This is a genomic window from Desnuesiella massiliensis, assembly GCF_001403615.1.
GTDB lineage: Bacteria > Bacillota > Clostridia > Clostridiales > Clostridiaceae > Desnuesiella > Desnuesiella massiliensis.
On record NZ_LN879457.1, the window covers coordinates 169080 to 399765 of the forward strand.

The following is a 230686-nucleotide window of genomic DNA, read 5'->3' on the forward strand; positions in this document are numbered from 1 at the left end:
ATGACAAAACAAAGCAAGAATTAAAAGAGTATTTCAAAAGCTTTAAGTAGGTTATAAGGTTATAATGCTTTGTAGGATTAATAATAAGGAAAAATAGTTGTTAACCGTCCCTCCGTTGGCCTATATACGTTCGTTCTTTATAAACGACATTATAAGCAAGTACTAGTATCTTATAAATAGAATGTATTCAATTAATCTCCTATAGGAATTAAAATATAGTCATAAATAAAAAGTAATTATTAATCATTAAAGGGGATATTTATATGAGTAAAAATAAGCTTTCGCAGATATTAGCCAGCGCTAAAGCAGGAATTATGCCTATGCAATTTCAGGGAAATAAAGATATAGTAATATATTTGGATGATATGTATTTTGGAGATGAAGAACAGTGGAGAATAGCTATTATAGAGTATCTTAAAAAAGATGGAAGAGACTGCAAATATCTTGGTGAAAATAAGATGTTAGTAGATGGTCATAAATATTTGATGAATAAATTGGTTATAAACTCTGGAAGGGTGCCTGTTCAGCGCACTTATCTATCCTATATAGGGTAGAGTATTATCTTAGAATTAAGGTTTGAAGCAATCAGTAAGAATGATTAATATATGATATCAAACTATTGATGTTGTTGAGGTATGAGAGGTTTATAATAGAGGCTATTCTTAAAAAAGTTTAGCCTTTTTTTGTATTAAATATAATAACTTTACTTTATAAATATATGTGATAAAATTATTTTAGGAGTTAATTAGACTCATGTTATTTATATAAATTTAATTTTATAGGAGGACTAAGTATGAAGGAGATAGTACAACTTAACGCCCACCTAGGCTCTGTGCAAAGACTACACGAAGCATAGAACAAAGCTTTGTTCAGAGCCGAAATTTATTAGATTGATTTAGGTTAAAATAGTTTTGTGTGGTCTTTGCTTCATTATTTACAGATTTAAAAGTAGATAGGAGCAAGGATTATGAGGTATGAAAAAGCACAAAATATATTACCAGAAGATGTTATTGAATTAATTCAACAATATATAGAGGGTGGGTATTTATATATACCTACAAAAGATGAGCATAAGAAAGCTTGGGGAGAAAATAGCGGTGCAAAAGATAGCTTGAAAAAAAGAAATATAGAGATTTTTAATAGATACAATGAAGGAGCATCTATTAAAGAGCTTACCCAAGAATATTATCTTACTGAGCATAGCATCAGAAGGATAATTAGACAGGAAAAACGAAGTGAATAAAAATAAATCGGTATTTTAGTATTATCAACAAAGATAATAAAATACCGATTTTTTTTTATAGCTATTTATATGTTTAAGCGATTTTGATACAGAATCATTTATGAACTTGAGAAAGAAGAAAAGCCAATGCTATGATTTTATTAGAGTACTATAGAGAAACAGATTAGATAAACTTAGTTTATGCATGCTAAAAAATGCCGAGCTTTAAGCATTATAGGATATGTATGGATTAATAGTTAAACACTGTTTCTCATAAGTAAATTTAAAAGTTTAAAAATAAATGAGGAAGTAAGATTATGAGTATTTTAATTGTTAAAGATATGAGTCATAGATTTGGTGATAGGACATTATTTAATGATGTATCCTTTAGATTGCTGAAAGGAGAGCATGTAGGGCTTATAGGAGCTAATGGGGAAGGTAAAACAACCTTTATGAATATTATAACTAATAAAATAATTCCGGATAAGGGTCACATAGAATGGAATAGTAAAGCTAGCATTGGTTATTTAGATCAGCATACTGAACTTAAAGAAGGAAAATCTATAAGAACTGTGTTAAGAGAAGCATTTTCATATCTTTTTAAAATGGAAGCCGAAATGATGGATTTATATAATAGAATCAGTGAAATGGATGAAGAGGAAATGAACAAAGCGCTTCAGAGAGGAACTAAAATTCAAGATACCTTAGACAACAATGAGTTTTACAGCATAGATTCTAAGGTAGAAGCCGTAGCAGCGGGTCTTGGGCTTAAAGACTTGGGATTAGATAAGGATGTTAATAATTTGAGCGGAGGGCAGAGAACCAAAGTTTTATTAGCTAAGCTTTTATTAGAGACACCGGATATATTACTATTGGATGAGCCCACAAATTATCTTGATGAAGAGCATATAGAATGGCTAAAAATCTATTTGAAAAGTTATAAAAGTGCTTTTATATTAATATCGCATAATATAGAATTTTTAAACGGCGTGGTCAATATAATATGGCATATTGAAAATAACTCATTGACAAGATATATAGGAAATTATGAAAGTTTTAAAAGGACTTATGAAATAAGGAAGAGGCAATTAAAATTGGCTTATGAAAGGCAGCAGGAAGAGATTGCAAGATTAGAAGATTTCGTTAAGAAAAATAAAGCAAGAGCTTCAACTAGAGGCGTGGCAAGTGCTAGGCAAAAGAAGCTAGACAAAATGCAAAAGATAGAACTTTCTGCAGAAAAGAGTAAACCACAATTCGATTTTAAATCAGCTAGATCACCAGGAAAAGTGATTTTTGAAGCGAGAGATTTAGTTATAGGCTATGAGGGGCATCCTCTAAGCAGACCTTTAAATCTAATGCTGGAAAGAGGACAAAAAATAGTTCTAGTTGGGGCTAATGGTATAGGTAAATCTACTTTGCTGAAAAGTTTAATAGGCTTAGTTAAGCCTATAAGCGGCGACATTAAAATAGGTGAATATCAAGAGATAGGTTATTTTGAACAAGAAATTAAGGAGTTATCCACCAATAGCGTTATAAATGAAGTATGGAATGAGTTTCAGGAATATAATAAACATCAAATAAGAGCTGCATTAGCTAAATGTGGATTAACCAGCAAGCACATAGAAAGCCAACTATGCATATTAAGCGGTGGAGAGCAAGCTAAAGTAAGACTATGTAAGCTCATAAATAAGCCAACCAATGTATTGATATTAGATGAGCCCACAAATCATTTAGATGTGGAAGCAAAGCGTGAGCTCAAGAGAGCATTAGTAAAATATGAAGGAAGCATACTTTTAGCATGCCATGAACCAGAGTTCTATAGAGATATAATAACTGACCTGTGGAACTGCGAGGAATGGGTAACTATAAAAGAATAGCTTGGGGACGGTTAACAACTATTTTTCCTTTTATTTCTGATTGTTTAATTAGTTGTTAACCGTCCCCTTAACGTAAAATTTAACGAAAGATAGAAAAACTACTTTACAATATGAAGTAGTTTATAATATAATGATAATGTACTTAATAATATAAAGTAGTTGTGGTAAAATGTAGGGAGGGAAAGCATGGACTTTGATAAGGAAATACTTAAAGGGTATATTGATACCATAATAATATCAGTATTGCTAGAAAATGATATGTATGGCTATGAGATTGCGAAGAGGATAAAAGAAAAATCAAAAATAGAATTTGAAATTAAAGAGGCTACATTGTATGTTTCTTTAAAGAGGTTAGAGAAAAAGAATTATCTAGAGGGATATTGGAATGACAGCGAAGGTACAGGTGGAGGGAGAAGGCGATATTACAGGGTTACGGATGAAGGGAAAAAATTCTTTAGAGATAGATCTGGAGAGTGGAAGATATTACAAAAGTTATTAGCTAATTTTATGGAGGTGTGATTATGAAGGGTATAGATAACTATGTAGAGAAAGTTTATAAAAACTTTGACAGTAATAGTGAGGAAGTGCAGATTTTAAAAGAAGAGATGAAGACACATTTACAAGACAAAGTTAGAGATATGATAAGTCAGGGATATAGTGAGGAGCAAAGCATAAATATGGCTATTAGTAATTTTGGTGATGAAACCGACTTTTCAGAGGAAATGGAGTCCATTATTACTAAGCAAAAAAAGTATACGAATATTTTACTAAAAATCGCTCTTATAGTGATGATCCTAGGCTTTTTATCAAAAGTCGGTGCTTGGTATGCAGAAGATATGTATATAAAACAGTGGGACAAAGATAGAGCAACAACTTCTTCAGATGTAATGGATCAAATAAAAGATATTTTAAACCAAAAAGTACAGTTATCCTATGAAGATAAGATGAAAATTGAAACCATACTAAATAAATACAATGATGAATACAATAATGGATTATATTACATCAATATCTCCAAAGATGGCAATGATTATTATGAATATCAAAGGGATGTAGCTTCCGAATTAATCAAAAATGCAGGAGGAGGCATGAGTTCAACAAGAGATGGGTGGACTATTAAGAACAAGCATACGGATAGTGATTCTTTCAGAGAGGGAGTAATTTGGCATACGAGATTTGAGATACCATATATTTCGAACTCTGTACATTTTAGACTTAATAATCTTGGTTTTTGGCTAATAACGCTTTCTTGGATTCTTATGGTGATTTATTACACTCAAAAGGTGATACTTAATGATAAATTAAGCAAAAGTTTGATTATATTACTGTCCATAGAAACTATAATTATTTTTGCTACCGTTACATCTGACAAAGATATAATTGCACCGACCGTTGCAGTAATTATGCTATTTAATTACCTATATCCTAAGTTAAAAGAAAAATTGGCAAATAATAAGATGGTTTTAAATTAACAGCTTAATATTTTAGTTTCAAGAGCTCTTATCACGTATGATGGTAAGGGCTTTTAGTATATTTAGGGCTTGTAAACAAAAATATTATGGTATATATTGGTTAATATAAGCAAAGCTTGGGGACGGTTAACAACTAATTGAACAATTAAATGCACAAAAAGTTAATATAGTTGTTAACCGTCCCCAAAATAGGAGGACATAAAGTGAAAAAATTAATAAATAAAAAGGTAGTTTACGTAACTATTACTACATTCTTAATAATATTTTCATTAGGTTTTGCTGCACTAAAAATTATGAACTCAAGAACCTTTCAATTTTATGGAGGGATAGTTAACAGACTTAATACTGAAGAAAAAGTGGTAGCGCTGACCTTTGATGATGGGCCTTCAGAAAAGGTGGATGAAATTTTATCAATTCTCAATAAGGAAAATGTAAAAGCAACCTTTTTTCTAATTGGCAATGAAATAGAAAAATATCCACAAGAGGCTAAGAAGCTTATTTTAGCTGGTCATGAAATAGGAAATCACACATATTCTCATAATCGTATGGTTTTTAAATCGCCAGCTTATATTAAGAAAGATATTGAGAGAACTGATAGCTTAATTAGAGAACTAGGATACAATGATACTATTCAATTTAGGCCACCTAATGGCAAAAAACTTTTGTTACTTCCCTATCATCTAAAAAACACTAATAGAAAAACTATTTTATGGGATATAGAGCCTAACTCATACCACGAAATCAACTCTAGCTCTGAAAAGATAATAAATTATGCAGTTGATAATGTTAAGCCGGGGTCTATAATACTTTTGCATCCGATGTATGATGAGGAAGGGAATACTATTAATGCCGTAAAAGGCCTAATAGAAGGACTGAAAGCTAAAGGGTATACTTTTAAAACTGTAAATGAACTTCTTAAAATGCAAAATAGCTAATAATAATTTAATGAAACAAGTACTTACAGGAGGTATTAAAATGATTCCATTTAAAGATCCATTCAATAGTCCTTTTAACAATTTTATGTTTGATGTTTTTCCAGTTATTTTTACTATTATGTTTATTACCATTTTTGGGTTGATAATTTTTTCTATGATAAAAGGCGTAGGTCAATGGAAATACAATAATTCTCAGCCAGTGCTCACTGTTACTGCAAAATTAGTGTCTAAAAGAACTAATGTGTCAAGAAGTACAACCCATCATGGTGATGACTTTCACCATCATAGCCATACCTCTACCACATACCATATTACTTTCGAGGTAGAAAGCGGAGACCGTATGGAGCTTTGTGTAAGCGGAGAGCAATATGGATTATTAGTAGAGGGAGATAGGGGACAGTTAACATTCCAGGGTACAAGATATTTAGGCTTTAAGAGAGAGATTAATGGGATTTAGTAAAAGGTAAAGGTAAGGGACGGTTAACAACTTATATTCCTATTTCAAATAAGAATATAAGTTGTTAACCGTCCCCAGAATATTTGTATAAAAATGTGCATATATAATTATAGAAAAAATTCTTTGGATTAGTGGCTTTAATACTACGTTTTGATAATATAATCATACTTCCTTCTTATGTTCAAGTAATTTTGAGAGGTAAAATCATGGAGTATATTAATTTGATTGCAAGCATTCTTTTTTGGCTTATTATTATTCAAGCTTCTACTATAACTCATGAATTAGGACACGCTATTTGGGGTCTAATATACACCGAGGAAAAGGTTGTTATAGAGCTAGGAAGAAAACCTGAGAAGCCAAAATTATTAAAATTGGGAAGGTTAGATATATACTTAGGAAGCTTTGATCCTTTTTCTGGGTTTACTTATGTGAATACTGAAGGTATGAAAAAGTATAAAAAGTTACTTTTTTATATAGGTGGTCCTTTAATGTCTTTAGTTATTGCCATAATACTATTCTTTATTAAAGGGTTAGTGCTTAATAAATTTTTAAATAATATGATTTTATTAAGCTCCTATTATCATTTTTATCAGTTTTTGGTAACTATATTTCCTATGGTATATCCTAGGTGGTGGGGAGTATATGGTGGCTATAGCAGCGATGGATATAAATTTTTAACTCTACTCATAGGAAGGAATAAAAGTTGTTAACCGTCCCCAACTTGTTAAAGGGGAGTGATTATAATTGAAAGTATTACAGAGTAACAAGAATAAATATATACTCATACTTTCCTTCATACTGATTAGCTCAACTGTTTTTGGGTATGTATTTATAATTAACAAGGCAAAGAATAAAAATAATGAATTTAATTTTGTACTACGATATGGTGTTTATCAAAAAGTTAATATTTTTAAGTTTAGTTATTTAGAAGAACCTAAAAATATATTAGATACCTTTAAGCATACTTACACAAAAGATTTACTGGAAGCAGGTACAGTAACTACTAAGCTAGAATTTACTAAAGAGGATATGAAGCAAGTGATGGACTTTATGATAAAAGAGGATGTTTTAAATTATCCTGAAGAATTCAAAGGATTTGTTAGAACTTATCCTACTGTAGTTTTTAAATTAAAAATTTTCTATAATGGCAAAGAAAAATCTATAGAATGGGCTTACTTGCCTCTAGAGAGAATGTCAAATAAAGTAATTAATGATAATGAGGAAAAGTTAGAGCAATATAAAAATTTATTAAAACTTGGACAAATGATTATGGATATAATTCATAGCAAAAATGAATATAGAGAATTACCATCTGAAAAAGATGGGTATCTGTAGAAGATGGGGGACGGTTAACAACTAGTTGAAGTATTAAGTATAATTTAAATAATATAAGGTAAATAACCCTAGTAAAAATAGTTATAAAAGTTGTTAACCGTCCCTACCCTAGATCTCCTCCATGCAGATTTGTTGGGGAAATTTAGTTATAATATTTCTTTCCCTTTACAGCTATATTATAATTAAGGTAACCTAATAAGGAAATAAGTTCGCATGAATTAAGAGTTTATAATGTGAAATGGAGGGGATTTTATGAGTTTCAAATTAACAGCTAAAAGCAACTTAGATTTAACGGGAGAAAAGGTATATTTAAAGGTTTTGGATAAGAAATATGCGGATGAATACCTTAAATTGACTTGTGATATGGACTCGGACTCAAGATTATTTACAGGTACACATACCTTTTTCAATGTAACCCAAATAGAAAATTATTTAGAAGATATATCTACAGACAATTCAAGAATAGATTTTTTGATTTTTGATAAGGAATCTACAGACATAGTTGGAGAGGTTGTTTTAAACGATATAAACAGAAAAGATAGAAGATGTAACTTGAGAATAGGAATTTTTAATAAAAACAACTTTAGCAAAGGCTATGGAACAGAAGCCATAATTCTCGCTCTAAATTATGGATTTGGAATGTTTAATTTACATAAAATATATTTAGACGTTTTGAACTTTAACGATAGAGGAGTTCATGTTTACGAAAAGATAGGCTTTATAAAAGAAGGTGTTCTTAGGGAGGATATATATTTTAATCATAGATATTACGATGTAATAATGATGAGTATCCTTGAAAATGAATTTAAAGAAAGATATCTAAGCTTAGATAATAAGTAGGGAGAAAATATGAAGGATGAAAATCTTATTCAATATGTAAATGGTTCTATAGAGCTAATTGATTTTGTGGGCCCCCTATGGACAAAGCTAAATCACCATCATAAGAATAATTCCAAGCATTTTTCAGAGAGATATGAAAGAAATACCTTTGAAGAACGAAAAAAAGGTTTGCTAGAAAAAGCTAAGGACGGAAAGATGAAGATATTCTTATGCAAGGATATAAAGAATAATATTGATATAGGCTACTGTATAAGCACTGTGGATAATAAAAATGTAGGTGAAATAGATTCTCTATATGTAGAACCAGAGTATAGAAAGCTAGGTATAGGAGATGCATTAATGAACCAGGGTCTTGCATGGTTAGAGCATAATAAAGTAAGCACCATAACCATAGGAGTGGCTTCGGGTAATGAAAAGGCCTTTGGCTTCTATGAAAAATATGGCTTCTATCCTAAGGCTACTATTTTATCTAGAAAATAATAGGGGGTATAAATGAATATAAAAGCTTATAACCAATTAAAGAATGATATTATATCTGAAATCAGAGCCATTGAGGAAATTTGTAATGCGCAGGACAATTTAAAAAGCAATACTTTCCTTGATAATTCCATGAATTTTAATAAGGAAATCAAGAGCTTATTCTTAGCTTATGAAGAGGATAAGCTGGTCTCCTTTCTTAATATATTTATACCAACCTCCAAAGAGGGGGAAATTTCAGCCTGCACATTGTCAGCATATAGACAGAAGGGGTATTTTAAGGCTCTTTTTAATGAAGCATTGCAGGAATTGAATAAATACAAGGTAGATGATGTACTTCTGGTATTAGAGGATAAGGCTGAAGCTGCTAAGGCTATAGCAATCAATCTTGGAGCTAAGTATGATTTTTCTGAGTACTTGCTAAGATTTAATGGAGATGCTAACTTGCAGTTAATACCTCCAAGCAACATTAGGGTTTTAGAAGCTAAAATAGAGCATCTAGAAGCTATGGCAAAGTTAGCCCAAGTCACCTTTAATGATAGCTACGAGGATGCCAAAGCCATGATAAATAATGCTTTTGAAACAGAAAGCAGGAAGCAGTATATTATAAAGCTAGAAGATAATATCATTGGTATGGCAGGAGCGAGCTTTGAAGAAGAGGAGGCATCTATATTCGGAGTAGGAATATTACCTGAGTACAGAGGGAAGGGATATAGTAAGATACTTCTAAATGAGATTATTAAAGATATTTATATGAATCATACAAAGAATATTACTCTAGAAGTTAATAGCAGCAACAACATAGCTTTTAATCTCTATACTAAAAATGGATTTACCATAGATAATGCGTTCCATTATTATAGAAGATCCTGCAAATAGAAATAAAAAAATATATAAATATGTAATAAAATTTAAATTTACAAACACAAAAAAACATAGTATAATAATCAAAAAAGTGAGTGTGTCTAGAAGTATCGAGCGGCACAGGGACATCACATTGTCTTACACGTAGTTAAAGGGTTTCTGTATGGAAACTTAACTTATACATGTTCCAAAATCACGGCTTTAAGTGATTATGGGGCATGCATAAGTTAATAGTTGAGTTAGAAATCCTAGATTATACTCTACGGAGTCACTATAGGGAAACAATAGATAAATTGACCTATGCGAATATAGGAAAGTCAAAGGATTTTTATATATGCATAGAGGAAATTTTACATGTTTTCCTGTAATTGAAGTGACTTTGTAGAGTTTTTTTGTGTTTATTTTTATTTTTTGGGGGATTAAGAGAATGATGAGGGATGGTTATTTAAGAAATGAGAGGATTTATTATTTTTATTCTACATTTGCAGAGTTATTAATTTTAGGACCTATAATGGTTCTGTTTCTAATAGCAAAGGGATTAAATTTTACTGAGATAATGCTGCTACAATCAATTTCTGCCATAGGCACTGTAATATTTGAAGTACCTACTGGGGCTGTAGCAGATAGAATAGGAAGAAAACAAAGCTTATTACTAGGATCTATCTTATGGGCCATAAGCCTAGGTTTTTATATTGTAGGAACTAATTTTGTTATTTTTGCTTTAGCTGAAATTACCTTTAGCTTAGGAGCAGCCTTTAAATCTGGGGCAGATAGTGCCATGATTTATGATTCATTAAAAGCCTCTGGTAGAGAAAAGGGTTACTCTAAGGTGGAGGGAAAGGCAAGATCACTGGCATTATATGCCCAGGCCATAGGATCTATAATATCTAGCTTTGTGTATGAAGTGAATATTTATTTACCCATGATATTATCCATAATATTTATGTTAATAACCTTTATAATCACCTTGTATTTTAAAGAGCCTACTATAGAAATAGCAGGAGAAAGAGAAAAAAATTATTGGAGACAGGTGCTAAATAGCGGTAAATATATTTTAGGTCATGAAAAATTAAAGGCTGTCATAGTGTTTTCCATGGTGTTCTTTATATTTTATAGAACTGGATTTTGGTACTTTCAGCCTTATATGGAGGCAGTTAATATACCTGTAAGGTATTTTGGGCTCATTTTTTTCGTATTTAATATTACAGCGGCCTTTAGCTCCAAAAGAAGTGGCTATATAATGGATAAAACCAAACCTAGAACACTAACCTTTATGGCAGGCTTGATGATAATATCTTTTTTAATATTAGGAATATGTAAAATATGGATAGGTGTAATAGCAATATTATTGCAGCAGATTGCCAGAGGAGTTTATAGACCTGCTATAACGAAATATATGAATAAACATATACCCTCTGACAAACGTGCTACCATATTATCCTTTCAAAGTTTATGTACTAATGTAGCCATAGCTTTGGCTTTCCCATTTATGGGGCTTTTAAAGGATTCTGTAGACATTTTTTTAACTCACAAAATTTTATTTTTAACAATGTTATTAATGACATTACCAGCTTTAAAATATATGAAATCTAGATTAGGAAATAAAAAATTATCATAAGGAGAGTATTATGAAAGGCGTTATCAATATAGAATTAAACGAAATTATATACGAAAAACTTAATGCACTTAACAAAAGAGCAGCAGTAGAAACTGTAGTTAACGGACTAAGAGAACATTTTGAAAACTATGATGCTAAAATGAATCCAGATTTAGAAAACATATTAGAACACTATGATGAAAGTAAGGAGAGAATATTTTTGGTAGCCTCCTATAAAGGCGAAGTCATAGCTACGGGAGCATTGATTAAAGAATTTCATAACATAGGCAGAATAGTTAGAATGTCTGTGAATAAAGTCTATAGAGGAAGAGGCATAGGAAGATTAATTATAGCTGAGCTTGAAAAATTAGCTTTATCTAAAGGCTATAAAAAAATACTAATTGAAACCAATCACGATTGGTATGAGGCCATTAAGCTTTATATTAAGTGTGGATACATCAAATACAAAGAGAAAATTGGAGACGTACATTTTATAAAATATTTATAAAGAATTAGGCATCGTAAAAAAGTAATTAGCCAAAGATGGATCGTATATTTTGCGTAAGACAAGGACACAGGTTTCATTAATATGGGGTCTGTGCGCGCAGTATTACGCAAAATAGACGAGTAGACTGATTAGTTATTTTTATGGAGATGTCTTATATAAGGAGAAGGGTTATGCAAGTAGCAGATTTAAAAAAATATATACCAGAGATAAGCAATAGCACAAGCATAGAAGAGATAAATAAAGGCTTTTCCAATGATAAAAAGTTTTTAGTAACGAATAAAAATACTAAGCTATTGCTTCGAGTATCTAATATAAAAGAGTTTCAATCTAAACTAAATGAATATAATACCTTAAAAAAGCTTCATCAGTATTCCGTGAGATCCTCTAAGCCCATATCCATAGGCTTGCAGCAGGAACTGGAAATTTGCTATATGCTTCTTAGCTATATAGAAGGAGAAGATGGCGAAGAGATACTGCCTAAATATTCCAGAGAAGAACAATTTAAAATAGGTCTAGAAGCAGGCAGAGAGCTTAAAAAGATGCATAATCTTGAAGCAGATAGCTCCATAAGTAATTGGTACGAAAGAAAATCTCTTAAAAATAAGAAATATATAGAGGCCTATAAAAACTGCGGTATTAAAATAAAAAATGAGGATAAAATCATAGCTTTTATTGAGGAAAATGAAAAATATCTAAAAAAGAGACCTAACACCTTTCAGCACGATGATTTTCATCCTGCTAATATTATAATAAAAAATAAGCATTATGCTGGAACCATAGACTTTAACAGATATGATTGGGGAGATCCTATCCATGATTTTTGTAAGGTTGCTTTATTTGGAAGGTCTGTAAGTGTTCCTTTTAGCATAGGGCAAATACAGGGATATTTCAATTCTGAAAATATACCAGAGGAATTTTGGAGGCTTTATGCCCTATATGCAGCTATGAGTATCTTCTCTTCAATAATATGGACTATAGGACATGATCCAAAGGGCTTACCAGCTATGTTAGAAAATTTATGCTTAATATTAGAAGATCATAAATATTTTGAGAAATTAAAGCCTCAATGGTATGATTAAAATTTTTAATATATATAGGTTGCAAAAATCTAAGTACATTTCTTTAGCTTCAAAATTCCTAGGGTCGAACCTATTAAGCAGTGGAATTTTGCATCTAAGAAATGTAAGATTTTTATTGCAACATATATAGTATGTTTACAAAAGGAGGGATAACTTAGGTATGTATCAAGCAGTAAGCTATGAAAAGGATGATTTTTATGTAACTACAGATTTTAAAAACATAGATATTGATGCGGTCTGTTTGCTTCTTTCAAAATCCTATTGGGCAAGTTCACGCCCTAGAGATGTAATAATTAAATCTCTAGAAAACTCATTATGCTTTTCTTTATTTCATAAGGATAAACAAATTGGGTTCATAAGAGTTATAACAGATTGCGCTACCTTCGCTTATTTATGTGATGTGATAATTGATGAAAACTATAGAAGTAATGGACTCGGAAAATGGTTTGTTGAATGTATGTTTAAACATCCAGATCTACAAAATTTAAGACGCTGGTGCCTTATTACAAGAGATGCACAGGAGTTTTATAAAAAGTTTGGCTTTAATAGTCTAAGCAACCCTGAAAGATACATGGAGATATTTAATGGGTAAGGTCATTTTAAAACCAAGCATAAGAATTTATTAAGAATAAGCACTTTCTTTATAGGAGGTGTTTTATTTTTAAGGAAGGACATGTAATTATTCTAAATATTTGAAATTACTGGTTACCTTTTGTATAATTAAGTAAATATGATTTTGAATGAGATCAATTCAAAGTACTCTGAGGAATCAGCGCTGCTTACAATTGAATGGGATTAGTAAATATACGCAGGTTGCAAATGAAACAATATATAATTACCGCTAATAAAATGAAAATGAGCGGAGGTAATAAAAAATGCTAGTGCATAAAGGTACACAAAAAATTGAAACGGAAAGGCTCATATTGCGTAAATTTAAGCTAAGCGATTCTGAGTATATGTTCAAAAATTGGGCAACTGATAGTGAAGTATGTAAATTTTTGAGTTGGAGTCCCCATAGTGATTTAAGTGAAACAGAGCAAGTTGTTGAAAATTGGATTAATACCTATATATATGATAACTACTATAATTGGGCCATTGAGTTAAAAGAAATTGGAGAGATAATTGGACAAATTTCTATTATGAATTTAAACGAAAGATATTACTCATGCGAGGTGGCATATAATATAGGCAGATCATTTTGGGGGAAAGGTATCATGTCAGAAGCTTTAAGAGCTGTTATCATCTATATGATTAAAAACATTGGTATAAATAGGTTGGAAGCAAAGCATGACACTAAAAACCCTGCATCAGGAAGAGTAATGCAAAAGTCTGGCATGAAATATGAGGGCATTATGAGGCAGGTAAAAATTAATAAGCATGGATACTTTTATGACTTAGCATTGTACTCAGTTTTGAAGTCTGATTTAAAGTAGTAGCATGATATAGTTATAATTGTATGATATTTTGATATTGTTTACTGATGGTCATCACCATATCGTAATATTACTTATAAATTATAAATTTGCAATATTTGGACAATGGTAAAGTAATGATAACTAATAAGGGGGAAATTAAGTATGAAGCCATATGAAAGATTATCAAAATTATATAGTAGGGATTGGGGAAAATATAGTTCTAAATATACAGAGCTGATTTCTAATGTTATTGAGAATTATAACTTAAAGGTCCATTCTGTACTAGATGTTGCCTGTGGTACAGGAATACTTGCTTCAGAGTTATATAGTAGAAATTTTGAAGTTAGTGGAATTGATATTTCCGAGGACATGATTAATATAGCAAGAGAAAATACAAGGGGAATCGATTTTCAAGTTTCAGATATGTCAGAATTCAAATTTAACAAGAAGTTTCAAATGATAACTTGTGCATTTGATTCAATTAATTATTTGACATGTGATGCGAAGATGGAAAAAACACTCAAAAATATTTTCTTGCATTTAGATGATAATGGTGTTTTAATTTTTGATATAAATACCCCGACTTTATATGAAGAAAGGCATTTTGGAGTAATTGATAGGGACTTCGATGAAATAAAATTTAAACAGATATTAGAATATGATAAGGAACATAAAATAGGTAAAACTATTTTTGATTTTGGAAATGATGGATCAGAGATTCATATTCAAAAGGCTTATTCAGCTGACGAGATGGATAAATTTCTTTTAGAATCTGGGTTTCGAATAATGAATAGATATAAAGATTTCAAGTTATCACCAATTGATGATAAGGCATATAAAATATTCTATGTGGTTCAGAAGTCACTTTAAATAATGATTATATAAATAAATAGTGATCGCAAAGTAATTGCCATTACAGGTACTTGAGGAAGTGGAAAATCATCTACTGCGGAAATTCTTATGCAAAAATATGGATTTGGTGTAATTGATGGGGATTGTGTTATGCGAGTTGTAAAGCATAAATTGAGAGGTAATAAAATTGAATTTAATGGACCTCCAATTGCAAGATGAGAGGGTTAATATGAAGAGAGATATAAAAGTTGTATTTTTTGACTTATTCTTTACCTTAGTAATACCTAAATATAGTGATTTAAGAAATGAAAATGATGTATTAAGAATAACAAAAGAGGAGTGGGAAAGATATTCGGAAGACCATGAATTGTATGTAAAAAGAGCCATGGGAAAAGAAAAAAGTCCTGAAAAGATAATTGAGAGTATTATTGAAAAAATGAAAATAAATATTAATGAATTTGAGAAAAAAGAAATTTTAAAATTAAGGGAAGAGAGATTTAAAAAAGCATTAATTGATGTAGATGCTACAATCCTAGACGTTCTTTCTGATATAAAAAGAAATGGAAAGAGTATATGTTTAATTAGTAATGCAGATATAATTGATGTGATGCATTGGGAAGAATCTCCTCTAAGTAATTTATTTGATGATGCTATATTTTCATATGAAGTAGGATATTTAAAACCTCAGTCTGAAATATATAAGGCTGCATTGAAAAAAATGAATGTAGATCCAAAGGAATGCATTTTTGTTGGAGATGGTGGAGGGGATGAGCTGAAAGGAGCAAAAGAATTAGGAATGAAGACCATACTAACAGAATATTTGTTAAAAAGAGATAGAAAACAACATGAGTCAATAAAGGGATTTGCGGATTATTACATTAAGGATTTTAAAGAAATTAAAGAGATATTATTAACAGTTTAAAAGTCAATTGTATGGAGGGAGATTATAATCAAGTATCTCACAGATAAAACAGTTGATTACCATCGATTAGTAACTTTATTTAATCAAGTAGGATGGAAGGATAAAACTGAAGATATGAGTAGGCTTCAAGCAATGGTGGAAAATTCTCAAATTGTAGTTACAGACTGGGATGAGAAAATAATGGTTGGATTTGCTAGATGTACAACTGATTATGTATTTAATGGACAAGTAAATAATGTAGTGGTTGATGTAAATTATAGAGGAAGAGGCATTGGTAAAGCTTTAGTTAATAGCATATTAGAAAGCAATAAACAAGTTACTTTCATTTTAAGAGGAGATATTGAGAATGAAGGATTCTATAAAGCATTAGGTTTTGAAGATAGCCCGCTATCTTTAGTTTATAAACGTAAGAAGTAAGAAATTTATTATTTATTGAGGGGTAAATATATGGAGATAATTTTGGGACTAACAGTAGGGGACTTTTTTTGATTATTATTATTGCACAGGCTGTTAAAATGGTTGTAAAAGAAGCATTACAAGAATTTAAAGAAGATATAGTTAAAGAATTTAATCTTAAAAAAGTAGATGTAGATAATAAAAAAGAAAATTAGTTTATATGATAGGTGGTGAAGCATGAAAAGAAAATATATTGATCGAAGCAATTGGGAAAGGATAGAAAGAAGCAAATGCGTATTAATTAATACATTTCAAGAACAATTTAATGGCTATGCTTCAGCAATATTTGTAGAAAAAGTGTATGAGAAGCTAGTATGCAATTTAGATAAACGACAATTTTGCCTTGTAGATGATGGCTATGTATGGATACAACGATTGCCAATTGAAAAGAATTGGTCTGTTACCACGATGTTTGATGAAAGCAATAATATCATCCAATGGTATTTTGATATAACGAAACAGAATTCCATTGACATGCATAAGCAGCCTTTTTATGATGACTTATACCTTGATGTTGTTGTATTTCCGTCAGGTGAAATAGCCTTGTTTGATGAGGATGAACTCAAAGAAGCTTTAGAAAAGGGAAATATTACTCAAATGGACTTTGAACTTGCCTATAATGAAGCAAATCAAATTATTAATGGCGTGGCAAAAGATGTTACATATCTATCAAATATGAGCTACAATGATTTGGAATTTTTTAGAGCTCAATTGAATATAAATATCGATTGATAAGCACGATACGAAGTTGATTCACTTAGTCATATTCAAATCAAGTGATGTAAGTCAAAAGTTATTTTAGTTTTGTAAATTATGATGAAGCAAATAGATAATCTTAATGGATAGTAAGGGAGATATAAAATGAATTTAGATGTAAAAATTGGAACTGGTGCACAAGCAACGGTATACCTTTATGAGAATAATTCCATAAAGGTATTTAGACAGGGCTATGATAAAGCTTCTGTATTTTACGAAGCAATGATAACTTCATTAATAGAAAGTGCAGGGATCCCTATTGCAAGGATACATGAGGTTCTAAATATTAATAATAATATTGCAATAAAAATGGATTATATTGAAGGAGTTACTTTACATGATTGTTTATTAGCAGACATTGATAATATAAATAAATATATTGATATAATGGTGGATTTGCAAATGGAGATACATTCTAAAAATGTACAGTTACCTTCAAGCTTAAATAATAGACTCAAAGAAAGAATAGTAGGAAATATGGAGATTGATGAGAGTAAGAAGTATAGACTATTAAAAATTCTAGAGAGGCTTCCAGAAGGAAACTCTATTTGTCATGGAGATTTCCATGGATATAATATCATAAAGCATGATAATAAATATTATATTATTGATTGGATTGATGCGACTAATGGCTATGCAGATGCTGATGTCTGCCGTACATATATGTTGTATTTATTTCACTCTCCAGAATTGACAGAATTGTATTTAGAAACGTATTGCACTAAAGCTAATAAGCATAAAAAAGATGTTTTAGAATGGTTACCCGTAATAGCGGCGGCACGCCTCAGTGATAAAATTGAAGGAGAAAGGGAAAAGATATTTTCGTTGCTTGAAAATATGACGTATTAAGCTCTCAGATGAATATTAATAAATTGGAGGTATTTAGCATGAGAAAACTTACATTAATATTGATATCTCTTCTACTTTGCTTGTCATTAGCAAGTTGTAAAAATAATAGTTTGACTACAGCAGGTTTAGATAGAAAGCCTAATGAGCAATCAATTAAAGAGGCTGTATCCAAATATTATTTAGCAAAGGAACCTAAAAATAAAGGCGAACTGAAGATCTATAATATAAAGTCTCTTAATGATAAATATTTAGTATTAGCAGAAAAATATTCTGGCGACGGACATAGATTTACTAATCTATTATTAATTGATGAAAAATATAATACTATTGCATGGACAAGTGGAGAAACGCCTATCAGTATGTGCTTTAGCATTAATAAAGTTGACTATGATGGAAATACAATATTATTTGGAACTTTCAATAATTCTAAATGGGATCCAAAGCAAGACAAGAAAATTCCAGTTGAAATTAATAAAATAGATATAAAATTTGATAATAATCAGAATATCAAAGAAGATGTATCAATTGAAAATGGATATATAGTAGTTTCAAAGCCTATTTCAAAAGTTGAAGAATTCAACCTCTATAATGAAAAGAATGAATTGCAAAGTAGTTTAGAGGAATTGGGAAATATAAGTTCAGAAAGCCAATTTAATGAGTTAAAGGTTAAATAGAAAGCATTACTACTAAAAATAATTTTTTCGCAGATAGAAGCATAGACATGTGCGCAAAAAGTTTAATAAAGAGCGGGAGGAATTAAATATGGGAATAAAAGATTCATTGAGCAAGAAGAAAGATATAGAACCAAGAATATTGATAGAATCAAATTCTCCTAATTGTGATATTCAAGCGGTTATTGAAGAAGATAATAGATGTGTATATTTTTATCTATTTGGACAACCTAAATATCAAGAAAAATTTATGAACATATGTTGGGTTAGAAACTACGAAAAAGCTCCAAAAGAAACGGATGTTCAGGCCATGAGAGACGGTAAAGCTCCAATGCTACCTTATGATTATTGTGCTCATCCAAATGGTGCTGAAAGATTAGACCCATCTAAGCTTGAAATAGTCTGGTTTGAGGAAGGTGATGGAGCTGCATTATTATATGACAAAGAAATTTTAAGTGTTATCCCAGGTTGGTCAAATCCTCAATGTCCTGGTTATTCAAAAGATTGTATAAAGGTCTCTGAATTTGCTTGGCCACTAGGAAGTCCTTCTGAAAATGTTTTATTTGAAAGAGTAAGAAAATCAAAAGAATTTTGGGACAATTGGAACGAAGATTCCTGGGAGAAAGTTCAAACAGCATACCTTCAGGCTATTGAAAGAAGCTTAGGAAAGTATGATAAATATTATGCTATTGATGGAGGACATTGGCCTCCAAAAGCAATGGTAACAATTAATAAAGATAACCTAACGTATATAATCACTTTAGGTGTGTCATTAATACCACAACCCAAGGTTGAAATGTATTATGAGGAACCAGAACAATATAGACGTTTTGAGCTAGGTTTTGCAATGAAAACGGAACTGTTCAATAAAAATAAAAATGGTATTCTAGCTTACGTAAGCGGTCAAACTTCTCTTCCTTGGGATTGTCAAACATGGTTAGGTCATGGACATACTATACCTTGTGATCAGATATGGCCGGATTCTAGAGAATTTCCTTTCATTTTATTATTGAGTGACAACGAAGTTAATAATGTGCCCACTGTAAATTTTCCACTAAATAAAGAGGATGTAATTAATCTTTTATGGATGGTGCCTATAACAAGTGAGGAAAGAATGTTTGCAGAAGATAAGGGCAGTGAAGCTTTAATAGAGAAGTACTCAAGAAATAGAGAGGATTTATGGGTTTTCAAAGGAAATAGTAAGTTTAATATTTAGGAGAGTTTTACACAAGAAAATTCCCATTGAAATTAATAAAATGGACATAAAGTTTGATAATAATCAGAATATAAAAGAAGAAGTATCAATTGAAAATGGATATATAGTAGTTTCAAAGCTTATTTCAAAAGTTGAAGAATTTAACCTCTATAACGAAAAGAATGAATTACAATGTAGTTTAGAGGAATTGGGAGATATAGCTTCAGAAAGCCAATTTAATGAATTAAAGGTTAAATAGAAAGCATTACCATAAGAAAGGTGGAATAATGATGTTAAAAAGATGTATTATGATTTTCCCGAAATTCGAGAATGGACAAATAATAGATAGAATTAGAGAGTGCTATGATCCTCTTGCTAGACATGTAAGACCACATATAACACTTGTTTTTCCCTTTGATAGCAATATAAAAACTGATGAATTGAAAGAGCATATTTCATCTGTTTTAGCTGAGATTAATCCCTTTGAAATCACTCTTAAGGGAATTACACCGATGAATTCTTTTAGGAAATATTTATTTCTTAATATACAAAAGGGAAATGATGAAATTGTTGAACTGCACAAAAGGTTATATACAGGCATTTTGCAAGATTATTATCCAAAATGGCTAAAGGGAAAGACTTTTTTGCCACATATGACTGTTGGAAGCCTCCATAATGAAGAAGAATTTGAAAAGGCAATTAATGAAACTAGAAATACTGAGGATACTTTTAAATCTACTGTTAATGAAATTAGTGTAGAAATCATTGATGAAAATGAAGACTCAATTATAGAACTTAATATTCCTTTTACCAGAGGATAGAGTTCCTTCTGATATATTTTCCTTGTGCATAATGGAGACAATAGAATTTTAGGAGCTATAGATATTAGATATGCTCTTTACCTTTAGTTTAATACTAGAATTAAGCAGCTTATACTATAAAAAATATTACTGGAAAGCAAAATTTCCAGTAATATTTAAAAATAAATTATTAATTACACAAAATTATCTAGTCTCTCTGAGATTATTATTTGAATAATTTAATTCAATTATATTTGATTAATTATAATCAGGGAACTAATAAAGTAAATTTAATTACTTTCTATCATTTTTCGATTTTAATAATTATATTTTTTGATAATAGATTATTTATAAAAGAATTCATATCATCTAATATTAGATCACTTTGAATATTGAAAGCTTTGGATACAATGGTAAGCAATTCTTTAAAATTTTTTTTAGATAACAAATTTTCAATTATTAATTCACCTGTTGAGTTAAGTAAAATTAATTCAGAATTAGTATTAGCTGAATTTTTTTCAGTTAATACTAATTGGTTTTGAAGTCTTCTCAACTCATAGTCTGGATTTAGAATATATTGTGTATCTTTAATCATTATACCAAGCCCTTTCTAATAATTTTGTTGATTAACATATAAATTGTAATATTTGCCTTTTAGCGCCATTAACTCATTATGATTACCACTTTCAATAACTAATCCATTATCTAGAACGTAAATTTTATCGGCATTTTTTATTGTTGATAATTTATGAGCAATTATAATAATTGTTTTATTTTTAGCAAGTTCTCTTAGTTTATTATGAATTTTATTTTCTGTAATTGAATCTAAAGAAGCTGTATACTCATCTAATATTAATACATCGCTTTCTTTTAATAATTCACGAATGATAGAGAGTCTTTGTTTTTCTCCACCTGAAAGGTTACTGGAATCTTCATTTATCATTGTATCTAGCCCATTATGTAAACTTGAAATTAAATAATCCAAAGATAATTCACTTAAATAATTAGTAAGCAAATCTTTTGAAATAGAATTAGTAGAACTATAAATTAAATTTTCATATAAGGATCGATTGAATAAAAATGCATGTTGATCAACATAGCTTATAGATTTGCGTAAAGCTTTTGTATCAATAAGATTTATATTAATACCATTGATATAAATTGATCCATTTGATGGTCTAAATAATTTTAACAAGAGCTTTATAATGGACGTTTTACCAGAACCGCTTTGACCGACAAATGCAACAAATTGATTTTTTTCTATTTTAAAGTTTAATTTGTGTAAAATATTTATATTGTCTTCATAGTGAAATGAAATATCTTTAAATTCAATTGTATTTATGTGACTAATAGGGGTTACTTTACTATAATTTAGATTATTTTCTTCTGGTTGAATATTAATAATTTCATATAAGCGTTCCGCTGAAGCCTTTGAAATTTTAAAAAGAGGGATTAGGTTCATTGCAGGAGTAAAAGCTTGAGATAATTTGTTAAAATAAATAAGAAATAAAGTTATTGTTCCAACTGTTATCGAATTAGTATATAACAAAAATACTCCAATAATTACAATAATAGGGGTGCTTATGTTTTTCAGAAAATTAGAGCTAATATTTCTTACTATATTTATAGTATCTCTTTTATCTAATGCAGCAAAATATTGTTTTAGAAATTGATGATTACGCTTCATTTCAGAAGATACTTTAGCAGATATTTTGATGAGTTTTATTCCTTGAAATGAATTAGTTAATTCTTTCTTTACTATAGCAGATGCTTCATTATGACTTTTATATAATTTTTTTAATGGAAAAGAAAAACTGATAATGATATCAGATATTATTAAAATCAAGGAAATTATAGCTAACCAAAAACTATATTTAAACATTATTATTAAGATTACTATAAACTGTAAAATACTAAATAATCCTTCAATGACGTTAGATATCATTAACCCTTCAATACCAAACACATCATCAAATTGTCTAGACACTATGTAAGCTGGTGAATTCTGCTGAAAATATGACATGGGAAGTTTTAAAATGTGATTAAATAGATGTTTCTGAATATCGCCAAAGACCATAATTTTGAACTTTAAACTTAAATATTGAAACGTATATTTACTAATATATTTAGTAATGAACATAGCTATCCATATAATACCTAAAAATAAAACTTGGTTTGTATAAGAGCTATTAAGAGATTTATCAATTAAGGCTTTGGCGAATTGTGGCTCCAATATGTTAAAAAATATATTTATTCCGGTAAACAATATAAATGCTAATATATATTGCTTCTTATTTAACATAAATGAATATACAAATTTAGTAGAATTATCAATATTAAACTTTTTAAACATATAACTATCCTTCTAAAAGAATTTTTCGGGTTTCATTAGCAAAATAACATTCATTTTTTGGAGGTATAGATATATCGCCATATTCATTTTTGAATACGGGAGCACATAATCCACAGAATCCCTTATTAGTGCAATTACTGCAGTATGTTCTAATTTCAATTTGAGATTTACGTTCTTTTAAAATTTTACTCCAGCAATATTCAAAGGAGTAATTTAATAGTGAAAATTTATTTCCATCATTTAAATTACATAAATAGAGATAACCTTCAGGATTTATATATGCATTTGTTAATCCTGCATTACATTTCTTGATTCCATTATTCCACGTTATGCTAGGATTCTTTAAAAGATTTCTATAAGCATTATGTTCTTCTTCTGACTGTACGTTTATCAATTCCTTAGGAGAAAGTTGTAAATTTTTAGGACAAGAGTTCCCATCAACATAACATCTTATTTTACCAAAAATATGAAAGTGTATTTCATTTTCTTTGGCAAAGTTGCGCATTGATTGTATATCAGTTTTATTTATGGTATTAGCTATTGCTTGTATTCTTATATTTATATTATGCTTTTTTAATTCAAGAATTGAACTACTAACTAAATTAAATCCATTTTTTACTTTAGTAAAATCTTCATAAGTTTTATTATTAGAACCATATAATGTTATTGCCATAGATTCAGGCTTAGACTTAGATAAAGTATCTATAATTTTATGTGTTATTAGGCTTCCATTAGAAACTATAGTTATTTTGAAATTTTTATTATATGCATATGTATATATATCTAAAAAGTCTTTTCTTGTAAAAACTTCACCACCTGTAAATACAAGATATATACATCCATTTTCTTTAAGTATATCTATAATTTTAAACCATTCTTGAGTAGATAATTCTTTAAATTGATTTTTTATAGGTGTTTGATAGCAATGAATACATTTGAAATTACAATTGTGAGTTAGTTGTATACTAGTTCTTATTGGTATTCTATTATTTATTAAGTTATTATTAAAATTATTTACTAATTTACTATGCATGTTAATACTCCTTATAGCTAATTTTTATATAAATAAGAAATGCCCTTAAACTTTAAGATTGTTATTTATATCTTTAAAGAAAAACTGCTATAGGATTTCTATATCAGAACTTTAAAGTATCTAACACTTCGAATGATGACTTATTAAGATAAGTGGTACATATATAAGTTAAAAATTGAGGTGCAACCCTATATTGTATATTATTCATTAATATGGAGGTCTTTCATCCATATATGGATTAGCATCATCAGCAGAGCAAGAACATCCTGCAGCTACTACACCTATTTTTATGATTTCAAATTCAGGTTTTTCATAAGCCATAATTAACACCTCCTATCTTTTATAAAATTATTTAAAAGAGCATTTCTTATTTAAAAGCTATTATTTAACTATTCATAAAATGAATACATAATTCACAAGAAGAACTTATTTTTCGCGAACTAAATAATTCTTTATAATTAGAAACTAAATTAATCAAATTAGAATTTTTCAAAGCTTTAATTTTCTCATTGCAGTATAAATTTAAGTTAATTTTTTCAATTGTATCAAATTGTATATTGCCTAAATAGAAATTATTATCGTCTAAAGTGAAAGCAGGTCCACAACATGCATAAACATCTCCTGTATAAGTAATAATAGGAGATCCTATTTGATTACATTTGTATTTTTCAATGAAAGATATATCTTGAACAGTATCTATACAATTTTTTTTAGCTTCTCCAAAACTTGATATGAACTTAAGCCTAAGATTTTCAGTACTTAAAATTGTTCTATTTATTTCACTTATTGTATTAAATTCATCTAACAATTTATCAAAACAAACAGTTACAATAACATCTAATCCTTTATTTTGAGCATCAGTTATACAAGAAGTAATAGTTTTCAAATCAATAAACTCTTGATGATAAGAATCAGTGCTTATTTCTAATCTGCGTACACCATGTTTTTTTAAATCGTCTATAATCATTAGCCTTTCTTCGGTTATTTTTGCCCAATAAGCATTAGTACATATAGAAAAATATATGTTGTTCTTTTGAGAAACGTCTTTAATATAATTTTTAAATTGATTCCAAAATAACATAGGCTCTCCGCCGCTTATTGATATTTTTTGAATCTTATTAGTGACACAGAAATTTAATGATTTTTCGAATAAAAGTTCGTCCATAGTTTTTTTTCCATTAAAAAGAGGACTGACAAAACAATGTTTGCATTTAAAATTACATATGTTTGTATAAAATAAAGTAGCTTTATTTATTTTAAAATAATTCATGACAATACATCCTTTTCGACTCAAATTATCTAGATTATAACTTAATATTACAAAAATGTAAATACATAGAATATAAAATATTATATGGATTCACCTTTACTAACAGTGTAAAAACTATAATAGTGAATTTTTACTAGAATAATTTCATAATTAAGTAGCCCGGCGGTGTTCATCATATTTTTAATACATTCAAAACTTTTTTAACAATTCTTCTTTTGCGACATATAACTTTTTTGTAAATCATTTTAGCTAGTTTATTTCAATATTAAAGTTATTAAAACATTAGAATATTATTTAGAATAAGTATAATTTATCATCATCACCAAAAAATACCTGTCAATAGATCTCTAACTCCTAGTCTGATATCCATTAAGTTAGAGATTGGTTTTACAATCTCTAAAAATAACGTTCAGTATATTAAGCTAAAATATTTAAAAGTACTAGTACGGTATCTAAAGAAATACATGTTTTTAAAGAATCAATATGGCTGTAATCAGCCTGCACAGAAGTATTAAAAATGGCTTTACAACTATATCAACTATCGCATAAAGCATAATCTTTATTTTCAGACTTAGGAAGTAATTTAAGTAAATTCTGAAATAGGTCTATTTTACTTATAGCGTCTTTATCATAAATATGTAGTACTAATTCATCATAAGATAATAGTGAAACTAAAATTTGATGATCATACACAGTTGTATCTTTTACAATGAGGATTATGAAAAGAATATTTTTCTATGACATTTTCAAGGTGCTTTAATTGTACTTTAGTTAGATATAAATCAAAAATTAATTCTAAAAAATTGTATATTAATGCTTCATTAGATATAATTAAACTGCCCTTTCCCCAATAAAATAGACACACTAAACTCGTTATATCTCATTTTCTCGTAGAATAACTAGTTATTTCATTTTTAAGCTGCAGTTACTTTTTTATTTGCTCTATTATAAAACTCATCTGGAGTTAAATAGCCATTAGAAGCATGGATTCTCTGTCTGTTATAAAATATCTGAACATATTCAAAAACAGCTGCTCTAGCTTCATCACGGGTTTTAAAGTGCTTTCCATAGAGCCATTCGCACTTAAGTTTACCCCAAAAGGACTCCATAGGAGCGTTGTCCCAGCAGTTACCTTTGCGTGACATGCTACATATAAATCCATACTTTTTTATAAGATTTTGATAGTCATAAGAACAGTACTGAGACCCTCTATCAGAGTGTAAAATGACGCCGTTAGGCTTTCCAGCGCGTTGATAAGCATCATTTAAGGCATTAATTACTAGTTCTTTAGTCATTCTTTCACTCATTGATAATCCAACAATCTTCTGTCCACATAAATCCATAACCCCAGCTATGTATAGCCAGCCCTCATCTGTCCACAGGTAGGTTATATCGCTAACCATTTTTACATTAGGTTTGTCTACAGAGAAACCGCGATTAAGGATATTTTCTGCAACTGGAAGCTTATGATTAGATTTAGTGGTTGCCCTAAATTTCTTAGAAACCCTTGATCTTATACCATTCTCACTCATTAGTCGTTCTACTCTTTTATGGTTAATAGGCTTAGGTTCTTCTTTATTTATAATTTGAGTAATCTTAATAGACCCAAAAACCTTGCCGCTTTTATTGTGGATAGTTTGGATTTTTCTTAATAGACTTCTATTTTCTATTTCTCTTTTACTTTGAGGTCTTTTATCCCATGCATAGTAACTGCTTCTAGAAACACAGAGGACTTCACACAGCTTCGCTATACGATATTTATTGCAGTTAGCTTTGATAAATTCAAACCTTTTTACTTTAGGTTCTTGGCGAAGAAAGCTGCCGCTTTTTTTAGTATCTCAATTTCCTCTTTAAGCTCTCGATTCTCTCTTTCTAGCTTTCTGAGTTTTTCATCTTCAGGACTTAAATTACCACTACCAGGGAAAGGAGCATTAGGAGATTGTTTATATTTTTTTACCCACCCTTGAAGTGTTGTAGGTTTTATCCCTAGATCTGCTGCTACCTTTGAAACGGGTTCCTTAGTTCTCTCTATTCTCTTTACTGCTTCTAATTTAAATTCTGCACTATAATGGTTATTCATTAAAATCATTCCCTTCACTTTTAGTATAACACGAGTTCCTCGTGTCTACCAAAGTGGGTAAGGGTCAAACTTTAAAACATTTATGCATAGATACTTGTCATTATTGCTGTGTGGTAACTCAATTATAACAAAAATTTTATATAAATGTTTTTAATTTACCTAATTGTAAAAATATCTTAATATTTTTGCGTCATTAGTATACGTTAGTATACGATTAGTATATGCAAATATATTTTATGTTCAATTATTCTAAATATTTGAAATTATTGGTTTCATTTTGTATAATTAATTAAATATGGAACCGTGAGATAAGGTGGCTTAATTGTTAAAAGTAATAAGAAATAGCAGAGAATGATTATATGGAAATTTCGGTGTCAGCAGTCGTATATTAAACCAAGACTATAGGGAGATTTTAGACATTATTGCAAGTACATAATGCAATAATATTGAATTATTTCTTAATCAAAAATTTATTGATGTTTCAAGATCTGAGTTTGAAAAGAAGTTTTATTAAGTATTCACACGTCATTAGAATTTTTTGCTTTCCCTAGAAAATAGAGTGAATATCATTAGATCAAGAAAAGTATTGAGATAGCATAAATTTTTAGTTCAAAAATAATAGTTTGCACATGGCGAATGGGGAATATTTTGATGATAAATTCAAGGGAGTGGATGAACTTCATAAGCAGAATATGATTGATTAATGAAAAACTAAAGATATTCGTACAGCAACAGAGAATTTACCTTATAGTCATCATAGAAGTTTCCTGAGATATTTAAGTTTATAGGTAATAATAGTGTATAGACTTAACATTTGATACAACACACTGTGCTTTTGGCATATTTCTGATTTTTAAAACATCAAAGAAGTATAAAGATTTTATCAAAAGTATGTATTTAAGTGACTTTGATAATGACTTTGAACATAAAGCTGTAAAAGAAAATTGTGGAGGGATATTAATTATAGAATTAGATTTTGATAATAAGAAAAGAAATAACATATTAAACAATAAAGAAGCAATGCAGAAAAGCATTAATTTTATAAATGATAGCCTTAAATGATTTTAGTAAAACGAGATTTCTAGAAAGTTAATGACAGCTTATTAGATAATGAAAGACTTTTAATACAGAAAATTATTAACTTAAGATATGTTTGTGGAGGATAGGATATGAAAAATTTAAAATTAGAGTTTCCAAGGGATGAATATAGGGAAGAATGGTATTCCATTATTAGAGAAATTGAGAACGCAAATGAGAAAATGACGCCCTTTGCACTTAAAGGGGAAACTGATGATTATAACGAATATTTGAAAAAATCTAAAAAGCAGTCAGAAGGCATCAATTTACCAGAGGGCAGAGTACCTTCTGATATATTTTTTCTTGTGCATAACGGAGATAATAGAATTTTAGGCGCTATAGATATAAGGTATGGTCTAAATGATTATTTATACAATTATGGAGGACATATCGGCTATGGAATTCGTCCTATAGAAAGAAAAAAAGGTTATGCATCAGAGATGTTAAGATTAGCTCTTGATGTATGTAGAGAAAAAGATATGGACAAGGTCTTGATTACCTGTAACAAAAGCAATGTAGCTTCATCAAGAACCATAGTAAAAAATGGCGGAGTACTTGAAAATGAAGTGTTAGAAAATGAGGAAGTGATACAACGCTATTGGATTACTCTATAAAAATATTGTTTTTATTTGGATGAGAAGCTTTAAATTTAGAATGTTCAAATAATGGTAAATTATTAAATAAAGCGACATCTTGAAAGAAAGAACTAAAATGATAGAGAGAAGAAAAAAAGAATGCTCAGATAATATAGAGGTTAAAGATATGCATAAAGAAAAAGATAATAAACCAAATCTAGTAAAAGAAAGTCAACATTTTATAATTCGCTACACGGAATTAGATAAGACATGTATAGACGAAATTTTAGATGTTCTTGAAAATAGTTATGATAGGATTACTAATAATTTCAATGAGCAGATTAAAGAAAAATTGACTATAGAGGTTCATTCAGACCTTAATGAACTTCATATTGCCTTAGGATTTCCAAATGCACCTGACTGGGTAAGAGGGGGACTTGGGATAGGTAAAATTGTAATAGCGTCTCCTCTAAATCCACCACCAGGTTCAGAATTTGATAATGTGATAAATACGGCTATTCATGAATTTGTACATATCATATTAAATCTAATAAATAAAGATACACCAAGATGGCTAAATGAGGGAATTGCATGTTTTGAAGCAAAAGATAATGATGAAAATTGGATACGAAAAACCGTAAAAGATGGATTATTAAGTGATATGATTCCTACATTTAAAGAGTTAGATACTGGCGATGATTTTGAAACATTTTTCAAGCGTAATGGTTATCAATACTCCTATACCATAGTAGAATCAATAATTAATGAATTTGGCTATGATAAGCTATATAGTTTAATAAAATTTCCTAATAATTTTGTAGATATTTTTAACATGACAGAGGTCCAGCTTCAAGATAAATGGGTTGAGTATATCAAAAAGAACTATCTAATATCATAAATACGTAGGGGTAGCGTACCCTTAAAGATGTAATTTGATATTCTCAAGATAACAAAGTGATGAAATATTAATTTTCAATGGGAGGTCCTTTTATATGAACGGAATAGTAAAAACACCTAAACCACCTTATTATGCAGTTATTTTTACATCCATAAGAACTTCAGGTGATAATGGATATGGAAAAGTTTCAGACGATATAGTTAATATTGTTTCTAAACAAAAAGGCTTTTTAGGAGCAGAAAGTGTAAGAGATGAAGACGGTTTTGGGATGACAATATCATACTGGGATTCTATAGAGAGTATTAATGAGTGGAAATACAATGTTCCACACATGAAAGCAAAGGAAATGGGAAAGAAAATGTGGTATTCAAAATATATGATACGAATTTGCAAAGTAGAAAATGATAATTATTTTGACAGCACTTTTTAATTCGCATACTTGTTATATAGTTGATCAATCATAAATTTGCAATAATTAGATAACGGTAAAATGTTGCGAATATTTAAGTAGCTAGGAGGTTTACGCTATAGAAAGAAAATATTTATTTGATAAAGTAGCCAATGAGTATGATAGAATAAGACCTAAATATCCTAAAGAAGTATTTAAAGACATTATTGAATACTCAAACTTAAAGGAGCATGACAGCATACTTGAAATAGGCTGTGGTACTGGACAAGCAACTAGTGGTTTTATAAATTTAGGCTATGGAAATATAACAGCCATTGAACTCGGAAGTGAGTTAGCTAAAATCGCCGCAGAGAATTTTAAAGCCTATGATAATGTTAATATTTATAATTCGTCCTTTGAGGAATGGGAAGACAAAGGTGAGAAATATGATCTTGCAATATCTGCTACGGCATTTCATTGGGTAAATCAAGATATAGGCTATAAAAAGATAGCTGGTTTACTAAAAGATCATGGAGTAATAGGTTTCTTCTGGACACATCACATACCAGGTCAGGGCGATACTTTTTCTGAAATAAGTGAATGTTATCAGAAATACGCACCTCATCTAGATTATAATAAGTCAAATCAAGTAGAAGAAATAATAGATGAAAGAATAAAAGCTACCAACAAAACAGGGTTATTTAAGGATTTAATTGTAAAGAAGCACCAATGGTTTGATAAGTATTCAAGCGAAGATTTCATTTCATTATTTAACACCAATTCTGCACATCAGGCACTAGAACAAAGCATAAGGGATAAACTTTTTAATGGAATTACAGAGATAATAAAAAGGCATGGTAATGAAATATTAAAGCCCCAGTTCGTGGTGCTATATTTAGCCAGGAAGAAATAGGAGAGTATATTTAAAATGAAAATAAGAAAAGCGGTTGGTGCAGTGGTATTTCAAAATAATGAATATTTATTAGTTCATAAGGTTAAGAGCATAAGCAATAATGAAAATATTATAGGACATTGGGATTTTCCAAAAGGCGGTGTTAAAGAATCAGATCAAGATTTGGAAGCCGCACTCTTAAGAGAATTAAAAGAAGAAACTGGTTCCGATAATTATAGAATAATTAGTAAGTTTGATAAAAAGATTTGTTTTACATTCCATGAAGCACATAAATATGACAGTCAAGAAACAAGCATGTTTTATGTGGAGTATTTGGGTTATAGAGGAGATTTGAAATCACGAGATGAAGAAATTGACAAAGTACAATTCTTTAGTAAGGAGGACTTAATAAGGATTTTAGAGCTCGAAGAAACGCGGAAATTTCTGAACGAGGAGTTTTTTTAATTATATTTTTTTAGAGGAATTTATTAAGTTATTATGCACTATTCTTATATATTCATCAGTGATAAATTCGCAATATTTAGATAATAGCACAATATAACGAACTAAAGCTAATATTTTTTAAGGGGGGAAAGCCATGGATTTTAATACAGAAGAAGTTATACAGTTATTAACAGATAGTATTTCCACAATGAAGGAAGTGCAATCAATTGGTATAAGTGGAAGCAAAAAGGAAATCCCCAAAGCAGGTGAGGGTGATATTGATGTTTTTATATATTGTGATGTAATACCTGTATTTGAGAAAAGACAAGCCATAGTAGACCAATTAGGTGACTTATTACAAGAAGGCAAAATCAACGTCTTCGAAAGGGGACATTGGGGAAGCGGAGATTTTGTACTTATAAACGGTATTGAGACTTGGTTAATGTATTTTACAGTAGATGAAACTTTAAATGATGTAGAATCTATACTAAATGGAGATTTTCCAGATAAATTGGACAACTATTATTATCCTATAGGTCGTTGTGCTATGTTAAAGAATATCAATGTTTTATGTGATAAAAATAGTTTTTTATATTCATTAAAAGAAAGATTGTTCGAATATCCCGATAAGTTAGCAAAAATACTAACACAATACCATTTGGATGAACTTGAAGATATAGAGGATTTAGAACGTGCAGTAACCAGAAAAGATGTACTCTTTTATCATTTTGCCATGGATATAGCAATCGACCATTTCCTTCAAGCCCTGTTTGCTATTAATAAAACTTACTTTCCAAGTCGAAAAAGAACACTTAATTTCATTAAGAATTTTCATATAAAACCCGAAAGCTGTGAAGAACAACTATTAGACGTTGTTAGATTAGGTGCCTGTTCAGAAAGTATTAATCAGTCTTATAAACTATGGAGCAAGATGGTTAATGAATTGAAAAAACTATATAAGGGTTAGTTTTATTAGTTCATGATATGTATTAAGCGCATCTAATAAAGCTTATTATAAATAATTGGAGGGATAATAATGATTGAGATACCTGAGGCTTTAACACTTGCAAGTCAGATTAACAACACAATCAGTGAAAAGCAGATTGTAAATGTTGTAGCTGAACATACTCCTCACAAATTTGCGTGGTATCATGGAGATCCACAAAAATATCGTGAGCTACTTGTGGGAAAGACTATTAACATGGCAACTGCCTGTGCAGGTATGGTTGAAATTAAGACTGGCAATGCAACGATACTAGTTGGTGATGGAGTAGCATTTAGATATCATAAACAAGGTGAGAAGCGTCCTGCAAAACATCAGCTTCTATTAGAGTTCAATGATTTTTCTTCAGTTAGTGCATCGGTTCAGATGTATGGAGGAATATGGTGTTTTGTCGATGAGGACGAGTTCCAATATCTCTATTACAAGATTGGGAAGGAAAAACCATCCCCAATATCTGATAAATTTAATAAAACTTATTTTGATAAATTAATATCCTCGCAGACTATGCAGAAGCTAAGTATAAAGGCTTTTCTTGCAACTGAGCAGCGAATACCTGGGCTTGGAAACGGTGTGTTGCAAGATATTTTATGGGAAGCTAAAATTCATCCAAAACGAAAAGTTAGTACATTGAAAGATGAGAATAAGGAAGCTTTGTATAGTGCCATTAAAGCTGTTCTTTCCAAAATGGCGGAACTTGGTGGAAGAGATACAGAAAAGGATCTGCATGGGAACAATGGTGGATATAAAACTATGATGAGCAAAAATAATGTAGGCTCTTCTTGTATTTCATGCGGTGGAATTATAAAAAAGGAAACCTATTTAGGTGGGAGTATCTACTACTGTGAGAATTGCCAGTTACTTTAACTCAAAATGACGAATAAAGGTGATAATTGGGGTGATAAAGATGTCTTTTGTAATGACTCATCTCGCAGTAGCTAAAGGGATAAATGATAAAATTACCATTGCTAGAAATTTAAATAGCTTTTATTTAGGAACAATATCTCCTGACTGTGTTCATGTCAGGAAGGATTATAATAGGGATATGAAGAAAAATTCTCATTATTGTGTTGGAAATGAGGGTTGGTGTATGGTTACAAATAATCAAGAATGGCGTGATAATACTCTTTCGTTACTACGTTCTTATCGAAATCATCCAGACTTTGATTTTTTCTTAGGTTATTTTATTCATATTTTAGTTGATATTAGTGATAATGAAAAAATATATATACCTTTTAAAGAAAAATACACACAGGAAGGATTACCACTACAAGATAGAGGGCGTGCATTTTATAACGACAAGAGTCAGAATGATTTTGGATTATTTAATTTTTATAAATGGAAAAATGAAGTTTGGACACTTTTAGCTGATTCTCAAGGTGTAGATATAAGAAATATAATTGAAGCAAAAGAAGCAGAAGAATATAGAGATATTGTGCTTCATCAATATGATTCAGGTGTAAGTCCTTATAGTGAGCCAATTAAATTTATTTTAATGGATGATAATATTAAATTTATTGAAAATACCATTGATGAAATCATAGAACTTTTAAACTATGCATTATAAACATGATGCGATGCAGTGGCAATTTGTATAATTATTATATAGTTGCTCAATTTTAAGTTTACAATATTTAGATAGGCGTAAGATATTATGTCCTAATAGCCTAATTTTGGAGGTGCAAAAGATGAAAAATAAAGATATAAAAATGTCTTGCTGAGCAAGTAAAGAAAATTCTGTTAGTTCAACAGAACGACTTTCTGTATGTCCCTCATGTAACGGGGATACTAAAGAAGTAAAAGGAATAACTGTCAGGCATTTTATACTTGATAGCCTTGTAAACAAAGTGAGTGAGGCTAATTATCGTATTTGTTTAAATGAAGATTGTGATGTTGTTTATTATGATTTAAATGCAAATGTAATATTTAAAAAACCAGATATGAAAATTCCTATTTGGTATAAAAAAGACGCTAGTCCTAAATATATATGTTATTGCAACCAAGTAACGGAAGAACAAATTATTAATGCAGTGATTAATGAGGGAGCAAAAGATATAAAGGATATTGTTAGGCTTACAGGGGCAATGAAGAATGGAAAGTGTGAGATTAATAATCCTTTAGGTAAATGTTGTAGCCCTATTATTCAAGAAACTATCAACAAAGCATTGAAGATGAAATCATGAGAAAATAGCTATATTTATATATGATCTGTTAGATTTAAGTGTAGCATATATGAATAATGGTATAGAGTGAAACAAGCATTATTTATATTAGGTAGGTGGAAGAATGAAACTTGTTGTTATATTCGGACCGCATGCGGTTGGAAAAATGACCGTAGGACAAGAACTTGCAAAATTAACGGGACTTAAATTATTTCATAACCATATGACAATAGATATTGTTTCTAATTTATTTGAAAATATGCCGAAGGAAAGAATTCGATTAACTAACTTGTTCAGGAAAGAAATTTTTGAGGCATATTCTAAAAGCGATGAATATGGGATGATTTTCACGTATATGTGGGCACTTGATAGTAAAGAAGATTGGGATTATATTAATGATGTTGAAAAGCTATTTATTTCAAGAGGAGCAGAGGTATATTATGTTGAATTAGTAGCAGACTTCGACTTGCGTATTGACCGAAATAAAACTGAGAACAGGCTTTTTAACAAGCCATCAAAAAGGAATACTGAGCACTTAGAGTACATTTTCAGGAAGTTGGAGTCAAAATATCGTCTTAATTCATTAGAAGGCGAAATATCAAAAGAGAATTACATGAAAATCAATAATTCAAATCTTTCGCCGGATATTGTGGCGCAAATGATAAAAAATAAGTTTGCATTATGAGGAATGAGTTTCGTCTGGACACATTATATACTAGGGCAGGTTGATATTTTTCCTGAAATAAGTGAGTGCTATCAGAAGTAACTTATCTAAATTATAATAATTCCATTTAAGTATGAGAATATGTTTAAAAGAAAAATAAGAAAAGCAGTTGGTGTAACTGTAAAAATATAATAAAGGGGGAGGAGAAAATGGCTTATCCCATGGCTCATTTGTGTATCGCATATAACATAGTAAGCTCAACACCGTAAATAAAGAAACCTGGGGACTTTATGTTGGGGTCTCTTGCGCCCGATTCAGTTTACTTCAGAGATAATTACGATAGCGATATGAAAAAGTTAAGTCATCTATGTGTTGGAAGTGAAAAATGGGGAGAAATTACAAACAACGAAGAATGGTCGAAAAATGTACTTAATTTTTTACAGGAAAATAAGAATACCACGGATATTGATTTTATCTATGGTTATTGTGCTCACATACTTACAGATATACAAACTAATGCAAAAATGTGTATGCCTTTCAAGTTAGCGAACGAAGAGTGCTTAAAAAAAGGTGCAGGAAATATTTATGCTAAAGAAACATATGAAATAGATTATGACCTGTACTTACATAACCCGCAGCGTACATCCATATGGAAAATGCTCGAAAATGCCGTTGGTTATGATATTGCAAATATTGTTGTGGGTAATGAAATTGATAAAATGAAAGAGTCCATTTTACATGATCAATTTATAGATAGGGAAGCTGGCGACGTATCACTAAATAAATATGTTATATTGACTAGTATGCAAGAATTTATTTCTGCAGAATCTCAATATATTAAAAAAATCTTATATCCAAGATAATAGAAGGTGCGATAAGCGGAGGAATGATTTATGGAGTATAACACAGAATTTTGGAGTGCATTAGATAGTCTTGCTCAGTAATCTGAGGTTGTTATTGATAGACCGAAGGGAACAGTGCAAGTATCCAGGTTTTCTTTATAAAGTAGATTAGGGTTATTTAAAGGGTACGACATCAATGGATGGTGGCGAAATTGATGTTTGGAAAGGAACGGACAAGGAACAAAAAATCGATGCCATAATATGTACTATAGATTTAACAAAAAAAGATTTATCATAATCGCAATGATTCAGCAAATACGAAAGGTATTTTAATTAGAAGATTATAAGTATTAAAAGGTGTAAATTTAATCTTATGTCATTTTTGTAGAATATAACGAATTAAAATTATTTATATTTTGTGAAGGGGTTGTAGTTATGAGTGAAAAGGTACAAAAAGCACTTGAATTGTTCAATAGTGGCTTTAATTGCTCACAAGCTGTTATGGGTACATTTTGTAGACAATTTGGAATGGATGAGCAACTTTCCATGAAGCTTACCTGTGGATTTGCTGGAGGTTTACGGTGCGGTGAAGTATGCGGAGCAGTTGCTGGTGCAGTTATGATAATTGGATTAAGATATGGGCAATATATCGCAGATGATAAAGCTTCCAAGGTAAAATGCTATGAAATTACTTCTCAATTTATGGAAGAATGCGTTAAAAGAAAAGGGACTGTCCTCTGTCGTGAGATTCTTGGTTATGATGTCCGTGATACAGTAACCAGAGCTAAATTTCCAGGTAGGCAAACCGAAGTATGTCCGAAGATAATTGAAACTGTCGTATTGCTTCTGGAGGAAATGGGATTCTAATTTTAATGCAAAAAGCAAGGTAAATTAAACATGCCCAATTATACAGCTTCTGTTAGCTGGTTTATGACAAATGTTCACAATGAGATTTCACTTGTGAAGAGTTCTCATTGTGGTAGGAATATATTAGGTCAAAGATTAAAAAGGAGATAAATAATGGATAAAAATCATTTTGTATCAGTTGCAGGATTAGTTACAAATCATAAGAATGAAGTTTTATTAGTAAAGAACCCTTGGAGAGGATGGGAGTTTCCAGGTGGAATGGTTGAACCAGGAGAAACTTTACAAGAAGCTCTTATCAGAGAGATTTTTGAAGAAAGTGGTATTCATGTGACTATTATGGGATTTATAGGTGTATATAAAAACATTGAAAGTGATATTGTCAATTTAGATTTTTGCTGTAAATATGAATCAGGTATGCCAACAATCAGTGAAGAAAGTCTTGAGGTCGGGTGGTTTCAGATGAATGAAGTTGTTCAGATGATGGAAAACCCTTTATATGAGACTAGAATTAAAAATATGCTCTCAAACAACTCTAATATGTTCTGCCATGCATTTAGAAAAGAACCTTTTCAATGGTTGGTAGTGGACGAATTCAAAGTGGGCTTATAAGTATAATCTGTTTCATTTAATTCGCAACATTCTTATAATATGTATCAATTATAAATTTGTAATATTTAGATAATAATAAAAGATTCCAAGAGAGATTATTTATATTTTTAGGGGAGGTTATTTATGTTACCCAGTAAAGAAACAGCAGAAAAGGAATTAGAAATAGCAGGACGTTTAAATCCAGGACCATGGACAGAACATTCAATAAATGTTGGATTAGCAGCAAAATATATTGCAGAGAAATGTCCTAATATGGATGCTGATAAAGCTTATATTTTAGGAGTTTTACATGATATAGGGCGTAGGGCTGGAATCGTTACTATACCTAAGCATGTATATGAAGGTTATCTTTATTCCACAGAAAAAGGATGGAATGAAGTTGCAAGGATTTCTATGACACATTCTTATCCTATCAAGGAATATGATTTTACAGAAGAAGTGAAAGATGAAGAAGCTTTTATTAAAGATTATATTGTAAATTGTACCTATGATGATTATGACAGACTCTTGCAGTTGTGCGATAGCTTAGCATTAGCCAATGGGTTCTGTATGTTGGAAAAAAGATTTATTGACGTAGCAAGAAGATATGGTTTATGGCCGACTTCTGTTTCACGATGGAATGCTACTTTTGAAATAAAAGAATACTTTGAAAAACAGATGGGATGTTCAATATATGATGTACTCCCTAATGTAAAAGAAACTACTTTTGCAGATGTACCACTTTGGAAACCGCCAACCAAGTAAAAATTAAGAGAATATTAGGGGGGATACCTATGCTTTTTCACAACCAAGCCTTTGAAGAAAGACTTAAATTTTTTGAACTTAATATTTGTGATTTTCCTGTGGAGTTAACCCAGGCAGATATAGACCACACCGATTCGGAGCAAATTATATTGGGATTGAAAGAACTACGACAATTGTTTAGAGAGATTTATACAGCATTAGATATATTTCAAGAGGATGAACCTCTAGAAAGCTTGCACAATGTTACTAATGCTCTTTTATTCTTGTACTCTGCAGGATTTGTTGGTGAACTATGTGAGCAAGGAGCAAAGTGGTATTTAAGGATTGATAAGAAACAGATGAAGAGCCATTATAAGCAGTCTTTTACCAAGCCGATGGAGAAGCTGCAGCACTTTGGTTTTTACTACGAATACTATAAAAATGGCAACTGCGTAGAAACAATGAATAAATGTACGGAGTTTGCTATATATTGTGAACAATGGGACAACCTTCTTTTAGCTCTCAGTTATATTATGCAAAAAATACATTTGAATTTAACTGCTGATGACTACGTAAGAATGCAAGGGTTGTTCTATAAGCTTGATTATAGAAGTATGGTTTTGAAAGAGAGTACAAAAAGAGATCAGATAGACCCATTTAGAGCAGATATACATAAAACAGCAGGGGCGAAGGGCGAATTTTTAGAAAGTCTATTGAAAAAAATAGTTAGCTACTATCCTCTTAAGGTTAAAATAAAATTACATGAATATTATACACCACATTGGATATTGCAGTTTTACAAAAGTAATACAGACAAATATGTTTTTAATCTGAATGTAGCTGCCAATACTATATGTCTGGAAATTCGTCTCTCTATAGAAACAGTAGAAGCCTTGGCTGCAAGAAAGCAGCAGATCTCAGCACAACTAAAAGCAGAACTTGATAAGCTTGGATGTATAGCTTGCAATAATCAGTGCAAAATGGAAAACTTAAAGGAAAGCAACGGGGTTCATTACTGTACGGCCTATTCTGAAGCAAGGCTTCTAATGTTATATATTAATTCAGAGGAAGATGTGAAATCGGCGCTTATGCTATTGGATTTTGAATTACAAAGCTTTAAAGAATAAAAACAGTTAAAGAGAATGGAATTTGAGGTTAGAGGTGTTGTATGGAAATTACGATAATAAAGGGAAGTATAGATTTTATAAATGATTGTGAAGATGCATTATTAAATTCCGAACTAGGGATAAGATATTTTTCAAAAAAAGGAAATGCTAGGAAGGCATTAGAAGAGGGATTTGCTAAAGAAGAAATATATGTTGCCTTAGATATTAATCAGAACTGTAAAGGGTTTATATGGTTTATTTTAGATGGAGCATTTCATTCATTCCCATATCTACATATTATCGCGGTAAGCCAAGAAAGTCGTAATAATGGAATAGGTAAAAAACTACTACAATTCTTTGAGGATATTTGCTTTAAAGATAATACAAAACTGTTTTTAGTAGTTGCAGATTTTAATCCAGATGCAAAAATACTGTATGAAAAAATAGGGTACATTGAAATAGGTACTATACCTAGTTTATATAGAGAAGGAATAACTGAACATTTAATGATGAAATTAAGAGAAGAGACCAGGTAATAATATATATTTCTTAAAATAAGAAACAATATAATATTTTTGTGGGACACCTTTTTTTATAACAAACATCCTGATATAGATGAAATAAAAAAATTTCCTGGAGTTAATATTTATACTCTGATAAATGAGAATAGAAATACTATTATAGAAAATATTTTTTATGAAATACAAGACATGATTTAGCAGATTAAATATCTTATGTATAAAATATTGATAAAAGTTCGCATATATTATTTCACTATTTAAGTGATATGGAGAGTGTTGAAACGTAATATTCTTATTAATTAATATTAGCTAAAAATTAAGTCGCTTTTGTAATTAAGTGTGACATAAATGTTCTTTGCAATGAAAATAGAACAGTTTTTATTTTCATTGCAGCTGTGAAGTAAGTCATGAATCGGTAAAAATTGAATAATACGGTATTTACAAAATATGCATTATTGAGTCATGATAGTAAATGATAGCGAAGAAACGATTTTACAAAGATGCAGTTTTAAAATATAACTGGAGGTGGGCATTGTGGAGAATATTGAATTTAAAAAATTTAGTGAGTTTCAACGAGGAATTATGTTTGAACTACTAAAAGATGCATATTCATTTGAAAGCAGATATGAAAAGACGTGGATAACTCGATGGAAAGAAGAAGATGATTTTTTCTATGATAATTTACATATAGCAGATGAATGTGGTTTTGTTACAACTTTGAATGATATTCCAATTGGTTTTATATGCTGGGACCCAAGGTCTATGCCAGAATACATAGAAGTTTGTCATAATTGCATTGCAACGGAGTATAAAGGAAACAAATTTGGGAAAATGCAATTGCAAGAGGCTGTCAAACGACTTGTTAATAAGAATGTTAAAAAACTTATAGTTACCACAGATGAACGATTGGTACCAGCACAAAAGAATTATGAAAGCGTTGGCTTTAAATTTGTTCAAAAGCGTGAGAATGGATGGAATGAAGAGTATGCTGGAAAATCGATGGATTATGAAATGTATTGTAACAAAGAAAATTCAAATTCGTAGATTCAATTACTTCGTATTTTTCTTATAAAGCGACACTAGCTAAAAATTGCATCGATTTTGTAATTATATAACGAACAATAAGAAATACGTTAAAGTAAACTTAAACCTACTTTTACACTTGATGAATAAAGCATTAAGATCATATTTTTAGCCTAAAAATGAACTTATAATTGCAATCACAATATATAGATGGGCTTCTAATTTGGTAATTATTCCATCATTAGAGAATGTTTTTGTTACTGTTCTATAAGCAAGCTTATGAAAAAGTTTACTCATAATATTAAAAACAATCCATCCGCAAATAGTTCCTATGGCATAGGAACCTAGAAAGTAAGCATAATATGAAATTAAATCAAAGCTGTTTTGATGTTAGTATATTAGCAGAGTATAAAACTTGATACAAAGGACGGTGTTCAAATGGCAAGAGGTATTATAATATTCGGCTCACCAGGATCTGGGACTACTACGCTTGGCAGGGAGGTTGCGAAGAGACTTGGATTTCAGCATTTTGATTTGGACGACTATTTATGGCGTTGGGATACCGAGATCCCATTCACGGTCACTCGGCCACGGGAGGAGCGAATCGAACTATTGATGGGGGATATATCCAAGTTCCCGTACTTCGTCATGTCCGGCTCGATGGATAGCTATAATGCGTCTTTCGTGCCGATGTTTGACTTGGCTGTGTTTAACTCGGCACCTGTCGAGACGCGGGTAGAACGCGTTAATGCCCGAGAGCTTGCTCGGTTTGGTGAGAGGATACTCCCGGGTGGCGACATGTTCAAGACTCATAAGAACTTCCTCGCCTGTGTCCGCAGCTACGACACGGATGGATTGATGATATGCCGGAGGGTTCATGAACAGTGGGCGGCGACACTCCCTTGTCCCGTCCTGAATATTGACGGAACTGTCGCTATCGCGGAAAACGCTGAACGAATTGTGGAGCAGTATTCGTCCATGCTGCCGTCTAATTTGTAGAGAATAACGAAGGAAGATTAAAGATAACCTAGTCGATGAAGGGGGTAATATTTTGATCTTCACAAATAGGCTTGTTTTACGGTAACATAAGAAATACGATATAGAATGGTTAAGCAGATTGTCATAGAGAAAATGTTGGTTCAGAAAAGCAAAGCCCACTGAATTTGAGCTGAAAGATATGAAGATTAAGCTTTTTAATGAGTTACAGAAAGTAACTACAATAATAAAGAAAGGTAATTTTTAATGGTATGCATCTTTCTTATATAGCAACGTAAAATTAAATTTGCGTCGTTTTGTAATTTATGACGAAGTAAAGAAGAGGAATATATTATTATGAATTTGTATTTTGAACAAAGTGGAAGTAAAGAAGCTCATACAATTGTTTTTATTCATGGTGGTGGAATGGATAGTAGTGTATGGAAAAAAAACATTGACTTTTTTAGTGACTATAATTGTATAGCAATAGATTTACCAGAACATGGTAGGAGTGTTGATATAAAGCCATTCTCCGTAAAAAAAAGTGTTGAACTTATTGCAGAGATAATAAGAAGCAATTCAAATGGTGGAAAAGCACATGTTATAGGCCATTCCTTGGGTGGTGTAATATTAATAAATTTGATTAGTATGCATCCTGAATTAATTGACAAAGCCGTTGTAGCAAGTGGGAATTTACGCCCGTCTGCTATATATAAAATATTTACAAATTCATTAATTTGTAAACTTGTAAGCATTCTAAATAAAAAAATATATAAAAAAGAATATATAACATCAGAAATGCTAAAAAGAATTTATAAAGAAATGATAGAAAATTCAAAAATCCCAAGTGAACTATATGGAACGAAAATACCGACATTATTTATTGCTGGTGAGAATGAACCAGACTTTTTAAAAAAATCAAACCAAGACCTAATTAATATATTTCAAAATTCAAAAGGAATTACTTTATTAAAAGCCAAACATAATTATCCATGGTATGAACATTGTATATTTAATGAGATTGTAAAGGCTTGGATAGATAATAAATTAATAAATAATGAACGTGTATTTTACATATAAAGAAACAATATATCTAAAATAAATTAGAAGTACCTTGAAATAAGACTTTCTTTAAAAATTATATTAGCGACACTGGGTTAAAAATAGCCTTTTATTTAATGAATAATATTCTTATTAATCGGCGTAAGTTCAATCTTACGCCGCTTTTGTAATATAATGCATCAAAAAAATGGGAAAGTTTTAATTTAAAAATACTTTCCATTGAAGTGTTGCAAAGGCTGAGTAATGATAGAATTAGACTTACTATATATTACTTTGATTAATTAAAGATAATTTGAAGTAAGTCACTCATAATAATAAGATATAATTATAGGAGAGATTGAATGATTAAATTAGATAATAAAGAATTTAGGAAAATAGTCCATTTAATTAAATCACAAGATGAATTGTCTGTATTTTCTGTTATCTATGGTGAAAAGTCTGGTGAGATATATGTAAATAACATTGATAATCCAACTGCAGTATTGATAAAAACTAGTGAGTGCAATTTAATTGCTGGTAGTCCAAATGATGAAGTGTTTAATTCTGAGGTGTCTTCAGAATTGGACTTTTGGGATCAACTAACTCCTGATTCAAGTGACTGGATAGATGAGATACCAGCTATTCATAAGAATCATTTTGTTAGAAAATACAAAAGAAGACATTATGTATTATCTATTGATGAATTTGTGGAGTGCAATTCAACCTTGAGAGGTGGATATGTACTAGAAAAGGTTGATATATCTTTATTAAGACAAAATATCTTTGAAAACTCAGAAAGAGTGCTAAAATGGGCTGAGGATTGGGGTGACGATGAAAAGTTCAAAAAATATGGTACAGGGTATTTGATACGTAATGACAAGACAATCGTGAGCTGGTCATTGACTGATTGTAGCTTTGACAAGACAGTTGCAATTGGAATTCATACAGATGAAAGGTATAGAAAAAATGGTTTTGGGAAAATAACTGCGTCTGCAACTGTTAAAGATTGTTTTGCAATGGGATACGAAAAGATTGATTGGCTTTGTGTAGATTCTAATAAAGGTTCTAGGGCAATAGCCGAAAAATTAGGATTTAACCTTAGCAATTATTATTATTCTTTCTCATCATATGCTCCAATTGAAAATTTAAAGGATTTATCTGAAGCAGAGTGGCATGAGTGGGGTGAATATTTAGAAGAGGCATCTAAAACCGAAGAATGTTTGATATGGGAATCTCTTTATGCTTATATAAAATCTAATGATGTTGAAAAAACAATTAATGTTATGGTTAATATGAATCATAAGAGAATAGTTATAGATTATTTAAGATTTAAAGATTATATTATTAAACTTCAAACCTATGGAGTATGTTCTAACTTTACTAAAAAAGCTTGGATTGACTTTTTAAATGATAATATTCATTGATGGCCATTCAGAGATAGTATTAGAAAGCTGAGGATGATTAAGATGAATTTTACAAAGGTATTGAAAGAGTTTCCAGTAATAGAAACTGAAAAAATTAGATTAAGAAAATTAAGAGAGGAAGATGCTCCTGAATTATTAAAATACTATTCCAATGAAATTAATAAAAAAAATTGTACCGAAATTATCAATATTCTTAAAAATTAAATAGATGAGAGAGTTATTAAATTAAGGGGAGAGTTTTCATATGAAAAAGATTATATATTTTCTTTGTTTAATTTTAGGGGTGCTTTCTTTAGTCTCTTGTAAACAAGCTGGTAAAACTAATAATGTTGCAGTGAGTATTGAAAAATCTAGTAAGTTTAGCGAAGAGGAAATAGATGACGCAATAAATTGTGTAAAGAAAAAATTCAAGAGTTTTGAGGGATGTAATCTTACGAAATTATGGTATGATGAAGAAAAATCAAATAATATTATTGAAGGATATTTGAGTAATGGTAGGGGTTCTGTGAACGGGGTTAAAGCTGAAAATGTAATTGTTTTGCTGTCTGATTTTGATGTGGATTCTTCAGGTGGCGATGGAAGTTTAAACCCAAATTCAACATATTCTAATTGGAACTGGATATTAATAAGGGATAGTAAAACAGGCAATTGGCAAGTTGATGATTGGGGATATTAAATATGGTCTTTAATAGGGAGGGAAATCTCAATGATTGGGGCAATATTAACTATTGGATTATTCATTTTAATGGGTATTATTTTATCTATGGGTAAAGGGTCTTTCTTAATTGCTGGATTTAATACTATGACAAAAGAAGAAAAAGAAAAATACGATGCTGTCTCTTTATGTAAGTTCATGGGCAAAGCCATGTTTTCATTTGCCTTCTGCATAACTCTTTTTCTTTTAAGTGAACTTTGGAAAATGAAAATTCTATTTAATATTGGACTTATATTATTTTTTATCATAGTAATCTTTATATTTATTTATACAAATACAGGTAATAGATTTAAGAAATAAGCTTTATCCTTATTAGTACTATCTTTTGCTCATAAGTAATATCATTGTTAAGCGGCGTAAATTAAAAATTATGAGGCTTTTGCGGGATAAGACGAAAATAAAGGAGGGATATTGATGTTTGTGTTCAAGGATTTTGATTATTTAACTAATGGTGAGATTGATTTAAAGATTGAAGAAAAAACACCATCAAATGAAGAAAAAGGCTACGTGCCTGCATATAGATATAGAATTACTCTTCACGATTCAGATGATAGTATAGGTACTATTGATATCAGAATTGGGTATAACGAAAATATATATTACGGGGGGCATATTGGTTATAGGATTGAAGAAACTTATAGAGGAAATAATTATGCTTCAAAGGCCTGCAAAATTATTAAAGATGTAGCGATTGCACATGGAATGAATAGACTTATAATAACTTGCAATCCAGACAATTTGCCATCTAGAAAAACTTGCGAAAAAGCAGGTTTCAAACTTAAAGAGATAGTAGATTTGCCACCATATAATCAGTTATATCAAGAGGGAGAGCGGCAAGCGTGCATATATGAGTGGATTTTAGAATAGCTGCTGCTTGACGTAATAAAATAAAAGTATAAATCATGAAGTATGCTATAGCTTCTTTAAAAAAACAAAATAAATATATTAGTTTAAGAAGGGATTCAAATATGCTAAAAGAAAAATACTCTATAGCAGATATAGCATTAATGACTGGGCTTTCCGATAGGACAATACGCACATATATAAAAAAAGGATTATTAAAAGGTGAAAAGCGTGATGGTATTTGGCTTTTTTCAGAGGAAGATATCAATAGATTTATTAATGAAAATTATATTAAACAGAGTATTAAAATTAAAAACCGTGCACTGGTCAATGATTTTATTATTAATAATAAGAAAAAAGATGCGTCAATATGTTGTATTTATGATTACCCTGCTGAAAATGAAGAAGTAGGGAAAACAATTGGTGAAAAGGTAATAGAAGAAATTAATACATTTGAATTAAGTTCTATAAATATGTCATACAATTTTGATGTCAAAAATAAAATGGTTAGGTTAATTATAATAGGTCCTCCTGATAAGACCATAGAACTTATACAAAAATGTAAGCCTTAATCAGGCATATGAAAAACTCGTTGATTTTCAAATTGAATTCCTTTCTTATAAAAAAGTACTATGTAAATATAGAGTGAAAGAAAGGAATGAAAAATATGTGGGAATTACACAAACAGCTTTCTGATAGGCTTAATCGAATTGATTTTGAACTAATATGGCCAGGCTTTAAAAGATATGAATTCGCAATTTACACATCCGAAAAAGTACAATTTGATAATAGTGAAATTCCATGGGATGATCGTTTCGTTGGAAATACTTCAATTCATTATGATGGGAGTTATGTTGCAATATGGGATGTGGAACATGACTTTATGAATGACGATAGTAGAGACATTGACATCCTTGCCGCTAATATTGTTCACGAGATGTTCCATGCATATCAGCAAGAGAATGGTGAAAAGAGATGGCCAAAAGATTTAGTTACTATAAAATATCCTAATAATATTGAAAATTTCAATCTAAAATATGAGGAGAATAAATTACTTGCAGATGCATTTGAACAACAGGATTTAGTAAAGAAAAGAACGTTATTTAACTATTTTTGTGGAATCAGGCAAAAGAGGGAATCACTAATAGGAACAATGTGTGAGTGTGAATACCTTACCGAGACTGCCGAAGGTATGGCTGAATACGCAGGAATGTTAGCATTGAAGATGTTGTCTATGTCAAAGTACACAAGTAAGGTTATGACCTATGTGAAATTACTTAGAGATTTTACAGCAATTCAGTTGAATATCAGGAAAATCTCATATTATAGCGGAGCAATCATGTTATTAACTGCTAATGATATGAATATAAATATTGTACATTCGATTTCTAACGAAAACAGAACAGTTTTTAGAATCATATCCCAATTCTTTTCTTCTAAATTACCTGATAATTTGTATTATGAACACAAGATTAAGACGATTGTGGAAGAAATTGAGAACTTAAATAGAAAAGAAGTTGAGCAATTTCTAGAACAGAAAAGAATAAAGCAAAATGGAGATTTTTATATCAGCGGATATGACCCGATGAATATGTTCCGCGTAGATAATTATATTTTATGTAAAACATTTGTAAGATTGACGGATGAAAGCACTAATGAGTCAATTATGTTTATAGGAAAAACACTTTTGGAAATGCGCTTAGAGTCTGTGAACCAGGTATGTAGTTATTACAGGTAATAAGAATGAAAAATGAAGTATTAATTTAAATACCGTATTATTAAGAAGGAGCCACCTCCTACCAAATAAGCTAAAAATTCAAGGAAAGTAGGTAGTCTGATGGGCAGTATAAAGTTTGCACTTTTTACAGATTTACATCACGATGTTATACCAGATGGGTTAGAAAGATTAAGCCGTTTCATGACGAGGGCACGGAAAGCAGAGGTAGATTTTATCATTGAGCTGGGGGATTTTTGTCATCCTTGCGATAAGAATAAAGAATTACTTTCAATGTTTAATGATTTTGAAAAGCCACATTATCACGTAATAGGTAATCATGATTCAGACCTTTATACTAAAAAAGATGTTATGAATTGGCTAGGCATGGAACATTCATACTATTCCTTTGAATGTGGCAATATAAAATTTATAGTTCTTGATTCAGCCTTTATTCAATACGGTAATGAATTCGAAGCATATTATAGGCGTAATTATGAAGTAGAAGATGGTATATATCCATCAATACCTGATTATGAATTAACTTGGCTGCAGCGAGAAATTTCAGAAAGCCTTCTGCCAATAGTTATATTTTCCCATCACAGCTTAGAAAATAACTTTAGAAAGCGTGGAGTGTCAAATAGAGAAGCAGTACAAAGTATAATTAATCATGGCACAGTTAATGGTAAGAAAATATTACTTTGTATTAATGGTCATGATCATGCAGATTCAATAGATAAGATTGACAAAACTTATTATTTTACTCTTAACTCAATATCCTATAAATGGTTTGGTCCAGAATTTGAACACTTTTGCTATTCCAGTGAAATTCATGCAAAATGCCCATACTTAAAAGATATTGTATTATACAGTGAACCTTTATCTGCTATTATATCCATTGATGAACAATACAATATTGATATACAAGGCATGGAAGGTGGTTATGAAAAAATCACACCAAAGGAATTGGGAATTACCGGTCCTTGGGATGGAAGGACAATTTCTCCTAATGTATCCTCTGATAGATTGGTATTTGAATAGCATTCATGTATAAAACAAGGCTTTTGATAAATTATATAATAATAGATTTTACCAGTAAGAATGTGATCCAAGGAGCATATGCTCCTATTATTTTTGCGCGTAAAAGGGTTGTTTTTTAAAAAATAGGAATAAATAACTATAATTATTTATTATCTTGAAAAATTTTGAATTTAGTAGTATAGTTACTGGATAAATATTCATAAAAATCAGTTAATTAGAAAGCTGAGGATGATAAAAATGAATTTTACAAAAGTATTAAAAGAGTTTCCAGTAATAGAAACTGAAAAAATTAGATTGAGAAAATTAAGAGAGGAAGATGCTCCTGAATTATTAAAATACTATTCTAATGAACAGGTATTTCGTTATCTTGACTGGAATGGTCCCGAAACCTTAGAGAGAAGTTATGAAGTTATAAGAATATGGAATCAGGGGTATATTGATGGTTGGATTATTCGTTTTGCTATAGCTGACAAGGTAACAGATAAAATTATAGGAACAATTTTTTTAAGCGAATTTCAAGGAAAAAGAGCTGAAATTGGATATGAATTATCAGAGAGCTATTGGCGCAGGGGAATTATGTCTGAAGCAATAAAGGAAGTGCTATCCCTAGGCTTCAAGAAGCTTGGCTTAGTAAGAATACAAGCCTTTGTTTGTGAGGAAAACATAGCCTCAAAGGACCTACTAAAAAAGTTTAACTTCAAGGAGGAGGGATACTTGAGGAAATTTGAATGTCATAGTGTTACTGGAAAGTGTAAGGATATGTACGTGTATGGGGTGTTAAATACAGAATTTAATTAAGAAATAAGGGTATGAAATTATTGTTGTTAAAAAAATGATGTTCTTATATAAGAATTGAAAAAACACAAGCAACATTAGAATATAATTAACTAGGAGAGGTTGATATGATTGAGATCAAAACACTGTCAAATAAGGAAGAGAAATCAGAGATTACAAATTATATATTAAGAAGGTTACCAGAATGGTTTGGCATTGAGTCAGCTATTGTAGACTATGTAAAAGGAGTAATGAATACTGATTTTTATGCAGCCTATGATGGTAGTGAACCTATTGGATTTATAAGTACAAAGTTAAATAATAAATATACAGCAGAGATATATGTTATAGGGATTTTAAAGGAATATCATAATAATGGTATTGGTAAAAAGCTATTGGAAATGTCACAGGAATCTTTAATAAAAGAAAAGGTTAAATTTCTTATGGTAAAGACTTTAGGTGAGTCTCATGCTGATAAAAATTACAGAAAAACAAGAGAGTTTTATAATAAAACAGGATTTTATCCACTAGAAGAAATAAAAGAAATCTGGGGGAAAGAAAACCCCTGCTTGATTATGGTGAAAAACTTATAAACTTGAGGAATGCGCAAAGGCTTTTAGAAACGTAATAAATTTAGAAAAAGAACAAAGGCATTTAAAAGGATATATGAAGAATATAGATTGCAAATATAAGGAGCTTTCAAATGATAAGTATAGATAGATACTAATGAAACAAATCCAGAAAAACTTTATAGAAGCTGTGGCTTTGAAGGAAAGGATATTTGGCATGTTTTGGTTAGAAAATAAGTATGGTCTTAAGCAAAATTGTATTATGCACAATATAGCTTAATTAACAGGAGCGCAAAATGATTACTTTCATTGAGAATATTGTAATTAGAAAAATGAGGGATGAGGAAAAGGAATATAGGCTAATGACTAAATGGCTCAGGGATGATGAGGTTTTAAAATTTTATAAAGGAAGAGATAAGCCTTCAACTACTGATGAAGTAAAGGCGCTGACAAAATAATTATAGATCCAAGAGTAGATAATGAGAGATCCATAGCCTGTTATGAAAAGTGTGGTTTCAAAATAAAAAAACTGCTTCCAAGGCATGAGCTCCATGAAGGAGTCTACTGTGATAATTTATTGATGGAAAAGTAGAGATATTGTAATTTTTCAAAGAGTGAAAAGGTGGGTAGATAAAGAATTGTGCAAAAGCAGAGCTAATAGATAAATACGATGGTAATGAAGATTATAGAAAAATATTAATTATAAGCCATGGCGGTATGATTAATATGATGATTCAAAGCTTCTTAAATCTCCCAATAAAAAATGATATAGCGATTTCTTCGGGGGATACAGCAGTTCATATGCTAAGAGTTACAGGAGATAAAAGAATCATTGTAAGCTTAAATGGGAAAGAGCATTTAAAATAAAATATTTATGTGAAAGGGAGACTAAAACATGGAGCTATTTTCAAAACCAGCTGTTGGTGGGATAATTGAAAAAAACATTGACGGATTAGATTATATATTAGTTCAAGACAGGTGCAAAGATGATGCTAAAGCAGAAACGGGATTGCTTGAAATTCCGGCGGGAAAGATAAGGGAATTTGAAAATATATTTGATTGTTTGAGAAGGGAGATTTTTGAGGAGACTGGATTACAAGTTACATATATTGAAGGTGAAGATAACGCAGTAGTAGTTGAATCTAATGGATATAAAGTGTTAAACTATACTCCATTTTCTTGTAGCCAAAATATTCAAGGAATATACCCAATAATGGTGCAAATATTTATTTGTAATGCCAGTGGTGATTTATTACAGAAAACCAACGAAGCAAAAAATATTAGATGGATGCCGTTAATAGAATTAAAGAGATTATTAGAAAGTAATAAGAACTCATTTTATCCAATGCATGTTACAACATTAGAAAAATATTTGAATATAAAATTAATATGTAAATAATTAGAGGTTTTAAAGAATAAAGCGAAAAATAAATGGTTATAAAAAGGAGAATTCTTATGGGAGTAAACGTTATTAAATTAGAGGAATTATTAAATAAATGGCAAGATATTTTAAGATTAAGAGATTGGGATATAAAACTTGAAATTGTAGATAAAGAATGGAGAAAATCGGGTGATATAAAAATTGATATGGATGACAAAAAAGCTGTTATGTTGATTAATAATAATCCTAAATCTACAAATCTCGAAGAATTAGTAGTGCATGAGTTGTTACATTTAAAATTGTGGGGGATGGATCAAATGCTTGAAGGATTTATAAATCAAGTGTTTGGAACAAATGAAGATGATATAAAAAGAGAATTTGCAATGACTCAGTTTTTCATAACGCTTGAATCAACAGTTGAAGATTTGACAAAAGGCTTTTTAAAGGCTAACGAATGTGAGGAAGAGTTAAGCTTTGGGAGATTACAGAAATTGATAGATGATGAAATAGGATGTTAGTATGAGTTAGGGCTAAAATGTAATTAATTAAGTATAACAAAACACTCGAAGCTATCAGTGTATCTGAAATGACAAGTATAACAGGAAAAGAGAATGATATTTTATATACGTATAATGATGTTCCACGGTATAAATGGCCATTTGAATTTTTGAAAAAACAATTTTCATAATAGTTAAATTGCACTGATAATATAAATGAATTATATAGCAGCTTTTTCGAAATTAGGACGAGTTCTTTTGTCAAGAGAGGTATTAAAAGTAAAGAAGAATGTAAGAAAAAAATGTGAACAGGAGCATAAATATGGATAAGATAACTTATTTGGTTTTAATAGGAGTTATAATGTTTTCCTATAAAATTTTAGAAAGCATTATAAAAAAATTCTTTCCAAAGTTAGTGAAAGATCAATTGTGGGCAAGTATAGGCTACTATCTTTGGGGATTAGTGCTATTGATAGTATATTTAATTATAAGACCTAATGATTATATAATAAAAAATCCCATAAATAATGAAATGGGGATTATGTTCATATTGTCTTTTATAATAAGTACAATTATTATTTGTATTAAAAATCCCAATGTTTATTATCCTAGAAAAAGTAATAAATTAAGATGCTTTCATTATGGTGTGATTCAACCTATTTTTGAAGAAGTGGCTTTTCGTGGCTTAATACTACCTATGACAATTTATTTGTTGGGCATCAATATTGGTATGATTATCTTACTAAATGCAATTATTTTTACGCTATTTCATTTAAATTATTGGTCTTTTGAAAAGGAAAGAATGAATATGTTTTTAGGTTTTTTAGTAATTGGATTACTTCTTAATTATATAACTTTCATGACGCAATCTATTCTTTATTCCATTTTGTGTCATATCATAATTAATGGCGGCAATACACTTTATAGAAATTTAAAGTTTAAGAATCAAAAAGCTTAAAATTTTTATTTGATGTTGAATACAACTTTTTCAGAAATAATTTCCAAAGGAGAATTGATAAATAGTATGCAATCTATACTTAATAGGCTTTGTAAAGAGTTTGAAGTTGATTTGCTCATAAAAATTTTTTGAATTAAGAAACACAATAGTAATTTATTATGAATTGGAGTTAGATTTGATGGTTTAATAATTTATTTATATTAGATAATTAATGCACAATACTAAGAATTACAATTAAGTAAATTGTTTGATAAATTAGGAGGTGAGTATATGGATGTTTCACATATTGTTGAAAGAATTAATGATCTTTTTAATGTAACAAGTAAGGAAATTTATTCTAATGAATCTGGGATTACATACCATGCAGATAAAAAAGTTAAAAAATTAGGATACTGTGTTAACCTAACGCTTGAAACTATAGAGGAAGCAAGAATTCATGGAGTTGATATGATGGTGACACACCACCCTGCATGGGATGAGATATATGGATTAAAAGAGGCGTGCATTGAAAAACTAGCAGAGTATGGTATAAGTCACTACTATAATCACTTGCCACTTGATGACTGTAACTTTGGAACAAATGATAGTTTATTAAAAAAATTGAATTTAAAGAATGTTAAAAGAACCCACGAATGGGAAGGGTTATATTTTGGTAGAGTCGCAGAATATGATGAAGAAATTGAATTTAATGAATTAGTAAAAAATATTGAAAATCTACTTGAAGAACCAGTTAAATCTTGGCGGTTTAATGACAAAAAGGTGAAGCGAGTGGGCTTAGTCTGTGGTAATGGAGGGCCAACAGCTTGCCTTAAGGAAGCAGTTGAAAATGAGTGTGATGTATACATTACAGGTGAATGTAATTTGTATACGGTTCAATATGCTCAGTTTAAAGGGATAAATCTTATCATTGGGAGTCATACTTTCACAGAAATCTTTGGAATTCAAAGTTTAGCATTGAAATTGAATGAGAATAAAAAAGAACTTGAAGTAGTGAGACTTAATGAAGAACATTATGAAGCGAATATAAAATAAGACATAATATTCTAATATTATGTATCAATTATAAATTTGCAATATTTAGATAATAGTAAATAACGCTTAGAATTTGATTTTTATTAGATGGGGGATATATATGAAAACACGACTTAATCATGTGAGAGTAAATGTTTCGGATATTAATAAGGCATTAGAATGGTATGAAGAAATATTAGGCTTTCAAAATGACGGTGGTTGGCCGCTGGACAATCCTACTTATTATGATTTTGTATCAGAAGAAGGTGCAAAATTTGCCATTATGGAAGTGAAGGGCGAAAAATCACATGGCAGACTTAATTTTCAAGTTGATAACATTGATGAACTTTGGGAGGCAATAAAAGACAAGGTTGAGATTGTTGAGCCTTTGTTTGATACACCTTGGGGAACTCGAAAGTTCACCATTATGGATTTGGATGGAAATGAATTAGGCTTTGGGAGGTAAAGAACTTAATTTTCTTGACTTAGACGGAAATAAGATTTTACTTTTAGAAGGCTAATAGTAATAATATAAATTCCGCATTTTTTTACAAGATCAAATGACGTAAAGATAGTTACTAAATTAGACTCAGTTTTAAGTCAAATTGACTGCAGAGATACTGAACACCCCGAGTGGACGGGCCTGAAGAAAAAAAGTATTGTTTGTTTTAATTTGGAAAGGGGTTTGAACGTGGACACAATTGAAACCATTTATAAAAGAAGAAGTATAAGGAACTATTTAGATAAGCCAGTTGAAAAAGATAAGATTATAACTTTATTGAAGGCTGCTACAGCAGCACCAACAGCAGCAAATTGCCAACCTTGGGAGTTTATAGTTATTGATGAGGGTGAAAAGCTTTCTGAACTAAAAGATAAATTTATTTTTGCGAGATATAATGTACCTGTTGCTATTGTTGTGTGCGGAAATATGAAATTGGCCTTTAAAGGTCCAGGTCAAGAAATGTGGGTTCAAGATTGTAGTGCAGCAATAGAAAATATTTTAATTGCATCAACAAGTATGGGGCTTGGATCAGTTTGGATAGGTGTATATCCTATTGAAAGTAATATAAGGCCAGTAAAAAAAATACTCAATATTCCTGAGCATGTTACTCCGCTTGGTATTGTATATGTGGGGTATCCTGCAGAAGAAAAAGAAGCGAGAACGCGGCTTAATGAAAAAAGGATATATTGGCAGGAATATGAATCTAGCCGTAAGCACAAGACAAAGGATAAGCCTGTTATAGGACATTACTAGAGTCTAAGAAAAGGAGCTATGGAAAAGATGAATTTGTTTTTAAAATTTCCGTTTATTCAAACAGACGAAATTACTCTCAGAAAAATAGAAAAAACTGATTTAGATGGTCTCTACTCAATATATAATAACGAAAATTTGTTCAAATATAGACCGGGGATAGTTAAGAGTAATAAGTCTACTGTTGAAAATATGATTTCTCATTTTGAAAGAGATTTTGGAAAAAAGAAAATTATATATCTCGGAGTTTGTTCTAATGAAGATACAAAGCGAATTATTGGTGTTGCCGAGATATTTGATTTTGATGAAAAAGTAAATGTGGTTACAATTGGATACACCTTAAACGAAGATTATTGGGGACAAGGTTTTGCTACAAAAACAGTAGAAGCATTATTAGATTATCTATTTAACACTATCGGAATAAATAGAATTCAAGCCTTTGTAATGCCTATTAATGTTAAGTCAAAAAATGTATTAGAAAGAAATAGATTTATAAAAGAAGGTACAATAAGACAAGGGGCTATTTGGAAAGGCAAAGGCATTGTAGATTTAGATTTGTATTCTATTTTAAAATCAGATTTATAGTTTTGTGATTATTCTGAAGGATAAAACATAATATAATTTTCTGTTTCTTCATTTTTTACATTACCTATAAATTACAAATTTGCAGTATTTACATAATAGTAATATTACACGAAAAAATTGATTTTTATTAGATGGAGTGATATATATGAAAACACTCATTTTTAGTGGTACACCTAGAAAAAATGGCGATACTATGGCTTTGGTAAATGAGTTTACTAACCATTTAGAGGGCGAATATAAGATTATATATGCATATGATTGTAACATTCAACCTTGTATTGATTGTAGATACTGTTGGAAGAATGATGGTTGTTGTCTAAATGATGAAATGCAGGAAGTTTATAAATATATTCAAGAATGCGATAACATATTAATTGCATCACCACTTTATTTTTCTCAACTAACAGGTCAGTTGTTAGCTATTACAAGTAGGTTGCAAACATATTTTTGTGCAAGATATTTTCGAAAAGTGAAACCTATTCAGAAAGAAAAAAAGGGTGGAGTAATAATAGTTGGTGGTGGAGATGGATGCATTGAAGATGCTTACGCTACAGCGTGCACACTCTTACATCACATGAACTCCAGGGATATTGCACCAGTTATTTATAGTCATGATACAAACAGTATCCCTGCTAAAGATGATACAAAGGCAATGGAAAGTTCAAGAAATCTAGCATTATTTTTTAATAATAAAGAGAACGGTATTTAAAAATACAATATGTGATGATTATGCTTTAATATATGATTTTCCAATCGAGAATGTAGTTATGCAGACAGAAGAAGTTAGTGACGTTAAGTGGGCTTCGATTGATGAAATTAAGAAATTATTTACTCAAGGATTGTTTATGATCGATGGCCTTGCAGATATAGAAAAGGTTATCAAATATATCAATGAAAATATCCGAGTATGAACATAAACTTTAGATTGAATTGTTCTTATTAAGCGACATTAGCTAAAAATTACGTAGCTTTTGTAAAAAATTACGAACTGACGATTATTTATATTTTGAACGGAGGGTAAACATGAATATCATTATCAAACCACTCACACCAGAACTTTCCGCCGATTACTTCGATTTCTTCGAAAATCGGGCATTCACAGACGATACCCCATATCGGTGTTATTGCCAGCCCTATCAAATGACCAAAGAGCAGGAGAAGGCAGTGTTTGACAAAGTAGATGGGCCTGACGTCGGTCGCGTGGCCAGAAAAGTCGCCGAGCGGCAGATCGATTCAGGCGCTCTGCAGGGATATCTGGCGTTCGTAGAGGGCGTGGCCATCGGTTGGTGCAACGCGAACAACAAATCGAACTATCCCATCGAATCGTGTACCGGCGCGCGTTTTTATGCGCCTGCTGAGAAGCGCGAAAAAGCGGTGGTCTGCTTCGAAATCGCTCCGGAATTTCGCGGAAAAGGCGTCGCCACCGCACTCCTCACTTGTGTGTGTGAGGACGCTAAAGCTGAAGGCTGTATTGCCGTTGAGGGTTTCCCCGTCGTGCGTGCCGAACGATACGAATGGGATTGCACCGGCCCCATTCGACTGTATGAGAAAGTAGGGTTCGTCAAAGTAGCAGAACAGGATGGGTTTGTGATTATGAGGAAAGAGTTGAAATAACAGCGAACAGTATAAGCATAATCTACAGCAAACTTAATGCACAATATTCTTTAATTGAGTCACAGCAGTGTATTATGTCTAGATAATATTGTTCATTATAGAAAAAGGGCTTAAGGGGATCAAGAAAAATTTGTTGCTTCCACTTTTTTTATATTACTTATAAATTGGGAGTTAGCAATAGTAGAATATTATATCTTAAGTGGAGGAATAAATATTGAACTTTTATAAAGTTATTATGATTTTAATCATAATAATAGGGGCGCTACTACAGCATATAATACATGAATTTTCACACGTACTCATTGCCAAGTTTAATGGAATTAGAACTATAAAAATTGAGTGGTTTACTTATTCAAAATTATTGTTGGGCACAAGAGTTACATTTGAGAATGAACCTGAATTAAATGAAAAGAGTATTGAGAAAAAATGGGGATGGGTTTCTATAGCAGGATTTGTTAGTACAAGACTTATAGGATATATTCTTATAATAATTTATTATTTATCTTCTAAACATATATCTAATTGGTTAATTTTAATTATATGCTTTTTCTCTATGATATTTTTAACCTTTGATCCACTGTATTTTGTCCTTGGCAGCATATTTGATTTTGGCGATGTAATGGGACTTAGAAAGGCATTTAGTATTAAAAAATCAGTTTCTATATTATTTTTTATAATAATATTGTCATTTAATATTTTATTGATAAGACTAATTTGGTATAGTTCGTAATTTTCATGTTGTAAATTAAGTAAGTTATAGTTACATAATAAGATATACTTTCATTTATTATAAGTAAAGAGGGAGAGTTGAATTGGATGACGCCTATATTTAGAAATATATGTGAAGAATATGCAAGCCATAAAAGATTCAGTGGTACTTGTATGGTTAAATCAGAAAATGAAGTTCTGTTTTCTGGCGCTTATGGATATGCAAATCGGGCATTTAAAATTCCTAATTTAATAGATACTAAATTTGATACAGCATCTGTTACAAAAACTTTTACTGCGGTAGCTATATTGCAACTTGTGGAAAAAAGCTTATTGAATTTAAATGATAACATCGTTGATATTATTGATCTAAAAGGAACTAAAATAGCTAATAATGTTAAAATTGAACATTTGTTAAATCACACATCAGGTATAGCTGATGATGCTGATGAAGAAGCAGGAGAAGAGTATTCAGAGTTATTTGTAAATAGTCCTAATTATGCAATTAGACAATGTAAAGATTTTCTTATAAATTTTGCTTACAAAGAGCCAAATTTTAAAGCAGGCTCTAACATTAGGTATAATAATTGTGCTTTTGTGTTACTTGGACTAGCTATAGAAAAAGTTACAGGAATAGACTATCGAACATATGTAACAAAAAATATTTTTGAAGCTTGTAAAATGAGCAATACTAAATTTTGTGCTATGGATGAGATTAATGAGAATACAGCGGAAGGTTATAAAAATATTTATGACAATGATGGAAAATGGATTGGATTTAAGAAAAATATATATTGCTATCCACCTATCGGAACTCCAGATGGAGGAGCTTATACAACAGTAGAAGATTTGGATATATTTATGAGAGCTATAAAAGATAACATAATTCTGTCGGAAAGTTATTCTAAAATGTTATTTACCCCGCATTGCCAGTTTACAAAACCTTCATCATGGAATGTGGTTCCTAATACGAAAGTTAGAACCGGATATGCATTTGAATTTTTAGAGATTGATAACGAGATTTTTTGTATGTTTAAAGAAGGATCAAATGAGGGTGTATCAGCTATGTTTTCATATTATCCAAAGGCAGACATTACTATTTCGATATTAGCTAATCAAAATTGTAATGTTTGGGCAATGCATAGAGAAATGCAAACAGAAATATATAATAGGTTCTATTAGTAAATTGGTTATAAGTTCTTTTAGCTTATTCAATTATTCCTATATTGTAATGCAATTTTATTATAATATCCATCAATCATAAATTTGCAATATTTAGATAATAGTATTTAAAAACGAAATGAAAATTAATAAAAATTTGATATCTTAAGAGGTTTAATATGAAAGTACATTTTAGTATTATTACTCCCGATAACTGGCTAATTTTTAATGTATTGAAGGTTAGAGAGGATCAGGGAAGCTTTGTTGCTTCCAATTTGACAATACTTGCAAGGGCGTTTGCATTTCGAGATTATAATAGTCAAGTATTTGCAATTTACTATGGAGATTTACCAATAGGATTACTAATGCAACGTGATTATAAGGAAAATAACAAGGGATTCTGTGTGCTTGACCAATTCATGATTGCGGAACAATATCAAGGAAAAGGCTTTGGAAAGACTGCTATGAAACTTTGGCTTTCCATGATAAAGGCTGAAGAAAAATATGATTCAATAATTCTTTGCTATAAAGATGGTGATGAGATTGCACGTAATTTATACCTTGGCATGGGCTTCCACCATACTGGTGAAGTAGACGAGGATGAAATAATCATGGAGTATAATCTGAAGGAGGTAAGAAAATGATTCAGTCAATTATCCATATAGCTTTAGTTGTAAAAGATTATGATGAGGCAATAGAATTTTATACTAAGAAACTTAATTTTACACTAGTTGAAGATACTTACCAGCCTGAGCAAGATAAACGATGGGTAATAGTGTCTCCACCTGGTTCAGTGGGAACTACCATATTACTTGCAAAAGCATCTAAACCTAAACAAGAAGCATTTATAGGTAATCAGTCCGGCGGTAGAGTTTTTCTATTTCTGAATACTGATGATTTTTGGAGAGATTACAATAAAATGCTTTCAAAGGATATAGAATTTGTGAGGGAACCAAAGGAAGCATCTTATGGAACAGTTGCTGTATTTAAGGATTTGTACGGAAATCTGTGGGATTTAGTGCAGTTGAAAAATGGACACCCAATTTTGGAGAGAGTTAAGTAGCCTTTTGCTAGATTCACAACATTCTTTATTACTACTATGGTAAGTTGGCATAATTAGCCATTATATTAAAATTATTAACAATAAGAATATTAGGGAGGTACACAATGGATATTTTTAAAGCTGCAATAGACTTAATGAAAGAACAATTAGGGCATGATGTGATAGTGGCCCTTGCAACTTGTACAGAAACTGGAGTAAATGTTAGGAATGTAGATGGATATTATAAAGATGGCTCTGTTTATGTGGTGACACATAATTGTTCACAGAAGATGAAAGATATTGAAAGAAAATCAAATGTAGCAATTTGTAAAGATTTGATGTGTGCACAGAGCATAGGGGAAAACCTTGGTAATCCAAAAGAAGAATCAAACAGAGAATTGCGAGATGAGCTAAAAAAGTATTCGTTGCATTTTATGACCGTCATGTTGATGAAAATGACCTAGGAACTTGTATTTTAAAGATTGCCTTAACAAAGGCCATTGTATTTAGTGAAGATACAAAATATATTATTGATTATAAAAATGCAACAGCCACTGCAATACCCTTTGTAAATGATATTATTTAGCAACAAAATATGATATAACACTAACATGCATATAGCAAGAGGAGGATTAGTAGCTATGATTAGAAAGCTTAATTTGAAAGATATAGAAACGGTTAAACGGGTATTAGAAGTACAAATAGCTTCATATAAAATTGAAGCTCAGATTATAAACTTCTATGAAATACCTCCTTTAAAGGATACAATAGATACTTTAAAAAATTGTGATGAAACTTTTTATGGATACTATATAAATGATACTTTAGCAGGAATAATATCCTTTAAGATTATTGAAAATACTTTGGACATACATAGAGTTGCAGTACATCCACAATTTTTTAGGATGGGTATAGCAGGAAAATTATTTAATTATGTAGAAAATATTCAAAATAATATAAATAAGGTAGTGGTGCGCACTGGAAGAGACAATCTACCTGCTGTAAATTTATATTTAAAAAATGGGTTTCAAAAGATAAAAGATATTGAAATCAGTAAAGATATTTATTTAACTCAGCTTGAGAAAATATTGTAATACAAAATTTCCAATTAAGTGTTATTCAATCTTCTTTCATAACAAACTAATAAAACAATATAAAATGACATAGGTAACGAGTCTACATATAAATGCATCAAAAGTCGAGAGAAGTATTAATTATTAATGTAATATTTTAATAGAAAAGAGGGGGCTTATGGACTGGATTCACCGCATGAATAGCTCAATGGATTATATTGAAGATAATTTAACTGGAGCAATTGACTACGAAAAGGCTGCACAGATTGCAGAGTGCTCTGTTTATAATTTTCAACGTATGTTTTCATTTATTTTGGACAAACCCTTATCAGAATATATACGAAGCAGGCGGCTTACATTAGCAGCTTTCGATTTGCAGAATAGCAACATGAAAATCATTGATATTGCGCTCAAATATGGCTATGATTCTCATGATTCCTTTACAAGGGCTTTTCAAAAGTTTCATGGTGTATTGCCATCCATTGCTCGAGATAAGGGAGTGAAGCTGAAATCTTGTCCAAGGATCTCTTTTCAAATTTCTATTAAAGGAGAAAAGGAAATGAATTATCAAATCGAGGATTGGAGAGAGTTTTCTATTGTTGGCTTTAAGAAAAGAGTTAATACTTCAACGGCTTTTAAGGAAATACCTGAAATATGGGATACAATCAGTAAAAATGGTGATATGAAGCGTTTATTTGAAATGTGGATAGCTTCAGACAGCAGGCCTACAGGTTTGCTAGGCATATGCGTGGGAGGAAATTGGGGGAATTCAGAGCAATTTGATTATTATCTTGGCGTTACAACTGATGTTGAACCAGCAGCTGATATGGCTAAATTCCATTTTCCTAAAGCTACTTGGGTGATTTTTGATGCTAGCGGAGCACTGCCAGAGGCAGTTCAAGAAATCCACAAAAGATTTTATACAGAATGGCTGCCAAATTCAGGCTATGAACCTGCTGATCTGCCAACTATAGAGTGCTATATGCAGGATAACAGGCAGGAGGTCTGGGTGGCAATAGTAAAGAAATAGGGGGATTTTAATGAAGCTAATATCATCAGATGGAATATGTATTAGTCAAGTGATGTCAAGCAATAATCCACTGCTTTTGTCCTATGATAATAACTACATCTTGGTGGATACGGGAAGAAAAGAAAAATGTGATGTGATCATTGAACGCCTTGCTAAGCTGTTAAAAGGGCAGCCTTTAAAGGCTTTAATTATAAATCATGCACATTATGAACATGTGGAAAATGTAGCGGCAATAAAAGAAAAATTTAATCCTAAAATAATTGTGCATGAAAGGGAAGCTGAATATGTGGAAAAGGGTGAAAGTAGCCCATTACCTTCATGGAATTATGTAAAAGGCGAAAAAATAAACAATTGTCCATCAACAAAGTGGCACTTTACTCCTGCACAAGCAGATATCTTAGTTGATAAGCGCTTGGATTTAGCTGAATATGGCTTCAATGGCTATATATTATGGACTCCAGGCCATAGCCCAGGATCATTAAGTATTATTATAAATGATGAAATAGCCATTGTAGGAGATGCCTTAGGAGGCATGGAGAAAAAGCCTTACGCAAAGAAGATAAATATCGCTTCTGGAGAGACAAAAAATAGCTGGGAAGCTTTGATTGAATTAAACTGCAGACAATATATCACTACGCATAGCGGTATACTTGATCATGAAGAATTATTAAATAAGTATAACAATTACTGTGCGGAAGCAATGAAGCTTTTGGAATAAGATTATGAATAGTTAAGACATATATAAGGAAGCAATTTCATCAATAAATATTGAATATGCACCATTATTAGAATATTCAGCTAATGATGGTGCATGAATATATAAATTTTGAAAATAGGTGAGAGATAATGGTTAATAAAATTATAAGACATAAGAGTAATATTGTGTGTTGCACTATAATATTAGCTTTATTATCATTAAGTATTTTATTCTATTCGGGAACCAAGGAGGGATATTTTAATATTTTTCTATTAGCAAGTATAATTGCTCCAATGATAATTATTTCAATACCTAAAAATACTTTGGCTGTAGATATAAGTTTTGGGGCTATTATGGTTTTACTTATCCTTCTATATGGAAAGGGTTTTTGGGTATACAGGGATGGGTTTATGTCCTTTACAGATATTCAAAGGCTTCCTAAAGAAGTAGTGGGTTGGTTTAGCTTTGAAAATCCATTGAGATTAAATTTATTACTTTTCTGCAGTACAACATCTATTCTATTATCCACTACGATAAGATTAATAGTTACTAAATTAAAGAGGGTTAAAGTATTATAAATCTATAAAAGTAGGTGAATCATTAATGAGAATAAAAACAGGTAACTACTCGGTGCAGTTAATATAATCTGATAGCAGATTGTATCGAGGTAAAAATATATTTGTTATCAGTTAACTGCACTGCTTTTCTTCAAATAATAAATATGAAAAGGAGAACAGTTATGAATTATGATGAATTAAAGGATATATGGAAAAAAGATGAGGAGAAAAGCTTTCAAGGCTGGGATTTTTCTTATTTAAATGATAGATGGGAAGAGGAAAAATTACCTTGGGATTACAAGTCATATTAAAGAATTATTTAAGAGCCGATTATGAATTACTTGATATGGGTACAGGGGGCGGAGAATTCTTATTATCTTTAAACTATCCTTATTCTAAAACTGCTGTTACGGAAGCCTGGGAACCCAATGTTAAGCTGTGCATGGAGAGGTTGACACCATTAGGTATTTCTGTTAATCAAGTTTATGAGGATAGCAAATTACCTTTTAAAGATAACTCTTTTGATATGGTAATTAATAGACATGAATCCTATGACTTAAAGGAAGTAAAAAGAATTCTAAAGCCTAACGGTATTTTTATAACCTAGCAGGTAGGTGGAAGAAATAATGAAATTCTTTCTAAGAGGTTAATCAAAAATTTTATACCACAATATGATTATTTAAATCTAGCATACACATTAGAGGAGCTGAGAAAAGATTCCTTTGAGATATTATATAAAGATGAATATTTTCCATACTTACATTTCTACGATGTGGGGTCCATAGTGTACTATGCCAAAATCATTCAATGGGAATTTCCAGGGTTCTCTGTGGAAACATGCTTTGATGAATTATGCAAACTTCAAAAGGAATTAATAAATAAACCTTATATTGAAAGCTATGAGCATAGGCTTATTGTTGTAGCAAGAAATATTAAATAAGGAGAAGGGAGGGACGGTTAACAACTAATTGATATTATAGCTATTGGATAGAGGGTAATAAAGGCAGACAAGCTTCTAAATAAAAGCTTAATAATTGTTAACCGTCCCTCAGAAAAGGAGAAATATATATGTACGAAATTCGTTATGCCGACATTAATGATGCAAGAATCTTAGGAGAAATTCACTCTCATTCATGGAAAGTAACATATAAAGGCATAGTTCCTGATGAGATATTAAATAACATAACTGCTGAGAAAAGAGAGAAATATTTTGAGAAAGCATTATCTCAAGGATGGGAAGAGGATGCTCTAATATTCAAAGAAGACAAAGCTGTTGGACTAATATGCATCGGAAGATGCAGAGATGAAGATAAAGATGATTCCTATGGTGAGATATGGGGAATATACTTATTACCAGAGTATTGGAATGGAGGAATAGGTTATGAATTAATAAATTGGGGGTTGACTGAATTAAGAAAAAGAAGTTATAAAAAAGTTACCTTATGGGTTCTTGAAGAAAACATTAAAGCAAGAAAGTTTTATGAAAAAGTTGGCTTCAAACACGATGGCGCAGTAAAAGAGGTAAATATAGGAAAAGCCTTAAAGGAATGTAGATATATAATGGGGGACGGTTAACAACTAATTGATCTTATAGCTACTGAATGGAGTTTAATAAAAGTAGGCAAGTCTTTAGATAAATGATTAATAGTTGTTAACCGTCCCCGACTTATAGGAGGACTTAAAGTGCATAAAAAATTAATAATAATCAACGGAACCATGGGTGTAGGAAAGAGTGCCACCTGCAGAGAGCTGAATAAAAGTCTTGATAATTCTGTATGGCTTGATGGTGATTGGTGCTGGATGATGAATCCCTTTTTAGTGAACGATGAAAATAAAACCATGGTTATAAATAATATAACTTACTTACTAAGGAGCTTTATCAATAATTCATCTATACAATATATCATATTCAATTGGGTTATACATACTGAGGATATTTTTGATACTGTATTAGAACCTTTAAAGGATTTGGAATTTGATGTTATAAAGATAACCCTCACTTGCTCAGAAGAAGCTCTTAAAAATCGAATAGGAAAAGATATACAGACTAATTTGAGAGATGAATCTTCCATAGATAGAAGCCTTAAACGCTTAGAATTATATAGTAATATGTCTACAATAAAGCTTGATACCTCTAAGCTTTCTATAGCAGAAGTTGTAGAAAGCATAATAAAAATTGTTAAGGAAACTGAACAAAAATAAAGCCATATTGAATATTTAATTAAATCAACTTTAGTTCAATACTAAAGAAGGAGTTTTTATGAAGAGTTTAATTGCTAATATTAAGAGTGACAGAAGTTTATTAATAGGAATTATATATGTGATTTTTATCTGCAGCCTGGGAGGCTCAGTAAATTATTATAATGAGGAATTGGCTGACCTAGGTTGGATAAGTACTCTATTACCTTATGTGATATGGACGATATTATACCTACCCTTAGTATACTTTGTAGTAAAAGAAAGATGGAATATTAAAGATTTCGGCTTTAAATTAAATATTGAATCTATAATATTAAGTATTATCATAATATTATTTTTTGCTTTTTTTAAAACAGAAACTATAAAAAACAACCTGTCTTTCACAAAAATTATATCTGAAGCTTTTGCTAGAACTGGAGAAGAGGTATTCTTCAGAGGCTTTGTATATCTACTCATTATTAAGCTTTTTTCTGGTAAAAAGCACATAAGCGTATGGGCGATTATTCTATCATCTATAATATTTGCAGTTATTCATACTCAGCCAGGGAGAGAATTTGCAGGACTTAGCCTATTTATTGCAGTAGTGGGCCTTTTAGCTATCCCCCGATGGTTAACCAATTCCATATTGCCCTGTGTCGTCATTCATTTGCTTATGAACTCATCACTGATAACAGCGATTATAGGGATAATGATTTTTTTAATAATAATATTTATAGGATTGATAAGAGGAGAAAATGTTATTGAATTAACTAGTATCAGCAAGAAAGTTAATGAATGTGGCAAGTAGATCACGAAAATAAAATCCTTACTAAAGAAGGGAGCAAGATGAGTATGACAAAAGTATATTTTGTGCGCCATGCTAAGCCAAATTTTCAGATACAAGAGGACTTAGTACGTCCGCTTACGGAAGAAGGAATTAGAGATAGCAGGAAGGTAACAGAATATTTAATAGATAAAAATATAACTAAAATTTTTTCTAGTCCTTATAAAAGATCTATGGATACAGTAAAAGATTTCGCACAAAGCTTAAATTTAAATATTGAAATTATAGAAGATTTTAGAGAGCGAAAGATTGATAATGTATGGATAGAGGATTTCGAAGAGTTTTGCCAAAAGCAATGGAAGGATTTTGATTACAAATTATCTGAAGGAGAGAGCTTAAGAGAAGTTCAGAGTAGAAATATTAAGGCATTACAAAGTATATTAAAAGACCATGAAAATCAAAATATTGTTATAGGTACTCATGGCACTGCTTTAAGTACAATATTAAATCATTATAATGATAAATTCGGATATAGTGAGTTTCAAAGGATAAAAAATTTTATGCCCTTTATTGTTTGCGTTGATTTTCTTGGACAAGAAGTTATTAAAGTAGAAGAATTTAATTTGTAATTTTTGATATCGAAATCCAAGATTAAAATAATTGATAAATTTCCTATTTGGAACAAATTAAATAATATGAAAGTAGGAGAGGTATATATGAGTTATATTTTAAAAGAGTTAACATTAAAAAATGGAGACCATTTAATATTAAGAAGACCCACTGTAGAAGATGCTGAAGATATGGTTGAGTATCTTAATATAGTTGGAGGAGAAAGCGATAATTTGCTATTTGGAAAAGATGAATTTCATCTTACTGCAGAGCAAGAAAGAGAATATATTAAAAATGTAAATAGCAATCCTAATGTACTTATGATTTTAGCAACTATAAATGATGATATCGTAAGCATAGCTCAAATTTCTAGCCCTAATAGAAAGAGGATAGCTCATAATAGTGAAATTGCTATTTCTGTTAAAAAGGAGCATTGGAAAAAAGGCGTAGGAAGTGCTGTAATGGAGGCGTTAATCCATCATGCCAAGAAACAGGGCACGATAAAAAATATAAGCCTTGGGGTGAAGGCAAGTAATATAAAGGCTGTGAAAATGTATGAGAAGTTTGGATTCACAAAGGTTGGAGTTCATAAGAATTATTTCAATATAAACGGGGATTTTGATGATGAAATAATAATGGATTTATATATTTAATAGTTCTTTAAATTATTTAGAGGAGAAGCTAAATGGATAAGTCTATAAAAAATATATTAGATAGTATTGCGGCTAGCTACCGAAATATTTTAAAAGACAATCTTGTGGGGATTTATGTACATGGGTCCTTGGCAATGAATTGCTTTAATCCTAACATCAGTGACATAGACCTTTTAGTTGTAATAAAAGAAAACTTAGATTTTAATGAGAAAAGGCAGTTAATAGATGCTCTACTGAAATTGGACAAGCAAGGGCCTAGAAAAGGCTTTGAAATGAGTATTTTACTGGAAGAGCATGCTAAGAATTTTAAATATCCCACACCTTTTGTTTTACATTTTTCTAAGGAGCATAAAGAAAAGTATGAGCGAGATTATAGCTATATGTGTGAAAATGGAGAAGACCATGACTTGGCAGCGCATATTACCATAACTACAGCGCGAGGTATTTGCATATTTGGAAGACCTATAAAGGATGTATTTCAAGCTGTTCCTAAAAAATACTATTTAAAATCTATTATGTGCGACATTGAAAATGCAAGAGAAGATATACTTAATTCTCCCGTATATACCATTCTTAACCTCTGTAGAGTTTTATATTACCTCAGGGAAGGCATGATATGTTCTAAAAAGGAGGGAGGAGAATGGGCGTACTCTAGTATTCCTATAAAATATACTGAAATTATAGAACAAGCTTTACTGTGTTACAAAAACACTAAAATATTTAATTACGATACTGAGGCATTAATTGATTTTGCAGATTTTATGATGAAGGAGATTAAGCGTTCAATTTAATATTGAAAGCTCGTAGGTAAAATAAAAACACACTTTATATATAGGTTAGGAGATAAAATATGCTTATTGTTTGTGTATCTGCTTCAAATATTAAACATGCTGGGGAAAATAGTACTTCTGTGAAAACATGTAAGCTCATTAAAGAAATGGTGAAAAGAAAGATTGTTAATAGTGTAGAGGTTGAAATTATTCCTCTTGTTAATTATGAGCTTAGGCCTTGCATTGGATGTGGGAGATGCTTCAATCAAGATATTTGCATTCATGATGATGATTTTAACCAAATTTATAGCATACTCACTCAATCTGATGCACTGTTTATTGTTTCTGCCCATTATGCGCCGATACCATCAAAATTATCTATTCTTCTTGAGAAGGTTGAGCAATTAGCTTTCTTAAAAAGATTTAACAATGAAAATTACCGTTCACCTTTATTTAGGAAGCCTGTAGGAATTGTAGGACATGGTGGTGGCGATGAAAAGATAATAAAATACTATAAAGGTCCTGTTTTGGATTCAATTTGGAACGCTTTATCATATCCTGTTGAGATGAATATTGTTGGAGTAAGCAATGAAGAGAGTAATGGAGTGATATTTCCAGTAAAAAATGTGAAAAAACTTAAAAGGTCAATCTTTCCAATACAAGAGTATGATTGGGAAGATATAGAAAGAAGACTAAATCCATTAGTAAGAAATGTACTTGAGAAAATAATAAAAGAATAATCAGAAGTTATTTAAGGATAATGCATTACAGAACTATCACTAAAAAGGAGGGTTAGGAGTGGAAAGGTTGTAATGTATTTATAAAATATCCTGAAATTACAGGACAAGCTTCATCATGTTACAAAGACAATGAAATATTTTATTATGATGCTAAAGTATAAAGGAGGATAAAGTTGATTAAAAGATCTTATATTACGGTTAAATCATCTTGGAGACATCATATTAATAATCTTTTTTTAACACAAGAACCCAAATCAGATTCTATTGTTATTCTTTTTCCGGGAGGGGATTATAGTTGTGATAAACCCTTATTACACTATGCTAGAAAGGCAACGCTGTTATCGGGTTGCAATGTGTTAAGTTTAGAATATGTATATTTTAAAACTAATAATTCATTTAAAGGAGAGTTGTTTGAACAAACCTTGAAGGAAGCTAAGGAAGCTGTTGAGATATGTCTTTCTAATGGATATAAAAATATATACTTTATCAGTAAAAGTTTAGGTACAGTAATTGCAGGAGAAATTAGCCGATATATAGGATATGATAATATAAATAACTTGTTTTTAACCCCCATACCTAACACAATTCCATATATTGTTGATTCAAAATGCACTGTTGTTACGGGCTCAAAGGATAAATTTTTTTCTATGGAGGATATAAATAAAATAAATAAATACCCTCAGGTAGAACTAAAGATTATAGAAGGAGCTGCACATTCCTTAGAAATAGATGAGGACTATATGAAGAGTCTAGAAATATTAATTAGTGTAACTAAATTATGTGAAGATTTTATAATGTCAGGTACTAAGAAGTGAACATAGTATAATATTAGATTATTAATAGACCTTTTTTATTATGGTTCTAAAATTATCTAATAAGGTGGTGTAAAGTTAATGGAATTCCTATTAATTATAGCATTTATTGTTTTCATAGTAGTAATGTTAATAGTTCAAGGTGAACGACATGAGAGAAAGATCAGAGAACAGATAAGTTCTATAGGTGGCGAGGTCATTAGCATAGAAAGAAAAACATTTTCAACAGGACCTTTTTTCTTGGTTGGAAAAGGAAGAACTGTTTATAGAATTGAATATAGAAGAGGAAATGAAATAAAAGAGGGTTGGGTGAAGTTTGGGGATTTATTTGGACCTGACTGGAGATTATAGGCTAGTATAATGAAAAAACAATTTACTGGAGGTAGTGTATGATTTATTTTGAAACAGAAAGGTTAATTTTTCGTGATTGGGAAGAGAATGATTTAATAGAATTTAGAATGATGAATAAGGATGCCAGAGTGATGAAAAATTTTCCTAATACCCTTACAGAGCAGGAAACAGATGCGTTTCATAACGGAATTCAAGATGAATTTAAAAGTTTAGGATATGGACGGTATGCAGTAGAAACAAAGCATAATAGTGAGTTCATAGGATTTATAGGATTCCATAGAGCAACCTTTAATGCTGCTTTCACTCCTTGTGTTGAAATAGGTTGGCGGCTTAAATATGATGCTTGGGGAAAGGGATATGCAACAGAAGGAGCAAAGGCATGTTTGAAATTTGGATTTGATACATTAGGTTTTAGTAAAGTGTATAGCTTCACCGCTAAAGTTAATCTTCAATCTGAAAATGTAATGAAGAAAATTGGCATGGGAAAAATAGGGGAATTTAATCATCCTAATGTTGCTAAGGATAGTCCACTATACGAGCATGTTCTTTATTGTTTAAACTTAGAGGATTGAAGTTTCTATCTTTAGCACTATTTGTAGTTATAATAGTGCCATATCATCAATAAATTCGAATTTATGGGAAGTGAGTATGTATGAATGATAAAAGACCTTTTATAATAACATTCATAGGAGATATGGGCATTTTAAGCGCTATTTTATCAATAATATCATTGTTTTCAAACTTTATAAAGTCATTTGAAGCTCACCATGGATCATTATCTGTTTTTCTCAATGGGATGATGAGAGCAGTAATTCCTGTAATTCTCTTAATAATATCTTATGGATATTTGAAACTTAAAAGCTGGGGTTATTGGTTAATGATAACTAGCAATATAGCTTTCTTAGTAATACCTATTGTTTCCTCTCAACTAAGCAAGCAGCAATTTCCCTATGTTGGTATTATAATGGTAACTATTAATTTAATATTTATTTTACCAACAAAGAAATATTTTGATAAAGAAGCTTTTTCTCAGTAATCATAAAATGCAAACTATAGATTATATATAATATAGTTAAAGGGGTATATAGGTATGAAAACACCAATATTAGAAACGGATAGATTATTATTGCGGCCATTTTATATGGAAGATGCACAGGCAGTATTTGACTGCTGGGAAAGCGACCCTGATGTATCAAAGTATATGTTTTGAACAAGTCATAATGATATAAACCAAACTATTAGTTGGGATTTACATATATTAATGAAATACCATATGAATGCAATAGAGGAAGTAATCTATATGAGGGTAAAGAGTATATTTTAAAGTTATAGAAAATTAGAATTATAGAAAATCGAGTTAATTCGGCTTTTTTACAAAATATATAAACTCAATTTTTATAAGCATAAACAAAGAAATTTTTTATAGGAGAAGGTAATTTGCTATTTAGCAGAGAATAGTATTTTAGAAATAATTTATTTTTAAGGGGGATATTTATGGGACTATTTGATGGATTAATGGGAAACGCTTCAGAAGTAAATCTTCAAGAGGTGCAAAGAGATTTTGCCAATGTGCTAGCATCTACAGAAACTATAGAAAAAGCCTATAGGTTAATTAGGGACATGTTTATTTTCACAAATAAAAGATTGATACTTGTGGATAAGCAAGGTGTTACAGGGAAAAAAGTGGAATATCATTCGATTCCTTATAAGAGTATAACACATTTTAGCATAGAGACTGCTGGAAATTTTGACTTAGATGCAGAGCTGAAGATCTGGATATCTGGTACTCAGATGCCAATAGAAAAGCAATTTAATAAGAGCCTAAATATATATGAATTGCAAAGTGTTTTGGCTGAATATGTATTAAAATAGAGGGACGGTTAACAACTTTTATGACTAAAGAAAAAATAACTAGTCAAGTGTACAAGCATGTGACTAGTTATTTTTGGGGTTAATGCTTAAAGTCGTTAACCGTCCCCATTAAATTTTTAGCGTAATAGAACATGTAAAGTTTTATTATAAAAATACTTTCACTGGAATTATGATATGCGCAGTTTTAAAATATAAGAATATTCATCAATACTACTTAAATGATATGAGGAATAAAAAATTAAGAAAGGGTGATTTCATATGAAAAAAAGTATAGTCAGTAAAATGGATAAAGTTTGGAGGGCCACTATATTTTAACCCTCCATTATTTAAGGAGGATAAAAAATGGAATTAGATATTTTAGCAGTTTACGAAAATTTGGATGATTATATACTAGAGATGGAAAAAGAGAATCCAGATTGTGAAATGTTATGGGAACGATATGCAATTCAGCCTTACTGGGAGAAAATTAGCCAATGGGCACCATTCGATATGTCCGATCGAAAACCACAACCCATTAAGAATATATCTAGATTAAAGCAACAGATTGAAGTTATGAAAAACATAGATATTAAAGAAATTAAGAAAAGATTTATGCAAGTAGTGAACATACTCCCCAATTATGATGATGATCCTATAACGATTGCAATCTACCCTGTTGATGATGATAACTTGACTGTTAAAGAAAAACAGAATGGAGTTTGGGGAGTTAATGTATTTGGCAATATTCTATTAAACATTAATCCACTTGTTTATAATTATTTAGATTGGATACCTTATGTATTTGCTCATGAATATCATCATACAGTGTGGGGAAATTATTGGCATGTAATTCATGGAGGACGCACAGGAAAGTTCATAGAATCTATATTAATTGATGGACAAGCGGATGTCTTTGCCAAGAGTCTTAGTCCATTCTTAAATCCTGAATGGATTTCTCAAATATCTGAAGAGCAAGAAAAGGAATTATGGAATAAGTATTATTCAAAATTATTAAATGAGACTAATGTAGATTATAATAAATACATGTTTGGCGATGATGAAGACGGAATACCTTGGTGTACAGGATATTTCTTTGGATATAGAATTATAGAATATTTTAAAAAGCGCTATCCACTTACTAGTGTAAAAGAATTGATTGAAATGAGTTCAGAAGAAATTTATGCTATGAGTAAGTATGGTTTATAATATTTATAAGAAATGTGTAGAGGGGCGGTTAACAACTTTAATGTTTAAAGTTGTTAACCGCCCCCTTATCTAATATTAAGATATACATGTAAAGTATCTTTTATATGTTTTGATTCTTTTAGATCATCATCATTTATATATAGCGAATTACCATCTACTTTGGAAGTAAAGTTATTAAAGCTATTTTTATGAAGATATTCAACAGTATCAGAAATTTTGTCAGATTGGCTAAGGAGAAGTTTTTTGCCCATATAATCACCGTTAACATAAACAGTAAAAAAGTCATGACTATTCACATCATAATAGTCATCAGAAGTATTAATAATAACACCAGGAAGCATATTATTATTCATATAGTTGAATGCGTAAAATTTATCCAAAATTAACACCACCTTAGTTAATGTTTTTTAAAAGGATTTAAATATATACTCATAGTATAAGCTATATATAAGTAAACAATACTCTAGCCTAATTTCAGAAAATATCGGCATAAATATAGTAATTCAGGCTACTGTAAAAGCAACTATTAGTTGACAAAATTGTTATGGTTGATTGATAGTAATTTACAATTTTACTTATTATACTTAAGTTGAGGTGATAAAAATGGCTTTTTCAGAAAAATTACAGGCTTTGAGAAAAGAGAGAGAACTATCCCAAGAAAATTTAGCTGAGAGCATCGGGGTGTCAAGACAAGCAGTTGCAAAATGGGAAGGTGGGCAATCTTATCCTGATGTAGATAAATTAATAACATTAAGTGATTTATTTAAAGTAACTATTGATAAATTAGTGAAGGACTATGATGAGAATTGTTGTTTGCATGAAGAAAAAAGTAAAGAGTATGAGGATAATGAAGCTATAATAGATTTTTTGTGTAGGGCAAAAAAAGCTACTTATGCAGGTAAAGGACCTAAAGCACCATCCTCAAGACCTAATTCTTATGATTTGCATTATGCAGAAGATAATTTACTATATATCGATAGCTATTTAGGTGGAGAAATATTTGCTGGCGAAGAAGCTTTATGGAGGAATAATATTCCTTTTTGGTCAATGAATTATATGGGAAGAGTTCTTGGAGAGGGTTTTTTAGGAGATTTTTTGAAAGAGGCCTTATGCTTAGTTCCAAAACAATATCCTTATCGTGGACCAAGCATATATCGTAATGGAGAATACACCTATCATTGCATTATAAATGGAGAGTTTCATTGGTTTAACGGATATGAAGAAATATTCTACAATGATAAAAAAGTATATGAGTGTACTTTCCATGGTGGATGCATTAAATAGTTGGGGACGGTTAACAACTTTAATGATTAAATGAAAAATAACTAATGAAATGTACAAGCATATGTCTGGTTATTTTTTATGGTTTAATGCTTAAAAGTTGTTAACCGTCCCCATTAAATTTTTAGCATAATAAATATGTTTATAGGGATAATAAAAACGAAGGTACTTTACCTTTTTAAGTATAGATTTTTAAATGAATTCATCACATAAGACAAGGAGAGATGAGATTATGAAAAGCAAACCAAAACCAGATGATAGAAGAAATAATGTAGCTAGAATCCAACATAATATTAGTAATACTATTGAAAATATCCATCTTGCTGATGAAATGATTGAAGAAACTAGCGATGACAACATGAGAAGAACCTTAGAAGAAAAAAATGAAAGAAGAGAAGAAGCTCTTAAAGGCATGAAAAGTGAAATGAAAGATGAAGCCATAGCTAGAGAAAATGGGTATGAATAGAGCTTTTTAATGATAAAAATGACCTGGAATTAAGAATTCTCAGGCCATTTTTTTATGTGTATTAAGTATTAATATCATAAGAAGTTTGCAATATTTAGATAATATCAATTTAAAACGTAATAAAATATGTAAAGTTTTATTATAAGAATACTTTCACTGGAAGTATGAGAAGCATAGTTTTAAAATAGAAGAACATTCATTATTATTACTTCTATAATATGATGAATAAAAAAATTGTGAAAGGGTGGTATCATACGAAAAACATAAAATTGATAACTTCAAGAAAAACAAGGAGGGAGACTATACTTTAACCTTCCTAAAAAAATGGAGGATTATATGTTAACAATCGATGTTATTAATAGATGGTATGCAGACCTTTATGATCAAGAAGAAATTCAGATAGATGATGTAAATTTTATGCTTTCAGTTATTGGTGAAGCTTCAAAAAATATTTTAGAGGTATGCTGTGGAAGCGGACGTATACTTGTTCCATTGGCAAAGGCAGGACATAAAGTAACCGGCTTTGACATGGATAATTATATGCTAGAACGTATCTCACCAAAAGCAAAGGGGTTAACAAACATTAACTTTTCAAAGGCTGATGCAATAAATGATGACTGGGGAAATAATTTTGATACTGTTGTTCTTGCAGGAAATATTTTAATTAATATTATATCCAGTATGAACTATAAGGAAGCGCAAAAGCTGTTTATAAAAAGATCCTATGATGCCTTAAAGCTTAATGGACATATATATTTAGATTTTGACTGTTTTCCGCATCCAGAGAACTTTTTTGGAAACTCTGATGAAAGAATTATATTTGAAGGCGTTGATAGTTTGGGTAGTTATGGAAAGATAATTATATCTGATGGCAAATATGAACCACAAACTCAGATTACAACCTTTAAACGCAAAACAGAGATTATCTCCAAAGACGGTGAAAAAATAGTACGAGAAAGTGTTGGAGCTAAGCATATTCCAACTCTGTTGCAAGTGCATGAATGGCTTGATCAAGTAGGCTTCAAGATAGTCAGCGAGTATGGAGATTATAACGGAAATCCAATCAGTGAAACTACACACAGAGCTATAATATGGGCTGAAAAGAATAAATAGAGCTTTTCTGACATATGTTTTACTTTTTGTGGATAAACATGATATTATTTACTTACAAATTATTAATTAATAGTATATAGATTTATTATAAAAGTTTAATAAAGTAGAGGAAAGGTTATGGAAAAGGCAAAGTTAAAAAGGATAGCTACTATATTTACTGTTATAACTACTATAATAGCTATTATATCTGCAGAAAAATTAGATATGTCTTTAAAACATAGTATTTACAGGGTATATTCTCTTCATTAGAAGTAAATATTTATATATTAGTATTTTATTAAGGAGTGGTTTTATGAAGATATTTAGAAATCCAGAAAATATACATGCTCCAGTTGCAGCTTATACTCATCAAATTGAGGTTACTGGTCAGAAACGCTGGTTGGTTCTTTCTGGACAGCTTGGAAAAGATGAAAATGGGATTCTTCCGGAAGATCCTATAAAGCAAATTGAAAATGCAATGGAGAACCTGGTTCGAAACCTGCATGCTGCTAATATGGAGATTAAGGACTTGGTAAAGATAACATTTTATATGGTAGGGCCTATTGATAATTTAAAACGACGCGAAGCTGTTTCAAAAGTCTTGCAAGATCATAACCCATGTATGACAATGCTATATGTAGCCTCTTTAGCTGACCCATCATTTAAAGTTGAAGTGGATGCATGGGCATGTGTTGATTATTAATAATGATATGAATTGGGAGTGTAGCAAAACTACTTTTAGAGTAGTTTTGCTACACTCTAATTTTTCTGCACTTATATAGTCGGGCTACTGCTCAGAAATAGGTTCTTTATACTTATGTATATTCTAATAAAAGAATGAATATAAAAAATAATCCAATGATACAATTTGCATACACAATACTAGGGCTTTTTAACATGCGTTTTACTTTTTGTGGATAAATATGATATTATTTACTTAAAAATTATTGGGTAATCCTAAGAGAGCGTTTTGATTATCTCTAAAATAATTAATTAAATGAGAAGGTTAGGAGTGTTTGATTAAATATGAGCAAAATAAAGGATAGTGTTATTGGCATAGGAGTAAGCTCGTTCTTACTAATACTATGGGTGTACGAGATGTTAGTTACAAGCGATATACCTGTAGAAATATCTTTTAATAATGCTGTACTAATATCCTGTCTATTAGTTCTATTCCTAGTAGTATATAGTCTTTATATAAGAAAAACCAAATACATATTAATGAATATTATGTTATTATTAATGCCCTTGTCTCTGTGGTTTGCGTCTATGCAACAGGCATTAAGGTATCAGTATCATAGATATGACACTATAGTTAGTATTATAGGCTTTGTTGTTGCTTTGATTGCATTTTCACAAGTTATTTATTTGAAATTAAGAAAATAAGATTTAAGGTGCAATATTCATGTACTATTTATAAATGTGAATTTTTAGCTATACTTAAATTATTTATAAAATACAAAGTTAAAGGAGCATTGATCAATAAATAAGGAGGCGCCATACATGAAAATCATAGACGACATTTCCGATTTTATATTTTTACAAGATGAAATGCAAAAGGCGGATATTGTTTTTATACCAGGTGGTTCACATCTTGAATTAGGTGAGCATGCCGCTGATTTATGGAAACAAGGCTTTGCTCCCAAGATAATGCCATCAGGTGGAGTGAGTATCAAAACAGGGAAATTCAACGGAGTGAAATTAAAAGAAGTTCTGTAATTATTTAAGTTGTAAGAATTAAATTATCTTACAGCTTTTTTATAAGAAACATATAATAGATTTATTATAAAGTCTACCTAAGAGATACTATATGAAGCATAGATAAAGATGAAATGGTGAAAGGAGCAGTTACCCTGAAAATTTCAATCCAAAGAGCAATATAATTCAAACGCCTTTTCAAACTTATTCAATTAAAATCATTATTGAACGTAAAGAGAAAAATATATGTTGGAAGGATGAAAATGTTTCTGAAGCTAAAGAGGCTATTCAATTAAGACGGTTATTCAAGAAAATTCAAGAAATAATAATTAATAAAGATGAATATAAAAAATTACCTCCAACAAAAGGTGGATATGCTTAAAGTTATATTTTGTAAGAGTGAGAAAAGATATTACCTAATTGAGGTGAAAGGTTTGAAAAAAGCAAAGTAAAAAAGAATAGTTATTATATTCACTGTTATAACTGCTATAATAGCTTTTAGAGGTAAATATCTATGCTATAGTAACGTATATCATTAATAAGAATAATAATTTGAATATTAGATTTTTGTAGGCTTAATACCCTAAATGCTAGTAAAAGTAAGACAAGCTTATAAATAATATTAATGGAGGTATGGAAATGGAAAAGGTTGAAATTACTTTAGAGAAAAAAGAAAAATATGTGGAAATGGTGAAAGAATGTAGAGCTATAATTAAGTCAGGAAGATATACAGAGTGTCCATGTCCTAAAAAGAAATGTGAGTGGCATGGAAAGTGTTTTGAATGTGTAATGTTACATAGGGTTAATCAAGATCATGTTCCCTGCTGTTTACAGCCAATGCTTCGCAATAAAATCAAGGAACTGGCAAGAGTAGCAGAGATGCTCACTGAACCAAAACCCTTAACCCCAGGTGAATATTGGGATTATGTAAATGAAGTCTGTCCTAATGAAGATGATAAATAATTTTAAGAAGGTGACCTCTGTGGAGAAAGTATCAATTAATGATAAGGAATATATTTTTATTAAAGATTATAAGGACAATGTCCTGCTTAGAAAAAGCTACAATGCATTAACACAAAAGACCTATGGATTTGATTTTGAACAATGGTATCAAGCAGGATATTGGGGAAATAGCTATGTACCATATTCTCTAATGAATGATGAAAACATTATTGCCAATGTTTCAGTTAGCATTATTGATTTCTTAGTTTTAGGAGAAACTAAAAGATATATACAAATAGGAACAGTGATGACAGAGCCTGAATATCAAAATCACGGCTTGTCCCGATATCTTATGGAGAAGGTAATAGAAGAATGGAAGGATAAATGCCATATGCTATATTTATTTGCTAATGATAGTGTATTAGATTTTTATCCTAAGTTTGGTTTTACCACTGCCATGGAATATCAGTATTCTAAAAATATTACAAAGGCTAATGAATTTATAGCTGCAGAAAAATTAGATATGTCCTTAAATCATAACAGAGAGTTGGTTGTTAAAAAGATTAATGATTCTATTGCAATATCAAAGCTATCAATGCTGAAGAATGCAGGATTGGTGATGTTTTATTGTACTTCTTTTATGAGCCACAATGTTTACTATTTAAGAGAAGAGGATGTGATCGCAATTGCTGAGGTCCAAGGCGATGCATTGTACTTGCAGGATGTATTTTCTTCATCAGAAGTAGACTTAGATAATATTATAAAAGAACTAACTAATAAAGAAGTGAAAAAAGTAGTTTTAGGATTTACACCAAATGACTCAGGTGGTTACGATGTAGATTTATTGCAGGAGGATGACACAACTTTATTTGTTATGGAAGGAGAAGAGAATTTATTTAAAAATAATAAATTAATGCTTCCTATATTGTCTCATGCGTAAAGAGAAGTGGCATTTGTAATATTTGGGTAGTAGTAAAACATTATACACTATAACAGGAGGGATTTTATTTGAGTAAGGAAAAATTTAAAATGCCAGTTGCTGCACATCTTTTTCTTATTAGGGAAGGTAAAATATTATTATTAAGGAGATTTAATACAGGGTATGAAGATGGGAATTATAGTGTTGTGGCAGGACATTTAGACGGAAATGAAGATGTAAAGTCGGCAATGATAAGGGAAGCAAGGGAAGAGGCAGGTATAGAGATTAACCCAAATAATATACAGATTGTAGGTGTTATGCACAGAAAATCAGAGTCTGAGAGAATAGATTTTTTTCTTGTAGCAGATTCATGGAATAAGGAAATCGTAAATATGGAACCAGAAAAGTGTGATGATTTATCCTGGTTTGAAATAGATAATCTTCCTATTAATACTATACCATATATAAAAAGAGCAATTGAAAACTACATATCCGGCATACAATTTGATATTTATGGATGGTAAAGTTTATCGTATAGTTAAATTGCTTTTATATATGTTTCCTGAAAGTGAGAGGTGAAAAATGGGTATTATTATATTCTTAACTGCTATGGTTGCTGAAGTTGCATTTGCAGTATTCTGCATTATTACAAAATCTAATCAACAAAAAGTAAGAAATATTATCAGAATTGCTGCATTTATGTGTTTTGCGCTGTTTACTGCTCTGTCGATAATTGACTGGAGTTTTCGTTACTACACTTTAGCCGCCTTTCTATTTTTACTGGCCATAATGGGGACAGTAGACTTAATTAAGAAAAAACAAGAAAAAAGAGCATATAAAATAGTGCGTGTTGCTATGAAAACAATAGGAATGATAGTACTTATCCTTATGGTAACTCTACCTTCAATAATATTTCCACAGCATGAGATAATAAAGTGGACAGGCCAATATCAGGTTACGACTATAGACTACACCTACACAGACACAAAACGAATTGAGCCCTATACTGATACTGGAGAAAATAGAAAGTTGAATGTGAAGCTATGGTATCCTAAAAATTCAAACGGAACATATCCTTTGATAGTATTCTCACATGGTGCATTCGGCATCAAAACAAGTAATGAGACACTTTATAATGAACTGGCAAGTCATGGTTACGTTGTATGTTCAATGGACCATACTTACCAATGCTTATACACTACTGATGATAAGGGACATACTACATTTGTAGATAAGAGTTTTGTGAAAGAGTTAGCTTCAGATAATGCAGAATCTAACAAACAACAAAGCTATGACAATTATCAAAAGTGGATGAGAGTACGCACAGATGACATAAATTTTGTGATAGATTATATACTTACACAAGCAAAGAGCAATGCTTCGGATACTGTATATAAACTTGTAGACACAACAAAAATTGGTGTTATGGGACATTCTCTTGGAGGCTCAGCGGCACTGGGTATAGGTAGAATGAGAAACGATATTAGTGCTGTTATTGCACTAGAGTCACCCTTTATGTGTGACATAAAGGGAATTAAAAACAATGAGTTTATTTTTACAAATGAGAAGTATCCCATACCTGTACTTAATGTGTATTCGGACAGTTCATGGGATCATTTAGCCGACTGGCCACAATATGCTGAAAATTATGCCTTGCTGTCTAATAATAATCCCACAGCATTTAATGTGCATATAAGCGGTGTGGGGCATTTTACTCTAACTGATCTGGCGCTGACAAGTCCACTTTTGACACGCCTGTTCAACGGACAGAAATCAACAACAAGCACTGAGCACTGCCTCAAAGTAATTAACAAGATCTGCCTTGAATTTTTTGATTGCTATTTAAAGGGATCGGGGGAGTTTAAGTCAAATGGTGCTCATTAGTATATAAATATGAAGAGGGGTTATTATGGAGATAGAATTTAAACTATACCAAAGACCATCAAATAAGGATATTATTAAGCAAATTATAAATATAATAAATTCCTTAACAGGAAAATGGTTTACTGAAAATGTTGCTGCAGATACAGAAAGAGACCTTTTGTTTCAAGATGTTTTATGTATAACCATTGAAGATAAGATAGTTTCCTTTATTATTTTTACATGTTGGGATGGTTCAATTTATATAACATTAATGGGTACAAAACTGGAACATCAGGGATTAGGATTAGGTTCTAAATTAATGAATTATTTTTGTAGTTACATAAAGCAAATAGGGTTTGATGAGATTGTAGTTTTGACTGTTCCTCCCAAAGTTAAACCTTCATATAATTCAACAGTAAATTTTTACATTAAAAATGGCTTCGAAATTACCCAAGAATATCAAGAAATGTGGGAGAATGGAGCAGTGGAATTAATTAAAGATTTGGCTAAAGATTGAATAGTAAATGGGTGAAAAAATGAAAGAATATAAAATTACAAAAGTAGATAGTCAAAATTATTCCATGTTTGATGATATGGTTTTTTGGAGGATTAATAGAAGAGAAAGAACATATGCTGAAAAGCTAGAGGCAGCAAATAATAATTTCAACGATATATATTTAGCACTTGAAAATCCAAATTTATATGTTTATGCTGCATTAGATAAAGATAAATTTGTTGGTTGGATTTCAATAATATATATGCCTAAGGTAGGTAGACTAAATGGTCTTGGACATGTATATGTTGATGAATTGTGGGTTGAACCTACATATAGAAAACAAGGTATAGCAAGTAAACTTATGAAAAAGGCTGATGAATTATTAAATACAACAGCATCAGCGGGAATTCGTTTATATGTAAATTCAGAAAATCCAAAGGCAAAAATGTTATACGAAAAATGTGGCTTTTCAGAAAGTGGTATAGCTTATTTCATGGAAAAACATAGATGATAGATATCATAATTTTTTATAGGAGCTGATGCAATTTGGAGATTTTATATGGAACAAGAAACCTTGCAAAGATCAATTCAATGAAAAACATGCTAAAAGATTTAGATATAGAAATTCTTTCCTTAAATGATGTGGATTTAAAAATAGGAGCTATTGATGAAAGTGGAAATATCCCATTAGACAATGCTAAGATAAAAGCTTTCGCTTACTACCAAGTCTTTAAGAAACCTGTTTTTTCTTGTGATTCAGGGTTATACATAGATGGGATAAGCCCAAGTAGTCAACCGGGGGTTCATGTAAGAAGAGTAAAAGGTAAGGAATTAAATGATGAGGAAATGATAGAATATTACTCTGAATTAGCGTTAAATGCTGGTGGCGAGGTTAGAGCAAGATATAAAAATGCAATATGCTTGATTTTAAATGAAGAAGAAGTTTTTCAGTATGATGGAGATGATATTTGTTCTGAAGAATTTATTATCACTTCTATTCCACATAAAAAAAGAAATAAAGGTTTTCCTTTAGATTCCCTATCTAAAGATATTAAAACTGGTAAATATTATATGGACCTAACTTACCATACTCCAGAGGAAGCCAGTATGATAAATGCCTTTAGAGAGTTTTTCATGAAGAGTCTAAATATCGAAAGGTAAATTTTAAGGGGAAGCTATTTTTGCACTTCCCTTTAAGAATAAAGTGAACTATATATTCTTTTTCATATAATAACGTTTACGTCCACATGGACAATTGTCTAATACACCAAAGATCTCATATCCATGTTTCAAGTAAAAATCTTTTGCTTGAAAATCAAAGGTGTCTAAATGAACTAATTTGCAGCCTTTTTCTTTAACAATCTTCTCCACTTCCTTTAAAAGTGTAGAGCCATATCCATCTTTTCTAAACTCTTCTTTTATCCATAAAACATCTATAATATGCAATTCCAACAATATAATAGACTATTTTATGAATCTTTCTATTTAGTATAACAGCTAAAAGCCATAATATTTCCAAAGTCCATTAATAGTATTTGAATGTGCAGGTAAAAAATTAGTGCAATTGTTTTTTACCTGTATTTCCGATTTAGTGTATGAGATAATGAGAATGTAGAAATTTCCTGTAAATATTTCGGAGGTGGTTGACATGAAAACTATTAAAAGAATAACTGCAAATACAATGAGCGAGTTCGCAGATAAAATTGAGTATGCAAAAGCAAATTTCATTCCGATGTTACCATTTGTAAAAATGCCCATGCATGATTTTGATAGATATAAATTTTATAGTGAAAAAGGAATTTATTTAATTGACTACATTGGTAACGAATATTGTCTTTACCATCTTTATCATTTGAATGAGGGAGATGATACATTACGAGCAACATTAATTCTTCCATCAAATTGGGAAAAGAGATTTGAAATTATCGAAAAATCAATTCCTAATATTAAAGAGTGGTTTTTGTCGGAAGATAATTCGAAAAAGTTTATAATTCAATCACTTGAATATGGAGAAATTGAATACTTTCCAACGCTTTCACATTATCTAATTCCTACAATTATCAGAAACGGTTTTGAACCAAAATACAGGATGTATATGAAAAGGGACTGGAGTGTGCCGGTGCATCAGGCAGATGAACTTGCTAATGGTTTTTCGCCAACAAATTATTCAGATAAACTTCTGAATAATATCATTGATTTTTACTTTAAAAATGAATCTACCAAAAATTATCGTTACTTCACAAATTGCACCTATGAGGAGTTTTTGGATATGTTAAAACAAAAGTTCACTATTAATAATTCGAGATTTATTACTGTAGATAATGACAGGGTTGTCTCTGGTATTATTGTGTCAAAGGAATCAGGAAAGGTATGGATTGATAATTTTTCAGTTAGTCCTGAATATAATGGCAGCGGTATTGGGGATTGTCTCTTGAGTGAAACCATAATTCAATTGTCCAAGGTTTGTCCAGAAGAGGCAATTTACATTTACTTAAACAGAGATTGTCATGACGCAGTTTCTACTTGTGAAAAAAACGGTTTTGTTCCTTTTGAATTCTGGACAGACATGATTCTAGAAAGGTAATACCTATGTCTCAGCATTGAAGGAGGTTTTTTATTGAACTATAAAAACGCAAAGGATATTTTTCCTCCTGAACTTTTAAGGGAAATTCAAAACTATGTTCAAGGTGAGAGAATTTACATTCCCCAGTTGGAAAATATGAGAGTAAATTGGGGTAATAAAAGTGGCTCAAGGCAGGAAATAACTTTTAGGAATAGTGAGATTTTGAAAAAATATAAAGACGGTTATAGCTTTGAGGAACTAAGCGAACTATTTTGCTTGAGCAGTGAGTCTATTAGAAAGATTGTTTATAAAAATTTGAAGGATGAAAATAAATACATAGAAGGAGAGCGAAATGTCAAAGAAATATAGAGGAAAAGGCTTGATTCACTTGCCTTCAAGAGGAAGAGGAACATGCCCTGTTTGTAAGGCTAAAAGAATCAAACTGTTATATGAGATTTTACAAGATAATGGCGGAAAATTGACGGTATGTAAGCGTTGTAGGCACAAGAAAGTGAGTATTTGATATTAAAAAAAGCCTAAACTGATTGTTTGGGCTTCTTTATTTTGCTTAAATTGCTTTTATATGCGTACGTGATAATCCTCCATCATACTCTCCTCAATAACAAAATTTTTCATTTAATAAATATAACTATTATGAGAAAAATCTTGTTATCTATTGTGTAGAAAATTTCATTATAGTTGGCTTGGCTATTTTTATACCAGCAGCAGAAAATACATTATCAGTAATGATTAAATAATAGGTACTATGAGTTTCATAAGCTGTTTTTGGGGTTATGCTTACATGCTTATTTAACCCTTCAATAATGTTTACATTGCATTGAATTTTATTTAAAGCTATTATTTCTGGTATATTTGAAGAGCCATCATATACATCTGCCTTAACTATAAAAATATTTTTATCGTTTATTGTGTTCAAGGCTACTTCCTTTGAAAATTTAATTGTCCATTTTTTATCCAAAGGAATATTATTAGCATAATTTATGATATTAAAGCCTTTAGTGCTCATGAGTTCATAAGCAGGAGTATCTACAGCTACATACTTAGTAACCGCAGATTTTGGATAAGCATTTCTATCAAAACTGTGATCTTTGAGTATCTGCTCATCAGTTAAATTGTAGTAATTATAAAGTATTCTACCTTTCTTATCTGGTACAGGATCATCCCAAGTACAATCTAGGTGATACCAGTTCCCTCTAATATTTATTAAATTCCAAGCATGTCCAACATTATTCACAGTGCCAGAAACAACTTTGTTTTCTATACCAGCCTTTTTAAGCATTTTATAAGTAAGCAAGGCATAGCCTTGGCATACTGCAGTACCGTCAAATAGAGCATTGTAAGCAGAATATTTTTGCAGGGACTCGTCGTAAGCTACATGGGATACTATATAATCGTGAATAGCTTTTTCTCTTTTATCCTTGTTCATATCAGGAGTTAATATAGCTTTTAATATAGAGTCAATTTTTCCGTCTACTAAAATGTCCTCTTCCTTAGAGGAGATATAGTTAACATTAAAGGTCAACTCCACATTTCCATCATAACCTCTGAAGGAACCTGACATCCTGCTTATAGAAAAATAGGAGTAATCATCATTCAATCTTATATAGTCTAATAAGTTATCTATTAAATTATTTTCTAAATCAGAAAAATTACCGCCATAGAGCAAAGAAAAGGAAGACTCTTTTTCTCTACAATGATTTAATACTGCCACTTTTAATTCTTCCAAATTTCTATAAGTTTTATTTTCATAAGTACTATTTACTTTAGCTTTTATTGTAGAAGTTGAAACTGTACTTTGTGAGGCAGGAATTCTGGAATCTTTGTATATAGAATTTTCTACATTTACAGTAAGGGTGTTAGTTCCGTTATCAGCATAGGCCTTTAGTGCAACTATTGAAAGTAAGCTTGTACATAAGAAACTTAATGTAAATAAAAATATAATAATTTTATTTTTTACTTTCATAATGATCTATCCCTCCTTTTTATGTATTAATACGATTATAACACTTATTATAGGGGACGGTTAACAACTTTAATATAAAGTATTAAAGTTGTTAACCGTCCCCTATATATGGTAGAATATAATTATCATAATATTCTAATAAAGGAGGAGAAGATGAATATAAACGAGGTGATGCAAGAACTACAGAACATGGGAACGGAGCAAAATAGGAAGATCTATAAGAGGCATGGTGCAGGAGACAATCAATTTGGAGTTAGCTTTGCTAATTTTAAGTTATTAAAGAAAAAAATCAAGCTTGACCATGATTTAGCTATACAGTTGTGGGAAACAGAGAATACGGATGCCAGAATATTTTCTACTATGATTATTGACCATACACGGATAGAGGAAGAAACTATTGATACTTGGATTAAAGAAATAGATTATTATGGACTTCTAGACCAGTTTATTTATAATGTAGTAGCTAAGAGTCAATATGCAGATAAAAAGCTTAAGCAATGGCTCAATTCAGAGGATGAGTGGATAGGTAGAGGAGCCTGGGATATTGTTATACATAAGGCTATGAATGATAAAGATATAGAAGATGATTATTTTGAAGAGCTACTCATTAAAATAAAAGAAAATATACATCAAAGTAAAAATAGAAAAAAGGAATCCATGAATAATGCGCTTATAACTATAGGACTTAGGAACGAAGCTTTAGAGAAAAAGGCGATAGAGGTTGCTGAAGTTATAGGGAAGGTTCAGATAGATCATGGAGATACCTCTTGTAAAACTCCCAGCGCTGTAGAATATATAAATAAAGCTAAGAAACGTAAGAATTAAGCTTAAAACTATTAAGGGGGAAACTTTTATGAACCTAACAATAAGACCATTGTCTTCAGACTTGCTTGAAGATTACCTTTATTTCTTTGACGAAGTCGCTTTTGTAGATAATCCTCACTGGAGAGGTTGCTATTGTACCTATTATCATTTTAACGTAAGCAACAATGAATGGATAAAAAGGACAAAGGAGTATAACAGAGAAGCAGCGAAAACTTTAATAAAAGAGGAAAAGTTATCAGGGTACTTAGCATATATTGATAATAAGCCTGTAGGATGGTGTAATGTAAATCTTAAAGCTAATTATAGCAGACTGCTTTCTGTGAAAGAGATAGTAGAAGCTGAGGAAGGTTTAAGCTGCTCCATTGTATGTTTTGTAATTGCTCCAGAATATAGGGGGAAGGGATTAGCCAGCAAAATTCTAGAGCAAATATGTAAGGATTATTCTCATAAGGACTTCGATTATATAGAAGCATATCCTATGAAAGGAGATTTAAGCAATGCTCATCAATACCACGGACCTTTTTCTATGTATATGAATTCTGGATTCACAATCTGTAAAGAGCTAGATACATATTATATTGTTAAAAAGAACTTAAAGAATAATGCCCTTTAATTATTTTATTTAATAATATATCATAGGGAGGTCGTGTCATGGCATCATGGATGACACATGTATTTATTGCATCACAAATATATAATAAAGTTAATCAGGAAAAAAGTTTAGATAAGTCTTACTTTATTTTAGGAAATATAGCTCCAGATTTATGTCATGATAGTGGGGTTTCTAAAGAAGATACTCATTATCAGGAAGAACTTTATGATAAATTAGATTTTGGAAAATTTATATACGATATAAATAAGTTACAAATAGAAGATGAAAAGATAGCTTCTTTTTTCAAGGGATATCTTTGCCATATGATCACAGATGACATTTGGCTATATAATATATACAATACCTGCTACAGATATAATGATAATATTTATCATAATGAAGAAAAGAATAAATTAAAAGAAGAGGATATGGAAGAGTTAGATAAATATATAGCTAATTTAATATGTCCCAAGCATGTTAATAATTTAGTAGAAAATATAGATCTAGACATAATACCTAACTGGAGTTGGATAAACAAAGATATCATACAAGCCAATTGGACTAAGGTATTAAATTTTTTAAAGGATCTTAATCCTAAGGATGACTATAAGGTAAAGCACATACCTAAGAAGCTTTTAGACAGCTTTATAAATTTGAGTGTAAGGTTATCTATAGAATATATAGGTGAATTAAAGATATAAGGGTATCTGCAAAAGAAAGAAGGATATAAGTTAATGGAAATTTCTATAGTAAGAATGAGTGAAAGATACGCAAGAACTATTGTAAATTGGTGCTATGAGGGTCCTTATGACATATATAATATGGGTGGCGATGAAGAGGGAATTAGGGAATTGAAAGAAGGTCTATATTATGCTGCCCTAGCTTCTAATAATGAGCTAATAGGCTTCTTTTGTTTTGAAAAATGGGCTCAGGTATCAGCAGGAAACAGCTATGGTGCTTATGAAGATAAGAACTTTGTGGACATCGGATTAGGCATGAGACCTGATCTATGTGGACAAGGAAAAGGATACGAGTTTATTATAGAAGGCATAAAGTTTGCAAAGAGGACCTATGGAAATAAAAATATAAGATTAACAGTAATCAAAGATAATATCAGAGCTATAAAGGTATATAAGAAAATAGGATTTATACCTATAATGGACTTTGAACGCTTTGATAGATATGAAAATATAAAATTTATGACTATGAATTATATAATTTAAATCGTTAAATGAGCTAACTTTAGCTTCTCAAAATACCAATACTCAAAGGATTTTGGGAAGCTTTAAAATATAAACAAAGGAAAGAGGCGGTCAACTAGTGTTAGGCTTTACAATTTGCTTTATAAGACAGAGAGATAAGGTACTGATTTAAATCCAGAAAACACAGGAATTGCTCGTAATGTACCTTTTTTTCTTAGAAAAGATGCTTTATGATGAGAAAAAATATGAACATAGATGTATATTTGAGAAAGGTTCGCTGAAGGCTGTAGAGCATTTAGATTTTAAATAATTTTTTGGAGGGAAGGGTATTATGGAGACCTTTGGAAGAGGTTGTCTTTATTGCATTATAGGAGTGGCTGTATTGATGCTTTTAGCTATGATGCTAAGAACCACTATTAATATACCTTGGTTCATATTTATACCGTTGGTAATATTAGCTTTTGTATATGCAAGCAAAAAAACTAATAATAGAAAATGATAGGTAAAGAAGGTACATGCAGTGAAAAGTGATAAAAGAAATAGAACTCTATACTTTATTTTTATAGTTATAACCATGCTTCTAGGCCTAGGGTCTAGAAGATTTTCTTATATATTACCAAATTTTATAAGCAGCTTTTCAGGAGATATCTTGTGGGCATTAATGATGTTTTGGATTTTTGGCTTTATATTCAATAGTTTTAGAACAAGAAATGTAGCTCTGCTAGCTTTAACTTTTTCCTTTACTATTGAAATAAGTCAGTTATATCATAGTCCATGGATTGATAATATAAGAAGAACTACCTTAGGCGGTTTAGTGCTAGGCTATGGATTCCTATGGAGTGATCTAGTATGCTATTCCATAGGAGTGCTTATGGGGGTTTTTATAGAGAAGCTATTAATACATTCTAAAGTATAAAAAGTACTTTAATTAAAAGGGGGCAAAGAAGATGTTGCTAGATAAAAATGCAATAGAAAAAATAGTAAGCAAAATAGATGAGGAAAAGCCATTATCAGGGGTTATATCAGTAATACAACAGAATCACACTGTTTTTAATCAAGCCTATGGTTTTGCTAATAGAAGTGAGAAGATAAATAATAATATCCATACTAAGTTTGGTATGGCCTCTGGATGCAAGGGTTTTACCGCAGTAGCTATAGCACAGTTGGTGGAGAAGGGTTTATTAAGGTTTAACAGCTTGTTAAAGGAATATGTAGATATCCCTAATCTTGATGAAGCTATAACCATAGAGCATTTATTGACTCATAGCTCTGGAGTGCCAGATTATTTTGATGAAGAAGTAATGAAGGACTACAGTGAATTATGGCTAGAAAAGCCTATGTATACCATGAAGAAGCCTTCAGATTTTATGTACTTTATTAAGAATAGACCTATGGACTTTAAACCAGGAAGCAGCTTTAAATATAACAATACGGGCTTTATTATATTGGGTATAGTCATAGAAAAAATTACTGGTATTAGTTTTACAGAGTATGTTCAGAAAAATATACTAGAGCCTTGTGGAATGGACAGCACAGGATATTTTTATATGAACAGGCTGCCAGAGAATACTGCTTATGGATATCTAGAAGATGAGCAGGGAGGGTGGGAAGCAAATATTTATTCCATACCTATTGTGGGAGGACCTGACGGAGGAGCTTTCACTACAGTCATGGATATGACAAAATTTTGGAAAGCTTTAATTGGAAATAAGCTTTTAAGCCAAGAGATAACAAAGACTATGTTAACTCCTCAAATCCATGTGGAAGAGGAAGTATTCTATGGCTATGGAATTTGGATAAATAAGAGAGAAGATAAAATCCTTAAGTATCACTTAATGGGGGGAGACCCAGGAGTAAGCTTTAGATCATCCTATTATCCAGAGCTAGCTTTAGAGATTACTGTATTATCAAATAAAGAATACGGAGGCTATGTAGTTACAAAAGCTATAGAAAAATATTTAGGAATATAATAAAGATAATGTGATTTACTTGAAATAATAGAAATACTTTTGGAGGGCATGATAATCATGGAAGTTAAAACCTACAACTTAGGAGATATTAAGGATGAAGACTTAAAATTTGCAGTAATTTTTGCAAGGTTTAAAGATAAGTATGTGTATGTGCAGCATAAAGAAAGAACAACCTGGGAGATTCCTGGAGGGAGAAGAGAAATTAATGAGCCCATTAACTATACAGGAGAAAGAGAATTAAGAGAGGAGACTGGAGCAGAAAAGTTTACTATAGTACCTATTTTTGAGTACTCTGTAAAGAAGGAAGGAGTGCCGATAAATTACGGAAGAGTATTTTATGCAGATATAGAAACCTTGGGAACATTACCTGATCTTGAAATAGGAAGGGTTGGTTTATTTGATGCATTACCTGATAATTTAACCTATCCGCAAATACAACCTATAATATATGAAGAAGCGTTGAAGATACTTCGGGATAATATTTTAATAGATTAAAAATAAATAAGTGATATAATATTTTTAGATATACTTTTTATTTTTACCTTTCGTATAATATGTATCCATAAAAAGGATACTTCAATTAATATATTCTAACATGAGAGAGGATGAAATGTAGAATGAAAGTTTTAGTAACAGGAGGAGCTGGATACATAGGAAGCACTATTTGTTCAGCATTAAAAGACAATGGTCATGAAGCTGTTATTCTTGACTCACTTATAACAGGTAAAGAGGAATTTACTAAGAATAGAGTATTTTATAAAGGAGACATAGCTGATAAAGCAATTTTAGATAGGATATTTAAAGACCATCCAGATATAGGCTATACCATACATTGTGCAGCCTTGATTGTGGTGCCAGAATCCGTGGAAAAACCTTATGAGTATTATACTGAAAATGTATCAAAATCCTTAGAGCTATTCCGTAATTTAAACGCTTTAGGATGCAAAAATGTTGTATTTAGCTCTTCTGCAGCTATTTATGATGATTCATCAAATTTCATAGTGACAGAAGAATCACCACTTAACCCAAGAAGTCCATACGCTCGTACAAAATATATGATGGAAATGGTGCTACAAGATTTTTGTAATGCCTATGGCATGAGAGGTATCGCTCTTAGATACTTTAATCCTATAGGAGCAGACCCTAAAATGCGCTCAGGAATACATCTAAAATCCCCATCTCATTTGCTTGGAAAGCTTGTAGACGTAGCTCTAGGAAAAGATCCTGTATTTAAGATAACAGGCGTGGATTGGGACACAAGAGACGGCTCAGGTATAAGAGATTATATACATGTTTGGGACTTGGCTATGGCTCACATTAAAGCTATAGAGAACTTTGATAATATATTCAATAGCTCTAAAGAAGGTTCCTACATGGTAATAAACTTAGGTAAAGGTGATGGAGTTACTGTAAAGGAAATGGTAGCTGCCTTTGAAAAAGTATTTAACCAAAACGTGAATAAAGAAGAAGCACCACCTAGACCAGGAGATGTACCAGGAGCTTATGCAAGCTCAGACAGAGCCGCGAAGCTTTTAGGCTGGAAAGCAGAATTATCCTTAGAGCAAGGTATAGAAGATGCACTAAAGTGGGCAGAACTTAGAGAAAATATTTTAGGATATAAGTAATTTTTTTAAAATAAAATACTATGATCAGTTAACGGTCATTATTGAAAGCTATGAAAAACACATTGATACTTTTATCAATGTGTTTTTGTTTAAATAGCAATTAAATTCCGAGAGGCTTTAATTAGCATTATTGCAGCAACCATTCTTATGATTCCTCCAAGCACTATTGTTATAGAAGTTCCCAATAAGTTAGATAATAAACCTGCAAAATAGGCTGAAATAGGTATAAGCGTCCATGTCATGAATCTGCTGGTGGATTGCACCCTTCCAAGGAGGGGCTTTGGAGTGATTGATTGCCTCAAAGTTACTATACATGGACTAATTAGTGATACTGCAAAAGTCCCTAATGCATTGCTCAGTACGAGAAGAATATAATTTTTTAAAATTCCAAAGATTATAATGGAGATTCCTCCCACCACTAAGCCTATAATTATTATATTTATATATGAAAGATACCTTCTTAAAAAATTTGTAAGAATAGAGCCTAATATAGCGCCAATGCCACCTATAGAAATTAAGAGTCCTATTTTTTGAGCATTAAGGTTAAGTACACTTTTAAAGTGAAAAACCATTACGGTTAGAAATAGTGTTGTCCCAATTGCTGAAAAAATTAAGGCAATATTGGTATAGAGCAGAACAGGAGTGTTAAATACAAATTTAAAACCTACTCTTAAATCCTCTATTAGCTTTTTAAAAAATCCTCCAGATTTATAGGATTCTAATTTATCTTTTGTGCTAACAATATGTTCAGGTATATGGATAGATAAAACTGCCAAGAAAGTTCCTAAAAAACTTAATCCATTAATTAGCAGGGCGTATCCAGGATTATAAATATTTATAATTAAGCCTCCAATAGAAGGGCCTATTAGCATTGCCATGTCATAAATTCCTGAATCCAAGGAATTTACAAAATGCAAATCCTCTTTTTCACATATCAAAGGTATTGAGGAGAATTCAGCTGTATTATAAATTTGTCCAAAGAATCCTAAAAGTAAGGCCCCTAAATATATATGCCACATTTCTAGATTATTTATGATATAAAGAAAACCCATTGCGCAAACTAAAATACTCCTTAAGGCATCAGATATTAAAAGTAGCTTTTTTTTATTTACCATATCAGCTATGGTGCCAGTAATAGGTTGAAATATATTTGGTACTTTTTCTATAGCAGCAACAATACCCATCTGCACTACTGATCCCGTCACGTTATATACAATTAAAGGCAGAGTAATAAAATATACTTGATCTCCAATAAAAGAGATAAGATTTCCAATCATTAACCTATAGATTGGTATTAATCTGCAAAAAACGGTTTTATCCATCAAAGGAAAATCGTTATTTTTAAGCATAGCAGCCTCCTACCAACCAATTATTTTTCTAAATATATTTTTAAATCGGATTCAATAGAAAAAAGAGCATCCTTGTTCAATTGATACATAGAATTCACTGTTCGTACAATCCGTACTGACCTTAATAAACTTAAATGATGGTGAACGGTGGACTTGGCCATATCTAGTTTTTCAGTTAATTCTTGAAGTGTTTTATCGCCTTCATAGAGAAATTTTATTATTTTAAGTCTCACTTCGTCTCCCAAGGCTTTATATCCTTGAACTAAGGTGAAGGCTGGAGCATATGTGTCTTTATCATCCGTTAAGCTTTCATCACTTATGGGATAGTAGAAGATTTTTGTATTGATATCATCAGCTTCTACAGTCCAAGGTCTATAAATGTATTGAGGTATAAGAAGCACATCTGTTATAGTTGGCTCCGGCAGGTATGTGGTACCTATAGTCCATTCAACAAGTTTTTCAGCAGTAAGCTTTTCCATCATTGCGCTTTTAGTTTTAAAGTCCTTCTTAAGCATTGACAAGAAATGTGTCTCATCGGGCTTAATTATGACTTCGTACCATGCCTGCATTAAGGTTATAAGATGGTTCTTCAGTATATTAATTGATACATTGCATATGAACTCTATATAATCTGGAAAGAATTTATGCTTTGAGCATAGCTCAATCAATGACATCCTAGCTTTTATATCTCCTGAGGAAGCATCTTTTCTATTTTCCTCATTTTGGTTGCCTAGGAAAGGAAGAGAATAAAATCTTAAATCTTCCTCAGATAAATCTTTTATATATTGTAAAAACATATTTAAATTCTCGAAGTCCCTTGTATGGAGGAGTTGAAGTAAGGTCTTCCAAGTATTATGCTTTTTGCTACACTCCAATTCCTTTTTACCTTCAGAGGATAATTTATTTATGGCATCACTCCAGTATTGCTGAGGCTTCTCAAGAGAATGATGCAGCTCATCATAGGTAGAAGCTGCAATACCTAATGCACATTCCCACAGTAAAGAGTATTTTAAAGTAACTTTATAGGTTGTTTTTATGCCTGAGCTGATATTAAGAAGGTTCATAGAATCAATCCTTTCAAATGATTATATAGAAATGAAAAATTTAACTTTAAGTATATTCTATAATAATGGAATATATAATTCAATATATTTCGAATGAACATTATGAAAAAGATTTGCTGCACCTCTTAAAAGTGAAGTAGATTCAATTAAAAGTGTATAAAAAAATACTTATAAATAATAATAAATAGCAGGTAAGGTTATAGTAAGTGATACAAAAAATGCAGAAAACTAAATATCATATCAAGATAATAAAAGATTATAGGAGGATAGTTTAATGAGTGAAACAATACTTGAAAAAACTGAAGGCCGCGTCAGCTATCATGATTCTGTTGAGGAGATGCTTAAGAGGATAAGGGAAGATGGTATGTCAAATGTATTTGATAGATGGGCATCTCAGGAAAAAATCAGATGTAAATTCTGCTTAGAAGGATTAAGCTGCCAATTATGCTCCCAAGGACCATGCAGAATCAATCTAAAAGGAGAGCAGGAAAAAGGTGTATGCGGAATTGGCCCAGACGCTATGGCAATGAGAAACATGCTGCTAAGAAATATTATGGGAGCAGGTACATACAGCCATCATGCATATGAAGCCTTTAGAACTTTAAGAGCAACTGGAGAAGGAAAGACTCCATTTACGATTAAAGATGTAGATAAACTTAAATGGATGTGTGAAAAGGTTGGAATTGATACAAATCAAGATACAAACAAAATGGCAATAGACTTAGCTAACTTTTTAGAAGCTGAAATGGGTAGTGATACTGATGAGCCAAGTGTTATGGTAGATGTATTTGCCCCAAGAAAGAGAAAACAAGTATGGAAGGGTCTTGGGATTTATCCTTCAGGAGTAGTACATGAAGAGCAAAATGCTGTAGCAAGCTGTTTAACCAATGTTGATGGAGATTACGTATCCTTAGCAAAGAAAGCTTTAAGCTTAGGATTAGCTACTATTTACACTGCGCAAATAGGATTGGAAATGGTACAGGACATTTTATTTGGAACACCTGCTCCTCATGAGGTGAATGTTGATTTAGGGATTATGGATCCTGAGTATGTAAATATTGTATTCAATGGTCATCAACCTTGGCCAGGGGTTGCTACTATGCAGAAGGCAAGGCTACAGGAAGTTCAGGAAAAGGCAAAAGCCGCTGGTGCAAAGGGCCTTAGAATAGTTGGTTCCATTGAAACAGGTCAGGAATTGCTACAAAGATTTGAAGTAGATGATATATTTGTGGGGCTTATGGGTAATTGGCTAGCCATAGAACCCCTTCTAGCTACAGGTACAGTGGATGTTCTCGCTATGGAAGAAAACTGTTCTCCACCTGCAATAGATCACTATGCTGAAAAATATCAGGTAACTTTAGTAGGAGTAAGTACCGTTATTGGGGTCCCAGGATTAAGCCACATGATTCCTTATAATCCTGCAAAGCTAGAGGAAATGGCTGATAAATTAATAGATTTGGCTATTGAAAACTTTAAGAAGAGAAAGAGTACTGTTACACCAAAGGTTCCAAGAATAACACAGAAGGCAATAGCTGGATTCTCTACAGAAGCAGTGGTAAAGGCTTTAGGAAATAAACTTGATCCTTTAGTGGATGTTATCGCTGCAGGCAAAATTAAAGGAATAGTAGCTCTAGCAAATTGCTCTACCTTAAGAAATGGTCCTCAGGATTGGAACACAGTTAATCTAGTAAAGGAATTAATTAAGAAAGATATCTTAGTTGTAGCTGGAGGCTGCGGTAATCATGCTCTTGAGGTAGCAGGTTTGTGTAACCTAGACGCAATAAATATTACTGGAGAAGGACTTAAAGAAGTATGTAATATGTTAAAAATTCCTCCAGTTCTAAGCTTCGGAACCTGTACAGATACAGGAAGAATATCTATGCTTGTTACAGAGCTTGCTAATCACCTTGATGTTGATGTACCTGATCTTCCTATTGCTGTAACAGCTCCAGAGTGGATGGAGCAAAAAGCTACTATTGATGGTGTATTCGCTGTAGCATATGGAGCTTATACACACTTATCACCAACTCCATTTTTAACAGGAGCAAAACAGCTTGTAAAGCTTCTTACTGAGGATGTAGAGAACTTAACAGGAGGTAAGATTGCTTTAGGTGACGATCCAAAAGAGGTAGCTAATAACATTGAAGCACATATATTAAGTAAAAGAAAGGGTTTGGGTTTAAGCTAACTAAAATAGGCTTTGCTAGACTAAATTGTTGTTATATACACACTAAAACAGGTAGTCAAATTTAAACTTAAATTCAAATTTAGGCTACCTGTTAATACATGAAGTAAAAAAGTTATGAAGAACTATTCTTTTAAAATCCATTCATATACGCACTTTTGTCTTTCGCCAACTTGATACATCTCATTATGAGGTGGCAAGTCTACTATTTCTTTAAGTTTAAGACCTGCTTTCTCGCAAGTTACTCGAGAGGGAAAGTTATCTGGATTACAAGTCATTATCAATCCATCCATTCCATGAGCAATTGCTATCTGTTTAATAATTTTACAAGCCTTTGACGCATAATTATTGCCTCTATAAGCTTGTTCAATCTCATAGCCGATATTGCCACCATAATATATATTCTCATTGTAGCCAATACGAATATCAATATTACCTATGCTATCATTGGAATTGTGCATAGTAATCCTATATTTATATGCAGGTACATAACCTTTTTCACCATTAGAAGGCATTTTAAATTCAAAGTGGTATAGAAAACTATTTGAAAATTTACATGATGAATTTGGAATAAACCTTATCATGTGGTATTAAATGATAAGGTTTATTTGAATTTTAATATATTATTTTTATTATAAATATAATCATTTTAACCGAAATGATTATATTTATGATAAAATGATAATAATAAAAATATAATATTAATGAGGGAGAATGTGTAATGATTTCTTTTGAAAATAATAAATTAAATAACTTAGCATTACCAATGAGTATAGTGAGAATGTTAACTACTATAAATGAATATAAGGGGAAGCAAGATTTGTATAAAAAGCAATCACCTCAAATATTAAATACACTTAAAGATGTAGCAATTATACAAAGTGCAGAATCATCTAATAGAATAGAAGGTATTTATACTTCCAATAAAAGATTGCGTGAAATAATGGATAACAAAATAGAACCAAGAGATAGAAGTGAAAGTGAGATAGCTGGGTATAGGGATGTATTAAATACTATTCATAGTGCTTTTGATGCTATACCTATAAAATCATCTGTATTATTACAATTACATAGAGATTTATACAAATTTTCATCAGCTAAGGGTGGAAACTATAAAAATACTGATAATGTGATTGAAGAAATATTGCCTAATGGAACTAGCTATATCAGATTTAAGCCTGTGGATGCATTTAGCACACCAAGTTATATGGAAAGGCTTTGTGAAGAATATAGAAAGGAGATTGCAAAAGAAGAGATAGAGCCATTAGTTTTAATAGCTGCATTTATATTAGATTTTCTTTGCATCCATCCGTTTAATGATGGAAATGGAAGAATGTCTAGATTATTAACACTTTTACTTTTGTATCAAAGTGATTTTGAGGTTGGAAGATTTATTAGTTTAGAAAAAATTATTGAGGATAGCAAAGAAACTTACTATGAAGCACTGAATAAATCATCTATGTTATGGCATGATGGGAAAAATAATTTATATATATGGCTTGAATATTTTCTTGGAATTATTATAAAAGCATACAAGGAATTAGAAGATAGAGTAGGGTGTATTGAAAATACCAAGGGCAGTAAGAGTGAAAGAATAGAAATGGCTATAGAAGGGAAGTTAGGGTATTTTACTAAGAATGAAATAAGAACTATATGTCCAGATGTAGGGGAAGCAACTATAAATAGAGTGTTTGAAAAGTTGAGACTTGGAGGGAAAATAGAAGCTGTAGGTAAGGGAAGAAATTCTAAGTGGAAAAAACTATAATGGAAAAGAAGTAAATACTTAAAAAGATAAATAAAAACCTCACTTGAAATGGTTACACAGCAACTCAGGAGACCATACTGCTCTTCCTAAAGAACGTTATGTATTAGTTGTACCTACTAATGCATAGCGTTCTATTGTTTTTTGATTCTGCTATTAAATTGTTTATTAGAATATAGGTAATTTTATATAGAAGATAATAATTGAGATTGAAAAAAATTTAAAATAATTGTTTTAGGTAAATATAATGACTCATAGAATGGAGTATGGATTTATTTATAGGAGATTTAGCTATCTTGAAAAGGAAAAAGCGCAAGTCTGTATTTTGTTATAAATAACTGGGGGGTGACTACTATGAAAAGTGGAGAAGAAAGGCTTAATGAAGAGTCAGTAGAAAAATCAACAGAAGAGACAATAGAGGAATCTATGGATGAGTTAGTTGAGGAACAAATAGAAAAATCAAAAGAAGAGTTAATAGAAAATCAGATAGAAGAATCGAAAGAAGAACCAGTAATAGAGCAAATAGAAAACCCAGTAAAAGGTTTAACAGAAGAATCTATAAAAAAACGTAAAAAAATTATTAAAAGTATAGCAATCTTTTTTTGTACTTTACTTATTGTTTATTTTGGAATGACGATATATTTTATGAATCATTTTTATATTGGCTCTACAATTAACTCCATTAGTGTTTCAGGAACAAACATTGAGGATGCAAAAAGAGTAATAGCATCTAAGCTCCAGAATTATACCTTGAATTTAAAAGAGCGTGAAGGTAAAAGTAAACAAATAAAGGCAAGTGATGTGGATTTAAAGCTTGGTTCAGACGAGGAATTAAATAAGCTTATGAATAGACAGAACCCTTTTAAATGGGTAGCAGCGCTTTTTACTTTAAAAGATTGTAGAATGAATATAGAGCCTTCCTATGATGAGAAACTACTTAAAGAGAAAATAGATAAGCTCTCTTGCTTTAGTAGTGATAATATTGTTGAACCTAAAAATCCAAGCTTTAAGTATGAAGATAATGGTTATGTGATTATAAGTGAGGTTCCAGGAAACAAGGTAGATAAAGATATTTTATATTATCATGTAGTGAATTCAATACTTAAGTTAGAAAATGAAATAGATTTGGAGTCAGCAGGCTGCTACATAAAGCCGCAATATAATTCGCAGTCAGAAAAAACTATAGAAGTTAAAAACACGCTTAACAAATACGTATCTTCAAAAGTTACTTATGCTTTTGGTGAAAACAAAGAAACCTTAGATGGCTCTATAATAAATACGTGGATTAAGGTTGATGATAACTTCCAAATTACTTTTGATGAAAAAAAGGTAAAGACTTATATCGATACACTTTCTGAACTTTATGATACATTTGGTAAGGCTAAAAAGTTTATTACATCATCAGGAAATACCATATATATAGATGGTGGTGATTATGGCCGATCTATTGATAAGAATAAAGAAGTAATAAATTTAATTAAAGATATAAAAGAAGGAAGAACTATAATAAAAGAACCGGCATACCTCAGTCAAGCTGCTTTTTCTTCTGATAACAGTGATATTGGAACTACATATGTAGAAATAGATCTATCAAAACAACATTTGTGGTTTTATAAAAATGGATCACTAATAGTAGAGGGAGATGTTGTTACAGGTGATATATCAAAGAATTATCCAACGCGTAAAGGTGTTTATAAGCTAAAATATAAGGCAAGAAATACTATTCTTAGAGGACCCGGTTATGCTGTGTTTGTTAACTATTGGATGCCATATGATGGGGGAATAGGAATTCATGATGCAAGTTGGAGAGAAAATTTTGGAGGAGCTATATATCAGACAAATGGTTCTCATGGTTGTGTAAATTCACCTTATAATGTAGCACATTTAATATACAATAATATTGAGCCAGGAACACCTATTATTTGTTATTAGAAATAGGGTTTAATGTGACAGTCGCATGAATTTAAGGTGATAGTCACATGAGTTATGAGCTATTGAAAAGTGATATATTCGGTTCAAAAAATAAAAATTATGATGTAAATCAATAGATATAAATTGGTTCAATGTGCTATAATTGTAAATATTACAATAAAAGGAACACAATATAGATTTTTGTGGCCAGTGCTTTGATTTTCATTGCACAAAAGCAAATGATATCTTTGATAAAATAAATGATACCATTGTATCTGATTGGAAAAATGGCAACCCCAAAATCAAAGAAGTGGGATTAGACAATATTTTAAGGGAAAGAAAGAGGTTTAGCATTATATATCTTATAAAAAATTAGGAGGGAAACAAATGAACTATATGGCTTATTGTGGTCTGTTGTGTCATGAATGTCCTTTATACATTGCAACAAAGAATAAGGATTTACAAGCCAAGGAAAAACTTGCTATTGAGTGCTCCACTGAAAATACTACTTTTACAGCAGATGATATGACCTGTGAAGGTTGTTTTTGGGACAAGAATGACAGCAGCAAAATGTGCGGTGATTGCGAAATAAGGGAGTGTGCAAAAGGTAAAACCGTCGATAACTGCGGAGTTTGCTCCGAGTACCCCTGTGAGATTATTGAAAGACGGCTACCTATTAATTCAGAAAATAGGGTTAGACTAGATAAAATATCTCAGTGCAGGAGATGATGTTATGGCAAAACAAATGCAATTTGAATCTAGGGAAGGTTTTAGAATATGGTTAGAGGTTAACTGTCTCTCAAGTGATGGAATCTGGCTTGTATTTGGTAAGGAAGGCGGGCCGAAAACCTTGACAGCTAATGAGGCTCTTGAGGAAGCTTTATGCTTTGGTTGGATTGACGGCCAGATTAAGAGCATTGATGATAAAACCTATATAAAGTATTTTGCCCAGAGGCGTAAAAAAACCGAATGGTCGGCTAAAAATATTTCTTTAGTGGAAATGCTTGAGGTATCTGGTAGAATGACCGATTATGGCAGAGCTAAAATTGAGGAAGCTAAAAGAAATAATTGCTTTCAAGCCAAGAAGCGTCCGGAAATTACTGCTAGTCACATTAAAGAATTCGCCAGTGTGATTAAGGATATAGAGCCAGCTTATTCGAATTTTTTAGCAATGTCTCCATCTGTGCAACGCATTTATACAGGGCTTTATCTTGAAGCAAAATCAGAGCAGGCACGAATAAATAGACTTCACAAAATTATTGAGAGGTTAAACCAAAATCTCAAACCAATGTAGTTGTAGATAAACATTACGAAAACTTAATTTATGCATGTTCCAAAATGCAAATCTTCACGGCGTTATGGGGCATGCATAAATTAATAGTTGAAGTTGTTTATCTATATAGGGAAACAAATTTTAATAAGGGTAATATGCAATTACTTGTGCTACTGATAGTATAATAGGTATGAAAGAAGAGTTGATAGAATGAGTGATAATAGAAAAGTTTTTGTCCTAGGTATGGCTAGAAGTGGATATGAGGCTGCAAAGCTACTGGCTAATAAAGGTTATGAAGTTATTGTCAATGATGCTAACACTGAACAAAACTTAGAACAAATGAAAGAGTTGCAATCGTTGGGTATCAAAATTGTTTTAGGAGGTCATCCAAAGGATTTGCTTGATAATACTTTTGAAATGATAGTTAAAAATCCAGGTATTTCAAATAATCATAAATATATAGAAAGAGCTCGTGAACTTAATATTCCTGTTATAAATGAGTTGGAGCTAGCATTTTACTATTTTCCCAAAGGGATCACAATTATTGGGGTTACGGGAACTAATGGCAAAACAACTACAATAACAATAATATATGAGATTTTAAAAAAGGCTTCAAAGAGCGTATTTTTAATGGGCAATATCGGATATCCAGTGTGTTCTTTTATATCTCAGCTAAAAGATAATGACATAGCTATTATGGAAGTATCAGACCATCAGTTGTGTAATGTCTTTGATTTTAAAACAAATATATCTGTTTTAACTAATTTATCGGAAGCCCATCTTGATTTTCATGGATCCTACGATATTTATAAAAATATGAAAAAGAGGATTTTCAATCATCATACTAAAAGTGATATAGCAATTCTTAATTTAGATGACAAAGAAGTCCTTGATTTAACAAATGATATTGAATCTACTAAAAAATATTTTTCAGCTAGTTCCATAAATAAATTAGGTTGTTCAATAATTGATGGATATATTTATTATAATAACGATAAAATAATAGCCTTAAATGAAGTGAAAATTAAAGGCAGTCATAATTATGAAAATGCTATGGCTGCCATTGCGGTGACTAAAGAATTAGGTGTAGACAATAATGCTATTATTAGTATTTTAAAAACTTTTGGCGGTGTAGAGCATCGAATGGAATATGTTAAAACTATAAATAATATAGACTTTTATAATGATTCTAAATCCACTAATATAACCTCAACTCAAACTGCTTTAGCTTCATTTACTAAACCCACAGTATTATTACTGGGTGGATTAGATAGAGGACATAGCTTTGATGAGTTGAAGGATCACTTAATAAATGTAAAATTAATTGTAGCATATGGTGAAGCAAAAGCAAGGATAAAGGATTTTGCTAAAAAATTTGGTGTTTCTTGTAAAGCTGTTAATACCTTAGAAGAGGCTACTCAAGTAGCATACAATTCCTCTAGCGAAGGTTATGTTGTTATTCTAAGCCCTGCGTGTGCTTCCTGGGACCAATTTAAGGATTTTGAGATTCGAGGGAATTCGTTTAAAGAGTATGTAAGCAAACTGGAGCCTGAATGTTCTTAAGATCACTAATTTGTAGCAGAATATGAAAAGGCTTATCTATATTATAATTGAAATTAATACTAAAATTTTGTGAGTCAGGAGTAAATTACCCCATGACTTTAAAACTTACAGATAAGTAGGGTAGGAGATTTTTATGTTAAACATTGATTTATTTGTTAAAAATAGTGAGTTACATATATTTGCGGAATTTACTCTAAACAAGGATGATGAAAACCTTTGTTTTTCTCTTAATAAAAAACTAGAGATTAGTAAAGTAACAGATGAAAATGGGAATGAATATATTCCAATAAGCGAAGACATTAATTTGCAGTTTCATCCTGAATTGAACAAATACACTATAAAGCCAAAGATTGAGGCTAAAGAAATAACAGTTGAATATCATGGTACTATAGAGAGGAGATCACATAATATTATAAGTGATGATTGCGTAGCCCTTAATTGGTACTCTACCTGGTATCCGCAGAAACCAGTTGATATTATAGCTAATGATTTCCCTAATACTACTGTTACTCTTCGCAGCATGGGAGACTATAAAATAACTAAGGGTATAAAAAATGGTGAAGTGTGGGTATATAAACCAATAGACTACGATGTTAATATTATAGCACTTAAAAATTATACAGAAGTAAAATACGGCTCTTTGTCCTTTAGTTATTTGAAGAGTTGTGAAAATGAAATATCAGAAAAATATGCGAAATATCTTGATAGAATAATTGAGTATTATAAAGACATATATGAGTTTGAAACCTTGCCTCAAATGGATATTGTAGTACTTCCAAATACAAATCCCTATGATGGTTATATCAGATCCCAGCTCATTGTTCTAGGAGGGTTTTGTGAGAACATTACTTATGCTATAAAACTAATAGCTCATGAGATAGCTCATATATGGTGCAATGGTGCTGATGTATGCAGTTGGGAGGATTGGCTAAATGAAACCTTTGCTGAGTGGTCTGCATTGTTATTTGTTTCTGACCACTTAGGAAATTCTGAGTTTGAAAAAATAATTACTTCCCATAGAGTAGAGAATTTGCCTCCTATTAAAACTATTGATGGCAAGAGACCTCAGAGTGGGGTTCATCATAGTGGTACCCTAATGCTGTATGAAGTATACAAATTATATGGAAAGAACATGATTATTAAAATATTAAAAACTTTCCACAAGCTTGAGGATAAAACAACAAAAGACTTATTATCTGCTCTTAGAAATAATAATTTACCTAATGTAGCAAGTTATATGGAAAATACTATATATAAATTTAACAATTAATTATTATTTTAAGGTGATACAACAAAATAATTAAGGGAGGATAAAGGTAAATAATCTTGATTGATAAAAGTCAATATAATATTTACATAAGAGAGGAGTTATAGTCTTTATGAGAAAATATGTTATTTATGCGTAGCAGAGGCTATTGCATAAGAGTTAATGGTTAAAATATAAGATAGCCTTTGCTCAATCCTAAAATAAAATTACATTTAGGAGGAGCATAAAGTGAGCTATGCAAACGCCAGGGACATTTTCCCTGAAGATATATTAAAAATAATTCAAAACTACGTTAATGGTGAATATATTTATATTCCTAAGAAAGAGGAAAATAAAAAGGCCTGGGGTGAATTAACTCAGTGCAAAGAGGAGCTTCGAGTTAGAAATAATAGAATGTATGAAGATTATTTAACTGGAGCATCTATACAAAGCCTTTCGGAAAGATATTATTTGTCACCAAAAACTATACAAAGAATAATTTCACAATTAAAAAAACTAAGATAACAAAAAATGTGCTACCTGATTTGATTGGGTGGCACATTTTTGTTTAAGAATTAAGTATGAGATTGTCTTAATAAATATACAATGCTAGTCTAAGTATGTAATATATGTAATAATAATGTTTTTCGTATTGCATTACATATAATGGATATTATTGATATTTTACTAGGGGGGAAATAATGAATTCAATAAAAGAATTGAGAATAAAAACAAACAGATTAATAATTAGACCGTATATTGAGAGCGATTTAATGGAGTCTTTTGAATTGATGCAGAATAAGGAACAATTAAAATATATGCCTATGGAGGTTATGACTTTAGAAGAATATAAAGACCTATTTCGATGGCTTATTGCTTCCTATGAAAATCATTACCATGGCGATTTTAAATATTCCTTTGCAATCTTTTTAAAGGAAACGGGCAAATTCATTGGATGGTGTGGAGTTGGGAATAATGACTGCAATGCTTATTATCCAGATAAAGAAATATATTATCTAATCGGGGAAGATTATTGGGGCAATGGATATGCCACTGAAGCTATGACTGCACTAATCGATTATTGCTTTAATACAATGAAACTTAAGAGACTTATTGCTTTTGCGAAGCCAGAAAATATTGCTTCAAATAGAGTAATACAAAAGCTTGGATTTAAATTTCAACACTTTCTTGGCGGACTGCCTGAGGAGTTGAATTTTTATAATGGAGAATCTTACTATTTGCTTACAAAAGAAGAATACTCGCAAATGGATTAGCAACTGAAGCAGCTATGGCAATGCTTCATTATGGCTTTGACAAAATAGGCCTAAGGCGAATTATTGCAGTAGTAAAGCCTGATAACATAGCATCAAAGAAAGTAATTGAAAAGATGGGGATGAAGTTTGAAAAAATTCTTAGGGTGGGTGATGTTAAGTATAATGGGTATGATGGAGAATTATATTATACTTTAACCAAGGATGAATATAAAAGGTAAATACTCTCGGATGTTAATACTAATATGGTAAAATAAGGACCTGCTGAGCAACAGTAAGTCCTTGTTATAATTTAATAAATGCTAGACATCTTCACGAAGTAAGTATTCATTTCCGTCTTGGTCTTTAAATGAGAACATTTTTCCATAGGGCATGCTCATAAGAGGTCCTACTTCAACACCATTTGCTTTTATTTGGTTATAAGTATTTTCAATGTCATTAGTGCTTAATATTACAGATGGATGTGAAACATTAGCTTTTGGATTTTGAGTCATCATTAAATTTTTATCATATAAAACAAAGGTTGTAAATTCACTTTCACTTGGGCCAACCTCTAACCATTTCATAGCAGGTCCCATTGCTTGTTCAAACTTAACTACAAAATTTAGTTTTTCAGTCCAGAACTTCTTAGCTTCTTCTTGATTATTAACGTACAATGTTATTTTTCCTATTTTGTTAATCACGTTTCATTCCTCCTTAAAGTATAATAATGAATTCTACAATATACTGATAACCTTATTATGTATAGATTATTATAAATTATTTATTAAAATAGCGCTACTGCAGATAAACATTACTAAAACTCAACTTATACATGTCAAAATGGCATTTTTAAGCCATTATGGTGCATGTATGAGTTAATAGTTGAAGTTGCTTCCTACATGTAATGAAGTTTGAAAAAAAATTTATTTGTCATAGGAAAAAAATCTTGACAATTTAAATATAAGAGAATATTATTGTATATATAAATATAGAAAACGTTTATAAAAATATTGGATTGTTACTGACTAGATCAGGCGATACCTTAACCAATACGAAAAGAGATGGTGCTTTTCTTATTGGTTAGGGTTTTTATATTTTAAATTAATATGTAGGGAGGGGGATAGGATGATAATAAAAAAGATATTTAATAATAATGCCATAGTGGCTAAGGATTCGGATAATCATGAATTTGTTGTTATGGGATGTGGAATTGCATTTAAAAAGAGTACAGGAGAAAAAGTAGATGAAAAATTAATTGAGAAAACCTTTATTCTTAAACAAAAAGATGCTTCAGAAAAATTTAAATTATTATTAGAAGATGTTCCCTCAGAATATGTTTCATTATGCTATGACATCATTGAATACGCAAAAAATATATTAGGTGGCAAGCTAAATGACTATATATATGTGACCCTCACTGATCATATTTACAATGTATTTAAAATGCTTGATGAAGGTTTAAAAAGTGTTAATCCGCTTATTTGGGAAATTAAGAAATTTTATCCCAAGGAATTTCAAGTTGGCTTAAAGGCACTAGAGTTTATTGAAGAGGAGTTTGGCAAAAAGCTTTCAGAAGATGAAGCTGGTAATATAGCTCTTCATCTAATAAATGCTCAAGTAAATAGTTCTTATAACAAAGTTGGAAATATAGCTGAACATACTAAGAAAATACAAGATATTTTAAGCATTGTTACGTATACCTATGGTATCGTACTTGATGAAAAATCCATCAGCTATGAAAGATTTGTCACACATTTAAGGTTCTTTTTCCAAAGACCTCATAAAAAAGAAATAGTAGAAGCAGAAGAGGATTATTTGCTAAGAAAAGTTAAAATAAAGTATAAAAAAGCATATGAGTGTATGCTCAAAATAGAAAAATATTTAGACACAGAGCTGTCGGACGAGGAAAAATTATATTTGACTGTCCATATTCAGCGTGTAACTCAAAGATAAATTGAATAATTTTGGATTGTTACTGGTAAAGCAGGCGAGACCAAAATAGATAGTATAAAAATTATGCTATCTGTTGGGGCTCGCTTTTTTTATAAAAAAATAATAAAAGAGGAGAGATCATCATGAAATATGAAAAGCTAGCTAAAGACATTATAAAAAATGTTGGCGGCAAGGAAAATGTTAATAGCTTAACTCACTGTATTACACGTTTACGTTTTAAATTAAAAGATGAGAGTAAAGCAAATACAGAGGTTTTAAAGAATATGGATGGTGTTGTAACTGTGGTAAAAAGCGGCGGGCAATATCAAGTAGTTATTGGTAACCATGTACCTGATGTGTATGCTGATGTAGTTGCCATTGGTGGGTTTCAGACATCATCAGAAGAAGGTTCCACCGAAAAATTAAATGCATTTAATAAATTTATCGATATTGTTTCAGGAGTATTTCAACCAACTCTTGGTTTATTAAGTGCAACTGGTATGATTAAAGGTATTAATGCACTATTAGTAGCTTTTCATATATTAAATCCTAAATCAGGCACTTATATTATTTTAAATGCAATAGGAGACTGCTTATTTTATTTCTTCCCAATTTTCTTAGGATATACATCAGCTAAGAAATTTAAGTTAAAAGAATTTACAGGAATGGCAATAGGAGCATCGCTTGTTTATCCTGCAATAGCTAGTTTAACTGCAGGTAAACCACTATATACCTTGTTTAGTGGCACAATAATTCAGTCACCCGTTTACTTAACTTTCTTAGGCATTCCAGTAATATTAATGAGTTATGCATCCAGTGTTATTCCTATAATTTTATCAACCTATGTAGGAGCTAAAATAGAAGGTTTCTTCAAAAAAGTAGTACCAGATGTTGTTAAAAGCTTCCTTGTTCCATTCTTTACATTGATTGTTACTGTACCTTTAGCATTTATAGTTATCGGACCTGTTGCAACTTGGTTAGGTAAGATATTAGGTGCTGCAACGCTTTCAATATATAATTTAAGCCCTGCTATTGCAGGAATATTCTTAGGTGGATTTTGGCAAGTATTTGTTATCTTTGGATTGCATTGGGGTCTTGTACCTATAGCGATAAACAATTTAGCAGTACTTAAACATGATCCTATTATTGCACTTTCTTTTGGAGCTTCTTTTGCTCAGATAGGTGTAGTATTGGCTATTATGCTTAAAACAAAGGATAAAAAGCTAAAATCATTAGGTTTGCCAGCATTTATTTCAGGTATCTTTGGTGTTACAGAACCAGCAATATACGGAATTTCATTGCCTAGAAAGAAGCCATTCATTCTAAGCTGCGTAGGTGCTGCCGTAGGTGGTGGTATTTTAGGAGCTATGGGAACTAGCACATATATGATGGGGGGATTGGGTATTTTTGGAATACCGGGTAAGCTTGGTCCAAATGGATTTGATATGGGATTCTATGGTGCAATTATCGCTCCAATAGTAAGCTTTATAGTAGGTTTCATATTAGTTTTCTTCAGCTATAAGGATGAAGAAAGCGCTGTAAAAAATGAAGAAAAAAATGAATCTAATTTAGTGAAACAAGAAATAATAGTAAGCCCATTAAAAGGTGAAGTTAAACCTTTAGCAGTAGTAAAGGATGAGGCATTTTCTAAGGGAGCATTAGGTAAAGGTGTTGCTATTGAACCATCAGAAGGTAAAGTAGTAGCTCCAGTAGATGGTGTTGTGACAACACTATTTCCAACAGCTCATGCTATAGGAATTACAAGTAAAAGTGGTGCTGAAATTCTTATTCATATAGGAATGGATACAGTACAATTGGAAGGTAAGCATTTTACTCCTAAAGTAAAGCAAGGGGATGAAATAAGAGTTGGACAAGAACTTTTAGAATTTGATATTAAAGCTATAGAAAAAGAGGGTTATTCTTTAATAACACCTATAATAATAACAAATTCCAGTAGCTATTTAGATATTATTGAAACAGACAAGAAGAACATAAACTTTGAAGACAATTTGTTGACAGTAATGATTTAATAGAAATTTAAGCATAGAACAAGGCTTCTATGCTTAAATTTTACAATTGTAATAAATATGAGAGGAGAATTAGACTGTGAATAGATTACCAGAAGGCTTTTTATGGGGGGCGCTACTGCGGCTAATCAATGTGAAGGTGGATATTTAGAAGGTAATAAAGGATTATCAACAGTTGATGTAATTCCGGCAGGCAAAGACAGGTTTCCAGTTGCACTTGGCAAAATGAAAATGACAGAATGTGATAATGAACACTATTATCCTAATCATGAAGCAATTGATTTTTATCATAATTATAAGGAAGATATAGCCCTATTTGCTGAAATGGGCTTTAAATGCTTCAGATTATCACTTTCATGGGCTCGTATATTCCCAAATGGGGACGACGCAAAACCAAATGAAGAAGGGTTGAAGTTTTACGATGCATTGTTTGATGAGTGCTTAAAATATGGTATTGAGCCATTAGTAACAATTACTCACTTTGATGTGCCAATGAATCTGGTAAAAACAATAGGTTCTTGGAGAAGTCGAAAGATGGTAGATTATTATGAAAGATTATGTGAGGTTATATTTAATAGATATAAAAACAAGGTTAAATATTGGCTTACATTTAATGAAATTAATATGCTGCTGCATTTACCCTTTGTTGGAGCGGGATTAGCATTTGAAGAAGGTGAAAATGAAGAGGCAGTTAAATATCAAGCAGCACACTATCAGCTTGTAGCCAGTGCGAAAGCTACTAAAATAGCTCGTAAAATAAATCCTAATTTCAGAATTGGATGTATGCTGGCAGCGGCAAATACCTATGCAAATACTTGTGCACCAGAAGATGTGTGGAAATCTATGGAAAAGGATAGAGAAAACTACTTCTTTATAGATGTTCAATCCCGTGGAGAATATCCAAACTATGCAAAGAAGATGCTTGAAAAAAAGAATATTACCTTGGAGATAGAAGATGGTGATGAGGATCTATTGAAGAATAATACAGTTGATTTTATTTCTTTTAGTTATTATTCTTCACGTCTTACAAGTGCAGATCCGAAGGTAAATGCAAAAACTGAAGGAAATGTATTTGCTACATTAAAAAATCCATACCTTAAAGCAAGTGAATGGGGATGGCAGATTGATCCCCTAGGACTTAGAATTACTATGAACTCATTGTATGATCGCTATCAAAAACCACTATTCATTGTGGAAAACGGATTAGGTGCTGTGGATAAGCCTGATGAAAATGGATATGTAGAAGATGACTATCGTATTGAATATTTAAGATCACACATAAAGGCTATGAAGGATGCAGTTAACGAAGATGGTGTAGAATTAATGGGATATACACCTTGGGGTTGTATCGATTTAGTGAGTGCATCAACAGGTGAAATGAAGAAACGTTATGACTTCATTTATGTAGATAAGGACAATGAAGGTAATGGAAGTTTGGCTAGATCAAGAAAGAAGAGCTTCTATTGGTATAAGAGAGTTATTGAAAGTAATGGTGAGGATTTAGAATAAGTATAATTAAGGATTTGGAGGGCTAAATTATGAAGAGTACAGATATGAAGTTCCCAAAAGGATTCTTGTGGGGGGAGCTACTGCTGCAAATCAGTTTGAAGGTGGATATAGAGAAGGTGGAAAAGGATTAAGTACATCAGACATGTTGACAGGTGGAACTTATAATTCTGCTAGGAGAATAACTACTGAATTAGAAGAAGGAGCTTACTATCCAAGCCATGAAGCTATCGATTTTTATCATAGATATAAAGAAGATATAGCTCTTTTTGCTGAAATGGGTTTTAAAACATTTAGAATGTCTATTAATTGGACGAGAATATTTCCTAATGGAGATGAGCTAGAACCTAATGAGGAAGGTTTAAAGTTCTATGATGATGTTTTTAATGAATTAAAGAAATACAAAATTGAACCACTAGTAACTATTTCTCATTATGAAACCCCATATGGATTAACAAAGAAATTTAATGGTTGGTTAGATAGACAAGTTATTGATTGCTATTTAAGATATTGTAAAACTATATTTACGAGATATAAAGATGTAGTTAAATATTGGTTAACATTTAATGAAATAAATATTTTAACCCATGGAGGAGCTGCTGCATTCTTAGGTGGAGGATTATTGTTTGATGGAATTAGAGAAATAAAGCTCTCAGATTATGAAGATTATCATTTACCTGAATGTTTTCAAGCTCTTCATCACCAGTTTGTTGCTAGTGCTAAAGCAGTTCAACTAGGCCATTCGATAAATAAAGACTTTAAAATTGGTTGTATGGTAGCTAATGTTACTCAGTATCCATATACTTGCAATCCAGATGATATCTTATTAGCACAGCAAAAAGAAGAATTTAATAATTTTTTATGTGCTGATGTCCAAGTAAGAGGAAAATACTCAGGTTTAGCAAAGCGTTTCTTTAGAGAAAATAATATAGAAATTAAAATGGAGGAAGGAGACTTAGAAACACTTAAAAATGGTTGTGTTGACTTCTATACATTTAGTTATTATTCATCAAGTTGCTTAAGTGCAAATCCTGATGTAGAAAGTACTACTGGAAATTTAGCAAGAGGGATAAAGAACCCGTATTTAAAAGCTAGTGAATGGGGATGGCTAATCGATCCTAAGGGATTAAGAATAACTTTAAACAAGCTTTATAATAGATATCAAATTCCAATGATGGTTGTTGAGAATGGTTTAGGTGCTGTTGATATGATAGAAGAAGATGGATCAATAAATGATGATTATAGAATTGCTTACTTAAAAGCTCACATTGAGGAAATGAAAGAGGCTATTGCTGATGGAGTTGAATTATGGGGATATACTCCATGGGGATGTATTGACCTTGTAAGTGCAGGAACTGGGGAAATGAAAAAGCGCTACGGATTTATACATGTCGATAAAGAAAATGACGGTACAGGAACATTGAAAAGATCAAGAAAGAAGAGCTTTTATTGGTATAAGAAAGTTATAGAAACCAATGGCGAAGATTTGGCATAATTAGCTTTAAAGAAAGTGTAAATTTACGATATATAATGAACAGGTAATATTTACGAATTATAAATTAGTTTATAAAAGGAGAATAACTATGAATAATAATATAAATCAATTTCCAGAAGGATTTTTATGGGGAGGAGCAGTGGCTGCTAACCAGTGTGAAGGAGCATGGAATGCTGACGGAAAGGGGGTAAGCATTGCAGATGTTGGTACAGCAGGTGCTGTAGATAAGCAGCGTGAATATACTGATGTAGTTGTGGAAGGAACTTATTACCCATCCCATGAAGCTATAGATTTTTTCCATCGCTATAAAGATGATATTGCTCTATTTGCTGAGATGGGCTTCAAATGCTTTAGAACTTCAATTGCTTGGACAAGAATTTTCCCTAATGGTGATGAGACAGAGCCAAATGAAGAAGGTTTAAAATTTTATGATAACTTATTTGATGAATGTATAAAATATGGCATTGAACCGGTGGTTACAATTTCTCACTATGAGATGCCTTACGGTTTGGTAGAAAAATATGGAGCATGGAGAGATCGTAAGCTGGTGGATTTCTATTTAAATTACTGTAAGGTAATATTCACTAGATATAAGAATAAGGTTAAATATTGGATGACTTTCAATGAAATAAACGTAATTTCAATAAATCCATTTAGACCTGCAGGGATTAAGTTTAAAGATAATGAAAATAAAGAACAAGTTTGTTATCAAGCTGCTCATCATCAATTTATTGCAAGTGCAAAAGCTGTTAAACTTGGTCATGAAATTAATCCTGACTTTAAAATTGGCTGTATGATTCTTTATCCTCTAATTTATCCTGAAACTTGTAATCCAAAGGATGTGCAGGTTGCTAATGAAGCGATGAATAAGCATTACTTCTTCTCAGATGTGCAGGTAAGGGGCTACTATCCAAATTATATGACGCGCTATTTTGAAATAAATAATATTAATATAAAGATGGAAGCAGAGGATGAAGAAATATTAAGAGATGGCTGTGTAGATTACATTGGATTTAGTTATTATATGTCTTTAGTAATTAATTCAAAGCCTGAACAGGAGAATACTACAAGTGGTAATGTGTTAGGGGGGCTGAAAAATCCTTACTTAATAGCATCTGATTGGGGATGGCAGGTTGATCCAGAAGGCCTTAGAATTTCACTAAATAATCTGTATGACCGTTATCAAATACCACTGTTTGTTGTTGAAAATGGGTTGGGAGCTGTTGATAAGATTGAGGAAGACGGTTCTATTAATGATGATTTTAGAATTGACTATTTAAGAAGACATATAACTGAAATGAAGAAGGCCGTAACAATTGATGGTGTAGATCTTATGGGGTATACACCCTGGGGATGCATTGATTTAATTAGTGCAGGCACTGGCGAAATGAAGAAACGCTATGGGTTCATATATGTTGATAAAGACAATGAGGGAAATGGAACCTTAGAAAGATCTAGAAAGAAGAGTTTCCATTGGTACAAAAAAGTTATTGAGAGCAATGGAGAAGAACTATAATAGGCTTTCTCTGATTTAAAAGTGAAAAATTTTTATATACTATTTTAATAAGAACCAATTATCTTTTTATAAGCAAGAGATAACTGGTTCTTATATTTATGAAGAAAACTAGAGATAAATAGAGGTATGATGAAGTAATATCCTATAAATAAGTTCTAGGAGTATGATATTAGAAATATAAGGTAATATTATGTGTTAAGTTAACTTGAAATATAGTATATAATAACTCATAATAGAATTATGAATATTGCATAATGTTTGAGTTTTTCATGAAAAAATATTAAGGGGGATTTTTTATGGGATTATTTGGTCCAAGCAAAAAGGAAATTTGGAGTAAGCTAGCAGAAGAAATTAAAGCAAGTTATGTTGATAACGGGATATGGAAGGGAGATAGGGTAGAGGCACGGATAGATAACTGGATTGTTGTATTAGATACCTATGTAGTATCTGCAGGAAGAACCTCTATAACTTACACCAGGATGAGAGCACCCTTTGTAAATCGTGATAACTTTTACTTTAAGATATATAGAAGTGGTATATTTAGTGGATTAGGAAAGCTTTTAGGCATGCAGGATATTAATGTGGGCCATGATAGTTTTGATGAAGAGTTTATAATAAAAGGCAACAGTGAAGAAAAAGTAAAACGGTTATTTTCTAATGAACGCGTAAGAGCTTTAATACAAGATCAGCGTGAAATCAATCTTGAAATAAAGGATGATGAGGGCTACTTTAGCACTAGCTTTCCAGAGGATGTGGATGAGCTTTGTTTTATGGTTACTGGTGTAATTAATGATATTGAACAGCTCAAAGAATTGTATGAGTTATTTGCAGAGGTATTAAGAGAGCTATGTAATATAGGTTCAGCAGGTGCTGAAAATCCAGGGGTTGTTATATAAACTATTTTGAACAAAGGTAGAATTTTATATGAAGGAAGTGTCGCAAAACTACTCTAAAAAGTAGTTTGATCCACTCATTTTTGTCTTACAATAAGAATCGATTATGAAAATAGGGCCATTGGCACAAGCTTTCTACAGAATTTGCGGGACTTTCGGGTCCCGCATTTTCTAATCCAAACTTTCTATGCATTTAAACCTTACATTTATTAACTTAGAATTTAATTGTATTTATCTGTTTTAAAATATATACTTTTTATATCTTCTATCCCCTGATAAATCTCTTCACTTGTAAAATTTCCTTTTTCTAATTCTTCATCACTCTTTTCAAGTAATGTGTTATAAAAGTCAAATGCAATTTGATAAATTTCTTCTGTATTATTTTTGTTTATTGCCTCAAAAAGTATATTTTCAGCTTTATTATAATCCCCATCATTGACAAGGCGTTTAAGAATAATCCGAAGAATATCTCCAGAACCAATATTACTTAAATTTATTTTTTCGATACTTTCCTCTTTTTTATTCAGCACCGTCTTTGCTATATTTTTTGCAAGATCATTAATTAATTTTTCGATATTCATGTACTTTCACCTTCTTTAAGTTCACCTGTATTACATTCAACACTTAACATAAAAATCCTTTGAAAAATAGTGGTAATGATTAAAAGCAACAATATTGTCTATAATTATAGTCACATTAACTATCAAGAACATTTTGCAAGAGAAGCGACCCCTTTAAATTTAGGAACTAGAACTAGAAGCCGCTGCTGCCGAAGCTGCTACAGTACCAGCAATGGCCGCATTTTGAGCAGCTATTAAGGTTTCTATAGAAGTACTAAAGGTAGTACCTACAATCTCACCATTTTTAAGCTTATCTATATAATCCTCACTAATAAGGGAAATAGAGAACATAAGATTGATCTCTTTTCCAGACCATTTAAAGGCTTTTACGCTCTTTAGGTGATTATAAAGCTCTACTACCTTAGTGGCTGACTCTTCCGCATAATCCTCTAAAAGACAAAGGAAGCCAAACATTTCATAGCAGTTAGAATATATTTTGATGCCTTCTTCCTTAAAGTATCTGTGGAGTTTAACACAAGTAGTTACCTTTTCTTCTGTACTTTTAGGACTTAATACCAGCATATGAGATAGTAATTGTAGTCCATCACTTTTTGAAAAACCTTCAGCTACTAATCTTGAATAGCATTCTTCCATTTCAGTTGTAAGCGTTCTTGTATCCTTGTCAGAAGCACTTAGCAAGGCTGCCATGGGGTAGTCACTATAACCTGTGAGCCAAAAGTGGTTGCTTTTCATGCTTTCATATAAAGTATAGCTTTTACTTATCCTTCCGTTCCAGTCACCTATTTCTGAGGAGGTGAGAATTGAAAAGGCAGCTATGCTGGAATAATTATTTTTCTTAAAGCCTTGCTGCTTCATCTTATCCTCTAGAGAAATTAAATCCTTAAAGGCACTTTTGGGGTCGTTAACAGAAGTTAAAAGTAGGGTAGATATGATGAAAAGATGGTAACTCCTATAGCTAGAGAAAGCTCCAGTATTGTCCTTTATATATTTTTGTAATTCTTCAAAGTCATCATCATTAAAGTCTTTTTTCTTTAAGGTGTAGATAAGAGCAGCAAATTCCACAATAAGCTTTGAGGTCCATTTATGATGAGAATAAATAGTTTCGTAGTTCTGAAGAAGATTATCTACTTTATTTTTTAATAAAATATCCATTATGCTCACTCCTAAAATATTGTTATATATATTTTAGCATAAAATCTACTATAGAAAAACGGAATATAACTGCAACTTATAGATGTATAAAAATAAAAGCATTGAAATTTTTTAATCTATGATATAGAATTTAATTATCAATATAAATGGAATATTAAAAGTTTTAGGTACTCTTTCGTAGAGTTTAAAAGGGAAAATGGTGAGAATCCATTACAGCCCCCGCTACTGTAACAGAGACGAATCTCGACCACTGGATATTTATATATCTGGGAAGGTGAGAGGAGGAAGACCTGTAAGTCAGGAGACCTGCCTATAACTAGCTAATCCCTCGGAGGGCGGGAAAATGGCTATGTAGATAACTAAGAGGCATTACCTGTTTTTGCGTACTTATTATGCCTTTATGTATATTTATATGCCTATACGCCTTTACCACTTGGGTAAAGGCTTTAATTTTTATTTGGAGGGATTGCATTGATGCAAGCGGTGTTAATTCAGCAGGACTTACCTTTAGATATAAGGGAAAAACTATCTTTGAGCAAGAAGAGACAAAGCATGCTCAGGGAAGGGCTTTTGGAAATATGTAAAGAGATAATAATTTTATCTACTTGCAATAGAACAGAGATCTATGCAAATTCTGATAAAGCATATGAAGAGTTAATAGAATGTATCTTTAATATCTGTAACTGGGATAAGAACCTAATGGACTATATGTCTCATATTAACCATGATGAATTGATTACACATTTGATGGAGTTAAGCTGTGGTTTTAAATCCAAGATTCTAGGAGAAGACCAGATATTGAGCCAATTAAAAGAAGCCTACAAGGATTCACTAGAGGAGGGAGCTTCTCAGGGAGAATTAGGAAGATTGTTTCAAGAGGCCATTGCTTGTGGCAAAAGATTTAGACAACAGGCTAATTTGTATGAAATACCTGTTTCCTCAGCTTCTATTGCTTGTAAAATGGCTAAAAGATTTAAGGCAAAGAACTATATGCTCATAGGTTTTGGAGAAGTGGGAACACTAGCAGCAAAATATATTTTATCAGAGGATACAGAAAAGCTCTATGTGGTAGTAAGAAATAAAAAAGTTTTAACTTTAGAGGATGAAAGAGTAGAAATTATAGATTTTAATGAAAAAAATGATTATATAGAATTTGTAGATTGTATTATAAGCTGTACAAGCGCACCTCATACAGTGCTTAGGAAGGAAGAGATACCTGGAAATAAAGCCTTGGCTATCTTTGACTTAGCAGTACCTAGGGATGTAGAGACTGATATAGGAGAATTGCCTAATATAAGGCTTTTTGATATAGATTATATAAGCGCCTTAGATGACGAGAACAAAAGACTTAGAGAAGAAAGAATGAATAGCTGTAGGCATATAATTGAAACCTTCATTGAAGAATATAAGCAGTGGATTGAGCTTAGAGAAATAGCACCTCATATTAAGAACATAAAAGCTTATGGTGAGGCTATATATAAGGAAAGAGTTCAGAGCTATAAAAGTAAAAGTAAGAGCTTAGAAGATCAGGAATTAGCGATAACGCTGATAAAGAGCACTTCAGATGCTTATGTAAACAGAGCCATAGAGGTTCTTAAGGAAGAGAAATTAAGGGGATGTGGTAACGAGTGCATGAGGATACTAGAAAAGATATTTCTCAGGGAATAATGGATTTTCTTCAAATATCCTTAATTTCTACCAAAGTTAAGGTAGGAGTAGTAGGAGGAGGAAGAGCGGCACTGATAAAGGTTAAAAACTTCTTAGAAAAAGGCTGCAGTGTAGAGGTACTGTCAAAGGATTTTGCAGAGGATTTTAAAGCTATAGCTGATGAGAAGCTAAAAATCATAAAAGGAGTCTATGATAAAGCTTTTATAATGGATAAGCATATAGTGATTTTAGCCTTAGAGCCAGGAGAAGCCTTAGAGGAAGCGATAAAGCACTGTGAAGATCACCACAAGATATATATAAATTGCAGTGATTTCAAAGAGGGCATGGCTCTTATGCCTACTCAGTATAGAGGTGAAAATTTATGCTTTAGCCTCCATACCTCTGGGGGAAATCCTAGAGCTACCAAAATGATAATGGGTAAAGTTACCAAGCAACTAGAAGAATATGATGAGTTTATAGGATATATAACAAAGCTTAGAAATAATGCTAAAGCACTAGAACATAAAGAGAATATAATAAATTTTTTGGTTTCGGAAGATTTTGAATATTTTCATAAAAAAGAAAAAGAAAGACTTATAATTACTATGTTTTTTGGTGAAGAAATCAGTGAGAAAATTTTTGGAGGAGAGTAAATGAATATAAGGATTGGAACTAGAAAAAGTAAGCTGGCTCAAATACAAACAGATTATATTATAAGTAGATTAAAAGAAAAGTATGATTTTGACTTTGAAAAGGTTCTTATTCAGACAGAGGGAGATAGCAGATTAGATGTTACCCTAGATAAAATCGGAGGTAAGGGACTATTCATAAAAGAAATAGAGTTTGCACTGCTTCATGGAGATATAGAGGGAGCTGTTCATAGCATGAAGGATGTGCCTTATGAAGTAGGAGACAGCTTCAAAATTGCGGCTATGCCTATTAGAGAAGATGTAAGAGATGCCTTTGTTTCCATGAATGGAGTACCCTTTGAAGCTTTGCCTAAAGGCGCTAAGGTAGGAACAAGCAGTATAAGAAGAAGTGCTCAGCTAAAGCTCATGAGACCAGATTTAAACATAGTGCCTATAAGAGGCAATGTAGAAACAAGAATATCTAAAATTCAAAAGGAAAATCTAGACGGTATAATACTAGCAGCAGCAGGACTAAAAAGATTGGGCATGGAAGAGATAATAACTAACTATTTTGACCCCTTTGAATTCGTGCCCGCAGTAGGACAGGGAGCTTTAGGAGTGGAGATACTTAAGGAAACGGAATATAGAGAAGTGTTTGAATCCCTAGATAATAAAGAAGTGAGGCTTTGTGTAGAGGCAGAGAGAAGCTTTATGAGAAGATTAAATGGCGGGTGCCACTCATTAATAGGAGCCTATGGAGTTTTACAGGGAGAAGACCTATATATGGTAGGAACCTTTGAAGTAGGAAACCATATAGTTAAAAAGGATATCCTAGGCAAGAAAGAGGAGCATCTAAGATTAGGAGAGCTTCTAGCAGAAAAAATATTGAAGGGAGCACTATAGATGGTTTATATAATTGGAGCAGGTCCTGGAGATGAGGAGTTATTAACCTTAAAAGCTATTAATGCTATGAAAAAATGTACTGCGGTACTTTATGATAGGCTCATTGGAGGGAATATATTAAATTATTTAAGGGAAGATTGTGAAATATATTATTGTGGAAAGGAACCAGGCTGTCACTATAAAACTCAAGAAGAAATAAATGAAAGCATTGTAAGGCTAGCTAAGGAAGGTCATGTGGTAGGTAGAATTAAAGGAGGAGATCCCTATGTCTTTGGAAGAGGCGGGGAAGAGGCCTTGGCATTAATAGAAGAGGAAATAGCCTTTGAAGTAGTACCAGGCATAACCTCTGCCATTTCTGTGCTTAACTATGCAGGCATACCGGTGACCTCTAGAGGAAAGGCTCAAAGCTTTCATGTGATAACAGGCATGAGTGCCTCTATGCTAAAGGTAAATTGGGAAAGCTTAGCTAAGGAAGAAGGAACTTTAATATTTCTCATGGGTTTAGAGAGTATAGAAGATATATGTTCTAATCTGATAGGTCATGGCAAAGCTAAGGACAGCCACTGTGCTGTAGTTATGAGAGGAACCACCTCAAAGCAGAAAAAAGTCATAGGAACCTTAGAAAGTATTTCTCATAAAGTTAAGGAAGCAGAGTTAAAATCTCCCTGCATCATAGTGGTAGGTCAGGTAGTAGAGCTTCAGGAAAAATTAAGTTGGTATGAAAGAAAGCCTCTCTTTGGATTAAATGTATGCATCACCAGAAGCAAGGAGCAGGCGGAACCCTTAAAGTGGAAGCTAAAGGACTTAGGTGCTGAGGTAACAGAGATAAACTCCATAAACATAGTGGATACCTCAGAAAATTTAAAACCTGTAGAGTCTAAATTGCCTTTTTATGATTATATAGTTTTGACCAGTGTAAATGCTGTTAATACTTTCTTTAGTTATTTGTTAAGAAATTCTATAGATTTTAGAAAAATCAAAGGAGAATTCGTGGTTATCGGAAAAGCCACTGCTAGGGCACTAAAGGAAAGAGGAATAATGCCTTTCTTAGAGAGTAAAGAGTTCTATAGTGAGAGCTTATTTGAGGAAATTAAGCCTAAGCTTTTAAAACACCATAAAGTGTTAATTCCTTGCTCTAAAATTGCCAGAAACTATTTGCAGGAAGAGATAGCTAAATGCTGTCAGGAAGTGGATAGAATTAATATCTACGAAACCAATGAGGGACATATTAAAAATCCTAAGTCTTTTGAAGAATGTGATGTGATTATATTTACAAGTCCTTCTACGGTAAAGAACATGATAAGTCTTGTAGGACTAGAAAAAATAAAAGAGAAGATTTCTATAGCCATAGGTCCTATAACTAACAGAGAGCTTGAAAGTCATGGGATAGAGGCCTTTATGTGCAAAGAGGCTAGTGAAGAAGGATTAATAGAAGAAATCAAAAGCATAAGGAGTAAAATAAATGGTTAAAAGAAATAGAAATTTAAGAAAAACAGCAGCAATAAGAGACTTGGTAAGAGAAACAGTGCTAAATCCACAAGATTTTATATACCCCATCTTTGTAGTAGAAGGGGAAAACATAAAAGAAGAAATAGCCTCATTGCCAGGCAATTATCACTTTTCCGTAGATAGGCTTGAAGAGATTGTGGAACAGGCTAGAGATGCAAATATTAAGGGTATAATATTATTTGGGCTGCCTGAGGAAAAGGATGAATGTGGAAGCCAAGCTTTTAATGCTGAGGGTGTGGTGCAAAAAGCTATAAAAAAGGTAAAGGAGCTTTATCCAGAGCTTTGGGTTATTACGGATGTATGCATGTGCCAATATACAAGCCATGGCCACTGCGGCATATTAAGAGATGGTGAGGTTCATAATGATAGCACTTTAGAATACATTGCAAAAATAGCTCTATCACATGCAGAGGCTGGGGCAGACATGGTAGCTCCTTCAGATATGATGGATGGAAGAGTAGAAGCTATAAGAAACCTATTAGATGAAAATGGATATGAAAGCGTAGGCATAATGGCTTATAGTGCTAAGTATAGCTCAGCCTTTTATGGTCCCTTTAGAGAAGCGGCAAATTCCGCTCCTAAATCTGGGGATAGAAAGACCTATCAAATGGATCCAGCAAACTTAAGAGAAGCTATGAGGGAAATTCAAGGGGATATCGAAGAAGGAGCAGATATAATCATGGTAAAACCAGCCCTATCCTATCTTGATGTGATACGCTCAGCAAGAGATAGATATGACTATCCTATTGCAGCCTATAGCGTAAGCGGAGAATATGCCATGGTTAAAGCGGCCTCACAGTTAGGATATATAAACGAAAGAGCTATTGCCATGGAAATGTTGCTTTCTATAAAAAGAGCTGGAGCGGATATGATAATAACCTATTATGCGATACAAGCTTCAGCTTGGATTAAGGAGGAATTATAATGAGAAACGCAGAGATATTTGAAGAATCCAAAAAGTATATGCCAGGAGGAGTGAATAGTCCTGTAAGAGCCTTTAAGGATATGGAAATGAATCCTCCAATTATAAAAAGAGGGGAAGGACCCTATGTTTATGATGAAGAGGGTAAGGAGTATATAGATTTTGTAGGAGCCTGGGGGCCTATGTTATTAGGCCATTGTGATGATGATGTAGTAAAGGCCATAAAGGAAACCAGTGAAAGTGCCATAGCCTTTGGAGCACCTACAGAGCTAGAGCTTAAGCTTTCAAAGCATATGTGTGAAACCTTGGATAATGTAGAAATGATAAGAATGGTTAACTCTGGTACAGAAGCTACCATGAGCGCTATAAAGCTAGCAAGAGGCTATACAGGCAGAGACAAAATATTAAAATTTGCAGGCTGCTATCATGGTCATTTTGATGGCTTCTTAGTAAGTGCAGGCTCAGGAGTGCTAACGGAAGGTATTCCAGGCAGCAAAGGAGTGCCACAAGAAAGTATAAAAAACACCTTAGTGGCGAAGTTTAATGATATTAACAGCATAAGAGAGGTTTTTGAAGCTCAAGGGTCTCACATAGCAGGGGTGATAATAGAACCCATAGCTGGTAATATGGGGGTTATACCTGCAGAAAAGGAGTTCCTAGAAGAGCTTAGGAGCCTTTGTGATCAGTATGAAACCTTACTTATATTTGACGAAGTAATGACAGGCTTTAGGGTAGCCTATAAAGGAGCTCAAAGCCTTTACAATATAAAACCAGATTTAGTGACCTATGCAAAGATCATGGGAGGAGGACTTCCCTGCGGAGCCTATGGCGGAAGAAGAGACATAATGGAAAATCTATCTCCTTTAGGAGGAGTTTATCAAGCTGGAACCATGTCAGGAAATCCTATAGTCATGGCTGCAGGTTACGCTACCCTTAGAAAGCTATATTACAACCCAAGCTACTATGAGCACCTAGAGCGGATTGGACATACTCTTCAAAGGCTCTTAGAGAATGTAGCAGAGGAAAAGGGAATAAAAATAAAAATTAATCGCTGTGGAGCTATGATGACACTATTCTTCACTGAAAGTCCACAGGTTAAAACCTATGAGGATGTAATGACCTGCAACACTGAAATTTATAAGGCCTTTTTTAAGCATATGCTATCAGAAGGTATATACCTTCCTCCTTCACAATTTGAAGCATTGTTTTTATGCGTGAAGCATGATGAAGAGCATATAGGAAGGTTTGTAAAAGCCTTTAGTAAATTTGAATTAAGTAGTTAATAAGGAAAGATTGTTATTAATGCACAATTCACAATGCACAATGCACAATTAAGGTGAATTTTTCTCAGTGTTACTGAGAAAAATTTAGAATTTAATATTATTCGTTTTTTTCGCTTTGCGAAAAAACCTCCTTAATTTTGAATTGTGAGCTGTAAATTGTGCATTGAGAAAGTGAGGATACATGAAAAAAGCTATTTTAGTAGTAAGCTTTGGTACCACTCATCAGGATACTTTAAAGCTCACCATAGAAAAGATTGAACATAAGGTAAGGGAAGAATTTAAAGATTATGAAATAAGGAGAGCCTTTACAGCTCATATAATCATAAAAGTGCTGAAAGAAAGAGATGGAATATACATAGATACACCAGAAGAGGCTCTTGGTAAGCTAAGAGATGAGGGCTATGAAGAAGTTATAGTTCAGCCTCTTCATATAATACCTGGTGCAGAATTTGATTATATAAAACTAGTAGTGGATAAATTTAAAGAAGAAAAAGCCTTTAAAAGCATTAAGCTAGGAAGGCCAGCCCTATTCTTCCAAAAGGGAGAGGATACCCCTGATGATTACAGCATATTTATTAACAGCATAAAGGGCATAATCCCTAAGGATAAAGAGATGGTTTTTATGGGACATGGAACGGCACATCATGCCAATGCTTGCTATAGCTGCCTTCAGTACATGTTTATAAAGAAAGCTATGCATAATGTACATATAGGTACAGTAGATGGCTATCCTACCTTAGGAGAAATTATTGAAATTCTAAAAAATAAACAAGTTAAAGAATTAAAGCTTGCTCCTCTCATGCTGGTAGCTGGAGATCATGCAAAGAATGATATGGCTTCTGAGGAAGAGGATTCTTGGCAAAGCATGTTAAAAGCAGAGGGGATGGAGGTGGACATATATCTCCATGGCTTAGGAGAAATTGATGCTTTCCAAAATATATACCTAGAGCATATAAAAGATGCCATAGAGGGAACTTATGACAGGTTTATGACCACTCATAAAAAGGTATAGTTTATGAAGGGTATAGTGATAGCTTCAAATGCCAGTGGTGGTGGAAAAACTACATTAACCCTAGGCTTAATGAAGGCTCTAATCGACAGAGGATACGATGTACAAGGCTTTAAGGTAGGCCCAGACTATATTGATCCAGCCTTTCATGAAAAAATTACAGGAAAATCTTCGAGAAATTTGGACTTTCATCTTATGGGAGAAAAGGGAGTTAAGGCTTCCTTCTCTAGAGGCAAGGGTGATGTGGCGGTAGTGGAAGGGGTCATGGGGATCTATGATGGAAAAGGTATCAGTTCAGAAGGTTCCACAGCTCACATAGCTGACCTGCTAAACTTGCCCATAATATTAGTGATAACACCAAAAGCTCAAAGCCTCACTCTGTGTGCAGAATTAAAGGGAATATTGGAGTTTGGACAAGCTAGTATCCAGGGAGTTATATTTAATAATATTACTGAGAGCTATTTTAAGCTATTAAAAGTTTTAGTAGAACAGAACCTAAAGCTAAAGGTCTATGGCTATTTACCAAAGAATGAAGGCCTTGCTCTAAAGAGCAGGCATTTAGGCCTTGTGCAAAGCAGCGAAGTGAAAGACTTAGAGGAAAAAATAAGCCTTTGCAGCACCCTACTTAATGAAAATTTAGATATGGAAGAGCTTATCAAGGATTTAAAAACCTGTGAAAGTGAAAGCTATGAAGATTCTTATATGCTTAACAATAAAAACATAAATATAGCCATAGCTAAGGATGAAGCCTTCAGCTTTTACTATAAAGAAAATATTGAACTCCTAGAACAGGCGGGGACGGTTAAGTACTTTTCACCTTTAAGGGATGAAAAACTACCAGAGAATATAGATTTTCTCTATATTGGAGGGGGCTACCCTGAGGTTTTTAGAGAAGAGCTAAGCAAAAATAAAGCCTTATTACAGGACATAAGAGTAAGGCTAGAAATGGGTTTAAGATGCTATGCAGAATGTGGTGGTCTTATGTATTTAACGGAAGCTATAGAAGGAAGTCCTCAGGTAGGATTTTTTAAGGGACAGTCCTTTATGACCTCAAGACTTCAGAATTTTGGTTATGCAAATTTAGAGGTGGCAGAGGAAAATGTTCTGCTTCCTAAGGGTACTAGCATAAGCTGCCATGAGTTTCATAAATCCTATGTGGATTTAGAGGAAAAGGCTATATATGAGGTTAAGAAAAATAATTTTGATAATAGTCAGAAGGTCTGGGATTGCGGTTATGTAAAAAACAATACCTTAGGAGCCTATGCCCATGTGCACTTTTTCGGGAATATAAAGTTCTTAGATGCATTGACCACTATAAAGCATGACTCCAATAGTTAATCAGGGTAAGGATTTATTGACTATTTCTAAGTGATATAAATTAAGCAATTTTTATGGTTATATAAAAAATTTCATTAATTGTGCATTTTGAATTGTGCACTGTGAATTAAAAAAGGGGGTAACTTATGAAGGAATATATTAAAATACCTATGGATATAGAGAAAAAAAGCTTTGAAATCATTGGAGAGGAGATGGGAACCCATAACTTCTCAGAAAAAGAGTTATCAATAATAAAAAGAGTTATACATACCACTGCGGATTTTGAATATAAGGATTTAGTTTATATAAGAGAGGGCTCTATTGAAAAGGCTCTAGAGCTTTTAAAAAAGGGAATAACCATATATACAGATACCAATATGGCGCTGTCAGGAATAAATAAAGCTGCATTAAAAAAGCTAAATTGCAATGTGGTATGTTATGTAGCTCAAGAAGAAGTAGCTAGTTTGGCTAAGGAAAGGGGTATAACTCGTTCTATGGCTGCTTTAGAAAAAGCTGCTCAGGATGGAGTAGAGTTCTTTGTATTTGGAAATGCACCTACGGCTTTATTTAGGTTGAAAGAATTAATCGAAGAAGGTAAAAGCAGTGCAAAATTTATAATAGGAGCCCCCATAGGCTTTGTAGGAGCAGCGGAGTCCAAGGAAGAAATAGAAAAGCTGTCTCTGCCTATGATAACTGTGAGAGGTAGGAAGGGTGGCAGCACTGTAGCTGCAGCCTTAGTGAATGCTCTTATGTACATGCTTATATCTAGGGAATAGAGGTTTAATATGTTGCAGCTATATGTAGACAAGGATGGAAAAAGGCTTAGATGCGGGTACACCACGGGTTCCTGTGCTGCTGGAGCGGCTAAGGCCTCCACTCTTATGTTATATGAAAACAGAGATTTAGAATATATAGGCATAGATACTCCTAAAGGAATAAAACTTCACTTAAAGATCGAAAAAATCCTTAGGAAAGAGGATTACGTGGAGTGCTGCATCTTAAAGGATGGTGGAGATGATCCCGATGTTACCCATGGACTAGAGATATGGGCGAGAGCAGAAAGAAAAGCTAAAGGGTATACACTAAAAGGGGGAAAAGGTGTAGGAGTTGTCATGGGAGAAGGGCTCTATGTAGAAAAAGGTGAGCCCGCTATAAATCCTGTACCCAGGAAGATGATTGAGGAAGAGGTTAAAAAAGTATTACCCAAGGATAGAGGTGTGGAGATAACCATTTTTGTACCTAGAGGAGAAGAAATCGCGAAAAAGACTTTTAATCCTAGATTAAACATAGTAGGCGGTATATCTATATTAGGCACTACGGGAATTGTGACTCCTATGTCTGAAGAATCCTTAAAGGAATCTATAGAGATAGAGATAAAGCAAAAACTTGCTAAGGGCATTAAGGATTTTGTATTGGTTTTTGGCAATATGGGAGAAGAGGTGGCAAAGGCCCAAGATTACAAAGAGGAACAAATGGTAATGATATCTAACTTCGTAGGCTTTGCTTTAGATAGCTTAAGGCAAAAGGGAGTAAAAAACATAACTATAGTAGGACATATAGGAAAGCTTTGTAAGATTGCTGCTGGCTGCTTTAACACTCATAGCAGAGTTTGTGATGTAAGATTAGAGGTCATGGCCTTAGAAATAGCGCTCATGGGTGGGGACGGTTCTCTAGTAGAAAGAGTTTATAATGAAAAAACCACAGAGGGAGCTATAAAGCAAATACCACAAGAGTTTTCTGAGGTTTATAATCGTATTGCTCTAAAGGTAAAAAACAGCATAGAAAAATATTGCTATGAGGAATTAAGCTGCAATGTAGTAATGTTCAGCGGTGCTAAAGAACCAAAAATATTGAGTTTCATAAAGGAATGGTGAAGCTAAATGATATATATTGTAGGCTTAGGACCAGGAAGTGAGGAATATATTCTTCCTGTAGCTGTAAAAACATTGAATAAATGTGAAAAAATAATAGGTTTTAAAAGAGCCCTAGAGAGTCTTCATTTTATAGAGAAAGATAAATATGAAGTTAAAAGCATTAATGACATATTAACTTTTTTAGATAAAGAACCGTCCCTAAATATAGCTGTTGTGGCTTCAGGAGACCCTTGCTTTTATGGCATTACGGATTTTATAAAGAGGAATTATAAAGGAAATTTAAAGGTAATACCTGGTCTCAGTTCCTTTCAATATCTTTGCGCTAAAGGGGCTATAAGCTGGAATGGAGCCTATGTAGGAAGTATGCACGGACGAGAAGAGAACTTTATAGAAACAGTAAAAAATCATGAACTGTCCCTTTGGCTTACGGATAAGAAAAACAATCCTAAGGCATTGATGAAAAGACTTATAAACGATGATATAAAATGCCAGGTCATAATAGGAGAGAATCTTTCCTATGAGGAGGAAAGAATTCTGCAGGGAGAGGCTCAGGATTTTATTGAAGAAGAGTTTAGCGATTTATGTGTGGTGGTGATAAAAAATGAGATATATAAAGGATGAAGAATTTCTAAGGGGGGACACCCCTATGACCAAGGAAGAGGTAAGGATATTAAGCCTATCTAAATTAGACATAGAGCCTAATTCAGTGCTGCTGGATATAGGAGCAGGTACTGGTTCCGTAGCAGTACAAATGAGCAAGCTTTGCCCTGAGGGTAAGGTTATAGCCATAGAAAAGGAAGAGGATGCTTTAGAACTGATTTTGAAGAATAAGGAGAAGTTTCATTGCAATAATCTTCAAATCATAAAGGGAGAAGCTCTAGAGGTAGAAAAACATATAGATATAATCTTTGATGGAATCTTTATTGGTGGTAGCGGAGGAAATTTAGAGGAAATAATAAAGGCCTATGCTAAAAAGTTAAAACCTAATGGAAAGATGGTGTTTAATTTTATATCCCTTAAAAATTTAAGTACAGCTACAAATACTTTAAAAGCTTTGGATTTTAAATTTACTATTAGTCAAATAAGTGTATCAAAGGTAAAAGGCGAACATCAGATGCTTTTTGCCAATAACCCTATATTTATATTGGAGGCGTGGAGATAAATGGCTAAATTTTATGGAATTGGTGTGGGACCTGGAGATAAGGAGCTTTTAACTATAAAAGCAGTGAAGGTTATAGAGAATAGTGATGTGATTGTGGCCCCTAAGGCTATGTCAGAGGGAAAGAGCATAGCTTTAGAAACTGCAGAAGAATACATAAAGGAAGGTACAGAAATACTATTAAAGCATTTTCCTATGGGTACCCCAGATAAGGAGGAGAAGGTTTTAGAGGCATTTGACAGCATTGCTGAGAGATTAAGAGAAGGTAAAAATGTATCCTTTCTAACCATCGGAGACCCTATGGTTTATAGCACCTATATACATCTTTTAAATTACATAGAGGCTCAGGGCTTTGAGGTGGAAACCATACCGGGTATAACCTCCTTTTGTGCTTCCGCTAGCTTAGCTAAGGAGCCCTTAGTTATAGGGGACGAGCCTTTGCTTATAATTCCTGCTACTAGCATAGCTAGAATAAGGGATGAAAAAAATGTAGTTATCATGAAAGTATATAAGAGAGAAGAGGAAGTAATAAATTTCCTAGAAGCTAAAGGTTTTAGCTATGTATATGTAAAAAAAGCCGGAAGGGAAGGTCAGGAGATCTTAAGAAATAAAGAAGAAATAATTAAAAATCAAGAGTATATGGCTTTAATTATAGCCCACAGGGCATAGGAGGAATATATAATGGTTTATTTCATAGGAGCAGGACCAGGGGATGTAGATTTAATCACTGTAAAGGGCAGAGATATTCTATCAAAAGCAGATGTGGTAATCTACGCAGGGTCCTTAGTGAGTAGTGAGCATCTAAAGTTCTGCAAAGAAAATGTAGAGATTCATAATTCAGCCTCTATGACCTTAGAGGAAGTTATAGAAGTGATGAAAAATAATAGAGAAAAAACTATAGTAAGGCTTCACACAGGAGATCCAGCTATATATGGAGCTATAAAGGAGCAAATGGATGAGCTAGATAAACTCACCATAGACTATGAGGTAGTGCCAGGGGTAAGCTCCTTTACTGCAGCAGCTTCTGCTATAAAAAAAGAATTCACATTACCTCAGGTATCTCAAACGGTTATTCTAACAAGGATAGAGGGAAGGACTCCTGTACCAGAAAAGGAAGATCTTGAAAAGCTTGCCTCTATAGGAGCCTCCATGGCTATATTTCTATCTATTTCTATGATAGACAAAGTGGTAGAAAAGCTTAGAAGAGGTTATGGAAGAAATGTGCCTATAGCAGTAATAGAAAGAGCCAGCTGGGAAGACCAAAGAGTTATATTAGGTACCTTAGAGGATATTGCTAAAAAAGTAGAAGAAGCAGGCATAAAGAAATGTGCTCAAATTTTAGTGGGTGACTTTATTAATTGTGAGTATGAAAAGAGCAAACTCTATGATAAGGCCTTTACTCACATGTTTAGAGAAGGTATATAAGATGAAGGTTGCCTTAATAAGCTTTACGAAGCAAGGAGATGAAATAGCTCTTAGGCTGTCTGATGAGTTATCAGAGTCAGAGCTATTCCTAAAAAAGCATCAAGATAAAGCTTTTAATCTGAGTGCTAAGATGAAGGAACTCATGGATAGCTTTGAAGGTATTATTTTCATAGCTTCCACAGGCATTGCGGTGAGAGCTATAGCACCCCATCTTAAAGGTAAAGATAGGGATCCTGCGGTGGTGGTAGTAGATTGTCTAGGTAAATATGCCATAAGTCTTTTAAGTGGCCATCTAGGAGGAGCTAATGCTCTAGCTTTGAAAGTATCAGAGATATTAAGGGCCCTTCCCATAATAACTACGGCGACAGATGCTCTAGGCATAGAAGCTCCAGACATCCTTGCAAAAAACTACGGACTTGAAATAGAGGATTTAGAAAAAGCCAAGAACATAGCAGCTATGCTGGTAGAGGGGAAAGGCGTAGCTTTTAAGGATGAAAGAAATATCATAAACTTGCCTAAGGGTTATGTAAGCATAGAAGAAAGCCACCATGGGAAGGTAATAGTTACTCATAAAAAGCTTTCACCAGAAGGAAATCTTCTAAGGCTTATAAGAAAAGATATAGTCTTAGGTATAGGCTGCAGGAAGAATCATGAGTACATAAAGATGAAAAATAACATAATTAAGGTTTTAGATAGCATGATTATTGACCTTAGAGCAGTAGGAACCATTGCTACTGTGGAGGTGAAGAAGGAAGAAAAGGCTATACTTCAATTAGCGGAGGAGCTAAAGGCTGATCTTAAAATATACTCATTAGAAGAAATAAAGAATATAGAACATAAATACCCAGGTAGTGATTTTGTAGAAAAAACCATAGGAGTGAGAGCGGTATGCGAGCCTTGTGTAGAGCTTACCAATGCTGAATTAATCACTGAAAAGTTAAATTTAGACGGTATGACTCTATGTATAGGGGTAAGGCGTCTATAGGGAAACAAAGGTGAAGATTAACTTGTACATGTTCCCAAATGCTATCTTTAAATCATTATGGTGTATGTATATAGTTGAATTTGTTTTCCTATATAAAGGAAGGAGAAGAACAAAATGAGTAAATTATATGTTATAGGTATAGGCCCAGGAGGCCTTGAGCACATGAGCTTAAGAGCTAAAAAGGCTATAGAAGAAAGCGATATTATCGTTGGGTATATAAAATATATCGAGATGATAAAACCCCTAATCCAAGGAAAAGAAATTTATGCTAATGGCATGAGAGGTGAAGAGGATCGCTGTAGGGAAGCTTTAAGGCTTTCTAAGGATAAGGTGGTATCAGTAGTAAGCACCGGAGATTCAGGAATTTATGGCATGGCGGGACTTATATTAGAGCTAAAAAAAGATGAAGTTGTGGAGGTAATACCAGGAATTACTGCGTCCTCTGCTGCAGCTGCTGTGGTGGGAGCTCCTCTCATGCATGATAATTGTAATATCAGCTTAAGTGATTTGATGACAGAGTATGAGGCTATAAAGAAAAGAGTGGAGTTAGCAGCTCAAGGGGATTTTGTTATATCCTTATACAATCCTAAGAGCAAGGGAAGACCACACTATTTGAGAGAGTGCATAGATATAATAAAAAAATACAGAACGGAAAATACTCCAGTAGCAGTGGTTCGCCATGCTTTGAGACAAGGACAGGAATATACTCTATTTACATTAGAGAATTTTGATGAAAGTATAGTGGACATGTTCTCCATAGTGATAGTGGGAAATAGTAAGAGCTTTATAAAAGAAGGGGTCTTCATAACTCCAAGAGGCTATAAAGTAGGTAAAGAACAATGATAGCATTGATTCTAGGAACCTCAGAAGGAAGAAAAATACTATCTCTTCTAAATGAATTTACAGAGGATATATGTATTACTACAGCCACAGATTATGGTGGTGAGCTATTAAAAAGCTATAAATATAAAAATCTCAATACAAAACCTTTAGACGGAGAAGCTTTAACTCAATGGTTAAAAGAAAATGGAGCAAAGGTATTAATAGATGCCTCTCACCCCTATGCTTTAGAAATAAGCAAAACCGCCCAGCAGGTCTGCAACCATATGAATATAGAATATATCAGATATGAAAGGCCTTCTATATATGAAAAATACAAAAATGAAAAACTAGTTATAGAAGTTACTTCCTATGAGGAATTAGGAAGTAAGCTTAAGAATGTAGAAGGAACTCTTTTGAATACTACAGGCAGCAGAAATATAAAAAAGATATTGGATTTAAGTTTATCTAATAGAATTGTCCATAGAGTGCTTCCTTCCTTAAAAGTCATGGAGGAATGCTTTGCTTTAAATGTAAGAGTGGAAGATTTAATAGCTATAAAGGGACCTATAGGATATTCCTTAAACAAAGCTTTCATTGAAGAGTATGAGGCTAAGGGTATCATACTTAAAGATAGCGGATTAGAAGGGGGCACAGAAGAAAAGATTAGAGCAGCCATAGATTCAAAGATACCGGTCTACATAATAACAAGGCAAATTAATAGTTATGATGGTGTAGTATTTGAGGATATAAATGCTTTAATTGATTATTTAAATAATAAGTACCTAAAAAGAAGTTTTTAGGAGCATAAATATTAATGATATTCATGTAAAGTATAAGGAGGGTAAAAATGAGTAATTTAACAAAAAAATCTTTAATCTTTCTATTTAGCTTAATGGCTATCATGTCGCCGCAAGCTGTACAAGCTATGCATATTGCAGAAGGATTCTTGCCAGTAAAATGGTGTATTATCTACTTTGTTTTAAGTCTACCTTTTATAGTATTAGGCATTAGAGATATCAAGAATAAAACCTTAAGAAGCAAGGATTTAAAGATGCTTTTGGCCTTAGTAGGAGCTTATGCCTTTGTGTTATCGGCCATGAAAATTCCTTCAGTAACAGGGAGCTCTTCCCATCCAACTGGTACAGGCTTAGGAGCTATTATCTTTGGACCCTTTTCTATGGCTATAATGGGGTCTTTAGTACTAGTGTTTCAAGCGGTACTTTTAGCTCATGGAGGTATAACTACCCTAGGAGCAAATATTTTTTCTATGGCTATAGTAGGACCAATTATATCTTTCTTAACTTATAAGCTACTAAAAGATAAGAATAAAAAGTTGGCTATTTTCTTAGCTGCTATGTTGGGAGACCTAGGCACTTACATTATTACCTCCATACAGCTAGCACTAGCTTTTCCAGATAAAACAGGAGGCTTTATACTATCTCTAGAAAAATTCTTAGGGGTATTTGCATTGACACAAGTTCCTTTAGCTATAATAGAAGGTATTATCACTGTGATAGTTTTCGAATTTATTGAAAAATATGCTACTAAGGAATTAGTGGAATTAGGAGAGGTGATGTAGCATGAAAAAGAAGAGTTTAATACTAATATTGATATGTGTTTTGCTTATAGCAGCACCTTTTATAATAAGTAAAAATGGTGCTTTTGAGGGTGCTGATGCACAGGTAGAAGGCAAAATTACAGAAATTGATGAAAGCTATGAGCCTTGGTTTGAAAGTCTATGGACACCACCTTCCAGCGAAGTAGAAAGCTTTTTATTTGCATTGCAAGCAGCTGCAGGAGCAGGGTTTATAGGATATTATATAGGCAGAAAGAAAAAAGATGTTAAGGCTGATAATAGCTTATGCCAACCTTAGCATAAAAAAACATATAAATCCCTTCGAAAAGCTAATACTTTGTATTCTACCTTTAATAATAGTAAGCTATTCTAAAAGTTTTATTCCTTTGCTATTAAATATAATGATTTTTCTAATATTGCACATAAGAGCTAAGAATCCCTTATCTATGGTTTTTAAATTTACCTTTGCAGTATTTTTGTTCGCTGCCTTTTCAAGCATTACCTTTATTTTTGATTATGGATTGAAGAATTCTATGGTTATATGGTTAAAGAGTATTAATGGAGGCTTATGTGCCTCCTATCTTTCTCTTACTACTCCCATGGAGCATATATTTTATGTGTTATCAAGAAAAGAAGGTCTAAGAGATATTTGTGACATAGCAAAATCCATGGAGAGATTTATAATATTACTACAGGATGAGTATTATACAATGAATAATGCCATGAGAGCTAGAGGTGGTTTTGTTAGCTTAAAGCTAAAAATCATAAACTCAGGCAAATTAGCTGCTCTTCTTTTTATGAATACCCTGCACAGGTGGAAGGAAATAAAGGATGGAATAAATAGCAGAGGCTATAGAGGAAGTATGAATTACAGCAATATAGAATTTGATTTTTCTATTTCTAGAATATTTATTATGGTTACGTATTTTATTGTCTTAACCTTAGTTGTGATGATATGTAATTGATCCTATATTAAATATTAAAAAGCCTATCATAAGGATTGTTCTTATGATAGGCTTTTTAATATGAAATAAAAATTACAGGTCACTTTTACAATATTAATAGTGAAAATCATTACTTATCTTTAAATTCATATTACAGGAAGTATCTATAGAGGTGATTTCTACATATATATTTGCTTTTGCAGCACCATCATCTATAAATATTGCAATGGGTTCTTGCTTTTCAGTACCATCAATACAAGAATAACTAATAGATATATTATCCTATAGCATATTCTTTAATCAATAAATACAAACTAAAGCATATCAATTTTAAGGGAGTGTTATAATGAGAGTTCGTTTAGGATATGTGGCTATTGCTCTGAATCTGCCCAAGGTTACCTCCTCTAGCACTGTAACTTATGCTAATTATTTAAAGCAAAGCAATGAGGAGCAAAAGCTTAATAAGCTAAAGCAGGTGACCTTATCTAATTTAGATGATCTCTATAAGATACTTAATTATAATGTAAAAAATAAATTTCATTTTTATAGAATAACCTCTCAGCTAGTGCCCTTAGCTACTCATCCAGAGGTTAGAAACTGGGATTATAGAAGGATCTTTAAAAAAGATTTTGAAAGAATAGGGTTATATATTAAGAAAAACAATATGAGAGTAGACACTCATCCAGATGAGTTTAATGTGCTAAATAGTCTTAGAGAAGATGTGGTGGAAAGCACTAAGCGCAATCTATGGTTCCATGTCAATCTTTTTGAGGACATAGACTATGAGCTAGGTAAGATGGTATTACATATAGGTAGTGCTCAAGGTGGGAAGGAAGAGGCGAGGAAGCGATTTATAGATAATTTTAAGGCTTTTCCTAAAGAGATAACTTCTAGATTAATATTAGAAAATGATGATAAAACATTTACGGCTAGAGAGGTCATAAGTATATGCAATGAACTAGAAGCTCCCATGGTTTTTGACGTGCATCATCATATTTGCAATAATGAAGGGGAAACTGTTGAAGACCTCATTGACGAAATATTCAACACATGGAAAAGGGAAGAGCTTCCTACAAAGTTTCACTTCTCCAGCCCAAAAAAAGGTGAACTGGATAGGAAGCATTCCGATTATATAAATCCTTTGGATTTTATTAATTTCTTAGAATTATGCAAACCTCTAAATAAGGATTTTGATGTGATGTTAGAAGCTAAGATGAAGGATTTAGCATTGATTAAACTAGCGGAGGATATTAAAGTATTAAGGAAGCAATGGAAATGGATTGACGAAAGCACTTTAGAAATTTAATACCCTTATATTCACTTTTCATATTTTAATACGATAATTATAATAAATATGAAAGGGGGAATCCTAATGGACATAGCAGGATTATCCGTTGCATTAAATCAATCCAAGGTTATGCAGGCTGCAAGCTTATCAGTAATGAAGATAGCCATGGATAGCGGAAAACAAATATCTGAGCAAATGACTGAAATGCTATCCCAGCCACAGGATCCTAACTTAGGTAGATTTTTAGACGCAAAAGTATAAATTTAACAAAGATAAAAGCTATGAAAAGGGCAAGAGAAGCCTATATTCATAGCTTTTATTTTTTTATTATTTTACAGTATAAGCTAATTAAATCTCTTAATCTCTTAATAATTATAAACAAAAGGTTAACATTTACTTTTATGGATTTACTTTTCCACGGAATAAGCTACAATGAATGTAAGGTAAGGATAAAAGGAGTGTGATGCATATGGGGAGATTGAACTCTATTTCTTATAGTAGATTTGATATTTCCTGATATGTTGTTAAAGATATATCTTAAATTGCTATAGGAAATTTAATAAATATCTATAATATCAAAAGAAAGAGGGATATGTTATGTCACAGTTAGCAATTGAGATAAAAGAAAGAACTTTTAATGAGAATGCAAAGAAAATAAGGAAGAATGGAGAAGTACCAGGGATTATTTATGGTGAATTTATGGACAACACTCTTCCCATTAAGGTAAATAGCTCAAAGTTAAAGAGCCTTCTAAAATATAATTCTAAAGGTTCAATATTATCTTTTAAATTTAAGGATGAAGCCAAAAAATGTGTAGTAAAACAGGTTCAGAAGGATAATTTGACAGGAGAAATACTTCATGTGGATTTTCAATATGTAAAGAGTAATGAGACTATAAAAATGAATATACCAGTAAATTATGTAGGACAAGAAAATTTAGAATCTAGAAAACTATTTTTAGAGACATTCTTGCCAGAATTAGAGGTTCAAGGAGAGGTAGAAAAGATTCCTGAATACATAGAAATTGATGTATCAAAAAAGAACTATGAAGATAAGATATTTTCGAAGGATGTAGAGCTGCCAGAGGAGGTTAAGCTTGTAACAAAGCCTGATATTCTCTTAGCTTTAATTAATGGATAGAATATTTAAAGGAGCTGCTTTGCAATAGAGATCAACCTCTATTGTGAGCAGCTTCTCTTAACTTGAAATATAAGCCTTAACAAATTTCTTTCTAAGCTTAATAGTAATTAAAGTTATTATAGGTATAACTGCTTGAAAGAACAAGGCGTAATAAGGCCAGGTGGAAACCAACCAAGTGTTGGTTTCCATTATGCTTTCATAACTCCAAAAGCATATATTAATCATTAATAAGCTTACGGGCATAGCTAGTTTCCTATAGGAGTCTATATTAAAAATACTTGCGAAGCCTTTAGTAGCAGCTAAAAAACATATACAGGTTTTTATGAAGCCAGTCAAAAGGAAGGCAACGGCCACAACGATTTCTAAACGCTGAAATATATCTGCCACCTCCACTCGACTTATGGCTATGTAGGTAGGAAAGTACATTCTTACCATTATGTTTTCACTTAAGACTAATAAATTTCTTAGAGAAACTAATAGTATTACCAAACCTGATATAAGAATGCCATAAATATAAGTCTTTTTAATGGAGGCTTTATCCTTTAAACAAGAAAATATCATAAGGAAAACCACGGATTCGCCAAAAGGAAAGCTTAAAGATGAAAAAGCCCCTTTTAGTACCAGAGCATAATTAATATTGTATATAGAAAAATTTGTTTTATCAAAAGATATTATTGAAAGTAAAAGGTTTAAAGCAAGCATTATCATAATTATAAATAAAAAAAATACAGATATTTTACCAATACATTCTATACCATTTTTTATACCCCAATAACACAATATGCTTATAATTGATACGCTAACAATTTGAGGAGTTTCCGATAAACCTATTATGCTTATAAATTCTCCAAAATTTCTAAGCACTAAACCTCCTAAATGTAGAGCGAACCAAGTATGAAATATATTAATTACTTTACCCATGATATTACCAAAAACTATTAAATTTATTTGAAAAATATCCTTGCCTATGAAACATTGAAGAATTCTTATGTAAATGCTAACCAATAATATAGCTAATAAAATAGCTATAACTATAGCCAAACCCACATCTTTTTTTGCAATGCTACCTGTACCTAATACTAAGGCACTCCCAAAAATAAACATTATAATTAAGCTAAGTCCCTCTTTAGTGGAAATAATCTCTTTTTGCATATAAATACTCCTCATTGTTTGATTCTTAATATGTAATCTATAATTTTTGCTAAGCTATCTATTTTTATGTCACTAACTAAAATAAAAGAAAAGATAATTGATACAGTAACAAGACTCATATATACAATAAAATCCTTTTTAGATATATCTTCATATCTAAAAAAGTAGTCAATACAAATAGAAATACTATAAGCAATTATCAAGTAAATAAAATTCATATTAATCACCAACTTTTATAGGCTCTGAAGTAAGGGCAGACCATTTTACATCGAAGTCTACATTAACTTTAAAATTTAGTTTTTGAAGATAATTACTTTTATTCTCCTCATAAAACTTTTTTCCCTTGGGAGATTTTTGTATAATAATTGATGCAAAATTAAAGATATCACTATCATATTTTTCAATAGAAGCTTTAATAAAGTTTTCTAATTGATTAGCAAAAGCTCCTTCACTATATTTTTTCAAATAGTATAAATTATTAGGATTAGTTATATCATAGCTTCCCATGACTTCTGCAATAGAAGCCTTGAATTTTATATCTATATATATCATTGCAGCTTTGCCTTCTAAATCAGGTGTAATTTTAGTTTTGCTATCAAATATTTCCAAAGATATATCCGTGCCAGAAGGAGATATATTAAGGATTGAGTGCGCACTCTTATTTATTTCATTTTTAATAAAGAGTAAATTTTTACACTGGTCTAGGCTCATATAGCCCTTTAATTTATCCTTTTTAAATACTGCACAGTGATCAATATAAGGCTGTTTAGTATTTTCAGATATATTTATCCTTACCATAGGTACAACTTCTGACACCCCAGGTTTTTCTAAAGAAGCAATAAATTCAAATAATGAAATCTTTGGATATTTACCAACATCCCTTGTATTGTTTATCATGCTATCTATTAAGAAAGATATATTCTTATTTGTGCTTTGACCTGAGGTAAATATTTCTTTAGCAGTATTTTCACTGGATATTATTAAATGTATATTAGAACGAGCCTCAGCATCTCTTTCAAATAAATCAAGAACGGGTATTATAGACTCTTCTGCAATGCTTTCATTAACAATTATTATTTTGCAGTGTCCCCAATAAGCTTTTTTGCCCATTTTGGGTATTAGGTTTCGGATGGCATCCAATAGAGTATAACCTTCAGACTCTGAAAGTGAGGTTTGAGAACCTATAGCTTTACTACTCATACCTTGGCTTACTATTTCCACGGTAATTAAATATTTATCCTTATGTTTATCTATAGCTATACCTGAAATTATAGCCACCTTATCGAGTTCCTTATAATTCCAGCAAGAACATAGGCATGGCGCTAATGAGAAAATAAATGTTAAAATCAAAATTTTTTTATGGTTTCTCATTAGGTTTTCTGCCTCCTTTCTTAAGGGTTTGCCTTTTTTTATTCCTTTGACTAATGAGTAAGGGCCTGAGCTTTCTTGTCCAAATTGGCATTCTTAAGGCGGCGTCTTTGAAATTTTTACTGGTTACATCATAAGTTGCCAGCATATAGGGTATACCGAAGGATTTTAAGGAGTTTAAATAAATACTTAAGCCAATAACTCCAAAGATATAACCATATAATCCTAAAATAGAAGCAAGTAGTAGGAATATAAATCTTACTATTATGATTGATCCTAGCATTTTAGGAACTAAAAAAGAGCATATGCCAGTTAAAGCCACAACGATAATCATAGGTGAACTGACTAATCTAGCTTCTACTGCTGCCTGACCTAATACTAATGCCCCTATAATGCTCACAGCCTGGCCGGTGGGTTTAGGTAGCCTTACCCCTGCCTCTCTTAAAATGTCAAAGCCTAGTAGCATTAAAAAGGCTTCTAGGGATGTAGGAAAAGGAACACTTTCATGAGAAGCACCAATGTTTAATATAAGGGGTGTTGGAATTAACTCTTGATGGTAAGTTACTAATGCTACATATAGGGCCGGTACACTAGAGGTAAGCACAAAGGAAAATATTCTTAGGAATCTATTAAAGGTAGCAAAGGCGTAATTGTTGTAATAATCCTCATTGCTTTGAAGATATTCTATAAATATATAGGGTAACATTAATGCAAAAGGAGAACCATCGCATAAAATTGCTATCCTTCCTTCAAGGAGCTTAGAGGCTACAATATCTGGCCTTTCAGTATTTCCAATAGTTTTAAATATAGAAAAAGGAGAATCCTTAATATATTCCTCTATATATTGAGAATCTATAATACCATCGATATCTATAGCATCTAATCTGTGACTTAACTCTGATACTATCTCAGGTAAAGCAATATTTTCGATGTAACAAATGCAAATATTAGTTTGAGTTACTCTGCCAAGAACTCTAGGAACTACCTTAAAATTTGGATCTTTTATTCTTCGTCTTAAAAGAGATACGTTGGTGCTTAGATATTCTGTAAAACCCTCTCTAGGGCCTCTAACTACATTTTCTGATACAGGCTCAGAAATATTTCTGGTTTTAAATTCTCTAGTGTCAATTATAATAAACTTTGAAAACCCATCTATGAGCAGTACAGAATCTCCAGATAAAATAGAAGCTACTACTTTTATAGCTTCATTGCAAATAGCTACAGAAGGAGAAATTATTATTTTGCTTTGAATTTCTGATAAAGTATTAGAATTTAAGAAATTAAAATACTCATATTCAACTAAGGGCAGTATTATATTACTAGCTATGGAGGCTTGATTTACCATATTGTCCATAAACATAATACAGGCTTTGAAGTCTGAATAATGTCTGTTTTCTATATTTCTAAAGATTATATTAGTGTCATTATTAAAAATTTCTTTTAAAGCTTTAATATTATCTTCTAGAGAATCTGTTATTTTTAATGAGTTAGATAATTCTTTACTATTCAAAATAATTACCCTTTCGTGGCTTAATGATTTTAATATTATTTATTTACTACATTGTAAATTTTATTCATGAAATAAAATGTATTGTATATAAATAAATATTTATTGAAAAACAATAAACATATGATATAATTATGATATAGAGATTTAATGAGAGGGGAATTTATATGAAGGAAAGAAGAGGGTCTATAGGAGTCATACTTTTTTTGCTAAACTTTTGTATTTTTTTAGTAATAACACTAGGGGGAATGGTTGTTTATTTATCATTGGTTAAGCCTAATGATGTGAGAACTAAGATTTTAGAGCTTATCTTAAATCTTATAGTATTTTGGTGTGTTGGGAACATATGCTATAGTTTAAAAAAGATAATTAAAAATATAAAGGTTAAAAATATATTTATAGTGGAAAATGCAAAAAGATTCAAAATTATAGGAAGTTATGTAATTATATTTGGTATAATCTATTCTATGCTTTTCAGTGCAAATAAAGGTGGTATTTCTATAATTAAGATAGGTGATACTGGCTTTGGACCAGAGACTTTTCTTTATTTAATTTTAGGAGGATTAGCTTTTATACTGGCTTATATTTTTGAGGAAGCCATAAAGCTTAAAGAAGAACAGGATTTAACCATTTAGAGGAGGTATTTATGCCTATTATAGTAAATTTGGATGTAATGATGGCCAAGAGAAAAGTTTCTTTAATGGAACTAGCAGAGCGAGTAGGGATAACTAATGCAAATCTTTCTATTTTAAAGACAGGTAAAGCAAAGGCTATAAGGTTTTCTACTCTTGAGGCTATATGTAAGGAATTGCAATGCCAGCCTGGAGATATCTTAGAATATGTGGAAGAAAAGTAAGAATAGGCTAGGAATGATTAGAATAAGAGTTGATATTTGAGAGATTATTTCTAAATATCAACTCTTAAATTTTCTAGTTTATTAGAAGTATTAGTAATCACTATCTCCAAAAAGTTTATTAAATAGTGAAGACTTATTTTTTTTAGAAATTTCCATTACATGTGAGTAACTTACTTTTAGACTCTCTAACTCTTTTTTCAAAGAGGAGATTTCACTCTGTAGTCTAGCAATTTCTGTTTGTTGAGAGGTGCATCTATCTTCCAAGGTTTTAAGTTGAAACTCCTTTGGCACAAGCTTTTCTTCCGACATAATAAACTTTTCTTTTAAAATCTTATTTTCCATAGTAAGCTCCTCCTTTTCTTTTTTTAATTCATTTAAATGATAGTCTAGTTTGGCTATATCATTATTTTTAAGCTGCAAAGTAAAATTTAATTGAGAAATCTGCTGCTCTTTCTCGTTTAAGCTTTTCTTACATATATATATTTTTTCATATACTTCATCCATCTGTTTTCGTATAAAATTAAGATTTGAGTCCATAGACAAAATATTTTCTTTAGGACTTTCAACCTTAGACTCTATTTCCGCTGGTATATCATAGCCAGAGATGGTTGGAAATAATTCAGATATAACTAACAATTGTGATTTATTAAGATTATCCATCAATACCTCTTTTGTGGTTAAATGAGCTATATCTTTTGAGAAGTTTGATTTAAAGGAGGATTTCGTTAAATAATTCATATTAACTTCCTTGTGAATAGAAGGTATACTAAAGTGTTCTCCTTTATCCGTAGAATAGCAGCTATATAGCTTGTTTTCGCAAGTCCAGATTATCCATAAATGATCATCTAGCAGGAAAACGCTACAATGTTTTATACCTGAGTTTTCAAACAAGGTAATGCTCTTTTTCCAACTGGAGCTCTTGCATCGATAAAAGAGTCTAGAATAGAAATTATCTTTTTTTATATAGAGTACATGAATATCGTCATGGTATTGGAGTACAGAGTAATCTTCAAAAGGCAAGGATCCATTTTCAATTATGAAATAATCGCTCCAAATGCCATTGGCTCTAGAATAGCGTCTGTATCCGAAAACATAATCTTCCCTACGATTTTTATAGAATAATAAAATATTATCTTTATGATCTACTTGTATATCAAAGGCTTTTCCTTTAAAGTCAGCTATAGAATCTACTACCTTAGGAGTCATCCAATGGTTTTTATCCAGAGATATCTGATGGAGTAAAACTTTATTTTTAGATTTCTTATCCTGCAATATATAAAATAAATGAAGATCATTTCCGTAGAAGAGTACATAAAAATATACTATATCTACAGCATTTAAGCTATTGGTCCTAGAGGAGAAAATAACTTGTTCGCTCCATTTATCTTGTTGATAAATGCATAATACAATGCTGTTTAAGGCATCCTGGCAGAAAAGATGTATTTTATTATCTGGAGAGAGATAAACATAAAAATACTCTTTTTCAGTTTTATAAGCTACTATGTTTTCAGACCACTGCCCCTGATTAAAGATCTGATAAACTATTCCAACCTTTGCTTCATAATAAAATCTATATAATTCTCCAGACTCTAGCTTTATTAAATAAGGAATACTTAAGTTTACATCCATAACTCAACACCTTTAATTTATTACTTTATATAAAAATATGCTAGAGATTTAAAATATAATACTCTTTTAAAAAAAGGAACACATATAAAGCTCTCCTCATACTATATTAGTGATAATGTAGCTCGTGCAATTTATGCATGTTATAAATCCAAGTATGGATTTATGTTTTATTATATAAGGAGGGGAATATATGGTTAACTTTAGCCAAGAAAATGCAGCTTCTACCATAAAAGATGAGTGTCTCATAGCTTTTAAGGTATACGATCATTGCAGTCAAAAAGACTGTTTAAAACCAAGCGACTTAGGCCCAGCTCGTTCTGCTGAAAATGAACCTTGTAAAATAGAAGGAACAACGGTTCCTGCTGGAGCAGTGATAACTTTGCCAGTAGGAATAGTAGGGGTTAATATATTAGATAACAATGTAAAAATTGAAAAGATAACCCCAATAGTTACTCCAAGAAGATTTACTAATGATGGTTATTGGGATGTATCCGTAGAATACACCTTTGAATATGCATTACAATTTATAAAAGCAGATGGATGCATAGCTGAAGTAGAATGTTGTGGTGATAAAAAGAAGTACATTGATGCCTATAGCACCTTTACTAAGAAAGTAACTCTTTTCGGTTCCGTAACAGAGGACCTAGTAATAGCTTCTAATCTATTCTCGCCAGCAACTAATTTATTATCCAATAAGCCTTATGCTTGGGTAGAGGCAAAAGCTATAGCTCTAGAGGCTGTGATTAGTAATAGTCGTCATGTAGATGTTACTATAGGATTATTTACTATTATTAAGTTATTTAGATTAGTAAATCTCGTGGTTTTATCTAAGGGATTCTGCAAACCAAAACCATGTACACAAATTTCACCAGACCCTTGTGACTATTTTGATGGATTAAATTTCCCATTTGAAATCTTCAATCCACCACAAAAAGAGGACTATAGAAATTTAACTAGAAATGACTTCTTTAATGATACATCCTGCGACAATGATATTGAATAAGCTTATTTAAATGTACAAGGAAATTTTTTCTATACCATGCTACGAAAAAGTTATAAATAATGAGATTAGAAAGTGAAGCTTATGGCCCATTATTAGCCATAAGCTTTGCTTTCTAATTTTCTTTAGTTAGGTTGCCTAAGGGTTATTACTCAACTAATTGAAAGGTATTTAAATTAGTTACCTTTACTATTCTATATATATTTCTTATTTTAATATGGTGATTTTTACTTATTTCCTTAGCTAAAGTTAAAGACTCTTCTTTTATAACCAAAGATTGTGAGCAGCCAGCAGAGAGCTTACAGGGAGTATTGAATAATTCTACCTTGCAGCCCTTACTTTTTAACTTATTGTACATAGATGTAGAGTGATTGTATGAATCAAAAACTAGTAAGAATATCTCCTCTTTTTTCTCCAAATTATCTCCCCCTTATGATCATATATAGGAGGATGTGAGAGCATAAGTGTTCTTTTTTACGGGCCGATCGTGGAGTTCCACGCGTGGTGTATTGAAACCTAATAGAACACCTTTTTTCACAGCCTCCTGTATATTATATGAAGGGAGAATAAATAAGAGTTATTAAACACAAAAGAATAAACTATTTTTTTTATCTGGTAAGACTAGAAAAAGCGCATCATTGAAATGTAAAATATTTGATTATAATCCTCTTATATGATATCATGTATAAAATATAACAATTGCGCCGTGGATTTTGAGGTATTAAGAAGTAAGGGAGTGATACTATGACTAGTGGAAGCTTGAAATTAACCAAAGGAAAGCTATCCATAATATTAACTGTGATAGCAATACTATTTTCCATAGCCCATATTAATAATATGATTATGGGAGAACAAATATTAAGAAGTATCGGGCTAAGCTTTTTGTTTAATAGTTTTAATAGTTCTATTATTACTCTAATCTGCTCAATGATTATTTTTGCTTTTGCTGTTTTTCTAGCAGTAAGGAGTAAAGAAGACTTTACTAAGATAAGCGGAGGGAAGTTAGTAGTATTTACGGTGGTTATTGTGGGGGTTGTATTAAGTAACATCTATAAATAAAAAGCGACGTTCGTCGCTTTTTTATATATTGTACTTCTTACACTTAAGAGAGATAGTCCTATGAGTCAGCCCTAAAGCCTTTCCCGCCTGATTATAGCTTTTATATTTTTCCATAGCTAATTTGATGATTTCTTTTTCATATTCCTCAAAGGGCAGCAGTTCTCCATTATGAGTATTTATTAGGCTTCCTTTTAGGGAAATATTATTGTTATTTAAAAAAGAAGGCAAATCTTTTGGGGTTATAATAGAACTGTCAGAAAGGTTTATGGCGCGTTCTATTATGTTTTCTAACTCTCTTATGTTACCTGGCCAAGGGTATTCTTGTAGAAGCAACAGGCACTCTTTATCAACACCTATGATGGTTTTATTTAATTTTTTATTAAGCTTATCAATAAAATACTCTACTAAAAGGCCTATATCTTCTTTTCGATTTCTTAAAGGAGGAAGATTGATGCTTATTACATTGAGCCTATAATATAAGTCCTCTCTAAAACTTTTATCCTCTATCATCTCTTCAAGATTTCTATTAGTGGCGGCAATAACTCTTACATCGATGTTTTGAGGGGATAGCCCACCTAAGCTTTCAAACTCTCTTTCTTGAAGAACTCTCAGCAGCTTAACTTGCATAGAAATTGGCATATCTCCGATTTCATCTAAAAATATAGTTCCTCCATTAGCAATGGCGAACTTACCAGGCTTGCTTTTTAAGGCTCCTGTAAAAGCTCCTTTTTCATAACCAAAAAGCTCACTCTCTAAAAGATTCTCAGGTATAGCAGCACAGTTTACCCTTACAAAAGGATTATTTTTTCTGGGGCTATTATTGTGGATGGCCTTTGCTACGAGTTCCTTTCCAGTACCGCTTTCTCCTCTTATTAGCACTGTAGAAGTACTTTTGGAAGCTTTTTCACAGATGGTTAGAGCATCCCTTAAACTGCTGCTGCTTCCTATTATATCTTTAAAGGAAGAGTTTAATCGCGTATGCTTTATTAATTCTTCCTTATAATAATTTAGTTCTTCTTCAGATTTTTCTAGCTTACTTAATAAATCTTTAATATCATCGACGGTTTTAGAGGTAGAGATAACTCCTTTAAACTCATCATCAATAAAAATAGGCTCCACGGTAGAGATTATATCAATACCATTTTTATGCTGAACTCTGTTTTCAATCTTTTCTTTAGACTGAAAAACCTTAACCCTCAATCCCTTAGGAGACAGCTCGAAGATATCCTTACCTGTAACTTCATTGCCATGAACCTTCAGGTTTTTTTCATAGGCAGGATTTACATAGCTGACCTTTCCATATTCGTCCACAAAGCATATCAAATCATGAGAGCTAGCTAGAATTTTTTTGAATTTTTCATTAAGCTCCTTCATGCCTACTATTTCAGAAACATCTTGAAAAACCCCAATAGCTCCAATTATCTTTTCACCTAAAAATATTGGACTTCTATTTACCATAGTGATATGATTATTTATATGTTGTATTTTTCCAAATTGCTTTTCTCGTGAGCTTATAATGTTTGGCAAGTCAGAGTTAGGAATGATATCTCTTACAAACTTACCCATTACCTCTCTGGAAGTTTTATCTATAAGTTTTAAAGCATAATTATTAACGCTGGTAATATAAGAGTTTGAATCAATAACGATTATTCCAATGGGAACATTATCAATAATCTGTTCATTAGCAATAGTACTTTCTTCGATGATAGCATCTATTTTATTCATAGAAGAATTATTGCTAACCAAGTCCTTGCTTATAAAATCGCATAGTTCATTAACTGCTATTTGAGATAAAGGATCTGAGCTTTTACTGCTTACAGTAATGGTTTCGTTTTCTTGTATTTTTAAAGAAACTAAGGCTAACATGCTAATAGCCAAGGGAGATTTTGAATTCTTTCTGCTTATGTAAAGGTCTACATTATATCTTCCTTTTATTTCTGAGGCTTTATTTACTACCATAGCAGCAATACGAGTGTGTAATCCATTATGAATCTTAACAATAACATCCTTAAAAAACATAAAAAAACCTCTTTCATTATAAAATAATAGTATAAAAAATATGGTTTGATAAATTTTATCAAAGACTATGGTTTTGTTGATAAAATTTATCAATTTATATAATACTATATAAATACATATATATCTATAAGAAAACAATAAAATATTAAAATTAAATTTAAAAGAGTTGATAAAAAATATCAGCTTTAGAAAGTAAAAATTTATAGTGTTTAGGTGAATTATTAATAATATTTTAGGAAATATAAGATATAATGAGCTTTTTAAGGGATTGAATATATTAATAATTTATTTTTGGAGAAATGGCACGAAATTTGCTATTAATTATTGGAGTGCTTAAAATAATTTATGAATTAAAAATTAAAACTTATTATGTAGGAGGAATATATAATGAAAAAAGGTATTGCTGCTTCAAAGGGATACGCTATAGGAAAAGTTTTCTTACAACAACATGAAGAAATAATAATCACAGATGAAAAAATAACCGAGGTAGCTGCTGAAAAAGAAAAACTACATAAAGCCTTAGAAGAGGCAAGAGTTCAAATAGAGGCAATAAAGGCTAAAGCAGTAGAGTCTATGGGAGAAGAAAAAGCAGAGGTTTTTGAAGCTCACTTAACTTTGCTAGATGATCCTGAATTTACAGGAGCTATGGAAATAGAGATTGATAATAATACTAATGCCATGAAGGCTGTAGATAACGTAACAAATACTTTCGTAGCTATTTTCGAATCTATGGAAGATGACTATATGAGAGAAAGAGCGGCAGATATAAAAGACGTTTCTAAAAGAATAATTGCAAACTTAGCAGGGAAATCTTTAGAGGCCTTTTCTATAACTGAGGAAAACACTATAGTAGTGGCTCATGATTTAACTCCTTCTGATACTGCTCAACTAGATAAGTCTAAGGTAATAGCTTTCTTAACAAATATAGGGGGAAGAACTTCTCATAGTGCCATCATGGCTAGAACTCTAGAGATACCAGCCGTAGTAGGCATGAAAGATATTACTGAAGCTGTAAAAAATGGAGATATGCTTATAGTAGATGGAATTGAGGGAGTTGTAATTATAAATCCTGATGAAGCTACTATTAATGAATATGAAGCAAAAAGAGAAAGCTTTTTAAAAGAGCAAGAAGAGTTAAAGAGACTGATAGATGTTAAGACTGTTACTAAATCAGGAAAAAGAATAGAAGTAGCAGGAAATATAGGTAAACCAGAAGATGTACACCAAGTATTAGCTAATGGTGCTGATGGTATAGGATTATTTAGAACAGAGTTCTTATATATGGATAGAGATGATATGCCTTCAGAGGAAGAACAATATGAATCCTATAAATATGTACTTGAAAAAATGGAAAACAGACCAGTAGTAATAAGAACCTTAGATATAGGCGGAGATAAGCAATTAAGCTATCTGCCAATGCCAGTAGAAATGAATCCTTTCCTAGGCTATAGAGCTATAAGACTTTGCTTAGATAGAAAAGATATATTTAAAATACAGTTAAGGGCTTTATTAAAAGCTTCAGTGTACGGAAATCTTAAGGTGATGTTCCCTATGATATCCTCCTTAGAGGAATTCCTACAAGCAAAAGAGATAGTTGAAGAATGTAAAAAGGAATTAAAAGCGGAAGGAAAAGAGTATAGTGAAAATATAGAGTGGGGAATAATGGTGGAGATTCCAGCGGCGGCAGTATATGCTGATGAACTAGCGAAGCATGTTGACTTTTTCTCCATAGGAACTAACGATTTAATTCAATATACCCTAGCAGCAGATAGAATGAGCGAGAAGGTATCTTATTTATATAATCCAATGCATCCAGCGGTTTTAAAACTTATAAAGATGACCATAGATGGAGCTCATAAGCAAGGTAAATGGGTAGGCATGTGTGGAGAAATGGCTGGAGATGAAACAGCTATTCCAACTCTTGTAGAGTATGGCTTAGATGAGTTCTCCATGAGTGCTTCTTCCATATTAATGGCTAAACAATTAATATTAGAGCAAAATTAATTTATACAGATAACTTTAGTACTTCCTTAAAATTAATATAAAAACACTGATAAGGAGCTGTCATATAACTAATTTAAAGATTGGTTATATGACAGTTTCTTTTTATATGAAAAGAAACTATAAATTTCTTTTACGATTAATAGATATGAAATTTTCAAGTTAGATACAAGATATGACATTTTTTCTTGAAACAAGTGGTATATAATACAATTAATTCATTAGTTTAAAATCACATGGCTAATGGCACATGAAGTAAATAAAGGGAAAATATATTAGAGAATATAAGGAGGCACATAAAATGTATAATTTTTTTGATTTATCTAGTATTAAAGGTGAAGAATGGGACAAGATTTATAGATTTTGTGTTGATAAATCAAATTTATTTAAGAGTAGGGCTCTGAGTCGTTCCACAGATTTTTTTAGTGATCTAAAAAGTAAGGACATAAATATTTTCAATGAGTTTGAATATATAAGTAGGATTGATTTGAATGACATGAGTACTACAGAGCTTAAGGGTAATCATGAGAATATAGAAAAAATTAAAGAGATTTTAAATTATTTATGTGAAGTTGATAGCTTCTTTAGATTTACTATTCCTGATACTAGTGATTTTCAGCCAATCAAAGAGTTATTTTCAAATATAAAAGGTGTTAAAATTTTACCTGTGTGCTCTTTAGAATTTTATAAAAAAGATTCTTTTGTAGATTATTTGAGCATTGCAGGAGATTTTACAAAAGAATGTAAGGAGCTATTATGCTCTATAGGCATTTTAGATAAGTTACAGAGTTATACTCTTCATAGCTGGGATTTTTATATAATTGAAAAAAAGATTTGGAGGCCTTTAACTAGTATTGGAGTAAATTATTTTGTAGTATCGTTGACAGAGAAAGAGCTGAGTATATTACGAGACAAAAAGCTTATTCTAGGAACTGTATCTAAAATTCCGGCAGATTTTTCATCCATAAGGTGTAAGGTAAATGAAGTCACAAGGAATTTGATTTATAATGCTCCTCTATACTCTATTTATTTAGATTTTGATTCCGAAAAATCCTATTTCTCTAATATTGAATTATATGATGAGGATAGAGAAATTCTTTTTCTAGGGCATAACGGTGATTTTAAGGATTTGTGCCTTACAGATGATGAGCTTAATGAGTTAAAAAGTGTCCATAATATAAATACAGAAAAGTGGCAGCTTATTAAAAGAACGGATATATATGAACCTATTTTTGATTGGAGTTCAGAGTTTAGTAAAAGATAATAAAAATTATGAGGAGTATTATAAGACTACTATAGGAGGATGTGAAAAACATAGGTGTTCTTTTTCATGGGCCGCTCGTGGGGCTCCACGCGCGGTGTAGGGAAACCTATAGAATACCTTTTTTCATATCCTCCTATAAAAATAGTAGTTTTGTAATACTCTTTATATTTATAAATAAAAAAATATTTAAAAATAAAAAAATAGTAACTACGCATTAAAATAATCGTATATAATAGTGAATACAGATAAGCAACAAAAGATATTATAATTAAGAGCATTATTTATAACAGATGCATCCACTAAAACTGGAAGGGTGTGTTTTTCTTGGAAGAGGATTTAAAACTAGTTAAAGCCATTTTAAATGGTAATATAGATAGTTTTAACATATTAGTAAATAAATATGAATTATTCATATTAAAATTTGTATACAACATGATAAAGGATAGAGAAGCCGCTGAAGATATTACTCAGGAGGTTTTCATAACCTTATACAATAAATTATATCTATACAATTCAAAATATAAATTTTCTAACTGGGTATTACAAATTGCCAGGAATAAATGTATAGATTATATAAGAAAGTATAAGCGAGTTTATGAAGCTAACCTGGAAGATGCTAGGGAACTGGTTTCTAATGAGATATCTCCAGAACAAAGGATGGAATTTAAAGAGACTAAAGAAATTATTCAAGGTTTTATCAATAACTTAAATGATATAGACAAACAAATCATAATACTTAGATATTCCGAAGAGCTTACATTTTTAGATATAGCAGAAATATTAAATATGAGCGAGTCCGCAGTGAAAAGAAGATACTATAAAGCTAGAGACAAATTTAAAACCTTTTTCATGGATAAAAGAGAGCAGATAAAAGGGGTGTAATTTAATGAATTGCAGCACATTCAAAAAGCGATTAGAGGACTATCTTGAAGATAATCTTCACAATGACATGAAAGATGCCATGGATAATCATATAGAAGAATGCCCTAGCTGTAAAAAAATATACGAAGAAGAAATAGCTATAGAGAGCATGTTCAAGGCTGCCTTAGCTATTGAAGGAAGTACTTTTAATAGTTCTAGAAGCCATATAATAAAAAGTATCGATAAGCAGAAATATTCTAGAAATCTATTGGTGAAGCTTAAATATCACTTTTTTAAGTACAATAGACGGTATATTTCAGCGGCAGCGGCACTATTTATAGCTTTGGCGATGCCAGGACATTTTTCAAAACTATTCTATAAGTCAAATGACGCAAATAAATTGGCTAATAATACTTCTTTGCAAAGGGTTGAAGCTAATGTTAAGCAGCAAAATGAAAATGTAGATATAAAAAATAAGCAAAGCACAAATGTAAAATCAGAAGAGGGTAAGAAGATAGATATACCCACAAAAGATATGGAACTGGTTGAACTTTCTGGATACGTGCCATCTTTTACAAAAACAGAAGTGAAGTTTACCTTAGAACCTGAATTTGCTACTAAGTGGAAGGCTTCCGTAGATAACAGATTTAATGCTTGCATAGAAGGAAAAGGCCCTGAGGCCTCAGAAGAGGGAATAGGAGATGTTATTGTAAAGGATAACCAACTTAAAAAAGCCTGGAAATTTTCAATCCTAAATAAAAACACTCAAGATACCCCTAAATATCTTGAGTGGGCAGATAATAATAATTTATTTATAATAGTAGGATTGGCTCATGGCACAGTAAGTCAAGGTGGAAATGTTTATGCCCTAAACATAGACAATGGTAAATCCACCCTAGTTTATGAAACTCAATCCTCCAAAGAGCAAGTTAAATCATTAGCAAATAAAAATAATTCTTTAGATTTAAATTTAGTTGTTTATGACAATAACATGAACAATTATCATGAGGAAATGAAAATCATAAAGTATGAAAATGTTATTAGAGAATTCTCTGAGCCTGTAAATCTAGTAAAAAATCTTATAGAAGATATAAATTCAAAAAATTATACAGAAGCAGAAAAAAAGTTTTATTATACAGATAGCAGCTTTAATGAAAAATACTTAGGAGATTTAAATGCTATAAATAGCATGAAAATTAACAAAATCATAGATATAACAGATACATCTTTATTTAAAATTAATAATTTTTATGATTTTAAAGCTTATGCTTTAGAAATAGATTATAGTATAGATAAATCAAAGCAGAGCAATTTAAAAGATGGTGTAATTTATCAGAGATTTATCGTTGCTAAAGAGGATAAAACCTCCCTATGGAAAATAGTCCATGTTTTAACTCCGCCTCAAAATTAACCTCTTATAAGTTTATACTACTACATTATATAATAAAAAAGGTTACAAATTAATTAAATTTCCCATTATTAAGGAAAGCTTAAGAAATACTTAAGAAATAGAAGAATGCCTGCAAATTTTTGTAGGCATTTTTATTTATTGAATTTATAATAAGTATAGGAAGTTTAATTAGATTTTGTTACATATTAAAAGAAAATTTAAAGGATGGGCTTTATGGATAAAGATTATAAAAAAACCTATGCAAAAGCGATGAGTTATTATCAAGAGGGTCAAATAGGAAAGGCTATAGAGCTTTGTGAAAAGGGCATTTCTTTAAACATGAAAAATGCTGCTTTAATCAATTTGAAAGGAATGTTACTTTATCTATCTGGTGATTTAAATGGAGCTAAAGCTCTATGGGCATTAAATAAAGATTTTAATAATGATGGAGTAGCTAAAAAATACCTAGAGGATATTAAATTTGACTATAAAAGGCAGGAGGATTATGAGAAGGCCTTAGAGGCAGTAAGGAAATTAAAAATCTCAGAGGCATTAAACTTATTAGAATTTTGCAGAGAAAGTGATTTCAATAAAATAAATGTTTATAATCTCCTTACCTGTTGTTATATAAAGTTAGGAGATTATGAAAAAGCTAAGGAGTGCCTCCACAAGGTTTTTGAATTGGATAAGAGAAATAAAACCGCAGAGGAGAATAAAAAATTATTGAGGAAGTATGGCAATCTAGAAAATAAAACTTCTTATGGCAGGTACATAGCTATTCTAGTATGTATAGTTGTACTTATAGGAGTAGGTTATTTAGCTAAATATTATTTTTATAATAAGCCTAATAAGGATATTTCTTATAATAAAACAGAAATTTTAGAACAAAATAAGGAAGAGGCTATAAATAAAAATAAAGACGAAGCACAAGTAGAAAAGGATACTTCAAATAATGAAAATAAGGATGCGGAGAAAAAGGAAGTTGCTGAAGAAAAGAAACAGATAATAGAAGAGAAATTCCCAGAAGAGGAGTTTAAAAAATACTTATCTCAAAAGAATTTTAATAATTTATTTTCTCTTTATAGTACCTATAAGTCCTGGAAGGAAAAGCCCCTAAGTATAAATGAGAAGAGTCTATTGGTAAAATCAGAGGAGCTGCTTATGAAGGAAGGCGCAGAATTCTTTTATAATGAAGGTAAGGCATATATATCAAAAGGTGAAAATCTTAAAGCCGCAGAAGCCTTTTTAAAAGCCTTTGAATTTGGTAAGGGGTCTTATTTGCACCAGCATGTATTATATATGCTAGGATATAGCTATGAACAACTAAAGGAAGTGGAAAAAGCTTCAGCTTATTATGAAGAGTATCTGAAATATTTTCCTAAGGCTAACTACAGCGATAATGTATTATATAATCTAGCCATGATGTATAAAAATATTGATATCAATAAATCAAAGGAATATGCCCTTAAAATAGTTGAAAGATATCCAAAATCTCAGTACAACAATATAAATGTACAACAGATATTAAACCAATAATTTTTATTAGAGCCTCAAATTTTTAGGCACCGTAAAAAAAATAACTAGTCAAAGATGGGTGGTATATTTTGCGTAAGACAACGACACAGATTCCATTAATAGTGGACGCAGTATTACGCAAAATAGACGAGTAGACTGGCTAGTTATTTTTGGTAGATGCCTTATTAAGGGAGATATTGATCATGATAACCATAGTTAAAAATGTAGAGATATACGCACCAGAATCTTTAGGGTTAAAACAGGTAGTGTTAATAGGCGATAAAATTGAAGGTATTTATGACAACATTACTATACCAGAGAATTTTGTTAAGATAAATGTCATTGAGGGAGAAGGAAAGTATCTATTTCCTGGCTTTATTGATGCACATGTACATTTATTAGGTGGAGGCGGCGAAGGGGGCTTTAGCACAAGAACTCCTGAAATTCAACTTTCCAATATAATAGTTGGAGGTACAACCACAGTGGTTGGATGCTTAGGTACAGATAGTGTCTGCAGAGATATGAAGGCATTGATTGCAAAAGCCTACGCTTTAGAAGAAGAGGGTATAACCACCTATGTATATACAGGCTCCTATGAAATACCGGTAAAAAGCGTAACTGAAAGTATAAAAAGCGATATAATGCTTATAAATAAGATAATAGGTGTAGGCGAGGTGGCTCTTTCAGACCATCGTTCTTCCCAACCAAGTTATGAGGAATTTTTAAGATTAACCTCTCAAGCTAGAGTGGCAGGATTGCTCTCTGGAAAAGCCGGTATTGTCCATGTGCATATGGGTGATGGAGAGAGAAGGTTAGAGTTTCTTTATAGAATGCTTGAAGATACAGAAATACCCATTAAACAGATAGTACCTACCCATATAAATAGAAGTATAGATCTATTTAAATCTGGAGTGGAATATGCTAAAAGAGGTGGCTATTTGGATTTAACCACTAGCTCTGATCCCGAACACTTAGAAGAGAATGAGGTAAAAGCCAGCAAGGCCCTTAAAATGCTGCTAGAAGAAGGAATTCCTATTGAGCAAATAATGTTTTCCTCCGATGGTCAAGGTAGTTTGCCTAGGTTTGATGAGAAAAGACAGATGGTAGGATTGGGTATAGGGGAAGTGAGGTCCTTATATAGAGAGGTTAAGGATGCAGTGCAAAAGGATGGGGTGAAGCTAGAAACTGCTTTAAAAACCATAACCTCTAATGTGGCAGATGCTCTTAAGCTATCAAACAAAGGAAGGATTGGTCCAGGAAAAGATGCAGATTTAGTGTTGGTAAATAAAGAGGATTTAAGTATATATACTGTAATTGCGAAAGGCAAGGAAGTTGTTTTCGGAGATAGGGTTTTAGTTAAGGGAACTTTTGAGAACTAGAGTTTGCGAAAGGAAAAGTTATTGACTAATATATTTAAAAAGGATAAAATATATATTATACAAAATACCCAATAGGGGTATGAAAACGGAGGGAATAAATATGGTAAATCAAATAAATGATGCGAATTTTGAAAATGAAGTAGAAAAGGCAGAAGGAGTTGTAGTTGTTGACTTCTGGGCTCCATGGTGTGGACCATGTAAGATGTTAGGACCAGTTATAGAAGAGGTTTCTAACGAAATTACAAATGCTAAATTTACTAAGATCAATGTGGATGATAATCCAGTAGTTTCTCAAAAATATAGAATAGCAAGCATACCAACTGTAATGATATTTAAGAACGGAAACGTAGTAGAAACTATGGTAGGATTTAGACCTAAAGCTGAACTTGAGCAATTAATAATAAGAAATTTATAATCTCGTAAGGAGAGATAAAAGTGAATAATAGATATGATATTGCTATAGTAGGAAGCGGACCTGCTGGGCTATCTGCTGCTATAAATGCCAAGATACGAAACAAAAATATAATTGTTTTTGGTAATAAGGATTTTAGCAGCAAGCTTGTAAAAGCTCCTAAGATAAATAATTACCTAGGCTTTCACCATATTACAGGAGAAGAGTTAAAAGAGAAATTTCAAGAGCACATAGATTCCATGGATGTAAAACTTACTTTTGAAAGAATAAATAATATATATGCTATGGGAGATTATTTTGCCTTGATGGTTAATGAAAAAATCTATGAAGCAACTGCATTGGTATTAGCTACAGGAATAGAATATACAAAGCCTTTAAAAGGAGAAGAAGAGTTCTTAGGTAGAGGCGTAGGCTATTGTGCCACCTGTGATGCTCCTTTATATAGGGGAAAAAAGGTTACTATAATAGCTCATAACAAGGAAGCAGAAGAGGAAGCAAACTATGTAGCAGAGCTAGCTTCAAAGGTTTATTATGTACCTATGTATGAAAGTAACTATAATCTGAGAGGACCTATTGAAGTGATCAGACAAAAACCTATGGAAGTAATAGGTGAAGAAAGAGTAACTAAAGTAGCTTTTAAAAATAATGAAATATTAACAGATGGAGTATTTGTGCTAAAAGATAGCATTTCTCCGTCACAGCTTGTACCAGGTTTATTAATGGAAAACGGCCATATAAAAGTGGATAGAACCATGAAAACTAACATAGAAGGATGCTTTGCTGCAGGAGATTGCGTAGGCAGACCCTATCAATATATAAAAGCCGCAGGAGAGGGACTTATTGCAGCTCTAAGTGCGGTGAGCTATTTAGATTCTAAGGCTAAATAGAATTAATAATAAAAAAACTACCTCATTTTAGAAATTGCTTTCTATATGAGGTAGCTTTTTTTACTTTAAGTAATTTATTTCAAAAAACACATGGTTACCTATAGATTTCACATTAGCTTTATCAATATTTTTCATCCATTTTGATGTAGCAGTTTTAGGATTATAGAAAAATACTGCATTATTAGTAGGATCTTTTCCCCTTATTGCGTCCATAACAGCATTATAACAGCTCTCATCAGGAGTTGCTATTATTTTGCCATCTTTAACACAGGAAAAAGCATTTTTTTGATTAATTACCTCCTTTACGGACTTTGGAAAGCTGGGATGGGCCACTCGGTTTAATATTACTGAGGCTACAGCTACTTTTCCCTCATAGGGTTCACCCTTACTTTCAGCGTATACTATTTGAGACATCAGTTCAATGTCCCCTCTGCTTAAAAAAATTTTTTTATTAGATTGGCTAAATACTTCTACAATATCTTCACTTTCCTTATATAAATTAATACTTTTTCCACTATTATCGCTTACATCTATGTTTTTATATTTTACTTCCTCATACTTCCCATCCTCTTCAATTTTTACCCCAGCCTTAGGTAAAACGGTTAAAGTGGATAAATTCATTGATTCCTTGGTAGCCCCTTTTGCAATCATTGTAGTGTTTAAACAATAGATTAATAGGAAAACAAACACCAAGCAAAATCTTTTCATAAAAAACCTCCTTTAAAATTAAAGGATAACCATGTTATGTTAGTGTTAATGGTATTGTTCCCCAAGAAAAAAATTTAATTCATAAATTATAGGAGGCTGTAAAAAATATAGGTGCTTTTTTTCGCCGCCTCCTATCAACTTGTTACTTCCTTTTTTAATTCACCGAATATTTTGTTGAATCTTTCTAGGCTGTCTTGAAGATCTTCAAATTTTCCAATGGGATTCTCGTAGACACTAGCTAGGGTACTTTTGTCTAGAGAAGCATCTTTAGTTTTTATTCTTTCATTATTTACGCTAATGCGAAGATCCTTAAGATATAGTTCAAAAATATCCATTACTTCTTTTAATGAATTATAAGTATTTATACATTTTAAGGGTACTGTAAGACCTAAATATTCCTTTCTTATATCCTCGAAAGCCAATGTGCTTTTATCAATATCGTTTAAAACCACCTCAAAACTATACTCACCAGCTCTGCATTTTTCAATAGCTGGCTCCATATCCTCTGTAAGAGGCATAAATCTTGATAAAATATCTTCTATATTGTGTATAAAATCTGAGTTTTGACTAAAACTTATATCTGAGTCTCTTTGTGCTTTTACAATATTATTAATACTTTCATAGGACTTATTTATTGAGGTGACACTATCTTTTATATTTAATTTTGCTAGAGCGATATCATTATAATGTTTTAAGCACGTGTCCTTATAATTGCTTAATGCCATGGAGGATTGTTCTATATCTTTACTTTTAGGGTTATTCATTATGGCCTGTATTTGAGTAAAAAAAAGAATATTATTATTTATTCCTTCCTCTATATGTAGTAGAGTACTTTTATATTTAGAGTCTATTTTATAATTCTGAAATTCTGTTTTTAATTTTGATAGTCTGCTTAAGTTTTCTATAAAAATAGGTTTTAATGTGTCTATTTTTATATTCTTATCGTATAAGATATTGGAAAGTGTATGATTTATTTCATTTACTTCTACTATCTTTACCTTAAGAGGCTTTATGGCACTAGGTATGGAATTATTTTTAAAATAGCCGTATAAAGTAAAAATACACAAAAAAATAAGAATGGATAACAAAATGCCTAGCAAAATATTAAAATAATTTTTCTTTGAAATGTTTTCCATTTATTTCACCGCCTTGTAAAATTTATGGTTTATTATATTCTTGAAATATGGATAAAATTACTTGTAATAAAATAATGATGTTTTAAATTTTATGAAAATTGACTATACTATAACCTTTAAGATTAGTGTATAATTTTAATGTAAGGCATCTTTATAAAATATATGAATGTTTTTTTAGGGGCCTAACTTATTTTTAGAGGGTGAAGCTTTTGGATATACTGAACTTATTTATAAATACCGTTAAAAACATATCTATAATATCGGTTTTAGATATATTAGTAGTAGCATACTTTTTTTATAAAGCCTATATGCTTATAAAGGAAACCAGGGCAGAACAACTTTTAAAGGGTATACTTCTCATACTTATGCTTATGCCTATTAGTTGGTTTTTAAAGCTTACCATGGTATACACCATATTAAGCAGAACCATTACCATTGGGGTTCTATCTATTATAATTATTTTCCAGCCTGAAATAAGAAGAGCCTTAGAGCATTTAGGAAGAAGTGCTTTTAATGATAAGCACATACTTCAGGATGAAGAGATTATGGAAAAGGTTATTACAGAAATTGTAAACGCAGTGGATAACCTATCTCAAAGCAAGACTGGAGCACTTATTGCCATTGAGCAAAATACAGGTCTAGGAGAAGTGATATCTAATGGTACGAAAATAGATGCTATAGTATCTTCTGCTCTTTTAGAGAACATATTTGTGGTTAATACCCCTTTACATGATGGAGCTACGGTGATAAGAAATGATAGGATAATAGCCTCTGGCTGCGTTTTACCATTGACTAGCAACACTGATATAAATAAAAAACTAGGAACAAGGCATAGAGCTGCCATAGGATTATCGGAGGTATCTGATGCATTATTAGTAGTAGTTTCAGAAGAAACTGGAACTATATCTCTCGCAGCTAATGGAAGACTTACAAGAAATTATGATAAGGATAAGTTAAAGGATATTCTTATAAGAATTATGAAATATAGGCAGGCTAAAGTGTTGACTCTAGGAGAGAGGGTGAAGCTATGGATAAAAAGAAAAAAAGAGAAGAAATCCTCATAAGGATAGCTTGTTTAATTATATCCTTTGGGCTTTGGATTTATATATATAGTGTTGAAAATCCTATAAAAACTAACAAATTATCTAATGTACCGGTACAGATTTTAAACTCCGATGTGTTAGCTAATTCAAAGCTTACTATTCTGCCAGGTCAAAATTTTACTGTTACCTTATCTTTAGAGGGACCAGCTTCTGAAGTTTACGCAGCAAAACCAGAACAGTTTAAGGTAGAGTTGGATCTAGGAGTATATGCTGTAAAAAAGGGTGAAAATAAGATACCTGTAAACATACTTCAGCACCCACCTAATGTTAATGTGAAGAATGAAGGACTTATGGTGAAGGTTATTCTAGATGATCTTATAGAAAAAAGTGTGCCAATAAAATTAGATGCAGATACTTCAACAAAAACAGGATTTTATTCCTTTGATCCTATAGTAAAACCTACCAATGCCTTAGTTAGTGGACCAGCTCAGTATGTGGATTCTGTTAAATGGGTTTTAGCAAAAGGAAGCTTTAAAAATGCCGATAGCGATATATCTCTTACTTTGCCCCTTAAAGCTGTAGATGAGGCGTTTAGAGATGTTCTTGAGGTGAAAGTAAATCCAACAAATGCAGATGTGATTATACCTGTTAAAAAGGCAAAGACTGTGGATATAAACGTTAAAACTAAGGGAACTTTAAACAAAGGCTTCTTATTAAAGTCTATTGATGCCATACCAATTAAGATAGACATAGCAGGAGATGATGCTACTGTAAGAAATATAAATTCTATAGATACGGAGCCTATAGATTTATCACTTATTAATTCTTCTAAAGAGGTAGCAGTAAAGCTAGTGGTACCTAAAAATGTAACCTTAGTAAACAGTAAGGATATTATTAACGTAAAAATAAATGTAGAGACTATAGTTCAAAAGACCATATCCAGAACCATAGCCTTAACAAATTTAAATGAACAGTTAAAGGCCGTATTGGATAAGGATAAAATTTCTATAGTAATACAAGGGCCTGAAAGCTTGATAAATGATTTAAAAGAAGAAGATTTAATTCCTACTATTGATTTGTCGGGTCAGGTAGAAGGAGAATTTAACTTAGCTCCTAAGATTAAAGCCAAGGAAGGAGTAACTATTATTAGCTTTACTCCAGAGAAAATAAAGGTTACTATATCAAAAAAATAGACGAGCATAAAAGGCATTTTGTATTGAATTAATTCATGCAAAACGCCTTTTTCATTGTAGAAAAAATTTCACTAAGAAATTGTCAATTTACTAACTAACAAACCATCTTTTAAATAATTTTTAAAAGTAACTTGTTTAAATTTAGCAGAGAGTTTTTTTTAGGTAATAAATAATGCAAGCTAAAGCTATAAGCACTAAAATGAAATAATATGGCAATAAACTCAAGAATTTTTAGAAAAATGACAACATTAGCCCAATTTTGAATTTATTTAATTGACTTTATATGTTATAATCATTATGCTGTTATTAATTTAACAATATATAGAGTAATTTATATATGGTAAGCTATAGGAGGTTTTTTAATGAATAATCGTTTATCTGAAGAGAAATTCAAAGAGCTAGGACAGTATATTAATGACTTACCATCAAAGGAAGGAGCACTAATACAAGTATTGCATAGAGCTCAGCATATATTTGGCTATCTTCCAAAAGAGGTACAAGTATTTATCAGTGAAAAGCTTAATGTACCTGCTTCTAAAGTCTATGGAGTAGTGAGCTTTTATTCCTATTTTACCACAGAGCCTAGAGGGGAGCATGTTATAAGCATTTGTTTAGGGACTGTATGCTTTGTTAAGGGTGCTGGAAAAATATTAGGAGAATTCGAAAAGAAATTAAACATAAAATGTGGAGAAACTACCTCAGACGGGAAGTATACCTTAGAAGCTTTAAGATGTATAGGTGCTTGTGGTAAAGCTCCAGTTTTAACTGTAGATGGAAAATTATATGGTAATGCCACTGTAGATGATGTAGAAAAAATATTGGACCAGTACAAATAGGTATTAGGGGGATATGCATATGGTTAAAATTAATTCAATAGATGAGCTTAAAGCTTTAAGCGAGGAATATAAATCCTTACTAGACTTAAGAGTAAATTATGAAACTTTAAGAAGCAATACTCAATATAAGGAAGTATTAGTCTGTGGAGGAACTGGTTGTCATTCTTCAGATAGTGATATCATAATTAAAAACCTATGTGATGGAATTGAAAAAGCAGGATTAAAGGACAAAGTTAATGTATCTATGACAGGCTGCTTTGGATTTTGTGCTCAAGGGCCTATAGTTAAGGTAATGCCTGATGATGTTTTCTATGTAAAGGTTACCACTGAGGATGCTGAGGAGATTATTAACGAGCATTTATTAAAGGGAAAAATTATAGATAGATTATTATATGATAACGGAAACGAAAATAAAAAAATAAGTAAAAGCGAAGATATGCCTTTCTATAAAAAACAAATGAGAATTGCACTAAGAAATTGCGGTATTATAAATCCAGAGGATATAAGAGAATGCATTGGTGCAGAGGGATATTTAGCCTTAGGAAAGGTTATAACTTCTATGACTAAGGAAGAGGTTATTTCCTTAATGAAGGAGTCGGGACTAAGAGGAAGAGGGGGAGCAGGGTTCCCTACAGGAAAGAAGTGGGAGGCTACTAAAGTAGCTGAGGCTGATAAGAAATATGTAATATGTAATGCGGATGAAGGAGACCCAGGAGCCTTTATGGATAGATCTGTATTGGAGGGAGATCCTCATAGCGTTCTTGAGGCCATGGCCATATGTGGATATGCTATAGGCTCTGATACAGGATATATTTATATAAGAGCAGAATATCCTCTAGCCATCGATAGACTTAGAATTGCTATAGAACAAGCTAGGGAACAAGGTTTATTAGGTAAAAATATTTTAGGTACTGATTTTAGCTTTGATATAGAATTAAAATATGGAGCAGGAGCCTTCGTATGTGGTGAAGGTACAGCTTTAATGCACTCTATAGAAGGAAAAAGAGGAGAACCTCGTATGAAACCGCCAAGTTCCTCTAAAAAAGGATTATGGCAAAAACCCACCTGCTTAAACAATGTAGAGACCTTTGCTAATGTACCTGCCATTATCAATAATGGAGCTGAATGGTACAAAAATATCGGAACACAAAAATCTGCAGGTACTAAGGTATTTGCTTTAGGTGGAAAAATAAATAATGTAGGACTAGTTGAAGTTCCAATGGGTACAACTCTTAGAGAGGTAATCTTCGATATAGGTGGAGGAATACCTGATAATAAGAAGTTTAAAGCTGTACAAACCGGTGGACCTTCAGGAGGTTGTATTCCAGATAAATATTTAGACTTGGCTATAGATTTTGAAAGCTTAAATTCCATAGGCTCTATGATGGGCTCGGGAGGAATGCTAGTATTAGATGAAGATGATTGCATGGTAGATATAGCTAAATTTTTCTTAGAGTTTACTGTAGATGAGTCTTGCGGAAAATGTACACCTTGCCGTATAGGAAATAAAAGATTACATGAAATGCTTATAAAGATTACCGAAGGAAAAGGTACAGAGCAGGATTTAGTAGATTTAAAGGAACTGGCAGAGGTTATAACAGAAACTTCACTATGTGGCTTAGGAAAGAGCGCGCCAAACCCAGTTTTAAGCACATTAAAATATTTTATGAATGAATATGAAGCTCACGTAAAACACAAAAAATGTCCAGCTAAGGTATGTCAAAGCTTAGTTGAATACTTCATAACAGAAAAATGTATAGGATGTACTAGATGCTCAAGAATATGTCCAGCCTCAGCTATTACAGGAAAAGTTAAAGAAAGACATGTAATAGATAAGGAAAAATGCTTAAAATGCGGTGCTTGTGTGGCAGAATGTAAGTTTACTGCCATAATTAAAGCTTAAAGGTGAGGTGTAAGTATGAGTTTAATAAAGGTTAATATAAATGGAAAAAATATAATGGTGGAAAAAGGAACCTCCATTTTAGATGCAGCAAAAGAATTAAATATAAAAATACCTACTTTATGCCATTTGAATCTTCATAGCTTTAAAATGGTTAATCAGGTAGCTTCCTGCCGTGTATGTATGGTAGAAGCAGATGGCAAGCTAGTACCAGCCTGTGCCACCCCAGTTTACGATGGTATGGTAATAAAGACGGATACTTTAAAGGCTATAAAATATAGAAGAACTGTAGTTGAATTGATTTTGTCTAATCATCCGCAGGATTGCTTATTATGCGAAAAGAATTTAGATTGCGAATTGCAGTCCTTAGCAGCAGACTTAGGCATAAGACATATAAGATTTAAGGGCGAGAAGACTAATTTTGGTGTGGATCATTCCAGTAAGTCTATAGTTAAAGACTTAGATAAATGTATACTTTGCAGAAGATGTGAAACCATGTGCAGTGAAGTGCAAACAGTAAATGTGCTATCTGGAGTAGATAGAGGCTTCCATACTGTAGTAGCTCCCTTTTTCAATAGTCCATTACATGAAACAGTATGTACCTTCTGTGGACAATGTGTTTCAGTTTGTCCTACAGGAGCCCTAACAGAAGTAAATAATATCTCTAAGGTATGGAGAGCACTAAATACAGAAGGCAAAACTGTAGTGGTTCAGGTTGCGCCAGCTGTTAGAGTAGCCCTTGGTGAGGAATTTGGTATGGAGCCCGGTTCTATAGTTACAGGTAAAGTAGTAAGTGCCCTAAGAAAATTAGGATTTGATAGAGTTTTTGATACAGATTTTGCAGCAGACTTAACTATCATTGAAGAGGCTTCAGAATTTATTCATAGGGTTAAGCATGGTGGAAGGTTGCCAATGCTAACCAGTTGTTGTCCTGCTTGGGTTAAATTCTTTGAGCATCAGTTCCCAGAACTTATAGATATACCATCAACTTGTAAATCTCCTCATCAAATGCTAGGAGCAGTAGCTAAGAGCTATTTCGCACAAAAGATGGAGATAAATCCTGAGGATGTAACGGTGGTATCCATAATGCCTTGCGTAGCTAAGAAATATGAAATATCAAGACCAGAATTAGAAAATGAAGAAGGCATAAAGGATGTAGACATAGTTATTACCACAAGAGAGCTAGCAAGGATGATAAAAGAAGCAGGAATAGACTTCGAAAACTTAGAGGACGAGAACTTTGATAATCCTTTAGGTGAAAGTACAGGAGCTTCTGTAATATTTGGAGTAACTGGAGGAGTTTTAGAGGCTGCAGTTAGAACTGCTTACGAATTCTACACAGGAGAATCCTTAGATAAGGTTGAATTCCATGATTTAAGAGGCTTCCAAGGTATTAAAGAAGCTAAGATTCAAATGGGAGACATAGAATTAAATGTAGCAGTAGCCAGCAGCTTAGGTAATGCTAGAAAGATACTAGAAAACATTCAACAAGGAAAGTGCCAATATCATCTAATAGAAATAATGGCTTGTCCAGGCGGATGTATAGACGGCGGCGGTCAGCCTTATCATAAGGGAGACTTAGACATTATTAAAAAGCGCGCAGAGGGTATATACAAAGAAGATAGAGGAAAGACTTTAAGAAAATCTAATCAAAATCCTTATATTAAGAAGCTATATGATGAATTTATTGGAGAGCCTCATGGAGAAAAAGCCCATGAATTACTTCATACTTCATACTTTAAGAGAAATAAGATATAAATATTTTAATTTATAGTGCTTAGTTAAGGAGACTTTTTCTAAGAAAAAGCTTGAGAATAAGTTTCAAAGGTCTATCTCAAAATAGAAATTAATTTCCGTTTTGAGATAGACCCTTTTTTACTTTCTCAGTTTAACAAATGTCTTAATGCTCTCCCACAGGTTAATTATGACGAAAACAATAGCAAATCCCCAAAGGGCCTTAAATGTTATCTCGTTTATTTGAGAAAGAGGTAGGTTAGTTAAATTAGAAAATTCTGATATGAAATTTTCATTTATTAAAGAGTTATCAGTTGCCATTACACAGACAAGAATAGATATTGAAATATTGTGAGCAGCATCAGCAATGGCTAGAGGGATACTCCATCGCGTTGCAATAAATTTGTAGATTAAAATACTAAACTCAACAAGTGCAAGACAAACAATTATCAGAATATAGTTATTTAAACATTCAGTGACAAACAAGGGCGCCGCCGTGGCAAGACCATTTTGACCTTTAGTATATAAAGCTATAAGCTGGGGATTGAAATATAATAGTGAAGTGAAGAATATTATACAAATCATGGAGATAGCAGTTTCACTACGGGAGATTTTCAGCTTTTTTATTTCAGACAAGGATGGTAAATCCTCTGGAGACCAATCTTTCTTAGTAAAGGGCAGTTTACCTTTATCTATTCCCGTTCTCTCAAGTATGGCAAAGATTAAAGTAACCCATAAAGCAGCTTGTATTATTCCTTCAAAAACAGCTGCTAGTGCGTTTGTAAAAAGCTTAATAGATACTTCAACTGGGCTTCCAAGAATAGGGGAGTTTATAACACCTTGCATTAAAGCTATGGACGCAAATACCATTGAAGCAATACTTATAACTAATTTAAGCACAGACAAATATTGATCATATAGGCCAGGACCTATCAAATATCTTTTTACTTGTCTATATTCATCTGCAAGGTTAGCTGGGTTGCCAAGCTTTTTTAGTACTTCTCGGATATCAGATTCCGATGGGTTTTCAGGTAGCATGTCCTCTATATTAGCCTGAAGTTCTCTTTTTACATCTTCACGTATATCTTCGGGCAAATGGGAAGTCACAGCATATAAATAACGATCAATCAGTTCCATTCTCATCATCCTCCAACAATAATTGTTCTAATTGAATACAAATTGATTTCCATTCACTTTTTAAGCGTTGATACACTAACTTTCCTTCGGGGCTTAAAACGTAAAACTTCCTTGGGCGACTTTCGGTGGTATCCCATTGACTTATTAAAAGTTGTTGCTTTTCTAAGCGACGTAGTAAAGGATATAATGTCCCTGCCTCAACTAACGTATTTTTCTCTTCTAATTTTTGTACAAGGGAATAGCCGTATTCTGGATTGTTAAGCTGGCTAAGCACAGAAAGCACTAGAGTCCCTCGTCTCAGTTCTACAATAAGTGAACTAACTAATTCATCTATTGAATTCATGAAATCACCTCATTTTTATTATAGTGTGTGACATACACTATTGTCAATATAATACTATTATTAAAATGAAAATATTATAAAATAATTCTAGAGTATATTAACTAATTATGGGCTAAAAATGCTTCGCATTTTTTCCATAGAATGTGATACAATAAATAGCGTATACTAAGAACAAAAGCCTTAGGAGGGTTTTATTGTGAGCGTTAGAATAAATAATTTAATTTTAGATATAGAAGAAGATTTAGAGCTTTTGGAAAGAAAAGCAGCAAAAAAGCTGAACATGGATATAAGAAGCATTAAAGACTTTAAAATAGTTAAAGAATCCATAGATGCTAGAAGAAAAAATGCTATTAAGTTTAACTATTGTGTAGATATAAGCTGTGATAATGAGGCAAGACTAGTGGCAAAAATCAATGATAGAGATGTAAAGCTAGAGGAAGTAGTTTATAATGAAAAGTTTAGCTATGGAGAGAAAAAATTAAATCATAGACCTGTAGTGGTGGGTATGGGACCTGCAGGAATCTTTGCAGCTTTATTACTAGCAAGGAAGGGTTATAGACCTTTAGTTATTGAAAGAGGAGAAAGAGTAGAGGAGAGAACTCTAAGTGTAGAAAGGTTTTGGAAAGAAGGTTTGCTGAACTTAGAATCCAACGTACAATTTGGAGAAGGGGGAGCAGGAACCTTTTCTGATGGAAAGCTTACTACAAGGATAAAGGACACTAGATGCGACTTTATCTTAGAAGAACTAGTAAAAGGAGGAGCACCTAAAGAGATTATTTATATGGGCAAGCCCCATATAGGTACTGACATATTAAAAGAAGTGGTAAAAAACATAAGAGAAGAAATTATAAAATTAGGTGGAGAAATATTATTTAGCAGTAAATTAGAAGAGATCAAAGAGCAAAATGGTAAAATAAAAGCTATCACAGTAAATAATGAGGAAATTCCATGTGAAGCTTTAATTCTAGCTATTGGCCATAGTTCTAGAGATACCTATGAAATGCTTCATAAGTCACAAATACATATGGAACCTAAACCTTTTGCTATAGGGGTCAGAGCTGAGCATAAACAAAGCCTTATAGATTTGAACCAATATGGGAAGTATGCTGGACATCCAAGATTAAAGGCAGCGGATTATAGATTGACTCACACTAGTAAAGCTACAGGTAGAGCCGTATATAGCTTTTGCATGTGTCCTGGAGGAGAAGTAGTAGCTGCTTCCTCGGAAGAAAATAGATTAGTTACTAATGGAATGAGTAACTATAGAAGAGATAAGGATAATGCTAATGCAGCCTTAGCGGTAACTGTAGGACCAAAGGATTTTGGAGGAAATTCACCTTTAAGTGGAATGGAATTTCAAAGGCATTATGAAGGTTTAGCTTTTAAGCTTGGAGGAGGCAAATATATGGCTCCTGTACAGCTAGTTGGGGATTTTCTAAAGGATAGAGTAAGTGAAAAATTAGGGTCTATTGCACCAAGCTATAGACCAGGTTGTGAATTCAGAGATTTAAGAGAATGTCTTCCAAGCTATGTGGTAGAAACCTTAAAAGAGGGTCTGGTGGAATTTGATAAAAAGATAAAAGGCTTTGCTACAGAGGATGCCCTGCTTATGGGTATTGAAACTAGAACTTCAGCTCCTGTTAGGATTGAAAGAAATGAAAGGCTTCAAAGCATTTCCTTAGAGGGATTATACCCCGCTGGAGAAGGGGCTGGATTTGCTGGAGGCATTGTGTCGGCAGCTGTGGATGGTTTAAAGGTTGCTGAAAGTATCATGAAAGAATTCAAACCCTTCATTTGATTTTTCTGAAAACTTGTGTTTTCAGAAAAATCTTTGTTACAATATAAACATGGGTGAAAATTTAATATGCATGGAGGATGCTATATATGAGTAAAAAGGATTACATAGTAGCCATTAACCCTGGATCCACTTCTACTAAAATAGCTATATATAAGGGAGAAGAATGTATAGCTGTAGAAAATCTATCTCATAGTTCAGAAGAAATAAAGAAATTTGAAAACATTTACGACCAAAAGGATATGAGAACAGAAGTTATCCTAAATTGGATAAAGGATCAAAATATTGACCTGAAAGATATTGCAGCAGTAGTGGGAAGAGGCGGTCTATTAAGACCTATGCCTGGTGGCACATATTTAGTCACAGAAAAAATGGTTGAAGATTTGAAGGTTGGTTATCAAGGGCAACACGCTTCGAACTTAGGTGGAATCATAGCAAGAAATATAGCAACAGATTTAAACATTCCAGCCTTTATTGTAGATCCTGTAGCAGTAGATGAATTAGAGGACATTGCTAGGATTTCAGGTATGCCAGAAATACCAAGAAGGTCCTTAGTACATGCTCTAAACATCAAAGCTGTAACTAGAAGAGTTTGTGAAAAAACTAACAAAAAATTTGAAGAGGGTTCCTATGTAGTAGCCCATTTAGGAGGAGGAATTTCTGTAGCTCCTATAAAAAATGGAAGAATAGTTGATGTTAACAATGCTAATGAAGATGGTCCATTTTCGCCAGAAAGAGCAGGGGGACTTCCTGTGGGAGATATAGCCAAGCTTGCTTTTAGTGGTAAGTATGCCCATGCTCAAATGAAGAAGAAGATGGTAGGAGAAGCAGGCTTAGTAGGATATTTAGGAACTAATGATGGTAGAATTGTTGATAAGATGATAGAAGAGGGAGACAAGAAGGCAGAATTAATCTTCCATGCCATGGCTTACCAAATAGCTAAAGAAATCGGAGCTATGTCCACAGTATTAAGTGGAAAAATAGATGCCATTATATTAACTGGGGGACTCGCTCATAATAAAAAACTTGTAAAATGGATGTCAGAAATGGTGGGTTTTATAGCTCCTATTGAGTTAGTACCAGGAGAAGATGAGATGCTGGCTTTGGTTCAAGGAGCTTTAAGAATAATCAAAGGAGAAGAAAATCCAAAAATCTACGAAGAAGAGGTGCACATTAATGGTTAGAAGCTTTAATGAAGTGTTAGAAAAAGTTAAATCATCAGAAATTAAAAAGGTAGCAGTTGCGGTAGCACAAGATGAACCAGTATTAGAAGCTATTAAAGAAGCAAAGGCTAAGGGATTAGCAGAAGCTATATTAGTTGGGGATGAAAATGAAATAAAAGCTATAGCAGAAAAGCTAGGTATGGATTTATCCTTATACGAAGTTATACACGAGGTAAATCCTTCAAAGGCTGCTTTAAAAGCTGTAGAATTAGTATCCACAGGAAAAGCAGACATGGTAATGAAGGGATTAGTAGATACAGCTAACTTTTTAAGAGCAGTATTAAATAAAGAAGTAGGTCTAAGAACAGGAAAGCTAATGTCTCACGTAGCAGTATTTGAAATACCAGCTTTTGATAGATTAATATTTATGACTGATGCAGCTTTTAATATGTATCCAGATTTAAAGGCTAAAATAGATATATTAAACAATGCTGTTAAGGTTGCTCATGCAGTAGGAATAGACATGCCTAAGGTAGCTCCAATCTGTGCAGTAGAAGTAGTTAATCCAGATATGCCTGCTACAGTAGATGCTTCAATTCTGTCAAAGATGAATGACAGAGGACAGATAAAGGGATGTATAGTAGACGGACCTTTAGCTTTAGACAATGCTTTATCTGAGGAAGCAGCAGCTCACAAAAAAGTTTCAGGACCAGTGGCAGGAAAAGCAGATATAATGCTTTTACCTAATATAGATTCAGCAAATGTAATGTATAAAACCTTAACTTATACAACAGATTCTAAAAATGGTGGTATATTAGTGGGAACTTCAGCACCAGTTATATTGACCTCAAGAGCAGATAGCTTTGAAACTAAGGTGAATTCTATAGCTCTAGCAGCATTAGTTGCTGCGGCAAAATAAATAAAGTGGGGGTATCAAAATGTCATTTAAATTATTAATAATCAATCCCGGTTCTACTTCAACCAAAATAGGTGTTTACGAGGATGAAAAAGCGATATTAGTAGAAACCTTAAGACATTCTTCTGAGGAAATAGCTAAATATGAACATATTTATGACCAATTTCAATTTAGAAAAAATGTTATTTTAGATGTACTAAAAGAAAAGGATATAGATATTAAAACTTTAAATGCTATAGTAGGAAGAGGAGGACTTTTAAAGCCCATAGAAGGTGGAACCTATGCCGTAAATGACAAGATGCTAGAGGACTTAAAAGTTGGCGTACAAGGACAACATGCTTCTAATTTAGGTGGAATTATAGCTAATGAGATAGCTAAGGAATTAAGTGTTCCAGCCTTTATAGTGGACCCTGTAGTAGTAGATGAAATGGAAGATATAGCAAGAATATCAGGAATGCCAGAAATTGAAAGAAAGAGCATATTCCATGCATTAAATCAAAAGGCGGTAGCTAAGAGATATGCTAAGGAAAATAGTAAAAAATATGAAGATACTAACGTAATAGTAGCTCATATGGGAGGCGGAGTTTCTGTAGGAGCTCATAAAGCCGGAAGAATAGTAGATGTAAATAACGCTTTAGATGGAGAAGGACCATTTTCACCAGAAAGAAGCGGTGGAGTTCCAATAGGCGATTTAGTAAAGCTATGCTTTAGCGGAAAATATACTCTAGATGAGATAAAGAAAAAGATAAACGGAAAAGGCGGCTTTGTAGCTTACCTAAACACCAATGATGCTAGAGAAGTACAAGATTCTACAGATGCTAAAGCTTCATTAGTATATGATGCTATGGGATATCAAGTAGCCAAGGAAATAGGAAAGTGTGCAGCCGTGTTATGCGGGAAGGTTGAAGCTATAATTCTTACTGGAGGAATAGCTTACAGCAAGAGAATGGTAGATTACATTAAGGAAAGAGTAGACTTTATAGCACCAGTGGTAGTTTATCCAGGAGAAGACGAGCTTTTAGCCTTAGCTGAAGGAGCTCTTAGAGTATTAACAGGAGAAGAGCCTGCTAAGGAATATAAATAAGAAAAATAAAAAAGCAAAAAGAACCTAAATTTATATAGGTTCTTTTTGGTTGACAGGATAGTCATAAAGAGGTATACTCATATTGAAATTAGAATTAAATATATTATGTTAGGTGAGGCTCCTATATAGATACACGCTACTGCCCAAAAATATCGAAAGATGCCAATGGGTCAACAGGAATTGCCGGATTAAGGCTTTTTCTAACGTAGCTGAGCTAAAGCTCAAAGCTATATAGTGCTAAAACTCAACGAGGTAGAATAAAGCATATTAATTTATTTTAATATGTTATTGAACTTGTAATTGAGCCTTTCCTTTTGGAGAGGTTTTTTATATTTTAAAAAAATTAGTTTATGGAGGTGAAGGAAATGGAAGGTAGTAGTATGGGCGGTGGACCTAGATATGGTTTATATAGTTATATAATAAAGCAACGGGATACTATTATCTCTATTCCTTTGCCAAGCAATGAACTATTTTATATGTAAGTAGTTTATTCATATTTACAATTCTATAATTATATAACATATCTTTATTCACCACCCGTTTAGATAGCTTAATTCCATTAAAAAAAATCAATTATTTTTTAACCTATTAAAAATAAAAGTTTTATAGGTTTTAAAGCTATGAGTAAAATAAAATATGAATTTTTACTATTCAAAAAAGGTGTAATTATTTAGACCTTTGATTTCTATTGTCTTTAAGAAGGAATTTTGCAAACGGGAGGGATTAAGATGAAAAAAATATTGCAAGAATTTATAAGAAAGATATCCATGATAAATAAGAAAGCGGAAGAAAATTTATATAATAGCGAAGTTAAGGCTTCTGAAAAATTAGTGGAGGCTTCATTAGCAAATAAAGAGACTTTAATGAAATTATACAATTCTAGTATTAAGGGACTAAGTGTAGAGGAAGTAGAAAAGAAAATAGAGGAATATGGAGAAAATCAAATAGCAGAAGAAAAAAAGAAGATTTGGATTGTAGAATTACTTAAATCTTTTTTAAATCCTTTTAATGGAGTACTTTTTGCTCTAGCTATGGTTTCCATAATAACAGATGTGGTTATGGCAGCTCCAGAAGATAGAAGTTTTAAAACAGTTATAGTTATTACTACTATGGTAATAATTTCAGGGGTATTGCAATTTATTCAAGAATATAAATCCAACACTGCGGCAGAAAGTTTAAAAGCATTAATAACTAACACTGCTTCAGTTTTAAGAGAAGGGGAATATAAAGAAATCTCCATGAACAACTTAGTGCCTGGAGATATAGTAAAGCTTTCTGCTGGGGACATGATTCCCGCAGATTTAAGAGTACTAATCTCCAAGGATTTATTCGTAGGACAGTCTTCACTAACAGGAGAATCAGAGCCTGTAGAAAAGCTTCAATTTGATAAAAAGCTAGAAGAAGACGAATTAGAAGAAGAGTTAAATGTGCTTGAGCTAGATAATATTTGCTTCATGGGAACTAATGTTATCAGTGGAACAGCAGAAGCTATGGTTATTACTACGGGAGGGGAAACTTATTTTGGAAAAATGGCAAAAGCCTTAGTGGGAGAAAGAAGCGAAACAAGCTTTGACAAAGGCGTAAATAAGGTAAGTATGCTATTGATTAGATTTATGATTGTTATGGTTCCCTTTGTTTTCTTGGTAAATGGCATAACTAAAGGAGATTGGATGGGGGCTTTACTATTTTCTATTTCTATAGCTGTAGGGTTAACCCCAGAAATGCTGCCAATGATTGTTACAAGCAACCTAGCTAAGGGAGCTGTAACTATGGCAAAGCATAAAACTGTAGTAAAAAAGATCAGTGCTATACAAAACTTTGGAGCTATGGATATTTTATGTACAGATAAAACAGGCACATTAACTGAGGATAAGGTGGTGCTTGAAAGACATTTAGATATACACGGTAACGAGGATATAGAAGTTTTAAAACATGCTTATTTAAATAGTTTCCACCAAACTGGACTTAAAAATTTAATGGATATAGCGGTATTAGAGCATGGGGCAAAGAACAATCTAGAGTACCTAGATAATAAATACAAGAAGATAGACGAAATCCCCTTTGATTTTGTAAGAAGAAGAATGTCCGTAATACTTGAAAACGGAGATATGAAGCATCATTTGATAACCAAAGGTGCTGTAGAAGAAATGCTTTCAGTATGTAGTTATGTAGAATATCAAGGAGAAATACAGCTTATTACCTCGGAAATAAAAGAAGAGATAAAAGCTATAGTTTATAGATTAAACTCCGAGGGCATGAGAGTTTTAGCAGTGGCTAGGAAAGAGTTTCCTAAGGATTATTTTGGTTTTGAGTTAAGCGATGAAGCAGATATGATACTAGTTGGATATATAGGCTTCTTAGATCCTCCAAAGCCATCGACAGCTTCAGCTATTAAAGCTTTACAGGCTTCAGGCATAAATGTAAAAATCCTTACTGGAGATAATGAGGTAGTAACTCTTAATATATGTAAACAAGTAGGATTAGAGGTAAAACAGGTGCTTCTAGGACCTGAAATAGAGAAGATGGAAGATGAGGAACTAGCTAATCTTGTAGAAAACACCACTGTGTTTGCAAAGCTAGCACCCCTTCAAAAGTCCAAAATAATAAAAGCTCTACAAGCTAAAGGTCATACTGTGGGTTTTCTAGGAGATGGTATTAACGATGCTGCGGCCTTAAAGGAATCTGATGTAGGGATATCCGTAGATACTGCTGTGGACATAGCTAAGGAATCAGCAGATATTATATTGCTTGAGAAAAGTTTGATGGTATTAGAGGAAGGCGTAATTGAAGGAAGAAAAACCTTTGGCAATATAATGAAGTATATTAAAATGACTGCCAGCTCAAATTTTGGTAACATGTTTAGCGTATTAGCTGCCAGTGCATTTTTACCTTTTTTACCCATGCTACCAATACAATTATTGATTCAAAACTTATTATACGATATATCACAAACTTCTATTCCATGGGATGTGGTAGATGAAGAGTATTTAAGAAAACCAAGAAAATGGGATTCTAAAGATATAAGCAGATTTATGGTTTTTATAGGACCTATAAGCTCTTTATTTGATATAGCTACTTTTATATTGATGTGGGTGGTGTTTAAGGCTAATGCTCCAAAAATGCAAGGACTATTTCAAACAGCCTGGTTTGTAGAAGGGTTATTATCTCAAACTTTAATTGTTCATATGATTAGAACAAGAAAGGTTCCCTTTATACAAAGCAGAGCTGCTAAACCAGTGCTATTACTAACAGCATCAATAATGCTTTTGGGGATAACTATTCCCTTTACAGCTTTTGGAGCCTCCATAGGTTTTGTAAAATTGCCTTTAAATTACTTCCCATGGTTAATACTAATTTTAATAAGCTATTGTACACTAACACAATTAATAAAGAATATATATATTAAAAGGTTTGAGAATTGGCTATAAGTTATATAAATAAAAATAATTAATTGATTTATTTGTAAAATTATAATAAAATAAAGAAGTAAATTTAATACTAAGGCGATGGAGTTCGCCATAATCGCTATAGGGTAGATTTCTTGTAGCTAATGACTCCTACAGGTTATAGATAAACATTGTTTATTTATATGTATCTGTAGGGGTTTTTTATTTTAGATTTGCGACAAATTAATATTAATGGGTTTCATAAGGAGGAAAATTATGATTACAAGCTTAGGGATAATAATGATTTTGGGACTTATTGCAAACTATATTTCTAAAAAGCTGTCACTGCCAGGGCTCATTGGGATGCTGCTTTTAGGAATACTCTTAGGGCCTTACGGGTTAAATTGGATTCAGCAGGATTTGATAAACATATCCGCGGATATAAGAAAACTAGCCCTTATAATTATATTGTTAAGAGCTGGTCTAGGAATAAAGAAAGAGGATCTGGCAAAAGTAGGTGTACCTGCTATAAAATTAAGCTGCATACCAGGAGTTATTGAAGGAATATTTATAGCTATAGCCTCTGTTTACTTACTAAATTTTTCTTTTGTTCAAGGCGGAATTTTAGGTTTTATAATGGCGGCAGTTTCTCCAGCAGTAATTGTGCCTTCCATGCTTCATTTTATGGAAAGAGGGTTGGGGACAAAGAAAGGTATACCAACCTTGATATTAGCAGGAGCCTCCATTGATGATGTCTTTGCCATAACCATATTTTCTGCTTTTCTAGGTCTATATAGCGGTACTCATGTAAATCTAGGAGTAAAGATAATTGGAGTGCCTATATCCATTTTATTAGGTATAGCCTTAGGGGTAGTTAGTGGACTCATATTGATTAGAGTATTTAAAAAGTATCATATAAGAGATACGGAAAAGGTATTAATAATAATTGGAATTTCCATATTATTAAGCGCTTTAGAGAATGTATTAAAAAACAAAATAGAAATAGCCGCTTTACTTGGGGTTATGACCATAGGCTTTATAATAATAGAAAAGCTGCCTAAGGTGGGAGAGCGGTTAGCAATAAAATTTAATAAGATTTGGGTCTTTGCAGAGATATTGCTTTTTGTTTTAGTAGGAGCACAAGTGAATATCAATGTAGCTATAAACGCTGGAACTATAGGCATAATCATTTTGCTTATAGGATTAGTGGGAAGAGGTATAGGGGTTATATTATCTTTGGCGGGAACAGACTTGAACTTTAAAGAAAGACTGTTTTGCGTAATAGCCTATATACCTAAAGCTACAGTACAAGCGGCCATAGGGTCAGTACCATTATCCTTAGGGGTGGCCTCTGGAGATGTGATGTTAGCCATTGCAGTGCTATCTATAATTATTACAGCACCTATCGGAGCTTATATGATAGGCAGAGTTGGTGATAAATTATTAATTTAGAACAGTATATTTCTACTATATCAAAAGGGGGTACTACATAGGAGGATGTGAAAAAAGGTGTTCTATAGGTTTCCCTATACCGTGCGTGGAGCCCCAAGAGCGGCCCGTGAAAAAGAACACATATGTTTTTCACATCCTCCTATAGGTTGCACTAAAGTTCTTACATTGTGCCCTTATAAACACCCTTTTTTAATGGCTTGGCAATGTATTAGAGCTTTTCAATAAATATTTATAAATAGCTTAAAAAATGTAAATAAAAAAATATCTATTAATAGATTATAAAAATATTTAAGAATTACTATATAAATACGCAGTAACCTTTCGAAAAAAATATGAATTTTAAACCGCAAAAATGCCTTGTTAGGGCTAGTACCCTTGCAATTTATATAATATAATTAATATATAGTTAATTATTTTAACTCAAAGGTCAAGCCTTTGAAAGGAGTAGATATGAGTAGAATTAGGATTTTCACAGGACACTTTGGTAGTGGCAAGACGGAAATATCCATAAATTATGCTCTAAATCTTGCAAAACAAGGGAAAAAGGTTTCACTAATAGATTTGGATATAGTAAATCCTTATTTTTGCGTAAGAGATTTAAGAGATGAGTTAGAAGCTCAAGGAGTAAGAGTTATCTCTGCAAATCCTCATTTTTCTAACGCAGAACTTATGGTGGTGCCTGCAGAAGTATTATCAGCCTTCAATGACAAATCCAGTGAAGTGGTATTTGATGTAGGTGGGGATGATATGGGGGCCATAGCTTTAGGACAATATAATCGTTACTTTAGAGAAGAGGGCTATGATATGTACTTTGTGGTTAATAACATGAGACCCTTTACCAGTGATGAGCAAGGTACTGAAGAGTATATAAGAGCTGTAGAAGCTTCCAGCAGATTAAAGGTAAGCTATCTTGTATCAAATACAAATCTATCTTATGAAACAGAAGTAGAGCATATTATCAAAGGGGATGAAGGAGTAACAGAGCTCTCTAAGAAGCTTAATATTCCTTACAAGTTTACAGTATGTAGAAAAGACTTAGTTGATAATATAAAGGGTAGAGTCCATGGTGAAGAAGTGTTTGGTATAGATATTTATATGAAACCGCCTTGGAGATAGATATAAAAATATTAGATGTAATCGTTTTAAATTAAGGAGGTAAAAAATATGCCAAGAGTTACTTTCAGAGAAGAAAGATGTAAAGGCTGTGGGCAATGTGTCATAGCGTGTCCTAAAAAAATCATAACTTTTTCAGAAAAGCTAAATGAAAAGGGGTATCATCCAGCCACTGTAACAGAGGATAAGATGAAAGATTGTATAGGCTGCGCATCCTGCGGAAGAATGTGCCCAGATTTAGTTATTACTGTAGAAAAATAAGAAGGGGGATTAAAAATGGGAGAAAAGGTTTTAATGAAGGGTTGCGAAGCTATAGGTGAAGCCGCTGTTAAAGCTGGCTGTAAGTGCTTCTTTGGATATCCTATAACACCACAAACAGAGGTTTCTGCTTATTTATCAAAGAGAATGCCTAAAATAGGAAGAGTATTCTTACAGGCAGAAAGTGAAGTTGCTGCAATAAATATGGTATATGGAGCAGCAGGTACTGGTATCAGAACTATGACTTCATCTTCAAGCCCAGGAATAAGCTTAAAGGCTGAAGGTATATCCTATATAGCTGGAGCTGAGCTTCCATGTGTTATCATAAACATAGTAAGAGGAGGCCCAGGACTAGGTGGAATTCAACCAGCTCAATCAGACTATTTCCAAGCTACAAAAGGTGGAGCTCATGGAGATTTTAGTATGCCAGTTTATGCTCCAGCATCCATACAAGAAATGGTAGACGTTATTCAGGATGCTTTTGATGTAGCTGATATATATAGAACTCCTGTAATGGTTATGGGAGATGGAATGCTCGGACAAATGATGGAGCCTGTAGAGTTTAAAGAAAGACCTGCTAAGGAATTACCAGAAAAAGCTTGGGCGGCCAACGGACTAAATGGAAGAAAAGCTCATAATGTTATTAACTCCTTATATTTAAAACCAGAGGAATTAGAGCATCATAATGAGCACTTACAAGCAAAATATGCTGAAATCAAGAAAAATGAAACAAGATATGAGCTATTTAACTGCGAAAAAGATTGCGATTTAATAATGGTTGCTTATGGAACCACCTCTAGAATATGCAAAAATGTTATAAAGCTTGCAGAAAAAGAAGGAATAAAACTAGGTTTAATAAGACCAATAACTATCTGGCCATTCCCAGTAGAAGCTTTCGACAAAACTGTTGATAATACTAAATATGGATATCTATCTGTTGAAATGAGCTGCGGTCAAATGGTAGAGGATGTTAGACTAGCTTCTGATGGAAGAAAACCTGTAGCTTTCTATGGAAGATCAGGCGGTATGGTTCCTAACCCTGAAGAGATATTAGTTAAAGTAAGAGCAATAGTAGGAGGTGCTAAATAATGGCAATAGTATTCGAGCCAACTAAGGCTATATTAGATAGACCTACTCATTACTGTCCAGGATGTACTCATGGAGTAATTCATAGATTAATAGGAGAAGTATTAGAAGAGCTAAAGGTAGTAGATAAGACTATAGGAGTTGCCCCTGTAGGATGTTCAGTGCTTGCTTATGACTATTTTGCTTGCGATATGTTCCAAGCAGCTCATGGTAGAGCACCAGCCGTAGCTACAGGTATAAAAAGAGCTAATCCTGATGCAGTAGTATTTACTTACCAAGGAGATGGAGACTTAGCTGCTATTGGAACAGCAGAAATTGTACATGCTGCTACAAGAGGGGAAAATATAGTTACTATCTTCGTAAACAACTGTATATATGGTATGACTGGTGGACAGATGGCACCTACTACATTACCAGGTCAAGTAACTGAAACTTCACCTTATGGAAGAGATGTAAAAACTCAAGGACATCCAATAAGAGTATCAGAGATGATAGCAACTTTAGATGGAGCTTGCTATGTAGAAAGAGTATCTGTAGATAATGTTCCTAATGTAATGAAAACTAAGAAGGCTATAAAAAAGGCTTTTGAAAATGCCATTGCAGGAAAAGGCTTCTCCATGGTTGAAGTATTGTCTATATGCCCAACAAACTGGGGATTATCTACAGGAGAATCCTTACAATGGTTAAGAGATAATATGATACCTTTCTATCCACTAGGTATTAAAAAAGACACTACAGGGGAGGTAAAATAGTATGGCATCACAAGAAATTATTTTCGCTGGCTTTGGTGGACAAGGAATTTTGTCCATGGGTAAATTTTTAGCCTATGCAGGAATGGATGCTAATATGAATGTTTCATGGTTACCATCCTATGGTCCAGAAATGAGAGGAGGAACTGCAAACTGCTCTGTTATTTTAACAGATGATCAAGTAGGTTCACCTATAGTTACTGCACCAGATACTGTAGTTGTAATGAATAGACCTTCCTTAGATAAATTTGAAAAAGGTATTAAAGCCAATGGATTATTAATATTAGATTCAGATTTAGTTACAAGAGAGCCAGAAAGAACAGATTTAGAAGTAATTAAAATACCAGCTCAAACTGTAGCTACTGAATTAGGAAATAAGACTATTGCTAACATGGTATTATTAGGAGCATTAGTAGCTAAAACAAACATCGTATCTATGGATGTTTTATTAGAAGCTTTAAGAGCTCATGGTAAAGAAAAATTCTTTGAAATAAATAAGAAAGCTCTTGAAAAAGGCGCTGAATATGTAAGATAATATAATTAAAGTATAGGGTTAGATTATCCTTTTAGGATTATCTAACCCTAATTTATTTAGAGATATATATGTTGCAATAAAAATCTTACATTTCTTAGATGCAAAATTCCACTGCTTAATAGGCTCGACCCTAGGAATTTTGAAGCTAAAGAAATGTACTTAGATTTTTGCAACCTATATATAAGGAAAGGGGTATTAACATTGAGAAGTAATTTGAATTCAGAAAATGCCATGATAAAAATTGATGAAATGAGAAATAGCGAGGTAATATTTCAAGTATTAGAATATGAAGACTTAAAAGGCGGGAAGGACGTAGAAAGCGCAGTGATGCTATCCTTTATGAAGGATGCCAATATTAAGCTAAGGCAGCTTAGAATACTTCTTAATGATGGTGTGGTGAAAATCGAAGCAGGTACCCTGCATTTTATGAAGGGCAGTATAGAAATGGATAATAAAATAGGAGGCTTAGTGGGATTAGGTAAAAAAATATTTGCTAATAAGGTCACAGGAGAAGAAACCTTTAAACCGAGATACAAAGGTACTGGTGAAATGTTCTTAGAGCCTAGCTTTGGTCATTTTGCACTGCTAGAGTTAGAGGATGAACAAATTATAGTTGATGATGGAATATTTTACGCTTGTGAAGATAGCGTAGAGGTTGGAGCTATCATGCAAAAATCCTTAAGTTCAACTCTCTTTGGTAATGAGGGACTGTTTCAAACCCAATTATCAGGCAGTGGTATTGTAGCCTTGGAAGTTCCTGTACCTCCTAGTGAGATAATAAGATGTAAATTAATTAATGACACCTTAAAGGTAGATGGAAGCTTTGCCATATTAAGAAGTGGCAGAATAGATTTCACTGTAGAGAAATCTTCAAAGTCCTTAATGGCTACAGCTACTGGTGGAGAAGGATTGCTTAATGTATTTAGAGGAACTGGAGAGGTTTGGCTTATCCCTACAGCGTCTATATATGATAGGTTGAAATATGCTGGTCTTACTTCTATGGTTAATCCAGCTGGGAGAAGTAATAACAGCTAGGGTAACGAGAAAGTTTTTATAGGCTATACTACGAAAATTAATAGTTTTCTATTTGAAACCAAAGGGAGCTTAAAAGCAAAGGGAGCGTTGTTATATAGATGAGTACTCATCTATATAACAACGCTCCCTTTTTGTGTTAAAAAACAGAAAAAATGTTATATTCCTTTGCAAGGCTGATAATAAAAAGAATCCTTTTTGACTATTCCTTTGAAGATCCTGTCTGGCTGTGGAATGGCTTTGCTCTTTACGCATATTTCGGTATATTGACTTTGACGCAAGGTCAAGTGATATAATCGAATTATCATCCAGAAAGGAGGTTGAACTTATGAAGTTGATAAAAATCACTGATTTAACAAATCAGCTCGGTATATCTTCCCGAACACTGCGCTATTATGAGCAGGTAGGACTTGTTCAAAGCGTGCGGTTGCAGTTTGAAAAATACCGGTTTTATGACAGTGAGAACATTGGACGGATTAAGCAGATTATTGTTCTCAGGAAAATGCAGATTCCTATAAAGGATATCATTAGTATTTATGAAAGTGAAGATATGACTGTGCTTGTAGAAAGTTTTGTGAGCCGAATCAATGCTATAGACAATGAAATTGACGCTCTTAGAGATCTGAAGCATATTATTGATGAATTTTTGCAGGCTATGCTGAAAAGTGGAATAAAGCATATTTCAGCCTTACCGCTTTTGTATGAAAAAATTGATAAACAGCTTGAGGCGCAGGAAATTCGTGAAAATGAAAAGGAGATTAGCTTTGAAAGACTTTCAGATCTTTCCGAAAAAATGTCGGTTCCACTGGATTTGATAATTATCGATTTACCTCCTATGCGTGTCCTTTCGTCAAAGCTGAAGGACTCTGATATATCTGATGTCGACGGCTTCTGGGACTGGCTAAGTAAAAGCAGAATACCCTTTGGAACACCCGGAAGTCACAAGCTGTTTGAATATCAGAAGGACAATGTCCAGACAGTCATCATTCAGAATATTGACAGGGATTTTAATAATGACAGCCCTTATTCAGACTATGAATTTGAGGGCGGCCTGTTTGCTGTCGGCAGTGTTTATGTGGAGGATGACATTGCTTCATTTCATCATAGAATGATAAATAGCTTTGATAATAATCCGTATTATGAAGTAGACTATCGCCACGGAGGGCGCTTAAGGCATGAATCCCTTGCGGAGTCTGTGATTTCTTCCGACAGCAGACGCGAAAAAATCAATATATTTCTGCCTGTAAAAAGACGGCTGCCTGACGCAGAGCATTATGACCCTAATGAACAAATTTCAAATATAAACCTTGTTGAGATTGAACACGAAAATCCTGTCCTGTATGAATATAACATTCCTTTGACAGAAATTACTCCCATTTATGATCCTCATTATGAAGTACTTGAAACGGGTGAGGTGGAATACATATGCTGGATAGCCACACGAAAGCTTTCAACAAATGTTTCAGTGAAAATACCTTTTCGTGTGGATATCGAATTTAAGGCAGAAAATGAGAGTGAACGTTTTAGCTATGGAAGCGACGAAGGCAGTATCCGTTTTTATCATGGAAATAATTTATTCGGTATTAATATGGAAAACAAAGCAGACAGCAGGCTATCAAAGGAAGCGATTTGCTTTAATCAGCCTATCTTGGGGAATTATTTCACCTATCCAAAGCTTGGGAGAATTAAATATAATGAATATAATACTTTGACGTGGATTGTGGGCGAAAAGCATTTTGCTGTTGTTATTAATGGTGAAGTAAGGTACTGTGGAGTGAATTTTCCCTACATGGTTTCTGATTTATATCTTCAAAAGCCTGAAACAATTATAATCGGTTCTGATGGACAGGGAAAGAAATATTTCAGAGCAATAACTGTTTCTCAGTTAAAAACAACACCTAAAATTAAAATAAAACAGGGAGGGCTTATTATGAGTACAAAACAAAGCAACAACATAATACCAAATATTCACCAGCTCATTACAATGCATTATGGCGAAAATTACTGGTTTAGTGGATGTGCAAAATATGTGATGGAATGCTTGGGGGAAAAGGATTATAACTACGTTTTTTTTGCGGGACTGACGGGCGATAATTTTGCGCAGGTTTATTCATATGACCGTTTTCGCGGTGATGGAGCGACCGATTATTTTTTAAGTGACAAAGGTAATACTGATTATATCGAAAATGTCTTTGCCGCTTGTGGATATGCAAGCACTTTTATTACGATAAAACAGCTGTCAAATAATAAAGAAATGTATCTGCATACATTAATAGCTTATATTGATAAAGGCATACCGGTTATTTTTAATCAATGGGGTAATAATCCCAGAAACAGATGGGGCTGGGGCGTCTTTGTAGGTTATGAAGACTTTGGAAAGACTTTGCTCTATATGACCGCTGACATGACCGAACCGGATAAGATTTCATTTAACAATTTGCTTCCGGATAAGCTTTTAGTTGGACAGGAGGCCTGCAACGGTTGGGTATTTGTCGGAGAAAAGAGGAAGAATGTAGAGTTGGCAGACATTTACCGCAACAGGATATTGACATTACATCAGCTTCTGACAACAAAAACAGAGAGTTATTGTTTTGGAGCGGAGGCTTTCCGTTCATGGGCGACAGACATTGAAAGCGGGAGATTTGATAATATGAAGCCAGAAGAATTCGATGATTGGCCGATGTATACCATATATGTATGCAATCTGGCAACAAATAGCAGCTGCTGTCTTGATTTTTTAGATAAGGCACAGGAGCTTAATCCTGATTTAAAATTAATAGGGGAAATTCGCAACTTATATGAAAAAATGCGCCTTATGTGGAATGAACAGAACGGTGAAGATTTAGAAGCGATTGGTGGAGGCTTCAACATTACACTCGGAGCATTGCAAGACAAGGAAAGACGTAATAAAATTGTCGCAAAAATCCGGGAATTTGCAGAATGTACAGACAAAGTTTTAGCTGTTTTGAGTAAGGGGTTGAATTTATAAATCATCAGATAATCTAAGCAATTGAATGGTAATTAAAGCTGAAAGGAGCTGTTGCAAAATAATTAATTAATCAGTTATTTTGCAACAGCTCCTTGTTGTGTAAAAAAACAGAAAAACGGATTCCTAAGAATCCGCACTCCTCCACGGTATAATTAATTATGCCATTAACTAAATATACTGCAAAAGATTATAACGAACTTGGGTGAACTTATCAACTAGTTTTGCTATTAAGTTTGGAAGGGTTGGTTCCATATCGTAAAATCTCCTCTTATACAAAACTTTATGATAAGAAATTAAAATTATAAGTTTCAATTAAAAATTCATACAACAACTTTACATTCACTCTATACTCGTTGTGACTATATTACTTGAGCTTTAGCTCACCCACAATTTCTTGGGCGGATACGTATCTACTCTTTTCAATTGAAATGGTTTCAACTGCATCCATATTAGTAAAGACAACAATGATATCTGTTTCCTTTTCTTTCTTTAATACTTCTTTAATATCCATGTGAGCGATCACTGTACTCGTATCCACATGTTCGCCCTCTTTCACCTTAATCGTAAATGGTAGCCCATCTAACTCAACCGTATCGATCCCCATATGGACAAGTACCTCTAATCCGTTCTGATCTTTGATACAGATGGCGTGCTTTGTAGAAAAGATACTAATGACTTCACCAACACAAGGTGAGAATACTATCCCGCCCTCTGGTTGAACTGCAAATCCGTCTCCTAGCATTTTGTTTGCGAACATCTCATCGTTCACTTCTTCTATTTTGATCACTCTACCATTTGCTGGTGAGTGAAGCTTGACTACATCTTTCTTAGAAAATAACTTGAACATACGTTCCTCCAATCACGGTATTCTATACAATTGCCTGAATGCGTAAGTTTACAAAGAGAATTAAGATATGTAATCCTAGCAGTGCAAAACTTGCGATATTCTTCTTCAAGTTTCCACTAAAGATATCTTCTCTTTTAAGTGGAAAGTATCTTAGATAACTAATATACAGCAGCATTAGAGCTACAATGTAATTTTGTATGAGTATTTGTGATGCGGCTAGAAGTAAAAACGTTAAACCAGTATAACTCTCATCTTCATCACTCTTGATCTTTAAACGGAGTTTTAGGAGTATTGCAGCCGTGAATATCTTTCCGCATACCGCTAGTAAGTCCGAACCAAAGATTGGATTGCTTTCAATGATTGACATGACTGGAGTATCGCTAGAGACACTCATCATCTTCAAATGAAAGTAATAGAATACAATCGACAGAACAAGTAGTGCGATTGACACATTAAGTAAACTTAATAGGTTTGAATTTTTAACTTTTTTCATTTAAATTTTCCTCTTTTATCAATTCTTCAAATCTCTCTCTTACAATTGGTACATCTAGTCCAACTATAATTTGAAATGCATTTCCCTTTTCAACAAGACCATGTGCACCCACTTCTTTAAAGTTCTCAGCAGATGCTACTAGTTTTTCATCTTTAACTTTGACTCTTAGACGAGATGCACAGTTCGTTACAAATTCGATATTAGCTTTTCCGCCAAGTAATGAGAGAAACTTAATTGCTTTAACTGTGTTTGCATCATTGGATGACACATCCTCAAGAGAGCCCTTTTCCTTAGCCATCTTTTCTTTATAATCTGATTTAGAATATAACTTAATATTCATGTCTTCACGGCCTGGCGTCTTAATATCAAATTTTTTAATTAAGAAATAGAACACTCCAAACCATATGAACATGAAGACTAGACCAATGATGATTTGCTTAATGAACATTGCGTGATGATTTGGCCATAGTGGAATCCAGTTCATCAATGTAAATTCTATTAGGTTACCTGCCGATCCACGCATATGATCACTACTATTTATGTGAATAAATAGTAGTGATTTAAAATATGGACATATGTAGTTTTTTATGCTATAATCCTTTAAAGACTATGAAGAGAAGAGTAGATAAATATATGAATTTACAGAGAGCTCTACAGGGTGAGAATGAGCAAGGATTTTTTTATTGAAGAAGGTCTCAGAGTTGCACACCGAGTCTGGTTTCAGAGGTAGGCTGTGACGGTATAACCCGTTATAAGTTATAGAGTATACAATTAATTATGTACTTAAAGAGGTCTATATGGCAACATATTGATAAACTGAGGTGGTACCACGAATATATAACTTTCGTCCTCAAGATTAAAATCTTGGAGGTGAAAGTTTTTTTATTTGTCTAAAAATCTATTAAATCATAAATAAATATTAAAAGGTGGTATAGCTAAAATGTATAAGGAATTTGAAAGTATAGAAAACTTAGAAAATATAATGCCAGATTCAAATGAATTTGTAGTGGAAAGAGTTAAAAAGTTAAATAAGCTTTATGAACTGGGGGTTAATCCATATCCTTATGGCTACAAAAATATAACTCATACTAAGGATATTTTTGATAACTTTGAAAATATAAAAGAAGAGCAAGAGTTTACATTAGCAGGAAGGGTTATTCTAATAAGAAGGATGGGAAATGCTACATTTGCCAATATTATAGATGAAAAAGGAAAAATACAAATATTCTTAAGCAAAAAGCAAATAGGTACTGAAAGCTATGAAATCTTAAAATTAATTGATGCAGGAGATATTATTGGAGTTGATGGAACTGTATTTAAGACACAGACAGGTGAAATCACTATTAAAGTAAATCAGTTTGAATTATTGTCAAAGTCCATTAGAACACTTCCAGAAAAATATCACGGTATACAAGATGCTGATTTGAGGCAAAGACATCGTTCATTAGATATGATAATGAATGAAGGTGTTAAAGAACGATTTATTAAACGTTCAAAAGCCATAACAGTTATCAGAGAATATTTAAACAATTTAAATTTTGTTGAGGCAGATACTCCTGTTCTGGATACTAAATACGGCGGAGGAGAGGCAAAGCCATTTACAACCTTTGTTAACGCATTGGATTGTAATGTATTTATGAATGTTTCTCCAGAATTATATTTAAAAAGACTTATAGTTGGAGGAATTGAAAGAGTTTATACCTTTGCAAGGGCTTTTAGAAATGAGGGAATTGATAGAACGCATTATCCAGAATTTTGCTTGTTTGAATGTTATATGTCTTATGCTGACTACAATGATATGATGAAACTTATGGAGAATATGTATGAATATGTATTTAACAGAGTTAATGGAACAACAAAGATTCAGTATGGAGACGCAGAAATTGATTTTAAAGCTCCATGGAAGAGAGAGAAGATGTGTGACCTTGTAAAAAAGGATACAGGAATTGATGTTGAGACACTTACTAGGGAAGAAATTATTAAAAGTATTAAGGACAATGAGCTCTTAATAGAAAGTCAAAATGAGGGCTTAGTTATTGCTGAATGTTCAAAGGGAGAATTAATAGTTAATTTGTTTGAAGTGTATTCTGAAAAGAAACTAATTCAACCAACCTTCGTTATAGACTTTCCGAGAGAATCTTCTCCGTTATGTAAGATTCATAGACATAACTCGGATTTAATTGAAAGGTTTGAACCTTATGCTTATGGTGTTGAGCTTGGGAACGCTTATTCAGAACTTAATGACCCATTGAAGCAAAGAATACTTTTGCATGAACAAGCATCAAAACTAAGAGCTGGACTCGAAACAGCGAGTCCAATGGATGAAGAATTCGCTGTTGCTATCGATACTGCAATGCCACCAACTGGGGGATTAGGAATAGGTATTGATAGAATGATAATGTTTCTTACTGGTTCTTATACCATAAAAGATGTTATAGCATTTCCTCTAATTAAAAGATAATAATAAAATAATATATACAATATAAGAAGAATGACTCATATCACTATAAAAAGTGTTGATATGAGTCATTCTGCTGTTATATGTTATTTAATTTATTTATATGTATTTTTAGTTACAAAAAAATTTTAAATAATGGTATATTCTTAGTTTACGTAAGGTTTTCTTCAACTTAATTGACTCAAGTTTAATTAATTCGCATAAGTTTACGATTGTTCACTAAATGTTAAAGCTATCTATTTAAGCCATTTCTATTTAGGAAAGTATAGATAATGACACGCTTGCTGGTATTACCCCAATTAAACATAGTTTTTCCTTCATGTGTGTTGTGCAAGTATTAAAATAAAGTTGGACAATACAACAAAGACCTAGTATAGCAATTCTGTCTCAAATTATCTAAAAAAAGGTCTCAATCTTTTAGATAATAGTCTCAAACTATTTGTAAGCTTACATGTTTTTTTATTAAGTTGTTAAAAAAAATATTTACAACGTAACAATGTTATGTTACACTACTTGCAAAGGAGGTTGTTTTATGGAAGAGGATTTAATATCTAAAAAGGACCTTTTAAACATTACGGGTATATCCTATGGTCAATTATATAGATGGAAAAGAAAAAATATAATACCTGAGGAATGGTTTATAAAGAAGTCCAGCTTTACAGGTCAGGAGACCTTTTTCCCAAAAGATAAAATTCTAGATAGGATAAATAAGATAAAAGACATGAAGGATGATTTATCTTTAGATGAGCTAGCGGATAGGTTTTCACCAGAGCCCTCTAAGATTATTTTGAATAAAAGCTATATTTCTCAGAATAAAGTGGTAGAGGAAAGAATATTAGATATATACGAATCTATAGCTGGATCAAAGGCAGAGTATAAATTTGAAGATGTGCTGTGCATGTATATACTTCAGGAATTGCTAAGCTCTGGGAACATAACCTTGGAAGAAGGAAAAAACTTTATAACAATGTTAGTAGACAATTATGAAAGCATAAAGGGAAAAAATTATGACTTAATATTTATAAGAAAATTAGGAGTTGGCACTTGGATTATTGTATCCACTAATGTGGAGTTTTACATGGAGGAGGGGGCTAAATTAATAGTTAAAGCTTCTATCTCTAAATATATTGAAGAATTGAAATTAAAAATTGAAAAATAAATAGATTTTTATGGGAGGATTAAATAAATGAGTGAGAAAAATTTTGAAAATAGACCGGACTTAAAAATATCAGGTTCAGGTTCAGCTGGTGGAGGAGATTATAAGGATGTTAAAATAAGCGGCTCAGGTAAAATTTCAGGAGACATAAACTGTATAAATCTTAAAACCAGTGGTTCTTCGAGAATTGAAGGAAATGTAGTAGCTGAACTCATTTCTACCAGTGGAAGCTCTAAAATCATTGGAAATGTGGAATGCGGTGAGTTTAAATCCAGTGGTACTGCTAAAATTGAAGGGAATTTAAGCACTAAGGAATTTAAGGTAAGTGGTTCTTCGGTAGTAGAAGGAGCCTTAACCGCTGAGAACGTTGGAGCTTCAGGGGCTACTAAGATTGGAGGCAAATTAAAATCCAATGAAATAGATATATCTGGTTCCTTAACCGTAGGAGAAGATTGTGAGGCTGAAGCCTTTAAGTCTTCAGGAGCTTTTAGAATTGAAGGACTTTTAAATGCGGACAATATAGATATCTCCGTGTTTGGACATTGTACCGCTAAGGAGATTGGTGGAGAAAAGATAGAAGTTAGAAAAGGCATGAAAAGAGGTTGGGATATAATAGGTTTAAGCGACATACTAAATGCCTTTCTAAATGTAAATGGAGAACTTAATGCTGAGATCATTGAAGGAGATGAAATATATCTTGAATGCACCAGAGCCTCTGTAGTTAGAGGAAATAGAGTAACCATAGGTAAGGAATGCGTAATCGATAGAGTGGAGTACAATGAAGAATTTAAAGCATTAGAAAATGCCATGGTAAAGGAAAATATAAAACTAGGTTAAAATAATTAATGCTGTAATCAATAAAATTAATAATAAAATAAAAATAATTAATTAAAATCAATATATAAATTAAAAATATTAATTTATATATTGATTTTGTTTATGTGATGATATATAATGTAATTGTAGGAAAGAGGTGAAACAAATGCCATATAAAATTATAAGCAAATGTCCGGTATGCTCTAGCAAGCTTATAGTAAAAAAAATGCAGTGCAGCAGATGCAAAACCCTAATAGAAAATGATTTTGAGCTTTCTCCTTTTGAATATCTAAATTATGATCAATTACGCTTCATAGAGGTATTTATTAAGTGTAGAGGAAGCATTAAAGATGTAGAAAGGGAGCTTGGCATATCTTATCCTACTGTAAGGGCTAAGCTAGATGAGGTTATAAATGCTCTAGGGTATGACGGTATTAAAAAAGAAATGTCCAATAAGAAAAATGTAATCGAGCTGTTAGAAAAGGGTGAAATAACAGCGGATGAAGCTTTAAACATGCTTAAATAATAATATTTTATGGGAGGTTTTTTAAAATGAATGAAGAAATTATGAAGGTTTTAAAAATGGTAGAGGAAGGGAAAATAGACGCTAATAAAGCAGCAGAAATAATTGAAGTATTAAAGAAAAATGAAGAAACAGTATTATCAGATGGGACTGGAGGGTTTATACAGGAAATAACAGCTATAGAACCTATAGAGCCTATAGAGCCAGAACCACCTGTAAAGCCAATGGGAGGAAGGATGCTTATAATAAAGGTGGATTCCCCCAAGGATAAAGTCAATGTAAGATTGCCAATCAATTTTATAAAAGGGGTTTTAGGAGCTTGCAAAAAGCTTCCTGTAAATGTAGAAGGTATGGAGAATGTAGATATAGAGTTGATAATAAAGGCCATAGATGAAGGGTTGGTAGGCAAGATAGTGGATGTTCAGGCCTCCGGTGGAGAAATTGTAGAAATAAGCATTATTTAATTTTGAGAGGTTATTATGGAAATTGAAAAAGCTACGGTGGTAAATAGAAAAGAAAAACTATGGAATAAAAATTTCTTCTTGATATGGCAAGGACAACTGGTATCTGCCTTTGGAGATGTGGTTTATGAGATGGCTCTAGGCTTTTGGGTATTGGCACTTACTGGTTCTACAGCTCTTATGGGAACTTTAATGGCAGCTTCCATGCTGCCTAGAGTCCTAATTTCCCCTTTTGCTGGAGTTATAGTGGATAGAAGCGATAGAAAATGGATGATAGTTCTTATGGATGTAGTAAGAGGCGTGTTTATAACCTTTGTAGGTATTGCAGCCCTCTTAGGATTTATTCAGCTTTGGATGGTTTTTGCAGCAGGAATTATCATGGGGATCAGTGCTGCTTTTTTCAATCCAGCAGTAAGTTCTTCCATCCCTGATTTAGTACCTAAGGATAAGCTTATAAAGGCTAATTCTGTGATGAGTATTGCTTTTACTTCCACTAACTTTATTGGTAGTGCAGCTGGTGGATTCATTTATAAAATAATTGGTGCACCTATGATGTTTCTTGCTAACGGAATATCCTATCTTTTTTCAGCTTTTACAGAGATATTTATAAAGGTACCTAAAATACAAAGAAAAGCAGAAAAAACTCATTTCAAGGAAGATTTTAAGGAAGGCTTTAAATTTGTATGGTCCGTAAAAGGGTTAAGATATTTAATTATCATGGCAGCTGCCTTAAATTTCTTTGCCAGTATCGCCATGGTTTTAACGCTGCCGATGTTCCAGCAATCTGAGGCCTTAGGTCCTGAAAAGTATGGATTAGCTATGGGATTATTTACTATAGGCATGGTAGGTGGGATGTTGTACACCACCATAGGAAATATACAATCTTCAAAGAAATACAATATATTCATGATGGCTTCAATGATCTTTACTTTAGCTTCTACCCTATTTCCTTTATTTAATAATTTTTATGTAATAATAACCTTATTATTTATTTCAGGATTCTTTAATGCCATAGTAAATGCTCTAATTAATTCCTCAGTACAATATACAGTGCCACAAGAATTAAGAGGAAAAGTCTTTGGACTTATGAATACAGTAGTACAAGGACTAACTCCTATAGCTTTAGCCTTTGGAGGAATACTAGGGGAGCTGTTACCTATAAGATTAGTAATCTCTTTGAGTTTTGGTATAACCTTTGTGCTAATCTTAGGCTTTGCGTTTATTCAATCCTTTAAAAAATTTATTGCTTTTGACCCAGAAGTAGACAAATTAGAGAAGCTTATGGAGGCGGTGTAGTTTATGAGGATAAAAGTAAGAGCTGATGGAAGAACTATTGTTATTCCTGTTCCTATGAGCCTATTATCTCTAGCCATAAGGTCAGGAAATATTGTTAAGGCTATATGTAGAAGATATGTGAAAGAAGAAGAAATGAAATATATAGAAGCTATAGACTTTACTGTATTAGCAAAAAGCTTTAAAGAATTAAAACAGTATAAAGGTATGGATATAATTCATGTACAATCAGGATCAGGAGAGGAAGTTCGAATAACTGTATAGAATTGATTGAAAGATCTCTGATTAAATCTTTATTATGAAAATTTATAATATTATTTACAATATGTTAATGAAAACATCATCTCATGGGTTTGAAAGGGTAAATTATTAATAAAATATAGCCTTAAATATTAAATTAGTATAAAAATGCGTTTTAGATTGACAAAAAAATAAAAACCATATATACTTTATATTAATCTAGTTGCAAGGACAAGGTTTATTGGGGATATAGTTATAATCCTTGTTATGCAAGCTTAGATTGGCAAAATTTTTTTAGAGTACACTTATGCATCAAAGAAGCCTTGAGCATATGCATAGCTGGAGAATGTATATGCTCTAAGTTCTGTTTTTGCCATAAATAAAAAGGGGCTATAGCAGAGTTGAAAATCCTGGTCACTGTAAATGTATATTCATTTATAGTAACCAGGATTTTTTATTATGAACCTTGAAAAAAATAGTCATTGAGAAATTCGTAGTGCTATAATATAATAATAAGGGATATTTTAAATTTGAAAAAATTTACACTAAGCATAAAGTGAGGTAAAAATATGAGTAGAATGTTTGGAACTGATGGAGTAAGAGGTATCGCTAATACGGAATTAACAGCTGAGTTAGCTTATAATTTAGGTAGAGCAGGAGCTTATGTTTTAACAGAAGGAACTCATAAGCCTAAAATATTAGTTGGAATGGATACAAGAATATCTGGACATATGCTAGAGGCTTCTTTAGTGGCAGGTATATTATCTGTTGGGGCAGAGGCAGTATCTGTAGGGGTAATACCTACACCAGCCATAGCCTATTTAACAAGAAAATATGGTGCTGATGCTGGAGTAATGATATCAGCTTCTCATAATCCAGTAGAATACAATGGAATTAAGTTTTTCGATAATAAAGGATATAAATTGTCCGATGAGCTAGAAGATGCTATACAAAATGTAATAGAAACTAATTTTGAAGGAGTACCAACACCTGTTGGGGGAGACTTAGGTAGAAGGTATATAGAAGAATCAGCTATAGAGGATTATGTAGAGTTTGCAAAATCCACTGTGGATGTAAATTTGAAGGGTATGAAAATAGCTTTAGACTGTGCAAATGGAGCCAGCTATGAAACTGCTGTAGATACCTTTAGAGCTTTAGGTGCTGAGGTAGTAGTTATAAATAATGATCCGGATGGGGTAAATATCAATAAAAACTGTGGGTCTACTCACCCAGAAGAATTAATGGATTATGTGGTAAGAAAAAATTGTGATTTAGGGTTAGCCTTTGATGGAGATGCAGATAGATGTCTTGCAGTAGATGAAAAGGGTAATCTTATAAATGGAGACTTTATAATGGTTATCTGTGCAAAATACCTTAAGGAGCATAAGCTATTAAAAGATAATGTATTAGTTACTACTGTAATGAGCAATTTAGGACTTGATATCGCCCTTGAAAAAGAAGGTATAAAATCAGTAAAAACAAAGGTTGGAGACAGATACGTTCTAGAAGAAATGTTAAAAGAAGGCTATAAGCTTGGTGGAGAACAATCTGGTCATGTTATATTCTTAGATTTCAACACCACAGGAGATGGCTTAATAACTGGACTTCAACTAGCTTCTATAATTAAGAAGAGCGGAAAGACACTATCTCAATTAGCTTCAGTTATGAGAGAGCTTCCACAGGTCTTAGTTAACGCAAAAATTCCTAATGATAAAAAGGAAATATATAAAACTGATTCAGAAATTGTTGCAGAGATTAAAAATATTGAAGATGCTCTCCATGGATGTGGCAGAGTGCTAATAAGACCTTCAGGAACAGAACCTTTGGTAAGAGTGATGTTAGAGGGTGAAAACCAAGAAGAAATAGATAAAATGGCTCATAACCTTGCAAAGCTTATAGCAGATAAAGCTAATCAATAATTTAAAAAGAATTTATTTCCTATAGGGAAACAACGTAAGCTTTCAGCTTATACACGCCTCATAATGGCTTAAAGATACCAATTTAAAATATGTACAAGTTAAGTTTTCATAGTGTTTCCCTATATAGATAAACAACTTCAACTAATAATTTATACATGACCCATAATGCCGTGAAGATTGGCATTTTGGAACATGTATAAATTAAGTTTACGTATTCTTTATCTATAAATACCCAATATGAAATTCACAGTGTGTTGTGCATTTGGAGATAAAATTATGCTTTGCATATTGAAATTATTGTGGTATAATTACAAAAGTAAAAAGATGAGAATAGTTGTTGCAAAATAAAAGCTTTATACATATAATGAAATAAGATAGGAATATATCTCATCTGAAACCAAATATTTGTTTGTGAAGGGGGATAGTATTAGTAACATAATTTAATATAGAGAGGTTAGTATAAGAATCAAGCGCCAGAACTTAAAGCCATCTAAGCTTGTCCTATATCTTTTCTAAAGAGCTAAGCTTTAAGTTGACGAGGATGGGGAGTATCGAAACTTCGGCGGGTGCCCCACGGTATTGCACTACCGTAAAAGGTTAATAAAACTAGAAAGTGATTTCTAGCACAACATTAATCAGGTGTGAACCTTTCTCTATATGAAACATCATTCAAACCTTATAAAAATTCCAATTAAAAACAAAAAAATAATTACTTTTTTTCAAGGTCTGTTTTTATCATATTTATGGCCCTTAGCTTTGCTTTGGCTTTAAATGGAAAAATTTTGATAAAAAGGGTTTATTTGTTGCGCTTGAAAATAATATCTTATATAAAGAAAGGAAGATCACCATGTGTGGAATAGTAGGATTCGTTGGAAAAAGAGAAGCATCACCAATTTTAGTAGAGGGATTATCAAAATTAGAATATAGAGGATATGACTCCGCAGGAGTGGCCATAATTGAAGAGGGAGATATAAAAATATCTAAGTGTAAGGGAAGGCTAGCGATGCTAGAAGAAAAATTAAAAGAAGCACCTTTGAGCGGAGCAATAGGTATAGGTCATACTAGGTGGGCTACCCATGGGGAACCTTCAGACCTAAACTCCCATCCACATGCCAATGAATGTGGAAGCATCACTGTAGTTCATAATGGTATTATAGAGAACTATCTTCATTTGAGAGAATGGCTAAGTTCAAAGGGATATAAATTCTTTTCAGAGACAGATACTGAAGTGATTCCTAATTTAGTGGACTACTACTATAAAGGAGACTTAGTGGAAGCAGTAATGAAGGCTGTGACCAAGATGGAAGGCAGTTATGCTATAGGAGTTATAACTAAAAATGAGCCAGATAAGGTAGTGGCTGTTAGAAAGGATAGCCCTTTAATAGTAGGGTTAGGAGAGGGTGAATATTTTATAGCCTCAGACATTCCTGCAGTTCTAAATCATACAAGAGATATATATTTATTAAATGATAAAGAATTTGTAGTATTAACAAAGGATGGAGTCCAGATACTTTCCGAAGAGGGAGAGGAGATTAAAAAGGAGATATACCATGTAACTTGGAATGCGGATGCGGCAGAAAAAGGCGGCTACGAGGACTTTATGCTAAAGGAGATCCATGAGCAGCCAAAGGCCATAAAGGATACTATGTCCTCAAGAATTATTCCAGGTCAGCCTATTTCCTTAGATAAAATAAATATAACAAAGGAAGAGTTAAATGGCATTGACAGAATCTATATAGTAGCTTGTGGGACTGCTTACCATGCAGGGATAGTAGGAAAGTATGTAATAGAAAAGTTGGCTAAAATACCCGTAGAAGTAGATATAGCCTCAGAATTCAGATACAGAGAACCTATAATCAATGAAAGAACATTAATCATAGTAATAAGCCAATCCGGTGAAACCGCAGATACTTTAGCAGTGTTAAGGGAAAGCAAGAAGAAAGACTGTAGAGTTATTGCCGTAACCAATGTGGTGGGAAGTTCTATTTCTAGAGAAGCAGATGATGTACTATATACTTGGGCTGGTCCAGAAATAGCTGTTGCTTCCACAAAAGCCTATGTTACTCAGCTTATAGCTATGTATATTATTGGATTGCACTTTGCAGAAATTAAAGAAACTATGTCAAAAGCAGATATGGAGTTAATTAAAGAAGAAATGCTTAAACTTCCTGAAAAAGCTGAAGAAACCTTATCTCATAAGGAAACTCTTCAGAAGTTTGCTTCAAAGACTTATATGCATAAGGATATGTTCTTCTTAGGAAGAGGTATAGACTACGCTGTGGCTATGGAAGGGTCCCTAAAATTAAAGGAAATCTCCTATGTTCATTCTGAAGCCTATGCAGGAGGAGAACTAAAGCATGGTCCAATAGCTCTCATAGAAAAAGGAACCATAGTAATTACCACCCTAACTCAAGGGTTCTTATTTGATAAGATGGTAAGTAACATTAAAGAAGTAGTTACTAGAGGCGCTAAAGTAATGGCTATAGCCTTTGAAGGAAATAATGTTATAGAAAAAATAGTAGATTCAGCTATATATATACCAAAGACTCTAGATATATTATCACCAATACTTTCAGTAATACCACAGCAGCTTTTAGCTTATTATATGGCAAAACAAAAGGGCTGTGACGTTGACAAGCCTAGGAATTTGGCCAAGTCTGTAACGGTGGAATAATGCGGAAAATGCTTTTGGAAATAGTGTAGCTTTGTAAAAAAGTCGCACCGTTTGAAAAAAAGTTTAATCATTTGAAAAAAAGTTTAACCTTTTTGAAAAGATAAAATTTAGAAGAAATATGGTAATAATTCTAAGAAAGGGAGTAAAAAATATGAAAAAAGAGTTAGCAAAATTATTATCAGAATATAAAGAGACAGAAAAAGGCTTAGAATTAGGACTAGAATACGTAGACGAAAAAGACTACGGTAAAGGAAAATTAGAAATAGTAAAAATGATAATTGCGGATTTAGAAAAAGTATTAGAGGCTTAATTAAGCTTTTAAATAATAAGTTAACAAAAGAATTATATGCATAAACTAGATTGTGTAATAAAAATAAGATATTAAGTAAAAATATAGATAGATAAAAAATAGATATGTGTATAAATATATTGCATAAAAGTTCTTACATTATGTCCTTATAAACGGCTCTGCTTAATTGCTTTGACCTTAGGAGGTTTATAAGGGTAGGATGTATTAGAACTTTAGCAATGTATATACGAAGACCTTTGTCCACATTTTAGCTCTTGGGGAGGAGTTGGAATGTGGACGCTTTTTTGTTTAAAATGTTATTTATATTAAGATTCTAAGTGCTTTTTATGCATTTTAATTCTAGTATGTACAAGCAATTTTATCTCAATAAAAAGCAATGATTAGACGGTTTTTTCTTTTGTAAATGTTCTCAAGAGTAATACAGTTAATTACTTTTTGAAGGGTTTTTACTATAATTGCTTAATGGATTTATACAATAATAACATTTGTTAAAGTAAGGAAAAAGAACCTGTAATGCAAAGGAATATAGCATTGATTTATCTAAATACGATAATATAGTGAACTAGTTAAAAAATTAGAATAAAAAATATTAAATCACAATATATTACCGTAACTAACATCATATTTGTTTTTTTAATAGGCTATGTTAGACTAAATTGTTGATATTAGCATACGAAAAAATAGGCTTTCCTGTGTAAAGCCTGTTTTTTCATATTTTATAAATATTGTGAATTGGCTTAACTTCCCATATGCTCTTTTACTTAATGTTAATTTTGTACTTCTTTAAAAATACAAAGTTGCATATTAGTGAAATGATAAACACTAGAACAAATATATATCCGATTGGTATTAGTGCGAATGGCTCAACCAATGTCCCATCTGGCAAAACTTTTGCACCTATAACATTATAGGCAATGAAACAAATCATAGCTACTAAAGCCGAAACTAACATGGAACCTTTTGTGAACGAAACCCTCTTATCCTTTTCCCATCTTGCTGAAATATTTTTCATTACTTTTATCCCCCCATCTGAAATAATTGGTTTTTCTAAATTCATTTTAAGTTTTTGCAATTCATCTAAACATTGTGGACAGTTGGCTAAATGTTCTTCTATCAACGAAGAACTTTCTTTACTACAAACTTTATCATAATACAATGGTAGTAAATCTCTAATAACTTCACATGATAATCTCATATTAACTTCTCCTTTAATTTTATTTTTGCACGATGATAAGTGACTCTTGCCCAGCTTTCTGTTTTACTAAACAATTCAGCTATTTTTAAAAATGATAAATCTCCAAAAAAACGCAATGTAAATACTTCTTTATACGGTTCTTCTAAATTATGAAGTAATTTATGAATTTCAAATGCACTTTCATCTTCAACTAATATTTGTTCAAAATCAATGTCAGAAACATCGGCTATATCTTCAACTCTTTCAATATTATTTTGTTCTTTCTTTAAATATGAAAAATATGAGTTTTTAGCAATTTGGCAGAGCCAAACACTCATCTTACAATTTCCTTTAAAGCTATCAATATTCTTTAATGCTTTAAAAGATGTTTCTTGTGTTATATCCTCTGCAATACTTTCATTTTTAGAAAGACATAATACATATCTATATACATCCTTGAAATATTCGGTATATATTTCTTCAAATTCCGTCACATTCTCACCGCCTTTCATATATAAGACTATCAAAATCGCATTTCGTTACAACATTCTAAAAAAATTAATTACGCTACCTACAAAATTAAGTAGCTCAATATAGAATATATAAACTTTATTTCGCATTAATCAACGAACGTGTATCCAATTATACATCATATAAATATATAGTTTAATAAAGTTAATTGTTTAGAAAAGCATGTAAAAAATAATCTTAAAAGTAAAATTTATCGATTTTTTAGCTCTTCGTATAGGAAATACTAATTATATTCTTAAAAGTATTTGTTTTATCATGTGAATATAACTAAAAAATTTAACCATAATAATTATAAGAAAAAGGAGGTGTACAGGTATAATGAAAAAAGTAATATGTAGCATAATTATTTTAATTAATACTATCAGTCTTAGTATATTAGGTTTTAATACTATTGCAAAAGCAGAAAATGGAACAACAATAACTCAAACTGAGCAATGTCCAAGTTATTGTAAAGAAGCCTTATTATCATTATTATATCCATATATATCTAATGCAGTTAATGAGTATTATAATAATTCGAAGCAATTTGATATTTATGACGTAAAAATACTTAGTATTAATAGAAATTGGTGAAAAATTTGAATTTAGAGTAGTTGTACAAATAGAAACTTATACTGGTCCACATAAGCCACCAGGGGGCGTAGATACAATAACTATAATAACAAGTCCTACCGGTACAAAGGTTGTTAATTATATTCATAAAGAAAAATAGATATACAAAAAAATCCATATTTAATTAAATTTGGATTTTTTATATTGCAGATTGTATGACAATAATATATATTTTTACAATATACTTAATATTCTCCACGTCCCAATCTTTGAATATTTACCTTTACCTTTACATTAATTTCTGAGTTAGATACTACCTCATTCCAATCAATCCCTGTCTTTCTCCCATATTTGGCTGCGGCACAACTTCCAAGTTCAAGTCCGTCTACTTTATATTTATTTTGAAGTTTGGTTATTACTGCTAGACATTTTTCTTTTAACATAGACTCAAATTCTTTTTCCGATTGTTTTTTAATTTCATAATTTCTCATAATGTCTGGAAATAGCTCATTAGTTATCAATTCGCCATTACAAGTTATTTCAATTAGAAACTTGAATTTATCTCCTTCTTTTTCACAGCTTACTTTTCTTGAAGTTTTAGCGTAAAAGTCACTATATTCACTAGCACTCTTACGTATTGTAATTAACCCTTTAACATTGCTTTCTCTTAATATATTGAAGAATCTAGTGTCCTCAATATCTAACTTTGCAATCATTTTATGATTCTTAAATAAAGCTAACCCAGTTACTTCGAAGCCTTGATTCTTTAGTTCTACATAAGGCATGACTAGGCATTTCCCTTCTTCATTTGATTTTATGAACATATCCATAAGCTCATAACGTTTAAGAAAATAGTTATAGTTTCTTGAATTCTTTAAAATTCCTTCTAACCTATCTGAACTACTGGGAAAACCTATTTCCTTGCGTTTTAACGCATCTTCTGCTTTGCCATTGAATACTAATACCAAACCTGAATCATTTACCGATGCAGTATGAAATAAAAGATCCGATATATTTTTTATACCATATTCGGCTAATTCCTGACCAAATACATAAACCTTCTCAAAGCCTAACGTAAATTTCATACTAGATTTTAGTTGCCTATTTTGTCTTGTTTCGCCTATAGTAAGGGCTTCACCTGTTCTGACAACACTAGAGGATAATTTATCTTCTTCAAAGGTGTATACATTTATAGGTGTTTTATATTTAATTACATTACCAAGTTTATCTATGTCATATCCTATACCTACGGACACATCCAATTCTTCAATAGGCTGTGATTCTATCTTAAGAGAAAATAGTGTTATAATAAGAGCTATACTAAGAAGTTTAAAGTATGTAGTTAGTTTAGACTTCATGATTATCATCCTTTTTAAAATATGTAAGTACCAAAATTATTAAAATATAACTAACATTGAATATAACAGAGATTGGCATTAAATAACTTAAAATTGCTCTTCGTGTTACTTCTTCTTTATATAGAGTAGAAATAAAAGTACATATAACAAACAAAGATATAAATATTATCTTTTTACTCATATCTTTTATAGAGTCTTTAACTATAAAAGTAGCCGCAAAGAAAAAATTTGTTATAGTTTTAATGATTATGATGCACCAAAGCACTAAAAAAACAAATCTAAAATTACTTATTACCGCAATGCTTATAGCTTTGGGAACCATAGTAATGGGCCAGAGAAATTTAGGAGTAAGATTAATACCTGCAAAATATATAGTAATTAATACAAACCATATATAAATTATTACTGTTATAAATACTGCTTTAAATGAAGCCGATATGGCTTTATTTTTATCTGTTACAAATGGATATATCAAAAAAAAGACCTCAATACCTGTATAAGAAAAAATTGTTTCTTTGGTCGCAGAAATTATATCCTTTAATCCGCAATCAAATATAGGAAGCAGATTTTTATAATCTCCGCTTTTGAATCCAGCAAGTAGAATAAGAGATAAGAGAATAGTTAAAAAGTATGTTAGTGCATTAACTTTAGCTAGAATTTTTAAATCTTTATATGCTCCATAAGCTGCAGAAAAAATTATAATACTTAATATTTTTATGGGATTTAAAAAATAAGCTATAGAAACAAGAAAAAGATTACTTAGCCCTTGCGATACAGAAGTAATATAAAATATAAAGTTTATTGCAAAAATTAGATTTAGTATTGTTCCTATAAAGGAGCCAAAGCATTCCTTACTAAGTGCTAATATATTCTTATTTGGAAAGCGTTCAATATAATATCTTGCTAATACAACTATTAATACAGGGTAAATACTTCCTATTAATACTGCAATCCAGCCACTTTGTTTAGCCTTTTGTACAACTTCATTTGGCAAACTAAAGGCTCCTATCCCAATCATGGAACCTACTAAAAAAAAAGTCAATTGTTTCGAAGTAATAGTGTTGTTATCTATGTTATTCATCACTATCCCTCCTAAATTTCTTTCTAAAATCAGTTTGCCTTATAGGATTTTTATTTGGTATAGATTCAGGTCTTTTATTCATCTTCCATATAGGTACTCTTATAAATATATCTCTTAAATCTCTATAATTTGTTATATTGAAATAAGGAACTCCAAAGCTTTTTAATGAAAACAAATGAACTATTAATAGATACCATCCTACTGAAAAGCCTATGACTCCAAAAATATTTGATAATATAAGCATTATGAGGGAAACTAATCTGATAGAAAGTGCCATTTGATAATTTGGGACTATAAAGGTTCCAGCCGTAGTGACTCCAATAATAAGGATTGTAGCCTGACTTACCATTCTTGCCTCAATAGCCGCAGTACCTATAATTAATCCGCCAACAACACTCAAGGTTTGAGCTATTTTTGATGGAAGTCTTAAACCACCTTCTCTAAGAAGTTCTACAACAAAAATCATTGCTAAAATTTCCATAAAAGGAGTAAGAGCAATTCCTCGCCTTGTTCGGATAATAGGTATTAAAAACTTAATTGGAATAAGTTCTGAATTAAATTTAATTAATATTAAGTAAATAGAAGGAAGCGAAATAACCATGATTGTCCCGAGCAATCTAATAAATCTTGCTATAGTCCCTACAAGAGTTCGTTCATAATGATCTTCTACAGTTTGGAAAAATTCCGGCAAAACTGTAGGCACACTTATTACGTAAGGAGTACCATCTAATATTACAGCTATCCTGCCTTCTAGAATATTTGCAGAGATTACATCCGGTCTTTCTGAGCCATAGATTTGAGGGAAAATACTATAGGTGTATTCTTCAATACACTGTTCAATGATACCTGTTGATAAGACGCCATCCATATCTATAAGCTCCAGCCTATTTTTTAAATCTGCTAATATGTCTTTATCTACTATATCATCAATGTAAGCAATAGCTATATCTGTTTGTGTACGTCTTCCAGTTTCAATATTTTCAATTATTAAATTTCTATCCTTTATTTTATTTTTAAGAAGGGATACATTAATCTCAATACTCTCAACAAAGCCATCACGTGGACCATGAATAGCAACTTCATTTTCAGGTTCCGATACATTCCTATGAGGTATTTTAGTAGTATCAAGAATAATAAATTCTTCAACTCCATCTATCAAAATTACTGTTTTACCTCTTTTTAGGTTATAGCAAGCTCTTTGTATATCCGTATCAACTGTAGCATTGCTAATAGCTATATGCTTTTCTATTAGATAGTAAGCTATATTAGGATTTTTATTTAAGTCTTCCTTAATATCAATCATTAATGGTCTTAGAATATCTCTGTCTATAATATTCTTATCAACAATATTATCAAGATATATAATTACTCCATGAATAGTCTCCTTGTTTCCAATTAAAAATTTTCTAACTACAGGAGTAGCACTAGGAATTTGCTTTAATATTTCCTGTATTCTATTTTCAATTTTTAATTTATCCATATGAAATCACCACATCTAAATATTTATCAAATAAATTATTTGCATATTACAAAAAACTTATACTAGAAACTAAAAACGAGAGCTTTTATACTCTCGCTTTATATTAAAACAACTAAATAAATTTATAACATTATCTTAGGCATTAGTATTGAACCTTATAAGTTTATATATTTTTGCATTCCTAGTGCATAAAATTGGTTCATCTATTAAAAGACAATAATTGTTTTGAAAGATTGTAAGATATATATTTAGTAATCTATCTATCTGCTATGTGTAAGCCAAGCGCATAAGCTTTACTTAATATATTTTTATTATTTTTTGTAGAATTCCTTTCAAATGCTTTTGTAGAAACTAGTGTCTTATAGTGCTCCAACCCCATTCCTTTTAAATGTTTAGCTGTATATTTAAAATATTTATTAAATAAAAATGAAAATGGAGCTGCTTGGGTGAAAACCATTATTAAATTTTTCTTACCAAACCTAGGTTTGTGATTTGCCTTATCTATTTCTGTAAGTGGATATAGCCTATCTAATAAAAGTTTTGTTTGGGCAGATACTTGGCATATATATACCGGAGACCCTATTACTACATACTCTGCTTTTTTTATTTCTTCATAGATTTCTTGCATGTCATCTTTTATAGCGCAATCATGAATCTTTCTACAATACAAACAACCCTGACAACCTCTGATATTCATATCGTTTAAAGAAAATTTCTTTACGCTTACGTTCTTAGATTCTGCTCCATTTAAAATTTCTTGTACAATAGTATCTACATTTCCGTTTTTTCTTGGACTACCTATAAATGCAACTATTTTAGCCATATTAATCTTCTCCTAATTCGTTTATTTCTTCTAAGTTAATATAAATTCTAGATAAATAATTTTCAAATTTATTTATATCTTCTTCGCTAAATCCTTTATAATATATTTTTTCCATTTGATATACAATACTTTCATATATATTAACAGATTCTTTTGCTTTTTCTGTAATAGAGATCAAAGTAAGTCTTTTATCTAATTCACTAGTTTTCTTGATTATATATCCATTAAAATATAATCTATCTAGCATACTGGTAAGAGTTGATTTACTTACTGACAGTTCATTACATAATTCATTTATAGACATTTCTTTAAATCTGCTCAATATAAATAGTATTCTGCCTTGAGCATTATTAATATGTAATAACTTATTCTTTCTAATTAGCTTTGTGAAAACTCTTCCAGATAAAAAATTTACTTTATTTATTAATAGTCCTCCCAATTTATTGCTCATTGCTTCCTCCTATATTTAAAAACACTAATAAAATAGTACTATATAGTACTATTTTATTTTTAATACTATAGCTTGTCAATGCATGAATTGAAACAAATTTATTATAGGACTAATATATTTATAAAGGCTCTCATTAGAGCTAAATTTATTAGGTTATACCAAAAACTATAGGATAAAGGAAAATATCGTTAATCAAGTATCAGCACTTAATCAAGGTATAATTTCAACAGTAAATGCAGTTATAAGATTACAAACTAATATTCTTAATCAAATTCTATCTTGTAAAGCTTTTAGCTATACTTATCCCTTAAATCTTGATCATGTTATAGGGAAGCACATACATATGTAAATATTCTCAATAGACTTCAAAACAATGGCGACAAAGACGTTAAGCTAAAAGAACTTATACAAGAAGAAATCTTTTAGAATGATATAATGGAAGGACAAGCTAAGTTTATAAGAGGATATTTAGATTCCTCTGAAACTAAGCTAATTAAAAAAGCTAATGAATTTGCTGAAGAATTGAGAAGCGTGAAGAAAAGACGAAGTCACTTACAAATAATCCAAGCAATCTCAAGTCAGTAACCGATGATAGCTATAGCTTGTAACAGAATTAAGAAACCTTAAAAGGCAAGGAACAGAAGGTTTGCTATATTGTAAAATAAAAGCTATTATGCCTGCTCTGTTAGCAGATCATGTAACCAGAGAAGCAAACTATTATTTAAGATTACTTCGTGATTCAAAAACTTCCAGATAAATATTCTAATGCTGCTTTTAGCTCGCCATTATCTAATCCTAGTTCTTCTTGCATTAATACTACATATTGAGGGTAAAAAGACAAGGCGTGTCACTCATGAGGGCTACAATATGTTTAATATGTTCAAACTTTTCAACTTTTACATTGCTTGAGGATACACTTAAGGTAATTTAATCAATCCCTACTGCATTATGCGCACCTTGATAGGGAATAACTTGAAGCTTTATTATAAAATAGAATGTTCGATACCCATTAGGCCTATCAATGCTTAGAATTTCAGCCACTGGATCTACTGCATAATACTTACCATAATAGTCATCCACAGCCTTTTGAATATACGGAGTGAGCATTGTCATAAATATATCTTGGTAAAGTTCTTCTTTAGATCCTTGTGGTGCAATATATGTATCGCTTTGATTTGGTACCATACAGTCTAAGAGTTCTATGGCATTAACAAAAGTGGATGTTCCAAACAAAATCACTGCAAGTAAATAAATAATTAACACCATTTTTTTCATAATCGTCATTGCTTTAAGTAGTTTTATTAGCCAATGGCAGAATTCTGCAATCATTAAAACAAACTGTGTTTATAGTTTGTTCATCTATGCCCCAGGTCATACCAATTATTAAGCACCATTTCTATATCCAAAATTCCTTGCATTATGCTTTACTGCTTCATCTATGGCTAAAATAATAACTCCAGTCCTACATCCTCAGTACAATACAATATTTTTTAATACTCCATTGGTGTCATAGGGGGAATACTATTGTTAAAAGCATCAATAACCTCACTGATATTCTCCTTTGTTTTTAAATTACCCCGGGCAGCCTCCATATATTCTTCTACTTCTTGTTCTACTTCTTCTTCCTCATGTGTATCCACCTTTTAAGCTCTTTCTAAAAACAATAAATCTTTTCCCTTAAATAATAAATGTTTTCCATAATCCTTGGACGGAGCGCAGGAGGGACTGAATTTCCGTTCAGGGATCTATTTGTTTGTAAGGAAAAGATTTAATGGGTAAAGGTTAAGAAAAATGAATATAACTTGAAAATTTAACCATAATAATTATAAGAAAAAGGAGGTGTACAGGTATAATGAAAAAAGTAATATGTAGCATAATTATTTTAATTAATATAATCAGTCCTAATATATTAGGTTTTAATACTATTGCAAAAGCAGAAAATGGAGCAACAATAACTCAAACTGAGCAATATCCAAGTTATTGCAAAGAAGCCTTATTATCATTATTATATCCATATATATCTAATGCAGTTAATGAGTATTATAATAATTCAAAGCAATTTGATATTTATGACGCAGAAATACTTAGTATTAAAAAAATTGGTGAAAAATTTCAATTTAGAGTAGTTGTACAAATAGAAACTTATACTGGTCCACATAATCCACCAGGGGGTAGAGATACAATAACTATAAGTACAGGTCCTATGGGGACAAAAGTCGTCAACTATATTCATAAAGAAAAATAGATATATAAAAAAATCCATATTTATTAATTATGGATTTTTTTATATTACATATTACATAGGAAGATTATATTTTTCTGCAATACTTGATTTTATTATGAACACATTGTAAAATTAGTTAAATATTTCATAGATACATAGTAATTTATTCAAGTTCTAAAAAATATTAATGAAAATACTAGTGATTTATTGTTATCAATAATTTATTTTAAGAGATTTTTATCAACCTTAGCTATATTTATTGAATAGAAATTTAGTATATATATAATCATTTAAAGTACATATATAAAAAGCTACGTTATGGAAGTTCGTATCCGCGTGGCTTTTTCTTCGTATGTTAGAAGAATTGATAACATACACCTGAAAAGGAATATATTATTTAAATGATAAGTATCTAAAACTTTACAATAATTTTACATTTAAGATAAATTTCTCATATATTAATTGTTTATAATATAGACTTCTGGTTAACTAATAATAGTAGTCCTCATTAAATAAAATAATAATATTACTGGGGGTAATATATTTGAAACAAAAAATTTTAATAGTAGAAGATGATTTAGCTATATCAAGATTAATAAAATTAAATTTAGATATTGCCAATTATGATTCTAAAGAAGTGTATGATGGCTTGGAAGCAATTAATATTATTGAAAAAGAGCAGTTTGATTTGATACTACTAGATGTTATGCTACCTAATATTGATGGCTTTACTATAATGACGAAGATAGAGCACTTAAACATTCCCGTTATATTTTTGACGGCTAAAAACTCACTTTTTGATAAAGTTAATGGGCTGAAATTAGGAGCGCAAGATTATATTGTTAAACCCTTTGAAGCAATGGAATTGTTAGCAAGAATTGAAACAGTACTTAGAAGATACGGAAAAGTTAAGGATATTTTGGAAATTAAAGATATAAAAATATACCTAAAAGAAAGAATAGTTAAAAAAAATGGTCAATTAGTAGATTTGACTCTCAAGGAATATGAATTATTGCTTATATTGATGAAAAATAAAAACATAGCCTTAACAAGGGAAATGCTATTGGAGAGTGTCTGGCAGTTTGATTACTTTGGAGGTACTAGAACTGTTGATATGCATATTGGGGCAGTTCGAAAAAAACTGGATCTAAATGATAATATTAAGACAGTTTATAAAATTGGCTACCGGTTGGAGGATTAATTGATGAAATTTTGGCAAAGAATATACGTTTTCTCTTTGATTTTATTTATTTTCACCTTTAACTTTGCAGGAATTTCAATAATAGAAAAAATTCATAATGAAACCTTAAAAAGAGAAGTAAATAGATGTTTAAGTGAACATTTGAGTATTTATTCAGGAGTGAATTTAAGTCTCCCTGTATATGACACTTTAAAAAGATATTCCCGTAATATCAGCTCAGATGATGAAATTTTATCTAATGCTATCAATGATTATTATAAAAAGTACAATGATAAAAATGCTTATGTAGAGATTATAGATGGAAATAACAAAAGTGTATTTAGCAATGTAAATTTTAAAATTCCTGATGCAAGAGAAGAACTTAAGTCACTTCAACCAGACACAAGACAATATATTGTAAAGGATATAGGTAATAAATCTTATATATTCATATCAAACTTAATAAATATAAACAATAAATCCTATAAATTTACTTATATACGAAATATTTCAGAAATTTATGAAGAAAGAGTAAATGAATATGTTTTCTTTATCAAACTGGACGTAGTAGTATCTTTGATTTTCATGGTGTTTATGTATTTTGTAAGTAAATACATAACAAAACCAATACAGAATCTTATAGGAGCTACTAAAAGAATAATTAAAGGGAATTTTTCCGAAAAGGTAGAAATAAACTCTAAGGATGAATTTGGTGTGCTGGCAGAAAATTTCAATATAATGACTGAGGTTGTTGAGGAAAAAATAAATGAATTGGAAAGGAATAATCATGAAAAACAGAGGTTTATTGATAACTTGACTCATGAATTAAAAACACCATTAACTTCAATAATAGGTTATGCAAATTTACTTCGTTCTACCAAATATAATGAGGAAATTTTTATAGATGGTCTTGATTATATATATAAAGAGGGAAAGCGATTAGAGCAATTATCTTTTAAGCTAATGGACTTAATACTATTAAAAAAAGAAGAATTTAAGATGCACAATGAAAGCATAAAAAGCATTGCTTTTGAAGTAAAAGGATCATTACTTCCAAAACTCATTGAAAAAAACATAAACTTAGTAATAAATGATGATGATTTTGAACTGCTGATGGAACGTGATTTAATGAAGGTGTTACTATCAAATCTTATAGACAATGCTATAAAAGCTTCTAAAATTAATTCGGAAATTCACATTGGCATTAACAAAGATAAATATGAAGTTGTAATCCAAGACTATGGCATAGGGATTCCTAAGGAGCATATAGATAAAATTTTTGAACCTTTCTATATGATTGACAAATCAAGAACTAGAGCAAGCAATGGTGCAGGATTAGGCTTAGCAATATGTAAAAGAATATTAGATATTCATAATGGAAGCTTTAAAGTTGAAAGTGAAGTGGATAATGGTACATCAGTTAAATTAATATTTAATACTGCTAAAGGTGGTGATTCCTCTAATGAAAAATAGAAAAATAATCTCAGCGTTGTTAGTTTTTAGTATATTTTTAACTTCCTGTGGTAATTTTAGTAGCATAAAAAAAAATCAACTGGTAATTGAAAAGCTTGATAAAAATGCAACCTCTACTTCAGATATATCAGATAAAAAGAAAGTTTTAACAGAGGAAGAAGCAAAATTAAAAGCTTTAGAAGTTTTAGAAAAATATTTTAATATAAAACTTTATCTAACAGAGGTTGCATGTTATGTTCAGTTTGAAAGTTCATCTACGATAAAAAAATACTTAGATGAAGTAAATCCAAATAGCTATTCAAAAGAGCAGCTAGAATATAGTAAATCCGTGTTGGAAAATGGTTTATATGAGGTGATTTTTTATAATAAAGTAGAAAAACAATCAGAAAATATAGAAATTAAATATTTTTCTATGAAAATGGATCCAAAAACTGGGGAATGCTTATCTGTTGATGGTTATTATAATGATAAGATGACAGTTTCTTCAAAGAGCAGCATTAATATAGATGAAGCAAAAAAAATAGCAGAAGAATTTATACTAAAAGAGAATATTGGTAATATTAAAAATACAAAGCTAGTTAATCAAAATCAGAGAAGACAAAATGAGAATGTTAACTACCGCTTGTTATTTGAAGATGCTGATGCAGCTTACAAGAAAGTACTAATTTGTATTGATGGTAACACTAAAAAGGTATACGGCTTTTCAATAGGAGTAATGGAGATAATTCATTTTTCCACTGATAAATGGTAAAAAAATTATATGTAAAAAAGTCCCAACTTATCACTGAGGTAAGTTGGGACTTTTTTATACAAATTTACAACTTTTTTACAGTTTGCGAAAACTTATCATACATTTAAACTTTAAACTTATTATGTAGTTAAATGAATAAGAGTTGCATTAGAAAATGCAACTTGATTCAATTTATATAATATTTAGCTATAAGATTGGGAGGAGGAAGTATGTGAGAAAGTTAAATAAAGCCTTATTATGTGTATTAGCACCTATATATTTAGTTGGATGTAATAGTATTGCCACTGGAAAAATAGGCAATGGGAAGAAAGTTATAAAACTCACTACCTATAATGCACGTGAATCCTTAAAGGTATCAGTGAAAATGTACGAAGCTAAACATCCAGATATAGATGTACAAATTAATGAGTACCTGAAAGATGATGTTTTTAGAGAGGGAGATGTAGAAAAATATATACAACAGACTAATACCAAAATGTTAGCAGGTAATGGTCCAGATATTCTTCAATTTGATCACTTATCTGCAGAAAACTATGCAAATAAAAATATACTTGCCAATTTAACAGAGCTGATGAATGAAGATAAAAGCTTTAACAAAGATAATTATCATATGAATATTATTAATAACTCAACATTAAATGGAACATTATATGCTATGCCTATGTGGTTTTTTATTAGCACCTTAGTTGGAGATGAAGAAGCTATCGATAAAACTAAAACAAATATTGATGATAAGAATTGGAATTGGTCAAAATTCATTGAAAATGGTGAAGCTTTACTTGATAAAAATGTACATAGTACAGTTATTGCAAATATGGAACCAGAACGTATGTTCAATGAATTAGCAAAGGATGAGTATAGTAAACTAGTGGATCCTATTAATAAAAAAGCTGATTTTCAATCAGATGAATTTATTAATTTACTTAATACTGTAAAGAGTATGTATGAAAAAAAAGTGGCTACTAATGAGACTGCATATATAGGAGATTCTTACTTTATTAATTCTTTAGCAATTTCAGAAGAAGATTTTTTCTTAGGTCCATCATCATTTTATGAGCATGGAAAAACATATTTAAAACCTCAGAAAAGCGATGAAGTTGGGAAAATTTCCTTTACCACAGGGAATGAGTTTGGAATAAATAAAAAATCATCAGTTAAAAAAGAAGCCTGGGATTTTCTTAAGTTTTTAATGTCAGAGGAGGTACAGAAGCTAGAAATTGGAAATGGATTTACAATTAATAAAAATGTCTATGAAGAAAAAATGAAAAAAATAATGGAAGATTCCCTTACTCATCCTAACGGAAGAACAATAACTGTTAAAAACGAGGACATAGAAAGACTAAATGAAATAATAAATAGATCAAGTTTACACTTAACTGAAGATGCTACGGTGAAGGAGATTATGACTGAGGAGTTTAAAGCTTTTTTTAGTGGGCAAAAACCAGCTAAAGAGGTTGCAAGATTGATTCAAAATCGTGTAAGTATATATTTAAATGAATAATACTAAAAAAAATAAAAGTATAGAGAGGAAAGATAAAATGAAAGGGAAAAAAATATTAACCATATTAATTATAGCAGCTATAGCCATGAATGCGATAGGGTGTACTAAAAATGCAGGAAAAGAACTATTGCAAAAGCCTGGGAATATTTCATCCAAAAATACTTCATCTAATGAGCCATTAGAAAATGCACAAACATTAGATACCTTTAGAGATTATGAAAAAACGAGCTTTTCAAAAGAAGAACAGGAAATAGTGGATATGGCTAAAAACTCCATTCCTAAATTAGCGGAGCTTGCTGGAAAAGAGAAGGCTTACTATTATAATGCACTAAACACAGTTATATTAGAAAAACCTAACGCAAGTTCAAGCGATAAATATAAAAAGGACTATTACAAAGTATCAATAGATATGCTGCCAGCTTATATATTAGTAAATAAGAACAAGAAAGATATTGTATTTCGTGGTGTAAATGATGGCAGAGGTATGAGTAGTAAAGAGATAGAAAATGCTATGCTCAACCGTCAAGAAGAAAATGTAAGGTTAAAGCAGAAATCCATGGACTTAAGAAAGGGCATTAAAACAGAGGTTAAGAATAAATTACAGAAGAAAGTTAGGGAAGGCCAAAATATTACAGACAAAGATGTATTAGATTTTGTTGGAGAAGTTTTGGAACCTGAATTTAAGTATATGAGAGTAGATGAGAAAAAAAGAGCAGCTGATGAGCAAGTAATATCAAGACCAAATCCAAAGGGAGAAACTAAATTCGATAGAGAGTTTTATAGAGTTAAATGCTCCTTTGGTACATTACTTATTAAGCCTACCTTTGAAGAAAAAGATATATATCAGCTACTTTTTGAAGGTAAATCAGGAGATATTATATTCTCATTCGAACATTTAATTACCGGCACAGTTTTGAATGATGTAAATTCCAAATTCCGCTAATAGCAGTATAGTCAATAAATAAATCAAAACTCACGCAGGTCCAGGTCTTAAAAGGTACTATGTGTGAGTTTTTTAATTAATACAGGCATTTAACCTGAATTTTGAAAGGAGTTTTTATGAAATTGAGTAAATGGATAAGCAAAGAGAAAATTGCAGTTACACTTTTTATTGCACCAAGTTTAATTGGATTTTCAATATTTTATATTATACCTTTTATTATTGGAGTATATTATTCTTTTATTGATAATGCTGTTAATGGTTCATTTGTAGCATTAAAAAACTATAAAGAGTTATTAAGTAATAGTTCTTTTGTTAAAGCATCCAGTAATACTTTTATATTTATGGCTATTGGAATTCCTCTTATTATTGCGATTTCACTAATGATAGCAATGGCTTTAAACAAAAACCTATATTTTCGAAATATACTAAGAGGTGCCTTTATATTACCATTAGGGGTTACTGTTTCTTCTATTATTATAGTGTGGCAAATATTCTTTGATTGGAACGGTGTAATAAATCAATGGATAAGTGTATTTGGAATAGAGAGAGTTGATTGGATGAAATCAGAATGGGGAATGTGGGTTTTGATTTCTATATATATATGGAAAAATATTGGATACAATATAATTATATTTTTAGCAGGCTTACAAAGTATTCCTACGGTTTATTACGAAGCAGCGGCCATAGATGGAGCGGGGAAATTTGCTAAATTTAAAAATATTACAATTGTTTACTTAACACCTACTATGTTTTTAGTTGTGTTAATGTCAATGATTAACGCTTTTAAAATATTTAGAGAAACATATTTAATGGCAGGAGATTACCCCTATGATTCAATTTATATGATTCAACATTATATGAACAATATGTTTACATCTCTTGATATGCAAAAATTAACGGCGGCAGCAACTCTAATGTTTATTGTTATTTCATTAGTAGTATTAATATTATTTTTCATTGAGCGTCGTTTTAGAAAATCTATGGAATAGGGAGGCACTTATGAGTAAATCTGAAAAAGTTAAAAAGCTTGTACTTACATTAATCCTTGGAATTGTTGCAACATTTATGTTATTTCCCATATTAATTACTATAACCAACTCCTTTATGCCAGAAGAAAAAGTTACTGAAAATTATCAAGTAATCGGAACTATGCCTGATAAAAGTAAAGGAAATACCTTTGCTAATTTATCTTTGATACCAGAAAAAGTATCAACTGAGCAGTATACTTCTGTTATAAAAGACTCTACCTTCAAAGGTAAGTTTCAAAATTCAATCTTTATGGTTATCCCTATTATATTGGGACAATTAGTTGTTGCATCTTTAGCAGCATATGTATTTGCAAAGATTAATTTTCTAGGAAGAGATACGTTATTTATGATATATGTGCTCACTATGATTATGCCATTTCAGGTTACAGTAGTACCAAATTATATTATAGCTAACCATCTAGGCTTATTAAATACTGCGTCTTCAATTATTTTTCCAGGAATATTTGGAGCATTAGGGGTATTTGTTCTTAGACAGTTTATGATTAATATTCCTAATTCGTATATTGAAGCAGCAAAGATTGATGGTGCAGGACATTTTACAATATTCTTTAAGGTTATTCTTCCATTAATCCGCCCAGCCATTGGTGTATTAGTTGTTTTATTATTTGCTGATTATTGGAATATGATTGAACAACCATTGATTTTTTTAGAAGATAAAATTAAACAGCCATTATCTTTATATCTATCACAGTTGAATAAAGAAACACTAGGAAGCAGCTTTGCAACATCAATTCTATATATGCTTCCACTAATAGCTATATTTTTATATGCAAAATCTTATTTTGTTAAAAGTGAGCACTTATCTGGAATTAAGTAATTACCTAGATACACTTAAGGTAATTTGATCAACCCCTACTGCATTATGCGCACCCTGATAGGGGGCTACTTGAAGTTTTATTATAAAATAGAATGTTCGATACCCATTAGGCCGATCAATGCTTAGAATTTCAGCCACTGGATCTACTGCATAATGCCTACCATAATAGTTATCCACAGCCTTTTGAATATATGGAGTGAGCATTGTCATAAATATATCTTGGTAAAGTTCTTCTTTAGAGCCTTGTAGTGTAATGTATGTATCACTTTGATTTGGCACCCTACAGTCTAAGAGTTCTATGGCATTAACAAAAGTGGATGTCCCAAACAAAATGACTGCAACTAAATAAATAATTAGCACCATTTTTTTCATAATCGTCACTCCTCGTATAATAAGTTTATAACCAGTTAAATGACTGCTATAAACTTATTTATTTTTTATATTTTAGTATAGATAAGAACGTATCTGTGTTTTCTGTGGGTATTCTCCCAATTCCGTAATTGCTGTCTGTTCTACATTCCTATCTATACAGATTTCATTAACTATTTATAAAGGAATTTCCTAATGCTAAAATAGTTCTAACGGAACTTTAGTAAAGGTTACTGCTGATCACTCCTGCAAAACACATTGTGTTATTGCCTGTAAAGCTTGCAGCCTGACCAGAGTATCACATTCTGCTTACACAAATGTTGCATCTCCATTCGTAGCCACCAGCAAGGTATTTCGCATGGATGAATGCTGATTACGCGAGGGTGCAGTCAGTGCTCTGGATTAGGATAATTCCTTTCTAAGTTCTTCATTACTCTCGAAAGGTGGTGATTTCATGAAGAAAGTAGATTACTTATCAACTCTATTTGTTGGTATTGATATTGGTGCGAGACAAAACGTTGTCTCTGCAATTAACTTTGAACAGGAGTTTTTAATTAAAATGAAGCCTGTTCCTAACACGCAATCTGGTGCAGAACAATTAGAAGCTATGCTTGTGGATATACTTAGCATTAATACCTTTAAAACTGTCATAATTGGCTTAGAATCCACTTCATTTTATGGAGTACATATAGCCAACTTCTTATCTGCAAGTGAAAAGCTTATGGCCTTCAAGCCTTTTGTTTATTGCTTGAATCCTAAGGAAATTGCGAACTACAAAGATTCCTTTAATGCTCTGGACAAAAATGATGGCATTGATTCTTTTGTTATTGCTGACTTTGCAAGAGTTGGAAGAATCCATACAGAACCCTGGCGGGGTTCTCAATACCTTGCTCTACAAAGGCTTACAAGACACAGGCTTCATATAGTTGAATGCTTAACTAGAGAGAAAACATACATGTTATCCAATGTATTTCTCAAGTTCAGCGAATTTGCTTTGTTACAGGGTGTTGAACATCCTTTTTCTGATAAATATGGAGCTACCGCTTCCTCTATTCTGACTGATTTTTTATCTTCTGAAGACATTGCAAATGCTTCAATAGAAGAACTTGTTGATTTCGTCAATACAAAGAGTCGAAAGAGAATTTCTGATCCTCAAATGACTGCTGAGGTGCTGCAACAAGCTGCACGTAATTCATATCGCCTTGATAAATGCCTATATGAGCCTTTAACGACATCTATAGCTTGTTCCTTCAACTGTATTCAGGCTTTTGAGAAGGAGCTTAAAGCTATTAATAAGGCTATTGAAAAAGCTGTTATGGGAATGAATCCTGTGGAATATCAAATTCTCATGTCAATCCCTGGCTTTGGTCCTGTTTATTCCAGTGGTATCCTTGCAGAACTAGGTAGTGCACAGGCATTTCCTAATAATGATGCAATTGCTAAATATGCAGGAATCGTGTGGAAAGAAAATCAGTCTGGTGGCTTCAAGGCTGAAAACACCCCAATGAACAAAGCAGGCAACCGATATTTGCGTTATTATCTGATAGAAGCTGCCGTAAGCGTCATAAGACACATTCCTGAATATCAAGAGTTCTATCAAAGAAAATTTGCTGAAGTAACTACTCATCAGCACAAACGAGCACTCGCACTAACATCTCGTAAATTAATTCGTATGATTTTTGGATTGCTGGCTAAAAATCAGCTCTACTCTTCAAATAGAGTAGATAAATCCATATAATTTTACGAACATACATTCTGTTTTGACTGTATGTCTATTAAGGTTACCCTTTTTTCTAAAAATCATTTCTTTTTCTTTTCATTTTGTTCTTGACATATTACCAAATTGCTTTAAATAGTTTTATTAGCCGGTGGCAGAATGCTGCAACCATTAGAAGAAACTGTGATTATAGTTTGTTCATCTATGCGCTAGGTCATACTAATTATTAAGTAGCCTTTCTATATATACAAAATTCCTTGCATTATGCTTTACTGCTTCCTCTATGGCTAAAATAATAACCCCAGGCTCTACATCCTCAGCCCAATCCAATATTTTTTCATACTCCATGGGTGTCATAGGGTGATTATTATTGTTAAAAGCATCAATAGCCTCACTGAGTTTCCCTTTTACTTTTAAATCAGCCTTGGCAGCCTCCGTATATTCTTCTACTTCTTCTTCTATTTCTTTTTCTTCTTTTTCTTCTTCTTCTTCCCCAGGCCATAGTTTCGTTTCACCGCTATGGCCTATAGGTCTTAACTTTGACTTATCGCTAGGGCCTATAGGCCCTAAACTTTCTTCAAAATTAAAGTCTTCAGCTCCTAATTCATCTAAGGCTATGCCCTTAAAAATCTGCTCCACTGGCAAAGCATTCTTAAGGCATATATTATATAGAGCTTTTATAAAAGGCTTATGCTTTATCTGCTGAAGCTCCTTATTCATACAGCTTATCACAGCCTTATTATTTACAAAGTTGTATTTTACCCAATTCAAAACCATAAGTTCCTTAGTTTCTTTACAATAACTTATCTTCCCATACTCCACAAATTTCTTAAGCAATTTTTCAATAGTATCACTATTATAGCCTGTCTCAACTTCAGCAAATTTAATAATAAAGGTATATATACCGCATTGAGTAGTATTTGAATTAGTCATAATATACATATAGAAAAACTTCTCCTCAGGTGTAAGCTCCGTAACAAAGCTATCCTTCCAAAAACAAGTTTGAATTTGTCTATACTTTGCCATAAACTCTTTCCCCATTTCCATAGTTTTTGTTATGACTAATAAATATGCAGATGGAGGAGAAATTTACAGGTTACTGTAAAATAATTTTTATTTTTTTAAATACTGCGTGATAAAAGGAGTTGCTGCACTGATTTCTTAGTAGACCAACCCTCACTCTATAGCAAACAAACTGTATTCACAGTTTGTTAATCACCTCAGGTGCTGTTGTAAAAAATGAAATTTTTTACCTTATTATTATATAAACTAGATTGTGTAATAAAAACAAGATATTAAGTAAAAATATAGATAGATAAAAAATAGATATGTGTAAGGAGGATTTTCAATGAGAAAAGTAGCTTTACTATTTTTTATATTGTCATTAATTACATTTAATTCAATACCAGTTAATGCAGATATAAGCTTCAATAATACTAGAATATCTCCATATAAGATTCAACAGCAAGAGGATATATATAAAGACATCTTTCTTACGTCAATATTTCCAACGGTTTATGAAGCTATTAATTCATATTATGGTAAGCCTGTAAGCTATGATTCTACAGGAACAGATATATTAGATATAAAACAATCTTTTGGAAAACAAGTTCACGTATATGATGTATATTTAAAGATTCAACCTTTTGTTGGCGCCCATAATACTATTGGAGAAGATCTAATAACAATAAGAGTGGGAGACTCTAAAGATTCTTTTAAGGTTATACAATATAAGCATATAAAATAGATATTAGAGATATTACACATTTTTCAAGCTTTTAAGTTACATAATAGACGTGTATCCATCTATTAAGTTTTTTCCTGAAGTATGAATGTTTTCTATAATTCGTAGATCAATCATAAAATTCACTATTTAAGAAATACATGTTATCACTTTTGTTAAAAATTATGGTAAAATACAAATAAATGCTAGCATTATATAGCATTTTATTTTACGGTATTTTTATTCTAACCTTAGTATTTTGTAAAAGGTTTGATTAAAACTGAATATTAGGATAAGATAAATTTGTTTAATCGCATACATCATGTAATGTTAAGAGATAAAGGTTTCTTAAATCAAAGATTTATAGATAAAATATTAAATACTGGGATTATTAAAGAAGGAGAGAAAGAGTGCTTTTGGACTGATGCTTTCTTTACCTCTCCTATAGAAATAGAAGAGTTTATTCAAAAGCTTGATACTAAAATTATTGATCATGTTGGAACAGATGGATTGAATTCATTTTTGAGAAATTATATAGACGAATTTAATAATTAAGCTCCGTTTTAAGCCAATGCTGATAAATGGCTATAAGTAAAGTGGATAAGTAGAAGGTTATCCACTTTACTGTTTAATGCATATAATTTTAGATTGTTCGTATAAAATTATAGATTTTTAATTAGATAAATTGGAATTTGACTCCTTTGTGCTATGTTCATAATCTGTAGAATCAGTTATATAAAAAGACACCATCTAACGCCAAACTTATCAATAAAATCTGCGCACAATGGACTAAAATCACAAGGACCTAACGGAAATAGAATTTCACTACCCTCTTTAAGTATCTCATAAGCCTGATTAATCATATCCTCATTTCCTTCGCCATAATGAAAGCAAAACTGCATTGAGTTGCCTGTAATCCTTTTATCCATGTCATCATTTGCCTCAGCTATTGCTAAGATATGACCACAAATATCAAGTTCTGCATGATAAAATGTGTCATCGGAGCTTTTTACGTTAAAGCCCAAGGTGGCATTAAAAGCTTTTAAATACAGTTCTACAGCCTCCCCACTCCCTTTTGTATAAATTTGCATCATTGCCCTTTTCATAATATACCTCCTTAGCCATATACAAATAATCTTCTATTCAAATTCCTGTTTATATATTAGTTAATAAAAAACTAATGCAACATAAAACACAAGTATTTGTATAGATTATAGATTCTATTATACTAATTTATGGATAATTAATCCAGTAAATATAAATGAATCATTATATTTATATAAAACCTCTCTTATGAGAAGGACGAGGCATATTATTAGGGTTAGCTCTATAATAATAAGTAAAGAAAACTTCTTCAACAGGAAATTCATTATCAGTATATGAAGATAAGTTATTTACCGAAGGCATGGGATTTCTTTCTGATATATGGGCATGGGATTTAGATATAGTTGATAAAACAATAGCATTGGCTAAAAAAATTAAAAGTAAGTAAATATTTAAACAGATACTGGATTATCTGACTAGGAATTTAAAAAAGGATTATGAAATTTCAGTTCTATAACATAATCCTTTTCTTTTCTATGCTTAAAATAGTTTTCTATGTCTTTAATGAAGGTCACATTTAATAAACTTATAGTGACTATTTTTATTTTAACTTTAGATACAAATCTTTATGTATAATCATTAAAATTATTGAGCATTATACATTCCTTTACTTTCCATATACTGAAATATGGCTTCTCCGTGTTTTTGTTCTTCCTTTTGTATATGATTTAATACATCTCTAACTCTAGTATCTCTAAATTCAAAAATTGTAGTATCGTAAGCTCCTGAAACATATTTTTCTGTCATTAATAAATCTGTACACATATTAGCATCAGATAAGCTAACTCCGCTTGATTGTGCATTATTCATATTAGATGTAGAACCTTGATTTGCAGCAGCTTGACCTGAGCTTTGATTTTGCTGCTGATTCATTTGAGGAATTTTACCACTCAACAATTGATTAATGCTATCCAAATGTGTTCTTTCTACTTGACCATTAGCATTAAATATTTGTTTTAGTTGGCTGTCCTTCGCTTGATTTGCATAATTTGTATACTTTTCTATACAAATCTGTTCATGTTTCTTTTGATCCTCTAATAACATTCTTTCTTTTTGTGATAAAGTTATTTCCATAATTACACCTCCAAGCTTATTTTGTGTAAATCATATTATTTTATACTGTAATTGCAATATATAACTATTAAAAATTATCTTCGATAAAATGTTGACAAGGAAACAAAAAAATGATATTATTGTTTCGTTGGAAACAATAATGAGGTGGTTAAAATGGATAATATTAATATTATTATGAAGAGCTTGAAGGAGGTATATGAAAAAGAGGAAACTCTAGGAAAACTAGCATTTAAGGGTGAATATGAAGAGTATGGAGTTTCAGAAATACATTGTTTAGATTTCATAGGAAAGATAAAAGATCCTAATGTTACTAAGATATCTCAAAGTATGAATATGACGAGAGGTGCTATAAGCAAGATTAGCAAAAAACTTTTGAATAGTAAACTTATCCATAAGTATAAAAAGCCTGAAAATGATAAGGAAATATATTTTAAGTTAACGGAATTAGGTGAAATGTTATATAAACATCATGAAGTAAAACATAAGCAGTGGGAGGAAAGAAATAATAAGTTTTTTAAGACTATTGATAAAAAAGATCAAGAAGTTGTAGCTAGTTTTTTAAAAAAATTTAACAGCTACTTGGATGAAATAATAGAGTCAGAAGGAGAGGTATAGCATGAATTTACATTTAAAGGAGTTTAATATTCCTAAGGAAATATTAAAATGGGGAGATTCGCAACCAGCGCATCAAAGACAGCATATAGGAACTCATATAGATTGCTATAATCTATCGAAAATAGAGTTACCATCAGAAATAAAGGTTAAGGTAATAGATGTGAGAAATTTAGATATTATAGACGTTACCGCATTAGATAATATTAAAATAGAAGAAAATTCTTTTGTAATATTTAGAACAGGATATTTAGAGAAATATGGATATGGAAGTGAAGAGTATTTTAACTCTAAAAAAAGCCCTTATTTAACAAATGAAATTATAAATAAATTACTAGACTTAAATACTAAGCTCATAGGAATAGATTTAAGTGGAATACAGCATGGCGAAAATCATGTGGCAATAGATAAATATGTGGAAAGCAGAAAATCCTATGTGGTAGAAAATATATGTAACTTAGATAATGTTTCTTCAGATTTTAAGGCAAAGCTAAAATGGCTCCAAGTAAAAGATGCCACAGCAATAAAGGTTGAGATTGAAACTATATAAATGCAGTGTTAAGTTTAGATAAAAAATCAAACTTAGCTAAATGAAGAGTTTATAAGAATAGCCAAAGTAATTGAAGAAAAAATTAAGGCTTTAGCAAAAAGAATTCAATTAGCTTAGCTTCAGGAAGAGATGTATGAAAAAGCAGTTTTAAAAGAGAATTAAAAATGCTTTTTCGTACTTTCTCTATATTCCTTTGGAGTCATTCCAGTTTGCTTCTTAAAAGAGTCATAAAAGTTTGAAAGACTTTGGAAGCCACAAAGCAAAGCGATGTTCATAATAGTTTTATCCGTAGTAGCCAGTAGCTTTAATGCTTTTTCTATTCTAAGCTGATTTAGATATTTTACCGGAGTTATTTTATATTTCTTATGAAATAGTTGTATTAGATGATTTTGACTAACTCCTAATTTACTTAGCTCCAGCTTTAAATTTTCATAATTATCGTAGTATGTATCAAAAATGTCCTTTGCTTTTTTTATGAAATCCTCTATGGGGTTAAAATCTAATAAATCTGGTCTGCATCTTTTACAAGGACGTAGCCCATAAGCATAGGCATCCTCTATATTGTCAAAGAACTCAATATTACTTCTTTTTGGCTCTTTGGATTTACAGGAGGGCTTGCAAAAAATTCCTGTGGTTTTAACACCATAGAAAAACACACCATCATAATCGTTGTTGCACTGTACTACGGCATTCCACTTTTCTTCTTCTGTTAATGGCATATTTATCCCTCCTTGTTGCAGGTAAAATCCCTAATTTATTATTCTAAAGCTATTTTCCATAGATAGATTGAAGCTACAGAACCGTAAGGGGAGTACCTATCTCTGTATTCATAAAACTGCTCCTTGGTAAGTTCAGAAAGTCCATATAATTTCATTATTCCCCGTCTGATTGCCATATCGCCCCAGCTTAGGACATCAGGGCGTTCCATTGAGTTGAGCAGCAGCATTTCAGCTGTCCATACACCAATTCCATGTAAACTAGATAGCTTATTTATAACTTCTTTATCTGATAAATTATAAAGCTCCTTTAAATTTAAATTACCTTGTGATATTGTGTCAGCAATACTTTTGATATATCCAGCTTTTCTATTGGTCATTCCACATAGTTGTATCTCCTCTATAGAAATCCTTGAAACATTTTCTGGTGTAACTTCGCCAAATCTCTCTTGAAATCTATTCCAAATAGTATCAACGGCCTTTACCGATATTTGTTGACCTATAATTGCATGAATCAACGCTGGAAATAGGTTTGGAATAACCATACGCTCTATCTTGCCAAGTCTGTCTATAGCATCTCCTAATACTTTATCCACTTGCTTTAAATAAGTGATTTCTTTTAAACCATATTCAAAAGTCTTAGTTTTAACCTTATGCATTTTGTCTTTCCGTTTCTAAAAGCTTTTTCTTTATATCCAAACCACCAGCATAGCCTACTAGGCTGCCATTAGCTCCAATGACGCGGTGACAAGGAATAAATAGAGGAATTGGATTTCTATTATTCGCCATGCCTACTGCGCGGCAAGCCTTTATATTGCCAACATTTTCTGCTACGTCCTTGTAGCTATAAGTTGCACCATAAGGGATATCCTGCAGTGCTGCCCACACCTTTCGCTGAAATTCCGTACCTTGTGGTGCCAGTGGCAGATCAAAATGTTTTCTCTTGCCAGTGAAATACTCTTGAAGCTGTTGGTTCGCTTTTTTTAATAGGGATGTTTCAATAATATTTATATCCTTAGTCAGTATTTCCCCAAAATAGATATGAGTAATGGCTGTTCCATTTTCAACAATTCCTATTTTGCCAATATGAGTTTCATAGTAGAATGCATTATCCATAGTACTACCCCCTACGCAGTTATTTTTATTATTTAATTATATTTTACTATATTCCTTTGTTTCTGTCTTTCGGAATATCACTTTGTAATTCTAATTAAGATTCCTTAATATTACATATACCATAGAAAATAAAAATTTTAAAATTATATTGCTTTTTAGTTTGTATATCTATACAATATATATCAAAACGATATATGTTTACTAAAAAATTGAAGGGAATAAATATAATGGTTAAATATGTGATCTTGGGTTTTTTAATGTATGGAGAATTAACTGGATATGATATAAAGCAAATAATGCGTCAAAGTACATCAAATTTTATGAATGCAAGCTTTGGAAGTATTTATCCTGCATTAGATAAATTAGAAAAGGAGGGATTAATAAATTCCACAAAAGCTATTGAAAATGGAAAATATAAAAAAATCTATGCTATTAATAGTTCAGGAGAAGAAGCCTTTATTAAATGGCTAGAGGAACCAGTAGATTTCATGCGATCCTATGAGGATATTCTTTCAAAGATATTCTTCTATGAGAGACTGCCTAAGGAGAAAGCTCCAAAGCTTATTGAACAATTGCTTAAGGATATAAATTGCAAAATAGAGGATCTTGAAAGACTTGAATTAGAAATTAAGGATAAAGCAGGCTATTTTGAAATATCAACTCTTTATTTTGGAATAGATCACTTAAAATTTATGGCTAATTGGTATGGAAAGTTTCTAGAGGATTTAAAGCATCAAAAGGAAAATAGCTAGGCTATCAAGGGATTATTTCCCTATATTTTATAAGATATTTAAGTAAAAGGTATAAGGTGGTGTTGTAAATGAAAGCATTGATACTTAATGGTGCACTGAAAGATGATAATAGGATGGACTCAATAAATAAATTTACAGAAGAGGTACTTACTAAGGAAGGTTATGAGGTGGTGGAGTCTATTTTACTCCATGAAAAGAAAATAGGCCCATGCCTAGGCTGCTTTGGCTGCTGGATAAAGACTCCAGGAATTTGTGTAATAGATGATTATGGAAGGGTTCTTGCGGAGACTATTATTAATAGAGACCTTGTGGTATACCTTACCCCCGTTACTTATGGTGGGTATTCGTCGGAGCTTAAGAAGGCTTTAGATAGAGTAATTCCCTTGCTCCTTCCATTTTTTAAAAAAGTAAATGGAGAGATACACCACAAAGAACGATATGAAAGCTATCCTAAAGTAGTTGTATTAGGCGTGATGCAAGGGGAAGATAAGGATATGGAAGAAATATTTAATAGCCTCATCAAGAGAAATTCTCTAAATTTTTATAATTCTTTTAGCGGCGGAGTCATATACAGTAATTTAGAAAAAGATATAAAAAGCCAATTAGAAGGGAAATTAAAGACTATGGAGGTGGGGATATGTTAAAAGAAAAAAAGGCTTTATTATTAATAGGAAGTCCTAAAATTAAGAATAGCACCTCAGAGTCATTAGGAAATTATTTGCTTGAAGGCTTAGATAAGAAAGGATATGTCTGTGAAAAGCTTCATATACTTACTTCACTTAAAAATAGTACTGAAGAACTACTAAATAAGGTAAATGACACAGATATACTTATACTTTCTTTTCCTTTATATGTGGATAGCCTACCATCACCAGTGATTAGAACCTTAGAGCTTATAGCTGACCATAGAAGAGGGAGGAGAGTTGATAAAAATCAAAGCTTCATTTCTATTGTAAACTGTGGTTTTCCTGAAGCCTTTCATAATGATACTGTTCTTAAAATATGCAAGACCTTTGCAGAAAAAAATAGTTTTCAATGGCTTGGAGGTCTGGCTATGGGCTGCGGCGGTGCAATAAATGGAAAAGCTATTGAAAAATTAGGAGGCATGACTAGAAATATAGTTAAAGCCTTAGATACAACCGTAGAAGCTATAGCTAATGATAGAAATATTCCCTCAGAAGCTGTGACTATGATGTCAAGTAATTTGATGCCAAGCTGGTTATATGCCTTCATGGGTAACCTAGGGTGGAAATCTCAAGCTAAACAATATAATACAGCGAAAAAGCTGTATGAGAAGCCATACCTTAAAGATTAATAAAGATGTAAACAGGATTTTTACTACCTGAAGATTTTTAACGTTATATAGCATTAAAAGAGAATGATCTTAATATAATAAAAAATATATTTATTATATCAAAGCAAAGGTTGTCCATTTTTATTCTAAGTAATAGGAGATTTGTTTAGTCGAAAATATTAGAATTAGATGGACAATTTTGCTTTTATGGATAGTTTTATCTCATTAGGATTATTCATTAGAAGCTTTCCACATCTCATAATATCTCTTTAGATATTTATCAAGGGTTTTTGTCTGTGAATTGCAAATAGGTCTATTGTTATTTTTTTCTCGTGCCTTTGGACATCCGCCGTGGCACATAGGTATATAGGAGCAATCTTCGCATTCCTTAGGCCAGATGCCTGTTAAATACCGATTATTTTGCTCACAATCATCATGCACTTTTTCAACAGTTCCAATAGAGCACTCTTCCATTCCGACCTGCTCCCAACACTTATAAACTAGTCCTTCAGGTCCAATTACATAGGAATCTTTACATTGAGCTCCGCAAGCAAAGCTTAGAGGAGTTGGATAATATTTATCTAATTTACTATTTATAACATAATCATCGTAAATATCCCTATAAAAACTAAGATATTCTTCTAAAGATAATGAGGACTTACATTCGTTAACTTGTGCTAGACTAAAGGAAACCTTATCATTATTTTTGTAGTCTAAAGTATTATATAAGTAATTTATTAATTCTTTGATTTCCTCTTGATTGTTACGATCAATATTGATTCTAATAACTATGAATAAATACTTACAGGCAATATTTACATTAGATAGGATTGTTTGAAAGCTATTATATTTATCCAAAGAAAGCCTTCTTTTATTATGAGTATTTTCAAGACCATCAATGGTTACTTGAATCTCTCGAACCTTCATTTCTTCTAGAAACTTAGCGGTATCTTCAGTAAGAAGCAGACCATTTGTTATTGTGGATGCGCGATATTCTAAATCTTTATCTATACAATATTTTATAAGAGGTTTACTTATATATTCAATAATATCTTTATTTAGTAAAGGCTCACCTCCGGTCCAGATAATTAAGAGCTTTTTAAACTGTCCTTCAGATAGACGATTAGTTATGAAACTAATAATTTTATCTGCATCCTTGGTAGTCATATACGTCTTATTTTTTTGTTCAAAGCAATAATAACAGTTCATATTACAATCTAATGTAGTGGCTATTGTAATAGATAAGGATTCATTACGCAACCGTGCTTCTTTAGTCTGCTGCTTGATATAATCAATCTCATTTAAATCTTTATCAACTAAAAATCCAAGCTCTGTTAAATTAGAAACAATGTCTTCTTCGTATGTATTGATTTCATTTATATCCTTTAAAAAGCCTTGATTTTCTTCATCAAGCACAACGAAAGAACATTCTTTTGTATTAAATAAAATAACTTCATCGCTGTTATCTACGGGTATGGATATATTAAATTGTGATGTTTTATAGTTCATAATATAGCTCCCTTCCTAATAAAGTTGAAGCAATTAAAATATTATTTTAATTGCTTCAACTTTATAAATTATTACAGGTTTAATAGTCTCTTGGACATGCTGCGTGTTCTGGTAGTGGATAATAACATTTTAAGTTAACTGCTTTATGATTTCTTTTAATTATTTTCAATCCTCTCATCTCCTCTTTTTACTTATTATGGTTAATATGTTATTTTTTTAACCATGAAACTAGTGTATCATAACATTTACATAATTTCAATAAAATTACATTAAATTAACAAAAAGTATATTTATACCATATAAGTAATTTTGGGGAAAGTTATACAGTCTTAAAAGACCTTTTTAGAAACCCTGCTAATAAATAACTTCGCATCCTGACATGAGTATACTGTTAAGCAGCTTAGCAGGTGGCTCTTTGTCTGTAATTATTGCTTCTATGTTTGCAAAGGAGTCCAGCTTATAGAAATGAGAGTTGCTAAACTTACTGCTGTCGCATAATAATATGGTGCTTTTTGAATTTCTGATCATATGCTGCTTTACTAGGGCCTGCATCTGATTAGCCTCATAGGCTCCATTTTCATCTATGCCTCTGCAGGAGATTATAGAAAGATCCGCTTTAAAATTATCTATAAAGCCGCCGGTTAGTTCACCAACTATAGAGGTAGACCCTGATTTTAATTGACCTCCTGCTATAAAGGTGTTAACAGAATCTAGCTGAACTAAATCTAGAGCTGTCTTAACTCCATTAGTAACTATGGTAAGATTATCGTAATCCTTAAGCAGAGGGCAAAGGCTGCTTACAGTGCTGCTGGAATCTAAAAAAATAGCGTATCCACTGGAAATAAAATCTAGGGCAAGCTTACAGATATAGTTTTTTTCTTTTTGATTTTCCATTTCTCTAAACATATGAGGGTACTCCATATTATAGCTTGGAATTAATGCTACCCCTCCATGGCATCTTTTAACAAGACCTGCCTTTTCAAGCTCCATCAGGTCTCTTCTTATGGTGGCTATGCTGCAATATAACTCTTTACATAAGTATTTTGTTGATACTTGCTTTTTAGTCTTAAGTATTTTTAGTATTTCTTCACTTCGTTCTTTTGAAAACATGTTTAGCCTCCTTAAAAAAAATGAACAATTATGAACAAATTATAGCATGTTAAACGTTATAACATCAACAATGTGTTCAAATATATACAGCGAGATATTATGAGCTATAATAAAAATAAAGTAAAGCATAGGTTATAATTAATTAATTTAAGGAGAAATCAAATGAAGGATAGAGAGATAAGAGAACAAATATGT

General features: G+C 31.9%; 266 protein-coding genes, 3 pseudogenes, 3 riboswitches and 1 other annotated feature (2 of these 273 only partly in view). Of the genes and pseudogenes, 223 read left to right on the forward strand and 46 right to left on the reverse strand.

Going from position 1 to position 230686, the window contains the following annotated elements; translation table 11 throughout:
• The 28 genes from BN2665_RS18635 to BN2665_RS18765 all read left to right on the forward strand — a co-directional run.
• A protein-coding gene (locus BN2665_RS18635) for a TfoX/Sxy family protein (RefSeq protein WP_055668629.1) crosses the window boundary here: on the forward strand, window positions 1-50 show its 3' portion. 205 nt of this gene lie to the left of the window's left edge; only the last 50 of its 255 coding nucleotides appear in the window; its start codon lies beyond the left edge, outside the window; it ends in the stop codon at window positions 48-50.
• Window positions 51-263: 213 nt separating this feature from the next.
• On the forward strand, window positions 264-554 hold the full coding sequence (locus BN2665_RS18640; RefSeq protein ID WP_055668630.1) for a hypothetical protein: 291 nt from the start codon (window positions 264-266) through the stop codon (window positions 552-554).
• Between the two features lie 413 nt (window positions 555-967).
• On the forward strand, window positions 968-1243 hold the full coding sequence (locus BN2665_RS18645) for a CD3324 family protein (protein WP_055668631.1): 276 nt from the start codon (window positions 968-970) through the stop codon (window positions 1241-1243).
• Between the two features lie 296 nt (window positions 1244-1539).
• Window positions 1540-3099 carry an ABC-F family ATP-binding cassette domain-containing protein gene (locus tag BN2665_RS18650; RefSeq protein ID WP_055668632.1) on the forward strand — a complete coding sequence of 520 codons (1560 nt, stop codon included), beginning with the start codon at window positions 1540-1542 and terminating at the stop codon, window positions 3097-3099.
• 186 nt (window positions 3100-3285) lie between these two features.
• Complete coding sequence (locus tag BN2665_RS18655; RefSeq protein ID WP_055668633.1) at window positions 3286-3618, forward strand: PadR family transcriptional regulator; 333 nt, start codon at window positions 3286-3288, stop codon at window positions 3616-3618.
• A gap of 2 nt (window positions 3619-3620) precedes the next feature.
• Window positions 3621-4571 (forward strand): permease prefix domain 1-containing protein, encoded by a 951-nt coding sequence (locus tag BN2665_RS18660; protein ID WP_055668634.1) that lies wholly within the window; start codon window positions 3621-3623, stop codon window positions 4569-4571.
• A gap of 203 nt (window positions 4572-4774) precedes the next feature.
• A complete protein-coding gene (locus BN2665_RS18665; protein WP_242865986.1) occupies window positions 4775-5506 on the forward strand; it encodes a polysaccharide deacetylase family protein in 732 nt (243 codons plus the stop codon).
• A gap of 40 nt (window positions 5507-5546) precedes the next feature.
• Window positions 5547-5963 (forward strand): DUF2500 domain-containing protein, encoded by a 417-nt coding sequence (locus BN2665_RS18670; RefSeq protein ID WP_055668635.1) that lies wholly within the window; start codon window positions 5547-5549, stop codon window positions 5961-5963.
• A gap of 206 nt (window positions 5964-6169) precedes the next feature.
• Window positions 6170-6673 carry a hypothetical protein gene (locus tag BN2665_RS18675; protein ID WP_055668636.1) on the forward strand — a complete coding sequence of 168 codons (504 nt, stop codon included), beginning with the start codon at window positions 6170-6172 and terminating at the stop codon, window positions 6671-6673.
• A 34-nt stretch (window positions 6674-6707) separates the two neighbouring features.
• Window positions 6708-7298, forward strand: a complete 591-nt coding sequence (locus tag BN2665_RS18680) for a hypothetical protein (RefSeq protein ID WP_055668637.1) — start codon at window positions 6708-6710, stop codon at window positions 7296-7298.
• Window positions 7299-7550: 252 nt separating this feature from the next.
• Window positions 7551-8138 carry a GNAT family N-acetyltransferase gene (locus BN2665_RS18685; RefSeq protein ID WP_055668638.1) on the forward strand — a complete coding sequence of 196 codons (588 nt, stop codon included), beginning with the start codon at window positions 7551-7553 and terminating at the stop codon, window positions 8136-8138.
• 9 nt (window positions 8139-8147) lie between these two features.
• Window positions 8148-8618 carry a GNAT family N-acetyltransferase gene (locus tag BN2665_RS18690; protein WP_055668639.1) on the forward strand — a complete coding sequence of 157 codons (471 nt, stop codon included), beginning with the start codon at window positions 8148-8150 and terminating at the stop codon, window positions 8616-8618.
• A gap of 12 nt (window positions 8619-8630) precedes the next feature.
• A complete protein-coding gene (locus tag BN2665_RS18695; RefSeq protein WP_055668640.1) occupies window positions 8631-9494 on the forward strand; it encodes a GNAT family N-acetyltransferase in 864 nt (287 codons plus the stop codon).
• Between the two features lie 412 nt (window positions 9495-9906).
• Window positions 9907-11097: an MFS transporter gene (locus BN2665_RS18700; protein ID WP_055668641.1), complete on the forward strand. Its 1191-nt coding sequence runs from the start codon at window positions 9907-9909 to the stop codon at window positions 11095-11097.
• Between the two features lie 10 nt (window positions 11098-11107).
• Window positions 11108-11584 carry a GNAT family N-acetyltransferase gene (locus BN2665_RS18705; RefSeq protein WP_055668642.1) on the forward strand — a complete coding sequence of 159 codons (477 nt, stop codon included), beginning with the start codon at window positions 11108-11110 and terminating at the stop codon, window positions 11582-11584.
• Window positions 11585-11754: 170 nt separating this feature from the next.
• The gene (locus BN2665_RS18710) at window positions 11755-12663 is read left to right on the forward strand and encodes an aminoglycoside phosphotransferase family protein (protein WP_055668643.1); all 909 of its coding nucleotides are present in this window, start codon (window positions 11755-11757) and stop codon (window positions 12661-12663) included.
• 160 nt (window positions 12664-12823) lie between these two features.
• On the forward strand, window positions 12824-13255 hold the full coding sequence (locus BN2665_RS18715) for a GNAT family N-acetyltransferase (protein WP_055668644.1): 432 nt from the start codon (window positions 12824-12826) through the stop codon (window positions 13253-13255).
• 283 nt (window positions 13256-13538) lie between these two features.
• Entirely contained in the window at window positions 13539-14096 is a 558-nt protein-coding gene (locus tag BN2665_RS18720; protein ID WP_055668645.1) for a GNAT family N-acetyltransferase, read from the forward strand.
• Between the two features lie 144 nt (window positions 14097-14240).
• Window positions 14241-14948, forward strand: coding sequence for a class I SAM-dependent DNA methyltransferase (locus BN2665_RS18725; protein ID WP_055668646.1), 708 nt, complete (start codon window positions 14241-14243; stop codon window positions 14946-14948).
• 211 nt (window positions 14949-15159) lie between these two features.
• On the forward strand, window positions 15160-15852 hold the full coding sequence (locus BN2665_RS18730; protein WP_082435959.1) for an HAD family hydrolase: 693 nt from the start codon (window positions 15160-15162) through the stop codon (window positions 15850-15852).
• Window positions 15853-15879: 27 nt separating this feature from the next.
• On the forward strand, window positions 15880-16269 hold the full coding sequence (locus tag BN2665_RS18735) for a GNAT family N-acetyltransferase (RefSeq protein ID WP_278335930.1): 390 nt from the start codon (window positions 15880-15882) through the stop codon (window positions 16267-16269).
• A gap of 68 nt (window positions 16270-16337) precedes the next feature.
• The gene (locus BN2665_RS27765) at window positions 16338-16463 is read left to right on the forward strand and encodes a hypothetical protein (RefSeq protein WP_278335908.1); all 126 of its coding nucleotides are present in this window, start codon (window positions 16338-16340) and stop codon (window positions 16461-16463) included.
• Window positions 16464-16485: 22 nt separating this feature from the next.
• The gene (locus BN2665_RS18740) at window positions 16486-17040 is read left to right on the forward strand and encodes a ribonuclease FAU-1 family protein (RefSeq protein ID WP_055668648.1); all 555 of its coding nucleotides are present in this window, start codon (window positions 16486-16488) and stop codon (window positions 17038-17040) included.
• Between the two features lie 129 nt (window positions 17041-17169).
• Entirely contained in the window at window positions 17170-17913 is a 744-nt protein-coding gene (locus BN2665_RS18745) for a phosphotransferase (protein ID WP_055668649.1), read from the forward strand.
• A gap of 38 nt (window positions 17914-17951) precedes the next feature.
• Window positions 17952-18587, forward strand: a complete 636-nt coding sequence (locus BN2665_RS18750; protein WP_055668650.1) for a hypothetical protein — start codon at window positions 17952-17954, stop codon at window positions 18585-18587.
• A gap of 88 nt (window positions 18588-18675) precedes the next feature.
• Entirely contained in the window at window positions 18676-19800 is a 1125-nt protein-coding gene (locus BN2665_RS18755; protein WP_055668651.1) for a suppressor of fused domain protein, read from the forward strand.
• Between the two features lie 40 nt (window positions 19801-19840).
• Window positions 19841-20038: a hypothetical protein gene (locus BN2665_RS18760; RefSeq protein ID WP_055668652.1), complete on the forward strand. Its 198-nt coding sequence runs from the start codon at window positions 19841-19843 to the stop codon at window positions 20036-20038.
• Window positions 20039-20069: 31 nt separating this feature from the next.
• The gene (locus BN2665_RS18765) at window positions 20070-20600 is read left to right on the forward strand and encodes a 2'-5' RNA ligase family protein (protein ID WP_055668653.1); all 531 of its coding nucleotides are present in this window, start codon (window positions 20070-20072) and stop codon (window positions 20598-20600) included.
• A 283-nt stretch (window positions 20601-20883) separates the two neighbouring features.
• Here BN2665_RS18765 and BN2665_RS18770 read toward each other — a convergent pair whose 3' ends face one another.
• The 5 genes from BN2665_RS18770 to BN2665_RS18790 form a co-directional block, all read right to left on the reverse strand.
• Window positions 20884-21174 carry a PqqD family peptide modification chaperone gene (locus BN2665_RS18770; protein ID WP_055668654.1) on the reverse strand — a complete coding sequence of 97 codons (291 nt, stop codon included), beginning with the start codon at window positions 21172-21174 and terminating at the stop codon, window positions 20884-20886.
• Window positions 21175-21189: 15 nt separating this feature from the next.
• Entirely contained in the window at window positions 21190-22932 is a 1743-nt protein-coding gene (locus BN2665_RS18775) for an ABC transporter ATP-binding protein (RefSeq protein ID WP_055668655.1), read from the reverse strand.
• 4 nt (window positions 22933-22936) lie between these two features.
• The gene (locus BN2665_RS18780; protein ID WP_055668656.1) at window positions 22937-23965 is read right to left on the reverse strand and encodes a radical SAM protein; all 1029 of its coding nucleotides are present in this window, start codon (window positions 23963-23965) and stop codon (window positions 22937-22939) included.
• A gap of 385 nt (window positions 23966-24350) precedes the next feature.
• Entirely contained in the window at window positions 24351-25235 is an 885-nt protein-coding gene (locus BN2665_RS18785) for a radical SAM protein (RefSeq protein WP_055668657.1), read from the reverse strand.
• Window positions 25236-26149: 914 nt separating this feature from the next.
• A protein-coding gene (locus tag BN2665_RS18790; RefSeq protein WP_154674979.1) for an IS3 family transposase occupies window positions 26150-27324 on the reverse strand; the annotation gives its coding sequence in 2 pieces (ribosomal slippage) (window positions 26150-27057 and window positions 27057-27324; 1176 coding nt in all).
• Between the two features lie 882 nt (window positions 27325-28206).
• On the opposite strand from BN2665_RS18790, the gene BN2665_RS27115 reads away from it, so the two are divergent.
• From BN2665_RS27115 to BN2665_RS19090, 68 genes are all read left to right on the forward strand, one after another.
• Window positions 28207-28377 carry a hypothetical protein gene (locus tag BN2665_RS27115; protein WP_154674988.1) on the forward strand — a complete coding sequence of 57 codons (171 nt, stop codon included), beginning with the start codon at window positions 28207-28209 and terminating at the stop codon, window positions 28375-28377.
• A 107-nt stretch (window positions 28378-28484) separates the two neighbouring features.
• Window positions 28485-29006 (forward strand): GNAT family N-acetyltransferase, encoded by a 522-nt coding sequence (locus BN2665_RS18800; RefSeq protein ID WP_055668658.1) that lies wholly within the window; start codon window positions 28485-28487, stop codon window positions 29004-29006.
• Between the two features lie 97 nt (window positions 29007-29103).
• Window positions 29104-29865: a gluzincin family metallopeptidase gene (locus BN2665_RS18805; RefSeq protein ID WP_055668659.1), complete on the forward strand. Its 762-nt coding sequence runs from the start codon at window positions 29104-29106 to the stop codon at window positions 29863-29865.
• Between the two features lie 94 nt (window positions 29866-29959).
• Complete coding sequence (locus BN2665_RS18810) at window positions 29960-30295, forward strand: antibiotic biosynthesis monooxygenase family protein (RefSeq protein ID WP_055668660.1); 336 nt, start codon at window positions 29960-29962, stop codon at window positions 30293-30295.
• A gap of 145 nt (window positions 30296-30440) precedes the next feature.
• Window positions 30441-31166 carry a class I SAM-dependent methyltransferase gene (locus tag BN2665_RS27915; RefSeq protein ID WP_423229883.1) on the forward strand — a complete coding sequence of 242 codons (726 nt, stop codon included), beginning with the start codon at window positions 30441-30443 and terminating at the stop codon, window positions 31164-31166.
• Between the two features lie 15 nt (window positions 31167-31181).
• Entirely contained in the window at window positions 31182-31610 is a 429-nt protein-coding gene (locus tag BN2665_RS18815; protein ID WP_055668661.1) for an NUDIX hydrolase, read from the forward strand.
• Window positions 31611-31743: 133 nt separating this feature from the next.
• A complete protein-coding gene (locus BN2665_RS18820) occupies window positions 31744-32556 on the forward strand; it encodes a DUF4037 domain-containing protein (RefSeq protein WP_055668662.1) in 813 nt (270 codons plus the stop codon).
• Between the two features lie 69 nt (window positions 32557-32625).
• Entirely contained in the window at window positions 32626-33456 is an 831-nt protein-coding gene (locus BN2665_RS18825; RefSeq protein WP_055668663.1) for a formamidopyrimidine-DNA glycosylase, read from the forward strand.
• 40 nt (window positions 33457-33496) lie between these two features.
• Window positions 33497-34156 carry a zinc dependent phospholipase C family protein gene (locus BN2665_RS18830; RefSeq protein WP_055668664.1) on the forward strand — a complete coding sequence of 220 codons (660 nt, stop codon included), beginning with the start codon at window positions 33497-33499 and terminating at the stop codon, window positions 34154-34156.
• A 121-nt stretch (window positions 34157-34277) separates the two neighbouring features.
• Window positions 34278-34772 (forward strand): Csac_0668 family 2Fe-2S cluster-binding (seleno)protein, encoded by a 495-nt coding sequence (locus tag BN2665_RS18835; RefSeq protein WP_423229869.1) that lies wholly within the window; start codon window positions 34278-34280, stop codon window positions 34770-34772.
• 103 nt (window positions 34773-34875) lie between these two features.
• Window positions 34876-35436 carry a DEAD/DEAH box helicase family protein gene (locus BN2665_RS18840; RefSeq protein ID WP_055668666.1) on the forward strand — a complete coding sequence of 187 codons (561 nt, stop codon included), beginning with the start codon at window positions 34876-34878 and terminating at the stop codon, window positions 35434-35436.
• A 269-nt stretch (window positions 35437-35705) separates the two neighbouring features.
• Window positions 35706-36278, forward strand: coding sequence for a hypothetical protein (locus BN2665_RS18845; protein ID WP_055668667.1), 573 nt, complete (start codon window positions 35706-35708; stop codon window positions 36276-36278).
• Between the two features lie 414 nt (window positions 36279-36692).
• Window positions 36693-37124 carry a C-GCAxxG-C-C family protein gene (locus tag BN2665_RS18850; RefSeq protein WP_055668668.1) on the forward strand — a complete coding sequence of 144 codons (432 nt, stop codon included), beginning with the start codon at window positions 36693-36695 and terminating at the stop codon, window positions 37122-37124.
• A 153-nt stretch (window positions 37125-37277) separates the two neighbouring features.
• Window positions 37278-37733, forward strand: a complete 456-nt coding sequence (locus BN2665_RS18855) for an NUDIX hydrolase (RefSeq protein ID WP_055668669.1) — start codon at window positions 37278-37280, stop codon at window positions 37731-37733.
• 123 nt (window positions 37734-37856) lie between these two features.
• Window positions 37857-38477: an HDOD domain-containing protein gene (locus tag BN2665_RS18860; RefSeq protein WP_055668670.1), complete on the forward strand. Its 621-nt coding sequence runs from the start codon at window positions 37857-37859 to the stop codon at window positions 38475-38477.
• Between the two features lie 29 nt (window positions 38478-38506).
• On the forward strand, window positions 38507-39583 hold the full coding sequence (locus BN2665_RS18865; RefSeq protein ID WP_055668671.1) for a hypothetical protein: 1077 nt from the start codon (window positions 38507-38509) through the stop codon (window positions 39581-39583).
• Window positions 39584-39624: 41 nt separating this feature from the next.
• On the forward strand, window positions 39625-40098 hold the full coding sequence (locus BN2665_RS18870) for a GNAT family N-acetyltransferase (RefSeq protein ID WP_055668672.1): 474 nt from the start codon (window positions 39625-39627) through the stop codon (window positions 40096-40098).
• Window positions 40099-40617: 519 nt separating this feature from the next.
• On the forward strand, window positions 40618-41127 hold the full coding sequence (locus tag BN2665_RS18875; protein ID WP_242865987.1) for a GNAT family N-acetyltransferase: 510 nt from the start codon (window positions 40618-40620) through the stop codon (window positions 41125-41127).
• A 417-nt stretch (window positions 41128-41544) separates the two neighbouring features.
• Window positions 41545-42105, forward strand: coding sequence for a P-loop NTPase family protein (locus tag BN2665_RS18880; protein ID WP_055668673.1), 561 nt, complete (start codon window positions 41545-41547; stop codon window positions 42103-42105).
• A gap of 333 nt (window positions 42106-42438) precedes the next feature.
• Window positions 42439-43161, forward strand: coding sequence for an alpha/beta fold hydrolase (locus BN2665_RS18885; protein ID WP_055668674.1), 723 nt, complete (start codon window positions 42439-42441; stop codon window positions 43159-43161).
• Window positions 43162-43484: 323 nt separating this feature from the next.
• Window positions 43485-44546, forward strand: coding sequence for a GNAT family N-acetyltransferase (locus BN2665_RS18890; protein WP_055668675.1), 1062 nt, complete (start codon window positions 43485-43487; stop codon window positions 44544-44546).
• A 42-nt stretch (window positions 44547-44588) separates the two neighbouring features.
• Window positions 44589-44750, forward strand: a complete 162-nt coding sequence (locus tag BN2665_RS27120; RefSeq protein WP_154674990.1) for a GNAT family N-acetyltransferase — start codon at window positions 44589-44591, stop codon at window positions 44748-44750.
• Window positions 44751-44790: 40 nt separating this feature from the next.
• Window positions 44791-45222 (forward strand): DUF4829 domain-containing protein, encoded by a 432-nt coding sequence (locus tag BN2665_RS26415; protein ID WP_074042365.1) that lies wholly within the window; start codon window positions 44791-44793, stop codon window positions 45220-45222.
• 30 nt (window positions 45223-45252) lie between these two features.
• A complete protein-coding gene (locus BN2665_RS18900; protein WP_055668676.1) occupies window positions 45253-45561 on the forward strand; it encodes a DUF3784 domain-containing protein in 309 nt (102 codons plus the stop codon).
• A 114-nt stretch (window positions 45562-45675) separates the two neighbouring features.
• Window positions 45676-46128, forward strand: coding sequence for a GNAT family N-acetyltransferase (locus BN2665_RS18905; RefSeq protein ID WP_055668677.1), 453 nt, complete (start codon window positions 45676-45678; stop codon window positions 46126-46128).
• Between the two features lie 35 nt (window positions 46129-46163).
• On the forward strand, window positions 46164-46676 hold the full coding sequence (locus BN2665_RS18910; RefSeq protein WP_055668678.1) for a helix-turn-helix domain-containing protein: 513 nt from the start codon (window positions 46164-46166) through the stop codon (window positions 46674-46676).
• Window positions 46677-46987: 311 nt separating this feature from the next.
• A complete protein-coding gene (locus BN2665_RS18915; RefSeq protein ID WP_154674991.1) occupies window positions 46988-47842 on the forward strand; it encodes a hypothetical protein in 855 nt (284 codons plus the stop codon).
• Between the two features lie 99 nt (window positions 47843-47941).
• On the forward strand, window positions 47942-48859 hold the full coding sequence (locus BN2665_RS18920) for a metallophosphoesterase family protein (protein ID WP_055668680.1): 918 nt from the start codon (window positions 47942-47944) through the stop codon (window positions 48857-48859).
• Window positions 48860-49096: 237 nt separating this feature from the next.
• Window positions 49097-49657, forward strand: coding sequence for a GNAT family N-acetyltransferase (locus BN2665_RS18925; RefSeq protein ID WP_055668681.1), 561 nt, complete (start codon window positions 49097-49099; stop codon window positions 49655-49657).
• A gap of 104 nt (window positions 49658-49761) precedes the next feature.
• Complete coding sequence (locus tag BN2665_RS18930; protein WP_055668682.1) at window positions 49762-50226, forward strand: GNAT family N-acetyltransferase; 465 nt, start codon at window positions 49762-49764, stop codon at window positions 50224-50226.
• 272 nt (window positions 50227-50498) lie between these two features.
• Window positions 50499-50660 (forward strand): hypothetical protein, encoded by a 162-nt coding sequence (locus BN2665_RS27920; protein WP_423229871.1) that lies wholly within the window; start codon window positions 50499-50501, stop codon window positions 50658-50660.
• Between the two features lie 199 nt (window positions 50661-50859).
• Complete coding sequence (locus BN2665_RS26425; RefSeq protein WP_278335931.1) at window positions 50860-51069, forward strand: histidine phosphatase family protein; 210 nt, start codon at window positions 50860-50862, stop codon at window positions 51067-51069.
• Window positions 51070-51097: 28 nt separating this feature from the next.
• The gene (locus BN2665_RS18935; RefSeq protein WP_055668683.1) at window positions 51098-51601 is read left to right on the forward strand and encodes an NUDIX hydrolase; all 504 of its coding nucleotides are present in this window, start codon (window positions 51098-51100) and stop codon (window positions 51599-51601) included.
• Window positions 51602-51657: 56 nt separating this feature from the next.
• Entirely contained in the window at window positions 51658-52101 is a 444-nt protein-coding gene (locus BN2665_RS18940; protein WP_055668684.1) for a hypothetical protein, read from the forward strand.
• 301 nt (window positions 52102-52402) lie between these two features.
• The gene (locus BN2665_RS18945; RefSeq protein WP_055668685.1) at window positions 52403-53038 is read left to right on the forward strand and encodes a CPBP family intramembrane glutamic endopeptidase; all 636 of its coding nucleotides are present in this window, start codon (window positions 52403-52405) and stop codon (window positions 53036-53038) included.
• 270 nt (window positions 53039-53308) lie between these two features.
• Window positions 53309-54070 carry a Nif3-like dinuclear metal center hexameric protein gene (locus BN2665_RS18950; RefSeq protein WP_055668686.1) on the forward strand — a complete coding sequence of 254 codons (762 nt, stop codon included), beginning with the start codon at window positions 53309-53311 and terminating at the stop codon, window positions 54068-54070.
• Between the two features lie 100 nt (window positions 54071-54170).
• Window positions 54171-54515 carry a VOC family protein gene (locus BN2665_RS18955; RefSeq protein ID WP_055668687.1) on the forward strand — a complete coding sequence of 115 codons (345 nt, stop codon included), beginning with the start codon at window positions 54171-54173 and terminating at the stop codon, window positions 54513-54515.
• A gap of 225 nt (window positions 54516-54740) precedes the next feature.
• Entirely contained in the window at window positions 54741-55304 is a 564-nt protein-coding gene (locus BN2665_RS18960) for a nitroreductase family protein (RefSeq protein ID WP_055668688.1), read from the forward strand.
• Between the two features lie 18 nt (window positions 55305-55322).
• Window positions 55323-55886 carry a GNAT family N-acetyltransferase gene (locus BN2665_RS18965; protein WP_055668689.1) on the forward strand — a complete coding sequence of 188 codons (564 nt, stop codon included), beginning with the start codon at window positions 55323-55325 and terminating at the stop codon, window positions 55884-55886.
• A gap of 145 nt (window positions 55887-56031) precedes the next feature.
• Window positions 56032-56595 (forward strand): flavodoxin family protein, encoded by a 564-nt coding sequence (locus BN2665_RS18970; protein ID WP_055668690.1) that lies wholly within the window; start codon window positions 56032-56034, stop codon window positions 56593-56595.
• 58 nt (window positions 56596-56653) lie between these two features.
• Entirely contained in the window at window positions 56654-56797 is a 144-nt protein-coding gene (locus tag BN2665_RS27125) for a hypothetical protein (RefSeq protein ID WP_154674992.1), read from the forward strand.
• Window positions 56798-56909: 112 nt separating this feature from the next.
• Window positions 56910-57500 carry a GNAT family N-acetyltransferase gene (locus BN2665_RS18975; protein ID WP_055668691.1) on the forward strand — a complete coding sequence of 197 codons (591 nt, stop codon included), beginning with the start codon at window positions 56910-56912 and terminating at the stop codon, window positions 57498-57500.
• Between the two features lie 214 nt (window positions 57501-57714).
• The gene (locus BN2665_RS18980) at window positions 57715-58230 is read left to right on the forward strand and encodes a hypothetical protein (protein WP_055668692.1); all 516 of its coding nucleotides are present in this window, start codon (window positions 57715-57717) and stop codon (window positions 58228-58230) included.
• 86 nt (window positions 58231-58316) lie between these two features.
• Window positions 58317-59390 carry a serine hydrolase domain-containing protein gene (locus BN2665_RS18985; RefSeq protein WP_055668693.1) on the forward strand — a complete coding sequence of 358 codons (1074 nt, stop codon included), beginning with the start codon at window positions 58317-58319 and terminating at the stop codon, window positions 59388-59390.
• Window positions 59391-59548: 158 nt separating this feature from the next.
• Window positions 59549-60013: a GNAT family N-acetyltransferase gene (locus BN2665_RS18990; protein WP_055668694.1), complete on the forward strand. Its 465-nt coding sequence runs from the start codon at window positions 59549-59551 to the stop codon at window positions 60011-60013.
• Window positions 60010-60432 carry a VOC family protein gene (locus tag BN2665_RS18995; protein ID WP_055668695.1) on the forward strand — a complete coding sequence of 141 codons (423 nt, stop codon included), beginning with the start codon at window positions 60010-60012 and terminating at the stop codon, window positions 60430-60432. Before BN2665_RS18990 ends, BN2665_RS18995 begins: the two co-directional genes overlap by 4 nt.
• Window positions 60433-60536: 104 nt before the next feature.
• The gene (locus tag BN2665_RS19000) at window positions 60537-60875 is read left to right on the forward strand and encodes a pyridoxamine 5'-phosphate oxidase family protein (protein WP_055668696.1); all 339 of its coding nucleotides are present in this window, start codon (window positions 60537-60539) and stop codon (window positions 60873-60875) included.
• 177 nt (window positions 60876-61052) lie between these two features.
• On the forward strand, window positions 61053-61505 hold the full coding sequence (locus BN2665_RS19005; protein WP_055668697.1) for a GNAT family N-acetyltransferase: 453 nt from the start codon (window positions 61053-61055) through the stop codon (window positions 61503-61505).
• A 157-nt stretch (window positions 61506-61662) separates the two neighbouring features.
• Window positions 61663-62514, forward strand: a complete 852-nt coding sequence (locus BN2665_RS19010) for an AraC family transcriptional regulator (protein ID WP_055668698.1) — start codon at window positions 61663-61665, stop codon at window positions 62512-62514.
• Window positions 62515-62524: 10 nt separating this feature from the next.
• Window positions 62525-63232, forward strand: a complete 708-nt coding sequence (locus BN2665_RS19015) for an MBL fold metallo-hydrolase (protein ID WP_055668699.1) — start codon at window positions 62525-62527, stop codon at window positions 63230-63232.
• A gap of 128 nt (window positions 63233-63360) precedes the next feature.
• Entirely contained in the window at window positions 63361-63789 is a 429-nt protein-coding gene (locus BN2665_RS19020) for a hypothetical protein (protein WP_055668700.1), read from the forward strand.
• 161 nt (window positions 63790-63950) lie between these two features.
• Entirely contained in the window at window positions 63951-64079 is a 129-nt protein-coding gene (locus BN2665_RS27770; RefSeq protein ID WP_278335909.1) for a hypothetical protein, read from the forward strand.
• The gene (locus tag BN2665_RS27625; protein ID WP_242865988.1) at window positions 64058-64375 is read left to right on the forward strand and encodes a class I SAM-dependent methyltransferase; all 318 of its coding nucleotides are present in this window, start codon (window positions 64058-64060) and stop codon (window positions 64373-64375) included. Before BN2665_RS27770 ends, BN2665_RS27625 begins: the two co-directional genes overlap by 22 nt.
• 177 nt (window positions 64376-64552) lie before the next feature.
• Window positions 64553-64708 (forward strand): hypothetical protein, encoded by a 156-nt coding sequence (locus BN2665_RS27630; RefSeq protein ID WP_242865989.1) that lies wholly within the window; start codon window positions 64553-64555, stop codon window positions 64706-64708.
• Window positions 64709-64836: 128 nt separating this feature from the next.
• The gene (locus BN2665_RS19030) at window positions 64837-65343 is read left to right on the forward strand and encodes a GNAT family N-acetyltransferase (RefSeq protein ID WP_055668701.1); all 507 of its coding nucleotides are present in this window, start codon (window positions 64837-64839) and stop codon (window positions 65341-65343) included.
• Between the two features lie 108 nt (window positions 65344-65451).
• Complete coding sequence (locus BN2665_RS19035) at window positions 65452-65970, forward strand: AAA family ATPase (RefSeq protein WP_055668702.1); 519 nt, start codon at window positions 65452-65454, stop codon at window positions 65968-65970.
• 58 nt (window positions 65971-66028) lie between these two features.
• Entirely contained in the window at window positions 66029-66754 is a 726-nt protein-coding gene (locus BN2665_RS19040) for a CPBP family intramembrane glutamic endopeptidase (protein WP_055668703.1), read from the forward strand.
• A 44-nt stretch (window positions 66755-66798) separates the two neighbouring features.
• Window positions 66799-67359, forward strand: coding sequence for a histidine phosphatase family protein (locus BN2665_RS19045; RefSeq protein ID WP_055670009.1), 561 nt, complete (start codon window positions 66799-66801; stop codon window positions 67357-67359).
• Window positions 67360-67446: 87 nt separating this feature from the next.
• Complete coding sequence (locus tag BN2665_RS19050; RefSeq protein ID WP_242865990.1) at window positions 67447-67992, forward strand: GNAT family N-acetyltransferase; 546 nt, start codon at window positions 67447-67449, stop codon at window positions 67990-67992.
• A 32-nt stretch (window positions 67993-68024) separates the two neighbouring features.
• Window positions 68025-68783, forward strand: coding sequence for an aminoglycoside adenylyltransferase domain-containing protein (locus BN2665_RS19055; RefSeq protein ID WP_055668705.1), 759 nt, complete (start codon window positions 68025-68027; stop codon window positions 68781-68783).
• Between the two features lie 59 nt (window positions 68784-68842).
• Window positions 68843-69502 (forward strand): flavodoxin family protein, encoded by a 660-nt coding sequence (locus BN2665_RS19060; RefSeq protein ID WP_055668706.1) that lies wholly within the window; start codon window positions 68843-68845, stop codon window positions 69500-69502.
• Between the two features lie 173 nt (window positions 69503-69675).
• Window positions 69676-70317 carry an alpha/beta hydrolase gene (locus BN2665_RS19065; RefSeq protein WP_055668707.1) on the forward strand — a complete coding sequence of 214 codons (642 nt, stop codon included), beginning with the start codon at window positions 69676-69678 and terminating at the stop codon, window positions 70315-70317.
• A 78-nt stretch (window positions 70318-70395) separates the two neighbouring features.
• A complete protein-coding gene (locus BN2665_RS19070; RefSeq protein WP_055668708.1) occupies window positions 70396-70665 on the forward strand; it encodes a hypothetical protein in 270 nt (89 codons plus the stop codon).
• A 38-nt stretch (window positions 70666-70703) separates the two neighbouring features.
• Window positions 70704-71237 carry a GNAT family N-acetyltransferase gene (locus tag BN2665_RS19075; protein WP_055668709.1) on the forward strand — a complete coding sequence of 178 codons (534 nt, stop codon included), beginning with the start codon at window positions 70704-70706 and terminating at the stop codon, window positions 71235-71237.
• Between the two features lie 80 nt (window positions 71238-71317).
• Window positions 71318-71701 carry a hypothetical protein gene (locus BN2665_RS19080; RefSeq protein ID WP_055668710.1) on the forward strand — a complete coding sequence of 128 codons (384 nt, stop codon included), beginning with the start codon at window positions 71318-71320 and terminating at the stop codon, window positions 71699-71701.
• A 54-nt stretch (window positions 71702-71755) separates the two neighbouring features.
• Window positions 71756-71875 (forward strand): GNAT family N-acetyltransferase, encoded by a 120-nt coding sequence (locus BN2665_RS27635; protein ID WP_242865991.1) that lies wholly within the window; start codon window positions 71756-71758, stop codon window positions 71873-71875.
• A gap of 284 nt (window positions 71876-72159) precedes the next feature.
• Window positions 72160-72537, forward strand: coding sequence for a PH domain-containing protein (locus BN2665_RS19085; RefSeq protein WP_055668711.1), 378 nt, complete (start codon window positions 72160-72162; stop codon window positions 72535-72537).
• Between the two features lie 342 nt (window positions 72538-72879).
• Window positions 72880-73722, forward strand: a complete 843-nt coding sequence (locus BN2665_RS19090) for a DUF2268 domain-containing putative Zn-dependent protease (protein ID WP_055668712.1) — start codon at window positions 72880-72882, stop codon at window positions 73720-73722.
• A 65-nt stretch (window positions 73723-73787) separates the two neighbouring features.
• Here the strand turns inward: BN2665_RS19090 and BN2665_RS19095 are convergent, their stop codons facing one another.
• Window positions 73788-74102, reverse strand: a complete 315-nt coding sequence (locus BN2665_RS19095; protein ID WP_055668713.1) for a hypothetical protein — start codon at window positions 74100-74102, stop codon at window positions 73788-73790.
• A gap of 223 nt (window positions 74103-74325) precedes the next feature.
• Between BN2665_RS19095 and BN2665_RS19100 the strand changes: the two genes are divergently transcribed.
• The 14 genes from BN2665_RS19100 (at window position 74326) to BN2665_RS19160 (ending at window position 83640) form a co-directional block, all read left to right on the forward strand.
• The gene (locus tag BN2665_RS19100) at window positions 74326-75006 is read left to right on the forward strand and encodes a DUF5680 domain-containing protein (protein WP_055668714.1); all 681 of its coding nucleotides are present in this window, start codon (window positions 74326-74328) and stop codon (window positions 75004-75006) included.
• A gap of 229 nt (window positions 75007-75235) precedes the next feature.
• Window positions 75236-75469: a small acid-soluble spore protein Tlp gene (tlp, locus tag BN2665_RS19105; RefSeq protein WP_055668715.1), complete on the forward strand. Its 234-nt coding sequence runs from the start codon at window positions 75236-75238 to the stop codon at window positions 75467-75469.
• 336 nt (window positions 75470-75805) lie between these two features.
• Entirely contained in the window at window positions 75806-76582 is a 777-nt protein-coding gene (locus BN2665_RS19110; RefSeq protein ID WP_055668716.1) for a class I SAM-dependent methyltransferase, read from the forward strand.
• 117 nt (window positions 76583-76699) lie between these two features.
• On the forward strand, window positions 76700-76831 hold the full coding sequence (locus tag BN2665_RS27775; RefSeq protein ID WP_278335910.1) for a hypothetical protein: 132 nt from the start codon (window positions 76700-76702) through the stop codon (window positions 76829-76831).
• Between the two features lie 43 nt (window positions 76832-76874).
• On the forward strand, window positions 76875-77264 hold the full coding sequence (locus BN2665_RS19115) for a RidA family protein (protein WP_055668717.1): 390 nt from the start codon (window positions 76875-76877) through the stop codon (window positions 77262-77264).
• Between the two features lie 323 nt (window positions 77265-77587).
• On the forward strand, window positions 77588-77947 hold the full coding sequence (locus BN2665_RS19120; RefSeq protein ID WP_055668718.1) for a hypothetical protein: 360 nt from the start codon (window positions 77588-77590) through the stop codon (window positions 77945-77947).
• A gap of 117 nt (window positions 77948-78064) precedes the next feature.
• Window positions 78065-78280, forward strand: coding sequence for a hypothetical protein (locus BN2665_RS19125; protein ID WP_242865992.1), 216 nt, complete (start codon window positions 78065-78067; stop codon window positions 78278-78280).
• 618 nt (window positions 78281-78898) lie between these two features.
• Entirely contained in the window at window positions 78899-79222 is a 324-nt protein-coding gene (locus tag BN2665_RS19130) for a hypothetical protein (protein ID WP_055668719.1), read from the forward strand.
• 19 nt (window positions 79223-79241) lie between these two features.
• Window positions 79242-80141, forward strand: coding sequence for a GNAT family N-acetyltransferase (locus tag BN2665_RS19135; RefSeq protein ID WP_154674993.1), 900 nt, complete (start codon window positions 79242-79244; stop codon window positions 80139-80141).
• 68 nt (window positions 80142-80209) lie between these two features.
• A complete protein-coding gene (locus BN2665_RS19140; RefSeq protein WP_195892727.1) occupies window positions 80210-80644 on the forward strand; it encodes an NUDIX hydrolase in 435 nt (144 codons plus the stop codon).
• A 58-nt stretch (window positions 80645-80702) separates the two neighbouring features.
• Window positions 80703-82004, forward strand: a complete 1302-nt coding sequence (locus BN2665_RS19145) for an alpha/beta hydrolase family protein (protein ID WP_055668720.1) — start codon at window positions 80703-80705, stop codon at window positions 82002-82004.
• A gap of 25 nt (window positions 82005-82029) precedes the next feature.
• Complete coding sequence (locus BN2665_RS19150; RefSeq protein ID WP_055668721.1) at window positions 82030-82500, forward strand: GNAT family N-acetyltransferase; 471 nt, start codon at window positions 82030-82032, stop codon at window positions 82498-82500.
• 19 nt (window positions 82501-82519) lie between these two features.
• Window positions 82520-82990: a GNAT family N-acetyltransferase gene (locus BN2665_RS19155; protein ID WP_055668722.1), complete on the forward strand. Its 471-nt coding sequence runs from the start codon at window positions 82520-82522 to the stop codon at window positions 82988-82990.
• A 35-nt stretch (window positions 82991-83025) separates the two neighbouring features.
• A complete protein-coding gene (locus BN2665_RS19160; RefSeq protein WP_055668723.1) occupies window positions 83026-83640 on the forward strand; it encodes a non-canonical purine NTP pyrophosphatase in 615 nt (204 codons plus the stop codon).
• Window positions 83641-83688: 48 nt separating this feature from the next.
• Here BN2665_RS19160 and BN2665_RS19165 read toward each other — a convergent pair.
• Window positions 83689-83945, reverse strand: a pseudogene (locus BN2665_RS19165) (GNAT family N-acetyltransferase); the annotation flags it as partial.
• A gap of 182 nt (window positions 83946-84127) precedes the next feature.
• On the opposite strand from BN2665_RS19165, the gene BN2665_RS19170 reads away from it, so the two are divergent.
• The 3 genes from BN2665_RS19170 to BN2665_RS27405 are packed head-to-tail and all read left to right on the forward strand — an operon-like array spanning window position 84128 to window position 85565.
• Window positions 84128-85063 carry a GNAT family N-acetyltransferase gene (locus tag BN2665_RS19170; protein WP_055668724.1) on the forward strand — a complete coding sequence of 312 codons (936 nt, stop codon included), beginning with the start codon at window positions 84128-84130 and terminating at the stop codon, window positions 85061-85063.
• A 33-nt stretch (window positions 85064-85096) separates the two neighbouring features.
• Window positions 85097-85411: a CD3324 family protein gene (locus tag BN2665_RS19175; protein WP_055668725.1), complete on the forward strand. Its 315-nt coding sequence runs from the start codon at window positions 85097-85099 to the stop codon at window positions 85409-85411.
• Window positions 85395-85565: a hypothetical protein gene (locus BN2665_RS27405; protein ID WP_195892728.1), complete on the forward strand. Its 171-nt coding sequence runs from the start codon at window positions 85395-85397 to the stop codon at window positions 85563-85565. The genes BN2665_RS19175 and BN2665_RS27405 overlap by 17 nt, the downstream gene beginning before the upstream one ends.
• A gap of 150 nt (window positions 85566-85715) precedes the next feature.
• Here the strand turns inward: BN2665_RS27405 and BN2665_RS19180 are convergent, their stop codons facing one another.
• Window positions 85716-87026: a transglutaminase domain-containing protein gene (locus BN2665_RS19180; RefSeq protein ID WP_055668726.1), complete on the reverse strand. Its 1311-nt coding sequence runs from the start codon at window positions 87024-87026 to the stop codon at window positions 85716-85718.
• A 153-nt stretch (window positions 87027-87179) separates the two neighbouring features.
• On the opposite strand from BN2665_RS19180, the gene BN2665_RS19185 reads away from it, so the two are divergent.
• The 9 genes from BN2665_RS19185 to galE all read left to right on the forward strand — a co-directional run bounded on the left by BN2665_RS19185 (window position 87180) and on the right by galE (window position 93240).
• Window positions 87180-87851, forward strand: a complete 672-nt coding sequence (locus tag BN2665_RS19185) for a DNA alkylation repair protein (protein WP_055668727.1) — start codon at window positions 87180-87182, stop codon at window positions 87849-87851.
• Window positions 87852-87879: 28 nt separating this feature from the next.
• Window positions 87880-88464, forward strand: a complete 585-nt coding sequence (locus BN2665_RS19190; protein WP_055668728.1) for a GNAT family N-acetyltransferase — start codon at window positions 87880-87882, stop codon at window positions 88462-88464.
• A gap of 38 nt (window positions 88465-88502) precedes the next feature.
• Window positions 88503-89144: a zinc dependent phospholipase C family protein gene (locus tag BN2665_RS19195; RefSeq protein ID WP_055668729.1), complete on the forward strand. Its 642-nt coding sequence runs from the start codon at window positions 88503-88505 to the stop codon at window positions 89142-89144.
• A gap of 33 nt (window positions 89145-89177) precedes the next feature.
• Window positions 89178-89666, forward strand: a complete 489-nt coding sequence (locus tag BN2665_RS19200) for a GNAT family N-acetyltransferase (RefSeq protein ID WP_055668730.1) — start codon at window positions 89178-89180, stop codon at window positions 89664-89666.
• 310 nt (window positions 89667-89976) lie between these two features.
• Window positions 89977-90144: a hypothetical protein gene (locus BN2665_RS27410; RefSeq protein ID WP_195892729.1), complete on the forward strand. Its 168-nt coding sequence runs from the start codon at window positions 89977-89979 to the stop codon at window positions 90142-90144.
• Between the two features lie 75 nt (window positions 90145-90219).
• A complete protein-coding gene (locus BN2665_RS19205; RefSeq protein ID WP_055670012.1) occupies window positions 90220-90561 on the forward strand; it encodes a ribosomal maturation YjgA family protein in 342 nt (113 codons plus the stop codon).
• 31 nt (window positions 90562-90592) lie between these two features.
• Window positions 90593-91615 carry a serine hydrolase domain-containing protein gene (locus BN2665_RS19210; protein WP_055668731.1) on the forward strand — a complete coding sequence of 341 codons (1023 nt, stop codon included), beginning with the start codon at window positions 90593-90595 and terminating at the stop codon, window positions 91613-91615.
• Window positions 91616-91672: 57 nt separating this feature from the next.
• Window positions 91673-92110, forward strand: coding sequence for an NUDIX hydrolase (locus BN2665_RS19215; protein WP_242865993.1), 438 nt, complete (start codon window positions 91673-91675; stop codon window positions 92108-92110).
• A gap of 122 nt (window positions 92111-92232) precedes the next feature.
• Window positions 92233-93240, forward strand: coding sequence for a UDP-glucose 4-epimerase GalE (gene galE, locus BN2665_RS19220; protein WP_055668732.1), 1008 nt, complete (start codon window positions 92233-92235; stop codon window positions 93238-93240).
• A gap of 89 nt (window positions 93241-93329) precedes the next feature.
• On the opposite strand, the gene BN2665_RS19225 is transcribed toward galE, so the two are convergent.
• Together BN2665_RS19225 and BN2665_RS19230 are read right to left on the reverse strand one after the other, a co-directional pair.
• Entirely contained in the window at window positions 93330-94589 is a 1260-nt protein-coding gene (locus tag BN2665_RS19225) for an MFS transporter (RefSeq protein WP_055668733.1), read from the reverse strand.
• A gap of 20 nt (window positions 94590-94609) precedes the next feature.
• Window positions 94610-95653, reverse strand: coding sequence for an ArsR/SmtB family transcription factor (locus tag BN2665_RS19230; protein WP_055668734.1), 1044 nt, complete (start codon window positions 95651-95653; stop codon window positions 94610-94612).
• 274 nt (window positions 95654-95927) lie between these two features.
• Between BN2665_RS19230 and cooS the strand changes: the two genes are divergently transcribed.
• Window positions 95928-97841: an anaerobic carbon-monoxide dehydrogenase catalytic subunit gene (cooS, locus tag BN2665_RS19235; RefSeq protein WP_055668735.1), complete on the forward strand. Its 1914-nt coding sequence runs from the start codon at window positions 95928-95930 to the stop codon at window positions 97839-97841.
• Window positions 97842-97963: 122 nt separating this feature from the next.
• Here cooS and BN2665_RS19240 read toward each other — a convergent pair whose 3' ends face one another.
• Window positions 97964-98353 carry a GNAT family N-acetyltransferase gene (locus BN2665_RS19240; protein ID WP_207643701.1) on the reverse strand — a complete coding sequence of 130 codons (390 nt, stop codon included), beginning with the start codon at window positions 98351-98353 and terminating at the stop codon, window positions 97964-97966.
• Window positions 98354-98559: 206 nt separating this feature from the next.
• Between BN2665_RS19240 and BN2665_RS19245 the strand changes: the two genes are divergently transcribed.
• The 9 genes from BN2665_RS19245 to BN2665_RS19285 all read left to right on the forward strand — a co-directional run bounded on the left by BN2665_RS19245 (window position 98560) and on the right by BN2665_RS19285 (window position 107085).
• A complete protein-coding gene (locus BN2665_RS19245; protein WP_055668737.1) occupies window positions 98560-99603 on the forward strand; it encodes a Fic family protein in 1044 nt (347 codons plus the stop codon).
• Window positions 99604-99954: 351 nt separating this feature from the next.
• Window positions 99955-101532, forward strand: coding sequence for a L,D-transpeptidase family protein (locus tag BN2665_RS19250; RefSeq protein WP_242865994.1), 1578 nt, complete (start codon window positions 99955-99957; stop codon window positions 101530-101532).
• Between the two features lie 366 nt (window positions 101533-101898).
• On the forward strand, window positions 101899-102240 hold the full coding sequence (locus BN2665_RS19255) for a DUF3795 domain-containing protein (protein ID WP_055668738.1): 342 nt from the start codon (window positions 101899-101901) through the stop codon (window positions 102238-102240).
• Between the two features lie 4 nt (window positions 102241-102244).
• Entirely contained in the window at window positions 102245-102805 is a 561-nt protein-coding gene (locus tag BN2665_RS19260) for a YdeI/OmpD-associated family protein (RefSeq protein ID WP_055668739.1), read from the forward strand.
• A 189-nt stretch (window positions 102806-102994) separates the two neighbouring features.
• The gene (gene murD, locus BN2665_RS19265; RefSeq protein WP_055668740.1) at window positions 102995-104347 is read left to right on the forward strand and encodes a UDP-N-acetylmuramoyl-L-alanine--D-glutamate ligase; all 1353 of its coding nucleotides are present in this window, start codon (window positions 102995-102997) and stop codon (window positions 104345-104347) included.
• A gap of 133 nt (window positions 104348-104480) precedes the next feature.
• Complete coding sequence (locus tag BN2665_RS19270; RefSeq protein WP_055668741.1) at window positions 104481-105617, forward strand: M1 aminopeptidase family protein; 1137 nt, start codon at window positions 104481-104483, stop codon at window positions 105615-105617.
• Between the two features lie 225 nt (window positions 105618-105842).
• Entirely contained in the window at window positions 105843-106118 is a 276-nt protein-coding gene (locus BN2665_RS19275) for a CD3324 family protein (protein ID WP_055668742.1), read from the forward strand.
• Between the two features lie 176 nt (window positions 106119-106294).
• On the forward strand, window positions 106295-106867 hold the full coding sequence (locus BN2665_RS19280) for a GNAT family N-acetyltransferase (RefSeq protein WP_055668743.1): 573 nt from the start codon (window positions 106295-106297) through the stop codon (window positions 106865-106867).
• A gap of 14 nt (window positions 106868-106881) precedes the next feature.
• Entirely contained in the window at window positions 106882-107085 is a 204-nt protein-coding gene (locus BN2665_RS19285) for a GNAT family N-acetyltransferase (RefSeq protein WP_055668744.1), read from the forward strand.
• Window positions 107086-107166: 81 nt separating this feature from the next.
• Here the strand turns inward: BN2665_RS19285 and BN2665_RS19290 are convergent, their stop codons facing one another.
• Window positions 107167-107547 (reverse strand): VOC family protein, encoded by a 381-nt coding sequence (locus BN2665_RS19290; RefSeq protein WP_055668745.1) that lies wholly within the window; start codon window positions 107545-107547, stop codon window positions 107167-107169.
• Window positions 107548-107971: 424 nt separating this feature from the next.
• On the opposite strand from BN2665_RS19290, the gene licT reads away from it, so the two are divergent.
• The 6 genes from licT (at window position 107972) to BN2665_RS19320 (ending at window position 116218) form a co-directional block, all read left to right on the forward strand.
• Window positions 107972-108799: a BglG family transcription antiterminator LicT gene (licT, locus tag BN2665_RS19295; RefSeq protein ID WP_055668746.1), complete on the forward strand. Its 828-nt coding sequence runs from the start codon at window positions 107972-107974 to the stop codon at window positions 108797-108799.
• A 122-nt stretch (window positions 108800-108921) separates the two neighbouring features.
• The gene (locus BN2665_RS19300) at window positions 108922-110808 is read left to right on the forward strand and encodes a beta-glucoside-specific PTS transporter subunit IIABC (RefSeq protein WP_055668747.1); all 1887 of its coding nucleotides are present in this window, start codon (window positions 108922-108924) and stop codon (window positions 110806-110808) included.
• A gap of 102 nt (window positions 110809-110910) precedes the next feature.
• On the forward strand, window positions 110911-112314 hold the full coding sequence (locus tag BN2665_RS19305) for a 6-phospho-beta-glucosidase (RefSeq protein WP_055668748.1): 1404 nt from the start codon (window positions 110911-110913) through the stop codon (window positions 112312-112314).
• 67 nt (window positions 112315-112381) lie between these two features.
• Entirely contained in the window at window positions 112382-113806 is a 1425-nt protein-coding gene (locus BN2665_RS19310) for a glycoside hydrolase family 1 protein (protein ID WP_423229872.1), read from the forward strand.
• An 88-nt stretch (window positions 113807-113894) separates the two neighbouring features.
• Window positions 113895-115322: a 6-phospho-beta-glucosidase gene (locus BN2665_RS19315; RefSeq protein ID WP_055668750.1), complete on the forward strand. Its 1428-nt coding sequence runs from the start codon at window positions 113895-113897 to the stop codon at window positions 115320-115322.
• Between the two features lie 296 nt (window positions 115323-115618).
• Window positions 115619-116218 carry a hypothetical protein gene (locus BN2665_RS19320; protein ID WP_055668751.1) on the forward strand — a complete coding sequence of 200 codons (600 nt, stop codon included), beginning with the start codon at window positions 115619-115621 and terminating at the stop codon, window positions 116216-116218.
• A gap of 218 nt (window positions 116219-116436) precedes the next feature.
• Here BN2665_RS19320 and BN2665_RS19325 read toward each other — a convergent pair whose 3' ends face one another.
• Window positions 116437-116796 carry a DUF6483 family protein gene (locus BN2665_RS19325; RefSeq protein WP_055668752.1) on the reverse strand — a complete coding sequence of 120 codons (360 nt, stop codon included), beginning with the start codon at window positions 116794-116796 and terminating at the stop codon, window positions 116437-116439.
• Between the two features lie 159 nt (window positions 116797-116955).
• Window positions 116956-117948: a DUF4003 family protein gene (locus BN2665_RS19330; RefSeq protein ID WP_055668753.1), complete on the reverse strand. Its 993-nt coding sequence runs from the start codon at window positions 117946-117948 to the stop codon at window positions 116956-116958.
• A 148-nt stretch (window positions 117949-118096) separates the two neighbouring features.
• Window positions 118097-118276: riboswitch (cobalamin riboswitch) on the forward strand.
• Window positions 118277-118422: 146 nt separating this feature from the next.
• Here BN2665_RS19330 and hemA point away from each other — a divergent pair.
• The 23 genes from hemA to BN2665_RS19445 all read left to right on the forward strand — a co-directional run bounded on the left by hemA (window position 118423) and on the right by BN2665_RS19445 (window position 138380).
• A complete protein-coding gene (gene hemA / locus BN2665_RS19335) occupies window positions 118423-119616 on the forward strand; it encodes a glutamyl-tRNA reductase (protein ID WP_055668754.1) in 1194 nt (397 codons plus the stop codon).
• Window positions 119577-120248 (forward strand): NAD(P)-dependent oxidoreductase, encoded by a 672-nt coding sequence (locus BN2665_RS19340; protein ID WP_055668755.1) that lies wholly within the window; start codon window positions 119577-119579, stop codon window positions 120246-120248. Before hemA ends, BN2665_RS19340 begins: the two co-directional genes overlap by 40 nt.
• A complete protein-coding gene (gene hemC / locus BN2665_RS19345) occupies window positions 120249-121127 on the forward strand; it encodes a hydroxymethylbilane synthase (protein ID WP_055668756.1) in 879 nt (292 codons plus the stop codon).
• Window positions 121128-122597: a uroporphyrinogen-III C-methyltransferase gene (gene cobA / locus BN2665_RS19350; RefSeq protein ID WP_055668757.1), complete on the forward strand. Its 1470-nt coding sequence runs from the start codon at window positions 121128-121130 to the stop codon at window positions 122595-122597.
• Window positions 122590-123561 carry a porphobilinogen synthase gene (gene hemB / locus BN2665_RS19355; RefSeq protein WP_055668758.1) on the forward strand — a complete coding sequence of 324 codons (972 nt, stop codon included), beginning with the start codon at window positions 122590-122592 and terminating at the stop codon, window positions 123559-123561. Before cobA ends, hemB begins: the two co-directional genes overlap by 8 nt.
• Complete coding sequence (hemL, locus tag BN2665_RS19360) at window positions 123561-124841, forward strand: glutamate-1-semialdehyde 2,1-aminomutase (protein ID WP_055668759.1); 1281 nt, start codon at window positions 123561-123563, stop codon at window positions 124839-124841. The genes hemB and hemL overlap by 1 nt, the downstream gene beginning before the upstream one ends.
• 181 nt (window positions 124842-125022) lie before the next feature.
• Window positions 125023-125853 carry a sirohydrochlorin cobaltochelatase gene (locus BN2665_RS19365; protein ID WP_055668760.1) on the forward strand — a complete coding sequence of 277 codons (831 nt, stop codon included), beginning with the start codon at window positions 125023-125025 and terminating at the stop codon, window positions 125851-125853.
• 3 nt (window positions 125854-125856) lie between these two features.
• The gene (locus tag BN2665_RS19370) at window positions 125857-127188 is read left to right on the forward strand and encodes a cobyrinic acid a,c-diamide synthase CobB (protein ID WP_055668761.1); all 1332 of its coding nucleotides are present in this window, start codon (window positions 125857-125859) and stop codon (window positions 127186-127188) included.
• Between the two features lie 125 nt (window positions 127189-127313).
• Window positions 127314-127943, forward strand: coding sequence for a precorrin-8X methylmutase (locus BN2665_RS19375; protein ID WP_055668762.1), 630 nt, complete (start codon window positions 127314-127316; stop codon window positions 127941-127943).
• A gap of 9 nt (window positions 127944-127952) precedes the next feature.
• Complete coding sequence (gene cbiD / locus BN2665_RS19380; RefSeq protein ID WP_055668763.1) at window positions 127953-129041, forward strand: cobalt-precorrin-5B (C(1))-methyltransferase CbiD; 1089 nt, start codon at window positions 127953-127955, stop codon at window positions 129039-129041.
• 6 nt (window positions 129042-129047) lie between these two features.
• Complete coding sequence (gene cbiE / locus BN2665_RS19385) at window positions 129048-129662, forward strand: precorrin-6y C5,15-methyltransferase (decarboxylating) subunit CbiE (protein WP_055668764.1); 615 nt, start codon at window positions 129048-129050, stop codon at window positions 129660-129662.
• The gene (gene cbiT / locus BN2665_RS19390) at window positions 129643-130203 is read left to right on the forward strand and encodes a precorrin-6Y C5,15-methyltransferase (decarboxylating) subunit CbiT (protein WP_055668765.1); all 561 of its coding nucleotides are present in this window, start codon (window positions 129643-129645) and stop codon (window positions 130201-130203) included. The genes cbiE and cbiT overlap by 20 nt, the downstream gene beginning before the upstream one ends.
• Window positions 130204-130869 carry a cobalt-factor II C(20)-methyltransferase gene (locus BN2665_RS19395; RefSeq protein WP_055668766.1) on the forward strand — a complete coding sequence of 222 codons (666 nt, stop codon included), beginning with the start codon at window positions 130204-130206 and terminating at the stop codon, window positions 130867-130869.
• Window positions 130870-130881: 12 nt separating this feature from the next.
• The gene (gene cobM / locus BN2665_RS19400; RefSeq protein ID WP_055668767.1) at window positions 130882-131625 is read left to right on the forward strand and encodes a precorrin-4 C(11)-methyltransferase; all 744 of its coding nucleotides are present in this window, start codon (window positions 130882-130884) and stop codon (window positions 131623-131625) included.
• Between the two features lies 1 nt (window position 131626).
• A complete protein-coding gene (cbiG, locus tag BN2665_RS19405; RefSeq protein WP_055668768.1) occupies window positions 131627-132610 on the forward strand; it encodes a cobalt-precorrin 5A hydrolase in 984 nt (327 codons plus the stop codon).
• Window positions 132611-132724: 114 nt separating this feature from the next.
• Entirely contained in the window at window positions 132725-133453 is a 729-nt protein-coding gene (cobJ, locus tag BN2665_RS19410) for a precorrin-3B C(17)-methyltransferase (RefSeq protein WP_055668769.1), read from the forward strand.
• Entirely contained in the window at window positions 133450-134232 is a 783-nt protein-coding gene (locus BN2665_RS19415; protein WP_055668770.1) for a cobalt-precorrin-6A reductase, read from the forward strand. Before cobJ ends, BN2665_RS19415 begins: the two co-directional genes overlap by 4 nt.
• Before the next feature lie 47 nt (window positions 134233-134279).
• The gene (locus BN2665_RS19420; protein ID WP_055668771.1) at window positions 134280-135011 is read left to right on the forward strand and encodes an energy-coupling factor ABC transporter permease; all 732 of its coding nucleotides are present in this window, start codon (window positions 134280-134282) and stop codon (window positions 135009-135011) included.
• 1 nt (window position 135012) lies between these two features.
• On the forward strand, window positions 135013-135306 hold the full coding sequence (locus BN2665_RS19425; protein ID WP_055668772.1) for an energy-coupling factor ABC transporter substrate-binding protein: 294 nt from the start codon (window positions 135013-135015) through the stop codon (window positions 135304-135306).
• On the forward strand, window positions 135272-135973 hold the full coding sequence (locus BN2665_RS19430) for a CbiQ family ECF transporter T component (RefSeq protein ID WP_074042367.1): 702 nt from the start codon (window positions 135272-135274) through the stop codon (window positions 135971-135973). Before BN2665_RS19425 ends, BN2665_RS19430 begins: the two co-directional genes overlap by 35 nt.
• Window positions 135974-136298: 325 nt before the next feature.
• Entirely contained in the window at window positions 136299-137258 is a 960-nt protein-coding gene (uvsE, locus tag BN2665_RS19435; protein ID WP_055668774.1) for a UV DNA damage repair endonuclease UvsE, read from the forward strand.
• A 66-nt stretch (window positions 137259-137324) separates the two neighbouring features.
• Window positions 137325-137501 carry a YjfB family protein gene (locus BN2665_RS26435; protein ID WP_074042368.1) on the forward strand — a complete coding sequence of 59 codons (177 nt, stop codon included), beginning with the start codon at window positions 137325-137327 and terminating at the stop codon, window positions 137499-137501.
• A gap of 336 nt (window positions 137502-137837) precedes the next feature.
• Window positions 137838-138380 carry a 50S ribosomal protein L25 gene (locus BN2665_RS19445; RefSeq protein WP_055668776.1) on the forward strand — a complete coding sequence of 181 codons (543 nt, stop codon included), beginning with the start codon at window positions 137838-137840 and terminating at the stop codon, window positions 138378-138380.
• Window positions 138381-138437: 57 nt separating this feature from the next.
• Here BN2665_RS19445 and BN2665_RS19450 read toward each other — a convergent pair whose 3' ends face one another.
• Genes BN2665_RS19450 through BN2665_RS19465 form a run of 4 tightly spaced genes read right to left on the reverse strand, consistent with a single transcriptional unit; the run spans window position 138438 to window position 142410 of the window.
• Window positions 138438-139532 (reverse strand): GerAB/ArcD/ProY family transporter, encoded by a 1095-nt coding sequence (locus BN2665_RS19450; RefSeq protein WP_055668777.1) that lies wholly within the window; start codon window positions 139530-139532, stop codon window positions 138438-138440.
• Between the two features lie 11 nt (window positions 139533-139543).
• The gene (locus BN2665_RS19455; protein WP_055668778.1) at window positions 139544-139750 is read right to left on the reverse strand and encodes a hypothetical protein; all 207 of its coding nucleotides are present in this window, start codon (window positions 139748-139750) and stop codon (window positions 139544-139546) included.
• Between the two features lies 1 nt (window position 139751).
• Window positions 139752-140903, reverse strand: coding sequence for a Ger(x)C family spore germination protein (locus BN2665_RS19460; RefSeq protein ID WP_055668779.1), 1152 nt, complete (start codon window positions 140901-140903; stop codon window positions 139752-139754).
• Window positions 140890-142410, reverse strand: coding sequence for a spore germination protein (locus BN2665_RS19465; protein WP_195892730.1), 1521 nt, complete (start codon window positions 142408-142410; stop codon window positions 140890-140892). Before BN2665_RS19465 ends, BN2665_RS19460 begins: the two co-directional genes overlap by 14 nt.
• A 164-nt stretch (window positions 142411-142574) precedes the next feature.
• Here BN2665_RS19465 and BN2665_RS19470 point away from each other — a divergent pair, with 164 nt between their 5' ends.
• On the forward strand, window positions 142575-143042 hold the full coding sequence (locus BN2665_RS19470) for a DUF2975 domain-containing protein (protein WP_055668781.1): 468 nt from the start codon (window positions 142575-142577) through the stop codon (window positions 143040-143042).
• Between the two features lie 11 nt (window positions 143043-143053).
• Complete coding sequence (locus tag BN2665_RS19475) at window positions 143054-143263, forward strand: helix-turn-helix domain-containing protein (RefSeq protein WP_055668782.1); 210 nt, start codon at window positions 143054-143056, stop codon at window positions 143261-143263.
• A gap of 90 nt (window positions 143264-143353) precedes the next feature.
• On the opposite strand, the gene BN2665_RS19480 is transcribed toward BN2665_RS19475, so the two are convergent.
• Entirely contained in the window at window positions 143354-144892 is a 1539-nt protein-coding gene (locus BN2665_RS19480) for a hypothetical protein (RefSeq protein ID WP_055668783.1), read from the reverse strand.
• Window positions 144893-145082: 190 nt separating this feature from the next.
• On the opposite strand from BN2665_RS19480, the gene BN2665_RS19485 reads away from it, so the two are divergent.
• Window positions 145083-145895 (forward strand): hypothetical protein, encoded by an 813-nt coding sequence (locus BN2665_RS19485; RefSeq protein WP_055668784.1) that lies wholly within the window; start codon window positions 145083-145085, stop codon window positions 145893-145895.
• 145 nt (window positions 145896-146040) lie between these two features.
• Here BN2665_RS19485 and BN2665_RS19490 read toward each other — a convergent pair whose 3' ends face one another.
• Window positions 146041-146310 (reverse strand): putative Se/S carrier protein, encoded by a 270-nt coding sequence (locus BN2665_RS19490; protein WP_055668785.1) that lies wholly within the window; start codon window positions 146308-146310, stop codon window positions 146041-146043.
• A 326-nt stretch (window positions 146311-146636) separates the two neighbouring features.
• Between BN2665_RS19490 and BN2665_RS19495 the strand changes: the two genes are divergently transcribed.
• The gene (locus BN2665_RS19495; protein ID WP_055668786.1) at window positions 146637-146951 is read left to right on the forward strand and encodes a hypothetical protein; all 315 of its coding nucleotides are present in this window, start codon (window positions 146637-146639) and stop codon (window positions 146949-146951) included.
• A 21-nt stretch (window positions 146952-146972) separates the two neighbouring features.
• On the opposite strand, the gene BN2665_RS19500 is transcribed toward BN2665_RS19495, so the two are convergent.
• On the reverse strand, window positions 146973-148970 hold the full coding sequence (locus BN2665_RS19500; protein ID WP_055668787.1) for a sigma 54-interacting transcriptional regulator: 1998 nt from the start codon (window positions 148968-148970) through the stop codon (window positions 146973-146975).
• A 387-nt stretch (window positions 148971-149357) separates the two neighbouring features.
• Here BN2665_RS19500 and ptsP point away from each other — a divergent pair, with 387 nt between their 5' ends.
• The 8 genes from ptsP (at window position 149358) to BN2665_RS19540 (ending at window position 158679) form a co-directional block, all read left to right on the forward strand.
• Window positions 149358-150974: a phosphoenolpyruvate--protein phosphotransferase gene (ptsP, locus tag BN2665_RS19505; protein ID WP_055668788.1), complete on the forward strand. Its 1617-nt coding sequence runs from the start codon at window positions 149358-149360 to the stop codon at window positions 150972-150974.
• Window positions 150975-151272: 298 nt separating this feature from the next.
• Window positions 151273-152235, forward strand: coding sequence for a hypothetical protein (locus tag BN2665_RS19510; RefSeq protein WP_055668789.1), 963 nt, complete (start codon window positions 151273-151275; stop codon window positions 152233-152235).
• A gap of 324 nt (window positions 152236-152559) precedes the next feature.
• Window positions 152560-153117: an RNA polymerase sigma factor gene (locus tag BN2665_RS19515; protein WP_055668790.1), complete on the forward strand. Its 558-nt coding sequence runs from the start codon at window positions 152560-152562 to the stop codon at window positions 153115-153117.
• 4 nt (window positions 153118-153121) lie between these two features.
• Window positions 153122-154507, forward strand: a complete 1386-nt coding sequence (locus BN2665_RS19520) for a DUF4652 domain-containing protein (protein ID WP_055668791.1) — start codon at window positions 153122-153124, stop codon at window positions 154505-154507.
• Window positions 154508-154720: 213 nt separating this feature from the next.
• Complete coding sequence (locus tag BN2665_RS19525) at window positions 154721-156022, forward strand: tetratricopeptide repeat protein (protein ID WP_055668792.1); 1302 nt, start codon at window positions 154721-154723, stop codon at window positions 156020-156022.
• Window positions 156023-156204: 182 nt separating this feature from the next.
• A complete protein-coding gene (iadA, locus tag BN2665_RS19530) occupies window positions 156205-157380 on the forward strand; it encodes a beta-aspartyl-peptidase (RefSeq protein WP_055668793.1) in 1176 nt (391 codons plus the stop codon).
• A gap of 100 nt (window positions 157381-157480) precedes the next feature.
• Window positions 157481-157795 (forward strand): thioredoxin, encoded by a 315-nt coding sequence (trxA, locus tag BN2665_RS19535; RefSeq protein WP_055668794.1) that lies wholly within the window; start codon window positions 157481-157483, stop codon window positions 157793-157795.
• A 20-nt stretch (window positions 157796-157815) separates the two neighbouring features.
• The gene (locus BN2665_RS19540) at window positions 157816-158679 is read left to right on the forward strand and encodes an NAD(P)/FAD-dependent oxidoreductase (RefSeq protein ID WP_055668795.1); all 864 of its coding nucleotides are present in this window, start codon (window positions 157816-157818) and stop codon (window positions 158677-158679) included.
• A 60-nt stretch (window positions 158680-158739) separates the two neighbouring features.
• Here BN2665_RS19540 and BN2665_RS19545 read toward each other — a convergent pair whose 3' ends face one another.
• Both BN2665_RS19545 and BN2665_RS19550 read right to left on the reverse strand, forming a co-directional pair.
• Window positions 158740-159387 (reverse strand): cell wall hydrolase, encoded by a 648-nt coding sequence (locus tag BN2665_RS19545; RefSeq protein WP_082435967.1) that lies wholly within the window; start codon window positions 159385-159387, stop codon window positions 158740-158742.
• A 134-nt stretch (window positions 159388-159521) separates the two neighbouring features.
• Window positions 159522-160523, reverse strand: coding sequence for a hypothetical protein (locus BN2665_RS19550; protein WP_055668796.1), 1002 nt, complete (start codon window positions 160521-160523; stop codon window positions 159522-159524).
• A 209-nt stretch (window positions 160524-160732) separates the two neighbouring features.
• On the opposite strand from BN2665_RS19550, the gene cdaA reads away from it, so the two are divergent.
• The 5 genes from cdaA (at window position 160733) to BN2665_RS19575 (ending at window position 167253) form a co-directional block, all read left to right on the forward strand.
• On the forward strand, window positions 160733-161587 hold the full coding sequence (gene cdaA, locus BN2665_RS19555; RefSeq protein WP_055668797.1) for a diadenylate cyclase CdaA: 855 nt from the start codon (window positions 160733-160735) through the stop codon (window positions 161585-161587).
• On the forward strand, window positions 161551-162759 hold the full coding sequence (locus BN2665_RS19560; protein WP_055668798.1) for a CdaR family protein: 1209 nt from the start codon (window positions 161551-161553) through the stop codon (window positions 162757-162759). The genes cdaA and BN2665_RS19560 overlap by 37 nt, the downstream gene beginning before the upstream one ends.
• 362 nt (window positions 162760-163121) lie before the next feature.
• Entirely contained in the window at window positions 163122-163595 is a 474-nt protein-coding gene (nuoE, locus tag BN2665_RS19565; protein ID WP_055668799.1) for an NADH-quinone oxidoreductase subunit NuoE, read from the forward strand.
• A gap of 19 nt (window positions 163596-163614) precedes the next feature.
• Window positions 163615-165498, forward strand: a complete 1884-nt coding sequence (locus BN2665_RS19570) for an NADH-quinone oxidoreductase subunit NuoF (protein WP_055668800.1) — start codon at window positions 163615-163617, stop codon at window positions 165496-165498.
• A gap of 15 nt (window positions 165499-165513) precedes the next feature.
• The gene (locus tag BN2665_RS19575; protein ID WP_055668801.1) at window positions 165514-167253 is read left to right on the forward strand and encodes an NADH-dependent [FeFe] hydrogenase, group A6; all 1740 of its coding nucleotides are present in this window, start codon (window positions 165514-165516) and stop codon (window positions 167251-167253) included.
• Window positions 167254-167370: 117 nt separating this feature from the next.
• Here BN2665_RS19575 and BN2665_RS19580 read toward each other — a convergent pair whose 3' ends face one another.
• Together BN2665_RS19580 and BN2665_RS19585 are read right to left on the reverse strand one after the other, a co-directional pair.
• Window positions 167371-168366: an HAAS signaling domain-containing protein gene (locus BN2665_RS19580; RefSeq protein ID WP_055668802.1), complete on the reverse strand. Its 996-nt coding sequence runs from the start codon at window positions 168364-168366 to the stop codon at window positions 167371-167373.
• Window positions 168353-168709 (reverse strand): PadR family transcriptional regulator, encoded by a 357-nt coding sequence (locus BN2665_RS19585; RefSeq protein WP_055668803.1) that lies wholly within the window; start codon window positions 168707-168709, stop codon window positions 168353-168355. Before BN2665_RS19585 ends, BN2665_RS19580 begins: the two co-directional genes overlap by 14 nt.
• A 196-nt stretch (window positions 168710-168905) precedes the next feature.
• Here BN2665_RS19585 and BN2665_RS19590 point away from each other — a divergent pair, with 196 nt between their 5' ends.
• The 13 genes from BN2665_RS19590 to BN2665_RS19650 all read left to right on the forward strand — a co-directional run bounded on the left by BN2665_RS19590 (window position 168906) and on the right by BN2665_RS19650 (window position 186267).
• Window positions 168906-170507: an NAD(P)/FAD-dependent oxidoreductase gene (locus BN2665_RS19590; RefSeq protein ID WP_055668804.1), complete on the forward strand. Its 1602-nt coding sequence runs from the start codon at window positions 168906-168908 to the stop codon at window positions 170505-170507.
• 86 nt (window positions 170508-170593) lie between these two features.
• Complete coding sequence (gene buk / locus BN2665_RS19595; protein WP_055668805.1) at window positions 170594-171688, forward strand: butyrate kinase; 1095 nt, start codon at window positions 170594-170596, stop codon at window positions 171686-171688.
• Window positions 171681-172586 carry a phosphate butyryltransferase gene (gene ptb / locus BN2665_RS19600; RefSeq protein WP_055668806.1) on the forward strand — a complete coding sequence of 302 codons (906 nt, stop codon included), beginning with the start codon at window positions 171681-171683 and terminating at the stop codon, window positions 172584-172586. Before buk (BN2665_RS19595) ends, ptb begins: the two co-directional genes overlap by 8 nt.
• Window positions 172587-172605: 19 nt before the next feature.
• The gene (buk, locus tag BN2665_RS19605) at window positions 172606-173667 is read left to right on the forward strand and encodes a butyrate kinase (RefSeq protein WP_055668807.1); all 1062 of its coding nucleotides are present in this window, start codon (window positions 172606-172608) and stop codon (window positions 173665-173667) included.
• 97 nt (window positions 173668-173764) lie between these two features.
• A riboswitch (M-box (ykoK) riboswitch) is annotated at window positions 173765-173929 on the forward strand.
• A gap of 505 nt (window positions 173930-174434) precedes the next feature.
• Window positions 174435-177095, forward strand: a complete 2661-nt coding sequence (gene mgtA / locus BN2665_RS19610) for a magnesium-translocating P-type ATPase (protein ID WP_055670016.1) — start codon at window positions 174435-174437, stop codon at window positions 177093-177095.
• Between the two features lie 65 nt (window positions 177096-177160).
• A riboswitch (Fluoride riboswitch) is annotated at window positions 177161-177234 on the forward strand.
• A gap of 95 nt (window positions 177235-177329) precedes the next feature.
• Complete coding sequence (locus BN2665_RS19615) at window positions 177330-178505, forward strand: cation:proton antiporter domain-containing protein (protein WP_055668808.1); 1176 nt, start codon at window positions 177330-177332, stop codon at window positions 178503-178505.
• Between the two features lie 450 nt (window positions 178506-178955).
• Window positions 178956-179621 carry a nucleotide-binding protein gene (locus BN2665_RS19620; protein WP_055668809.1) on the forward strand — a complete coding sequence of 222 codons (666 nt, stop codon included), beginning with the start codon at window positions 178956-178958 and terminating at the stop codon, window positions 179619-179621.
• A gap of 48 nt (window positions 179622-179669) precedes the next feature.
• Window positions 179670-179879 (forward strand): 4Fe-4S dicluster domain-containing protein, encoded by a 210-nt coding sequence (locus BN2665_RS19625; protein WP_055668810.1) that lies wholly within the window; start codon window positions 179670-179672, stop codon window positions 179877-179879.
• Between the two features lie 15 nt (window positions 179880-179894).
• The gene (locus BN2665_RS19630; RefSeq protein ID WP_055668811.1) at window positions 179895-180965 is read left to right on the forward strand and encodes a 3-methyl-2-oxobutanoate dehydrogenase subunit VorB; all 1071 of its coding nucleotides are present in this window, start codon (window positions 179895-179897) and stop codon (window positions 180963-180965) included.
• The gene (locus BN2665_RS19635; protein ID WP_055668812.1) at window positions 180965-181714 is read left to right on the forward strand and encodes a thiamine pyrophosphate-dependent enzyme; all 750 of its coding nucleotides are present in this window, start codon (window positions 180965-180967) and stop codon (window positions 181712-181714) included. Before BN2665_RS19630 ends, BN2665_RS19635 begins: the two co-directional genes overlap by 1 nt.
• Window position 181715: 1 nt before the next feature.
• Window positions 181716-182246 (forward strand): 2-oxoacid:acceptor oxidoreductase family protein, encoded by a 531-nt coding sequence (locus BN2665_RS19640; protein ID WP_055668813.1) that lies wholly within the window; start codon window positions 181716-181718, stop codon window positions 182244-182246.
• A gap of 201 nt (window positions 182247-182447) precedes the next feature.
• Window positions 182448-183281 (forward strand): AIM24 family protein, encoded by an 834-nt coding sequence (locus tag BN2665_RS19645; protein WP_055668814.1) that lies wholly within the window; start codon window positions 182448-182450, stop codon window positions 183279-183281.
• Between the two features lie 325 nt (window positions 183282-183606).
• Window positions 183607-186267, forward strand: a complete 2661-nt coding sequence (locus tag BN2665_RS19650; protein ID WP_055668815.1) for a MerR family transcriptional regulator — start codon at window positions 183607-183609, stop codon at window positions 186265-186267.
• A gap of 364 nt (window positions 186268-186631) precedes the next feature.
• On the opposite strand, the gene BN2665_RS19655 is transcribed toward BN2665_RS19650, so the two are convergent.
• The 3 genes from BN2665_RS19655 to BN2665_RS19665 are packed head-to-tail and all read right to left on the reverse strand — an operon-like array spanning window position 186632 to window position 188130.
• Window positions 186632-187114 carry a PTS sugar transporter subunit IIA gene (locus tag BN2665_RS19655; protein ID WP_055668816.1) on the reverse strand — a complete coding sequence of 161 codons (483 nt, stop codon included), beginning with the start codon at window positions 187112-187114 and terminating at the stop codon, window positions 186632-186634.
• A 22-nt stretch (window positions 187115-187136) separates the two neighbouring features.
• On the reverse strand, window positions 187137-187607 hold the full coding sequence (locus BN2665_RS19660; RefSeq protein WP_055668817.1) for a hypothetical protein: 471 nt from the start codon (window positions 187605-187607) through the stop codon (window positions 187137-187139).
• Window positions 187594-188130 (reverse strand): glucose PTS transporter subunit EIIB, encoded by a 537-nt coding sequence (locus BN2665_RS19665; RefSeq protein ID WP_055668818.1) that lies wholly within the window; start codon window positions 188128-188130, stop codon window positions 187594-187596. Before BN2665_RS19665 ends, BN2665_RS19660 begins: the two co-directional genes overlap by 14 nt.
• A 77-nt stretch (window positions 188131-188207) precedes the next feature.
• Window positions 188208-188462, forward strand: a binding site (T-box leader).
• Window positions 188463-188547: 85 nt separating this feature from the next.
• On the opposite strand from BN2665_RS19665, the gene lysS reads away from it, so the two are divergent.
• The 10 genes from lysS to BN2665_RS27415 all read left to right on the forward strand — a co-directional run bounded on the left by lysS (window position 188548) and on the right by BN2665_RS27415 (window position 199457).
• Window positions 188548-190068, forward strand: a complete 1521-nt coding sequence (lysS, locus tag BN2665_RS19670) for a lysine--tRNA ligase (RefSeq protein WP_055668819.1) — start codon at window positions 188548-188550, stop codon at window positions 190066-190068.
• Between the two features lie 529 nt (window positions 190069-190597).
• A complete protein-coding gene (locus BN2665_RS19675; protein ID WP_055668820.1) occupies window positions 190598-191224 on the forward strand; it encodes a YhbD family protein in 627 nt (208 codons plus the stop codon).
• A 27-nt stretch (window positions 191225-191251) separates the two neighbouring features.
• Window positions 191252-192058: a polymer-forming cytoskeletal protein gene (locus BN2665_RS19680; protein WP_055668821.1), complete on the forward strand. Its 807-nt coding sequence runs from the start codon at window positions 191252-191254 to the stop codon at window positions 192056-192058.
• A 145-nt stretch (window positions 192059-192203) separates the two neighbouring features.
• Complete coding sequence (locus BN2665_RS19685) at window positions 192204-192563, forward strand: DUF2089 domain-containing protein (protein ID WP_055668822.1); 360 nt, start codon at window positions 192204-192206, stop codon at window positions 192561-192563.
• Window positions 192564-192589: 26 nt separating this feature from the next.
• A complete protein-coding gene (locus BN2665_RS19690; protein WP_055668823.1) occupies window positions 192590-193024 on the forward strand; it encodes an SHOCT-like domain-containing protein in 435 nt (144 codons plus the stop codon).
• Window positions 193025-193039: 15 nt separating this feature from the next.
• A complete protein-coding gene (locus tag BN2665_RS19695) occupies window positions 193040-194317 on the forward strand; it encodes an MFS transporter (RefSeq protein WP_055668824.1) in 1278 nt (425 codons plus the stop codon).
• Window positions 194318-194320: 3 nt separating this feature from the next.
• Complete coding sequence (locus BN2665_RS19700) at window positions 194321-194578, forward strand: hypothetical protein (RefSeq protein ID WP_055668825.1); 258 nt, start codon at window positions 194321-194323, stop codon at window positions 194576-194578.
• 545 nt (window positions 194579-195123) lie between these two features.
• A complete protein-coding gene (gene glmM / locus BN2665_RS19705; protein ID WP_055668826.1) occupies window positions 195124-196473 on the forward strand; it encodes a phosphoglucosamine mutase in 1350 nt (449 codons plus the stop codon).
• A gap of 847 nt (window positions 196474-197320) precedes the next feature.
• Window positions 197321-199147 (forward strand): glutamine--fructose-6-phosphate transaminase (isomerizing), encoded by a 1827-nt coding sequence (gene glmS, locus BN2665_RS19710; RefSeq protein WP_055668827.1) that lies wholly within the window; start codon window positions 197321-197323, stop codon window positions 199145-199147.
• Window positions 199148-199298: 151 nt separating this feature from the next.
• Window positions 199299-199457 (forward strand): hypothetical protein, encoded by a 159-nt coding sequence (locus BN2665_RS27415; RefSeq protein WP_195892731.1) that lies wholly within the window; start codon window positions 199299-199301, stop codon window positions 199455-199457.
• Between the two features lie 757 nt (window positions 199458-200214).
• Here the strand turns inward: BN2665_RS27415 and BN2665_RS19715 are convergent.
• Together BN2665_RS19715 and BN2665_RS19720 are read right to left on the reverse strand one after the other, a co-directional pair.
• Window positions 200215-200652, reverse strand: a complete 438-nt coding sequence (locus BN2665_RS19715) for a DUF3955 domain-containing protein (protein ID WP_055668828.1) — start codon at window positions 200650-200652, stop codon at window positions 200215-200217.
• Window positions 200649-201125, reverse strand: a complete 477-nt coding sequence (locus BN2665_RS19720) for an RNA polymerase sigma factor (RefSeq protein WP_055668829.1) — start codon at window positions 201123-201125, stop codon at window positions 200649-200651. Before BN2665_RS19720 ends, BN2665_RS19715 begins: the two co-directional genes overlap by 4 nt.
• A 355-nt stretch (window positions 201126-201480) precedes the next feature.
• On the opposite strand from BN2665_RS19720, the gene BN2665_RS19725 reads away from it, so the two are divergent.
• Window positions 201481-201735, forward strand: a complete 255-nt coding sequence (locus tag BN2665_RS19725) for a DUF3888 domain-containing protein (RefSeq protein ID WP_055668830.1) — start codon at window positions 201481-201483, stop codon at window positions 201733-201735.
• The gene (locus BN2665_RS27925) at window positions 201728-201874 is read left to right on the forward strand and encodes a DUF3888 domain-containing protein (protein WP_423229884.1); all 147 of its coding nucleotides are present in this window, start codon (window positions 201728-201730) and stop codon (window positions 201872-201874) included. Before BN2665_RS19725 ends, BN2665_RS27925 begins: the two co-directional genes overlap by 8 nt.
• A gap of 85 nt (window positions 201875-201959) precedes the next feature.
• Here the strand turns inward: BN2665_RS27925 and BN2665_RS19730 are convergent, their stop codons facing one another.
• From BN2665_RS19730 to BN2665_RS19750, 5 genes are all read right to left on the reverse strand, one after another.
• Window positions 201960-203072 carry a Ger(x)C family spore germination protein gene (locus BN2665_RS19730; RefSeq protein ID WP_055668831.1) on the reverse strand — a complete coding sequence of 371 codons (1113 nt, stop codon included), beginning with the start codon at window positions 203070-203072 and terminating at the stop codon, window positions 201960-201962.
• Complete coding sequence (locus tag BN2665_RS19735; protein WP_055668832.1) at window positions 203062-204153, reverse strand: GerAB/ArcD/ProY family transporter; 1092 nt, start codon at window positions 204151-204153, stop codon at window positions 203062-203064. Before BN2665_RS19735 ends, BN2665_RS19730 begins: the two co-directional genes overlap by 11 nt.
• Window positions 204146-205633 (reverse strand): spore germination protein, encoded by a 1488-nt coding sequence (locus BN2665_RS19740; RefSeq protein WP_055668833.1) that lies wholly within the window; start codon window positions 205631-205633, stop codon window positions 204146-204148. The genes BN2665_RS19735 and BN2665_RS19740 overlap by 8 nt, the downstream gene beginning before the upstream one ends.
• 256 nt (window positions 205634-205889) lie before the next feature.
• A complete protein-coding gene (locus tag BN2665_RS19745; RefSeq protein ID WP_055668834.1) occupies window positions 205890-206456 on the reverse strand; it encodes a flavodoxin family protein in 567 nt (188 codons plus the stop codon).
• Window position 206457: 1 nt separating this feature from the next.
• Window positions 206458-206907 (reverse strand): MarR family winged helix-turn-helix transcriptional regulator, encoded by a 450-nt coding sequence (locus BN2665_RS19750; RefSeq protein WP_055668835.1) that lies wholly within the window; start codon window positions 206905-206907, stop codon window positions 206458-206460.
• A gap of 166 nt (window positions 206908-207073) precedes the next feature.
• Here BN2665_RS19750 and BN2665_RS27930 point away from each other — a divergent pair.
• The 3 genes and pseudogenes from BN2665_RS27930 to BN2665_RS26450 form a co-directional block, all read left to right on the forward strand.
• Window positions 207074-207256 (forward strand): annotated as a pseudogene (locus BN2665_RS27930) (DUF2935 domain-containing protein); the annotation flags it as partial.
• A gap of 86 nt (window positions 207257-207342) precedes the next feature.
• The gene (locus BN2665_RS27130; protein ID WP_154674995.1) at window positions 207343-207492 is read left to right on the forward strand and encodes a hypothetical protein; all 150 of its coding nucleotides are present in this window, start codon (window positions 207343-207345) and stop codon (window positions 207490-207492) included.
• 31 nt (window positions 207493-207523) lie between these two features.
• A pseudogene (locus BN2665_RS26450) lies at window positions 207524-207664 on the forward strand (DUF2935 domain-containing protein); the annotation flags it as partial.
• Between the two features lie 170 nt (window positions 207665-207834).
• Here the strand turns inward: BN2665_RS26450 and BN2665_RS19755 are convergent.
• Window positions 207835-208182, reverse strand: coding sequence for a DUF3888 domain-containing protein (locus tag BN2665_RS19755; RefSeq protein ID WP_195892732.1), 348 nt, complete (start codon window positions 208180-208182; stop codon window positions 207835-207837).
• Between the two features lie 215 nt (window positions 208183-208397).
• A complete protein-coding gene (locus BN2665_RS27135) occupies window positions 208398-208547 on the reverse strand; it encodes a hypothetical protein (RefSeq protein ID WP_154674996.1) in 150 nt (49 codons plus the stop codon).
• Window positions 208548-208759: 212 nt separating this feature from the next.
• Here BN2665_RS27135 and BN2665_RS19760 point away from each other — a divergent pair, with 212 nt between their 5' ends.
• From BN2665_RS19760 to BN2665_RS19795, 8 genes are all read left to right on the forward strand, one after another.
• Entirely contained in the window at window positions 208760-209152 is a 393-nt protein-coding gene (locus BN2665_RS19760; RefSeq protein ID WP_055668837.1) for a DUF3888 domain-containing protein, read from the forward strand.
• 523 nt (window positions 209153-209675) lie between these two features.
• Window positions 209676-210332 (forward strand): response regulator transcription factor, encoded by a 657-nt coding sequence (locus BN2665_RS19765; RefSeq protein ID WP_055668838.1) that lies wholly within the window; start codon window positions 209676-209678, stop codon window positions 210330-210332.
• Window positions 210333-210335: 3 nt separating this feature from the next.
• Complete coding sequence (locus BN2665_RS19770; protein ID WP_055668839.1) at window positions 210336-211784, forward strand: sensor histidine kinase; 1449 nt, start codon at window positions 210336-210338, stop codon at window positions 211782-211784.
• Window positions 211774-212535: a YcdB/YcdC domain-containing protein gene (locus tag BN2665_RS19775; protein WP_055668840.1), complete on the forward strand. Its 762-nt coding sequence runs from the start codon at window positions 211774-211776 to the stop codon at window positions 212533-212535. The genes BN2665_RS19770 and BN2665_RS19775 overlap by 11 nt, the downstream gene beginning before the upstream one ends.
• A 211-nt stretch (window positions 212536-212746) precedes the next feature.
• Window positions 212747-214036 (forward strand): ABC transporter substrate-binding protein, encoded by a 1290-nt coding sequence (locus BN2665_RS19780; RefSeq protein WP_055668841.1) that lies wholly within the window; start codon window positions 212747-212749, stop codon window positions 214034-214036.
• A gap of 37 nt (window positions 214037-214073) precedes the next feature.
• Window positions 214074-214979, forward strand: coding sequence for a hypothetical protein (locus BN2665_RS19785; RefSeq protein WP_055668842.1), 906 nt, complete (start codon window positions 214074-214076; stop codon window positions 214977-214979).
• A gap of 116 nt (window positions 214980-215095) precedes the next feature.
• Window positions 215096-215968, forward strand: coding sequence for a carbohydrate ABC transporter permease (locus BN2665_RS19790; protein ID WP_195892733.1), 873 nt, complete (start codon window positions 215096-215098; stop codon window positions 215966-215968).
• A gap of 10 nt (window positions 215969-215978) precedes the next feature.
• Window positions 215979-216845: a carbohydrate ABC transporter permease gene (locus tag BN2665_RS19795; protein WP_055668843.1), complete on the forward strand. Its 867-nt coding sequence runs from the start codon at window positions 215979-215981 to the stop codon at window positions 216843-216845.
• On the opposite strand, the gene BN2665_RS19800 is transcribed toward BN2665_RS19795, so the two are convergent.
• Window positions 216846-217217 (reverse strand): DUF3888 domain-containing protein, encoded by a 372-nt coding sequence (locus BN2665_RS19800; RefSeq protein ID WP_055668844.1) that lies wholly within the window; start codon window positions 217215-217217, stop codon window positions 216846-216848.
• A gap of 451 nt (window positions 217218-217668) precedes the next feature.
• Here BN2665_RS19800 and BN2665_RS19805 point away from each other — a divergent pair, with 451 nt between their 5' ends.
• Window positions 217669-218952, forward strand: a complete 1284-nt coding sequence (locus BN2665_RS19805) for an IS110 family RNA-guided transposase (protein ID WP_055668845.1) — start codon at window positions 217669-217671, stop codon at window positions 218950-218952.
• A 198-nt stretch (window positions 218953-219150) separates the two neighbouring features.
• Here BN2665_RS19805 and BN2665_RS19810 read toward each other — a convergent pair whose 3' ends face one another.
• Window positions 219151-219957, reverse strand: a complete 807-nt coding sequence (locus BN2665_RS19810) for a DnaD domain-containing protein (RefSeq protein ID WP_055668846.1) — start codon at window positions 219955-219957, stop codon at window positions 219151-219153.
• Between the two features lie 322 nt (window positions 219958-220279).
• Here BN2665_RS19810 and BN2665_RS19815 point away from each other — a divergent pair, with 322 nt between their 5' ends.
• Window positions 220280-220678 carry a DUF3888 domain-containing protein gene (locus BN2665_RS19815; protein WP_055668847.1) on the forward strand — a complete coding sequence of 133 codons (399 nt, stop codon included), beginning with the start codon at window positions 220280-220282 and terminating at the stop codon, window positions 220676-220678.
• 279 nt (window positions 220679-220957) lie between these two features.
• Window positions 220958-221209: a hypothetical protein gene (locus tag BN2665_RS19820; protein WP_055668848.1), complete on the forward strand. Its 252-nt coding sequence runs from the start codon at window positions 220958-220960 to the stop codon at window positions 221207-221209.
• A gap of 176 nt (window positions 221210-221385) precedes the next feature.
• Here BN2665_RS19820 and BN2665_RS19825 read toward each other — a convergent pair whose 3' ends face one another.
• A complete protein-coding gene (locus BN2665_RS19825) occupies window positions 221386-221760 on the reverse strand; it encodes a VOC family protein (protein WP_055668849.1) in 375 nt (124 codons plus the stop codon).
• Between the two features lie 583 nt (window positions 221761-222343).
• Window positions 222344-222832: a spore coat protein gene (locus tag BN2665_RS19830; RefSeq protein ID WP_055668850.1), complete on the reverse strand. Its 489-nt coding sequence runs from the start codon at window positions 222830-222832 to the stop codon at window positions 222344-222346.
• Window positions 222833-222976: 144 nt separating this feature from the next.
• Here BN2665_RS19830 and BN2665_RS19835 point away from each other — a divergent pair, with 144 nt between their 5' ends.
• Window positions 222977-223447, forward strand: a complete 471-nt coding sequence (locus tag BN2665_RS19835) for a MarR family transcriptional regulator (RefSeq protein ID WP_055668851.1) — start codon at window positions 222977-222979, stop codon at window positions 223445-223447.
• Window position 223448: 1 nt separating this feature from the next.
• Window positions 223449-223994: a cyclase family protein gene (locus BN2665_RS19840; protein ID WP_055668852.1), complete on the forward strand. Its 546-nt coding sequence runs from the start codon at window positions 223449-223451 to the stop codon at window positions 223992-223994.
• Between the two features lie 158 nt (window positions 223995-224152).
• Here BN2665_RS19840 and BN2665_RS19845 read toward each other — a convergent pair whose 3' ends face one another.
• The 3 genes from BN2665_RS19845 to BN2665_RS19855 are packed head-to-tail and all read right to left on the reverse strand — an operon-like array spanning window position 224153 to window position 225826.
• The gene (locus BN2665_RS19845; RefSeq protein WP_055668853.1) at window positions 224153-224713 is read right to left on the reverse strand and encodes a bifunctional transcriptional activator/DNA repair enzyme AdaA; all 561 of its coding nucleotides are present in this window, start codon (window positions 224711-224713) and stop codon (window positions 224153-224155) included.
• 38 nt (window positions 224714-224751) lie between these two features.
• Window positions 224752-225369: a DNA-3-methyladenine glycosylase family protein gene (locus tag BN2665_RS19850; RefSeq protein ID WP_055668854.1), complete on the reverse strand. Its 618-nt coding sequence runs from the start codon at window positions 225367-225369 to the stop codon at window positions 224752-224754.
• Window positions 225362-225826 carry a methylated-DNA--[protein]-cysteine S-methyltransferase gene (locus tag BN2665_RS19855; protein WP_055668855.1) on the reverse strand — a complete coding sequence of 155 codons (465 nt, stop codon included), beginning with the start codon at window positions 225824-225826 and terminating at the stop codon, window positions 225362-225364. The genes BN2665_RS19850 and BN2665_RS19855 overlap by 8 nt, the downstream gene beginning before the upstream one ends.
• A 227-nt stretch (window positions 225827-226053) precedes the next feature.
• Here BN2665_RS19855 and BN2665_RS19860 point away from each other — a divergent pair, with 227 nt between their 5' ends.
• The 3 genes from BN2665_RS19860 (at window position 226054) to BN2665_RS19870 (ending at window position 227893) form a co-directional block, all read left to right on the forward strand.
• Complete coding sequence (locus BN2665_RS19860) at window positions 226054-226578, forward strand: PadR family transcriptional regulator (RefSeq protein WP_055668856.1); 525 nt, start codon at window positions 226054-226056, stop codon at window positions 226576-226578.
• 68 nt (window positions 226579-226646) lie between these two features.
• Window positions 226647-227222, forward strand: a complete 576-nt coding sequence (locus tag BN2665_RS19865) for a flavodoxin family protein (protein ID WP_055668857.1) — start codon at window positions 226647-226649, stop codon at window positions 227220-227222.
• Window positions 227216-227893, forward strand: a complete 678-nt coding sequence (locus BN2665_RS19870; protein ID WP_055668858.1) for a flavodoxin family protein — start codon at window positions 227216-227218, stop codon at window positions 227891-227893. The genes BN2665_RS19865 and BN2665_RS19870 overlap by 7 nt, the downstream gene beginning before the upstream one ends.
• 210 nt (window positions 227894-228103) lie before the next feature.
• Here BN2665_RS19870 and BN2665_RS19875 read toward each other — a convergent pair whose 3' ends face one another.
• Both BN2665_RS19875 and BN2665_RS19880 read right to left on the reverse strand, forming a co-directional pair.
• Window positions 228104-229381: a radical SAM/SPASM domain-containing protein gene (locus BN2665_RS19875; protein WP_055668859.1), complete on the reverse strand. Its 1278-nt coding sequence runs from the start codon at window positions 229379-229381 to the stop codon at window positions 228104-228106.
• A 354-nt stretch (window positions 229382-229735) separates the two neighbouring features.
• Window positions 229736-230491 (reverse strand): DeoR/GlpR family DNA-binding transcription regulator, encoded by a 756-nt coding sequence (locus BN2665_RS19880; RefSeq protein ID WP_055668860.1) that lies wholly within the window; start codon window positions 230489-230491, stop codon window positions 229736-229738.
• 162 nt (window positions 230492-230653) lie between these two features.
• Here BN2665_RS19880 and BN2665_RS19885 point away from each other — a divergent pair, with 162 nt between their 5' ends.
• Window positions 230654-230686, forward strand: the start of a protein-coding gene (locus BN2665_RS19885) for a class II aldolase/adducin family protein (protein ID WP_055668861.1). The gene runs 648 nt beyond the window's last position; 33 of the gene's 681 nt are visible here — the first part of the coding sequence; it begins with the start codon at window positions 230654-230656; its stop codon lies off the right edge, out of view.

Bases quoted from the DNA above. Each gene is read 5' to 3' on its own strand.
- BN2665_RS18640 (WP_055668630.1), top strand. From the start codon at position 264: ATGAGTAAAAATAAGCTTTCGCAGATATTAGCCAGCGCTAAAGCAGGA.
- BN2665_RS18645 (WP_055668631.1), top strand. From the start codon at position 968: ATGAGGTATGAAAAAGCACAAAATATATTACCAGAAGATGTTATTGAA.
- BN2665_RS18650 (WP_055668632.1), top strand. From the start codon at position 1,540: ATGAGTATTTTAATTGTTAAAGATATGAGTCATAGATTTGGTGATAGG.
- BN2665_RS18655 (WP_055668633.1), top strand. From the start codon at position 3,286: ATGGACTTTGATAAGGAAATACTTAAAGGGTATATTGATACCATAATA.
- BN2665_RS18660 (WP_055668634.1), top strand. From the start codon at position 3,621: ATGAAGGGTATAGATAACTATGTAGAGAAAGTTTATAAAAACTTTGAC.
- BN2665_RS18670 (WP_055668635.1), top strand. From the start codon at position 5,547: ATGATTCCATTTAAAGATCCATTCAATAGTCCTTTTAACAATTTTATG.
- BN2665_RS18675 (WP_055668636.1), top strand. From the start codon at position 6,170: ATGGAGTATATTAATTTGATTGCAAGCATTCTTTTTTGGCTTATTATT.
- BN2665_RS18685 (WP_055668638.1), top strand. From the start codon at position 7,551: ATGAGTTTCAAATTAACAGCTAAAAGCAACTTAGATTTAACGGGAGAA.
- BN2665_RS18690 (WP_055668639.1), top strand. From the start codon at position 8,148: ATGAAGGATGAAAATCTTATTCAATATGTAAATGGTTCTATAGAGCTA.
- BN2665_RS18695 (WP_055668640.1), top strand. From the start codon at position 8,631: ATGAATATAAAAGCTTATAACCAATTAAAGAATGATATTATATCTGAA.
- BN2665_RS18700 (WP_055668641.1), top strand. From the start codon at position 9,907: ATGATGAGGGATGGTTATTTAAGAAATGAGAGGATTTATTATTTTTAT.
- BN2665_RS18705 (WP_055668642.1), top strand. From the start codon at position 11,108: ATGAAAGGCGTTATCAATATAGAATTAAACGAAATTATATACGAAAAA.
- BN2665_RS18710 (WP_055668643.1), top strand. From the start codon at position 11,755: ATGCAAGTAGCAGATTTAAAAAAATATATACCAGAGATAAGCAATAGC.
- BN2665_RS18715 (WP_055668644.1), top strand. From the start codon at position 12,824: ATGTATCAAGCAGTAAGCTATGAAAAGGATGATTTTTATGTAACTACA.
- BN2665_RS18720 (WP_055668645.1), top strand. From the start codon at position 13,539: ATGCTAGTGCATAAAGGTACACAAAAAATTGAAACGGAAAGGCTCATA.
- BN2665_RS18725 (WP_055668646.1), top strand. From the start codon at position 14,241: ATGAAGCCATATGAAAGATTATCAAAATTATATAGTAGGGATTGGGGA.
- BN2665_RS18730 (WP_082435959.1), top strand. From the start codon at position 15,160: ATGAAGAGAGATATAAAAGTTGTATTTTTTGACTTATTCTTTACCTTA.
- BN2665_RS18740 (WP_055668648.1), top strand. From the start codon at position 16,486: ATGAAAAGAAAATATATTGATCGAAGCAATTGGGAAAGGATAGAAAGA.
- BN2665_RS18745 (WP_055668649.1), top strand. From the start codon at position 17,170: ATGAATTTAGATGTAAAAATTGGAACTGGTGCACAAGCAACGGTATAC.
- BN2665_RS18750 (WP_055668650.1), top strand. From the start codon at position 17,952: ATGAGAAAACTTACATTAATATTGATATCTCTTCTACTTTGCTTGTCA.
- BN2665_RS18755 (WP_055668651.1), top strand. From the start codon at position 18,676: ATGGGAATAAAAGATTCATTGAGCAAGAAGAAAGATATAGAACCAAGA.
- BN2665_RS18760 (WP_055668652.1), top strand. From the start codon at position 19,841: ATGGACATAAAGTTTGATAATAATCAGAATATAAAAGAAGAAGTATCA.
- BN2665_RS18765 (WP_055668653.1), top strand. From the start codon at position 20,070: ATGTTAAAAAGATGTATTATGATTTTCCCGAAATTCGAGAATGGACAA.
- BN2665_RS18770 (WP_055668654.1), bottom strand. From the start codon at position 21,174: ATGATTAAAGATACACAATATATTCTAAATCCAGACTATGAGTTGAGA.
- BN2665_RS18775 (WP_055668655.1), bottom strand. From the start codon at position 22,932: ATGTTTAAAAAGTTTAATATTGATAATTCTACTAAATTTGTATATTCA.
- BN2665_RS18780 (WP_055668656.1), bottom strand. From the start codon at position 23,965: ATGCATAGTAAATTAGTAAATAATTTTAATAATAACTTAATAAATAAT.
- BN2665_RS18785 (WP_055668657.1), bottom strand. From the start codon at position 25,235: ATGAATTATTTTAAAATAAATAAAGCTACTTTATTTTATACAAACATA.
- BN2665_RS27115 (WP_154674988.1), top strand. From the start codon at position 28,207: ATGTATTTAAGTGACTTTGATAATGACTTTGAACATAAAGCTGTAAAA.
- BN2665_RS18800 (WP_055668658.1), top strand. From the start codon at position 28,485: ATGAAAAATTTAAAATTAGAGTTTCCAAGGGATGAATATAGGGAAGAA.
- BN2665_RS18805 (WP_055668659.1), top strand. From the start codon at position 29,104: ATGATAGAGAGAAGAAAAAAAGAATGCTCAGATAATATAGAGGTTAAA.
- BN2665_RS18810 (WP_055668660.1), top strand. From the start codon at position 29,960: ATGAACGGAATAGTAAAAACACCTAAACCACCTTATTATGCAGTTATT.
- BN2665_RS18815 (WP_055668661.1), top strand. From the start codon at position 31,182: ATGAAAATAAGAAAAGCGGTTGGTGCAGTGGTATTTCAAAATAATGAA.
- BN2665_RS18820 (WP_055668662.1), top strand. From the start codon at position 31,744: ATGGATTTTAATACAGAAGAAGTTATACAGTTATTAACAGATAGTATT.
- BN2665_RS18825 (WP_055668663.1), top strand. From the start codon at position 32,626: ATGATTGAGATACCTGAGGCTTTAACACTTGCAAGTCAGATTAACAAC.
- BN2665_RS18830 (WP_055668664.1), top strand. From the start codon at position 33,497: ATGTCTTTTGTAATGACTCATCTCGCAGTAGCTAAAGGGATAAATGAT.
- BN2665_RS18840 (WP_055668666.1), top strand. From the start codon at position 34,876: ATGAAACTTGTTGTTATATTCGGACCGCATGCGGTTGGAAAAATGACC.
- BN2665_RS18845 (WP_055668667.1), top strand. From the start codon at position 35,706: ATGTTGGGGTCTCTTGCGCCCGATTCAGTTTACTTCAGAGATAATTAC.
- BN2665_RS18850 (WP_055668668.1), top strand. From the start codon at position 36,693: ATGAGTGAAAAGGTACAAAAAGCACTTGAATTGTTCAATAGTGGCTTT.
- BN2665_RS18855 (WP_055668669.1), top strand. From the start codon at position 37,278: ATGGATAAAAATCATTTTGTATCAGTTGCAGGATTAGTTACAAATCAT.
- BN2665_RS18860 (WP_055668670.1), top strand. From the start codon at position 37,857: ATGTTACCCAGTAAAGAAACAGCAGAAAAGGAATTAGAAATAGCAGGA.
- BN2665_RS18865 (WP_055668671.1), top strand. From the start codon at position 38,507: ATGCTTTTTCACAACCAAGCCTTTGAAGAAAGACTTAAATTTTTTGAA.
- BN2665_RS18870 (WP_055668672.1), top strand. From the start codon at position 39,625: ATGGAAATTACGATAATAAAGGGAAGTATAGATTTTATAAATGATTGT.
- BN2665_RS18880 (WP_055668673.1), top strand. From the start codon at position 41,545: ATGGCAAGAGGTATTATAATATTCGGCTCACCAGGATCTGGGACTACT.
- BN2665_RS18885 (WP_055668674.1), top strand. From the start codon at position 42,439: ATGAATTTGTATTTTGAACAAAGTGGAAGTAAAGAAGCTCATACAATT.
- BN2665_RS18890 (WP_055668675.1), top strand. From the start codon at position 43,485: ATGATTAAATTAGATAATAAAGAATTTAGGAAAATAGTCCATTTAATT.
- BN2665_RS27120 (WP_154674990.1), top strand. From the start codon at position 44,589: ATGAATTTTACAAAGGTATTGAAAGAGTTTCCAGTAATAGAAACTGAA.
- BN2665_RS26415 (WP_074042365.1), top strand. From the start codon at position 44,791: ATGAAAAAGATTATATATTTTCTTTGTTTAATTTTAGGGGTGCTTTCT.
- BN2665_RS18900 (WP_055668676.1), top strand. From the start codon at position 45,253: ATGATTGGGGCAATATTAACTATTGGATTATTCATTTTAATGGGTATT.
- BN2665_RS18905 (WP_055668677.1), top strand. From the start codon at position 45,676: ATGTTTGTGTTCAAGGATTTTGATTATTTAACTAATGGTGAGATTGAT.
- BN2665_RS18910 (WP_055668678.1), top strand. From the start codon at position 46,164: ATGAAGTATGCTATAGCTTCTTTAAAAAAACAAAATAAATATATTAGT.
- BN2665_RS18915 (WP_154674991.1), top strand. From the start codon at position 46,988: ATGAATGACGATAGTAGAGACATTGACATCCTTGCCGCTAATATTGTT.
- BN2665_RS18920 (WP_055668680.1), top strand. From the start codon at position 47,942: ATGGGCAGTATAAAGTTTGCACTTTTTACAGATTTACATCACGATGTT.
- BN2665_RS18925 (WP_055668681.1), top strand. From the start codon at position 49,097: ATGAATTTTACAAAAGTATTAAAAGAGTTTCCAGTAATAGAAACTGAA.
- BN2665_RS18930 (WP_055668682.1), top strand. From the start codon at position 49,762: ATGATTGAGATCAAAACACTGTCAAATAAGGAAGAGAAATCAGAGATT.
- BN2665_RS27920 (WP_423229871.1), top strand. From the start codon at position 50,499: ATGATTACTTTCATTGAGAATATTGTAATTAGAAAAATGAGGGATGAG.
- BN2665_RS18935 (WP_055668683.1), top strand. From the start codon at position 51,098: ATGGAGCTATTTTCAAAACCAGCTGTTGGTGGGATAATTGAAAAAAAC.
- BN2665_RS18940 (WP_055668684.1), top strand. From the start codon at position 51,658: ATGGGAGTAAACGTTATTAAATTAGAGGAATTATTAAATAAATGGCAA.
- BN2665_RS18945 (WP_055668685.1), top strand. From the start codon at position 52,403: ATGGATAAGATAACTTATTTGGTTTTAATAGGAGTTATAATGTTTTCC.
- BN2665_RS18950 (WP_055668686.1), top strand. From the start codon at position 53,309: ATGGATGTTTCACATATTGTTGAAAGAATTAATGATCTTTTTAATGTA.
- BN2665_RS18955 (WP_055668687.1), top strand. From the start codon at position 54,171: ATGAAAACACGACTTAATCATGTGAGAGTAAATGTTTCGGATATTAAT.
- BN2665_RS18965 (WP_055668689.1), top strand. From the start codon at position 55,323: ATGGAAAAGATGAATTTGTTTTTAAAATTTCCGTTTATTCAAACAGAC.
- BN2665_RS18970 (WP_055668690.1), top strand. From the start codon at position 56,032: ATGAAAACACTCATTTTTAGTGGTACACCTAGAAAAAATGGCGATACT.
- BN2665_RS27125 (WP_154674992.1), top strand. From the start codon at position 56,654: ATGCAGACAGAAGAAGTTAGTGACGTTAAGTGGGCTTCGATTGATGAA.
- BN2665_RS18975 (WP_055668691.1), top strand. From the start codon at position 56,910: ATGAATATCATTATCAAACCACTCACACCAGAACTTTCCGCCGATTAC.
- BN2665_RS18985 (WP_055668693.1), top strand. From the start codon at position 58,317: ATGACGCCTATATTTAGAAATATATGTGAAGAATATGCAAGCCATAAA.
- BN2665_RS18990 (WP_055668694.1), top strand. From the start codon at position 59,549: ATGAAAGTACATTTTAGTATTATTACTCCCGATAACTGGCTAATTTTT.
- BN2665_RS18995 (WP_055668695.1), top strand. From the start codon at position 60,010: ATGATTCAGTCAATTATCCATATAGCTTTAGTTGTAAAAGATTATGAT.
- BN2665_RS19000 (WP_055668696.1), top strand. From the start codon at position 60,537: ATGGATATTTTTAAAGCTGCAATAGACTTAATGAAAGAACAATTAGGG.
- BN2665_RS19005 (WP_055668697.1), top strand. From the start codon at position 61,053: ATGATTAGAAAGCTTAATTTGAAAGATATAGAAACGGTTAAACGGGTA.
- BN2665_RS19010 (WP_055668698.1), top strand. From the start codon at position 61,663: ATGGACTGGATTCACCGCATGAATAGCTCAATGGATTATATTGAAGAT.
- BN2665_RS19015 (WP_055668699.1), top strand. From the start codon at position 62,525: ATGAAGCTAATATCATCAGATGGAATATGTATTAGTCAAGTGATGTCA.
- BN2665_RS19020 (WP_055668700.1), top strand. From the start codon at position 63,361: ATGGTTAATAAAATTATAAGACATAAGAGTAATATTGTGTGTTGCACT.
- BN2665_RS27770 (WP_278335909.1), top strand. From the start codon at position 63,951: ATGAATTATGATGAATTAAAGGATATATGGAAAAAAGATGAGGAGAAA.
- BN2665_RS19030 (WP_055668701.1), top strand. From the start codon at position 64,837: ATGTACGAAATTCGTTATGCCGACATTAATGATGCAAGAATCTTAGGA.
- BN2665_RS19040 (WP_055668703.1), top strand. From the start codon at position 66,029: ATGAAGAGTTTAATTGCTAATATTAAGAGTGACAGAAGTTTATTAATA.
- BN2665_RS19045 (WP_055670009.1), top strand. From the start codon at position 66,799: ATGACAAAAGTATATTTTGTGCGCCATGCTAAGCCAAATTTTCAGATA.
- BN2665_RS19050 (WP_242865990.1), top strand. From the start codon at position 67,447: ATGAGTTATATTTTAAAAGAGTTAACATTAAAAAATGGAGACCATTTA.
- BN2665_RS19055 (WP_055668705.1), top strand. From the start codon at position 68,025: ATGGATAAGTCTATAAAAAATATATTAGATAGTATTGCGGCTAGCTAC.
- BN2665_RS19060 (WP_055668706.1), top strand. From the start codon at position 68,843: ATGCTTATTGTTTGTGTATCTGCTTCAAATATTAAACATGCTGGGGAA.
- BN2665_RS19070 (WP_055668708.1), top strand. From the start codon at position 70,396: ATGGAATTCCTATTAATTATAGCATTTATTGTTTTCATAGTAGTAATG.
- BN2665_RS19075 (WP_055668709.1), top strand. From the start codon at position 70,704: ATGATTTATTTTGAAACAGAAAGGTTAATTTTTCGTGATTGGGAAGAG.
- BN2665_RS19080 (WP_055668710.1), top strand. From the start codon at position 71,318: ATGAATGATAAAAGACCTTTTATAATAACATTCATAGGAGATATGGGC.
- BN2665_RS27635 (WP_242865991.1), top strand. From the start codon at position 71,756: ATGAAAACACCAATATTAGAAACGGATAGATTATTATTGCGGCCATTT.
- BN2665_RS19085 (WP_055668711.1), top strand. From the start codon at position 72,160: ATGGGACTATTTGATGGATTAATGGGAAACGCTTCAGAAGTAAATCTT.
- BN2665_RS19090 (WP_055668712.1), top strand. From the start codon at position 72,880: ATGGAATTAGATATTTTAGCAGTTTACGAAAATTTGGATGATTATATA.
- BN2665_RS19100 (WP_055668714.1), top strand. From the start codon at position 74,326: ATGGCTTTTTCAGAAAAATTACAGGCTTTGAGAAAAGAGAGAGAACTA.
- tlp (WP_055668715.1), top strand. From the start codon at position 75,236: ATGAAAAGCAAACCAAAACCAGATGATAGAAGAAATAATGTAGCTAGA.
- BN2665_RS19110 (WP_055668716.1), top strand. From the start codon at position 75,806: ATGTTAACAATCGATGTTATTAATAGATGGTATGCAGACCTTTATGAT.
- BN2665_RS27775 (WP_278335910.1), top strand. From the start codon at position 76,700: ATGGAAAAGGCAAAGTTAAAAAGGATAGCTACTATATTTACTGTTATA.
- BN2665_RS19115 (WP_055668717.1), top strand. From the start codon at position 76,875: ATGAAGATATTTAGAAATCCAGAAAATATACATGCTCCAGTTGCAGCT.
- BN2665_RS19120 (WP_055668718.1), top strand. From the start codon at position 77,588: ATGAGCAAAATAAAGGATAGTGTTATTGGCATAGGAGTAAGCTCGTTC.
- BN2665_RS19125 (WP_242865992.1), top strand. From the start codon at position 78,065: ATGAAAATCATAGACGACATTTCCGATTTTATATTTTTACAAGATGAA.
- BN2665_RS19130 (WP_055668719.1), top strand. From the start codon at position 78,899: ATGGAAAAGGTTGAAATTACTTTAGAGAAAAAAGAAAAATATGTGGAA.
- BN2665_RS19145 (WP_055668720.1), top strand. From the start codon at position 80,703: ATGGGTATTATTATATTCTTAACTGCTATGGTTGCTGAAGTTGCATTT.
- BN2665_RS19150 (WP_055668721.1), top strand. From the start codon at position 82,030: ATGGAGATAGAATTTAAACTATACCAAAGACCATCAAATAAGGATATT.
- BN2665_RS19155 (WP_055668722.1), top strand. From the start codon at position 82,520: ATGAAAGAATATAAAATTACAAAAGTAGATAGTCAAAATTATTCCATG.
- BN2665_RS19170 (WP_055668724.1), top strand. From the start codon at position 84,128: ATGAAAACTATTAAAAGAATAACTGCAAATACAATGAGCGAGTTCGCA.
- BN2665_RS27405 (WP_195892728.1), top strand. From the start codon at position 85,395: ATGTCAAAGAAATATAGAGGAAAAGGCTTGATTCACTTGCCTTCAAGA.
- BN2665_RS19180 (WP_055668726.1), bottom strand. From the start codon at position 87,026: ATGAAAGTAAAAAATAAAATTATTATATTTTTATTTACATTAAGTTTC.
- BN2665_RS19185 (WP_055668727.1), top strand. From the start codon at position 87,180: ATGAATATAAACGAGGTGATGCAAGAACTACAGAACATGGGAACGGAG.
- BN2665_RS19190 (WP_055668728.1), top strand. From the start codon at position 87,880: ATGAACCTAACAATAAGACCATTGTCTTCAGACTTGCTTGAAGATTAC.
- BN2665_RS19195 (WP_055668729.1), top strand. From the start codon at position 88,503: ATGGCATCATGGATGACACATGTATTTATTGCATCACAAATATATAAT.
- BN2665_RS19200 (WP_055668730.1), top strand. From the start codon at position 89,178: ATGGAAATTTCTATAGTAAGAATGAGTGAAAGATACGCAAGAACTATT.
- BN2665_RS27410 (WP_195892729.1), top strand. From the start codon at position 89,977: ATGGAGACCTTTGGAAGAGGTTGTCTTTATTGCATTATAGGAGTGGCT.
- BN2665_RS19205 (WP_055670012.1), top strand. From the start codon at position 90,220: ATGCTTCTAGGCCTAGGGTCTAGAAGATTTTCTTATATATTACCAAAT.
- BN2665_RS19210 (WP_055668731.1), top strand. From the start codon at position 90,593: ATGTTGCTAGATAAAAATGCAATAGAAAAAATAGTAAGCAAAATAGAT.
- BN2665_RS19215 (WP_242865993.1), top strand. From the start codon at position 91,673: ATGGAAGTTAAAACCTACAACTTAGGAGATATTAAGGATGAAGACTTA.
- galE (WP_055668732.1), top strand. From the start codon at position 92,233: ATGAAAGTTTTAGTAACAGGAGGAGCTGGATACATAGGAAGCACTATT.
- BN2665_RS19225 (WP_055668733.1), bottom strand. From the start codon at position 94,589: ATGCTTAAAAATAACGATTTTCCTTTGATGGATAAAACCGTTTTTTGC.
- BN2665_RS19230 (WP_055668734.1), bottom strand. From the start codon at position 95,653: ATGAACCTTCTTAATATCAGCTCAGGCATAAAAACAACCTATAAAGTT.
- cooS (WP_055668735.1), top strand. From the start codon at position 95,928: ATGAGTGAAACAATACTTGAAAAAACTGAAGGCCGCGTCAGCTATCAT.
- BN2665_RS19240 (WP_207643701.1), bottom strand. From the start codon at position 98,353: ATGCCTTCTAATGGTGAAAAAGGTTATGTACCTGCATATAAATATAGG.
- BN2665_RS19245 (WP_055668737.1), top strand. From the start codon at position 98,560: ATGATTTCTTTTGAAAATAATAAATTAAATAACTTAGCATTACCAATG.
- BN2665_RS19250 (WP_242865994.1), top strand. From the start codon at position 99,955: ATGAAAAGTGGAGAAGAAAGGCTTAATGAAGAGTCAGTAGAAAAATCA.
- BN2665_RS19255 (WP_055668738.1), top strand. From the start codon at position 101,899: ATGAACTATATGGCTTATTGTGGTCTGTTGTGTCATGAATGTCCTTTA.
- BN2665_RS19260 (WP_055668739.1), top strand. From the start codon at position 102,245: ATGGCAAAACAAATGCAATTTGAATCTAGGGAAGGTTTTAGAATATGG.
- murD (WP_055668740.1), top strand. From the start codon at position 102,995: ATGAGTGATAATAGAAAAGTTTTTGTCCTAGGTATGGCTAGAAGTGGA.
- BN2665_RS19270 (WP_055668741.1), top strand. From the start codon at position 104,481: ATGTTAAACATTGATTTATTTGTTAAAAATAGTGAGTTACATATATTT.
- BN2665_RS19280 (WP_055668743.1), top strand. From the start codon at position 106,295: ATGAATTCAATAAAAGAATTGAGAATAAAAACAAACAGATTAATAATT.
- BN2665_RS19285 (WP_055668744.1), top strand. From the start codon at position 106,882: ATGGCAATGCTTCATTATGGCTTTGACAAAATAGGCCTAAGGCGAATT.
- licT (WP_055668746.1), top strand. From the start codon at position 107,972: ATGATAATAAAAAAGATATTTAATAATAATGCCATAGTGGCTAAGGAT.
- BN2665_RS19300 (WP_055668747.1), top strand. From the start codon at position 108,922: ATGAAATATGAAAAGCTAGCTAAAGACATTATAAAAAATGTTGGCGGC.
- BN2665_RS19305 (WP_055668748.1), top strand. From the start codon at position 110,911: ATGGGGGGCGCTACTGCGGCTAATCAATGTGAAGGTGGATATTTAGAA.
- BN2665_RS19315 (WP_055668750.1), top strand. From the start codon at position 113,895: ATGAATAATAATATAAATCAATTTCCAGAAGGATTTTTATGGGGAGGA.
- BN2665_RS19320 (WP_055668751.1), top strand. From the start codon at position 115,619: ATGGGATTATTTGGTCCAAGCAAAAAGGAAATTTGGAGTAAGCTAGCA.
- BN2665_RS19325 (WP_055668752.1), bottom strand. From the start codon at position 116,796: ATGAATATCGAAAAATTAATTAATGATCTTGCAAAAAATATAGCAAAG.
- BN2665_RS19330 (WP_055668753.1), bottom strand. From the start codon at position 117,948: ATGGATATTTTATTAAAAAATAAAGTAGATAATCTTCTTCAGAACTAC.
- hemA (WP_055668754.1), top strand. From the start codon at position 118,423: ATGCAAGCGGTGTTAATTCAGCAGGACTTACCTTTAGATATAAGGGAA.
- hemC (WP_055668756.1), top strand. From the start codon at position 120,249: ATGAATATAAGGATTGGAACTAGAAAAAGTAAGCTGGCTCAAATACAA.
- cobA (WP_055668757.1), top strand. From the start codon at position 121,128: ATGGTTTATATAATTGGAGCAGGTCCTGGAGATGAGGAGTTATTAACC.
- hemB (WP_055668758.1), top strand. From the start codon at position 122,590: ATGGTTAAAAGAAATAGAAATTTAAGAAAAACAGCAGCAATAAGAGAC.
- hemL (WP_055668759.1), top strand. From the start codon at position 123,561: ATGAGAAACGCAGAGATATTTGAAGAATCCAAAAAGTATATGCCAGGA.
- BN2665_RS19365 (WP_055668760.1), top strand. From the start codon at position 125,023: ATGAAAAAAGCTATTTTAGTAGTAAGCTTTGGTACCACTCATCAGGAT.
- BN2665_RS19370 (WP_055668761.1), top strand. From the start codon at position 125,857: ATGAAGGGTATAGTGATAGCTTCAAATGCCAGTGGTGGTGGAAAAACT.
- BN2665_RS19375 (WP_055668762.1), top strand. From the start codon at position 127,314: ATGAAGGAATATATTAAAATACCTATGGATATAGAGAAAAAAAGCTTT.
- cbiD (WP_055668763.1), top strand. From the start codon at position 127,953: ATGTTGCAGCTATATGTAGACAAGGATGGAAAAAGGCTTAGATGCGGG.
- cbiE (WP_055668764.1), top strand. From the start codon at position 129,048: ATGATATATATTGTAGGCTTAGGACCAGGAAGTGAGGAATATATTCTT.
- cbiT (WP_055668765.1), top strand. From the start codon at position 129,643: ATGAGATATATAAAGGATGAAGAATTTCTAAGGGGGGACACCCCTATG.
- BN2665_RS19395 (WP_055668766.1), top strand. From the start codon at position 130,204: ATGGCTAAATTTTATGGAATTGGTGTGGGACCTGGAGATAAGGAGCTT.
- cobM (WP_055668767.1), top strand. From the start codon at position 130,882: ATGGTTTATTTCATAGGAGCAGGACCAGGGGATGTAGATTTAATCACT.
- cbiG (WP_055668768.1), top strand. From the start codon at position 131,627: ATGAAGGTTGCCTTAATAAGCTTTACGAAGCAAGGAGATGAAATAGCT.
- cobJ (WP_055668769.1), top strand. From the start codon at position 132,725: ATGAGTAAATTATATGTTATAGGTATAGGCCCAGGAGGCCTTGAGCAC.
- BN2665_RS19415 (WP_055668770.1), top strand. From the start codon at position 133,450: ATGATAGCATTGATTCTAGGAACCTCAGAAGGAAGAAAAATACTATCT.
- BN2665_RS19420 (WP_055668771.1), top strand. From the start codon at position 134,280: ATGAGTAATTTAACAAAAAAATCTTTAATCTTTCTATTTAGCTTAATG.
- BN2665_RS19425 (WP_055668772.1), top strand. From the start codon at position 135,013: ATGAAAAAGAAGAGTTTAATACTAATATTGATATGTGTTTTGCTTATA.
- BN2665_RS19430 (WP_074042367.1), top strand. From the start codon at position 135,272: ATGTTAAGGCTGATAATAGCTTATGCCAACCTTAGCATAAAAAAACAT.
- uvsE (WP_055668774.1), top strand. From the start codon at position 136,299: ATGAGAGTTCGTTTAGGATATGTGGCTATTGCTCTGAATCTGCCCAAG.
- BN2665_RS26435 (WP_074042368.1), top strand. From the start codon at position 137,325: ATGGACATAGCAGGATTATCCGTTGCATTAAATCAATCCAAGGTTATG.
- BN2665_RS19445 (WP_055668776.1), top strand. From the start codon at position 137,838: ATGTCACAGTTAGCAATTGAGATAAAAGAAAGAACTTTTAATGAGAAT.
- BN2665_RS19450 (WP_055668777.1), bottom strand. From the start codon at position 139,532: ATGCAAAAAGAGATTATTTCCACTAAAGAGGGACTTAGCTTAATTATA.
- BN2665_RS19455 (WP_055668778.1), bottom strand. From the start codon at position 139,750: ATGAATTTTATTTACTTGATAATTGCTTATAGTATTTCTATTTGTATT.
- BN2665_RS19460 (WP_055668779.1), bottom strand. From the start codon at position 140,903: ATGAGAAACCATAAAAAAATTTTGATTTTAACATTTATTTTCTCATTA.
- BN2665_RS19470 (WP_055668781.1), top strand. From the start codon at position 142,575: ATGAAGGAAAGAAGAGGGTCTATAGGAGTCATACTTTTTTTGCTAAAC.
- BN2665_RS19475 (WP_055668782.1), top strand. From the start codon at position 143,054: ATGCCTATTATAGTAAATTTGGATGTAATGATGGCCAAGAGAAAAGTT.
- BN2665_RS19480 (WP_055668783.1), bottom strand. From the start codon at position 144,892: ATGGATGTAAACTTAAGTATTCCTTATTTAATAAAGCTAGAGTCTGGA.
- BN2665_RS19485 (WP_055668784.1), top strand. From the start codon at position 145,083: ATGGTTAACTTTAGCCAAGAAAATGCAGCTTCTACCATAAAAGATGAG.
- BN2665_RS19495 (WP_055668786.1), top strand. From the start codon at position 146,637: ATGACTAGTGGAAGCTTGAAATTAACCAAAGGAAAGCTATCCATAATA.
- BN2665_RS19500 (WP_055668787.1), bottom strand. From the start codon at position 148,970: ATGTTTTTTAAGGATGTTATTGTTAAGATTCATAATGGATTACACACT.
- ptsP (WP_055668788.1), top strand. From the start codon at position 149,358: ATGAAAAAAGGTATTGCTGCTTCAAAGGGATACGCTATAGGAAAAGTT.
- BN2665_RS19510 (WP_055668789.1), top strand. From the start codon at position 151,273: ATGTATAATTTTTTTGATTTATCTAGTATTAAAGGTGAAGAATGGGAC.
- BN2665_RS19520 (WP_055668791.1), top strand. From the start codon at position 153,122: ATGAATTGCAGCACATTCAAAAAGCGATTAGAGGACTATCTTGAAGAT.
- BN2665_RS19525 (WP_055668792.1), top strand. From the start codon at position 154,721: ATGGATAAAGATTATAAAAAAACCTATGCAAAAGCGATGAGTTATTAT.
- iadA (WP_055668793.1), top strand. From the start codon at position 156,205: ATGATAACCATAGTTAAAAATGTAGAGATATACGCACCAGAATCTTTA.
- trxA (WP_055668794.1), top strand. From the start codon at position 157,481: ATGGTAAATCAAATAAATGATGCGAATTTTGAAAATGAAGTAGAAAAG.
- BN2665_RS19545 (WP_082435967.1), bottom strand. From the start codon at position 159,387: ATGAAAAGATTTTGCTTGGTGTTTGTTTTCCTATTAATCTATTGTTTA.
- BN2665_RS19550 (WP_055668796.1), bottom strand. From the start codon at position 160,523: ATGGAAAACATTTCAAAGAAAAATTATTTTAATATTTTGCTAGGCATT.
- BN2665_RS19560 (WP_055668798.1), top strand. From the start codon at position 161,551: ATGGATAAAAAGAAAAAAAGAGAAGAAATCCTCATAAGGATAGCTTGT.
- nuoE (WP_055668799.1), top strand. From the start codon at position 163,122: ATGAATAATCGTTTATCTGAAGAGAAATTCAAAGAGCTAGGACAGTAT.
- BN2665_RS19570 (WP_055668800.1), top strand. From the start codon at position 163,615: ATGGTTAAAATTAATTCAATAGATGAGCTTAAAGCTTTAAGCGAGGAA.
- BN2665_RS19575 (WP_055668801.1), top strand. From the start codon at position 165,514: ATGAGTTTAATAAAGGTTAATATAAATGGAAAAAATATAATGGTGGAA.
- BN2665_RS19580 (WP_055668802.1), bottom strand. From the start codon at position 168,366: ATGGAACTGATTGATCGTTATTTATATGCTGTGACTTCCCATTTGCCC.
- BN2665_RS19585 (WP_055668803.1), bottom strand. From the start codon at position 168,709: ATGAATTCAATAGATGAATTAGTTAGTTCACTTATTGTAGAACTGAGA.
- buk (WP_055668805.1), top strand. From the start codon at position 170,594: ATGAGTAAAAAGGATTACATAGTAGCCATTAACCCTGGATCCACTTCT.
- ptb (WP_055668806.1), top strand. From the start codon at position 171,681: ATGGTTAGAAGCTTTAATGAAGTGTTAGAAAAAGTTAAATCATCAGAA.
- buk (WP_055668807.1), top strand. From the start codon at position 172,606: ATGTCATTTAAATTATTAATAATCAATCCCGGTTCTACTTCAACCAAA.
- mgtA (WP_055670016.1), top strand. From the start codon at position 174,435: ATGATAAATAAGAAAGCGGAAGAAAATTTATATAATAGCGAAGTTAAG.
- BN2665_RS19615 (WP_055668808.1), top strand. From the start codon at position 177,330: ATGATTACAAGCTTAGGGATAATAATGATTTTGGGACTTATTGCAAAC.
- BN2665_RS19620 (WP_055668809.1), top strand. From the start codon at position 178,956: ATGAGTAGAATTAGGATTTTCACAGGACACTTTGGTAGTGGCAAGACG.
- BN2665_RS19625 (WP_055668810.1), top strand. From the start codon at position 179,670: ATGCCAAGAGTTACTTTCAGAGAAGAAAGATGTAAAGGCTGTGGGCAA.
- BN2665_RS19630 (WP_055668811.1), top strand. From the start codon at position 179,895: ATGGGAGAAAAGGTTTTAATGAAGGGTTGCGAAGCTATAGGTGAAGCC.
- BN2665_RS19635 (WP_055668812.1), top strand. From the start codon at position 180,965: ATGGCAATAGTATTCGAGCCAACTAAGGCTATATTAGATAGACCTACT.
- BN2665_RS19640 (WP_055668813.1), top strand. From the start codon at position 181,716: ATGGCATCACAAGAAATTATTTTCGCTGGCTTTGGTGGACAAGGAATT.
- BN2665_RS19650 (WP_055668815.1), top strand. From the start codon at position 183,607: ATGAAGTTGATAAAAATCACTGATTTAACAAATCAGCTCGGTATATCT.
- BN2665_RS19655 (WP_055668816.1), bottom strand. From the start codon at position 187,114: ATGTTCAAGTTATTTTCTAAGAAAGATGTAGTCAAGCTTCACTCACCA.
- BN2665_RS19660 (WP_055668817.1), bottom strand. From the start codon at position 187,607: ATGAAAAAAGTTAAAAATTCAAACCTATTAAGTTTACTTAATGTGTCA.
- BN2665_RS19665 (WP_055668818.1), bottom strand. From the start codon at position 188,130: ATGCGTGGATCGGCAGGTAACCTAATAGAATTTACATTGATGAACTGG.
- lysS (WP_055668819.1), top strand. From the start codon at position 188,548: ATGTATAAGGAATTTGAAAGTATAGAAAACTTAGAAAATATAATGCCA.
- BN2665_RS19675 (WP_055668820.1), top strand. From the start codon at position 190,598: ATGGAAGAGGATTTAATATCTAAAAAGGACCTTTTAAACATTACGGGT.
- BN2665_RS19680 (WP_055668821.1), top strand. From the start codon at position 191,252: ATGAGTGAGAAAAATTTTGAAAATAGACCGGACTTAAAAATATCAGGT.
- BN2665_RS19685 (WP_055668822.1), top strand. From the start codon at position 192,204: ATGCCATATAAAATTATAAGCAAATGTCCGGTATGCTCTAGCAAGCTT.
- BN2665_RS19690 (WP_055668823.1), top strand. From the start codon at position 192,590: ATGAATGAAGAAATTATGAAGGTTTTAAAAATGGTAGAGGAAGGGAAA.
- BN2665_RS19695 (WP_055668824.1), top strand. From the start codon at position 193,040: ATGGAAATTGAAAAAGCTACGGTGGTAAATAGAAAAGAAAAACTATGG.
- BN2665_RS19700 (WP_055668825.1), top strand. From the start codon at position 194,321: ATGAGGATAAAAGTAAGAGCTGATGGAAGAACTATTGTTATTCCTGTT.
- glmM (WP_055668826.1), top strand. From the start codon at position 195,124: ATGAGTAGAATGTTTGGAACTGATGGAGTAAGAGGTATCGCTAATACG.
- glmS (WP_055668827.1), top strand. From the start codon at position 197,321: ATGTGTGGAATAGTAGGATTCGTTGGAAAAAGAGAAGCATCACCAATT.
- BN2665_RS27415 (WP_195892731.1), top strand. From the start codon at position 199,299: ATGAAAAAAGAGTTAGCAAAATTATTATCAGAATATAAAGAGACAGAA.
- BN2665_RS19715 (WP_055668828.1), bottom strand. From the start codon at position 200,652: ATGAGATTATCATGTGAAGTTATTAGAGATTTACTACCATTGTATTAT.
- BN2665_RS19725 (WP_055668830.1), top strand. From the start codon at position 201,481: ATGAAAAAAGTAATATGTAGCATAATTATTTTAATTAATACTATCAGT.
- BN2665_RS19730 (WP_055668831.1), bottom strand. From the start codon at position 203,072: ATGAAGTCTAAACTAACTACATACTTTAAACTTCTTAGTATAGCTCTT.
- BN2665_RS19735 (WP_055668832.1), bottom strand. From the start codon at position 204,153: ATGAATAACATAGATAACAACACTATTACTTCGAAACAATTGACTTTT.
- BN2665_RS19740 (WP_055668833.1), bottom strand. From the start codon at position 205,633: ATGGATAAATTAAAAATTGAAAATAGAATACAGGAAATATTAAAGCAA.
- BN2665_RS19745 (WP_055668834.1), bottom strand. From the start codon at position 206,456: ATGGCTAAAATAGTTGCATTTATAGGTAGTCCAAGAAAAAACGGAAAT.
- BN2665_RS19750 (WP_055668835.1), bottom strand. From the start codon at position 206,907: ATGAGCAATAAATTGGGAGGACTATTAATAAATAAAGTAAATTTTTTA.
- BN2665_RS27130 (WP_154674995.1), top strand. From the start codon at position 207,343: ATGGAAGGACAAGCTAAGTTTATAAGAGGATATTTAGATTCCTCTGAA.
- BN2665_RS19755 (WP_195892732.1), bottom strand. From the start codon at position 208,182: ATGAAAAAAATGGTGTTAATTATTTATTTACTTGCAGTGATTTTGTTT.
- BN2665_RS19760 (WP_055668837.1), top strand. From the start codon at position 208,760: ATGAAAAAAGTAATATGTAGCATAATTATTTTAATTAATATAATCAGT.
- BN2665_RS19770 (WP_055668839.1), top strand. From the start codon at position 210,336: ATGAAATTTTGGCAAAGAATATACGTTTTCTCTTTGATTTTATTTATT.
- BN2665_RS19775 (WP_055668840.1), top strand. From the start codon at position 211,774: ATGAAAAATAGAAAAATAATCTCAGCGTTGTTAGTTTTTAGTATATTT.
- BN2665_RS19785 (WP_055668842.1), top strand. From the start codon at position 214,074: ATGAAAGGGAAAAAAATATTAACCATATTAATTATAGCAGCTATAGCC.
- BN2665_RS19790 (WP_195892733.1), top strand. From the start codon at position 215,096: ATGAAATTGAGTAAATGGATAAGCAAAGAGAAAATTGCAGTTACACTT.
- BN2665_RS19795 (WP_055668843.1), top strand. From the start codon at position 215,979: ATGAGTAAATCTGAAAAAGTTAAAAAGCTTGTACTTACATTAATCCTT.
- BN2665_RS19800 (WP_055668844.1), bottom strand. From the start codon at position 217,217: ATGAAAAAAATGGTGCTAATTATTTATTTAGTTGCAGTCATTTTGTTT.
- BN2665_RS19805 (WP_055668845.1), top strand. From the start codon at position 217,669: ATGAAGAAAGTAGATTACTTATCAACTCTATTTGTTGGTATTGATATT.
- BN2665_RS19810 (WP_055668846.1), bottom strand. From the start codon at position 219,957: ATGGCAAAGTATAGACAAATTCAAACTTGTTTTTGGAAGGATAGCTTT.
- BN2665_RS19815 (WP_055668847.1), top strand. From the start codon at position 220,280: ATGAGAAAAGTAGCTTTACTATTTTTTATATTGTCATTAATTACATTT.
- BN2665_RS19825 (WP_055668849.1), bottom strand. From the start codon at position 221,760: ATGAAAAGGGCAATGATGCAAATTTATACAAAAGGGAGTGGGGAGGCT.
- BN2665_RS19830 (WP_055668850.1), bottom strand. From the start codon at position 222,832: ATGGAAATAACTTTATCACAAAAAGAAAGAATGTTATTAGAGGATCAA.
- BN2665_RS19840 (WP_055668852.1), top strand. From the start codon at position 223,449: ATGAATTTACATTTAAAGGAGTTTAATATTCCTAAGGAAATATTAAAA.
- BN2665_RS19845 (WP_055668853.1), bottom strand. From the start codon at position 224,713: ATGCCATTAACAGAAGAAGAAAAGTGGAATGCCGTAGTACAGTGCAAC.
- BN2665_RS19850 (WP_055668854.1), bottom strand. From the start codon at position 225,369: ATGCATAAGGTTAAAACTAAGACTTTTGAATATGGTTTAAAAGAAATC.
- BN2665_RS19855 (WP_055668855.1), bottom strand. From the start codon at position 225,826: ATGGATAATGCATTCTACTATGAAACTCATATTGGCAAAATAGGAATT.
- BN2665_RS19860 (WP_055668856.1), top strand. From the start codon at position 226,054: ATGGTTAAATATGTGATCTTGGGTTTTTTAATGTATGGAGAATTAACT.
- BN2665_RS19865 (WP_055668857.1), top strand. From the start codon at position 226,647: ATGAAAGCATTGATACTTAATGGTGCACTGAAAGATGATAATAGGATG.
- BN2665_RS19870 (WP_055668858.1), top strand. From the start codon at position 227,216: ATGTTAAAAGAAAAAAAGGCTTTATTATTAATAGGAAGTCCTAAAATT.
- BN2665_RS19875 (WP_055668859.1), bottom strand. From the start codon at position 229,381: ATGAACTATAAAACATCACAATTTAATATATCCATACCCGTAGATAAC.
- BN2665_RS19880 (WP_055668860.1), bottom strand. From the start codon at position 230,491: ATGTTTTCAAAAGAACGAAGTGAAGAAATACTAAAAATACTTAAGACT.